This is a genomic window from Streptomyces sp. NPDC006711 (assembly GCF_042869775.1).
Lineage (GTDB): Bacteria > Actinomycetota > Actinomycetes > Streptomycetales > Streptomycetaceae > Streptomyces.
In genome coordinates, this window is the sequence record NZ_JBIAGO010000003.1 from 257,480 (window position 1) to 480,885 (window position 223,406).

Sequence of the window (223,406 nt, forward strand, 5' to 3'; positions counted from 1 at the left end):
GCCACCGCACGACTGTGGGCCCGCACCTCAAGGGTGCGGGCCCACGGTCGTGACGGGCCTCACACGGCGGGCGGGAACCTGTCCCACGCCCGGTGTTCGGCCAGCGCGCCCTTGACCTTCTCCACGGCGGCCGTACCGCTGTCGCTCAGCACGACGCCGGGCTCGTCCGCGCCGATGCCGGACGCCTCGAACAGCCCGCGTGCGTCGTTCCAGCCGCCGACCGCCTTGCCGTGCCGGTACCCCTCGGTGAGCAGCAGCAGGACGCGCGGGTCACTCGCCGGCGACGCGGGGGCTCCGGCCTTGGCATCACGCGCCCCGTAGGCGTCGGCGCCGGGCTCGGGCGCTCCGGCGAACAGGAGCGCGTCGTACTCCACGGACCGCGCGGTGGCGAAGGTCCGCTGCACCGCGATCGGATCGCCGCCGGAGCCGAGCGTGCCGCCGGCCGGCGCGATGATCAGAGGGACCATGCCGGCGTCGAGGACGGCCTGGCGAACGGTGCGTACGCCGTCCAGGTCGGCGGCGGCGTCCGCGACGATGCCGATCACACGGCCGTCCGTCGGCCAGGTGTGGCCGAGCTGGGACAGGGCCGGGCTCGGGTCCACCGCGTCGAGGGGCACGGTGGCACTCGGCGCCGGCAGGCCGAGACCCGCCGCGACCTGCTCGCACAGTTCCGTGTCGATGTTCGCCAGGACCTGCAAGGTGCGTTCCTTGACGGCCTGTTCGAAGCACTTGTTCAGTTCGAAGGTGTACGCGGCGATGATGTGCTCGCGCTCCGGCGCGCTCATGCTGAGCCAGAAGAGCCGGGGCTGGCTGAAGTGGTCCGCGAACGACGCGGGCGCCTCACGGACCTTGCTCGCCTCCGGGATGCGTACCGGGGTCTCGATGAAGGCGCTCATGTCGGCGCCTGCGAGGAAGGGGCAGCCGCCGTCCAGGCTGTTGGGCCGGTAGGGCGCCACGCCGGTGTGCACGGCGGTCTGGTGCATGCCGTCGCGGAGCATGTCGTTGACGGGCGCGTGCGGCCGGTTGATGGGGATCTGCGCGAAGTTGGGGCCGCCGAGCCGGCTGATCTGGGTGTCGAGATAGGAGAAGAGACGCCCTGCGAGCAGCGGGTCGTCGGTGACGTCGATGCCCGGGACCAGATGTCCGGGGTGGAAGGCGACCTGCTCCGTCTCGGCGAAGTAGTTCTTGGTGTTGGCGTTCAGGGTCATCAGGCCGATGGGCTGCACCGGTGCCAGTTCCTCCGGCACGAACTTGGTGGGATCGAGGAGGTCGATGCCCTCGAAGGTCTGCTCGGGGGTGTCGGGGAAGACCTGGATCCCGAGCTCCCACTGCGGGAAGGCGCCCGCCTCGATCGCGTCGAAGAGGTCACGGCGGTGGAAGTCGGGGTCCATGCCGTTGATGAGCTGCGCCTCTTCCCAGACCAGGGAGTGCACACCCAGCTTGGGCTTCCAGTGGAACTTCACCAACACCGTGTCACCGGCCGTGTTGACCAGCCGGAAGGTGTGGACGCCGAAGCCCTCCATCATCCGGTACGAGCGCGGGATGCCCCGGTCGGACATGTTCCACAGGGTGTGGTGGGTGGCCTCGGTGTGCAGGGACACGAAGTCCCAGAAGGTGTCGTGCGCGCTCTGGGCCTGCGGGATCTCGCGGTCCGGGTGGGGCTTGGCGGCGTGGACGACGTCCGGGAACTTGATGGCGTCCTGGATGAAGAAGACCGGAATGTTGTTGCCGACCAGGTCGAAGGTTCCCTCGTCGGTGTAGAACTTCGTCGCGAAGCCACGGGTGTCGCGCACCGTGTCGGAGGAGCCGCGCGAGCCGAGGACGGTGGAGAACCGGACGAACACCGGGGTCTCCACGCCCTTGGCGAGGAAGGCCGCCTTGGTCACTTCGGTGGCGGTGCCATACCCCTGGAACACGCCGTGGGCCGCAGCGCCGCGCGCGTGCACCACGCGCTCCGGGATCCGCTCGTGGTCGAAGTGGGTGATCTTCTCGCGCAGATGGTGGTCCTGGATCAGGACCGGACCCCGGGCCCCGGCCTTCAGCGAGTGGTCGCTGTCGTACACCCGCGTCCCCTGGGCCGTGGTCAGGTACGCGCCGCTCTGCGCCATGCGGGCCGGGTCGGCTCCGGTGGCCTGGCCGGTGGGGCTCACCGTTTCGGGGCCCTGCTGGTCCGGCTTGGGGGGCAGCGGTTCGGCCGGCCGGGTGGGCTCGGCCACGGGCGGCGAGACCGGCCCGGGCTTGCCCGGCAGGCCGTCGCCGCTCGCGGTGGAGTCTGTGGTGGGGTGCTCTGTCGTCATGTTCTCTCCCAGTGCGGTCCTTCGGACACCTCAGCCATGACCGCTCCGTCTCGAACCTCAAACGGACTGCGGGTGGCTGTCACCCGCATCCGCGGGGGTCCATGGCATCTGCCCGGCGCGTCCTTTCGCCGGGTTCGTCCACGCCACGTACCCCCAGTCCGTGGATGAACGCTCTCTCGTCGCGGCAAGCCACGAACACGTCTCCAGGAGCGCGTTCGGCGGCTGAAACGAGAGGGGTGGCACAACGGCGGGTCAGGGGGTGAAGAGCACCTTGACGGCGCCGTCCCGCTTCTTTTGGAACATCTCGTACGCGTCGGGCGCCTGCTCCAGGGTCAGACGATGGGTGGCGAACTCGTCCACCCCGAGGGGGTCGCCGTCGGTGAGGAGCGGGAGGATGTCGTCGACCCAGCGCCGCACGTTGGCCTGGCCCATGCGCAGTTGGAGCTGCTTGTCGAACATGGTCAGGAGCGGCATCGGGTCGGCGGCGCCGCCGTAGACGCCGGAGACGGAGATCGTGCCTCCCCTGCGGACGAGGTCGATCGCCGTGTACAGCGCGGAGAGCCGGTCGATTCCGGCCTTCTTCATCATGGCGGAGGCGAGAGCGTCGGGCAGGAACGTCGTGAGGCCCTGGGCGGCGGCCGCGACGCGGTTGCCGTGTGCCTCCATGCCCACCGCGTCGATGACGGCGTCCGGGCCCCGGCCGCCGGTGAGTTCGCGTACGGCGTCGGTGAGATTGTCGCCGCACTCCCGCAGGTCGAGGGTGTGGACGCCGCGGCGCCGGGCCCGCTCAAGGCGCTCGGGGACGAGGTCGATCCCGATGACGGTCCCGGCGCCCCGGTGCGCGGCGATGCGGGCGCTCATGTCTCCGATCGGGCCGAGACCGAGGACGGCGACGCTGCCGCCCGGCGGGACGGCGGCGTACTCGACCGCCTGCCATGCCGTGGGCAGGACGTCGGACAGGTAGACGAAGCGCTCGTCCGAGGGGCCTTCGGGCACCTTGATGGGCAGCTTGTTGCCGAAGGGGACGCGCAGGTACTGGGCCTGGCCGCCCGGCACCTGGCCGTAGAGCTTGGTGTAGCCGAACAGCGAGGCGCCCGTGCCGTGCTCGCGCACCTGGGTGGTCTCGCACTGCGAGTGCAGGCCGTGGCCGCACATGTAGCACGTGCCGCACGAGACGTTGAAGGGGATGACCACCCGGTCGCCCGGCTTGAGGGCGGTGACCTTGGGGCCGACCTCTTCGACGATGCCCATGGGTTCGTGCCCGAGGATGTCTCCGGGATCGAGGAAGGGCCCAAGGACCTCATAGAGGTGCAGGTCCGAGCCGCACAGGCCGGTGGTGGTCACCTTGATGACGATGTCGTCGTCGTCCTGGATGGTGGGATCGGGCACGGTGTCCACGCGTACGTCGCGCTTGCCGTGCCAGGTGAGTGCCCTCATGACGCCTCCTGGGGATGAATGGCCTCAGCTGATGAGCTGATGGGTGCGGTGCGTTCGGGATCTTTCACTTGACGCGTGCCCTCGCCCGGGTCCGCGAACCGGGCCGGCCGGGCACGCGCCCGGCGTTCCGACAGGGGCGAGGAGCCGCTGGCTCATCGCTTGCGCCAGGTGTCGGCGCCGGGGTCGTACACGACCAGACCCAGCTCCTGGAACGCGCGGAGCCATCCGGCCATGGGCCAGGTGCCCCAACGGCGTTGGTGGAGCGCCCCGTTGCGCAGGATGTCGTCGAGGTGCTGCACGGGCGGCTCGTGTGTCGGGTGGTGCTGGTGGTAGGCGGGGGCCCCGCCGACCCACCACAGGTCCACGCCGCGCCGGGCCGCCAGGGCCGCGAAGTCGGTGTCCTCGCCGCCGTAACCGGTGTACGCCTCGCAGAACCCGCCGACGCGCCGCCAGGTGCGGGCGGTGAGGGCGAAGGAGAGGGACCAGAACAGACGCGGGTCTCCCCCGCGCAGGATCTCGCCCTCGGCGGGCACGGGGCGGGCCGGGTGCGGCGGTGCGAGAGCGGCGAGCCCGGCCAGGTCGTAACCCCCGGGCGGCGGGGGCGGCAGATAGGCGACCGTGCCGCACAGCAGCGCTCCGTCCTGTGCCGCGCGGGCGTATCCGGCCACGAGTGCGGGACCCGGTACGCAGTCCACGTCGAGGAAGACCAGGAGGTCGGCGCCGCCTTCGAGGGCGCGCTCCGCCCCCGCGTTGCGGGCGGCGGCGAGCGGCAGGCGGCCTTCGGCGAGCGGCACGGTGAGCACGTCCGCTTCGGGTTCGCGGCCCGCGGTGAGGGGGCCGATGGCGGGGTCGTCCATGGAGACGATCACGTACTGGTCGGGGAGGCGTGTGCCCCGGGCCAGCCCGTCCTGCTGGAGCCGCAGATGGGAGTGACGGCCGGCGGCGAGGGTGATCACCGCGGTACGCATGCGGACCGCCTCGGGGTCCGTCCGGCCAGATCCGCCAGGAGGCGCGCCGCTCGCGCCGCCCCGTCGCCCGGCGACCAGCGCTCCCAGTGCCCGGGCCGGGCGACCGTCTCGGCGAGCAGGGCGGGCCACTCCTCGGCGGCGGGCCACGCGTCCCGCACGGTGGCCAGGCCCGCCGCCCGCAACGCCCGGGCGGTGGCGTGCTGTTCCGCGTGCGGCCGGTGCTGGGGGATGACGACGGCGGGCACACGGGCGGCGGCGCATTCCGCGATGGCGTTCTGGCCGGCGTGGGTGACCACGACGTCCGCCCGGCACAGCAGGGGCCAGGGGTCCTCGACCCAGGGCGTGCCGGGAGCGCCGAGCACGGTCCAGGACCAGTCGGGGGTGGCGAGCGCCGCCGCGCGCAGTTGCGCCGGCGTGACGTCGGCGCCTCCGGCCCCGAGCATCACGACCACCTCGGGGCGGGCCCCGCTCCGCTCACCGTCGCTCTCGGGGCGTGGGCGCCCGTCGTAGCGCGAAATGCTTCCGGTGTGCGCGGTCTTGGCGTGCCAGTGCGCGGGCCAGTCCGGCTCGGGCAGGTCGGGGGGCCAGGGCGCGAGGAGGGCGTCTGCGAGGTCGTAGCCGAGGCGGTGTGCCGCGTCCAGGCGATCGCCCCGCATGGCCGCGACGACGACGGGGACTCCCATGAGCCGCGCCAGGGTCGCGGCCTCCACCGATACGTCGCTGACGAACAGGGCGGGGTTCTCCGCTCTGATCCACTCGGCGATGATCCCCATGCGTTCGCGGTGTCCCGGGTGGCGCAGCGGCACCCAGTGCAGCCGGCCACGGGCGGTGGGGTCGGCGGGGTCGTCGGTGGTGTCGGGCGGCAGAGTGATCCAGGGGCCGCGCCACGTGCTCGGCCGTGGCAGCGAGGACAGGACGGTGACGGGCTGTTCCACGTGGGCCACCACGCACCGCGCCCGGTGCAGATGGCCCCGGCCCTGATGATGGACGTAGTAGCCGATCACCGCGTCACCCTCTCGTACAGACGGGTGTAGGCGTCGGCGGTGTGCTCCAGGGAGCAGAACAGCTCCGCCCTGCGGCGGGCCGCCGCGCGGTCCAGCCGCATGGCCCGGGGGATGAGCGCGGCGAGCGCCGCGATGTCGCCCGGGGGAGCCAGCAGACCGCACCGCGGGGTGAGGATTTCCGCCAGGGCGCCGCGGTCGAAGCCGCAGACGGGTGTGCCGCAGGCCAGCGCCTCGGCGACCACGAGACCGTACGGCTCGTCCCAGCCCGGCGTCACCAGGGCGGCCGCCGATGTGCCGAGGAGTTCGGCCAGTTCCTTGCGGTCGAGGTGGCCGGCGTAGCTGACGCCGTCCTCCAGCAGAGGCTCGACCTCTTCCTCGAAGTACCGCTCGTCCGAGACGGGACCCGCCAGCCGCAGCGGCACTCCTGCCGCGCGGGCCGCCCTGATGGCCAGATGCGGCCCCTTCTCGGGCACCATCCGCCCGGACCACACCAGATCGGGGCCGCCGGGGCCCGGCCGCCAGAAGTCGGTGTCGATGCCGTTCCGCACGACCAGGGCGTCGGGCACCATGGGATGCCAGGCCGACGCGGTGCACTGGCTGACGGCGGTGAAGACGACCGGGCAGGTGTCACGGCTCTGGATGGCCGACTCGAGCCACGGGGTCGGTGGCGTGTGCAGTGTGGTGATCACCGGGACCCGCAGGGCCGACGCCATCGCCACGGGCAGGTGGTGCAGGCTGTTGTTGTGCACCACGTCGAAGCGGTGCTCGCCGTCACGGGCCAGATCCAGCATCAGCCCCAGATAGGCGTGGTGCTCCTCCATCCACGTGGTGCTCGGCATGCTGGCGTCCGCACGGGCCGCCGAACTGAGCACCACCTGGCGCACGGGCAGCTCACGTGCTTCGAGCGCGGGGTCGGAGCCGGGCGCGGCGAAGAGTTCCACCCGGTGTCCGCGCCTGGTCAGGGCGTGTGCGAGCCCCCAGGTGTGTGCTTCGAGCCCGCCGGCGAACGGCTCACTGATCGGATGGCGCGCGGACGCGATCAGTGCCACCCGCAGCGCGCTCATCGCAGTACGCGGGTGTAGAGGGCCCGGTGCGCGGCGGCGAGTTCGGCGCGCTCCCGGGTCCGGTGCTGCTCGGTGGCCCGGGGTGCGGGCCGCTCCTCGTAGGCGCGCAGGACGGCCTTGCGCAGCGACTCCTCGTCCAGGCCGCCCTCCTGGGTGTGCCCGTACGTCAGACAGGGGCGTTGCTGGGCGTAGAACCCGCAGTCCGGGGCCGCGACCGCTGTGCCCAGGTCGTGGCAGGCCTCGAGCCATCCGGAGTGGGTGCCGAACCGGTAGGGCAGCACGGACAGGTCGAGGGATTCCAGATGGTCCCAGAGCTGTTCGTCGTCGAAGTAGTCGTGGATGGTGAGGGTGAGCCGCCCGTGATGCGCCAACTTCCTTAGTTCCTCCATGAGTTGAGGTGCGTAGGCGGGGGCTTCGGGGTCCGTCACATCGCGGTGGATGTTCACCTGGAACTCCGCGTCGGGCAGCTCGGCCACCGTGTCGGCGAGTACGCGTACGACGGGCAGCACGGCCATGTTGGGCCGCAGGCTCTTGGCGTGCACCCCCACCCGGAACTGGTCGTGGACCTGCCGGGGGCGGGCCAGGAGCGGCAGCTCCACCACATGGGGGTGCGGCAGGACGGTCGCCGTCCGGTTCCAGCGGCCGGCGATGGTCTCGGCGGCGCCGGGGGTGAGCGTAATGAGGTGGTCGGCGGCCGGGATGATGACGTCGAGGGCCGCGTCGTGGGTTGCGGGGTCGAGCTGGTGGGGGTTGCGCAGGTCGTGCACCGTGTACACCAGCGGTTTTCGGTGCCTCCCGAGGGTGTCCACGAGGGCGGACAGCTGGGCGGGGCTCTGCGCGTCGAACCCGAAGTGCAGATGGAAGACGTCGAAGTCCTCGTGGTGGGCGCTCACCCAGTCGGGGTCGAGCATGACCGGTGGCCACCATCGCTGTGACGTACTGGGCGCGCCGTTGGGCCGGGGATCGGTCAGCCGCCTGACCCCGTCGCTCTTCGGCGCGGAGCAGTGCCGCACGTACACATGGCCCGCGGGCACCGAGGCGACCCTGATCTCGTCCTGACGATCCAGCGATGGCGCTTCCACGATGAACTCCTTCACTGCGCGACGGCCGACCCCCGTCGGTCACAGTCTGGGGAAGCCCGAGGGGCCCCGCATGCCGGGCGACGGCGTCGAGGGAGTGGGTTCGCGCTGTGTACGGGGTGAGCGTGAATATGCCGGGGTCGGCCGGGCGGGTGAGGCCGGCGGCCCGCACGGGGTGGCGCCGAGGCACGGGCGGGATGCGGGGCGCCGCCGGTACGCGCACGATGGGGTTCGTGGGGCGACGAGGGGGTACGTCGTAGCCCTGCGGGCCCGGTCACGGCAGCGGCCCACCCGGTGCCGCTCCCGTCCGCGCCCCCGTCGACGGCACGGTCACGTCCCAAGGAGGACTCCTGCCATGGCCATCCGCCATCAGTTGATCCGGCGCTCCCCCGAAGCGGTGTGGGCGGTGCTCGCCGACCCCGATCGTTACGGTGACTGGGTGGTGGGGCCCGACAAGTCCTCCCCCCTCGACCACACCTGGCCCGCGACCGGTTCCCGGCTGCGGTTCACCCTGCGGCTCGGCCCCTGGTCGGGCGAGGGCACGACCATCGTCCGGCACAGCGAGTCGTGCGAGGAACTGGAACTCGAGGCGAGCTTCAAGGCGCTGGGCAGCGCGCGGATCCATCTCCGGCTCAGGCCCTGGGGCACGGACACGCTGGTGATCTGTGACGAGCATCCGCTGCGCGGCATGGGCGGCACGCTGCACAACCCGGTGACCGAGGCGCTGCTCCAGTTGCGGCACCGCGGGATGCTGGCCCGCCTGGCCAAGGTCGTCGAGCGGGACCGCGCGGAGCTCCAGCATGCCTGACGCCGTGGTGATCGGCGCCGGCCCCAACGGGCTGGTCGCCGCGAACCTGCTGGCCGACGCGGGCTGGAGCGTGGAGGTGCTGGAGGCCCAGGACGAACCGGGCGGCGCGGTGCGCAGCGACCGGGGCGTCCACCCCGACTACGTCTCGGACCTGTTCAGCGCCTTCTATCCGCTGGCGGTCGCCTCCCCCGTGCTCGCCCGGCTCGACCTCGCGGCGGAAGGCCTGCGCTGGAGTCACGCCCCGCGCGTCCTCGCCCATCCCCTGCCCGACGGCAGGAGCGCGGTACTGGAGCGTCACGTACAGGACACGGCAGCCGGGTTGGCCGGATTCGGTCCCCGGGACGGCGAGTCCTGGCAGGCCATGTACGACATGTGGTGCCGGGTGGGACCCGATGTGGTGGGAGCCCTGTTCGCGCCCTTCCCACCGGTCCGCGCCGGGTTGCGCCTGGCGGCCAAGCTCCGTGCGCCGGGCGGTCTGCGGCTGGCCCGTAGCCTCGCCCTTCCCGTACGGCGCCTGGGCGAGGAGGAGTTCGCGGGGGACGGTGGCCGGCTGCTTCTGGCCGGCTGCGCCCTGCATGCCGACCTGGCCCCCGAGTCGGCGGTCAGCGGCGGCTTCGGCTGGCTGATGTCGATGCTGGGGCAGAGCCATGGTTTCCCCGTGCCGGTCGGCGGCGCCAGGGCCCTGACGTCGGCGCTGGTGAGCCGTCTGGAGAAACGCGGGGTCGCGGTGCGGTGCGGGCAGCGCGTCGCGTCCGTCGTCGTACGGGGCGGCGCGGCGGTCGGTGTCACCACCGAAGGGGGCGAGACGGTCCGGGCCCGGCGGGCCGTCCTCGCCAACGTGTCGGCGCCCGCCCTGTACCGGGACCTCGTGGGCGAGGAGCACCTGCCGTCCCGTCTCGTGCGCGATCTGGCGCGTTTCCAGTGGGACTTCGCGACGTTCAAGGTCGACTGGGCGCTCTCGGGTCCTGTGCCGTGGACGGCGCCCGGGGCGCATGGGGCGGGCACGGTCCATCTCGCCGACGGCGTGGACGGCCTGACCCGGTTCGCCGCCCAGATCGCGACGGGACAGGTGCCGAGTGAACCGTTCGTCCTGTTCGGCCAGATGACCACCGCCGACCCCAGCCGCTCCCCCGAGGGTACGGAGTCGGCGTGGGCCTATACGCATGTGCCGCAGGACATCACCGCCGACGCGGGGCCCGACGCCATCACCGGCCGGTGGGACGAGCGGGAGCAGCAGGCCATGGCCGACCGCGTCGAGGAGCAGGTGGAGCGGTACGCGCCGGGCTTTCGGGCGCTCATCCGAGCCCGTCGCGTCCTGGCCCCCACGACACTCCAGGCCATGAACGAGAACCTGCACCTGGGCGCCATCAACAACGGGACGACCGCCCTGCACCAGCAGGCGATCTTCCGGCCCGTGCCCGGCACCGGGCGGCCCGAGACCCCGGTCAAGAACCTCTATCTCGCCTCGGCCGCCGCGCATCCGGGCGGCGGCGTCCACGGCGCCCCGGGCGCGAACGCCGCCCGCGCCGCGCTGCGCAGGCACGGACTCCACTCCCTGCTCCACCGCGCCCAGCGCGTGTGACGCCGTGGCACGGGGCGGAACGCGGTGCTCTATATGGCGGTTCGGGCCGTTGCCGGGCACCATGACCGGTCCGGTCCTGATATGAGTAGACCGTTGGGGCGGATGCCGACCTCGAATCTGCTAATAGAACCGGACATCCCGTGGACGATAGCCATTCCAGCGACCAGTGGCCGAGCATCGCCACCCTCGTCGAAGCGATGGAGGGCGGGCCGGATCCCGGCGCGGCCGAACTGCTCGAACGGTTCGCCCGTGAGGCCGACCGTGCCGCCGTCTTCGCCCTCAGAGACGCCTTGATGGCCCGGGCCCAGCGCGCGGGCAAGCAGGACCCGTAGGGCGTCGCGCGGTCACGGGCGCGGCTTTGCGCGGGGCGGGCGTCCAGGACGTGACCCTACTCAGGCGCCGGTGCTCCCGGGCCGGTAGACGCCCTCCGCCAGCGTGGCGTGCTTCTTCCAGCCCAGCGTCTCGTACAGCGCGCGCCCACTGTCGGTCGCGCCGAGCACACCCACTACCGCGCCGCCGTCCAGGGCACGGTTGGCGAGGGCGCGCATCACCACCTTGCCGAGCCCCTTGCGCCGGTGGGCGTCTTCGGTGCGTACGCGGTCGACGACGACGCTCTCCCCGAGGACGGCCAGCTGCCCCTTGGCCGCCCGTTCGCCCGAGGCGGCGTGCAGGACGTTCACGTGGACCACTGCCCCAACCTGCTCGACCCGCACGGCGTACCCCTCGGGAACGTCCAGCCGTGCGGCCAGTAGGTCCACGGCCATGAGGTGGCCGGTGTCCTGCCAGGCCACCACCCAGCCGTCGGGGAGCCACGGCTCAAGATCCTCCGGCTCGATGGGCGTCTTCAACCAGGTGCGCGGCTGCGTGACGCAGGCCGTGGCCGCGCGGACCAACTCCTCTTCGGCCCGGGGCAGCACATGGCGTCCCACCTCGTGCGGGTCGTCCGCGACCTGGATGTGGACGCCCCAGGGCCACTCGACGTGTGCGGGCGTCCGCCGCGAGACGGCCCAGCCGTCGGCCCAGGTCCTGACCATGTCCTCCACCATTGAGACCCCCATGACGAGTGGCCGCGCGGCCGGCAAAGAGTGCGGGTAATAGCTGAAAAGCCGTAGGGCATATTACGACAGCGCCATTCCGGCCACCAGGCGTGCCGCTCGCCATGGGCGTGATCGCGCCATCCGGTCGTCCGCCCCGGACCCTTCGGGAGGGCGGCCGCCATCGCGCGTGCGGGTGACGCGCCCCGGCGCGATCCGCGAATGGCCAGTTACGCCTTTTCCCCGCCAGGCCCTGCGGGGCGGGCCTGGCGGGGCCGGCCCTCGATGTCCGCCCGGGCCTGTTTCACCCGCTCCTTGACCTCGTCGGCGTCGCCTGCGGACCTCATGGACTCACCGGCCGGGACGCCGACCGGAACATCCTTGCCCTTGCCCTTGCTCCGGCCCTTCTTGCCGCTGTCCGCCATGGTGACTCCTTCTGTGACGACGTGTCAGGTCTCAGGCCGCGCCGACCCGGCGCTCCGCCAGCGCCTCGTCGCGCAGGCGCGCGCAGGTGCTGTTCAGGAGCCGCGAAACGTGCATCTGCGAGATGCCGAGCGCCGCCGCGATCTGATGCTGCGTCATGTCGTTGAAGAACCGCATGTAGAGGATCCTCGACTCCCGTTCCGGGAGGGCTTTGAGTGCGGGCTTGATCGCTTCGCGGTCGATGACGGCGTCGAACCCGGGGTCGGTGGCGCCGAGCGTGTCCGTCAAGGACAGCCGGTTGCCGCCGTCGCCGCCCTCCGCGCGGGTCTCCGCCTCGAGCGACAGGCTCTTGAAGGAGTCGAGCGCTTCCAGGCCGTCGCGTACGTCCTGCTCGTCCAGTCCGCACCGGGCGGCGAGCTCGGCGACGGTGGGCTCGCCGGGCTGGGTGGCCTTGAGCTCCTGGCGGGCGACCCGGACCTTGTTCCGGATGTCCTGCACCCGGCGCGGGACATGGACCGCCCACAGGGCGTCACGGAAATGCCGCTTGAGCTCGCCGTTGATGGTCGGGATCGCGTACGCCTCGAACGGGCCCCGCGTGACCTCGTAGCGGTCCACCGCCTTGACAAGACCCATGGCGGCGACCTGGTAGAGGTCATCGGTCTCGGCGCCGCGGTTGCGGTACTTGAGCGCCAGGCGCTGCGCCATCGGGAGCCATTGGGCCACGAGGTCGTGCCGCAGCGCGTCGTACTCGGGCCCCTCGGCGAGCGTCCTCAGCCGGGCGAAGGCCGCCGTGGTGTCGGGGGCGTCGTCGTGGCCGCGCTGTTCGCGGCTGTGGCTGGTGGCCGGCATGGCGGGCTCCTTGGGCATGGACGCGAGCCATTCCAGCGAACCAGCGCGACCGCGTCCCCGCATCCCGAAGCCTCACCCACCGTGACCGCGCGGGAGGCACCCCGGCGGCGGACCCGGACGGCCCCGTTAACGGATGCGGAACCGGGGAACCTGTGCACCGGCGGGCGGCGGGGACCCCGGGACCGGATCCCGCACCGGGCACGCTCCCCGCGACACGAAAGGAGCCGATTGATGGGACACGGCGGAAACGTCATCCAGGAATTGCAGACCGACCACCGCGAGGTGGAGGAATTCTTCGCCCGCATCCAGGCGCTGCCCCCGGGTGACGACAAGCGCCGCGAGGTCGCGGACCAGTTCACCATCGAGCTGGTGCGCCACTCCGTCGCGGAGGAGATGTACCTCTACCCCGCCGTACGCGAGCACGTGCCCGGCGGCGACGCCCTCGCCGACCAGGAGATCAAGGATCACGCCACCGTCGAGCGGCTGCTCAAGGACCTGGAGAAGGCGGACGTGGGCGATCCTCAATTCGACGCCCTGGTGGGGAAGTTGATCGAGGAGGTCCGCGCGCACATCGCCGACGAGGAGCAGCACCTGTTCCCCGCCCTGGCCAAGGCTGTCGACGCCAAGGCCCTCGACGACCTGGGCGACAAGATCCGTACGGCGAAGAAGGTGGCGCCCACCCGCCCCCACCCCGGCGCCCCCGACACCCCGCCGGCCAACAAGCTGCTTGCGCCGGGAGCCGGGCTCGTGGACCGCGCCCGTGACCTGATCACGGGGCGCGGCAAGTCCTGACCGCCCTCCTGGCGAGGGGCACCGCCGAACGGCCGCGCGGCCGCCGCCCGCGTTCCGCCGTCCGGGGCGCGTAACGGCCGCGTCGGCGGTGCCGTCGGGGTGCGGGTCCGCGGTGGCGGCCCCAGGATGGGCCCAATCCCATCCATCCAAGGAGGTTTCCGTGCTGGAACGCAAGCGGCGCAAGGACAGCATCGAGATCACGTTCGTGCTCCCGGTAGATGCCCCGCCCGGCCCGGTCAGCGTCGTCGGAGACTTCAACGACTGGCAGCCCGGCACCCACGAACTGACCGCCCGGCAGGACGGCAAGCGGGCGGTCACGGTGGAGCTGCCCGACCGCAGCACGCACGCCTTCCGCTATCTGGCCGCCGGCGACTACTGGTTCGACGACGAGAGCGCCGACGGCCACGACGGCGCGAACAGCCGCTTGCACACCTGACCGGCGCGCACGCCCGCGCCGCGCGGCAGCACGGACGTACCTCCGCGGCCCCCGGTCACCCTCATGGGCGGCCGGGGACCGCGACGTTTCGGGGCGGAAACCCAAGGGCGTCCGCCCGGCGGTCAGGGGCCGTCGTCGGGCGGGGCGGCGAGCCGGACGGCGCTCTCCAGCATGATGGCGTGCACGAAGGCCTGGGGCAGATTGCCGCGCAGCTGGCGCTGGCTGATGTCGTACTCCTCGGCGAACAGGCCCGGCGGGCCGCACGCGGAACGGTTGCGTTCGAACCAGCGCAGCGCCTCGGCCTGGTTGCCCTGCTGGTGTTCGGCCATCGCCACCACATAGCCGCAGAACAGAAAGGCGCCCTCGGCCTCCTCCAGCGGACGCTGGTCGTGGCGGAAGCGGTAGGCGTAGTGGTCACGGGTGAGTTCCGCGCGGTAGGCGCGCAGGGTGCCGGTGGTACGGGGATCGTCGGCCGTCAGGGCTCCGCGCAGGGGCGGCAGCAGCAGCGCGGCGTCCAGGGACGGGTCGGTCGTGGACCGCTGCCAACGGCCGGAGGGGTGCAGGCCGCCCGCGGTCGTCTCGGCGAGGATGACGTCGGCGAGGGAGGCCCACGCGGCCGCCTTGCCCGGGGCGGGCGCGGCCTGCGCGACGGCGCGCAGCCCCGCGGCGCAGATCAGCCGGCTGTGGGTCCAGTGCTGGGCGTCGAGTTCCCAGATGCCCGCGTCGGCGTCGTCACGGCGCCGCTCGATGGCGTCGGCCGCGATCTCCACCGCCCGCCAGCCGTCGGTGTCCAGGCGCCCGTGGCGGTGGGCGGCGGCGAACAGGAGCAGCGCCTCGCCGAAGGCGTCGAGCTGGAACTGGTCACTCACCCGGTTGCCGACGCGGCTGCCACCGCCGGGGTAGCCCGGCAGCGCGAGCTGCGTCGGACGGGGCACCGGGCCGCCGGCGACCGTGTACGCGGGCGCGAGCCCTGGCCCGTCCTCGTGCAGCCGGGCCGAGATGAAACGTACGGCGTCGTCGAGCAGCGGGTGTCCCCCGGCGGCGGCAGCGGCCTGCCCGGCGTAGCACTGGTCGCGCACCCACACGTAGCGGTAGTCGTAGTTGCGCCCCACCTCCGCCCGTTCGGGCAGGCTGGTGGTGGCCGCCGCGACCATGCCGCCGGACGCACTGGTGAGGCCGCGCAGCACGGTGTAGGCGCGGCGGGCGTCCTCCGGCGCCAACGTGTGCTCCAGGGAGGGGACTTCGCGGGACCAGGCCTGCTGGGTGGCGCTCCACAGCCCGTCGGCTTCGGGGACGTCGGGCAGCGCGTGCTCCGACAGCTCAAGGACGAGATCGCGCTGTTCGCCGGGCTTGAGCGTGAGCGTGGCCTTCAGACCGCCCCGGTGGCCGTACCGGGCGGGACGCGCCTCGGGCACGCCGCTCCAGCGCCAGCGCAGCCGGCCCGTGCGCGCGCTCCATGTGCCGTCGTCGTCGCGGTGCGGCAGCTGGGAGCGGTCGGTGCCGAAGCCCGCGGCCGGGGCCAGATCGACGGCCACCCGCGCCTCGCCGTCCACGGCGCGCAGGCGGCGCAGCAGGACGGCGCGGTGTGCGTCGGCGGGCATCGCGAGCGCTTCGCGGCACTCGATGATGCCGCTCTCCGTCACCCAGCGGCTGCGCCAGATGAGGGTGCCGTTCTCGTAGTAACCGCCCCAGACGTACCGTCCGACGGGCGTGATCGCGTAGTGGCCCGGGCCGCCGATGAGGGTGCTGAAGACGGCGTCGGAGTCCCACCGGGGCATGCACATCCACGCGATGTCCCCGTGCGGTCCCACGAGCGCGCCCCGCTCGCCGTCGGCGATCAGCGCGTACTCGCGCAGGGTCATCGGCGGGGGGTTGTCCGGGGAGGGCGACAGTACGGATGTGCTCACCATGGTCCCTTGCGGTCGGATCCGGTCGGTGGGGATGGAGTGCGGCCCGGCGTGCGGTAAGGGGGCTCGGGGCCACCCAGCGGTCGCTGTCTTGCGTTGTGAGTCCAGAACCCGGCCCGGGCCCGCTCACGCCGCCACCGGGAAATAGCGCGTGAACGCCGAGGTGTCGGTGCCGAGGTAACCGCCGAACGGCGAGTCCAGTTCGTGGATGAGCAGGACCAGGAAGGTGATGAGCGCGGCCAGGCCCATGACCATCACGATGTGGGTGACGTTGCGCTGGATCCCGAAGAGGAACATGAAGGCCACGGTCAGCACCCCGCCGAGGATCAGGCCGACCCACAGGACGGGCGAGAGACTGCTCTGCGCGTCCTGCTCGCGTCCGCGCCGCGCCTCGTCGAGCGTGCCGAGCTGGGAGAGGAGTTCCTGGCCCGCGATCTGCTGGGCGGGGGTGGCGTTGGCGGGGAGCCGGGTCGCCGCGCGCAGTTGGCCCAGCATCGTCCAGCCCTCGGAGCCGAGGTCCTGGCGATCGGCCATTCTCGGCCACTCCGCGGTGACGACGTGCCGGGCGTACTGCTCGGCGACGGCGCGCACCTTGGTCTGCCTTTCGGGCGGCAGCACGTCCGCCACGAGGTAGGTCTGGTGCAGGGCGCCCGCCTCGGCCTGCGTGTGGCTGGAGGCGCTGTCGCTGGTCTCCCACACCGAGACGAGGGCCAGCCCGAGTACGAGCGCGTACAGGACACCCACCATCATCGAGATGTACTCGGCGACGTCCTCGCGCGGCTCATCGGCGGGGTCCGGCGGGAAGAAACGGTGCTTTGCCAGCACGACCGCCGCGGCGAACAACGCCACCGCGAGGGTGATGGCAAGGGCCTGCGCGGCATGGGACACGAGGGCTCCTCGGGTTTACGGGCGGCGTGAGCCCAGCAGAAGTGCCGCCAGGGCGGCCGGCAGGAGAAACAGCAGGAGCAGGGCCGCCATCGACAGGGCGGGGTGCGCCTTGGCGTGGTGTTGCAGCCGGCCGAGGAACGAGGCCGTTTGGGCGGGCGGCCGCGCTGCCTTCGGCGGGGTGGGGGGTACGGCACTGGGCGGTACGGCGTTGGGGGGCACGGCGGCGGGGGGCACGGCCGGCGCGACACCGGGTGGCAGCGCGGCGGCGCCACCGGCGCCGGCGCCCGGCGCGACGGGGGCCGCCGGTGCGGGTGGTTCAGCCGCCGGGGGCGCGCCAGGTCCGGGAGGCGCTGCGGGCGCGGCGCCCGCGCCACCGGTGGCGCCGGGTGCGGCGGGTGCGCCCGGCTCGGCGGGCGCTTCGGGTGCGGCGGGGGCGCCGGGCCCTGTGGCGCCACCGGGACCCGCGCCCGCGCCTGCGGGAGCGCCGGGGGCGGCAGCAGGTGCCGCGAGGGCGCCGGGAGCCCCGGAGCCGGCGGCCGCGCCGGAGCCACCCGGGCCACCAGGTCCGCCGGAGCCGCCCGGGCCCCCTGGTCCGCCTGGTCCGCCGGGCTCACCGGGAGCGGGCCCGTTCGGCGGGCCCGCCGCGCCCGGCGGGCCGCTCCCGGAGGACGGCCGCCGGGGCGGGGCGGCGCGCGGAAGTGGGGGCGGGAGCTGCGCGGTGGCGGGGGGCGGCGGGGGTGGCAGCGCGGGCAGGACGAAGGACGCGCTCGACCGTGCGGTGAGCAGCGGCGGCGGCACGCTGAGACCGGCGGGGCTCAGGGTGTCCGTCCGGTCGCTTCCGGTGGCCGTCGCGGCGCTGGTGTAGGAGCCCGGGGCCCGCCGCACCCGCACCACGCAGGTGACGGACGCGCCGGGGGCGAGGTCGGGAACGTCCGCCCGGCCACCGCAGTCGAAGGGGCCCGGCGCCAGCACCGGGTCGACCAGCTGAATGCCGTACACCGTCCTGTTGCCCGGATTGGCCAGCACGTAGTGGAGTTCGGCCTCGGTGAAGCTGATGAGCCGCACGTTCTCGGAGAGGTCGAGCGCCCCTGCGACCCCGCCGTATCCGCTCCGCTCGGACGCCCGCAGGCGCAGGTCGAGCGACGGGACCACACCGGACGCCACGACCCAGGCGGTGTGCGTGCCCGGGGTCGCGGGCAGCTCGGCGGTGCACGTGGCACTGGACAGCGCCGCCAGCTGCCCCAATCGCCCCAACTCCCCCGCGCACCGGATCAGCGCGCCCGGCACGTCCGGATCGGACACCCGGACGCCCGACAGGTCCGCCTCGCCGTGGTTGGTCAGCCGGTACACCTTGACCACCGGGGAGCCCACCCGGATTCCCGGGCGCAGGGCGCCGGTGCCGGGACGGGTGTTGACGGTGACCGCCAACTGCAAATTGTGCTCGCCCACTCCCCCGGCACGGGCCGTCGGCGCCGGGCCCCCCAGCGATCCGGGCAGGGTGGCGACGGCCGTGAACGCGACGAGGAGCACCGTGCGCCGAGCGGCTGGACAACCGCGCGGGAGCCCCATCCCAATACCCCTTTCGCTGGAATTGCGCCGGGTTTTCTCGCGAATCGCGCCGGAACCTCGCCGGGAAGCGCTTTGCCGGCCCATGGTCACCGACCGTACGGCGCGGGGCTTTCAGGCGTGCCGAAATAATTGGTTAATATGACAAATCCAACCCTTATGGACCAGCGGCACCTCGCCAGGTCCGTGGCGCGGCACCTCGTCAGGTCCGGCGCGCCATCTCGTCGCTCCGGGCCGACTTCAGCCGCTCGAATGCCGTGGGCCGTGGACGGCGCGGCAGGAAGTCCCTGATCCGGCGCGCGCAGTCGGCCGGGCTCGCGGCGCCGGTGTCACATTCGATGTCGTAGTGACCGTGGGCGTGGACCCGGTCGAGCTGACGCGCGGCCAGGCCCGCCGGGCGGTCTCCGCGCCGCTGTTCGCGCCGCTCCAGTTCCGGCAGGGGGCAGCGCACACCGACCAGGACGACATCCTCGGGCGTGAACAGCGTCAGGCAGTCGAGCAGGCGCCAGGGCTCACTGAGCACATGGTCCACCACCACGTTGTTTCCGCCCGCCGCCAGACCCGCGACCGCCCGGTGAAAGCCCCTCCAGGTGCGCTCGAGCACGACCTTGAGCTGGTCCGGCCCGAGGTCGGCCGGAGTGGTCCGCATGGCGTGGAAGGCGTCCACCGGCAGATAGAAGTACGTGTCACCCAGGATCGGGAGCAGTTCCCCGGCGATGCTCGACTTCCCGGAACTCGACGTACCGTTCAGAAAAATGATCAACCCGCCCGGGCCCGTTTCCGCCGCCACAACTCCCCCTCCACCCGCGCTCGTACCGCCTCTTTCCGCGCTCGTACCACCCGATCATGCCGCGCGTCCCCGGACAGCGGGACGGAGTTGAGAGCATGGGGTTCATGGACGAAGACATCACCCCGATCCTCCGCGTCGAGGACGCCGGCGCGGCGGAGATTCGGGGTCGCGGTGCGGGACGCCCCCTGGGGGCGCGAGATCGAGCTGCGTGACCCCGACGGCAACCGGCTGCGCGTGTGCACCCCGCCACGCTGACGGCTCGCCCGCCCCGGACACGTGCGACCGCCCGGCCGCAGGGCCAACTGCCTTGCTCAGCAACGCCTTTGCGCGACAGATCATGCCGTACGGCGCGCGAGCAGCAGGCCTCCTCGGGAGCTCTCAGCCGAGGTGAGGGTCATCTGCGCCTCGACAGTGAAGCTGGCCGCCCGTAGCCGCGCGGCCAGCTCGTCGGGCCGACGACGGTGCACGTACACCTTCATCGGGTGGCCCCCGTAGCCCCACGTCTTGAGCCTCGTCTCGTCCCCCACGTGGAAGCCGAGCAGCACCGGGCCGCCGGGCCGCACCACACGGTGGAAGCCCTTGAGGACCGGATCGAGCTCGTCATCGGGGATGTGGATCAGCGAGTACCAGGCCACCAGACCCGCCAACGAGGCGTCGCCCAGGGTAAGTTCAGTCATGGAACCGACCTCGAACCGGGCCCCCGGGTGCTCACGCCGGGCCACCTCGATCATCGCCGGTGACAGGTCGATGCCGAACGCGTCCACGCCCAGGCCCCGAAGGTGCGCCGTGATCCGTCCTGACCCACATCCCACATCCGATACGGGCCCGCCACCAGCGGACCTCACCAGCTCGGCGAAGAGCGCCAGGACGGCACGCTCATAGGGGGTCCGGTCCAGGAGGTCGCGCACCTCGTCCGCGTAGTCGACGGCCACGGTGTCGTAGGAGGTACGAGTGTCTGCCAGCCAGCCTTGATGGGTCACCCGGCGACGGTAGTCGAGAGGCCGCCACCGCTGTCGGAGTGAGGGGGTGACCTCATAGGCTGGGCGGGGTCCGCACCACCGGGGACTATCGGGGACTATCGGGGAGAAGCATGACAAGCAGGTTCACCGAGCTGGTCGTTGACTGCCACGACCCGGAAGGACTCGCCGCGTTCTGGTGCCAGGTCCTGGACTTCGAAGTGATCGACCGCGGCGAGAACATGGTCGAGATCGGCTCCTGGACACCGACGGTCGAGGAGGTACGGGCCCAACAGATGCCGCCCACCTTGGTGTTCGTCCGGGTCCCCGAGTCCAGGACCGTCAAGAACCGGCTGCACCTCGACGTCAGCCCGGTCCACGGCAGCACCGAGGTAGAGGTGATGAGACTGCTGGGGCTCGGCGCCGCCCGGGCGGACACCCAGGAGCCGGACCGGAGTTGGGTGGTCATGACCGACCCCGAGGGCAACGAGTTCTGCGTCCTGCGCACCCTCGCGCCGTCCGCGTAGCCGGGCGTCGGGCGGGCCGGGATGCGGGAGTCACCATCGGGGCCGCGGAGCACCCTGCCACGGGGGGCGCACCCGTTACGGCGGGGCGCACCACCCGTCACGGCGGGGCATGCCCCTCGCGTCCGTCGCCCTGGACCGACCGCGTGCCGCAGACAGCGGCCCCGTTCACTTTCGGGGCGCGGGTTGTGCGTCGCTGGTCGCGCGGTTCCCTGCCCCCCCACCAGCCCTCACGAGCCCCATGGTCCGGTGCGAGCTGCGGACGCTCCTCGCGCCCCTGAGCACCCGGCGCCGGGCCGCACCGGCAGCCTCTGCCCGTGGATCCGTCCCCTCGCGTCACCGTAAGAGCCACACGAGGCGGTGATACCTTCTAACGAAGATGGACAAGAACCACCCACTCGTCAGCCTGGAGGCGGTCGTGGCCGACCTGGAAGCAAGGACTCCACGGGAGCGCTACCGCGCGCAGGTACGCGAGGAGATCAAGCAGCACGCCTGGGAGCAGATCGCGAGCGCCGGGGCCTCCGCGCTCTCCCTCAACGCGATCGCCAAACAGATCGGCGTGAGCGGGCCCGCCCTCTACCGGTACTACGCCGGCCGCGACGACCTGATCACCGAGCTCATCCGGGACGCCTACCGCAGCCTGGCCGACACCTTCCGCGCCCACGCCGAGGCCGGCACCGATCTCGCCGGCCTCGCGGACGCCCTGCGTCACTGGGCGCTGGCCGACCCGCACCGGTACTTCCTCATCTACGGCACGCCAGTACCGGGATACAAGGCGCCCGAGGACACCACGCAAATCACCGCCGAGGTCATGGACGTCCTCCTCGCGGCGTGCGCGGCCGAGGAGCGCCCCACCGGCGCGACGCCCTCGGCACCGCTCGACGGCCACTTGGCGAAACACCGCTCCTGGGCGCGCGACCCCGAGGCCCCCGACGCGGCGCTCACCCGCGCCCTCGCGTTCTGGACGCGCCTCCACGGCGTCCTCTCCCTCGAACTGGCCGGGCATTTCACCGGCATGGGCTTCGACCCCGCCGAGGTCTACCGCTCCGAGGTCCGCGCCCTGACCGGCGCCTGACCCCTCCCGCACGTCATGGCGGCCGCCCGCCAGAGGCTCGCACCTTGGGGTTTGGGAACACGGGTCGGGCAGACGAGTGAGCGCGGACGCACCTGTACCTGCGGCGGACCCGGGCCGGGGTGAGCCGGCCGGAGTGGTTTCTCCCCGGCCCGGCGTAGGTCCTCGGCGAGGGGCCGGGCGATCTGGAGCCGGGTATGCGCGACGACGCTTTCGGACGCGAGAGCGCCCGGCTGGAGTTCTTCCAGCCGGGCGCTTCCTGAATCGTTCACCGCATCCCGGCGTCCCGGACCGCGCACGAGACCCCTGAGTGCGTCCTGGATCTTCTGTCACGGTCGGGCCTGTACTCCGATTTTGACGACAACTGGGTCACGGGCCCGCTACTTGCCCGTGAGTCCGTTCAGCAGGGCAGGGTGGTCTTGCCGGCTGCTCCTGTGGCACCGGTGGTGCCGTCGGCCGTGAATGTGGCCGCAGTACCGTTGCCGCCGGGCTGGCCGGGGCACACCGGGCTGGCCGCGCCGCCGGCGCCGCCCTTGCCACCGGTGTGGCCGCCGCCGGCGATGGACGCGCCGCCGTTGCCGCCCTTGCCGCCTGCGATCCCGGTACCGGCATCGCCGACGCCGCCCACTCCGCCCTTGCCGCCCGTACCGCCGAGCTTGGCCGCGCCACCGAAGCCGCCGGCGCCACCGTTGCCGTTGGCGCCACCGGCACCGCCGGTGCCACCTGCGCCTCCGGTGCTCCCGCTGCCGTCGCCGTTGCCGCCGACACCCCCGGTACCGCCGTTGCCGTTGGCACCTGCCGCGCCCCCGGTGCCGCCGAGACCGCCGACACCGCCATTGCTGCCTACGCCGTTGGCACCGTTGGCACCCGGGAACCCGAGGATGCCGAAACCGGTGGTTGTGCTGATGCTGCTCGTCTCGGCCGGGGCCGTCGCGGAGGCGAGGGTGGGGGTGAAGGCCAGGCCGGCCGCGGCGATCGCGGCGAGCAGGACCGTACGGGGAATGAGGGTGGTGCGCGTGGAGCGCATGATGTACGCCTTCCCTTTGCTCAGTCAGAGAAATTCTCCGGCTGGCACTCATCAACGTAGCCGAGAAGGCGCCGAATTCGTCATATTGAATGATCCAATGACTTAAATGGCCTGATTATTCATATTCTGGCTTGAAGTCCTTCTTGTGCAAATGCACGGCTTTTGTAAGTGGTCGCAGGTCGTATCGCGCGGGAATCGCCCACCGCCTCTTGTGAGCGGGAGTTTGTGGACGTTCACGTATTTCCCCGGCTCCGGTCTCCGACGGCCGGTTACCGAGGGATGCGCATCCGCACAGCGAAGCTCCGTTCGCCCCTTGAGCCGTAGCCGGCAATCGGAGCTTCCGCTTTCGTCAGGAGAGGAGCCCGAGGAGTCCGAGTTGCGACACCTGCAGGAGACCGAGGCCGACGACATACGTAAGCGCGTTGACCAGAGGAAGGACGGTCCCCTCGACCGCGTTGGCTCCGCTGAGGAGTGTTGTCACCAGAGCGCCCATCATCATTTCCTTCCGGGGAATCGCGCACGGAGAGTGCGAAGAATTGCAGAAGGGTTACCCGGCCGCGCCACTGTCAACCTTGGTGTCACCCCAATGAGCGAGGGTGCACATATCAACCGCGCGGCGAGTTCACATCAGAGCTGCATCCGAGCGCGGACGAGCGCTGTCCCACGGCCCCTGGTCGTCACGCCAGGGCAACGCGCGGACCGCACCGAATTCGGGCCGGTGCTGAAAATGCTCCGCGTTTCTTGAATGGGAACGCGGGAGATCCCCGCCTGTGCAAAGGCCCGCGTGGCGGACAGCCGCCAGGTTTCGACGAAGAACGGCACAAGCAACGCAACACCGTCGAACGGACCATCAAAAAGCTCAAACACACCCGAGTTGTCGCATCGCGCGGGCTGCTGCGATGGCCAGATCGGTGCACAGGACCCGCCTGCACAACCCCCACCAGCATCAGCCCTCACCTTCATTCATTGCCCGACGGTCGCGCGCCGAACGGAACTTGGGCGATCAGCCTCACGTCCACCATGATCAGCCGGCCAGTTCCTGACCGAACGACCCCTCGGCGACGAAGCGCTGGAGGTTCCTCGCGAAGGCCGCCGCCTCACCCGGCGGCCACGAGGCGAGGCCGGCGGCGATGTGTCCGGCCAGGCGCTCCCGCAGCGTCTCCACCACACGCTCCCCCTCCTCCGTCAGCGCGAGCAGGGTGGCGCGCCGGTCCCCGGGATCCGGTTCGCGCCGCACGAGCCCCGCGGCTTCGAGGCGGGAGGCCCGGCGGGTAACGCCCGACCGGTCGAGCCCGACATCCGGAGCCAGGTCCGCCGCGCTGCGCGGACCGGTGCGCTCCAAGCCGCTCAGGATCGGATACGTCAGCTCGTCCACGGCCTCCCCCATGCCCGCGGTCAGGGTCCGGTGCAGCCCGATGCGGGTGCTGCGCTTGAGCAGGACACCCAGTGACTCGGCGATCTCTCGCCCCACGTCGTTTTCCATGGACGGAAGAATAGCGTGCGCGACGCACGCAAGTGGGTTACAGTTGCGGCGAAGCGTGCGCGGCGCACGCATTTGCTTGACGAACCGCGCACCTGACCGCGTACCTGACCGCGTACCGAACAAGGAGTTCCGTCATGGCTCGTACCACCATCGCCACCGCCCTCGACGACCTGATCTTCACGCCCGGGCTCGACCTGAACGAGGCCGCGGACCGGCATTTCGCGCCCGACTACCGCCAGCGCACCAACGGAAGCTGGGACGACCGCGACGCCTTCCTCCAGCACATGGCCCACGTCCGCTCGGTCGTGGCCACGGGCTCCGTCGAGGTGCACGACGAACTGTTCGACGGCGACCGCTACGCCGACCGGCACACCGTCCGGGTGACCAAGCGCGACGGTTCCACCGTGGTGACCGAGGTGTACGTCTTCGCCGACCTGGCGGCCGACGGCCGGTTCCGCCGGATCGAAGAGGTGACCTTGATGCTGGAGGGAAGTGAGGCCGACAAGAATCTGGGCAGCGCCCGCTGACCGAGTGACGGACGGGCCGGGGCCGGGCGGAACCCACCGAGGGAGCCGAGCGGGGCGAGAGGGGAGGGCGGGATGAGATGGGAGGGTTTGTCGGCCCCCACCACGCCCCCGCTGAGCTGGGGCTTGGCCCCCTCGGGCGGGGCGGCAGGGCCCTCGCCCGTCACCATCCGGCGTAACCCGCTCGTATACCTCCGTTAGCATGATCGAACCCTTACCGCTCGTCCGCACCGCCCGCGCTACCCCGAAAACCCGTGCCACCAGGCATGGAGAGCGGTCAGTCCACCGGCGTCCGACAAAAACACATGGGCCAATCAATTGATACCTATAGCCTCGCGGATATCGTCCCGAACACACCGCGCACAGTTGCTCGCTGCCTGGCGTCGGCCACGGGCGGTCCTGTGGACCGTGGCGAGCGTGGTGGCCCTCGCTTTTCTCGTACTGCTGGAGATCGCCGCGCGTCACTACGGGATGCCGGGCCCGATGACCAACCAGGCGCGCGAAGTGATCTTCGCGCCCAAGTCGGGGCCGCTCCTGTATGCCGGCATGGCGTTGATGATGGTGGTGCTCTCCTGGCGCGAGCGCTTCATCGCGACGGGGGCCGCGGTCGGGATCGACCTGGTCTTCTTCCTGGTGCGGTGGCCCCTGCACGCCAAGATGATGTTCGGCAACGGCGCTCTGTGGGTGATCCTGGCGTGCGCGGTGATCGCCGTGGTGCGCCGGACCGGCAACGAGCGGGTGCTGCTGCTCAAGGGCGTGGGGCTCGGGCTGCTGCTCGTGGCGGGCCGCAAGACCGGTGACACCTGGCTGCTGATCACGTCCAAGACCCGGCCGTCCGTGCTCGACCAGTACGTGGCGACGGCCGACCACGCCCTGGGCAACCCGTCGTGGCTGGCCGGCCGGATCGTCGAGGCCACGGGGACCGTCGGATCCCACATCCTCGACTACGTCTACATCCAGCTCGCGGTCGCGGCGGTCATCGTCGCGCTCTACCAGCTGCGCCACGTGTCGACCGAGCGCCGCTTCCCGGCCCACCACCTGGTCCGCACCTTCCTGGTGATCGGTCTCCTCGGTCCGGCCATCTACATGATCTTCCCGGTCGTCGGGCCGATCTTCGCGTACGGAACCGACGGCGGCCACTGGGCGCTGGCCGACCTCTGGCCCCATGTCTCGCCCACCATCGCCGCGCCGCACCACATGCCCTTCGACGAGCACACCCCGCGCAACTGCATGCCCAGCCTGCACACCGCTTGGGCCACCGCGATCTTCCTCCACTCCCGCAAGGGCCCGCTCGCGCTGCGGATCGGCGGCGCGCTCTGGCTGCTCGCCACCCTGGGCGCCACGCTCGGCTTCGGCTACCACTACGGCACCGACATCATCGCGGGCGTCGTCTTCACCCTTACCGTGGAGGCCGGGCTGCGTGCCCTCTCCTTCGGCTGGGACCGCGCCTCGATCCGGCTCGTCGCCCATGGCGCGATCGTCTTCACCGCGCTGCTCCTCTCCTACCGCTACCTGCCGTTGCAGATGGCCCACCTCCCGTGGGTGGCCGGGCCCCTGATGCTGCTCGCGGTGGCCTCGGTCGTGCACCGTTACGTACGGACCGTCAAGGAGCTGGAGCCCGTCGTCATCCCGGCGCCCCGGCAGCCGCAGCCCCAGCCGCAGCCCGAACTCGCCTGAGCCACGACGCTCCACGGCCCGGTGAGGCAGCGCCTTGTGCCGCCTCACCGGGCCGTTTTTCCACCCCGCCCCGCCCAGCGGCCGGCTCCGGCCCGCGCCGCTTCCGGGTCCGGCCATGGCCGGGCGTGGACGACGGCAAAGCATTGTGACGGGGGCGCGGAGGAGGAAGTCTTCGACCTGTGACCAGTGCAGAGGTTGGAGAGGCCATGCGTCCCGCGCTCATACGTTCCTTCTCGCAGCTCGAAGAGCTCGATCCCCACCGCCCCGTCGTGACCCTGTTCAGCGGTGGGCTCGACAGCTCGTATCTGCTGCTGCGACTGCGCCGCATGGGCGTGCGCGACGTGCACGCCGTGAGCGTCGACATCGGCGAGGACGAGTCGAGCACCTACAAGCGCCAGGTCGCCGAGGCGCTGGGGGCCACGATCCACATCCTGGACCGGCGCGAGGAGTTCGCCGACCAGTACGTCGCCCCGGCCATCGCCGCCCAGGCCGTCTACCTCGGCATCCACCCGGTAAGCTCCACGCTGAGCCGCCCCCTCATCGCGCACAGCGCGGTCGCCCTGGCCCACGAGCTCGGCGCCCAGGCCGTCCTGCACACCGCCAACCGCTCGCAGAACACCCTGCGCCGCCTCAATGGAGCGCTCGGTCTGCTCGGCTATCAGGGCGCGTTCGGCAGCCCGTACGACCTGGACCCCGTCAGCCGCGACGACAAGCTCGTCGAACTGCGGGCCGCCGGCATCGACCTGCTCGCGGGACGCATCGTCAGCGGCGACTCCAACCTGTGGTGCCGCGAGTTCGAGTCGGGCATCCTCGACGACCCCGAGCACCACGAGGTTCCCGAGGAGATGTACGCCTGGAGCCGGCCGACCGCCGCGCCCGGCGCGACCGACGATCTGACGGTCACCTTCGAGCACGGCCGCCCGGTCGCCCTCGACGGCGAGCCCCTGCCCCTGACCGAGCTCGTCGCCCGGCTCAACCACCGGGTCGGCGCGTACGGCCTCGGCCGTTACTCCGGGCTCGAACACCTCGACCACGGCGAGAAGGTCCTGGAGATCCGCGAGATGCCCGCCGCCTGGCTGCTGCTCAGCGGCTACCGGCACGTGGAGAGCGCCTGCCTTGAGGCCGAGCTCATCCGCGAGAAGCGCAGCCTGGAGCAGGTCTGGACCCGCGAGGCCCTTGAGGGCCGCTGGTTCGGTGAACTGCGGCTCACCGTCCAGGCGTTCATCGACGCGTGCGCGGCGCGCACCAGCGGCTCGGTGACGTGGCGGCTGCGCGCCGGAGGCGCCGACACCCGCGCCATCACGGCGGGCCGGCCCCTGTACCTGCGCGACCGGGAGGCCTGGGAGGAGCACGCGATCGCCGCCGAGTCCGCGCCGTTCGCCCGCACGGCTTCAGCGCTGCTCGCCGCGGCCTGACCCCGCTCCTGGCCCACCGGGCCCGCCTCGTCCCGCCCTCGCCCCACACCCCCTACGCACGGAGCACTTCCATGACCACTGCCGTTGCCCACCCCGCGGCCGTCGCCGCCGTCACCGCCCTCGCCGGGGCCGGTGGCCATCTGCTGCCCGCAGCCCAGCTGTCCGCCCTGATCGGAGCCGACGCCGCCGCCTGGGCGCGGTTCGCGGCGCACTGGGACGAGCTCACCCTTGACACGCACATGGCCGACGGCGGCACCTACCGCTTCCGTCGTTACGGCCAGTTCGACCTCGACCCGGCGGCCGGCGAGCTCACTCTGCTGCCGCACGCGCCCTACCGCCAGGAGTCGGACATCAATCCGCTCAACGGCGGCGTGGAGCGCGTCTTCGACCCGCTGACCGACTCCTTCACCGGCGATCCGCTGCTGCGTTCCGTTCTCGTCGAACTCGGCAGGATCTTCAGCGCTGTTGACGGCACGGCATCGTGGAACGTGAAGCTCCACCCGTACCGCGTCAGCGCGTCCGCCGACCAGACGGGGCAGCCGGCTCCCGAGGGCCGCCACCGTGACGGCGTCACGTTCATCACCTCGCTCATGATCGGCCGCACCAATGTCGCCGGTGGCGAGAGCGGCGTCTACACCGACGAGGGCGAGCACCTGCTCACCACCACATTGTCCGAGCCGGGTGATCTGCTCCTCGGTGACGACCGCCGCACCTTGCACTCGGTGACCCCGGTGACGCCCGTGGACTCCGCTCTCCCCGCGCACCGCGACGTCCTGGTGATCGCCTACACCGCGCGCTGAGCGGCGGCCGTTCCCACCGAGCCCGAACCCGTGGGTACGCCGGGGCCGACCCCGGCCCCGGCGCGCCCCTGTTGAGGAGTCCCCATGAGCATCACCGCCGCCCGGCGCGCCTGGCTGACCGACCTGCCCGTCCTCCTGGTGGCCGTGGTGTGGGGCTCCAGTTATCTCGCCGCCAAGGACGTCACCACGACGCGGACGGTCCTCGCGGTCCTCGTGCTGCGGTTCGCGGTGGTGCTGCCGGTCCTGGTCGTGGCGGGGTGGCGCAGGCTGCGGGCGCTGAGCGGCGCCCAGCTGCGCGGGGCCGGGCTCCTAGGGCTCATCCTCTCCGGGATCTTCCTGTTGGAGACGTACGGAGTCGTGGCGACCTCGGCGACCAACGCGGGCCTCATCATCAGCCTGACGATGATCTTCACCCCCATCGCCGAGGCCCGGCTGCGGCGCACGAGGCTGTCGCGGTCTTTCGTGGCGGCCGCCGGGGTCTCGGTGCTCGGCGTGCTGCTTCTGACCCAGGGCGCCGGCTTCACCAGCCCCTCACTCGGTGACTTCCTGATGCTGGGCGCCGCCGTGGCCCGTACCGTCCACGTCCTGGCGATGTCACGGATGCGGTCGGTGCGGGGAGCGGACGCCCTCTCGCTCACGACGGTCCAACTGGGCGGCGCCGTCGTGGTGTTCGCGCTGCTCTCGGCGGCGCCGGGGACCGGGGGCACGCCATGGGCGGCGGCCGTCGGCTTCGGGGCCGGACAGTGGCTCGGGCTGCTGTACCTGTCGGCGTTCTGCACGCTGTTCGCCTTCTTCACGCAGATGTGGGCCGTGCGCCGTACCTCGCCCTCGCGGGTCAGCCTGCTGCTCGGTACGGAGCCGGTGTGGGCGGCGGTGGTGGGTATCGCCCTCGCGGGCGACCGGCCGGGGTGGCTCGGGCTCGCGGGCGCCCTCCTGGTCCTCGCGGGGACCGCGTGGGGGCGCGGGGCGGCGCCGAGGGAAGGCGCGCCGGAGCCGGACGTGGCGGGCGAGACGTCCGGGACGGCGGCCGCCGACCACGTCTCAGTCGTCGAGCCAGCCGAGGCGGACGGCGCTGACACCGGCCTGAAAGCGGCTGGCCGCGCCTAGCCGTTCGGTGAGTTCGGAGACGAGGCGGCGGACCGTGCGCTCGGAGACCCCGAGTTTGCGGGCCATCGCCTCGTCGGTCAGTCCTCCGGCGAGCATCCGCACCAGCTCACGGTGGCGTCCGGTGGGCCGCCAGTCGGCGCCGTTCTCCTCCGTGCCGCCGCCGGCATCACCGCCGCCGGCGGCTTCAGCCGGCACGCTCGCACCCGCCCAGCAGTGTTCGAAGATCCCTCGGAACACCCCGACCAGTGTCTCGCCACGCAGCACGACGGCGGCGATCTCGCCATCCGTGAGCTGCGGGGCCGGGACGATCGCCAGCGCGCGGTCCACCACGATCAGCCGCAGCGGCAGGGTGTGCGCGGTGCGCACCTGACCGCCCGCGCCGCCCAGACGGCGCAGGTAGGCGGCCATGTGCGGGACGGCGGCGGCCGAGCCGAGATGGATCGTGCGAAGGCGTACGCCCCGCTCGAGCGCGAGCCGGTCCCGCTCGAACCCCGCCTCGACCATCTCGGGGGGCAGCGCGCGACCGGGGTGCAGGGAAAGCACCTCCTCCTCGACGCGCTGCGAGGCGTCCTCCAGGGCGGCCGACACATTGGCCGCGCCCGTCACCACCTCCATGCGCACGGAGCACAGTTCGCGGGCGTGCACGGGCTGGAAGTCCGCCACGACCTGCGCGAGCGCGGACCGCGTCTGCTGTACGGCGGTGAGCAGGGCGCCGGTGTGCTTCTCCTCTTCGACGAGAAGGTTGCGCAGGGCGGTGTCGGGGGCCAGCGCGGTCCAGCCGTTGCGGGTGTCCGGCGACGGCACGAACAGGCCGAGTCTGCCGAGCAGTTGCAGCGCCTCGGCGAATTCGGTGCCGCTCCAGCCACGGCTCTCGGTCAGGGCCTGTGGGTGCCAGGCGGCATCGTCGAGGGCGATGCGGTAGAGATCCTGGGCCCTTGCGCGTGCGTCCACCCTGTCCGCCCCCACTCCGTCGGCTGCTCCCGGGTGATCCTCCGACAATGATCTTAGAAATGATCACACGCGGGGGAACAGCACCGTCCGGAATACGGACCTCCCGGCGCGGTTCCGTCGTCCGCCCCTGGCCATGTCCGGTCCCGGAACTCATCACCGCGTGACGGCCGATGGGGACGACGGACATGCTGGTCAGGCACCGAACGATCGCTTCCAGGGGGGAACTCGTATGTCCGTGCCCATCGCCTCGTCCCGCTCCGCAACCGCCGCCGGTGTGGAGACTGTCACACCGCCCACGCGCCGGACGTGGCCCTCGCGGGCGGCGGCCGCGGTCGCCTTCACCGTGTGCGCCGCGACGGCAGTCGCCGGTCTGTCCGGGCCGGCCACCGCGACCGCGCGCGCCTCTGCGCCGGTCACCGCCACGACGGCCACTTCGGCTCCCGGCACCTCCGCCATGGTCGACAGCGGCGACTCCTTCATCTGGGGCTGAACCGTGCAGTGTCCAAGATCAGGGCCTGACGCGGCGGAGCGTCCGAGCGTCGCCGTCGTCGCCCCGCTGACCGGGCCGCGCACGGCTTGGGGCACGGTCCTTCTGGGGGAGGTCGACCGGGCGCGGGCCTCGTGCCCGGACGTCGCCGAGTGGTGCGTGCACGACGAGTCGCCCGGGGTCGCGGAGTCCGTCGCCCGGGCCGGTTACACGGCCGTCCTCGGGCACTGCGACACCCTGGGCACCCGCCGGGCCCTGTCCGTCTATGAGTCGGTGGGGCTGCCCTGTCTGCTGCCGTTCGTTCCGGCCGCTCCCCCGGCGCTGAGCTGGGCGCCCGACGAGGACGCGCTGGTGCGCACCCTTGTGGCGGCGGCATCGGCGCTGGGCGCGGCGGAACTCTCGGCGGCGCACGACGAAGGGCCCGAGTGGGCCGCGCTCGTCCGCCGCGTCGAGACGGCGGCCGCGCGCGCCGGACTCACCGGCCACTCGACCGGGGCTCCGGCCGTCCTGGCGTCCCAGCGGAGGGTGGCCCAACTCCCGGCGGGCGAAGGCCCGGTCCTCGTTCCGCTGGACTGCGGTCTGTCCTCGTTCACCGCGCTGGCCTCCGAGGCGGGCTCGGACCGCCAGGTGTGGGCCGTGCACCCGCAGATGTGCGCGGCACGCCGCGCCCGGACAGCCGTGACGGCGCTGGCCCAGACGCTCACGGCCGCCCCGACCCTGCGCGGAGCCGCCCTGACGGAGGCGGTACGGGCTCGTTCCGGAGCACTGCTCACCACGGCGGGCGGGGTCCTCGGCGACGGCTGGCGCGTATCGCGTCTCGGGAGTGTGTGCCCGGCGCGGGGCGAGGTCTGAGCACTCGGGAGGCGGCCCGCGAAGCCTCTCCGTCACCCCACCCGCATCACGGGGTACACGACCCGGCGCGCCCGCTCCCGACAGGCGGCGCCCAGGCGACCGGATGCAAGGTGGAGGTATGGGAAAGACCGCCGTCATCGTCATCGACATGATCAACACGTATGACCATCCGGACGCCGACCTGCTGCTTCCGGCCGCCCGGACAGCGGTGCCCGCCATCGTGGATCTGCTCGACCGGGCACGGCGCCAGGACATCTCCGTGATCTACGCCAATGACAACTTCGGGCAGTGGCGCTCCCACCATGGAGAGCTTCTGGAGACGGCACTCGCGGGGCCCCACGCCGACCTCGTGGAGCCGCTGCGGCCCGACAAGGAGTCTCTTTTCGTGGTGAAGGCACGGCACTCCATCTTCTACGAGACGCCCCTGAGCTATCTGCTACGGAATCAGGACATCACCCACGTGGTGCTGAGCGGACAGGTCACCGAACAGTGCGTCCTTTATTCGGCGCTCGACGCCCACATCCGCCACCTTGAGGTCACGGTCCCGCGCGATGCCGTCGCCCACATCCACGAAGACCTGGCCGACGCCGCTCTGCGGATGATGGAGCGCAACATGGACGCCCATGTGCCGCTCAGCAGCGAGCTGAAACTCTGAGGACTTAAGCCCTGAGGACTGAACCTCTGGGCGGGCTGAAGCTCTGGAGGCGCGTGTCCCGGCCGGGCGCCTCACCCCGGAATGGTCGATCTCCGCGTCACCATGGGTCGGTCTCCGCCTCACCACGGGACGGTCTCCCCGTGGCGGTCAAGGAATCGCAGGCCCGGAGAGCCGGCCTGCGCCTCCAGGACGTCGACGACGAGCGGGATGCTCTCCTCGGGCAGCAGCGGCGCGTCGGGTCCGCCCAGCCGGGTCCTGTTGTGGCCGGGGTCGATGAGCAATTTGGTGTGCCCGTCGTCGCCATGGCGGGTGGCGTAGCTGCGCATCAGCTGATTGAGGGCGGCCTTGCTGGCCTTGTAGAGCTCGTAACCACCTTCCGTGTTGCGGGAGATGCTGCCCTGCTCGGAGGACATCACCGCGACCGTCCCACCCGGCACGACGAGTCCGCGCAGCGCTTCCAGTGTGCGCAGGGGGCTCAGCGCGTTGGTGATCATCACCTCGGTGAACATCTCGGTCGGTACCTCGTCGATGGGCAGGTCTCCCCTGTCTATGGCCGCGTTGACGAAGAGCAGGTCCAGTGGCCGGTCGTTCAGGCGCTCGCGCAGAGCGGCCGGGCCGTCCCGGCTCGTCATCTCCAGTGACTCGACCGTCAGCCGCCCCTGCGAGACGGCGGCGCTCTCCTGGAGCTCACCATCTTGCCGGCGCGTGGTGGCGGTCACGTGCCAGTCACGACGGACCAGTTCACGGGCGAGGACCAGGCCGAGCCCCCGTGAGGCTCCGACGACGAGGGCATGACGCCGGGGTGCAGTAGGCACGTTCACTCCTTGACGTAATCGGTCAGGAACTTCAGATTAGACGAGACGTTGCGTCTAGACAATGGGCCGGGCGTCACCCACAGGTATGGTTCTCGCATGCCCGCCGCCAGTCCTCAGCCCCGCAGGCCGCGCTCCGGCAACCGGCGCGACGAGTCCGCCCGCCTGGCCGTGCTCCACGCCGCGGACGATCTCCTCGTCGAGCACGGCTTCGGCGGCCTGACCATCGAAGCGATCGCGCGCCACGCCGGTGTCGCCAAACAGACGATCTACCGCTGGTGGCCGTCGAAGGTCGAAATCCTCCTCGACACGCTCATCGAGGACAGCGAGAAGCGCTTTCCCGTCCCGGCCGAGCAGCCCACGGTCGAGAGCGTCCGCGCCTACCTCCGCGACTTCGCGCGGTTTCTCACCAACGACCCCGCCGGCAAGGTCCTGCTCGCGCTCATCGCGCAGTCGCAGCATGATCCCGGCACCGCCGAGAGCTTCCGTGAGCGTTATCTCGGCCCTCGCCGCGACCAGGAGCGCGCCCTGTTGGCACGCGGCATCGAGGCCGGCGCGTTCGCGCCCGAACTGGGCCCCGACGCCGCGCTGGACGCCCTCGTCGGCCCGATCGTCTACTGCGCCCTGACCGGATCGGCCGTCCCCGACGGCCTGGTGGACACGCTCATCGAGAACCTGCTGCGGCCGCGCCCGAGTTGAGGACGCGGTGACGGCGCCACCCGGTCGACGAGGACGGCGGACCTCACCGGACCCTGGCACCGCACCGCCCGCCGAAAAGGGACTTGGCCCCCCATTCCGCGCGACCCCATGATGACCGGATGAACGACAACCAGGCCCCGCCCGCCCCCGTCATCCTCGGCGTAGACGATCTGCGGCCGCTCCCGGGGACCACCCGGATCGCCCGCACCAGCGGCGAGGGCGTGGAACTCCTGGAAGAGCACCGCGACCGCTTCATCGACGAACTCTGGCTCGACCACGACCTCGGCGGCGACGACAGCATCATGCCCGTCGTGACGCTCCTGGAAGAAGCCGCCTTCCACGGGCGGCCCTTCCGGATCGGGACGGTTGTCGTGCACAGCGCCAACCCCATCGGCGCGGAAACGGTGGTTCGGTCGCTCGCGTACTGGAACTACCGAGTCCGCCGGGCGAGCGCCTGACCCGGCTCAGTGGCGTGGCCCTGGGCGGCGGTCCAACGGCTGCCGCCCACGCCGCTCCCCGGCCTCACCCTCAGGGGCGCGCCCCATGGCGGGGCGTCACGCCCCGGCCTCCACCGGCCGGCGCAGCACATAGATGCCCGCGCCGCAGGCCAGCACCGCCATGCACGCGATGAACGCCAGGCCGGCGCCTTCGAGGCCGAGCGGCCGCACCAGTACGCCCACCCCGATCACCGGCACCGAAATCCCCGCGTAGGCCACCACGAACAGCGTCGAGATCACCGCGGCGCGATGGTCCGCAGGGGACGCCGCGGCCACCGCCGACAGCGCGCCGCGGAAGGCGAGGCCCTGTCCGCAGCCGCCCATCAGCGCGCTCAGGACCATCAGGGGCAGCAGCTCCCAGCGGAGCGCGGCCGCGAGCAGAGCCAGGCCGGCCAGGAGCGCGGCGCAGCCCAGGGGCAGTGAGCGGGTCATTCCGACGCGGCCCACGGCCAGTTGTCCGGCGGTGGAGGCGAAGAAGGCGAGCGCGACGACCAGACCGCTCGCGGCGTGATTGTGTACGTTCAGGGACTGCGCCAAGAACGCGGGGCTGACCGCGGTGAACACCCCGAACAGCGCGAATCCCACGAACGCCGCGATCGCCGAGGGCACGAACACCGCGCGCACCTCAGGAGGCAGAGTGGGCCGCTGCGTTCGCGCGCTGCGCAGCGGACGCGGGTTCTCCACGGTCTCCGGGAGCCGCAGCAGGACGGCGACCGAGCCCGCCACCAGCGCCAGGTCCACGAGGAAGGGCAGCGTGAGCGGCCATGCCGCGTACTGCGCGAGCACTCCGGCCAGCAGGGGGCCGCAGCCGAGTCCGCCCATGTTGGCGGCCGTCGCCACGAACGTGGCCCGGGACGCGCCGCCGCCGGGCGCCAGGTCCATCACGTATGCCGTCGCGGCCCCGGTGAACAGCCCGGCGGAGAGCCCCGAGAGCAACCGGCCCGCGTACAGCCAGCCGAGCCCGGAAGCACACAGGAAACAGACCGCGCTCGCGGCGGCGAACCCCAGGCCGCACAGCAGTACCGGACGTCTGCCCACGGCGTCCGACACGTTGCCCGCCAGCAGGAGCACGCCGATGACGGCGAAGGCGTAGACGGCGTACACCACGGTGACGGTCAGCTCGGAGAAACCGAACTTCCCCTGGTAGAGGGTGTAGAGAGGGGTCGGAAGCGTCGTGCTGGCCATGCACACGGCGAACACCGTCCCGCTGAGCAGGCACGGCCACCAGCCTCGAAGATCACGGTCCATGTCAGCGACGGTAACTCCGCCGGGGCGCAGCCGTCGTGCCCCGCGTGCCTGGCGCGCCGGTGACGCGTCCGGCGCACGAGGGCCGCCGGACGCGTCGGCGCGTCCCCGAGCCGGCACCGCGCCGCCGCGTCACTGCCGCGCGTCAGCTCCGCCGGTTCTTGCGGTCGCCTTCCTCGGCGTGGTGGTGCAGGTGCGGCAGATGCCCCTGGCGCAGCTGGAGCCAGACGTCGCGCGCGCGGCGCCCCGCGTGCGTGCGGCTGCGGGCCACCATCTCGCGCGCCTCCTCCTCGGTCTCGACCATGGCCGACGAGCCGCGCAGCGGCAGCCCGGCGGTCTCGCGCAGGCACAGGGCCGAGATCACCCCGATCACGCCCGCGACCATGAGGTAGTAGGCCGGCACCAGTTCGTTGTCGGTGGCGTCCACCAGGGCGGACGCCACCAGTGGGGTGGTGCCGCCGAAGAGGGACACGGAGAAGTTGAACGCGAGCGACAGGCCGCCGTACCGCAGATGGGTCGGGAAGAGGGCGGGCAGCGTCGCCGCGCTCGTCCCGGCGAAACACACGAGGAACAGGCCGAGGATCGCGCAGCCGATGGCGGGGAGCACGATGCCCCCCTGCCGGATGAGCTGGAAGACGGGCACCGAGAAGATCACCATCGCGATGCCGCCCCACAGGAACAGGGGGCGCCGGCCGTACCGGTCGGACGAGCGGCCGACGGCGGTGATGGTCAGGACGACGAGCACCATGGTGCCGAGCACCAGGAGCTGGGAGGTGAGTTCGTCCTCGCCCAGGGTGGTGCTCATATACGTCGGCAGATAGGACGTCACCATGTAGTTGGTGACGTTGTAGAGCAGCACGAGACCGATGCAGACGAGCATCGCCTGCCAGTGCTGGGTGAAGACCTCCTTGAGGCGGCCCCTGCCCGACATGCGCGCCTGCTCAAGGCGCTCGTGCTCCTCGTGCGTGGTGCCGCTCCTCGCGGAGGCCTGCCGGCCCCGCTCCTCGGCCTCCTGGAACGCGGGTGTCTCATCGAGCCTGAGCCGCATGTAGAGGCCGATGAGTCCGAGCGGCCCCGCGACGTAGAACGGGATCCGCCACCCCCAGCTCAGCATCTGATCCTCCGTCAGGACGCCGGTCAGGACGGTGACGAGGCCGGAGCCGAGGGAGTAGCCGATGAAGGTGCCGAAGTCGAGCCAGCTGCCGAGGAAGCCCCGGATCTTGTCCGGGGAGTACTCGGCGATGTAGGTGGTGGCACCGGCGTACTCACCGCCGGTGGAGAAGCCCTGGACGAGCCGGCACACGAGCAGCAGTACCGGTGCGGCCAGGCCGATCGACTTGTAACCCGGCAGGAATCCGACCGCGAAGGTGCTGATCGCCATCATGATCATGGTGACGGCGAGGACCTTCTGCCGGCCCACCCGGTCGCCGAGCGGCCCGAACACGAGCCCGCCGATCGGCCGGACGAGGAAGGCCGCGGCGAACGTCGCGAACGTCGAGATGACCTGCGCGCCCGGCGAACTCGACGGGAAGAAGACCTTGCCAAGGGTGGCCGCGACATAGGCGTAGACACCGAAGTCAAACCATTCCATCGTGTTGCCGAGCGCTGCGGCCGACACGGCGCGCCGCACGGCGGGTTTGTCGGCCACCTTCACGTCGTCGGGGTGCAGCGGCTTCTTGCGACGGCGCAGCAGCAGCCGCACCATGCGTTCCGTCTCCACGCTTCCCGAACCGAATCCGCGACCTCGACGGCCCGGCTGTACGGGCCCCCGCCTGTTTGAGTTCATGGGTACCTGTGCGTCGTCGATGGTTCCGCACCGGGCGGTGCCCGGGGTGCGGAGTGCTTGCGGAGCACCGGCATCGGTGTCCGGTGCGCGGCGTATGAGCCTCAACTTTCGCTGCTGCCCCGCCGCGCGCGGCGCATGCGGCGGTGCGGCGTGTCGTCCGGCGCGGAACATGGCGGGGTGGTCACACGGCGGGTGGTCACCCGGCGCTCAGGGGCGGTAGGCGGCGGTCGCGAGCTCGACGAACGAGCGGAGCAACGGATTGGTGTCTCCCCCGTTCCACGCCGCCACGACGCGACTCGGCGCCATGTCGGCCAGCGGCACCTCGGTGAGCCCCTGTACCGGACGGTGGGTCAGGGGCGTGATGCCCACTGTGCCGTTCCAGAGCACGGCCTGCCGGCACTCCTCGACGCCGCGCACCACGGGCCCTTCGCGTGGTTCCCCACCGTTCCAGTACGCCTGCCAGCGGGGGTCGGTTCCCGCCGGGAACAGGAACCAGCGGCGGTCCCCGAGGTCCACCAGGCGCAGCAGGTCACGGCCCGCCAACGGATCGTCGGTACGCAGCAGGACGCCCACCGGATCGGCGCGCAGTTCCCGCACGGCAAGACCCGTCTCGTCGAACGGCCCGCGCGTCAGGGCGACATCGACGAGGCCTGCGTGCAGTCCGCAGGTGGGGTCGGTCAGATCGGTCTCGCGAATGCGGACCTCCACGCCGGGATGGCGGCGGCGGTAGGCGCCGGCCAGCCGGGTCGCGGCCTCGTCGGTGCTGTCCCCGAGGATGCCCACCGTGAGAGTCGCCGCCCCGGCCGCCACGGCCACCCGCACCGCCGCCCGCTCGGCGCGCTCGAGCAGGTCGCGCGCCTCATCGAGCAGGACCGTACCGGCCGGGGTCAGCGAGACCCCGGCGGGCGTCCGGTCGAACAGCCGGGCGCCGATGGAGGTCTCCAGCTGCCGGACGGCCCGGCTCAGCGGTGGCTGGCTCATGTGCAGCCGGGTGGCGGCCCGCCCGAAGTGGAGTTCTTCGGCGACGGCGACGAAATAGCGCAGCGTACGTAGCTCCATCCTGCGACGATACCCATGCGGTATCGGCTCTGGTGAACAGGTCTTGGACGCTCGCCCTGCCCCGGCGGTGCAATCGGTCCATGACTTCCCACGAACCGAAGACCAGCAGCGCGCACACCGGCCCCGCCGTATCGGTGGTCGGCCCCGACGACGGCGAGGTGATCCGGCTCGGCACCACTCGTCTGCGGATCATCGAGGACGGCAGCAGGACCGGGCACCGCCTCGGGCTCGCGGAATCCGTCCTCGCGCCGTTCACCCCCGGGCCGCCGCAGCACCGGCACGCCCAGCACGACGAGGGTTTCTACGTCCTCTCCGGCACCGTGCGCTTCACCGTCGGGCGCGAGGACTACGACGCCACGGCGGGCACCTTCGTGCTGGTGCCGCCCGGCGCCCCGCACACGTTCGCCAATACGACCGGCCAACCTGCCGTCATGCTCAGCACGTTCACGCCGGACCTGTATGTGCGGTACTTCCGCGACCTCCAGGACATGATGGCCGGCGACGAGGCCATGGACCACGAGGCGACCGTCCGGACGATGAGCCGCTACGCCACCGAACCGGCCACGGACTTCCCCGCGGGCCCGGGCGGCGGGGCGTCGTGAGCGTCGCCTACTGGATCGTGGCGGGCCTGTTCGCGCTGTTCTTCCTCTACTCGGGCGGGATCAAAATCGTCCGGAGCCGGGAAGGGCTTCGCCCGATGATGGCCTGGGTGGACACCCTGGCGATGCCGGCCGTACGACTCATCGGGCTGGTCGAAGTGCTCGGCGCGGCCGGCCTGATCCTGCCGCCCCTGACGGGGATCGCCCCTTGGCTCGCCCTCGCGGCGGCCATCGGGTTCGAGGTCCTTCAGATGGGCGCGACCGTCCGGCACCTGCGGCGCCACGAACGCGCCGTGGCCCTCAACCTCACACTGCTCGCCACCGGCGCGGTGACACTCTGACTCGCCACGACGTGGTGACGGTCCCGCTCGCCACGACGTGGTGATGGGGGGCGGCCCGGCCCGCCCGCCGTCACGTGCCCGCTGCCCCGCGCGATCCGGCCCGCTTTGGCCCTCTTCCAGCCATGATCTGCCCGGACATTTGGTCCCAACCCCGCCGGCATACAGGCTGATGCGGCATGCCGGGCGGGGAGTTCGGCCCCGCGTCACGCGCCGGGGCGCACCCTTGAACCCCTGGTCCGCCGGTCCCGCCTCCGGCGGGGCCCCTCCCACCGGCATCAGCCCTAGGAAGGAAGTCCCCCATGCCCACCACCACCCTGCTGATCCCCACCCCGGACGGCGAGGCCGACGCCTTCGCCGCCTTCCCCGACGACGGCGAGCGCCACCCCGGCGTTCTGCTCTACATGGACGCGTTCGGACTGCGGCCCGTGCTGCACGAGATGGCACGCGAACTGGCCGGGCACGGGTACTACGTACTCGTCCCCAACGTCTTCTACCGGCACGGCCCGACCCCGGTGGTGGACCTCCCGGAGTACATCGGGGAAGACGTCCGCCCGGGGATCATCGCGCAGGTGATGCCCATGGTCAGGGCGCACACCGGCGAGCATGCCCTCAGGGACGCGGAGGCCTACCTCACCTTCCTCACCGCGCGACCCGAGGTCGAACAGGGCCCCGTCGCCGCGATCGGCTACTGCATGGGCGCCCCGCTTGCGGCCCGCACGGCGGCGGCCCACCCGGGCCGGGTGGCCGCCGTGGCCGGCTTCCATCCGGGCGCGCTGGTCACCGACGCGCCCGACAGCCCGCACCGGCTCATCCCCGGCATGACCGCGCAGGCCCACTTCGGCCTGTCCGAGCAGGACATGACACCCGACGCCGTCATCGAGCTCAACAAGGCCCTGGACGCCGCAGGGGTCGACTACACGACCGAGACCTATCCCGGTACGATCCACGGCTTCACCATGGCCGACACCGACGCGTTCGATCCCGCGGCGTACCAGCGCCACTGGGACCGTCTGCTCGCCCTGCTCGGCCGGACCCTCGGCAAGGGGTGAGACCGGGGGCGCGGGGTCAGGACCGCACGGCCGGCGCGAGCACCTCCTCGCACCACTCGCGGAACGTCGTCGGGGTCGCGGACCGCGCCGTACGCGGCTCGGCCCCGTCCAGGCCCTGGTTCTTGGCGTCGAACATGTCAGCCGTCGCCTGCGCCATGGCCGCGCTCGCGCCGAAGCCGGTCAGGCGTTCCTTGAGGGCCGCGCCGGGGATCTGCCGGTAGCCGATGTCCTTGCCGAGGACGTCGGAGAGGGTGCGGGCCATCTCGGTGGGCGACAGGTCCTCGGGGCCGAGGCACGCCACCTCGCCGGCGCCCCGCCAGGAGTCGTCGAGCAGCAGGCGGGTGGCGGTCGCCGCGATGTCGCGCGTGGCGACGAGCGGGGCCTTCAGGTCCGGGTCGGCCATGAGGAAGAACAGGCCCTGCTCCTTGAGCGCCCCGACATGGCGGAGCAGGTTGTGCATGAACGAGGGGCACGTGACGGCCCGGTAGGGGACGCCCGACGCGCCGATCAGGTCGTCCATCGCCAGAGACGCGGTCACCAAGCCCGCCTGCGCGGCCATCGGCGTGCCACGGCCGAGCGCGGAGATGCCCACGACACGCCGCACTCCGTGGCGTACGAAGGCAGCACAGGCGGGCTTGGTGAAGTCGACGTACGCGGCGTGCGCGCTCGGCGCGGCCGGGTCGCCCGGCGCTAGCCAGAACACGGCCTCGGCGCCCGCGCAGGCCCGGTCGATGACATCGGGGTCGCCGTGCGAGCCCTCGACGATCTCGACGCGTTCACGGACGTGCGGCGCGAGCCGTGCCGCGTCGCGCACGACGAGCCGCAGGGGTACGTCGAGGTCGAGCAGAGTGTCGACGACCTCACGGCCGATGGTGCTGGTGGGGGCGGTGATGACAAACATGTGCGTCCTTCTGACTGGGTGGGGCGATGTGGGAGAGAGGGAGTGCTTCACGCCGGGCGCGGGATGTACGCGAGCCCGTGGGCGCCGGCGTCGTCGCGCTTGGCGATGTCGAGCCGGCCGATGCCGCGCAGCGTGTCCAGGTCGACGATGTCGACGGTGGAGGAGGCGACGCAGGCCACATATCCGATGCGGCCGTCCGGGGAGGAGGAGATGGTCAACGGGCAGAGCCCGACCTCCAGTTGACCAAGGCGCTGGTGGGTCCCGGCCGAGAACACGGTGAGGCCGCCCGGCGCGTGGCGGCCGAGCGCGGACGCCGGATCGAACGCGCCGCGCATCTCACCGACGAGCAGCTTGCCGGTGGAGGTCATGTGCACCGGCAGGACGATGTCCTCGGTGGGCAGTGTGGCCACGACCGCGTGGGTGCGGGCGTCGATGACGCGGATTCCGGTGGGCGGGCGCTCGGCGGCGCCGGGCTCGAAGGAACCGACGTAGGGAGCCGCGACGTAGACGTGCGCCCCGTCGCGGGAGACGGCGATGCCCTCACTCCCGGGCACCTCGACCTTCGCGGTCAGGACGCCTCGTTCGAGGTCGACGACCGAGACGAAGGGCGCCTCCTTGTTGGCGGCGTACCCGGTCCTCCCGGAGGGATCGGTGACGAACCAGTGCGGGCCCGGCGCGTCCGTGTCGATGCGGCCGAGCGGGCGCCGGGTCCCGGTGTCGATCACCACGACGCCCCCGGGCCGGTCGGCCGAGCCTTCCACGCTGACGTAGAGGCGGCGGCGGGCGGTGTCGAGGGCCAGCCCGTGGGGCCCGTGTTCGGGCGCGAGGTCGATGACCTCGACGACCCGGCGGGTGTCGGCGTCGATGACGGTCAGCTCGGTGCGGCGGCCGCTGTTGGCGTGGTAGTAGCCCGACTCGTACGCGGTCGTGCACCACAGCAGGCGCTCGGTGGGGTCGAAACACAACTCGTGCGGCGAGCAGGTGACTTCGACGGTGTCGAGGTGCTGGTCGGAGGCGACGTCGAAGAACGAGACCGTCGCCCCGCTCTGGCTCACCACGGCCAGAACGTCGCCTTCACGCCCGGCGCGCGGGGACTGCGGCATGGGGGACTCCTTGATCGGATGGATCGGATGGATCGGATCGGACGAGGGGGTGTCAGGCGCTTTCGCCGACCCCTCAACTCTCGTCAAAGAGCCCTGTCGCAACAATGCAAAGATGGACAGCCAATTGTTGACTCAGATGCAAAATTGCAGTTCAGGAGCCTCGCATGGACCTCAATCTGCTCCGCGTCCTGGACGCCCTGCTCCAGGAGAACAGCGTGACGCGCGCGGCCGAACGCCTCGGCACCTCACCCGCCGCCGTCAGCCGCACGCTGGCCAGGCTCCGCCGCGCGGTCGGTGATCCCCTCCTGGTGCGCGCGGGCCAGGGCATGGTCCCCACTCCGCGCGCCCTTGAACTGCGCGACGAGGTAAGGGCGTTGCTGCGCGGATGCGACAACGTCCTGAGACCGGGCGCCGGTTTCGACGCGGTGCACCTTCAGCGCACGTTCACGCTCCAGGCCACGGATCTGCTTCTGGTGGGTCTCGCCGGCCCCCTTACCGAGCGCGTGCACGCGGAGGCGCCGCATGTGGACGTGGTCTTCCTGCCGGAGTCCGTCGAGGGCGGCCCCGCGCTGCGCCAGGGCTGGGTGGATGTCGAACTGGGCTCGCTCGGGCACCTGGACCCCGAGATCCAGACCCGGGCGCTCGCCCGGATGCCCCTGGTCGGCATCGCGCGGGCCGGGCATCCGCTCTTCGACCGGCCGATCGACGCCCGGAGTTTCGCCGCCGCCGACCACATCGGCATCTCGCGCCTCGGCAAGCGCCTGGGCCCCATCGACAGCGCGCTCGGTGAGCTGGGGCTGCGCCGCCGGGTCGCCGTCGTGGTGCCGAGCCACACCAGCGCGATGATGCTGGCCCGCGAGACGGACCTCGTCGCCCTCACCCTGCCCGACTGGCTCCCGGACACCACGGCCGCCCTGGGCCTGCGCACCTTCCCCATCCCCCTCGACCTGAGCCCCCTCGACCTCGGCATGGCCTGGCACCCTCGCAACGCGGGCGACCCCGGTCATGTGTGGTTCCGCGAGCACGTGGCGGCCTCGGTACTGGAATCCGCACGCGCCGGACGCGTGTGAACGCCGACGGGTCCTGGAGAGCGTCCAGCATGCTCTGACGTCGTGATCCGTACGGCAGAGCGATCCGATCACTCGATCGTGAGTTGCCGCCCCTTCCCGCCCGTCAGGACGCCATGCTCGGCGGCACGGCGTCCGCGCGACGGATGCCGCTTCGGCGTGCGGTCAGTGGTCAGTGGAGGGCATGAGCATGAGGCAGGAACCTGGGGGGCGCGGCGGCCTCGACGGCCGGGCGGTGCTGCTGGCGGCGGGACTCGCCGATCTGGCGGTGACCACCGTGGCCACGGCGCTCGGCACCGTACGGGGACTGCTGCGCCGCTCGGACGCCGGGGAACTGGCGACGGAGGCCGAACACGACCTGATGGCGCGCGGCCGCCTGGCGCTGGCCCGTTACAGCGACGTACCTCCGCCGCACCTGGAGATCCTGGCTCAGCACGTCCTGGCCCGAAAGAGCCTCGATGCCGTCTGACCGGTGGGAGCCGGCCGCCTTCAAGTCCCGTGTGGATGAGGTGCTGAGGGGGTTCGTCGCCGAGGAGGCCGACCGGTTCGCGGCGATCGATCCCCTGCTCGGACCGGTGGCCGAACAACTGGAGTCCTCGCTCGCGGACGGCAAGAGGCTGCGGGCGGCGTTCTGTTACTGGGGCTGGCGCGCGGTGGGCCAGCCCGACGACGGGGCGCTGGTACGGGCCGCGGCGTCCATGGAGCTGGTGCACGCCGCCGCCGTCGTCCACGACGACCTCATCGACGACAGCTCCTTGCGCCACGGCCGTGCCACCGCGCACGTCGCCCTGCTCGACGCCGTACGGCCGGGACCCGGCGGCACCGCCGCGGCCAGGTCGCTGGCGATGCTGGTGGGTGATCTGCTGATGGCGCTGGCCGGGCAGCTGTTCGCCGCCAGCGGTCTGCCGTCCGCGTATCTGGCCCGGGCGCGTCCCCTGTGGTGGGTGATGGCGCGTGAACTGATCGCGGGTGAGTGCCTGGAGATCCTGCGTACGGGAGCCGACCCCGACACCGCCGCATCGCTGAAGGTGATCCGCTACAAGACCGCCAAGTACACCGTGGAACAGCCCTTGTTGATCGGTGGCCTCCTGGCCGGGGCGGGGGCCCGGCTGCGCGAGGGCTATCGCGCGTACGGGCTGCCGCTCGGCGAGGCCTTCCAGTTGCGGGACGATCTGCTCGGCCTGTTCGGCGATCCGAAGCACACCGGCAAGGCCAACGCCGACGACGTACGAGGACACCGCCCCACCGCGCTGCTCGCGGAGACCTGGCGGCTCGCGGACGGCGAGGACCGAAGGACTCTCCGCGCGCTGCTGGGCCGTGGCGACCTGGACGGTGAGGCCCTGGACACGGTCCGCGCGACGATGCGCCGCGTCGGAGCCCCCGACCGCGTCGAGAAGATGATCGCCGCCCGCGTCGAGGAGGCCCTGGGCGTCCTGCACGACTTGGCCGTTCCGCCGCGCGCCGCCGCCGCGCTGACGGCGCTCGCGCATTCGGCGGCGGTCCGCGCGTCCTGAACCCGGGACGGCCCGCGCGGAGGACGACGTCCAACGACCAAGGACATGGAAGACAAAGGAGTTCGCCATGAACCACACCGAGGCGTCGCTGGACGCCCTGAGGCTGACCGGTGACGAACTCGCCGACGCCACCGTCGCCGAACTCTTCGAGCGGGGGGAGGTCGGCACGTTCAACACCCTGATGCGGTACGTCTCCACGGCCGGCGCCCCGCTGCCCGACGGTCTGCCCGCCGTCGCCCGCGAGTACCTTCAGGCCACGAGTCTGCCGCCCGCGTGGGTGGACTGGGGTGAGATGGAGAAGGCCCGGCTGTTCTTCATCGACAACAACGTGCACATCTCCACCGCGCTGTCCTTCGCCTCCATGCCCGCCTGTTACGTCGTGCCGAACGTGGCGAAGCTGCTGTCGACCACCCACGGTCTGAAGTACCCGTCCAAGAGGATGGCGGAGACGGGGCAGTTCACCGTCTATCTGATGCAGCCCGACGCGTTCGAGGCGGGCAGCCGTTTCATCCCTGCGGCCCAGAAGGTGCGCCTGCTGCACGCTTCGATCCGCCACCACCTCAAGCGTGAGAACCGGTGGGACACGGAGGCGCTGGGCACGCCGATCTGTCAGGAGGACCTGATCGGCGGGCAGATGTTCTTCTCGCTCCTCGTCCTCGACAGTCTGCACCGGCTCGGCATCCACATGTCCACGGAGGGCGCGGAGGCTTATTACTACGCGTGGCGCGTGGTCGGCGCCATGCTCGGCGTCGACCAGGAGGCCGTGCCCAAGACGCTCGACGAGGCACGCCAATTCCTCGACCTGTACATGGTCCGGCACATGGGCCCCTCCGACGAGGGCGCGGAACTGACCCGGCAACTCATCGACCTGTACGAGGAGATCGTGCCGGGCACCTTCTTCGACCCGATCGTCTCCGCCCTCATCCGCTACCTGGTCGGAGACACCTGTGCCGACTGGCTCCAGGTGCCCCGCACACCGTGGGACACCGTCGTCAAGGCCGTCCCGCACCTCCTCGGCGTGCTGGAGACCATCGAGGACCGTTCACCGCTCGGCGCGTGGGCGCTGGACCGGCTCGGCCATCTCACCGCCGTGTTCGAGCTGTCCTCGCTGACCCGGGGACGTGTGATGCACTACGCCATCCCGGAACAGCTGAAGAAGGACTTCGGCATCTCCAACACGGTCCCCCGCACCCACCGCTGGACCCCACCGCCCGCCACGGTCCACTGACGACGCCCCCAATCACCGGCCTCACACGGCCCGTTCACAGGGCCGTGGCCCGACCCCGCACCGACAGGTTCTGCGCGCCGAGGCCGATGGCCAGATACGCGTACAACGACGCGGCACCCAGGATCCCCACACCCTCAACCTGGTCGATCCAGAGACCGAGGCCAAGGTGGGCCACCCCGGAGGCCACCCACAGGGCGGTGGTCGCGGGCGTCCCCTTGCGCACCACCGCTCCCTGGGGGTCACGCCAGATCCGTACGGTCCGTGCCCTCAGGACCCCGAAACCGGCGGCCACCACGAGACTCATCGCCAAGAGGACGATGGGCAGCGTTCCGAGGGGGCGCTCCTTGACGACCGATGCGACACCGAAGCCGAGCCCGGTGGCGCCCACCGCGCCGAGGATCGCCGGCGCGAGCAGCGAGCCGGTGCGCCGAACCGGGCGGGTGCGCAGTTGCCGACGTATCACCAGAGCGACGACCAGACCGGCAATGACAAGGGTGGCCCCACTGTTCGAGTCCCGCATGTGCCCTCTCCCCCATGAAGTACGGCTGGGCTCGCCGTCCCGGCCCCCGCCCCTGTGCGAACGTGCACCTCCACGATCACGATCACGACGATATATGCACCGCACCACCCACTGGTCCCCGCTCTCGCGCGGAGCGAGGGCCATGGCGCCGTCGGCGCACGATCCCAACTCCCCCTCGATCACAGCTTCATAACGTCCTGCCACTTCCCTAGCTGTAACATTTCACATATCACATGATGCTCGCCATGAGAAAAGTCTTGGCTCTGCTTTCGGCGGCCGCTGCCGTCATGGCGCTCACGAGTACGTCCGCCGACGCCACGCCCGCCACCGGCGAGCGCGAGGACACCGGGCAGGGGAAGCTCGTCTGGAGCTCCTGCGCCGACCCCACCGCCCCCACGCTCCAATGCGCCCTGCTCGACGTGCCGGTGGACTACGCCGACCCGCACGGCCGCAAGATCAAGATCAAGGTGAACCGGCTCCCCGCCACCGCACCCAAGAGCGAGCAGCAGGGGCCGATCCTGCTCAACCCCGGGGGCCCCGGGGACTCCGGCCTCTGGATGCCCGCCTACATCGCCGGCCAGATCCCCAAGGACGTCGCCTCGGCCTACGACTGGATCGGCTTCGACCCGCGCGGCACCAACGCCAGCGAACCCCATGTCACCTGCGACGCCCACTACTTCGACGGCCCCCGCCCCGACTACCAGGTGAGCCAGGGCACTTCGAAGGCGTGGCTGGCGAAGGCCGCCGGATACGCGGCCGACTGCGCGGCCGACTGGTCCTGGCTCCTGCCGCACATGACCACCGTCGACAACGCCCGCGACATGGACAGCATCCGCCGGGCCCTGGACGCACCGAAGATCAACTTCTACGGCGGCTCCTGGGGCACCTCGCTGGGCTCGACCTACGGCCAGCTCTTCCCCTCGCACGTGCGGCGCATGGTCCTGGACAGCATCGTGGGCCCCACCATCAGCTGGTACGACCACAACGTCCTCCAGGACAAGGAGCACCAGCGCCGCTTCGACGCGTTCGCGGCCTGGACCGCCAAGGCCGACTCCGTCTACCACCTCGGTACGGACGCCGCCGCCGTCGAGAAGGCGTACCAGCAGGTCGAGGCGGGCCTGCGCACCTCGCCGGTCGACGCCGCGCCGGCGCCGGGCAAGATCGGTCCCGCCGAGTTCGAGGACACCTTCTACGGGGGCGGCTACAACTTCCTGCGCTGGCCCCGCATGGCCACCGTGCTCTCGGCCTACCTCACCCATCACGACACCCAGCCCCTGAACGAGGCCTACAACCGCTACGCGGCGCCCGGCGGCGACGACGGCACGTTCCCCGCGTACAACGCGGCGCAGTGCACCGAGAACGCCTGGCCGCGCGACTGGGACTTCTGGCAGAAGGACCAGGCCGAGGTCAACGCCTCGGCGCCCTTCTACACCTACAACAACATGTGGTACAACGCCGCGTGCATGTTCTGGCCGCACGAGGGCAACCCGGCGGGCCGCATGAAGATCACCGGCAAGGGCCTGCCGCCCGTCCTGCTCTTCCAGGCCACGGAGGACGCCGCCACCCCGTACCAGGGCGGCCTCGCGATGCGTGACGCGCTGCCCGGATCCAAGCTGGTCGTCCAGAACGGCGGCAGCTTCCACGAGATCCTGTTCCACGGCAACGCCTGTCTGGACGACACGTTCGCGGACTACCTTCGCGACGGCACCCTCCCCAAGGGCAACGGCCGCATCGCGAAGACCTGCGCGCCCGAGCCCGACCCGGCCCCCTCCTATGTGGCGTCGACCCCGTCCCTGAAGGCGAAGACGGCCCTCAAGCCCCTGTCACCCACCGACCCGGAGGCCATCCACGGCGTCCTGCGCTGAACGCCCATCAATTGCACTGCCAATGGCGGTCGTTGGTGATTGCCGACGACCGCCGATGGGGGCTCGCCCGGCACCTGAGCCCGGGGGACGGCGGGCGCACGCGCCCGCCGGGCCATCGCACTCCGCCCGGCTCGTCCCGGTAGGCTCTTCATCCCTTCCCTCAATTCTTGGTCAAGCCGGCGCCATGCGGGTTTGAGATCACTTGAGGCGCTTCTCGTCACTTTCGAACATTGCGTTCCGCTGTGCACCTTCCGGGGAATGGGCGGCGGCCTTTTCCTCTGTCACGCTGAAGTCGCAGCATGCCAGGGTGAAATGCCATGACGAATGGGCGATTGGGGAGACATGTCGGTCGATACGGGTGCGGAGACGTCAGAGGCGGCGACGGGCGGCCAGCAGAGTCTCGGCACCGCCGCCGCGCGGAACTTGGCGACGACCACCAAATCCGTACCGCAGATGCAGGAGATCAGCTCCCGCTGGCTGCTGCGGACGCTGCCGTGGGTTCAGGTGCAGGGCGGCACCTACCGGGTCAACCGGCGACTGAGCTACACGGTCGGGGACGGCCGGGTCGAATTCATCCAGACCGGCGGCAACGTGCGGGTCATCCCCGCCGAGCTGGGCGAGCTCCCCGCACTGCGCGACTACGACGACGAGGAGACCCTGTCCGAGCTCGCGAACCGCTGTACGCAGCGGGAGTTCGCGGCCGGGGAAACCATCGCGACCTCGGGCACCCCCACGGACCGCGTGTTCCTGCTGGCCCACGGCCGGGTGGGCAAGGTCGGCACCGGCCCCTACGGTGACGAGACGGACCTGGGATTCCTCGCGGACGGCTCCTACTTCGGCGACCGGGCCCTGCTGGACCCCGAGGCCTCGTGGGAGTACACCGTCCGTGCCACGACCACCTGCACGGTGCTCGAACTCACCCGCGCCGACCTCCTCAACCTCGCCGAGCGCTCCGAAAGCCTCAACCGCCACCTCAACAGCGGGTCGGACGAGCCGGAGCGCGCGACCAACAAGTACGGCGAAGCGGCGATCGACCTCTCGGCCGGCCACGTCGGCGAAGCCGTCATCCCGCACACCTTCGTCGACTACGAGAGCTCGCCGCGCGAGTACGAACTCTCCGTCGCCCAGACCGTGCTGAAGGTCCACAGCCGCGTCGCCGACCTCTACAACCAGCCGATGAACCAGACCGAGCACCAGCTCCGTCTGACGGTCGAGGCGCTGCGCGAGCGCCAGGAGTACGAGCTCGTCAACAACCGCGAGTTCGGTCTGCTCAGCAACTGCGACTACGCGCAGCGGATCCAGCCGCACGACGGTGTGCCGAGCCCCGACGACATGGACGAACTGCTCTCGCGCCGCCGTGGCTCCAAGCTGTTCCTCGCCCACCCCAAGGCCATCGCCGCCTTCGGGCGCGAGTGCAACAAGCGCGGCCTGGTGCCCGAGCACGTGGAGATCGACGGACACCGCCTTCCGGCCTGGCGCGGCGTGCCGATCTACCCGTGCGGAAAGATCCCCCTGAGCGAGGCCCGCACGACCTCGATCCTCTGCATGCGTACCGGCGAGGACCAGCAGGGCGTCATCGGCCTGCGCCAGACCGGCATCCCGGACGAGATCGAGCCCGGTCTGTCCGTGCGGTTCATGGGCATCGACGAGCAGGCGATCATCTCCTACCTGGTCACGGCCTACTACTCCGCCGCCATCCTGGTGCCCGACGCGCTCGGCATCCTGGAGAACGTCGAAGTCAGCCGCTGGCGCTGACTCTTCCGCGACACCGGCGGACTCCGCTGCCGGGGCCCGGCCCGGGCTGGCCCCCCGCCTCGGGGCCTTGCGAGCCCCGCGTGGACACGGCGGCGTGGTGCTCCGTCCCTGCGGGCACCACGCCGCCGCCACGGCGCGCGTCCACCGAGGTGCGCGTCGTCCGTGTGGGCCGGCGCTGCCGACAACCCACCCGGACGAGCGAGACCCGTTGCCCCGGCCCGCCCCGCCCGCGTCTTCAGCGCCCGGGCCCAGGCGGCTTCGCGAGCCATCGCGCGCGGAGACGTCCACGGAGACATCCACAGCCGGGCGATGACCAACCGGCTTGCGGGAACCACCCGGCTTGCGGCGGGCAACCAGCATGCGCCGAGGCCGAGTTGGGCGACACGGGGCCGTACGTCATTCCGCGGTGCGCCCGCGTCGCTCCGTGACGCGAACCCGCCGCGGCCGCGCCCGCCCCCAGGCCTGCTCGGCGACCGAACGCGCGCTCGGAACACTTCGCCTCACCACAAGGAGCATTGGATGCCCGTCCCCGACCTCAGTCAGGCGCCGTCACCCACGGTCCGGCAGGGCGTGGCAGCAGCACCTGCCGCGTCCGATGTCGCCGGCACTCCACGGCTGACCCTCCCCTCCGGCCCGCCCGTCCCGCTCCCGGCCGCACCCCCGGAGGCGCCCCCGGTCTCGGTGCCCGACCCCCCGGCGGACGGCCGCGTACCGCCCCCGTCCGTGCCGGAAAGCGCCGTCGCGGAAGCCGCTCCCGAGGGGCCGCCGTCCGCAGCGGTGGGCATGGGCCACGACGTCCTCGACCGTGTGCTGCGGGGCCCCAGCGGCCTGGGCACGAGCGGCCTTCGCCTGGTCCCGTCCGCCGAGGCGCCGCACTCCCCCACCGCCGTGCCGGGGCTCTACCACCACCCGGTGGCGGAGCCCGACCCGGTGCGGGTGGCCGAGGTGAGCCGACGGATCAAGGACTGGGCGGTGCACGAGGTCGAGCTGTACCCACCGGAGTGGGAGGACCAGTTCGACGGATTCGCGCTCGGCCGTTACATGGTCGCCTGCCATCCCGACGCCCCCACGGTGGACCATCTGATGCTCGCGACGCGGCTGATGGCCGCGGAGAACGCGCTCGACGACTGCTACTGCGAGGACCATGGCGGCTCACCCGTCGGTCTCGGCGGACGCCTGCTGCTGGCACACACCGCCCTCGACCCGCTCCACACCACACGCGAACACCAGGCGCCCTGGGCCCAGTCACTCTTCAGCGACGCCCCCCGCCGGGCCTACCGCTCCGCGATGGACTACTTCGTGCGGGCCGCGAGCGCGTCGCAGGCGGACCGTTACCGCCATGACATGGCCCGACTCCACCTGGGCTATCTCGCCGAGGCCGCCTGGGCGCAGACGGAGTACATGCCCGAGGTCTGGGAGTACCTGGCGATGCGGCAGTTCAACAACTTCCGGCCGTGCCCCACCATCACGGACACGGTCGGCGGCTACGAACTGCCCGCGGATCTCCACGCACGGCCCGCCATGCAGCGGGTCATCGCACTCGCATCGAACGCCACGACCATCGTCAACGACCTCTACTCCTACACCAAGGAACTCGACTCCCCCGGCGTGCATCTGAACCTGCCCGTGGTGATCGCGGACCGCGAGAAGTGCGACGCCCGCGAGGCGTACCTCAAAGCGATCGAGATCCACAACGAGCTCATGCGCGACTTCGAGGCCGAGGCCGCCGGCCTCACCGCGGCCTGTCCGGCCCCCCAGGTGATCCGGTTCCTGCGAGGAGTGGCGGCCTGGGTGGACGGCAACCACCACTGGCACCAGACGAACACCTACCGATACACCCTGCCCGACTTCTGGTAAATGAAGGGGACCCACCGTGTCCACCAATGTCGAACCCACCACCAACGCCGCGGGCACCATCCCCGCTCCGGCCACGCCCTACCAGGACGACATCGCTCGTTACTGGGACCACGAGGCACGGCCGGTCAACCTGCGCCTCGGCGATGTCGACGGGCTCTACCACCACCACTACGGCATCGGGGACGTGGACGAGTCCGCGCTCGGGGAGCCGGGCGCGCCCGACCGGGAGACGCGGCTGGTCGCCGAGCTGCACCGGCTCGAATCCGCGCAGTCCGATGTACTCCTCGACCACCTCGGCCCGATCAAGCAGGGCGACACCCTGGTGGACGCCGGCTGCGGGCGCGGCGGCTCCATGGTCATGGCGCACCAGCGCTTCGGGTGCACGGTCGAGGGCGTGACCCTCTCGGCCAAGCAGGCCGACTTCGCCAACCAGCGCGCCCGCGACCTCGGCATCGACAGCTCCGTCCGCGCCCAGGTCCGCAACATGCTGGACATGCCGTTCGCCACCGGGCAGGCCGCGGGCTCGTGGAACAACGAGTCGAGCATGTACGTCGATCTGCACGACCTCTTCGCCGAGCACGCCCGCATCCTCACGCCGGGCGGCCGGTATGTGACCATCACCGGCTGCTGGAACCCCATCTACGGGCAGCCCTCGAAGTGGGTGTCGCAGATCAACGCGCACTTCGAGTGCAACATCCACTCGCGCCGCGAGTACCTGCGGGCCATGGCCGACAACCGGCTGGTCCCGCAGGCGGTCGTCGACCTGACGCCGGCGACGCTGCCGTACTGGGAGCTGCGGGCCACCTCGTCCCTCGTCACGGGCATCGAGGATGCCTTCATCAACTCCTACAAGGACGGCTCCTTCCAGTACGTCCTGATCGCGGCCGACCGCGTCTGAGCGGCAGGGCTCGCGGAGCTCCTGGTGGACGGTGTGCCCACGCGGCACACCGGACGCCGGGAGCTCCGGTCTTTCGCGGGGTGCGGGCGTTTGGGCGTTCGGGCGGTGGAGTCGGGCGTGGGGGCGTTTGCGCGGTGGAGTCGGGGGCAGGTGCGGTTCGTGCTTCGGACCGCAGGCACGCCGACAGGACCCGTATGTCCTGGGCGCGCCAGGTCCTGGTGCGGCTCGGGACCGGGCCGACGGCAGTCATGACAGCCGTTCCCGATGCCCAAGGAGCTCTCATGCCCACGACCGCCCGCCACCAGCACAACCACCATGACGCCCCCGACACCGCGGCGGCTTTCACCCGCCTTGAGACCCTGGAGCCCGGGCCCGAGCACGACGCCCTGCGGGACGAACTCGTGGTCCAGTGGATGCCGATGGCCCAGCGCCTCGCGGGCAAGTACCGCAATCGTGGCGCGGAGATCGAGGATCTGCGCCAGGTGGCCGCGATGGGCCTGGTCAAGGCGGTGGACCGGTACGAGGCCGCGCGGGGCGCGTTCGAGGCGTACGCGATACCGACCATCAACGGTGAACTCAAACGGCACTTCCGCGACTCCTTGTGGGCGGTGCACGTTCCCCGCCGGGTGCAGGAGCTCCGCAACAAGGTGCGCACCGCCCGCCGCGACCTCACGACCGCGCGGCCCGGCGAGCCCAGCATCGCCGAACTCGCCGCCCACTGCGGTCTCGACGAGGCGGAAGTCCGCGACGGCCTGGAAGCCCTTGACTCCTTCAGAACCCTCTCGCTCGACGCGGAGTTCCGCGCCGACGGCGGTGAGGGGGACGGACCGGCCCTCGCCGACACCCTCGGCACGGCCGAGCCCGGTTTCGAGACCGTCCTCGACCGTGAGGCGGTCAAGCCCGCGCTGCGGGCGCTGCCCGAGCGCGAGTCGCGGATCTTGTACATGCGGTTCTTCGCCGACATGACGCAGCATCAGATAGCCACCGAACTCGGCATCTCCCAGATGCATGTGTCCCGCCTCCTCAGCCGCACCTGCTCGCGCGTCCGCAGCCAGGCCCTGGCCGGACACCGGGATGCGGCCTGAGCCCGTGCCACGCGGGCCGCGTACGGCCCCTGGAGCACCGCGTCGAAAAGAGGTGGTGTGGCACGCCGCCCGTCGAGGAAGATCGCGCCATGACCGTCTTCCTTCGGACCGAACGGCTCGCACTGCGCCCGTTCACCACCGCCGACGCCGACCACCTCTTCGCCCTGGACAACGATCCCGAGGTGATGCGGTTCATCAACGGCGGCCGGCCCACCACCCTGGAAGCGATCCGGACGCGGACGCTGCCCCGGCTGCTGCACGACCACCCCTGCTGGGAGAACCGGGGCTTCTGGGCCGCCGAGGAGCGGGCCACCGGGGCTTTCCTCGGCTGGTTCGAGTTCCGTCCTCTCGACGACAACGACCCGGCCACCGTCGAGCTGGGATACCGGCTCAACAGGGCTTCCTGGGGCAGGGGTTACGCCACCGAGGGCTCCCGGGCCCTGATCGACAAGGGGTTCACCGAGCTCGGGGTGGAGTCGGTCACCGCGAACACCATGACGGTGAACGCCGGGTCCCGGCGCGTGATGGAGAAGTCGGGTCTGCTGTTCCTGCGGAGTTTCACGGGCGACTGGCCCGAGGCGATCCCGGGATCCGAGCACGGCGAAGTCGAGTACCTGCTCACCAGGGCCGATTGGCAGCGGCGGCGCCCGGGTGACGCCGAGGGGGCGTCCGAATAGGGTTGCCGCAGACGGGAGTTGGGGCGCCCCGCGTCGCTCTTCAGGCGGTCGGATTCCGGCCCGGGACTGGAAGTTAAACCGGGCGGTATGTACCTTCGAGACTGCTGGAGGCGCAGGGCGCACATCCGTCGCGCCTCGCCGAAAGCGGACCCTGGGGGGCGTCATGTCAACAAGCGCGTTCCGGCCGCAGGCGCCGGTGGGCCGCACGTCGAGAACCGACGACACGGGCCCGCCCGGCCACCCCCTGACCCGTCGCCCACCGCTCACCGCGACGGTCCCCAAGGAATTCGTGCACCGCGCCCAGATGGCCGACGTCCTGCTCACCGGCTGGCGGCGCCTCGACGACACCCGAATCGCCGTCAGCGCCCAACTCCCGCGAGAACACCGCTTCTACGCGCCTGTCGGCGGGACCCACTACGACCCCTTACTGCTCGCCGAGGCCATCCGTCAGGTCGGCGCCCTCGTGGCCCACGCGGGATTCGAGGTGCCGCTCGGCCAGCAGTTCGTGATGAACGACCTGACGGTGTCCGTGCTGCCGGGGCACCTGCGGGTCGGCGACACTCCGGCGCGGCTCGACATCGACGTGACCTGCCGCGAAGTGCAGTGGCGCGGGGGCGTGTTCACCGGGACGCGCTACGACGTCGAGATCCGCGACGGCGCGGGGCCCGTCGCCGCCGGGGGTGCCCAGTACACGTGCGTGGCCCCGAAGGTGTACCGGCGGCTGCGGGGCGAGCGACTGCTGGCCGACGCGGGGACCGCGCTCCACCTGACCGCTCCCGTCTCGCCGCAGAGCGTGGGCCGCATGTCACCCGTCGACGTGGTCCTCTCCCCCACCGCTCGGGCCGGCCAATGGCTGTTGCGCGTGGACACCCGCCATCCGGCCCTCTTCGACCACCCGGTCGACCATGTGCCGGGCATGGTCCTGATCGAGGCCGCCCGCCAGGCCGCGACCACACTGCTGCACGCCGCGGAGCCGCAGCGCCCGGCCCTGCTGCCGTCGCGTATCGCGAGTGAGTTCCTTCGCTACACCGAGCTGGACAGCCCCTGCCTCATCGAGGCCTGCCCGGTCTCCGGCGGCCCGGGCGAGGACGTGGTGGTGGTGACGGGCTCGCAGGACGGCGCGCAGGTCTTCCGCTGCGTGATCACGGTGCCGGCCATCCGTCCGTGACGTGGTCAGGCCAAGGGGGCGGGCCTGCACGTTCGCCGTCGTCTCCGCCCCATCGTCTCCGTAGCGCCTCAGCACCTCGGCGCAGGCCCCGACGCGCACAGCGTACGCAACGGGATACAGTGTGCGCTGACGGGGCTCCACCAAGGGGAGTTCTCTCCCGAGCGCGTCCCTGGCGCCCCGGTGTGTGGATCCATGGAGACGAGGAGCGGGCCGGATGTCCAGCGATGAGCAGCAGGTGATTCCGTCGGTGTGGACCCGTCCGCGCGGGCGGCGCGAGCAGCCGGCGCTGAGCCGGAAGCACATCGTCGCGGAGGCCGTGCGCCTGCTGGACGCCGAGGGGATCGAGGCGCTGAGCATGCGCAAGCTCGGCACCCGGCTCGACGCGGGAGCCACCTCGCTCTACCGGCACGTGGCCAGCAAGGACGAGCTCATCGAGCTGGTCGTGGACGAGGTGTACGGCGAACTCGACGAGCCGGACGGCGAGTTCGGCCCGCACTGGCGGGACGCCACCACACGGCGCGCCCACGGCGTGCGGGCGATGATCCTCCAGCACCCCTGGATCGCCTCGGTGCTGGGCGAGGTCGGAGTCGCCTACCTCGGGCCCAACTTGATGCGCCTGACGGACCGAATGATCGCGACCTTCCAGACCGCCGGGTTCCCGCTGGCCGAGTCCGACCACGCGGTGCACGCGCTCTTCGCGTACGTGACGGGGACGGCGATCAGCGAGGCGGCCTGGCTGACCATGCTCGCGCGCAGCGGGCAGACCGAGCAGGAGTGGACGGAGCGGCTGTGGCCGGCGGCCGAAGAGGCCGCACAGGCGTACCCCCGGCTGCGGGAGGGCTATGCCGACCAGCGGGGCAAGGATCCGAAGGCCATCCGGGACCAGAACTTCGCGTACGGACTCGACCGCTTTCTGGACGGCCTCGAAGTCAGGCTCGGCCGCGTGGGGCCGAACTCCGTGTGACCGGCGTACGCCGCGCGTCACATGAGGGGGCGCGCTGCCGCTGTCCTGAATCGATCGCCGCAGCCCCATAGAAAACCGCGCGATCGGTTTGGTAGTGTCCTGGTGCCGTCGGGGCGCGGAGCCCAGCTCGCGTCCACGGCCTCGGCACCGGGGCGCGGAACGCGCCCGGACGGAAGCGGCGACGGCCCACCCTTCGGCGGACCGGTCCGTCCCGCCCAGCGAGAGAGCGTCTTGATGGCCATGCAGCAACGGGCGGTGCGCACGCGCGAGGCGCTGATAGAGGCGGCCGCCGAGCAGTTCGACCGGGACGGGTTCGAGACCACGTCGCTGGCCACGGTCAGCGCCCGCGCGGGGGTGAGCAACGGGGCGCTGCACTTCCACTTCGCGAGCAAGGCGGCCCTGGCCGGCGCGGTCCGCGAGACGGCCGCCGGGCGGCTGCGGAGGATCACCGAAGGCGCATCCGCGCGCGACGGGGCGCTCCAGCTCCTGATAGACGCCAGCCACGCGCTGGTCGGAGGGCTGCACCAGGACGTCGTGCTGCGGGCCGGCTTCGACCTCGACGACGGCCCGGAACTCCCGGGCCGGGAGCAGAACTTGCACCGCGCCTGGCAGGACTGGGTGGAGGAGGCGTTCACGCGGGCGCGCGGCGAGGGGGCGCTGGCCCCGGACGTCTCTCCGCAGGACGCGGCGCTCACGGTGATGGCGGCGGTCACCGGGTTCGAGGCGCTGGGCGGCCAGGACACGCATGGGCTTGCGCGGGCCAAGGTGACGGGCTTCTGGGCGCTGCTGCTGCCCCGCCTCGCGCGGGAGCCCGCGCTCAGCCGGCTGGTGGCGTCGGGCACCGCGTCCGAGGCGCGCTGACCGGAGCCACCGCCACCGGGCCCTCAACCCCCGCCCCATCGGGGCGGGTTCGGGGCTCTCGGCTCAGCCCGCGATCGCGAAGAGGCCCGGCTCGAAGGCGGGTGCGGCCAGACTGGGCATGACCAGACGCCAGAATTTGGCGAGCGAGTCCGGGGGCGCGGACCACGGGTCCTTGCGGGCGAGCAGGCCCAGACCGGTCGTGGTCGCCGCGATGGTGGAGACCGCGGCCGCCAGATCCACCTCGTCGGCGAGCAGGCCCTCCGCGCGGGCCTCGGTGAGCAACTGCCGTACGCATTCCTGCCACTCCTGTCGCAGATCCCGGTGCCGGGGGCGCCCCGGCTCACCGCCCAGCCGGAGCCCGGCCCGCGCGACGACATCGCGGTGCAGCTGGCCGGCCAGGGCGTACGAGATGCCGGTGAGCCTCTGGAGGGCGTTCATTGCCGGGCGCTGGGCGACCCGGGCGGCGCGGTGCAGGCTCGTGGCGGCCGCTCGCTCCACGGCGTCGGCCAGCGCCGCCTTGTTCTCGAAGTGGAAATGGAGCGCCCCAAGGCTTGCTCCCGCGTCCTTGCTGATGGTGGCGAGCCTGGCGCGTACGTATCCGTGCCGCTCGAAGGACTCGGCGGCGGAGCACATCAGTGCCTGGCGGGTGCGCACGGCACGTTCCTGTCTCATACCGGGGCTCCTCGGGGCTGGACTGCGATGAAATTATCAAACCAGCTTCGCGGTTTTTCAACCAGGAGTCTCGCACGGCTTCTCGCGCCACCTCGGCCGGATCTTGACGGCGGTGGCCGGGTTTACGCGGACCGGCGTCACAGACTGGTGAGCACCTGCGGGGAGAGGATCTTGATCATGGTGTTGGTCCAGCGCATCTGACGCAGGGTCTCGGGATGGCACGACGAGACGAGATCGAGGAGAGCGGCGTCCCTAGGGGGTGCCTGGTGGACCATGGCCGAGCATCACCCAGTGCAGCGAGTTCTCGGAGGCGGCCAGATGCAGTTCGCGCAGGTCCCGCAGCAGGAGCAGCCCCGGCTCCGGGAGGCGGCCCACGGCGTCCGCCGCCTTCTTCCTGAGCGTCGTAAGGACGCCGGAGGTGCCGGCGTCGTGCGGCTCGGCCAGGTCGAGGGCGTGGTCACGGGCCACGTCCGCGAGCCGGGCGACGTGTTCGCGGGACCAGGCGGCGAGGGCGAGGGCGACGTGGTGGACCTCGTGCTCGGTGCGATGGCGTTCGGCCACCGTCACCAGCTCATCCGCCAGGTCGCTTTCGCCGTGGTGTTGTGCTGCGCAGAACCAGCTGGACGCCCTTCACGCGCCGCTCCCTTCACGCGTGTCGTCGTACGCCTGGGAGGCGTACGCGGTCGGCCCGCCCACGGTGGCGGTGCCGCTCCCGGCCCGCGCGGGCGCGGACGCAGCCGTCGTGGGCGCGGAGTTGTCCGCCTCGTCCCCGCGCGCCACGAGCCGCAGCGCGGCCGCCGCGGTCTTGAACAGGGGCTGCTTGGAGACCGGGTCCCAGTCGGTGACCGTCGTCTCGTTGGCGGCGCGCCCCGGCGTTCCCTCCCCTGGACCGTGGCCCGCCGGGGTGTCCCAGTAGCCGTAGTGGAAGGGCACGAACAGCAGGCCGGCCCGGATGTCGGTGACCCTCAGGCGGGCCCGCAGCGAGCCGCGCGGGGTGACCACCTCCATCAAGTCCCCCTCGCACCAGCCGAGTTCGTCCGTGCCCTCGGCCGATGCCTCCACCCAGACGTCCGGAGCGACGGCGTTGAGCTGGGGGGCGCGGCCGGTCTTCGTACGGGTGTGGAAGTGGTAGATGGTCCGCCCGGTGGTGAGCTGGAAGGGGTAGGCCTCGCTCGGTTCCTCGTGCGGCGGCAGATAGCCGGCCGCCTTCAACAGGGCCTTGCCGTCCGGGTTGAGCGAGCGGTATTCGACGACGGTGGTGGACGCGCCGGTCACCAGGTCCTTGCCGTAGGACTCGCACATGTCGGGATGGGCCCAGCTGATCCCGTCCGTGTACAACCGGTCGGTGCCCTCGGGGAACTCCTCGTTGCAGGGCCACTGGATGCCGCTGCCGCGGCGCAGCCCCGCGTAGGTGATACCGGTGTAGTCGCACGGCCGGCCCGCGCTGCACCGCTTCCACGCCTCGAAGGCGGACTAGGGGGTGTCTGGTGGATCAGGGTCGGTCAGGGCGCGGCGTCTGGTGCGGTGCATCGCAAGGCGCCGGAGCGTCTCGATAGCGGAGCTATCGGGGCGATTCGGCAACGCCGCGAGGTGCCGTGCCAGACGCCGCGCCCCCGGCCATGGTCCACCAGACACCCCCTAGGGGTCGTGCCAGGTGACGAGGGGGCCGCCGTCCTTGTCCTTGAAACCCATGCGGGAGGCGTAGTCGAGGAAGATGTCCAGGTCGGGCCTGGCCTCGCCGGGTGGTTCGACGGCCTTGTCGCAGATGTGGACGGTCCGGTCGGCATTGGTGAACGTGCCGGTCTTCTCGCCCCAGGTGGCGGCGGGCAGCACCACGTCGGCGAGCTGGACGGTCTCGGTCAGGAAGAGGTCCTGGACCACCACGAACAGGCGGTCCTGGGCCAGGATCGAGCGGATGCGGGCGAGTTCGGGCAGGGAGACGGCGGGGTTGGTGCCGCTGATCCACAGCATGCGGATCGAGCCCTGCTCGGCGTAGCGGAACATCTGCATGGCGTGGGTCGGCGGGCCGTAGTGCGGGATCGTTTCCGGCGTGACGTTCCAGACCTTCGCCAGGTCGGCGACGTGCTGGTCGTTCTCCCAGTTGCGAAAGCCGGGCAGGTCTCCGTTGGCGCCGCATTGGCGGGTGTTCTGGGCGGTGGGCTGCCCGTTCATCTGGAGGACTCCGGCGCCGGGGCGGCCGAGCATCCCCCGGATCAGATGCAGGTTGTTGATCTGTACGGCGGCGGCCGTGGCCCGGTGGGACCGGTAGACGCCCTGGAGCACCGTGGACAGCAGCCGCTCGGCGGAGCCGAGGATGTCCGCGGCCTCCCGGATGGCGCCGGCCGGCACGTCGCAGATCCCGGCCGCCCACTCCGGCGTGCGGTCCGCCATGCGCTTCTTGAGCTCGTCGAAGCCCACGGTGTGGGCGGCGATGTACTCCTGGTCGATACGGCCGGTACGGATGATCTCGTGCAGCAGGGCGTCGAGCAGCGCCACATTGGTCCCGCCGCGCGGCGGGAGGTGCACGGTGGCAAGGCGGGCCGCCGGGGTGGGCCTCGGGTCCACACACACACCAGCCGGGGCGGATCGTCGCCGCTCAGCCGGTCCAGGACCCGCATCCACTGCACGGGCTGGGTCTCGGGGAGGTTGTGCCCGAACAGGGCGATGACGTCCGCGTGGTCGATGTCGTCGAAACTGCCCGGCTGCCCGTCGCAGCCGAAGGACTCCTTCAGCGCTCCGGCCGCGGTCGAGGTGCACATACGGGTGTTTCCGTCGAGGTGGTTGGTGCCGATGCCGCCACGGGCGAGCACGGCGAGCGTGTAGTACTCCTCGAGGAAGAGCTGGCCGCTGGTGTAGAAGCCGATCGAGCCCGGCCCGCGCTGGTCCAGCAGGTCCTGGGACCGCGCGGCCACTCTGCTCATCGCGGTCTCCCAGTCACACGGCACCAGTCGGCCGCCTTCGCGGATCAAAGGGCGGGTGAGCCGGTCCCCTGAGCTGTTGGCCTGCCATCCGAACAGGTCCTTGGGTCCGAGGCGGCCGTGGTTGACCCGGTCCGACGCGAGGCCGCGTACGCCGACCATGCGGTCGTCCTTGACCGCGATGTCCATGGCGTCGCCGTCGGAGTGCAGGATCGACGCGGCCCGTACCCACCGCCGCACCTCGTCCGGTGCGATCCCGTCGGCCAGATATGTGTCGACGCGCTCGGGCCACTTTCCGTGCCGTCCATAGGGCGTGCGGGTGCCCCAGGGCTCCGCGATCCGGTCCACAGATGTGTCCACGACGTGCCTCCAGGTCACCCGACCGGCACCGGTGCGGCGGCACCCGGTGCGGCGATCGTCCATGGGTACCCGACCGCGACGGGCTGTAACGCCGGCACCAGTGGCATCACCCGCCGGTGTGCGGGCCCGGGCGCCGGAGTCAGGCCGAGGGGCCGCCGCTGCCGAACGCCCCGCTCCGGCCCTCGTTGGCCGGCGGCGACTGGTCCTTCGCCGTGCGGGTGCCCTGGTTGCCGAACCCGGGCATGTCGTGCGGGGTGAGGCGGTCGCCGTCACGCGGAACCTCGGCGGGTTCACGGCGTTCGCTCACCTCAGCCACCGGGCCGGAGGCCGGCAGGCGTGGCTGCTCCTCGGGGCGCGGAGGAGTCGTCCGGCGGGCCTGGCGCCGCCGTCCCCACCACACGGCCCCGATCAACGCGGCCACCAGCACCACACCGACAGCGAGCGGGACCGCGCCGATCACCAGACCGTGATTGAGGGCCAGTTGCATGCTGAGACACATCATGTGCTGCGGGTACCCCGGGAGTCCCCGCGAAACAGCCGGGCACGGACCGTGGCCGACCCTTCGGCGCCGTGCGGCGCCGTGGAACCTCGGGCCCGTACGCCCGTGCCGTCGCGGGGCTCCTGGAGTTTTCCCCCGCCCGGTCCCACTAGAGCGGCGACTACGGGGCACATTCCCTATAGGCCTCCCCACCCGGCGCGGACCTCCGTCCGCGCCCACCGCAGGCATACATCACGTGTTCCGTATCCGAGCCGAAGCCCTGAGGAGGCCGGCGGCGCGGGATGCGGAAGGAGAAGCAACGGAGAGCGCGATGAACGGCACAGGACTCGCCGGGCGGACCCAGATCCGCCGTCTGACCTTGTTCGACGTGACGGGCGTCGTCTCCCGCTGCCGCGACTTCACGGCCGCGGCCCTCGACGACTGGGGATGGAGTCCGACGGCCGACGCGGCGGACGCCGCGCTGGTGGACGACGTACTGCTCCTGGTGTCCGAGGTCGTCACCAACGCCTGTCTGCACGCGGGCGGCCCGCGTGAACTGGTGCTGCGGCACATGGACGACCGCGTCCGGGTCGAGGTCACCGACGCAAGCCCCGTCCCGCCCCGGCGCCGCCCCCGGGCGCCCGCGCTGCCCGGCGGCCACGGCCTGATGCTGCTCGACCGGCTCGCGGCACGCTGGGGTTCGGCGCCGGTGGGCGCGGGCAAGGCGGTGTGGTTCGAGGTCGCGCTGCCCGGCCGCGGCCGCTCCTGAGGCGCGCGTTCTCGAGGGCCACGCCCTGGCCTGCCACCCCCGCTCTGGGCCACCCCCGCCCTGGGCCATCCCCGCCCTGGACCACTCCTCAGGGCGTGTGCCCGCTCAGGCAGTCGGCCCGTCGTTCAGGAGCCCGGCGCGCAACCGTTCCATGATCTGGGCCAGGACGCGCGAGACATGCATCTGGGAGAGCCCGACCCGGGCGCCGATCTCCGCCTGGGTGAGTTCCTGGCCGAACCGCAGCGACAGGATGGCGCGCTCGCGGTCCGTCAGTGCGGCGATGAGGGGTTTGAGCGAGTCAAGGGATTCGATCACGTCGAACGACGGATCCTCCGCGCCCAGGGTGCGCGCGACGCCGGTGGCACCGCTGTCCTCCTCGCCGAGGTCAAGCGAGCGGGCCGAGTAGGCGTTGGCGGCCCGCTCCCCCTCGGCCACCTCGGCTTCGGTCATGCGCGGACATCTGGCCAGTTCCGCTGTCGTGGGCGCCCTGCCCAGCTCCTGACCGAGCCGGTCCCGCGTCCCGGCGAGGCGCAGCCGCAGCTCCTGGAGACGGCGGGGCACCTGAACCGCCCAGGTGGTGTCACGGAAGAAGCGCTTCATCTCTCCGGTGATCGTCGGCAGCGCGAAGGAGGAGAAGTCCACCCCGCGTGCCGGGTCGAACCGGTTGATCGCCTTGATGAGGCCGATGGTGCCCACCTGGAGGATGTCCTCGGCGGGCTCGCTGCGATGGCGGAACCGGCGCGCGGCGAATTTCACCAGGCTGAGGTTGAGCTCAACCAGGGTGTTGCGCACATACGCGTACTCCGGTGTGCCCTCGTCGAGCTCGACGAGCCGCCCGAACAGGGCCTGGGAGAGGAAGCGGGCGGCCTCGATGCTGAGGTCCTGGGGGCACGCCACCTCGGGTATGCCGTGCAGCGCCCTGCGCCGTACGGCCGGCGAGGGCGTCCGGGGCGGATGCGCCGGGGGGACCTGGCTCACTGGGGGCATGGGCGGGGCTCCTTCGACGGGGCGGGTCCGCTCCGCCGGGGCGGCAGGGGCCCGTCGTCCGAGCACTCTGCCCACTTTAATGCCCTGATTGGTGGTGATTTATGCGCCTGAGGGGAGGCTTACGACGCGTCCGGCCGGGCAAGCCACCGGTGTGAAAGCACGGCACCCCGTAAGCCTCGTGGGCGGCAGCGCGGCCGCCTCCGGGCGACACGGCTCCCCTCCACTCCGTCGCATCCCACCCGCCACCCCCGTTGCACCCGGCGGGCGGCCGGGTACGCGTAGACCATGACCATCAGCAAGCAGCGAAGCCCCGGCCTGCCGCAAGCCCGCGGGGAGCTGTCCGCCGCCCTCATCGGCCACTTGCGCGGCGACGCGGGCCCGCTTCCCGACGAGAGCGCCGTCGCCCGCGCGACACCGTACGGCGACGATCTCCAGCTCGCCCTGTACCTCGGATACGAACTGCACTACCGGGGCTTCGACGGAGTCGACGACGCCCGCGAATGGGACCCCGCGCTCATCGCGGTACGCGGCCTGCTCGAGGACCGCTTCCTGACCGCGCTGCGCGAGGACGCCAAGCGCGACCACGACGTGGACGACGCCTTCGACGAACTCCTCGTCGAGCCGGTCCACGGCACGGGCGTCTCCTACTTCCTCCAGGACGAGGGCGAGCTCTGGCAGCTGCGCGAGTACGCCGTTCAGCGCTCGCTCTACCACCTCAAGGAAGCCGACCCGCACGCGTGGGTGCTGCCACGGCTGTGGGGCCGGGCGAAGGCCGGGATGGCGGCGGTGGAGTTCGACGAGTACGGCGGCGGCCGGGCCGAGCGGGTGCACGCCAAGCTCTTCGCCGACCTGATGGAAGACCTCGGGCTCGACACGGCGTACGGCCGCTACGTGGACGCCGCCTCCGCCCAGATGCTCGCGACGGTGAATCTCATGTCGCTCCTCGGGCTGCGCCGCTCACTGCGCGGGGCGCTGCTCGGCCACTTCGCCACCCTGGAGGTCACCTCGTCGCCCTCCTCGCGGCGCATGGCCCTCGCGATGAAGCGGGCCGGCGCCGGCGCGGCGGCGGAGTTCTTCTACACCGAGCACGTCGAGGCGGACGCGGTGCACGAACAGGTCGTACGGCACGAGGTCATCGGCGGTCTCCTGGAGCAGGAGCCGGAGCTGGCGCCCGACGTCGTGTTCGGCGTCGATGCCACCGTGTTCCTCGAAGACCGGTTCGGCGACCATCTCCTTGGGCACTGGCAGGCACGGAAGTCATCCTTGCGGACCCCTCTTCCCCAGTAATCGCAAGGATTTCCGCCGCTAAACGCAAATTCGCACGGATCTATTACGGATTGTCGGGTACGCGGGGGGCGTGAATCTCATCGCTCTCCCCGGCGTCTACGCCCCCCAGGACGACACCGACCTGCTGGCGGACGCGTTGCATGACGAAGCGGTGCCCCCAGGCGCCGAGGTTCTCGACATCTGCACCGGAACCGGCGCGCTCGCCCTCGCGGCGGCCCGCCTCGGCGCCCGGGTCACGGCCGTGGACATCTCCTGGCGTGCCGTGATCAGCACGCGTCTCAACGCGCGCCTCGCGGGTCTGCCGGTCCGGGTCGTGCGGGGGAACCTCCTCGCGCCGCTCGCGGGGCGGTCCTTCGATCTCATCCTGAGCAACCCGCCCTACGTACCGGCGCTCTCCCCCACCGTTCCCGAGCGCGGCGCCGCCCGCGCCTGGGACGCCGGGCGCGACGGGCGGCTCCTGCTGAGCCGCATCTGCCGCGAGGCGCCCCCACTGCTGCGGCCCGGAGGCGTACTCCTGATCGTCCACTCGGCGCTCAGCGATGCCCAGGCGACCGTGGTCGAGCTGCGCGCGCAGGGTCTGAAGGCCGCGGTGGCCGACCGCCGGTTCATTCCGTTCGGTCCTGTCCTGCGCTCGCGGCGCGCCTGGCTCGCCGAGCAGGGACTGATCGACGACGACGAGACGATGGAGGAGCTGGTGGTCATCCGTGCCGAACGACCCGTCTGACAACGCCCGACGCATCCAGATGCGGCGCGAGGGGCCCCTGCTCGTCGAGGGGCCCGTCGAGGTCGTCCTCGACGACGGCACCACGGCCGTGTCGGACCGCTGCCTGGTCGCCCTGTGCATGTGCCGACGCAGTCGGCGCTACCCCTGGTGCGACACCAGCCATCGCCGGCGCAGCCGCGACTGACGCGCGGAGCGCCCCGGAGGCGCAGTGCCCGGCCGGTGGCGCCATGACCCGGACGGCGCATGACGCACTCGCCCCGGAAGGCGGACCCGCCGCTCCGGGGCGAGGCTTGGCCGCACCAGCCGCCAACACCCCCGAGGCACCAACAGCACCGCAGCGAAGCACGTGACGAGAAGGGTTGCCATGCCGACGTCCGCGATATCCGTACCCCTGGCCCTGCCCGCCCGCGCCTGGGCCCGCTGGCGACGTGGGCGCGATCTGCCGATCTCCGCGCCCGTCGAGGGGGTCGAGGCCGCCAACCGCCGCTTCCTGCTGTACGGCGTGCTGCCGTTGTGGGTGGTGCCGGGCGTCGCGGACTGGTGGATGCACCGGCGTACGAAGATCGAGGACACCTCCGGGGCGCGGGAGTCGGCGGTGCACGCCCTGATGATGACCGAAGCGGGCATCCCGGTCGCCGTGGGGCTGCTCGCCAAGGTCAACCCGCTGGTTCTGTCCCTCATGGGCAGCGCCGCGCTCGCCCACGGCGCCACCGCCCTGTACGACGTCAGCTTCGCCACCGGGCGCCGTGAGGTGCGGCCGGTGGAGCAGCACATCCACAGCTTCCTGGAAGTGCTGCCACTGACCGCGATGGCCTTCGTCGCGTGTCTGCACCCCGAGGCCGTCCGCGCGGCGGTGAAGGGCGGCCCCGGCCCCGACGACTGGAAGCTGCTGCCCAAGGACCGGCCGCTGCCCGCGCGGTATCTCGCGGCGCTCGGCGTGACCATCGCCCTCGGCGTGGGCCTTCCCTACGCCGAGGAGATGAAGCGCTGTCTGCGGGCCCGCCGCGTCCGGCGGGCCGCGTGAGGCGCGGTGGGGCGGCGACGCGTCCCGACCCGGCGCCGTTACCCTCGCCGCGCCGCGTCGCGCTGGGCGCCACCGGTCCTGAGGATGTCGTTTTCGACCGCGAGGGGCGCGTCCTGACCGGCGTGGACGACGGGCGGGTGCTGCGGATCGTCCTTCCCGGCGCCCGTCGCCCCGCCACGATCGAGCAGGTCGGCCACACCCACGGACGCCCCCTCGGGCTCGAACTCCTCCCGGACGGACGCCTGTTGGTGTGTGACGCCCACAGGGGGCTGCTCCGGCTCGACCCGGAAGGGAACCGGAGCGCCGAGGTGCTGGCGGATTCCGTCGCCGGATCGCCGTTGCGCTTTTGCAGCAACGCGGTGGCGGCCACCGACGGCACGATCTACTTCACCGTCTCCAGCCGCCGTCACGGCCTCGACGACTGGCTGTCCGACATCCTGGAGCACGAGCCGACGGGCCTGCTGGTGCGGTTGTCGCCGGGCGGCGAGCCCCAAGTACTCCTGGACGGGCTCCAGTTCGCGAACGGGGTCGCGCTCGCCCCCGACGAGTCGTACGTGATGGTGGCCGAGACCGGGGCGTGCCGGCTGACCCGGCTGCGGCTGAGCGGACCCGGCGCGGGCCGCAAGGACACGCTGGCCGACGCGCTTCCCGGCCTCCCCGACAACGTGTCCAGCAGCCCCGGCGGTGGCTTCTGGGTGGCGCTCGCCGCGCCGCGCACCCCGCCTGCGCGGTGGCTGCACCGCGCGCCGGCCCGCGCGCGCCGCGCGGTGGCCGCCGCGGCCCGGCACCTGCCCGACCCGCCGCCCTCGGGCGCCTGGGTGATCGAGGTGGACGCGGAGGGCCGGGTGCTGCGTGAACTGCGTGGCGGGAGGCGGCGATTCGGGATGACGACATCCGTCGCCGAACGCGAGGAGCGCCTGGTCATGGGGAGTCTCGTGGAGAACGCGATCGCCTGGTGCGAGCTGCCCGCCGCCCGGTGAGAGCGCCCGGTCCCCCGGCCCTTGAGGCAGGAGATTCGGCGCTCGGGGGCGGGGTAGGCGCGCCGTGCGGACGTCTTGGACAGGGCCGGCACTGCCAGGCCTTGCCGGTCCCCAGGGACGGCGCATCCGTCGGCCCGGCTCCGATTGCGAAGTGGCCGGGTGCGGCACAGGGTGAAGGTGATCGCTCCCCGATCACCACCACAGGCAAGGAGACGACATGCCCAGCGGATCGAGCCCGAAGCGCGAACGGCAGTACGAGCACATCAAGGAGAGCGCCGAGGACCGGGGTGAGAGCACCAAGCGTGCCAAGGAGATCGCCGCGAGGACGGTCAACAAGGAGCGAGCACGGTCGGGTGAGTCCAAGACCGCGAGCAAGAGTTCCACTCAGGACATGTCCTCCTCCAAGCGGGGCGGTCGGCGTTCGCACAGTGGCGCGCAGGGACCGACGTACGACCAGCTCTACGCCGAGGCGCAGCGCCGCAATGTCCACGGCCGTTCCAGCATGGACAAGGCACAGTTGCAGCGCGCCCTCAACAAGTAGGTGACCTGGGGCGTCCGGTCCTCCGCGCCGGCGCGGCCGGGCATCACACGCCGTCGCGCTCCGCCCGCGCTTCCCATGCGAACCGCACGCGCCGCGTCGTACGGGGCCCATCGCCGGAGACGGCCGATGGGCCCCGCGGCCGCGTGGGGCGCCGGCCCCGAAGTCCCGTTCGCCGTCGCCCGTTTGAGTTAAAGAAGCCCTGGCCAGGAGCGCGCCCGGTCCGGCGGGGGGTGTACGGGGCGGCATGGTGTGGCCATGCGATCGCCTCACACCTCCACGTCCATCTCGCGGCCCAATTCGCTGTCCCGGCGCGGGTTCACGCTCGGCACCGCCGTCGCGGCCGGTGCGCTCACCACGACGTCGGCCGCGCCCCCGGCCGCCGCGGCGACCGTCGCCCCCGCCCTGGCTCCCGCCTCCCCCGCGTCACTTGAGCAGCGCTGCCTGACCGTCGCGCGGGCGCTTTTGATGCGCGGGCCCGACGGCCGTGACCTCGTCCCGTCCTACCGCCAGGTCCTGGTGGGCAGTGGTCTGCCCCGGTCGGCGGGCCGGGCCAAGAAGGTACTGGTGATCGGGGCGGGACCGGCGGGGCTCGTAGCCACGCTGCTCCTGCGGCGGGCCGGCCACACCGTCACCCTCATCGAGGCCAACGGCAACCGTGCGGGCGGGCGGATCAAGACCTTCAGGACCGGCGGCCACGAGCACGCCGAGCAGCCGTTCGCCGATCCCCGGCAGTACGCGGAGGCCGGCGCGATGCGCATCCCGGGGAGCCACCCGCTGGTCATGGCCCTCATCGACCATCTCGGCGTGGCGCGGCAGAAGTTCCGTCTGGTGGACGAGAACGCCGACGGCAGCCGGGCCATGCGGACGTGGATCCACGTCAACGGCCTCCGGGTCCGCCGGGCGGACTACGCGCGTGCGCCTCGGCGCGTCAACCGTTCCTTCGGGGTTCCCCGGGCGCTGTGGGACGTTCCCTCCAGCACCATCCTCGGCAACGCCCTGGCACCGGTCCGCGACGAGTTCAGCACGGTCGGCGGCGACGGGCGCCGGGTGGACAAGCCGGCCGAGGAGATGGTGGCCGGGTGGGCCCGGGTCATCGAGCGCTTCGGTGACTGGTCCATGCGCCGCTTCCTCTCCGAGTACGCCAAGCTCGACGACGCCACCATCAATTTGATCGGCTGCCTTGAGGATCTGACCTCACGCCTGCCCCTGTCGTTCATCCACAGCTTCCTCGACGCCGCCCTGATCAGCCCCGACACGACGTTCTGGGAGCTGCGGGGCGGCACCGCCGCACTGCCCGACGCCCTGCTCAAGGAAGTGCGCGACTGCGTACGCTTCGACCGGCGCGTGACCCGGATCGAGTACTGGGATCCGTCCCGCCCCCACACCGACACCCCGCATGTGAGCGCCGATGGGCCCCATGTGTGGGTCGACACCGTCTCGGAGGGGCAGCAAGAGGCGCCGGTGCGCGAGCAGTTCGCCGCCGACCTCGCCATCGTCACCGTGCCGTTCTCGGGGCTGCGCCACATCCAGGTCGCCCCCTTGATGTCGTATGCCAAGCGCATGGCGGTCACCGAGCTCCACTACGACAGCGCCACCAAGGTCCTGCTCGAATTCAGCCGCCGCTGGTGGGAGTTCACCGAGGAGGACTGGAAGCGCGAGCTCGCCACCATCGCGCCCAACCTGTACGACTCCTACCGCCGGGGGCTCGCTCCCGACGACGGCAGTCTGCTCGGCCGCCACGACTCCGTCACCGGCGAGCACCTGTCCGCCGCCCAGCGCGCCTATTACGCGGCCTACCGTTCCGCCACCCGTGACCAGCCGGGCGCCGTGGGCAGCTTCGGCGGGGGTTCGGTCAGCGACAACCCGAACCGGTTCACCTTCAACCCCTCCCACTCGGTGCCGGGCAGCAAGGGCGGCGTGGTTCTGGCCTCCTACACCTGGGCGGACGACGCGATGCGCTGGGACGCCTTCGACGACGACGCGCGCTATCCCCATGCCCTGTCCGGGTTGCAGGAGATCTACGGGCAGCGCATCGAGATCTTCTACACCGGCGCCGGGCGCACCCAGAGCTGGGCCCGCGACCCCTACGCCTACGGCGAGGCATCGGTCCTCCTGCCGGGCCAGCACACCGAGCTGTTCCCCGACATCCCCGCCCCCGAGGGCCCGTTGCACTTCGCCGGTGACCACACCTCGCTCAAGCCGGCCTGGATCGAGGGGGCCGTGGAGTCGGCGGTCCGGGTGGCCCTGGAGGTCCACGCGGCGCGCTGACCCGTGCGAATGGGGGGGCCGTCAGTGTGCCGCGCGGAGCTGGAGAACGTACGTGGCGGTCAGCGCGACGGCCCTGTCCTCGTCGTGCGACAGCTCCGCGAGGGCGCGTGACGCCGTCGCCCCCGCGATGCCCGCCAGCGCCTGGGTCAGCCGTCCGCGCGCGGGGGCCCGGGTGGCGGCGTCGGCGAGCCGGCCGACCAGCCCGGTCGCGATCCGCTCCGCCGACGCGGTGTCACCCGCCAGTTCGCTCAGCGCGTCGGCGGCGTCGATGTCGTTCCTCCCGGCCACGATCATGTCGATGAGCGTCGGGACCGCTTCGGTCACCGCACGTGTCCCGAGCGCGAGAGCCGCATACCCGCGGACTTCGAGGTCGGGGTCCGCGAGGCCGGTCCGCAGGTGCGCGATCACCTCGTCGCCTGGCAGCTCGGCCAGGGACCGGACGGCCCGCCCGCGCACCTCGGCCACTGGCGAGCCGAGCCCCTTGGCCAGCGGTGCCACCCCGTCCTCGCCCGACTGCGCCAGGGCCCAGCGCAGGGCGCCGGCGACGTTCGGGTCCCTCTCGCGCAGTGCCGCATCGGCCAGGGCCGCCACCGGCGCCGGCACCACGTCGGCCGAGGCGAGGGCCGCGCGCTGGCGGGCGTCGGCGCTGGGGGACCCCAGCGCCCGCAGCAGCGAGACGACATGGAGGACGTCCTCCCAGTCGCTCGGGTCCGCCTCCTCGATCCTGCGCAGCCGCGTAAGGAGCCGTGTCTCGGCCGCGATGCGCTCGTGTGCCTGACGGATGAGGTCGCCGACGAGCGCCGAAGGAGCGAAGGCGGGATCGTCGAGCGCGCGCCCGATCTCACGCAGCGACAGACCCAGCGACCGCAGGCTCTCGATGTGGAAGATCCGCCGCAGGTCCCGCGCGGAGTACTCCCGGTATCCCGAGCCCGTACGGCCCGAAGGCCGCACCAGGTCCAGCGATTCGTAGTGCCGCAGCATGCGGGCACTGACCCCGGACCGTCTCGCCACCTCACCGATCAGCACAGGTGTGATCATCCCACCTGAGGGGCACCGGCCATCGCCACGATGCGTTTGGCCTCCTCGATCGCCTGCGCGAAGCCGGCGTCCGGGTCGCGCAGCAGCCGTTCGGTGGCGAGCGCGTGTGCGCGCGTCCCCGGCTCGCCGGCCTCTGCCGCCTCCCCCAGAACCGGCGCGATCACCTCGCCGAGCGCGACCAGCGCCTGACTCAGGCTCAGCTGTGTCTCCCGTTCACCGCGCCCCAGCTGCGTCGCCAAAGCCGTGGCCAGGGGGGTCTCCTCACCTTCCGGCACAAGAAGGACCGCTGCCCGCCAGGCGCTGCGCGCCACCTCGTCGTCGGGGTCGGCCAGCACCGCCCGTGTGATCGCCTGCCACGCCCGTCGGTCACCGATCTTGGACAGCGTGTGCAGCGCCTGGGCGCGTGCCTGCGCCCGCTCCGAGCGGACTTCCCGCAGCAGCGCGGGGAGCGTCAGGGACACCGGGTGGCGGGTGAGCGCCCAGGTCAGCATGTCGCGTACGAAGAACTCGGGCTCGACCGCGCACCGCTCGACAAGCTCGACGACAAAGCGCGGGTCGGGCGCCGTGCCGGTGGCCATCGCGGCACGCAGCCGCACGGCAGAACGGCTGTCCCGCAGTCCCTCGATCATGTGTGGCACGTCCGTGTCCTGTCTCGTCGTGGTCATGGGACCACCTCCTCGGGGAGCAGTGAAGACCTTGCCACCGTGTGAAGGTCAAACGGCGTGGGAGCGCGTCGGGCGCGAGCCGGGCGGTGCCGCGCGGCGCGGTCGTAGGGTGGGGCCATGCCGGACGTTCAGCCCTCCTCCGAGCCGTTCCGCGCGCAGACCGCCCCCGGCGCGCTCGACGACCTGCGCGCGCGGCTGCGCGCGACCCGCTGGCCCGATGTCCCCGAGGACGCCGACTGGTCGCTCGGTACCGATGTCGGCTACCTGCGCGAGCTCGTCGCGTACTGGGCCGACGAGTTCGACTGGCCCGCCCAGGAGGCTGCGCTGGCCGCGCTCCCCCGCTTCCGGGTCCCGGTGGGCGGCCTTGGGATCCACTTCGTGCACGCACGGGCCGTGGCGCCCGCCGGGCCCGTGCTGCCGCTCGTCCTCAGCCACGGCTGGCCGGATTCGTTCTGGCGCTACTCCAAGGTCGTCCCGCTCCTGACGGACCCGGGCGCCCACGGCGCCGACCCGGCCGACGCGTTCGACGTCGTCGTGCCCGACATCCCGGGCTTCGGCCACTCCGACCGCCCCACCGGCCCGCCCCTGAACTCCATCGACGTCGCCGCGCTGTGGGCCGAGCTCATGGGTGTCCTCGGGTACGAGCGCTTCGGCGCGGCGGGCGGTGACCTGGGCAGCCACATCAGCCGCTATCTCGCGCTCGACCATCCCGACCGGGTCGTCGCCGTGCACCGTACCGACGCCGGCCTGCCCGTCTTCTTTGGCGAGCGGTCGACGTTGTCCGCCGAGGAACGCGACTGGTTCGATGCCGTGGCCGCCTGGGGCGCGAGCGAAGGGGCCTACGCGGCCATGCAGCGGACGAAGCCGGGGACCGCCGCCTTCGGTCTCACCGACTCGCCCGTGGGGCTCGCCGCGTGGATCGTCGAGAAGCTGCGCGGCTGGAGCGACTGCGGCGGGGATGTGAGACGGAGCTTCACCAAGGACGAGATCCTGACGAACGTCACGCTGTACTGGCTCACCGGGACCATCGCGTCGTCGATGCGCATGTATCACGCGAACGCCGCGATCCCGCCCGCGCAGCTCGCCCGCCGGGTCGAGGTGCCGTCCGGGTTCTCGCTCTTTCGCGGGGACGTCGTGCGGCCCCCGCGTGCGTGGCTGGAGCGCACCACGAACGCGGTGCGGGTCACCGAGCCCGCACGGGGCGGCCACTTCGCGCCGTTCGAGGAGCCCGAGCTGTACGCCGAGGAGCTGCGCGCGTTCTTCCGGCCCTACCGGACGGCCGCGGCTCGCTGAACCGTGCGGGGCCCGCCCAACGCGGCGGCCCCGCACGGTTGTTGACGGCCCCTCAGTTCACATGTGCCGACGCCGGGACGAAGGCGAGCGGATGGCGGACCGTTTCCGGCCCTCGGACCCGGGTGCCGAAGACCACCAGCTCGCAGGCGCCCGGGGCATGGCAGTCGATGGTGCGGTTGTCGATGGCGGTGAACGTCGCCGACAGGGTGACCGTCTGGTCGAGGCGGCCGGTGTCGCTGGTGGCCGGCGGCCTTGAGCGCGGGCGGCAGCCGAGCGTGTCGGTGGAGCCGGTGGCGCACTCCATGACCGCCGGGTGGTACTGCACCTCGTAGCCCTTGCCCGTCACACGCACCGTCTGGCCGTCCACCAGGCCCGTGTCGGGCGTCACGCCCAGCGTGGGCGGCGCCTCCAGCGGGGCGCCAGGGGCGAACCGCAGCGGGACGGTGGTGAGCAGCGCCCCGTTGTTGTCGGTGAGCGCCAGCGAGCACGGGTTGGCGGCCGATGCCGTGCGGCAGTCGAACGGCCCTGCCGCAGTGGTCAGTTGGGCGTACAGCTTCTTCGGCGAGAGCTGGTAGGTGCCGTCGGGGTAGACCCGGAACTGGCGCCCGGTGTCGTCGTCACAGGTGGTCTCGGACGCCGAGGGGCCGCACTCCTTGACCCACACATAGGCCTTGGGCGGGCCGCCCGCGATGGTGAACGTGGAGATGTCGCCGTCGCGCAGACCCGTGGTCCGGTCCACGGTCAGTCGCGGCCCCGTGGCGGAGCCCGCGAGCGCCCGGGTGGCCGGCGCGGGCCCCGGGGTCATCAGCGTCCAGGGGCCCCAGCCACCGCCGAGACGCGTCTGGTAGATCTCCCACATGCGGTCCCGGTTCCACTCGCGGACCGTCAAGTGCAGTCTGCCGTCCGGGAGTTGTTCGACCGTACTGGGCTGACTGAGGCCGACGTCCTGGCCGGGCACGGGCCCCAGGGGCAGGACCGGGCCCCAGCCGGACGGGGCGTCCTGCTGGTGGCGCACTTCCATCGTGTTGCCGTTGGCGGCGCCGGAGGCGAAGGCGTCGATGCTGCCGTCGCGCTCCTTGAAGAGCACCACACCGCCGTGGTACGGCGTCGGGGCGAGCCCGAACGTCTCGGGGACGCTCCAGGAGGTGGCGCCGGCCTTCTCGACCGAGTGGCAGAACGTGCCGTAGGTGGAGAACAGCAGCTCCAGATCGCCGGCCGAATTCTCCACCGCGGTGACGTAGTAGCTCTTGGGGCCCACGGTCGCCGAACTCACCCGCTGCCATGCCCCGTAGGCGCCACCGGGGCGCTCCTGCTCGCGGTGCCAGACGAAGGGCAGGCCCCCCGTCGCCGTGGCGTCGTAGAAGAGCTGGAACTGTGCGATCCGCCCGTCGGCGCGGTCCACGGACACCAGGCTGCCCGAGACCGGCGAGCTGGCCAGGCCCCGGGCGCCGGAGTCCGTGGAGCACCCGGTGGATGCCGCTGCGGTGAGTGCGGCGGGCGCGGCGGGCGCCGCTTTCGGCAGGGCTGCCGCCTGTGCGGGGGCGGACACTCCGGTCATCGCGCCCGCTCCGGCGCACGCCATGGCCACCGCGATCGCGCCACGTATCAGCGCCCCGAAGCGCCGCTCCCGTGACCCTCTTCTTCGTAACCGCATCCGCTCCACCCTCTCGGTAGCCCCACCCGGCAGGGGAGCATCCTCCCGGCGCGGGCGGGCCACGGCCAGTTCGCAACCGGCCAGCGTCACCCGCGAGAACAAGCCGTTGCCGAGGGCGCCGGGCGCACGAGAAGGGCGTACGGACGGATCAGCGGCAGCCGCCGTTGCCCCGATACGCGTCGTCGCGGGGCCGGTCGGCGCGGTGCGCCTCGTCCCTGGCGAGGAGGCCGAGCAGGGAGGCCACGGTGAGCCCGGCTTCCGCTTCGGCGGGGTGGCGCAGGACCTTGCCCGGCTCGATCCGGTAGGTGTTGCCCCGGCCTTCTCGCGCATGGGACAAGAAGCCGCTCTGCTCCAGATCGACGATGATCTTCTGCACCGCGCGCTCGGTGAGTCTGCAATGAGCGGCGATGGCCCGGATCCGTACGTTCTGGTCGTCCGCGATCGTCGCCAGCACGCGCGCGTGATTGGTGATGAACGTCCATCCTCTATGTGATTTCGGCACTTCTCCCATGGGCGCATCGTAGGGCCGCCCGCTCACGCTGCGGAATACCTGAATTTGGCTTCATGTATCCCTTGACGTGTATCGTCCTGGAGCGCGACTCTGTTCCAGGAGGAATTGCCGTAGTGCGCAGGGAGATGACCATGTCGCACGGTGAACCAACCACATCGGGGCAGGCCGACGCGTGTACGCGGCTCGCAGGCTCCGATGCCACGCGTCCCCTGTCCGGGCTCACCGTCCTCAGCCGCCCCGACGGCGACGGGACGGTCGTCAGCGTGTGCGGCGAACTCGACCTCAGCGCGGACCACCGGCTGCGGCACGCCCTCCACCCCGCGCCCGCCGCGCCGGACGGCGGCGTCCAGCTGGACCTCGCCGACGTCGAGTTCTGCGACTGCGCGGCCGTCCATCTCCTGCTCAACGTCAGGGAGCGGGCGCTGCCCCCGTCCGTCGCGGCCCCGCCGCTCGAAGAGGCGGTGGCGGCCCGCACCACCGCGCAGGCGGACGGCCCCGAGGCCGAACTGCGCCGGGAACTCGACCAGTTGCGGCGGGCGATGCAGAGCAGGGGCACCATCGACCTGGCGCGCGGCATCCTCATGGCCGCCTTCACCATCAGTGCGGACGCCGCGTGGAAGGTGCTGGTCTCCACCTCGCAGCACACCAACATCAAGTTGCGCAGCCTGGCGGAGCAGGTGGTGGAGTCGGCGGCCGGCACGCCGTTGCCCGACGCCGTACGGGAACGGCTGTGCGCGGCGGTGGCCAAGGCGTCCGGCGAGAGCGGTCGCGTCGGGTGAGTTCGCGCCGGCGCACGGAGCGTCTCGATAGCGGAGCTATCGGGGCGATTCGGCAACGCCGCGAGGTGCCGTGCCAGACGCCGCGCCCCCGGCCATGGTCCACCAGACACCCCCTAGGGGGCCGCGGGCGCGTCCGGTGACCGCATCGGCGCGGGCGCGTACATCTGGGCGCGCACCGCGTCGAAGAGCGCGGTGACCTCACGCTCCGTCAGGCCCGTCGCGGCGGCCTCGCGCAGCCAGTCGGCGAGGCGCGCCCGCAAAGGTGACTCCGGCTCGCTCTCGGGGGCGGCGATGGTGCGGGTGATGAACGTGCCCGCGCCCTGGCGGACCTCGACCAGTCCGGAGCGCTCCAGTTCCCGGTAGGCCTTGAGCGTGGTGTTGGGGTTGACCTTGGTGTCGGCGGCGACCTGCGCCGCGGTGGGCAGCCGGTCGCCCGCCGCGAGCGCGCCCATCCGCAGCGCCTGTTCGACCTGGCGCACGATCTGGAGGTACGCGGGCACACCGCTGCGTCGCTCTATGCGGAACACGACCATGCCGCCCGCCTCCTTTCCGTGCCGTTCGCCGCGCCGGGAGGCGCCGGACGCGTGGCGCCCGGGGCCGTGGGGCGCGTCGAGATCATACGGATCTCCCCACGGCTACAGCGCCCGGCGCCGGACGCGCCACACGACGAGGGCCACCAGGAGCACGCTCGCGCCGAACAGCAGTCCCGCGGCCGTCCACTGGAGGGGGGCCATCTGGTCGGGGCCGAGGTAGTCCCAGACCGAGTCGACGATCCCCAGCTTGGCCCGGCAGGCCTCGGGTGCGGCGTCGTTCACACACGTACCCCAGCCGTAGACCTTCCCGGAGCTGGTGCCGACCCACTGGTCGACCTGGACGGCGTCGGAGAGCACCGCGGGGTGCGCGCCGTCGAGCGGGAAGGCGACCCTGCGCGGCGTGGCGAGCCGGGGCTTGAGGTAGTCGCCCACGAGGAGGGCCGCCGCCGTGGCGATCAGGGTGAGGACCATCGCGGTCACCGCGCGCCGCGCCAGGACGCCGATCACGATGCCGAGGGACGTCGTGAACAGCGTGAGCGCGGTGAGCACCGGCAGCGAGTTGTCGAAGACCGAACCGTCGAACCAGTTGCTGGACACCACGGGGCGCACGGCCCGCCACCACCAGCCGAAGACGCCGCCGAGCACCCCGGTGGTCACCACGGCCGGCGTGAGCGCGAACCCGAGCTTCCACAGCAGCCAGCGCATCCGGGTCACCGACTGGGTGGACACCAGACGGGTGATGCCGTGCTCCTGGTCGGAGGCGATCAGCGGGGCGCCGATGAACACGCCGAACAGGAACGGCAGGTACCCGAGGTAGCGGGCGGCGTCGCCGAAGGAGTTGTCCAGACGCTGCACGGTGGGGCCGTCGAGCGCGTCGCGGGACTTCGCCGGCCACCCGGCGGCGTGCAAAGTGTCCAGCGCGGCGCCGCGTTCGTGGATCATCCAGAGCGTGCCGATGAGGACCGCAGCGGCGCAGGTGAGGAGCGCGGGCCGGTGCTGACGCACCATCAGCCACGCGAGCCCGCGCAGCCGCAGGCGGCCGGCGCGGGTCTGCTCCTGGGGCGTGGCGGCGCGGGTGAGGGTGCTCATGCCGCGTACTCCTGTCGGTTGCCGGGCCGGTGGTCGGGGACGGCGGTCGGGGAGAGCAGCGCGGGCGCCTCCGGGTGGCGGAGGTAGCCGAGCAGCACCTCCTCCAGGGTCGGTTCGGCGAGCTGCCAGCTCTCGTCGAGCGGAACTTCATGGCGCACCAGGGCCGTGAACTGCCGCCCCGCCGCTCGGACATCGATCACCGTGTGCGCGTTGAGCGCGTCCGGCAGGGCGCCGTCCGCCATCACGCCGGTGACCAGGGTGTGCAGCGGTACCAGTTCGTCGGCGTCACCCGCCATCCGGACCCGGCCGTCGGCCACCACCAGGAGGTAGTCACACATGTGCTCAAGCTCGGAGAGAAGATGGGAGGACATCACCACGGTGATGCCCCGTTCGGCGACCTCCGACATGAGCAGGGAGGCGATCTCGTCGCGGGCGAGCGGGTCGAGGTCGGACATCGGCTCGTCGAGGAGCAGGAGGTCGGGGCGCTTGCCGAAGGCCAGCGCGAAGGCCACCCGGGTGCGCCGGCCGCCCGAGAGGCCTCCCACTCTGGCGTCGAGCGCCACGTTCCCCTCGCGCACGATCCGTTCGGCCGCCGCCTGGTCCCAGCCGGGGTTGAGTTCCTGGCCCATCCTCAGGCACTGCGCCACAGTGAACCGCTTGAACAGCGGTTTGTCCTGGCCGAGGTAGGCGTACCGGGGCATCACGGACGGGTCGCCCACGGGCCGTCCGAAGATCCGCAGCTCGCCGCACGTCGGCTCGACGAGCCGGGCGGCGATCCCCAACAGGGTGCTTTTTCCTGCCCCGTTGGGTCCGACGAGACCGCAGACGCGGCCCGCCGGGATCCGGAAGGACTCCTCCCGCAGCGCCCATGCCCGGCGGTATTTCTTCCCGAGCCCGCGCGCCTCAAGGGCCCACCGGCCCGCGCTCGTGCCCGCACCCGCACCCGCACCCTCTCCCGCAGTGGCCGTGCCGCTCATGCTCCCCCTCGCGAAAGATTCCACTAGTCAACTAGTGGAATCATGGTCTTCAGGGCGTGAGCCTGTCAATCCGCCCCCGTCCGCGCGGGGTTGTGGCCGGGGATCTCTTGGCATGGACCGGTCATACCTGCCAAGCTGCCCCACGGCTGTCGCCCTGACCGCAGGAAGACAGCCGATGAACTCTCACCTCAGCGATCGTGCGCCCGCCGCACACCGTCCGAGGCCCCCGCGCGGCGCACCCAAGCCGAGCGGGGGCCACCGAGCCGGCCGGCATCCCGGCCCTCTCCAAGGAGTTCCGTGTGAGACCCACCCCCCACAAGTCCCTCGCGGTGACCGCCTGCGCGGTCGCCGCGCTGGCAGCCGTCTCCCTGCCCGCCACGCCGGCGTCGGCCGCGCCGGCCACGGCGCCCCGCGCCGCCGCGTGCACCCCGGCGCAGGTGGTCGCCAACGGCGGTTTCGAGAGCGGCACTTCACCGTGGACCCAGTCGTCCAGCAGCGTGATCACCAGTCGCGTGGGCGAGAGCGCGCACGGCGGCAGCAGCTTCGCCTGGCTCGACGGCGTCGGCAGCACGCACACCGACACCCTCTCCCAGAGCGTCACGATCCCCTCGGGATGCAGCTCGGCCAAGCTCACCTTCTGGCTGCACATCGACACCGCGGAGACCACGTCGTCGACCGCGTACGACAAGCTCACGGCGAAGATCGGCAGCACGACGCTCGCGACGTACTCCAACCTCGACAAGAACACCGGGTACGTACAGAAGTCCTTCGACGTGTCGGGGTTCGCGGGGCAGACCGTGAGCCTGTCCTTCACCGGCAAGGAGGATTCGAGCCTCCAGACGAGCTTCGTCCTCGACGACATCGCCCTCGACACCTCGGGCGGCACGACCCCGCCCGGCGACTCGACCCGTACGCCCGCCTCACCCGCGTACACCGTCAACCTGAGCAGCGACACGAGCGGCACCCAGTGGAGCGGGCACGAGAGCGCGACCTTCACCAACGCCTCCGCCACCGCGCTCAGTGAGATCTACCTGCGGCTGTGGGACAACGCCCACGGCTCCTGCTCGGCGATGCCGATCACGGTCAGCGGCGTGACCGGCGGCACGGCGGGCGACCTCTCCGTCGACTGCACGGCCCTCAAGGTCACCCTGCCCGCGCCGCTGCCCCAGGGGCAGTCCGCCACCATCGGCTTCGACCTGGGCATCAGCGTGCCCGACGGCGCCGACCGCTTCGGCGCCGACGGCGCCTTCAGCAACATCGGCAACGCCCTGCCCGTGCTCGCGATCCGCGACGCGGCGGGCTGGCACCTCGACCCGTACACCAACAACGGCGAGTCGTTCTACTCCCTGGCCGCCGACTTCCATGTGACCCTGGACCATCCGAGCGGCCTGCTGGTCCCGGCCACGGGCACCTCGGTCGACACCCCCGGATCCAGCGGCCGCACCATCACCACGGCGACCGCGTCCAAGGTCCGCGACTTCGCCTGGGCGGCCGGCCCCTTCAGCAAGATCTCCGGCACCTCGCCCGCGGGCACGGCGATCAACATCTACTCCGTGTCCGGCATCAGCTCATCCGACGCCCAGTCGATGCTCGCCACCGCCAAGTCGGCCGTGGACACCCACGCGTCCCGGTTCGGCGCCTACCCCTACGGCGAGCTGGACGCGGTGATCGACAACAACTACTGGTTCGGCGGCATGGAGTACCCCGGCTTCGTCCTCGACCTGGTCTCCACCACGGCGCTGACCCACGAGATAGGCCACCAGTGGTGGTACGGGATCGTCGGCGACGACGAGTACAACAACCCCTGGCTCGACGAGGCCTTCGCCGACTACTCCACCGACCTGGCACAGAACAAGACCGGCACGGGCTGCTGGAACAGCGTCTCCTGGGCGTCGTCCGCCGAGAAGATCACCAACTCGATGGCCTACTGGGACGCGCACTCCGACCGGTACTCGACCGTCGTCTACGGCTACGGCAAGTGCGCCCTGCACGACCTGCGGCGCGTCCTCGGTGACACGGCCATGGCCAAGCTCCTCAAGGACTACGCCACGTCGCACTGGTACGGCGTCTCGACCACGGCCGAGTTCAAGGCGGCCGCCCAGGCGGCCACAGCCACGGACCTGACCTCGTTCTGGACCCAGCACCGCATCGACGGCTGACGGACCGTCATACCGCGGAGGGGCGAGCCCGGCGGGCTCGCCCCTCTCTCACGCCTGGCGCCGCCGGCCCGTCATGTTCCGTTCGGCGCGCGGGTTTTGGGTCAGCGCGGCGTCGGCCGCGGCGAGGATGCTGTCGAAGGAGCGCGTGATCATCGGCGCCACCACGGCCCGGGTCAGGAAGGGCCCCACCACGGGCATCGCCATTTCGGCGCGGGTCGTCCAGATCACCCGGGTGCCGCCCTCTACCTCGCTGAACGTCATGCCGCCGAACTCGTGGCGCGACGGCGGCACACTGCGCTCGACGACGTACTCCGTGGTGTACGGCGCCTCGTAGCGCGTGATGCGCTCCCTGAGCCAGCCGATCATCCACAGGTGGCTGCGCACCGCGCCGACGCCGTAGGGCGCCGAAGCGCCGCGCCGGGTGAGCCGGCAGCGCACCACCAGGGGCGAGCGCGTGTAGTTGGTGGTCGTGGTGAGCCAGGCGAAGACGTCCTCGATGGGGGCGGCGATGACGCGCTCCGCGGTCATGGTCTCCATGGTCGCTGTTCTCCTCTGTCGAGTGTGCGCACCGCGTCGGCACGGTGCAGCTTGTCCGGGTTGCGCATGGCGTAGAGGCCGGTGATCTTGCCGTCGTGGATCTCGAAGGCGACCAGCCAGTCGAGTTCGCCGTCGTTGAGGAACCGGGCCGCCGGCATGCCGTTGTAGGTGGCGTGCTCGATCCGGGTCGTCGCGGTGATGCTGGTGCGGGCCACTCCGAGCACGAACCGGGCCACGTCGGCGTGCCCGGTGACCGGACGGCGGGCGGCGAACACCTTGCCGCCGCCGTCGGCGATCTGGACGACGTCGGGCGCCATCAGGTCCATCAGGCCCTGGATCTCGCCCTCGGACGTCGCGAGCAGGAACCGCCGCACGATCTCGCGGGATGCCTCGGAGTCGGGCTCGAAGCGCCGGCGTCGCGCGTGGACGTGCCGCCGGGCCCGATGAGCGATCTGACGGACCGTCACTTCCGTCTTGCCGACCGAAGCGGCGACCTCGCCGTGGGTGTAGCCGAACACGTCGTGCAGCACGAACACCGCGCGTTCCGTCGGGCTCAGCGTCTCCAGGACCAGCATCAGGGCCATCGACACCGACTCGGCCAGGACCGCGTCCTCGCTCACGGCGGGGTCGGTGCGGATCGGCTCGGGCAGCCAGGTGCCGACGTACTCCTCGCGCCGGGCCTTGACCTTGCGCAGGTGGTTGAGGGCCTGCCGGGTCACCACACGCACCAGGTAGGCGCGCGGATGCTCCACGCTCCCCGGTTCCACCGCGCTCCACCGCAGATAGCTCTCCTGGAGTACGTCCTCGGCGTCGGCGGCGCTGCCCAGGATCTCGTAGGCGATCGTGAACAGCAGCGCGCGGTGCTCGGTGAAGGCATCCTCAGCCATGGCCCCGCTCCCCCGCCGCGCCGCACGCGTCCTGCGGCATCCCGGCCGCCCTTCCCTGTCCGTTCATGCCCATCGAGACACCCCTGGCCCGCCGGAACGTGACACCTTCGCGATGTGATCCGCTTCACACGGCCACGCGTCGGCGGCCCCGCCCTCCCGGCGATCCGGCGTCCGAAGCACCACGACATGGCTTTCCCCCGTTTGTTTGCGTGAATGCCCCGTCATACCCTCGGGGAATGGGTGCCGTACCTGAGCCGTATGCGGGCTGGACGTTTCTGACCAATCACGCCCGCGTGCTGGCCGCGATCGCCGACAACCCATCGACGCGCATACGCGACATCGCCGCGCATTGCAGACTCACCGAGCGCGCCGTTCAGCGGATCATCGTCGATCTGGAAGAGGCGGGGTACCTCTCGCACACCCGCCAGGGCCGCTCCAACACCTACCGCATCGAACCGAGCAACCCGCTGAGACACCCCGCCGAGGCCGGGCTGACCGTCGCCACGCTGCTCGGCGTCCTGGCGCGGCACGACGAGCAGCGCGAGAAGCAGCCCCGCCCCTGGTCACCGGCGTCCGGGCAGGGTGCGCAGGCGGAATCCGGCCGGTCCGGCTAGGGGGTGTCTGGTGGATCAGGGTCGGTCAGGGCGCGGCGTCTGGTGCGGTGCATCGCAAGGCGCCGGAGCGTCTCGATAGCGGAGCTATCGGGGCGATTCGGCAACGCCGCGAGGCGCCGTGCCAGACGCCGCGCCCCCGGCCATGGTCCACCAGACACCCCCTAGACCGTGCCCGAGCCCTCGCCGGGCGGGCGCGCCGGAGCCGCCCGCCGAGCGCGCCCCGATTCTCCCGCCTCCCATGGACTGCCAACCGGGCCGCGCCGGGAGAAGATGGTGGAGGCGCTGGGACAGGAGTGAGGTATCGGGCAGGCAGGCTGACGAAGGGCCGACGATGAACGCATCCGAGGTGTCCGGGGAGCGGCTGGGTCCCCTGCGCGTCGCCGCTTCCGAGCCCGGCGGCCTGCTCGACGTGCTCGGCGTCGCCGCCATAGTGCTGGACGAGACCGGCCGGATCGCGCTGTGGAGCCCGCAGGCCCATGATCTGTTCGGCTGGGACGCCCAGGAAGCGCTCGGCCGCTCCGCCGCGAAGCTCCTGGTGGCCGAGGAGCACCGCCCGCTCGTCCTGGATCTGTTCGCCCGGGTGATGAGCGGCGGGGGCACCTGGGCGGGCGTCTTCCCCATCCGGCACAAGGACGGCCGTACGCGGATGGTGGAGTTCCGCAACATGCGGCTCCAGGACGACCACGGCGGCCTGTACGCGCTGGGGATCGCCACCGACGAGCCGACCGTCCGGGCCGTGGAGCGCGACCTGGCCCTGTCCGTGCGGCTGGTGTCGCAGTCCCCGATCGGGCTCGCGGTGCTCGACACCGAGCTGCGGTACGTGCTGGTCAACCCGGCCCTCGCGCGGATCAACGGCGTTCCGGCCGGGGAGCACATGGGCCGCACGGTCCAGGACGCGCTGCCGTTCCTCGACGCCGGCTCCATCGAGTCCGCGATGCGCCGCGTCCTGGAGACCGGGGTGCCGCTGCTTGACCAGACGGCGATCGGGCGGACCCCGGACGACCCGACGGAGCACGCCTGGAACGTGTCGTACTACCGCCTGGAGGACTCCGCGGGGCGCGTGCTGGGCGTCGCGATCTCCATCGTGGACGTCAGCGACCAGTACCATGCGGCCAACGAGGCCGCAGAGGCGCGCAGACGCCTCGACCTGATCGCCCGTGCCACGGTCCGCATCGGCACCACGCTCGACCTGAACCGCACCGCCCACGAACTGGCGGACCTCGTGGTGACCGACTTCGCGGACATCGCGGCGGTGGACCTGCTCGACTCCGTGCTCGACGGCCGCGCGGGCGGCGAGGAGCCCGGCCCCGGGCCCGTGGCCATCCGGGCCCTGGCGGTCGCCGCCGCCTACCCCACCGACGCGCTGCGCGCCGCCGACACCCCGGGCAATATCGCGAACTACAACGCCGAGCGCCTGGTCACGCGGTGTGTCACCACCGGGAGACCCGTCCTGGTCAGCCATGTGGGACCGAGCGATCTGGCCAACATCGCCCGGGACGAGGAGGCCGCCGGGCTGCTCGCGGGGGCCGGACTGCACTCCTACCTCGCTGTCCCGCTGATCGCCCGCGGCGAAGTGCTCGGCGCCCTGGACCTGAAGCGGGCGCGCAACCCGCAGCCCTTCACCCACGACGACGCCGTCCTCGCCCTCGAACTGGCCACCCGGGCCGCCGTCTGCATCGACAACGCCCGCTGGTTCCAGCAGCAGCGCCACGCCGCGCTCTCCCTGCAACGCCACCTGCTGCCCCGTCAGCCGCCCCAGCCCATCGGGCTCGACGTGGCCTACCGCTACCAGCCGGCCGCCGCCATCGGAGAGGCGGGCGGCGACTGGTTCGACGCCATCCCGGTGGCCGGCGACAAGACCGCCCTCGTGGTCGGCGACGTGATGGGCCACGGCATCAACGCGGCCGCCACCATGGGCCAGTTGCGCACCGCCACCCGCACCCTGGCCGGCCTCGACCTCGACCCCGCCGACGTCCTGCACCACCTCGACCGCATCACCGGTGAACTCGACGAGACCACCGCCACCTGCGTGTACGCCGTCTACGACCCGCACCGCGCGGAGTGCCGCATCGCCCTCGCGGGTCATCTGCCGCCCATCTGGGACCGCCCGGGCCGCGCTCCGCGCCTGCTGCGCCTGCCGACCGGGGCCCCGCTCGGCGTCGGCGGCGTCCCCTTCCGCGCCACCACCATCGACTGCTCCCCCGGCGACCGGCTCGTCCTGTACACCGACGGCCTCGTGGAGACTCGCGACCAGCCCATCGACGACCGGCTGCGGGCGCTGCTCGACGCGCTCACCCACCACCGTCTGCCGCTCGAGGCGACCTGCGACCGGCTGCTCGCCACGCTGCCACCGCCCCAGCGCCACGACGACATCGCACTGCTCATGGCCCAGGTCACGCCGTCACGCCGACCGTCCTGAACGGGTCTTCGCACCCGTGCGCCGGGTGTACGAAGGGGGCCTGCTGGGCACCCCCTACGTTTATGACCACCTACGTCGTAACCATCCCCGGAACCCTCCTCGGCGAACGCACCGAGGAGGCCACGCAGACCCTCGAACGCGCGCTGCGCCCCGCCGACCCGCGCGGCACCCGCCTGGGTGAGGCCGAGGACCTGGACATGCTCACCTTCTACAGCGGTTCCTCGGCCTTCAGCGTGCGCCTCGAAGTCGAGGCCGACGACACCGTGACCGCCGAGCGGGACGCCCGCCAGACGGTCACCGCCGCGCTGCGGGCGGCGGGATACGCCGAGGACGAGGCGCCGCTCGGCGACGCGGTCATCACGGGCATCACCACGGAATGAGGTCACCTCGCGTGCGCGCCGCCGACGACGCGGCGCGCACGCGACAGCCCGGGGGCCGGGTCCTCAGGAAGCCGGGACCTCAAAAGGCGGCGGTGTTCCGGGCGTGATCACGGGGCCGGCTTGCGCACGCCGCGCAGGATCGCCGGCAGGCGCGGCCTCGATCCGCCGGCCGGGACCGGCGCGCCGCCCGTCTCCTTCGCGGCCTCCGTCTCCGGCGCGGCGACCTCTTCCGCCGGCCGTCGCTGCCACCAGTGGTGGCGCCGGGGATACAGGGCGCGCCCGAGGCGTCGGCCCAGGATGAGGTAACCGGCGAAGGCGCCCAGCGAGTTGAGGATGACGTCGTCGATGTCGAAGGCGCGGCCCGTGATCAGCAGACCCTGGGCCGTCTCGACGGTGAGCATCACGAACGCGGTCATCAGGACCACCCGCACCAGACCCCGGGTCCGGGGGAACAGCACCGGCAGCAGCACCCCGAACGGCATGCCGAGCACGATGTTGCCGCCGACCTGCTTCACCGTGTCCCGCCAGTCCGGCTGGGCGAAGTAGGCACGGATCGAATCACCCGGCCGCAGATTGGTGTGGGTGAAGCGCACGGATCCCGGCGACGGGACGAGAGTGGCCCTGGCCAGCATCACCGCGAAGCCCACCATGCAGACGAAGCCGACGATCAGGATGGCGGCGCGCGCGGTCGCCGCGCGCCAGGTACGCCGTTGGAGTCGAGGTTCTGGTCCCATGCCGTGCCGGGTACCCCGCGCCCCCGCCCCAACGCGGCCGACCCGAGCGGCAATTCGCCGCGCACGGCGTACGGGTCCGTTGACGTACGGATCTCTCGACGGGCCCGAGACGGAGCCCTACCGTTTCCCCGTTCACGTCCAGGCATCGCGTTCATCATGGTGAACAGCGAGCGGTCGAGCCCGCTCCGGCCGGCACCGTCCGCCCCGCACGGTTCACCCCTCCCGACGGGAAGGCCTCCATGCGCATACGCCCGCCGCTCCTCTCCCTCACCACAGCCCTTGCCTTCACCGGCCTGGCCCTCACCTCCCCCGCCTCAACTACCGCGCACCAAGCGGCAGTTGAGACCCACGCCGTCCCTGTCGCGCAATCCGTGGCGGCGGCGCCCGGCGGTGACTTCGACCTTTCCGTGTGGGAGCTCCAGGAGCCGGTGGGCTCCCCCGGATCGCCCACGACGATCCCCTCGTCCCGGCTCCAGGGCGCGGGCGGCTACCAGGACGCGTACTTCTACAGCGACCCGCACGACGGAGCGATGACGTTCTGGGCGCCGGAGAAGGGTGTCACCACGCCGAACTCGCACTACGCCCGCTCCGAGCTGCGCGAGATGAACCGCGACGGCAGCCCCGCGAACTGGACGGTGAGCGGCACCCACCGGCTGAGCGCGACCCTGCGCGTGGTGTCGGTGACCTCGAACGTGTGCGTCGGCCAGATCCACCTGGGCACGGGCGGCTCCTCCACCAAACCGCTGATCGAGCTGTACTACCACTCCAACGGCGACATCGTCCTCGGCATGGAGCGGTCGCCCTCGGGCGGCCAGACACTCCACACGGTGGGCAAGGTGGCGGTGGGCGCGCCATGGAGCTACACGATCGGCGTCTCGGGAGGCCACACCATCGATCTGACGGTCGACGGGAGCACCACCCACTATGCGATCCCGTCCTCCTTCGACGGCTACCGCCAGTACTTCAAGGCCGGCTCCTACAACCAGTCGTCATCGGACAGCACGGCCAGGGGCGCGCGCGTGGCGTTCTCCAGGCTGTCCGTATCCCACGGCTGAACCGGACCACGGATTCCACCACGGATTTCGTTCCCCGAACCACGGCGCCGGGTCCTGGCGCCGAGCCCCCCAATGGCCGACCCGAGTGGCATAACGGTTGCCGACCCGGGCACTCTTCCCGACAAGGCCCCCGGCCCGCCAAGGGCCCCCGGCCACCCGGAACACTTCATCGCCCGTACCGCCGCCGTGGCGGTACGGGCCCACCGACGTTGGGATGGAACGCGCCATGAGCATCATCGCCTGGATCCTGATCGGCCTTCTCGCCGGCGCCATCGCCAAAGCCCTCATGCCGGGCAGGGACCCGGGCGGCTGCGTGGTCACCATGATCATCGGCATCATCGGCGGTCTGCTCGGCGGATGGCTCGGCAAGGTCATCTTCCACGTCCACTCCATCAAGGGGTTCTTCCACCTCTCGACATGGATCGCCGCCATCATCGGCTCGGTCATCGTCCTCGCGCTCTACCGCCTCATCATCGGCAACCGCAGCCGCAACTGACGGATCCCGCGAGCCCATCGGCCGCCGGCCCCGGCGCCTCGCCCCCGAACGGAGCAGCCGCGTACTTCTTCCTCGGTCTCGGCGAACCCCCGTGCATGACTGGGCCCTTCCGGGGCAGGCGGACGGATACCGCTAGGAGTTCCGCACGCAGGGCGGGCGAGGTTTCGAGGGAGGCTGCTTCAATGTCGGTACTTGGGCGTTTTCCCGCTGGTGGACCGCGTGGGTCATGGCCGGCTGAGGAGTTGGCGGCTCAGCTCAGGAGGCGTGGCCGGGCTGCCACGGTCGTGATGGACCTGGACAGCGACGCGTTCCTCGTGGTCGAGCGGCGCGACGAGGCGGCGTAACCGCCTTTTCCTTCACGGGAGTTGGGCGCCGCTCCCGTTCGGTTCGCACCATCGCGACCCGTCCCCGACCGAGACACCTTGTGGGTGGCCGGGGGCGGGTCGCGGTGCGTGTCATGGGGCGCCCCGAGGGCTTCCCGAGGGGTGGTCGTCAATGGCCCACGTAGGCCGCCAGGTGTTCGCCCGTCAGGGTGGAGCGCGCGGCGACGAGATCGCGTGGTGTGCCCTCGAAGACGACGGTGCCGCCGTCGTGGCCCGCGCCAGGCCCGAGGTCGATGATCCAGTCGGCGTGGGCCATGACCGCCTGGTGGTGCTCGACGACGATGACCGACTTGCCGGAGTCCACGAGCCGGTCGAGCAGGCCGAGCAGCTGCGCGACATCCGCCAGGTGGAGCCCCGCCGTCGGCTCGTCGAGAACGTACACACCTCCCTTGTCACCCATGTGGGTGGCGAGCTTGAGCCGCTGGCGCTCGCCACCGGACAGGGTGGTGAGTGGCTGGCCGAGGCTGAGATAGCCGAGCCCGACGTCGGCGAGCCGGGTGAGGACGCGGTGCGCGGCCGGGGTGGCGGCGGCGCCGGACGCGAAGAACTCCTCCGCCTCGGTCACCGACATCGCCAGCACCTCACTGATGTCGCGGCCCCCGAGGTGGTAGTCGAGCACCGCCGCCTGGAACCGCTTCCCTTCGCACTCCTCGCAGGTGGTGGCGACCCCCGCCATCATCGCGAGATCGGTGTAGATGACGCCCGCGCCGTTGCAGGTGGGGCACGCGCCTTCGGAGTTGGCGCTGAACAGCGCCGGCTTCACGCCGTTGGCCTTGGCGAACGCCTTGCGGATGGGGTCGAGCAGGCCGGTGTAGGTCGCCGGGTTGCTGCGCCGCGAACCGCGGATGGGGCTCTGGTCCACCGATACGACCCCCTCGCCCGCCGGGATGGATCCGTGCACCAGTGAGCTCTTGCCGGACCCGGCGACGCCGGTGACGACGGTGAGCACGCCGAGCGGGATGTCCACGTCGACGTCGCGCAGGTTGTGCGCCCGGGCCCCTCGGATCTCCAGGGTGCCGGTGGGTTCGCGGACCGTTTTCCTGAGCGCTGCCCGGTCGTCGAAGTGGCGGCCGGTGATGGTGCCGCCGGTGCGCAGCTCTTCGACGGTGCCCTCGAAACACACGGTGCCGCCGCCGGTCCCGGCGCCGGGGCCGAGGTCGACGACGTGGTCGGCGATCGCGATCGTCTCCGGCTTGTGCTCCACGACGAGCACGGTGTTGCCCTTGTCCCGCAGGCGCAGCAGGAGTTCGTTCATCCGCTGGATGTCGTGCGGATGGAGGCCGATGGTGGGTTCGTCGAAGACGTAGGTGACATCGGTCAGCGAGGACCCGAGGTGCCGGATCATCTTGACGCGCTGCGCCTCACCGCCGGACAGGGTGCCCGCCGGGCGGTCGAGCGAGAGATAGCCGAGGCCGATCTCCACGAAGGAGTCGAGGGTGGCGAGGAGCGCGGTGAGCAGCGGAGCCACCGACGGCTCCTTGAGCCCTCCGACCCACTCGGCCAGGTCCCTGATCTCCATGGCGCACAGGTCGGCGATGTTCTTCCGCTTGATCTTCGAGGAGCGGGCGCCCTCGTTGAGGCGGGTGCCGTCGCACTCGGGGCAGACGGTGAAGGTGACCGCCCGCTCGACGAACGCCCGGATGTGGGGCTGCATCGAGTCCGTGTCCTTGGACAGCATCGACTTCTGGACGCGCGGGATCAGGCCCTCGTACGTCATGTTGATGCCCGCGATCTTCATGCGGGTGGGCTCACGGTGAAGGAGGTCCTTCAGCTCCCTCTTGGTGAAGTCACGGATCGGCTTGTCCGGGTCGAAGAAGCCCGACTCGATGTACAGCCGGGAGTTCCAGCCGCCGCCGGTGTAGCCGGGGATCGTGAAGGCGCCGCCGCTCAGCGACTTGGTGTCGTCGTAGAGCTGCGTCAGATCGATGTCGGTGACCGAACCCCGGCCCTCGCAGCGCGGGCACATCCCGCCGGTGACGCTGAAGGCGCGCCGCTCCTTCACCTCCTGGCCGCCACGCCGCACGGTGACCGCGCCGGCCCCGCTGATCGAGGCGACGTTGAAGGAGAAGGCCTTGGGCGAGCCGATGTGGGGCTTGCCGAGGCGGCTGAAGAGGATGCGCAGCATGGCGTTGACGTCGGTGGCGGTGCCGACCGTGGAGCGCGGGTCGCCACCCATGCGCTGCTGGTCCACGGTGATCACGGTCGTCAGGCCGTCCAGCACGTCGGCCTCGGGCCGGGCCAGGGTCGGCATGAAGCCCTGCACGAACGCGCTGTACGTCTCGTTGATCAGCCGCTGCGACTCGGCGGCGATCGTGTTGAACACCAGCGAGCTCTTGCCCGAGCCGGAGACCCCGGTGAACACCGTGAGGCGGCGCTTGGGGATCTCGACGCTGATGTCCTTGAGGTTGTTCACACGCGCGCCGTGCACGCGGATCAGGTCGTGGCTGTCGGCGGCGTGCGGCGCGGACGACCGCGGCTTCGTCCTGGGGGCCATGCTTCTCGTCTTCTCCATCTGTTCTGCGAAGCCACGTGCGCGGGCTCCGTTCCGGTGTCGCCGCCCGGCGCGACCGGCCGGTCCGCGTGCGGTGGATACGGTTGTACGTCCTCGGCGCGGACCCGGCAACGGCCCGCGTCCACGGACGGACGGGCCGTGCGCCGGCCTCGCGGCCGGGAGTGCGGCCGATCTTCCGGCCCACCGCCGGTCAGTAGTCCTGGGTCCGACCTCAGTCCTGGATCAGGCCGAGGACGTTGCCGTCGGGGTCGGTGAAGGTGGCCACGAGACGGCCGCCGCCCACGTCGCGGACGGGGTCCTTGACCTTGGCCCCGGCGGCGGTCACCTCGGCGAGCTTGGCCTCGATGTCCGGCACGTGCCAGTGCGCCAGCGGGCCGGTCATGCCCTGGTCCGCGCCGTTCGGTACGAGCCCGATCTGCTGGCCCCCGGCCTCGTACCCCACGTAGTACGGTGCGTCGCTCGTCGGCTCGACGCCGAGCAGCGCGGTGTAGACCGCCTTGGCGGCGGCGAGGTCGGTCACGGGGTGCAGCACGGTCTTGATTCCCCGCGTGGCTGAGCTGGTCATGGTCACTCCTGATGTCGTGGGTCCCGTCGGCCCCCGGTGTGTCGTGACCGCCACGTTAGTCACGGCTCAGGAGGCCCGCTTCTTGATTCCTGATCGGTTCACGGGAGGGCGCGGGGCGGCCCGCCCTCCCGGGGCGCGGGGCGGCCCGCCGAGGCCGGGCGGGCACGACGAAGCCCCCGGCCGCTGCGGGCCGGGGGCTCGACGGGGCGCGGGTCAGACGTCGTCGCGCCGGTCGCTCAGCGAGTCCCTCGCGCCTTGAGCGCGCTCCTTGGCGCCCTGCATCGCACCCTTGGCCTTGCCCTTGGCCTGGTCCGTCTTGCCCTCGGCCGCCATCCGGTCGTTACCGGTGGCCTTGCCGGCCATTTCCTTCGCCTTGCCCTTGACCTTGTCCATGCCACTCTCGCCCACGGCGAACTCCTGTTGGTCGGGATCACTGACGTCACCAACCTAGGACAAATGCCACCAATCCGCCCGGTGAGGAGCCCACCGGGTGACGGCCGCCGCCGGCATCCGCCCCGGCGGCGCGATCGTGCGCGCGGCGACGGGGCAGGATGGCTCCATGAGCCTCCCCGACGCCATCACCGCGACCCTCGCCGCCCGCGAGAAGGTCGATTCCGAGCAGGACTTCGCACGCACCCGGCAGATCATGACGTTCGTCCACGCGACGGACGACGCCGAGGCGGTCGAACTGGGCATGTTCGAGGGGCCGTTGCCCATTCCCGCCCTCGGGCAGAACGTCACTCTGTGGGTCACCGGCCATCCCCTCGTCGTCCAGCGCGTCGAGACCCACTACGGACTCGGCGGCGCGGACACCCACCCCGGGCGTGAGCAGGTCGCCTCCGTCATCGTGTTCGTCGCGCCCCGCACCCGCTGATACACCCGCTGAACCACGGGGCAGTTGACGCGCGACGGCCTCCCGCGCCGGTGACCGGTGCGGGAGGCCGTCGCGCGTGTTCACACGCCGGAGGACACCGGCTCACGGTGAGGGCTCGACGCCGACGGCGTCCCGGGGCCCGACTGGCGAGCGGGCCGCACCAGGGCGAGGACGAGCACTCCGCCGAGGGCCGCCGCGAGGGCCGAGAGCAGGAACACCCGGTCGAGACCGGTGGCGAAGGCCTGGTGCACCAGGTGCTGGGCGGCGTCCCGGTGGGCGCCGGGCGCCGCTTCGACCAGACGCTGCGCCTGCCCGCCGGCCAGCGCGGCAGCGCCTCGGTCGGCGTCCGGAACGGTGCCGGACGCGGCCAGCGTGTCGGCCGCACGGCTGGTGAAGACCGCGCCGAGGACCGCGATGGCCAGCGTCATGCCCAGCTGGCGGAAGGTATTGACCGCACCGCCCGCCATCCCCGCCCGCTGCGGCGGCACGGTGGAGGCGGCCGCCGAGACCAGGACCGGGGTGGCGAGACCCACCCCGACACCGGCGACCACGAGCCCCGCCACGAGGGCGGACCGGCCCGCGTCCGCCGTCATGCCGGCCCGCAGCAGCAGCATGCCGGCCGCGACAAGCAGCAGGCCTCCGCCGATGGGGAACCTCGGCGCGATCCGCTGCATGTGACGCCCGGCGAAGACGGCGACGACGAAGGACGCCGCAGCCAGCGGAGTCAGGGCGAGGCCCGCCGCGACGGGGCTGAGGCCCACCACGGACTGGAGCCACAGGGAGACCAGCACCAGGCATCCGAAGGCCCCGCCCTGCAACAGCAGCGCGCCACCCATCAGGCCGGCGAACGAGGGGCGGCGCAGCAGCGCCAGATCCAGCATCGGGGAGCCGCCCCCGCGTGCGGTGCGGTGCTCGATCACCACGAACGCGACGAGTGCCAGGACGGTGACGGCGAACGTCGCCAGGGTCACGGCCCCGGTCCAGCCCTCCTCGCCGCCGCGTATGAGCCCGTAAGTGAGGGTGCCCGCGCCCACGGTGAAGGCGGCCGCGCCGGGCAGGTCGACGTGGGTCCGCGGCTTTTCCGCCGTACGGGCCCCGTCGGGGCGCACCACGCGGAGCGTCATGACGATGGCGACGGCGGCGATGGGCAGGTTGACATAGAAGATGGTGGGCCAGCTGAGATGTTCGGTGAGCAGCCCGCCGAGCAGCGGTCCCGCCGCGGCGGCGGCTCCGTTGGCCGCGCCCCACACGCCGAACGCGGTGCCCCGGTCCCTGCCCTGGTACGAGGTGAGCAGCAGCGCGGGCGCCGTGGCGAACATCGCGGCGCCTCCGACGCCCTGCACCACGCGGGCCGCGATCAGCACGCCGGCGTTGGGGGCGAGGCCGCACAGGAGGGAGGCCACGGCGAACAGGGCCAGGCCGTAGACGTAGAACCGCCGGTGGCCGAACCGGTCCGCGAGGGAACCGGAGGCGAGGAGCAGGGCGGCGAGGGCCAGGGCGTATCCGTCGATCACCCATTGCAGCGAGGCGAAGGAGGCGTCGAGGTCGTCAGCCATGCTGGGCAGTGCCACGTTCACGATGGTCACGTCCACCAGCAGGATGAAGGCGCCAAGGCAGACCGCCGTAAGGGGCCACCACTTGCGCATGTCAGGTTCTCCGATCGGTTTGAGCGTGTGACGGGAACCGACTGGGCGCGTGCGGCCGCGCCGTGTTCCCCGTGGACGAGTGTCGAGGGCGTGCACGCGATTTCCTGCGCCAGCTGCCACCAGCTGCGTGAATCCGACATGATGGAGCGTGTGAAGACGTATCTCGACACCCTCAGCCGTGCGGACCGTGAGCTGTCACAGGAGGATCTGGCGCTGGCACACGCCTTGCAGATCAACGGCAGGGCCTCGTTCCGTGAGATCGCCGACGCCCTCGGCATCTCCGACCAGACCGCCGCGCGCCGCTGGTCGCGCCTGCGCTCGGCGGGAAAGCTGCGGGTGCTCGGCCTGACCGACCCGCAGCGGCTCGGCGACTCGCCCTGGGTCGTACGCGTACGGTGCACGCCGGACGCGGCCGCGTCCATCGGGGAGGCGATGGCCCGGCGCGTGGACACCAGCTGGGTCAGCCTCAGTTCGGGCGGCACCGAGATCTCCTGCTCGGTGCGCACGCGCGGCCCGGGCATCGAGGAGTCCCTGCTCCTCCAGAAGCTGCCGCGCACCCCCCAGGTGCTGGACGTGTCGGCGCACTGCCTGCTGCACGTCTACTTCGGGCAGGATCTCAGCACCATCAACAAGCGCGGCCCCCTCACGCCCGCCCAGGTCGCCGCCCTCACCCCGCCGCCCGCGCCGCGACGGGACGCCGCCGACGCCGTGGTGACGCTCGACGACGGAGACCGCCGGCTGCTCGATCTGCTGGCCCGCGACGGGCGCGCGGCCCCGGCGGAACTGGCCGCCGCGACCGGCCTGTCCCAATCGACCGTGCGCCGCCGGATCAGCGAGCTGCGGACGGCCGGGGTGCTCTACTTCGACGTGGAGTACCACCCGGACGTCCTGCAACGGAACTTCCGGGCCGCGCTCTGGCTGGAGATCGACCCGTCCCGGCTGGCCGAGGCGGGGGCCGCGATCGCCGCGCATCCCGAGGTGTCCTTCGCCGCCGCCGTGACCGGCACGTGCAACCTGTACGCCAGCACCGACGTCACCAGCGCCCAGCTCTTCTACCGCTACCTCACCGAGTCGGTCGCCACCCTGCCGGGCCTTCGCCACACGGCGACGGTTCCCATCCACCGCACCCTCAAGGGCCCCGGCCCCTATCTGCCGGCCCGCGCGTAAGCGGCCCGCGCATAGGCGGCCCGCGTCAGGGCGCCGGGTCCTGCGCCGCCGGCACGGTCGTCACCTTCACGTACCGGCCGTGCGCGAGATGGCGTTCGGCCGCCCGCACCGCGGCCGCGAGCGACCGCTCCCCCATCAGGACGCACAGCGTGTACGCCGCGTCGTCCCGCGCCTGCCGCGCGCCCACGTCCTGCGGCGCCCGGGCGGCGCGGCGTTCGCGGCTGCGCAGGAGGGCCAGGAGTTCATGGACGACGTACCTGTGGGGCGACAGCATCATCGACTCCGGCATCGGACGACGGATGAAGGACGAAAGAAGCGCGGACGAAAGAAGCACGCGAAGGAAGGGCCGCCCCCGAGGGTGCCTTTCATCGTGCCCCGGACGGCCCCCATCCGCACCCCGGAGCATGACCGTGTGTGACGAGAGCGCGACGCGGAGCACGTTGTGACCCCGGGGGAAATTAATGGCACCCTTCAACGGTTGGTATATGCATCGACCTAATTCGGCTCGATCTGCCGGCCCCCGCCGGTCCAGGTCGGCACTGATTCAGCGAGGCACCGTGAACGACCGCACACCCGAGCAGCCCGCCGAGACCGTGGCCCGGCTGCGCGCCACCTTCCGCTCCGGCCGCACCCAGCCCGTCGAGTGGCGGGTCACGCAGTTGCGCCGGCTGCGCCAGCTGCTCACCGAGCACGGCGGCGACCTCGCCGAGGCGCTGCACACGGATCTGGGCAAGAGCACCACCGAGGCGTTCCGCACCGAGGTCGACTTCACCATCCGCGAGATCGACCACACCCTGGAGCGCCTGGACGCCTGGCTGCGCCCGGAGCCGGCCCCCGTACCCAGCCACCTCGGTGAGGACGCGAGGGCCTGGACGCGGTTCGACGCGCTGGGCGTCGTCCTCGTCATCGCCCCCTGGAACTACCCGGTGCAGCTCCTGCTCACCCCGATGCTCGGCGCGCTGGCCTCCGGCAACGCGGTCGTCGTCAAGCCCAGTGAACTGGCGCCCGCCACGTCCGCCGCGATCGCCCGGCTGCTGCCGCGCTACCTCGACACGTCGGCCGTGGCCGTCGTCGAGGGCGCCATACCCGAGACCACCGCCCTGCTCGCGGAGCGCTTCGACCACATCTTCTACACCGGCAACGGAGCGGTCGGCCGCATCGTGATGCGTGCCGCCGCCGAACACCTGACGCCGGTCACCCTCGAACTGGGCGGCAAGTCACCGGCGTTCGTCGACCGAGGCGCCGACCTCACCGTCGTCGCCGACCGGCTCGTGCGCGGCAAGTTCCTCAACGCGGGCCAGACGTGCGTGGCGCCCGACTACGTCCTGACGGACCCGGAGACCGCCCGCGCCCTGGAGTCCGAGTTCGTCCGGGCCGTCGAAGCGCTCTTCGGCGCCGAACCCAAGGCATCCGACGCGTTCGGACGGATCATCAACGAGCGCCACTTCGACCGCCTGAGCGCGCTGCTCGACTCCGGCCGCACCGTGACGGGGGGTGCCACCGACCGGGCCGCCAAGTACATCGCGCCGACCGTTCTGGCCGATGTCGACCCCGCGTCGCCGGTCATGCGGGAGGAGATCTTCGGTCCGATCCTGCCCATCGTCACGGTGGCGGACCTGGACGAGGCCATCGCCTTCATCAACGACCGCGACAAGCCGCTCGCCCTGTACGCCTTCACCGAGTCCGACACCACCCGGGAGCGCCTGGCCGCCGAAACGTCCTCCGGAGGCCTCGGGTTCGGGCTGCCGCTCGCCCATCTCACCGTCTCCGACCTGCCGTTCGGCGGGGTCGGCGAGAGCGGCATGGGCAGCTACCACGGCCGCTACTCGATCGAGACGTTCAGCCACCGCAAGTCCGTCCTGGAGAAGCCGCTCGGCTGATCGCGAAAGTCCACCGGCGCCGTGCGCCATGAACGTCCCGGGCAGTCGGTGATCTGCCCGGGACGCCTCAACTCCCGGCGCACGCATGCGAGGTGACGTGGAGTCAGAGCGCGTCACCGGTCCGCGAGCACTTCGCGGATCACATGCCGGGCATTGCGGGCCATCGCCGGATTCGTCTCCCGGTAGTACGGCAGCGCGATGACGGCCTGGGAGAGCGTCCGCGCCCGGCCCCGGTCCCACATCGCGTCGTCCACCGCGAGCGCGTCCCGGAAGATTTCGCGCCCCTCGGCGGGGAGCAGGTTCCAGGCGGGGAACAGATCACAGGCGGGATCGCCCGCGCCCGCGCACCCGAAGTCGATCACCGAGACGAGCCGGCCGCCGTCCACCAGGAGGTTGCCCGGCATGAGGTCGGCGTGCAGCCACACCGGGGGACCGTCCCAGGGCGCGGCCCGCAAAGCGGACCGCCACACGGCTTCCACCGCGTCGCAGTCGATGCCCTCCTGCGGGATGCCCCTCAGTTCGCCGATGGCCCTACGGGTCGCGTCGTCGAGCGAGGCGAGCGGTCCGCCCCGGTGGGCGGCGGGCGCACCCGGCAACATGACGCGCCGCATCGCCGCCACGAACCGCGCCAGGTCCCCGGCCAGCGCGACGGGATCGTCCAGCGCCCCGGCCTCGGGGTTCTGCCCCTCCCGCCACCGGTACACCGACCACGGCCACGGATACGCCGAGGTGGGCTCCCCGCGTCCGAGGACGTCCGGAACGGGAACGGGCAGCAGCGGCGCGAGCCGGGGCAGCCACTCCTGTTCCATCAGCACATCGCCCACGCCGCCCGGCACCAGCGGCAGCCGTACGACCATGTCGTCGCCCAGCCGGTACATGGCGTTGACGGTGCCACCGGAAGCGAAGCGCTCCACGCCCAGCCCCGCCCACCGCGGGAACTGTCCGGCCACCAACTCCCTCACGTGAGCGGTGTCGAGGCGGTGTTGATCCGGTCGTGTTCGCTCTGCGCTCATGGGTCGCCATCCCACGGCGAACAACCGCGCGCGTCAAACGAGTTTCCCCCGGGTTCACGCCGGGCGCGCCTGTCAGGGGTGGGAACAGGCCGATGGGACACGGCCTCTTTACGCGATTTCCTTGTTTAAGATCCGCCCGATGGGCCAGGCGTATCGGTGTCGGACAACGCTGACGAACGCATGTGGAGGTCATTCCATGTCGAGTGACGAGAAGGCCAAGGCGAAGACCGAGCAGGTCAAGGGCAAGGCCAAGGAGGCGGTGGGCCGCGTGACGGGCGATGACAGCCGTACCGCGGAAGGCCGCGCCGACCAGGTCAAGGGCGACGCCCGCCAGGCCAAGGAAAAGGCGAAGGACGCCTTCAAGGACTGATCGGCGGCCTCGGACGCACGGCGTCGGGGCACGCGCCGGAATACGGCGGCGAGCGTGGCGCGGGAGAATTCGCGCCACGCTCGCCGACTTCCCGGACCGCGCGAGTCGACCGGGCGAATATGGCCCACCGCGTTCAACTGCGCCGGAATTGCCGCCCAGTTGAGCGCGCCACGTCCACGCCATGTGCCGCGACCCCGCCGCGGGTCCTCGCGCCTCGGCCGTTGTTTCGCGCCGCTGACCCCTTTCCTATTTCCCCTTTGCCCTTTCGACATTTTCTGTCCTGCCAATGAATGAGAGACGCCGCGTGCTGAGCACCGAGGATCATCAGCCTGAGCCGGAGGCAGTCGCCCGGCACCGTCCGCTGTTCCGGGCGATCCACCGCAGGCGCAACCCCGCCCTGCGCCGCTCCGACATCACCGTCACGGACGAGGCCGCCGTCAAGCGCGCGGTCAAGGCCACGGCGCTCGGCAATGCCATGGAGTGGTTCGACTTCGGCGTCTACTCCTACCTCGCCGTGATCATCGGCAAAGTCTTCTTCTCCGGTGCCGGCGACACCATGCAGGTCATCGCGTCGCTGGCGACCTTCGCTGCCGCGTTCCTGGTCCGGCCGCTGGGCGGCATGTTCTTCGGGCCGCTCGGCGACCGCGTCGGCCGCAAGAAGATCCTCGCGCTGACCATGATCATGATGGCGGCGGCGACCCTGTCCATCGGCCTGATCCCCAGTTACGCCACCATCGGTCTCTGGGCACCCGTGCTGCTCATCCTCTGCCGCATGGTCCAGGGTTTCTCGACCGGCGGCGAGTACGGCGGCGCCGCCACGTTCATCGCGGAGTACGCCCCCGACAAGCGCCGCGGGTTCTGGGGGTCCTTCCTGGAGTTCGGCACACTGATCGGTTACACGGTGGCCGCTTCCCTGGTGACCGTTCTCACCGTGGTGCTCAGCGACGACGCGATGCTCCAGTGGGGCTGGCGCGTCCCGTTCCTGGTGGCCGGGCCGCTCGGGCTCGTCGGGCTCTATCTGCGGCTGAAGCTGGATGAGTCGCCGGCCTTCAAGAAGCTGGAGGAGGCGGGCTCCCCCGCCGCCGAGCGTGAGAAGACTCCGCTCAAGCAGATCCTGTTCGGCAACGGCAAGGCGATGCTGCTGTGCCTGGCGCTGGTCGCCGCCTTCAACATCACCGATTACATGCTGCTCTCGTACATGCCGACGTACCTCTCGACGATGGGGTTCAACGAGACCGGCGGCCTGATGGCCATCGTGGCCGTGATGATCGTGCTGATGGCGCTCATCAACTCGGTGGGGCGGCTCTCCGACCGGGTCGGCCGGCGGCCGGTCCTCATCGGCGGCTCGCTCGCCTTCATCGTGCTCGCGGTCCCGAGCTTCCTGCTGATCAAGCAGGGCAGCATGGTCGCGGTCTTCACCGGTCTGCTGGTGCTCGGCCTCGCCCTGGTCTGCTACATGGGCACCATGTCCTCGGCGCTGCCCGCGCTCTTTCCCACCGAGGCCCGCTACGGATCGCTCTCCATCGGCTTCAACATCTCGGTGTCCCTGTTCGGCGGTACGACGCCTCTGGTGATCCAGGGACTGATCGGCGCCACCGGCAACGACCTGATGCCCGCCTTCTACACGATGCTGGCCGCCGCGATCGGCCTCGTGGCCGCGATCGTCATGACGGAGACGGCGCGCAAGCCCCTCGAAGGTTCCCCGCCGTCGGTGGCCACCGACGAGGAGGCCGCCGAACTCGTGGCGGCGCAGCGCGGCTGACGCCGACACAGGCGGCTTCCCCATGGAGAAGCCAAGGAAGTGCGCCTGCGCTGGGCCCCCAGCGGACCGCATACGCCCCGGCTGGCGTGAACGCAGCGGGCACTTTCTTCGGGCCTTGCCACCGCTCAGGGACCGGGTCTATGTTGCCCGGGCTCCACGCACAACGGCGTCGGTACTCGACGGCGTCACCTCACCCCCGGGTTTCCCAGACTCGACTCACGGAGGTACCTCGTGCGAAAGCGAATAGCCGCTCTGACCGCCTGCGGGCTCATAGCGGCCGCCGCGGTGGCCGGGCCCGCCCAGGCAGCACCCCAGAAGACCGCCGACTCCACCTGTCCCTCCGGCTTCGTCTGTCTGTGGGACCAGACCAACTTCACCGGCACCCGCATTCTGCGGGCCTCCGCCCTTCTGGAGTGCACCAAACTCCTCTACGACAACACCAACACGCCCTTCCACGCCCGGTCCATCGTGGACAACACGACCCGCACCGAGACCACCCTCTGGCTCGACGCCCCCTGCCTGCTCAACCCCAGCAGTCCCGCCCTGGTCCTGAGCCTGGGAGGACAGGCCGCCAACATCACCCCGTACGCCGGCGCCATCCTCACCACCTGAGCCACCCCGTGGCACCGCCCGCACCGACGGGGAGTGTCCGATAGACGGCGGATCCGATGATCAAGGAGACGCCCGGGGCGGACGTGCCTGCACGGGCTGAAGGCGAAGCTGAGCGGCGGCGTCGGCTCGCTGGACAGCCATCTGCCGCCGCAGATGGCGCAGTTGGCCCGCACAGTGGTCGGACTCTCGAAATTGCCGCAGCAGCCCACGACGTAACGCCGGAGTCGCGCCGTCGCTGGACGGCGCGACTCCCTAATGCTGCGGTCTAATGCTGCGGTCAACCCGTAGCCAGAAAGGTAGAGCACAGTTGAGGGGGCCACCCGTTTCCGGGTGGCCCCCTCAACTGTGCCGCCTCAATGCGTCTCGACGCGGAAGGCGTCGCGCGTTCACGCTCCGGCGTCGACCATCCCGGCGCGCAGCTTGGTCAGGATGCGCGACAGCAGACGTGAGACCTGCATCTGCGAGACCCCGAGCGCCTGGCCGATCTCGGCCTGGGTCATCTCCTGGCCGAAGCGCATGTCGACGATCCGTCGTTCCCGCTCGCTCAGCGCCTTCATCAAGGGGGCGAGCGCGTGCAGGTCCTCGACCTTCTCCATGCCGGGGTCGTCGGCGCCGATGCAGTCGGCGAGGGTGCGGCCCTTGACGGTGGGGGTCTGGCCGCCGTCCTCCCCGTCGGGTGACATGTCGAGGGAGCCGGCGGTGTAACCGTTGGCGGCCACAAGCCCCTCTATGACGTCTTCCTCGCTCAGCTTCAGGTGCGCGGCGAGTTCCTTCACCGTCGGGTCCCGGTCCAGCTGGAGCGCCAGGTGTTCCTTGCCCTTGGCGATCTCGACCCGCAGCTCCTGAAGGCGGCGCGGGACGTGCACCGCCCAAGTGGTGTCACGGAAGAACCGCTTGATCTCACCGATGATGTAGGGCACGGCGAAGGAGGAGAACTCCACCTCGCGCGACAGCTCGAACCGGTCGATCGCCTTGATCAGACCGATCGTGCCGACCTGGACCACGTCCTCCATGTCACCGGTGCCGCGATTGCGGAACCGGCCGGCCGCGAAGCGGACCAGGGACAGGTTCATCTCGATCAGCGTGTTGCGCGCGTACTGGTACTCCGGGGTGCCCTCTTCGAGCACCTGGAGCCGGTCGAAGAACAGCTTCGACAACTTGCGCGCGTCCTGGGGAGCGACCTTCGCCGCGTCTTCGATGTGCGGCAGCTCCTCCACGCCGCGTTGCGTGGGTGAAACCGTAGACATGTCCGTCCGGTCCGCCCGGTCCGTCCGCTCCGGTCTCGTCACCTGCGCCGCCGCCATGGGGGTTCCTCCCTCGTCACCATCACCGAACTGTCGAAGCAGGCGTCTGCCCCGACCGCTCCGTTTCATGCGCACGCGTGGTGCAACCAATTGTTCTGGAGCTCCTACGGGTCCGAACTTGGCCGAAACGCACGGTTCCTTGCCCCACATGGCCCGAACTGTCGCTCGCTTTCAGCGCGTCGGCGGGGTCACCTGACGCCACCTCACCCGCGCCTCGCCGCCGCGCGGACTACCTGGCCCGCACGGTCGCGAGCAGGGGCGTAACGGGTTGCAGCAGCAGGCCGACGCGGGGTGTTACCTCGGCTTGTGGCAACTCCAGACGGAGACGCTGGGCGAGGGTGGCGAGTACGAGAGCGGCCTCGACCTGCGCGAAGCGTGCGCCCAGACACGTACGCGGACCACCACCGAAGGGAAACCAGGCGTGGTCGGGCACGGCGTCCGGGGCGTCGGCGTCCCAGCGTTGCGGGCGGAACTCCGGACGTCTACGCGCTGCCCGTCGCGCCAGCCGTCGACGGCCGCGCCCGCGCAGTCGACCATGGCATCGGCGTACGCGCGGACCTGGCGCGGCCGGACGGTGGGCTGGACCAGGGAGCGTTTGCGCCGCCAGTCGCCGCCCTTGCCGTCAGGAACCCGAGGGGGTCCTTGCCGAAGGCGAGGAGGTTGCCCAGCGGCGGCAGGCCGCGGGGGCCGGAGACGGGGTTGAGCGGCAGCGTGGTTGCGGGCAACGGAACTCCCGGGATGAGGCTGGTGGGCCCAAGCTAACGGCTCCCTCCCCACCGGCCGGGCACGACAGGCACCCGATCGCGGGCGAACACCCGGCCGCGACGCGCGCGGTCACGGCGTGCCCCGCGCCCCCGCGCGCCCCGTTCGCCCGCCTGTGCGTCGGCCCCTGGTAGCTGCCGTAGGGTGGTGTGGTCGCAGCAGAGTAAGCAGCCGGAGCAGAGCAAGTTGAGCGTGTCCTCGTCCTTCCAGCCGGTCCTGGACCGCATCGCCGCCGAGATCGCGGCCACGCCGGGCCGGGGCCGTCCGGCCGACTACATCCCCGTCCTCGCCTCGGCCGACCCCCACCGCTTCGGCATGGCCGTCGCCGAGCTGGACGGCACGGTGTACGGAGTGGGCGACTGGCAGCACCCCTTCTCCACGCAGTCCATCACCAAGGTGTTCACTCTCGCGCTGTGCCTGTCCCTCGAGGGCGACGAGCTGTGGGAACACGTCGGTCGCGAGCCTTCGGGCAACCCGTTCAACTCCCTGGTGCAGCTGGAGTACGAGGACGGCATCCCGCGCAACCCCTTCATCAACGCGGGCGCTCTCGTCGTGACCGACCGCCTCCAGCGGCTGACCGGGGACGCCGCCGAGACGCTGCGCGCCTTCCTGCGGGCCGAGTCCGGCAACGCCGCGCTCACCTTCGACGAGGAGGTCGCCGCGTCCGAGGCCGCCCACAGCGACCGCAACGCGGCGCTCGCCCATTTCATGGCGTCGTACGGCAACATCACCACCCCCGTCCCCGCCCTGCTCGACCAGTACATCCGTCAGTGCGCCCTTGAGGCGTCCTGCGCCGACCTGGCGCGGGCCGCCGGATTCCTGGCCCGCCACGGGATACGGGCCGACGGCTCGCACCTGCTCACCCGCAGCCGCGCCAAGCAGGTCAACGCGGTCATGCTGACCTGCGGCACCTACGACGCGGCGGGCGACTTCGCGCACCGCGTGGGCCTGCCGGGCAAGAGCGGCGTGGGCGGCGGCATCATCGCGGTGGTCCCCGGCCGCTGCACGGTGTGCGTGTGGAGCCCCGGCCTGGACGAACGCGGCAACTCGGTGGCCGGCGTGGCGGCCCTGGACCGCTTCACCACGCTCACGGGCCTGTCCGTGTTCTGACGCCACCCGAGGCTCCGCCACCCCACCTTCTCCCACCCGAACCCGCCCGTACCGGTGACGCGCGCTCCCTCCTCGCTCACGCGCCCCGACTGTACCTACTAGTATGTACACTCCGCACGACCCGCCCCCGACCGATCCCATCCGGTCCCGGACCCCAAGGGAGCCCTCATGCCATTCGTCCGCATCGACGCGCTCTGCGCCGACCACGCCCGCCTCGACGCGCTGGGCCGCGCCGTGCACGACGCCCTGACCGAGACGATCGGCATTCCGCCCGACGACCGGTTCCAGGTACTGACCGCCCACGACGGAACCCGCGGCACACTGCGCTACGACGACTATCTCGGCGTCCGGCGCGACTCCGGCATCGTGTACGTGGCGATCACCCTGCGCCGAGGCCGGACGGCCGAACAGAAGCGGGCGCTCTACCGCCGCATCGCGGAGCTCGCGCACGCGTACGCGGGGACGGAGCCGCGCAACGTCTTCGTCACGCTCACCGAGAACGAGTCCATCGACTGGTCACTCGGCAACGGACTGGCCCAGTACTGCCCCTAGGGGGTGTCTGGTGGATCAGGGTCGGTCAGGGCGCGGCGTCTGGTGCGGTGCATCGCAAGGCGCCGGAGCGTCTCGATAGCGGAGCTATCGGGGCGATTCGGCAACGCCGCGAGGTGCCGTGCCAGACGCCGCGCCCCCGGCCATGGTCCACCAGACACCCCCTAGGGGTGTCTGGCCCTTACCTCCGACGTAATCGCGCTCCGACCCCACCCCGGGCCACAGTGGGCGCACGCCCCGCCGCACCGGCGGATCGCGGCACCGAACGGGGAGGCTTCCATGCCGTACTTCACCACGCCCACCGACGAGACCCGGCTCCACTTCATCGACTACGGGCCGGGCGACGGGCCCACGCTGGTCTTCGTCAACAGCGCCTACTTCGGCACCGAGATGTGGGAGTTCCAGATGCTGCCGCTCGCGGCCGAGGGGTACCGCTGCGTGGGGCTCGACCGTCGCGGTCACGGCATGTCGCAGGACGTGTGGGGCGGCTACGACCTCGACACGCTCGCCGACGACCTCGGCGCGCTCCTCGACCACCTCGACCTGCGCGACGTCACCCTGATCGGCCACTCGCTCGGCGCGGCCGAGGCGGTACGCCTCCTCACCCGGCACGGCAGCGGGCGGGTGGCGCGGCTCGCCCTGGTCGGCGGGATGGCGCCCGGCATCGTGCGGTGCGCCGAGAATCCCGACGGGCTGCCCGCCGGGACGATCGAGGCACTGAACGAGACGTTCCGCAAGGACCGCGCCGCGTTCTTCGCATCGGGCGCCGCCGGCTACTTCGCCCTCGGGCTGCCCGGCAACGACGTCTCGGACGCGTACGTGGAAAAGGTCATCCGGGACTGTCACGGCGCCACCGCGCGCGCCGCGACCGCCGTCCTGGCCAACTTCGTCACCCTGGACATGGCGGCCGAGGCGCGGAAGATCGACGTGCCCACCCTCGTGATCCACGGCGACCAGGACGCCTCCGCTCCCATCGCCCTCACCGGACGCCGCGTCGCCGGCCTGATCCCCGACAGCACCTTCAGGGTGTACGAGAACGCTGGCCACGGCCTGTACGTCACGCACGCCGACCAACTCAACGCCGATCTAAGGGAGTTCATCGCGGCCGGCTGACGTCCCGCGCCGGGCCTCAGGCGGGTCCGGCGCGGGCCCGCCCCGGTCCTCAGACGCCGCTCGGTGCCGCGGCCGGCTCCCGCGTCGGTACGGACGCGCGCCGGGGCAGCAGGAACGGCGTGGCCAGCATGAGGACTCCGGCGACGGCGATCGCGGTGCGCGGCCCGGCCAGTCCCGCCAGCACGCCCCACAGCGCGGTCAGGCCCGCGGTGGTCGCCTTGCCGGTGACCGTCCACGCGGACAGGGTGCGGGCCACCACGTCCGTGCCGGTCTGTTCGAGCCGGTAGGTGGAGAACACCGGGTTGAAGACGCCGCAGGAGGTGATCAGGCCGAGTTCGACGCCGGCCACGAGTACGAGCCCGACGGCGCCGGGCCGCACCAGCACCAGGCCGAGGACCCAACAGGCGCGCAGCACCCCGCTGGTCGTCATGACCCGGTGCTGCCCGAAGCGCGCCACGAGCCGGCGCGCGAGCCGGGCGCCGATGAGGCCGCCCACGCAGGGCGCGCCGAAGGCCAGACCGTACTGCCAGAGCGGGAAGCCGAGCGGGCCGAGCATGAGCGAGGCGAGCGGCGGCATGATCGCCATGATCAGAGCGTTGACCACGAGGGTGTTGAAGAACAGCGGACGCAGCGTCGGGTGGCGCAGGATGTGCCGCCAGCCATCGAGCAGGTCGCCGGGCCTGATCCGGGCGCCGGCGCGGGCGGGCCGTGCCTCGTCGCGGCCCATCGCCCGGATCCCGGACGCGGAGAGCAGATAGCTGACCGCGTCGGCCGTCACGGTGGTCATCGGCCCGAACAGCGCGACCGCGAGGCCTCCGAGCGGGGGCCCGGCCATGGTGGCGGTCCACATGGTGGATTCGAACCTGCCGTTGGCGACGAGCAGGTCGTCGGGCGGCAGAAGCGCCTTCAGGCACGCGCCGCTCGCGGCCCGGAAGGCGATGTCGGCCGCGCTGACCACGACCGAGACGATCACGAGCTGGGCGAAGCCGAGCCGTCCGAGCGCGAACGCGGCGGGCACGCTGAGCACCGCCGCGAACCGTACGAGGTCCGCCGCGATCATCACCGGCCGCTTGCGCCGGAACTCCACCCACGGGCCGAGCGGCACCGCGAGGAGCGCGCCCACCGCGAGGCCGCTCGCGGCGAGCGCGGACACGGCGGCCGGCCCGGCGTGCAGAACGATGATGGCGATCATCGAGAACGCGTCGAAGGCCAGCATCGTGCCGACCGTGCTGACTCCGTAGGCGGCCCACAGCCACCCGAACCGCCGCCCCAACGACCGTCGCCCGTCCACCCGCACACCCTCCGCCGCTCCCGTGGCACACCCACGGTGACCAGCGGGATCAAAGCGTCCGGCGGGACGGCGAGTCAAACAACCGCCGGGCTTGGCGCCACAACCGGGCAGGCGCGCCTTGCCCGACGGGCGTAAACCGGACGGTCCGTCCGGGATGAAGACCATGGTGTCGACAGACTCCACGGCCGCCCTCCACAGTGGCCTCCTCAGCCTTCGTGACGATCAACGACGGCCAACACAGAGGAGTTTCCGTGACGACATGGGCAGGCCGCACCGCTGTGGAGATAGCCGACGCGGTGCGCCGCGAGGAGGTCTCGCCGCGTGAGGTGGTCGCCGATCACCTGGCCAGGATCGCCGAAGGGGACGGCCGGGTCGGCGCGTTCCGGGTGGTACGCGCCGAGGCCGCCCTCGCGGAGGCCGACGCGGTCGGCGCGCGGGCCGATCTCGCCGGACTGCCGCTGGCAGGCGTGCCCGTGGCGGTCAAGGACAACGTGCCGGTGCGCGGCGAGAGCACCCGCAACGGTTCGGCGGCCACGTCGACGGAGCCGGCCGCCGCCGACCATGTCCTGGTGGCCCGGCTGCGCGCGGCGGGTGCGGTGGTGGTGGGCCTCACCCACGTGCCGGAGCTGTGTGTCTTCGGCACCACGGACGGCGTGCACGGCATCGCCCGCAACCCCTGGGACCTGACGCGCACGCCGGGCGGCTCCTCGGGCGGCAGCGCGGCCGCGGTCGCCGCCGGCTTCGTGCCGCTCGCGCTGGGCAACGACGGCATGGGATCCCTGCGCATCCCCGCCGCGCACTGCGGCCTCGTCGGCCTCAAGCCGGGAAGCGGCCGGGTCCCGCGCGAGCTCGGCGGCGGCTGGTACGGCATGTCGGAGAACGGCCCGCTGGCGACGACGGTGGCGGACGCGCGGCTGATGTTCTCCGTGCTCGCCGGCGAGGCGGCCGAGGACTTCGGGACGCGGACCGCCCAGTCGCCCGGGGGCGCCGGGCCGGGGGGTGGTGGCGAGGGGGGCGTCGCTCAGGGGGCTCCGGCCTCCGCCCGGCTCGCCGTCGCGTTCTCGATCCGCAGCCCCATTCCCGGCGTACGGGTCGGCGCGCGGTACGCCGCGCTCGCACGCGAGGCGGCCAGGGCGCTGGCCAGGGCGGGGCACGAGGTGACGCTCGCCCACCCGCCGTATCCGCTCTCCTTCGGCACGGTCGTCCTCGCCCACTGGGCGGGCGGCACGGCCCAGGACGCCGAAGGCCTCGACCCCCGGCTGTTGACACCCCGCACCCGGCGCCACGTGGCGCTGGGACGGTTCGCCTCGCGGCTCGGCATGCTGCGGTCGGACCACAAGGCGGCGCTCAACCGCCGCCTGGAGCCGTTCTTCACGCGGTACGGCGTGCTGATCACCCCCGCCCTCGCGCGTCGGGGCCCCGCGGCCGATGCCTGGCACGAGCGCGGCTGGCTGGCCAATGCACTGGTCAACACCGCGTGCTCGCCGATGACTCCGCCATGGAACCTGTCGGGGCGGCCCGCCCTCGCGGTGCCCTTCGGTGTGCTGCCGACCGGCCTTCCCGGCTCCGTCCAGCTGGTGGGGCGGCCCGGCTCCGAGCACCAACTCCTGGATGTAGCAGCCCAGTTGGAGCAGCTGCACCCCTGGGAGCGCACGGCGCCCCTGAGCGGTGGCGCGACCGCACCCGCCCAGGGCCCTAGGTGAATCTTCAACAGACCTTCCCCGCAGGGGAGTTGAGGGGTCCGGAGATGACCGGTGCCATGCGCGCATGGCATGATCATCTTCACGTTACCTGTCAGTAACGGCCACTCCCCCGACCGAAGGTCTCACCTACGTGCGCACGCTCACCAGACGCCTCCTGCTCCCCGGCCTGACCGCGCTCGCCCTGGCCGGCACGGGCTGCTCGGCGCCGGGTCACACCCCGGCCGCCGGGCAGGCGGGCGCCGACGCCCCCGCCTCGACGGCTCAGGAAGCCCAGCAGCTCGAAGTGAACGCGGCCCCCCAGGGCTCGTCCGCGCCGACGCCGCTGGCCCGCACCCGTACCGGCACGAGCCGGCCGGAGAAGTCCTCGCTGAAGGTCGCCTCCTACGACAAGGCGAGCGGACGGGCCGTCATATCCGGCTCACCGCAGGCGCCCACCGCGAAGCCGACCCACTCCCCCGGGCCCGCCAAGCCGGTCGCCGTGGGCGACGTCATCGCGAGCGCACCCGCGCCCGGCGCCCCCAACGGACTGCTCGCCAAGGTCACCGAGGTCGTGGGCAGGAGCGACCGCGGCACCGAGGTGAAGACCGCCGCCACCACCCTGGACACGGTCCTCAAGGACGACAGGGCCGATGGCAAGGTGGCGGTCGACCCGGCGTCCGTCACGGTCGTACCCCTCCTGAAGGGCGTCACCTTCTCCTGGGCCAAGGGCCAGGGCGTACGGTTCGGCCCGCAGGGCGCCAGGCTGCCGATGGGCAATCTGCGCCTGGACGTGAACGCGGCGGTGGACACCGCCAAGGACGCCCCCGCGTCGGCGGCCGCGTCGGTCTCCGGCTTCGTCCAGCTCGCTCCCCAGGTGGAGTTCGCCTACGACGGCGGCAAGCCGGGCGGCGCCGGCGTCCGTTCGGCGTTCCTCGGCATGAGCGGTGACTGGTCCTCGCAGTGGGCGCTCAAGGGCCGGGCCGCCGCGAGCACGGGCGCGCCCAAGAGGATCCCGTTCGCCAAGCTGCACAGCGCTCCGGTCATCCAGGTGGGCCCGGTGCCCGTCGTCGTCAACCTCGACCTGACCTGCTACGTGCAGGTGGAGGCCGACGGCCGGGTGACCCTCGACGTCCAGCAGGACGTCAAGGGCGACTTCCGTGTCGGCGGCGGCTACACCGCGGGCAAGGGCTGGGCGCCGGTCAGCACATCGGACGTGCACAGCACGCCGGTGAACGCGAGCGTGTCCGCCGCCGGCAAGGTCAACGGAGCGCTCGGCGCCGAGGCGTCCGTCGGCCTGTACGGGGCCGTCGGGGTCACGGCCGACTTCGCCCCGTATCTGCGGGGCGAGGCCGACGCCAGGGCGACCGCGTCCAGTGACGGCAAGGCGTCGGCCACCGCGTCCTGGGCGGTGTACGGCGGCTTCGACCTGAGCGGCCGGCTCGAATTCCAGCTGGCCCTCTTCGGTACGCCGGTGATCGAGCACCGCATCCCCCTCGGCACCCTGCACCGCGAGTGGCCGCTAGCACAGGGACACACCGCGGGGTAGGGCCTCTCGCCCGGTCCGGCCGGGCTCGCGGGTGGACCGGACCGGGCTCGCCCGGCCGGGCGCCGGGCATCAGGCCGGACGCACGCCCGTGTGCACGGTGGTGGCCGAGAGCAGGAACGCGTCGGGCCGGTGCAGGATCCCCTCGGGGGATTCGGAGTCGAGCAGGACGTCGAGGGTCTTGCGGTCCTCCGCGTCCAGGGACTCACTCATCTTCTCGCGCAGCCGCGTCAGCTGGTCGTGCAGGAACTGGCGGCCCTGCTCACCCAACGGGGCCGGCAGGTCCAGCAGGAGCGTGAAGCTGCCGGTCCGCACGAGCCCGGCCCGGCTCAGCATCGCGGGCCAGTCCTCGACCACCGATGCGCTGCCCGGCAGTTCGGTCCGCATGATCTCGAACCAGTGCTCCTGGACGGCGTCGAGCCGCGCCTGGAACCCCGGCCTGCCGAGGCCGATGTCGCGCGGGAGGCAGCGCACGGGCAGCCCGCCCTCGGCCACGGCGAGCAGGCCGCCGGGGTTCAGCACACCGGCCAGCGCGTCCAACGCGCCCTGCTGGTCGCCGAGATGGTGTACGGCCTTGCTGCTCCAGACCAGATCCGCCCGGCCCACGCCGCCTTCCCCGGCCCCGTCGCCCTCCAGAGCGCCGGGCAGCTCCGCGTGCCGGGCCGACACCCGCGCGCCCAGTCCCAGCCCTTCGGCGCGGGCCAGCGTGTGGTCAAGGAGCGCGGGCGCGCCGTCCACGGCGACGACCTCGGCGCCGGCGAATGCCTCGGCCAGCACGCAGGTCATCACGCCGGGGCCGCTGCCGATGTCGAGGACTCGGCGCACCTCATGTCCGGGATCCAGCAGTTCCCCCAGGCGGGCAGCCGTTTGGCGCAGCACAGGAAGCTGGAGTTCACCGCTGTTCTCCAGATGTGCGGCCATCGCCTCCCAGTCGAGATCGCCATGGTGGTGCCCGTGCTCGTGACCGTCGCGGGGTGCCGAGTCGACGGCCGAGTTGTGGTGTGTGCTCATGTCCGGGAGCGTGCCCCCGCCGCACAGCACCGGCAACTATCGTTGCCGGTCCCGGGACGATCTGTTACGAAGCGTCCGCTGCCGTGCGCAGGCGGGCACGCGCGTCCTGAGCCGGGTCACTTCGGCCGGCCCGCGCGCGGACCCGCCCACTCGCGGTCGAGCTCCCGCGATCCGCGCGGTGCGGCCGCCGCCGTGTGCAGGACGCGCAGCGCGAGCAGCAGGACCCCGACGTCGTCCAGGTAGACCGGGTCGGGCAGGAGGTCGACGGGGCTGATCACATAGGCGAGGGCGCCCCAGAAGGCGGCTTTGTGCGTCAGCGGGATCCCGGCGTCCCGGAGGATCTTGCGGGCACGGACCAGGCGTACCGTCAGGACGACCGCCGCCACGGCGGCCGCCAGGAGTACCAGGCCCGCCAGGACCAGGCCCGCGGTCACTTCGGTGCTCATCGAGCCGCCTTCCGTCGCTTCTTGGCGGGGATGCTACTGAAGCCGGCTCTCGGCGGACTCCGGCTCGCTCTCGTCGGGCAGATGGACATCGCTCACGGCGATGTTCACCTCGACGACCTCCAGTTCCGTCATGCGCTCCACCGCCGCGATGACGTTCAGCCGGATCTCGGCGGCCACCTCGGTGATGCTCACGCCGTACTCGACGACGATCTCCAGGTCGATGGCGGTCTGCCGTTCACCGACCTCGACCTTGACGCCGCGCGTGATGGGCGCGCGGCCCGGCCGTATCGCGCCGAGGGTACGGGCGAAGCCGCTGCCCATGGCGTTGACGCCCGGCACCTCGCGGGCCGCGAGCGCCGCGATCTTCTCCACGACCCCGCCGGCGATGGTGGTGCGGCCCCGGGTCGCGGGCGTCTGACCCGGACCGCTCTTCGCCGGCTCCAGGGTGGTGCTCTGCGGGGGCGTGCGGAATTCGTCCGTCTCGGGCTTGCGCAGGGTCTGGCCCATCGGCTCCGCCATGTGAAGCCACCTCCTTGGGGAGTGCTGCGGCGGCCCGGCCGGCCGCCCCTTCCCTCTCCGGGTACCGTGCCTTCGGCGGATCATGCGGGTCCGGGGGCGCCCGCGTGGAGCGAGGGGCGCCGCCCGGTACGGCGCGCGCGTCAGCAGCCCGGTGCCCCCTTGCCGCCGCGCTGGGGCAGGCTGAGGTTGGGTGTGCCGTCGGGGGGCCAGGTCAGGGCGACCGTTCTGGTCGTGCCGTCCGAGCCGAGCTGGACGACGGGGGTGGGCTTGCCCGCCGGGGCGCCGTCACTGCCGAACGAGAGCCATCCGCTGGCCCCCGGCAGCATCTGCGCGCAGTAGAACTGGTGCAGGATGCCGGTCTGGAGGCCGGGATTGCGCAGCCCCGCCGCGTCGTGCCGGCCCGCGCTGATCGCCGCCACGGCCGCGTCATGGGTGAGCATGGCCTGGCCGCTCCCCAGGTCCACCGGGTCGAAGGAGAGCGTCGGCACGTCCTTGTCCGCCGTCAGTTGCTGGCCGGTGCAGGGGTCGGGCCGTCCGGTGAAGGCGGCCCAGAACTGGTCGTAGTTGTGCTTGGCGTCGGAGCCGGGACACTCGGTGCCCCACTCGTCCGGGCTGGCCAGCGCGGTGTAGGCGACGGTGACCCGGCCCGATGCGATGCCGCCCAGCACCCCCTTGTCGTGGATGCTCTCCGAAGCGTCGTCACCGGCGAGGATGTGCAGCTGGGAGATCCCGCACGGCGCGCCCTGCACCCAGTTCTCCACGAACGCGCCGAGGTCGCGGCCCCGGCCCGCGAAGTACACCACGGACGGATTGGCCTGGCACAGGTTCGCGTGCATGAGGTTGAACTGCTGCACCAGATAGTCCTGACGGCCCGAGCCCGCGGAGAGATCTCCGGGCGAGGTGTACGGAAGCACGGTCACCGTGCGGTTCTGGGCCCGAAAGCCCGTCTTGGCCGCGTCGGCGAGCGTCTGGGTGTAGTCGTCGCCGGTGACGCTGTCCGCGACGACGGCGAGCGAGGTCACGGCCGGCTTGAGGGTGGAGACGTACTGGGTCGCGGCGATCACCGAGTCCGCGTTGGTCGGGGAGACCCGGAACAGGTCGGTGATCCGCTTCTTGCCGGCGGGGTCGGAGGGGTCGATGCTCATCGAGTCGCCGGTGACCGTGGATCCGATGACCGGGATGTGCAGTTGGGAGGAGATCGCGGCCGCGGCGTGCCGTGACTGCACGGTGCTCTGGCCGAGACCGACGACCGCCGAGATGTGCTCGGCGTTGGCCTTCTCCTTCAGCCGGTCCACCGTCACCTGCCAGTCGGCGTACTGGCTGCCCATGTTGGCGAGGTACAGCTTGATGGCGGGTGTACTGCCGTAGGCGGCCGTGTTGTTGGCCCGCCACACGGCGGTGAGGGCCCCTTCGATGTTGGGGTAGAGGGAGCCGTAGGTGAGGGTGTCCACGTCGGACACGGGCGAGAGGTCCAGCATCAGGACGACGCTGGTGTAGGGGCCCTTCACGCCGTCATTGGCCGCCTTGACCATGTTTTCCAACTCCCGCATGCGGGCCGGTTCGTGGTCGGTGAACGGCGCGCTGTCGAGGTTCACCCCGGCGCAGGCGAGCGGGGTTCCCGTCGCGGTCATGCCGGCGCCGCAGGTCAGCGAGGGCGGGAACAGCCGGCCCCAGCCCCAGCGGCCGCCGAAGACGAGACCGGTGAGGATCACGAGCGCCGCGATGACCGTGAGGACCGGGTGACGGCGCAGCCGGCCGAAGCGGGGATTGCCTACAGCGGGTGGCATGGACACTCCTTGCGGTGCGATCGGCGGACGCGGGGACGCGCGGCCGCCGCGGGGCTAGGCGAAGGCGGCCGCCGCCTGCTGGAGCGGACTGACGTCCAGCAGACGGGAGTTGTGCGCGAGGCGGGTGAACGATTCCTGTATCTCGCCGTCCCAGCGCCGGGTGTGCTCGGTGAGCGGGTCGTGGTAGAGCCACAGCAGGGCGAGCAGTTTGGCGGTCGCCACCGCGCGGACGCTCTGGCCGCCTTCCCCGACGCCGTCCAGGAGCAGGGCGTACGCCTCCTGGGGTGAACGCTTGTACAGCAGCCGGCAGGGCGCGGAGGAGAGGTAGTCGAGCAGGCGGATCCACGCCCGGTGGTCCTCGTCGAAGCGGTCGGCCAGGGCCTCGGCGACCGGCGTGAAGCGGCCGAGGGCCAGGTCGTGGAAGAGCCGTCGCTCCACGGCCGCCGCGTCGCCCCCCGCCACCGGGAGCGCGGCCAGCGCGTGTGCCTGCCCCGCGAACACGTCGTGCCAGGGGTTCACCTCGTCCGGGCGGGCGGGCCGCGCGGCGTTCAGGGCGGTCAGGACGGAACGGGCCAGCCACGGGTGCAGCGTGGCGGGGCCGTCGGCGTCGTCGCCCCAGCCGATCCCCCGGATGCGCGAGGGGCGGTGGGTGAAGGTGCTCACCCAGAGGTCGCGGCGCAGGAGTTCGAGGCTGCGGGGCAGTTCCGTGGAGGTCTCGGGCAGCCTCGGGTCGTGCGCGGTGCGTACGTCGGCGAGGTACGCGGCGGCGAGCACCACCGCGGGCGCGGTGCTCCACGCGGCGCCGGGGACGGTCAGCCCTTCGGGAAGGCTGGTCTCCAGGGCGTGCGCCCACAGCGGTGTGCCCTCCTCGTCGGCCGGCGCGGTCAGCGAGAGCGCGGGCCCCGTGCCGCGCGGCGGGTGCTGGGCGCCGACGGGTTCGCCGAGGACGGTGGAGACGGCGCCCCGGTGGCCGCCGGTCAGGCGGTGCACCACGGATGCGGGCAGCGGACGGCCCGGGGAGGGATCGGAGCGGTCCATCGTGTAGGCGACCTGGTCCTCGGTCATGGGGTCGAGCCACACGGGATACCACCAGGCGGCCGTGGGAGCGCGCTCGACGCCGACGGCCGCGTCGTTGCCCCGGGCCCACAGGGCGCGGGTCGCCCGGGACAGCAGCGGTACGCGGCGTTGCGGCGTGGCGGCCAGTGGGGTGGAGCGCCAGGGCTCGCACCACCACGACGTCCATTCGGACTGCCACTGTCCGCACGCGGCGAGCACGAGAAGCGGGTCGGCGGCGCCCGAACCGTCCGGGTCCGCCAGCTGGTTGCGCGGTCGCGCGGCGGCGAGTTCGCTCACGAAGCGCCGCCCGGCGGGGGTCTGCGCGCCGTCCACCAGGAGCACCCAGGCGTGGTCGTGCCGGTCCCCGCGCGCGCCCCGGACCGGCAGCACGCAGGAGCACGCGGAACGCAGCGGCGGATGGCGCTCGGCCTGGTCCTTGACGTCGGCGAGGAAGGCCGCCATCAGCGGGCCGACCGCGTGGGAGCGCGAGGTGGAACTCAGCCTGATCAGCGCGTCGATGGAGCGGGCGGACTCGGCTTCGGGAACGGTGTTGTGCCAGCGCAGCGCGTCCCGTACGCCCCAGCGCGCGGCGCTCTGCAACAGGGACCCGATGACGGGCTTGGCCCGCTCGCGGACGGCGGAGACGACCTCGCGGGCGGGCCCGGACACGAGCGGGCTCAGCGCTCCCTGGGCGACGACGTCCATGGTGGTGGCCGCGGCCTGCTCCAGCTGCCGGGCGACCCTGCCGCCCCGGGTGTTGCGGGTGTACTGCTGGATGAGCTCGCGTATCTGGTCCGCCGCCCGCCCCCGGTCGGCGTCCAGGTTCTCGTTGAGGGCCAGGAGCCCCAGGCCGAAGCGGTGGAAGACCGGTCCGTGCCGCAGGTTGTCCCAGCCGCGCATCATCTGGAAGGCCGCGAGGGCGGCCGCCGAGACCGGATCGACCGGGTTCTCGTCGAAGTCCAGCGTCGCGTGGACCACCGTCGCGCCGCAGGCCCGCGACACGGCCCGCAGCAGATCGGTCTTGCCCGACTGCCGGGGCCCGAGCAGCGCCACGATCGGCTGCCGTTGCCCCGGGTACCGCCACAGCATGTGCCGCAGGAACGCCTCGGCGCCCTGCGCCACGTCAAGATCCCCCACCCGTGCTCACCGCCCCCCCGGAACCGACGCGCACAAGGCGCACCTTCCGCATCGATTGACACGGAAGGTAACACCTCAGGGACACGTTGCGACGGGTGTTCGCGCACATCGGCGGATCGGATCGGCGCTGGTGGGGCAGTTGCGGGGATTTGCGGCGGGGGTGGTCAACCGGTGGCCCCAACTCCGGCTTCCGCTGGGTCAGTTGGCGCAGTCCTCGGGCTCATTCAGCGGGCAGGGAGGTGAGGGGAGCGGTGCGCAGATGGGCCCGCCCCGAGCGGACCGCCCAGGCGAAGACGGCGAGCGCGAGGACGCCCACCACGAGGGAGTCGTACGGCGCCGGCAGACGGCCCGAGCCCGTGCCGAACGTGCCGAGCCAGGACAGCAGGGTGAGGGCGGCGAGGTGGAAGACGAGCCAGGCGCCGTTGCGCAGTTCCTCGCGCGGCGGCCGGCCCTCGCTGTCGCGGCGCAGCATCAGGAACAGCGGTACGCCCGCGAGGACCAGGGGCAGGGCGAGCCGCAGGTGGTGCCAGCCGGACCAGTAGATGAACTCGCTGGCCACGACGAAGCTGACGGGCGCGATCCAGTGCACCCCTGCCACCTGCCCCGGCGCCGGCGGAAGGCCCCGCTCCTTGCCGTGGGCGCGGAACGCGGCGACGGCGACGGCGGAGGCCGCGTACACGAGCAGATACATGTCGCCCATGACGCTGACGATGTCCTGCCAGCCGCCGAACGGCAGCATGAACAGGATGATCACCACGAGGTTGAGGAGCAGCGCCCTGCGGGCCATGCCGGAGCGGGGGTCGATCCGCATGAAGAAGCGGGGCAGCAGGCCGTTCTTGGCCAGGGCGTAGGTGTGCCGGGCGTCGATGGCGACGCCGACGTAGGCCGACCCGCCGGGCGAGACCACGGCGTCCGCGTAGAGCAGGGTGGCGAGCCAGTGCAGGTTGAGCACGAGGGCCAGCTGGCCGAAGGGCGAGTCGAAGTTGACGCCGTGCCAGCCGTGGCCGAGCAGGGATTCGGGGACGGTGAAGAGGAAGGCCAGTTGGAGGCCGAGGTAGACCAGCACCGCGAGAGCGATGCCGGTCAGGACGGCGCGCGGCACGGTACGGCGCGGGTCGCGGGCCTCGCCCGAGAAGTCCAGGGGTGCCTGGAAGCCGTTGACGGAGTACACGATCCCGCCGCCGGCCAGCGCCGTCAGGCAGGCCGCGTAGCCGTACGGCGCGAAGCCGCCGTGGTCGGTGAGGCGGCCGGCGTGGGTGCCCGAGAGGAACAGGGCGACGACGGTGAGGACCGGGATGAGGACCTTGAACAGGGAGACCAGGTTGTTGAGCCGCGCGAAGGCGCGCACGGCGAACCAGTTGAGCGCCGTCAGGAGCACGCTCAGACCTGTGGCGACGGCCAGTCCCGCGCCGGTGAGACGGCCGTGGTCGTAGAGCCCGGGCAGATAGTGCGCGGCGTACTGCATGATCGCGCTGATCTCGGCCGCGGTGCCGCCGACCGAGAGCAGCACCGACCAGCCGATGACGGTGCCCACCAGGCGTCCGCTGGCGTACAGCGGCCAGCGCACGGTGCCGCCGCCTTCGGGGCGGGTGGCGCCGAGCTCCACCATGACCAGCGCCACCAGGGCGCACAGGACGCCGGCCGCGACCCAGGAGAGCAGCACGGCGGGCCCGGCGGTCTGCGCGGCGAACATGGCGGCGAACAGCCAGCCGGAGCCGAGGATGTTGGAGAACCCGATCGCGGTCAGGCTCCAGAATCCGAGCTCCTTGCGGAGCCTTCGCTCCTCCCCGAGGACCGTCAGGACCCCGGGGCTCTCCCCCGGCTGCGTCGGCCGCACGCGCACCCGCCTCCTTGTATCACCTCACGGGACATGACCTCATGGGACATGACCTCACCAGCACCAGCGTGCTCAGCGTGTCATGTTCCGCGCCAGGTGTCCGCGAGGAGGGGCGGCCGAGTTCTACCAGGTTTCGACGGCGAAGCTGACGCCCGCCAGGTCGGTTTGCAGGCTCAGCTTCTGGTCGTTGCCGGTGATGTTCACATCGACGGTGCCGTTGGCGCAGGCCAGGTGGACGGTTTCGATGTCGCGCCACATGTTTCCGTCGTGGATGGCGACGCGGACCGCGCCGGTCGCCGGGACGTCGGTGATCTGGTCCATGCCGAGGTGCAGCCTGCGGTTGTAGCTGTCCCACGCGGTGCCGTGCGGGAGCAGGACCACGGTGGGCTGGCCGCCCGGTTCGACGCGGCCGGTGATCCATTGGGGCATGTCGGTCTCCTGATGGGGCGGTGGGGGCTGGTGAGGCGGTGCGGGCTGGAACGAGAGCGCCCAGGCGCGCAGTTCGGCGGTGCTGGCGAGGTGGCAGTAGTCACGGTCGAGTCCGCCGGAGTCGCCGTACTGGTGGAAGAGCCAGGGGGCCTGGATGCCGGGGTCGCCGGCCGCGCGTCCTGCGGTGGCGATCCACAGGAAGTCGGCGCAGTAGCCGTCCTGGTCGACGTTCCACCAGTAGTCGAGGTTGGCGTACATGCCGACGGGGTTGTGCGGCAGGCGGCTCTTGGCGCGCCGCAACCAGGCGTCCTTGTAGGCGCGTTGGGTCGCCTTGGGCACGCCGGTGTTGGCCGTGTCGTAGCCCTCCCAGTCGAGGATGACGACGTCGCCGGGTCGCCAGTCGACCTGGTCGATGAAGTAGTCGGCCTCGGCCCGGGCGCTGTTGTTCATGTTCGGGTAGTGGTAGCCGCCCCACACGAGCCCGTTGGCCTTGGCGTGATCGCGCTGGGAGACCCAGCGCGGATTGATGTACGAGAGTCCTTCGCTGACCTTGACGAAGGCGAAGGACAGGCCGCTCGTACTCGGTGTCGACGACTGGTACGAAGCCCAGTCCTGCCCGTAGATCCCCATCTGACGCCTTCCGCGAGCGGGCCGGAACCACACCTTTCTGCCTGTTGCTTGCCCGCGTTGGAGCGGCCCGACTCCCCGGGTCGGCGTGTCATGTCCGTCGCTTTTCCCTGGCACGCCAAGGGCCGCCGACAACGCGTCGGCGGCCCTGTGTCCTGCGGTGTTACGGGTGTTCTCACATGGCGCTTGTGCGGTTCGCGCGGCGCCTGAGGGTGAGGGCGATGCCGGCGCCGGCGGCGGCGAGGGCCGCGGCGATGAGGCCGGCCGGCAGGAGCGCCGACGAGGAGCCGGTCTCGGCCAGCTTCTCACCGGCGGTCTGGGGGGCCGCGCCGTTGCCCGAGCCGCCGGTCGCCGAGGCCGCGCCGGAACCCCCGGTGCCGGAGCCGCCGGTGGCGGAGGCCGTGCCGGAACCGCCCGTGGTGGACGCCGAGCCGGATCCCCCGGCGGGCGGCGCGGGGTGCTGGGGGATGTCCTTGACCGACTTCACCGAGCCGTCGGCGTTCAGGAGCACCTGCTTGCCGTTGGGGTGGCGGAAGTCGAAGGCCGATTCCAGCGAGTTGGCGCGGGCGTCGAAGGAGGCGTCACCGATCCGCCCGGTGCCCCAGTTGTCCTCGATGAAGCGGGTGATGGACGCCTGCTCGGTGCGGGTGTGGTCGACCGAATTGACCTTGCTGTACGGGGAGATGACGAGCAGCGGCTGGCGCGTGCCGGGGCCGCAGCGGTCGGCGTAGCCCCCGGCGGCGGCGGGACCGGCCTGGCAGGCGGGGCTGTCGGGCGCCTTGCCGTCGGAGCCGGGCTTGCTGTCCTTGGAGCCGTTCTGCGGCGTGGCGTACGCGTGGTCGTACCAGCCGTCGGAGTCGTCGTAGGCGATGACGACCGCGGTGTCCTTCCACTGGGGCGACTGCTGGATCTTGTTGATCTGCTCGACGAGGAAGTGCTGCTCGTCGATGGGGTCGGAGTAGGCGGCGTGGCCGTCCTGGAACTCCGGCGCCTTCAGGAAGCTCACCGCCGGCAGGTTGCCCGTCGTGAGCGCCGTGTCGAAGTCGGTGAGGTCGTAGTTGTGGTTGGCCTGCCCGTCGTGGCCGATCTCGGCGGTGTTCCCGGGCGGCAGGTGGTGCGGGTTGGACGTCGACTTGTAGTACTGGAACGGCGAGTGGTGCGGGCTGTAGTCGACGGCCGCCGCGCCGCCCACGTTGGTGTGGGTGACGCCCGAGCACTTCGCGTAGTCGCCCTGCTTGCCGGACCAGGCGGTGCTGGGCCGGAAGCCGCCCTGGAACCAGCCCCAGCTCACCTTGCGCTGGTTGAGCAGGTCACCGATGTTGCGGCCCTGCATCGCCGCCAACGCGTTCTTGCTGGTGTGGTCCTTGTCCGAGCAGTCGTCGAAGGCCGGGTCCGGGTCGTTGACCAGGGTGCCGACCCCCTTGGCGTCCGGCGAGAGGACCGTGTACGGGTCGGGCTTGGCGGTCTGCTTGGGGTGCTCGCTGCCGGAGGCGGGGTCGGTGGAGATGACGCCGTGGGTCTGCGCGGAGACGAGGTTGATCGCGCCCGGTGTGGAAGGGCCGTAGGTGGTGCTGAAGGAGTTGTCGGAGAGCGAGTAGTGCTGGGCGTAGTTCCACATCGCGGTGACGGTGTTGCCGTCGTAGTAGTCCATGACCAGGCCGGGCTCGCCGAACAGGTTGCCGGAGCACTTGCCGGAGTCGGTGTTCTGCACGTAACTGTCGGCCTTGCCGCCGTTGGCGGCGTACTGCTCGGGCCCGTAGCTGTGGTTCTGGTCGCAGGTCATGGCCTGCGCGGGGGTGAGCCGCTTGGGCAGGTACTGGTTGGGGTTCTTCGTCAGGAGCCCGGCGGCGCGCAGGGTGTTGATGTCGTTGGGCGTGTGCGGGTCCGCCGTGAACTTCGTGCCGTCGGTGTTGGCCGCCACCGGGTAGGCACCGAAGTAGTGGTCGAAGGACACGTTCTCCTGGAAGAGCACCACGAGGTGCTTGACCGGGGTGGCCGTCCGGTCCCCTGCGTGGTCCGCGGAGTCGGCCGCGGCCGGGACCGTACCGCTCAGCAGGCCCAGCGCCGCGGCTCCCGCGAACGCTCCCCACCGTCTGGCCCAGCGTCCCGGACCCGCCGCGCTGCCTTTGCTGCCCATGCTCCGCGTGCCTCCATGGCGTCCGGCGACCGGCCGCCGTCGTGATGTCGTTGACAAGGGTGATGCTTCGCGCGGACCACTACAGCGCCACGGCGCCACCATGTCCTCCCGGTGAACAGACCGTCAGGAATTTCAGGCCAAAACTTGACCCTCTGTTGGTGAAGGAGCAGCCCGGTGGTGCGAGCTCAGCCGAGCAGGGCCCGGCCGAACCAGTCGGCCCGGTCGCGCACGCCCGGCAGGGCGAAGAAGTAACCGCCGCCGAATGGCTTGATGTAGTCCGTCAACGGCTCGCCCTTGAGCCGTTTCTGTACGGTCTCGAACTGCCGGGCCAGGTCCTGCTGGTAGCAGCAGAAGATCAGGCCCATGTCGAGGTCGCCGTTGGTGTCCATGCCCCGGTCGTAGTTGTAGCCGCGCCGCAGGATCCGCGCGCCCTCGCTCGTCCCGGACCGGGGGTTGGCGAGCCGGATGTGGCTGTCCAGCGGGATCACGTCGCCCTTGGGGTCCTCCGCGAACTTCGGTACGTCGAACTCGGCCGAGCCGTCAAGGGGCGCTCCGGTGTCGCGGCTGCGCCCGAACATCCGCTCCTGCTCACTGAGCGAGACCCGGTCCCAGAACTCCACGAGCATGCGGATCAGACGTACGACCTGATAGCTGCCGCCGGCCGTCCACGCGGGCTCCGCGTCTCCCGCGCCCACCCACACCAAGCGGTCCATCGCGGCGGCGTCGGCGGTGTCCGGGTTGGCGGTGCCGTCCTTGAACCCGAAGTGGTTGCGCGGCGTTCCGCTCGGCCGGGGCGGGCTGGTGTAGCCGTCCATGCGCCAGCGCACCTGCATCCCGCCACGGGTGTGCCGGGTGATGTCGCGCAGCGCGTGCAGGACCACGTCCGGGCTGTCGGCGCACAGGTGCACGCTCACATCGCCGTGGCACCAGGCCGCGTCGAGGTCGTCGTCGGGGAAGGCCGGCATCGCGGTGAGCCGGGCCGGCCTTCGGCCGCTCAGGCCGAACCGGTCGTCGAAGAGGGAGGCGCCGACGCCCGCGGTGACCATCACCTGGCCGGTGGGCCCCTGCGGTCCGAGCACACCGGAGTCGCTGGGCGGCGCGGTGATGCCCACGGGGTCGGGCGTGCCCCCGGTGGCGAGGAAGCGGGCCCGCTCGGTGAGCGTACGCAGCAGCTCGGTGAGCTCCCGGCGGTCGCTCGCGGTCACGTCGAAGGAGACCAACGCCGTTGCCCGCTGCGGGGGTTGGAGGATCGCGGCCTGGTGCGCGCCGTGGAAGTCCACGTGGGCCACGGCGCGATGGGCCGCGTCCGCCCGGGCCGGGCGGGGAATCGCGCCGGACAGGGCGGCCCCGGTGACCGCGGTGCCCACCCCCGCGGCCGCGCCCCGCAGGAAGCCCCGTCGTCGTACCTCGTTCATGCCGTCCTCCGCGCGTCGCAGATCGTCGCCACGGGGGCGAGGAGTTCCACCGCCTGCCCGATGTCGCTGTTGATCCGCTGCCTGTCCTGGTGGCCGAGCCGGGCCAATGGCGTCCAGGTGCCGTCGCGGTGGAAGCCGTCCAGGGTGTGCTGGGTGCGGTCGAGCCAGGCGTCGAGACGGGGCAGGTCCGCATAGCGGCTCGTGAGCAACGGGCGCAGCAGGGTGAGCAGTTCGCGGGTGCCGTCGAGGTTGGCGCGGGCGGTGGCCACATTGGTGCCGCTGCCGTAGTCGGTACGGCCCGTCAGCTCGGACCCGGCGGTGGCCTCCAGGATCTCGTGGGCGCGAAGGCCCAGCTGGGCGGGGTCGAGCCGTTCCTGGGGCCAGCTGTCCCGCAGGGCGCGCACGGCCCCCGAGAGCCGGTCGGCGGGCCCGCGCAGGGACGCGGCCGACTCGCCGTGCCACAGTCCGTACTCGACGCGGTGGAAGCCCTCGAAGTCCGTGGCCGACGCGGCGTCGGCCGGGGCGGGGCCCGAGCCGTTGATGGCGGCGTCGGCCTCGCCGAACGCGTCGTAGGCGGCGCCCATCCGCTCGTAGACCAGGTGCGCGGGCAGCCAGGCGGCGCGCGCCGCGTCCAGATCACCGTCGTCCACGGCGCGCTTCAACTCATCGGTGCGGTCGGTGAGTTCGAGCGTCTTCGCGGTGATCCACCGCTGGTAGGACAGGGCCACCGGGATGAGGTCGTGCTGGGTCACCGGGACCGCCGCCGGGCCACCGCCGGCCGGCGGCCCCGTGATGGTCACCGTGGGCCCGGTGACGGCGTCGGCGTCGTCCGGCAGGCACTTGAAGGCGTAGGAGCCGCCGCCGAGGACGACCCGCATCTCCCGCGTGGTGCCGGGGGCGAGGCCTTCGATCTCGCCGTGGACGGCGCCGGTCGTGGTGTCGGTGAGGTCGACCTCGGCGGCCGTCGTGGAGGTGTTGCGCAGCGCGAAGACCTGGGGGCCCGGCCGCGCGCCGCTCCACCCCTCGCCGCAGGAGCCGGGCGACACCTCGACGACCGTCGGCCCCTTGGTGTTCTGGCTCCTGGCGTCCGGGCGGTCCTGCCCGAAGGAGGCGGCCGCCCAGACTCCCCCGCCCACCACGGCGGCCACCGCCAGGACGGCGGCCGGCCGCCGCAGACCCGCCGGCCAGGACCTGCGGGCCGGCGCCCCGGCCCCGCCCTCGGCATCGGCATCGGCCGGCACCTGACCGGGCCCCTGGTCGGGCTCGCTCATCACGGCGCTCCGTTCGTGTCGGTGGGAGGACGACGCCGCTCATGCTAGGCATCCGGCCGGACCCGAACGCGCATCCGGGTGGCCGCGCGTCCAGATTTACCCCCGAGTTCACCAACACGTCACCGGGGCCGGCCGGGAGCCGCGCGGATTACGCCGCGTCCCCGCCGACCCGGATCACGATCTTGCCGTGGGCGTGACCCGTCCGGCTCAGCTCGAACGCCTCCGCCAGCCGGTCCAGGGGGAACGTCTCGGCGACCGGGACCTTGAGCTGTCCCGCGTCCGCGAGTCCCGCGAGTGTGTCGAGCCCCGCGCCGTCGGGGCGTACCCACATCCACTGGCCGCCCGCCTCCATGACGGACGGGTCGGCGATCGAGGCGTGGCGTCCGCCGTCGCGCAGCACGGCCCGGGTGGTGTCGAGAACGCCGCCGACATAGTCGACCACGACGTCCACGCCCTCGGGGGCCAGCGCCCTGACACGGTCGGCGGCGCCTTCGCCGTAGGTCACGGGCTCGGCGCCCAGGTCGCGCAGCCGGTCGTGGTTGCGCTCGGAGGCCGTGCCGATGACGCGGGCGCCCAGGGCCCGCGCGATCTGTACGCCGAACGTGCCCACACCGCCCGCCGCGCCGTGCACCAGGACCGTGTCGCCCCGGCCGGTGCCGAGCCGGGTGAGGGTCTGCTGCGCGGTGAGCCCCGCCAGCGGGACACCGGCCGCCTCCTCCCAGCTCAGGGACTTCGGCCGGCGCGCGAGCGCCCGTACGGGGACCGTCACGAACTCGGCGAAGGTGCCGCCGTGGACGTAGTCCTTGCGGGCATAGGCGAAGACTTCGTCGCCCTCCTTCCACTCGGGTGTGTCGATGCCGGTGCGCTCCACCACACCGGCGACGTCCCAGCCCGGGACGACGGGGAAGACGGTGTCCATCATGCCGTCGAGGCCACCGGACATGATCTTCCAGTCGACCGGGTTGACGGCGGCGCAGCGCACCCGCACCAGCACTTCGCCCGGGCCCACCTTGGGCAGGGGCTGCTCGGTGAGGCTCAGCACGCCGTTGTCCCCGTAGGCGCTGTACGTCATGGCCTTCATGGTGCTCTTGTCACTGCTTGCGGAGCTGGTGGGCATCGCGTGCTTCTCCCGGTGTCGAGGTGGGCGGCGGGGGCGGCCCGCCGTGCGGCGGCCGCCCGTCCGGTCCCTACGATTGTGGTGTGCGCCGCGTGGGCCCGCTTCCCGGGCGGTCCGGCCGCCCGGTGAGGGGCCCCCGCGCGGCTCAGCCGGCGTAGACGTCCTCCACGTACCGGCCCTCGGCGGTCAGCCCGTTCAGCCAGCTCTCGGCCTCCTGCTCCGAGGCGCCCGTGCGCCGCGCGTACAGCTCGCGGAAGGCGGCGCGCACGCCCGGGGCCATGCGGCTGCCGTCGCCGCACACGTAGACCCGCGCGCCCGCCTCCAGGAGCGGCCAGAGCTCGTCCGCGTCGGCGGTGACGCGGTGCTGCACGAAGCGGCCCGCGCCGTCCGCCGGGGCGCTGAAGGCGGGACGCAGCGAGAGGACGCCGGCCAGCTCGGCGGCGCGCAGTTCGTCGGCGTGCAGGAAGTCCGCATCGGGCGCGTCACAGCCGAAGTAGAGGATGGCCGGGGCGCTCTGACGGTGCGTCAGGCGGTCGGCGACGGCTCCCCTGAAGGGCGCGAGGCCCGTGCCCGCCGCGATCATGATGACCGGCTCCGCCGCGTCCGGCGCGATGCGGAAGGCTTCGCGGCAGGGCTGGACGCGGGCGAGCACGGTGTCACCGGGCCGCAGGGCGTGCAGGTGCCCGGAGCCGGTGCCGCCGGGGTTGAGCGCGACCATCAGATCGGCGTGCCGCGGGTCGCGGGCGGGTGAGGAGGACACCGAGTACTGGCGGGGGCGCAGCGGGGGCAGCAGGTCGAGGAGGGTCGGCCAGTCGAGTGCGCCCCGCAGCGCCGGATGGTCCTCGATGAGGTCGATGAGGGGGCGCCGGTCGTCCGCCGCCAGGTGTTCGAGGGCGGCCCGCTCGGGCGGGCAGGGGTTGTGGGCGGCGAGCAGGGCGATCTGTTCACGCGTGGGCCTTGCCCCCAACTCCACGTAGTGGGTGAGGAGTTCGCGTACCGACAGGGGGCGGTCGAGCGGCAGGGCGTCGGGGGCCGCGCCCCGCGCGTGGACGCTGAGTACGGTGTCGAGGTCCACGCCGAGGGCCGCCGCCGCGCGGGCCGCGGCCTCGGGGGTGTTGGCGGGCAGCACGGCGAGGTGGTCGGCGGTGCGGTAGCCGACGCCTTCGGGCAGGGCCAGGCGGACGAAGCGCTTGGGTCGGGGGTGGCCGGGCGCCGTCAGATCGCGGGCCTCGGTGACGGTCATCTCCCGCAGGCCGTACCGCGCGGCGAGGGCCTGCCGGGGTCCGCCGGTGATCTCGGTGACGGTGTACGCCACCTCCACGGGCGCGGCTGCGGCGCCCACGCTGTCGGGGTCCCCGTACCGTTCGAGCAGCGCGTCTCGCAGGCCGAGCGCGAACCGCCGTACCGCCGCGTCGAGTTCACCGGAGGCGTCGGCCTCGGCGCGGGGCAGCAGCCGCTCGCCCCCGAGGGCGGCGAGCCGGTCGTCGATGAGGGTGGGAACCCGCTGGTAGGTGGCGGCCCAGTTGCGGTCGCCGACGCCGAGCACCGCGTACGGCACCGCCGCGGCCGAACCCGGCTCCGCCTCCTCGACCCACCGCACGAAGCGGGCCGCGTCGTCGGTGGGCTGCCCGTTGTAGGAGGCGGCGACGATGACGACGGGACGGTCCTTGGGCAGCCCACCCGCGTGGGAGTCCAGCGGGGCGACCTCGGTGGTGAGGCCGAGGGCGGTGGCCTCGGCGGCCAGACGCTCGGCGAACGCACGGCATGTGCCGTAGTTCGTGCCGTGCAGGAGCAGCAGGCCGGTGCCCTGACGGACCCGGGTGGGCAGCCCTGGCGCGGGATCGGATGCCGCGGTCTCGGCGCGGGCGCCGGCTGCGGGCAGCGCCGCCCGGTTCAGGGCGCGGTCGGCGGGGGTGCGCAGGACCGGGGAGAGGGTGAAGCCCTCGGGCTTGAGGGTCAGCGTCTCCTTGATCCGCAGCTGGTAGCCGGCCGAGTCCACCAAGCGGTAGCGGTGGGCGAGCAGCGCGAGCAGCATCGTCGCCTCGTGGAGCGCGAACTGCCGTCCGATGCAGGCCCGTTCGCCGGTCCCGAACGGCTTGTAGGCGTGCGGCGAGCGGGCCGCCTCCGCCTCGGGTGTGAAGCGCGCGGGGTCGAAGAGCTCCGGGTTGTCGCCCCAGGCGGGGTCGCGGTGCAGCATCGGCGTGAGCACGGTGACCAGGTCGCCCGCGCGCAGCGGAAGGCGCCCGCCCAGCACGGTGTCCTCGCGGGCCTGCCGGGTGAAGGCGGCCGCCGTGGGCCACAGCCGCAGCGCCTCGCTCAGCACCTGCCGGGTGAACCGCAGCCTGCCGATGTCCTCGAACGTGGGCTCGGGGTCCTCGGTGTCGCCCCACAGCTCATCGGCCTCGCGCTGGACGAGGCGCAACGCGGTCGGGTCCTTCAGCAGGTGGTGAAGCGCGAAGGAGAGGGTGCCCGACGTGGTCTCGTGGCCGGCGATGAGGAAGGTGATCACCTGGTTGCGGATGTTGGCCGCGTCCAGGGTGGTGCCGTCCGCCGGGTGGGCGGCGCCCAGCATCAGGCCGAGCAGGTCCTCACCCGTGGTGCCCCCGTCGCGCCTTCGGGCCGCGATGACGTCGTCGACCACGGAGGAAAGGTAGGCGGAGTCCCGCTCGAACTGCCGGTCCTGCTCGCTGTGGTCGGCGTCCGGGCTCCGGCCGATGCGGCGCATGCTCCACTCCAGGCAGCGCACCATCGCCTCGACGAAGGGGTGCGGGGTGCTCCGGCCGAACGAGTCGAAGTCGAAGCCGAACCCGGCGAGTCCGATGGTGTCCAGGGTCATCCGGGTCATGTCCTCGGAGACGTCCACCGAGGCGCCCCGGGCCGCTTGCCGGTCCCAGCTGTCCCGTACCCGGCGTGCCACGCGCAGCATCGCCGGATGGTAGGTGCGCATCGAGCCGAGCGCGAAGGCGGGCATGAGGATGTCGTGCGCCTTGGCCCAGTTCGGCTCGTCGTTGTACGCGGTGAACAGGCCGTCGCCCGCGAAGTCCCGCACGTAGTCGAGGATCTTCGAGATGCCCTTGGAAAAGCGCGTCTCGTCGGCGAGTTCGGTGACCAGGGCGAGCGAACCGACGAACACGTGCTGGTGTTCGCCGAGGCGGCGCCGGAAGAACGGGCCGTGCACGCGCGCCAGCTCCATGGTCTGCTGGATGGGCGTCTCGCTGAGGCCGGTGGCCGTGATGTCCACGAGCGGGATCGCGTCGGCTTCGGCGGTCTTGGCGGCGGTAGGGATCAGGATCGTGTCCGTCATGGTTCAAGCCTCACCCGCCCGGTGTGCCGCCGCGCGGCGGCCGACTGCATGATTGTGCAGTGGTTTTTCGCGTCCGGCACTTGCGGACGGGCCGGACAGGAGGCGGTGGACACGCGGTATGGCCGACGAACAGGCGCCGATGGAGGACATCAGCACGTGGCGCAACCACTTCCTGACGCTGCTCGACCGCATCCCGATGCCGATCGCGGTCTGCCGGATCGACGGGGAGGTGCATGTCGCCAATCCCGCCATGGCCGCCGAGTGGGGCACCGTGCCGGGGCGGTTGCGCGGGCGCTCTCTGCGCGAACTCTTCACGCCCCGCTCGGAGGACCAGATCGAGCGGCTGGTCAGGGCGCTGCGCACGGGGCGGACATCCCGCTACCCCATCGAGGTGACCTGGCGCTCGGGCGCGGACGGGGCGGAGCGCCAGGGCGAGTTCACCATCGACCCGATCATGGGCGCGCCCGGCCCGCCCCCGGTGCTCCTCGCCATGCTGTACGTGCGGCACGAACGGCCCGAGCCGCCGCCTTCGCCGCGTGGTGCGGTGAGCGAGGCGCAGGCCCGCATCCTGGCGCTCGCGGCGTCGGGCGCGACCACGGCCGCCATCGGCAAGGCGCTCGGCCTGACCGTGGACGGGGTCAACTACCACCTGACGCGCCTCTCCCAGCGCTGGCGGGTGCGGGGGCGTACGGCGCTGGTGGCCAAGGCGTACGCACTGGGCATCCTGGCCCCGGGCCAGTGGCCCCCCGCCCCGACGTCGTAGCGGGTCGCGTTTTCCATGCCCGGGCCGCGCGGGGCCGGTCGCGCGGTTCCCCGCGCCCCTGAGCATGCGACGCGGCCCCTGGACGGCACCCTCAGCCCGTCATGGGGCCCCTGGCGCTCAACTGCCTTGGGGAGATTGAGGAGAGCGCCCTCAAGGCGCGAAACGGGGCACCGGACGTAAGTCCGCAACCTCGCCTGCCAACCGCACGGTTGACACCGCGTTCTTAGAACGGTCTTACAGCTCCTCGCTATCACTGCGCCATGGACACCACCCCGGCGAAGCCGCCCCGCCCCCGCCCCCGCCGCACCCTCCTCACCCTCGCCGTCACCACGGCCCTGGCCACCGGCATGGCCCCCGCCGCCGACGCCGGAACCCCAAGTCCCGCACAGGCGCGCCTCGTTGACGGCCGCGTCGAACTCCCTCTGCGCGGCGGCACGGCCGACATCGACCCCGCGACCCTGCGCGTGGCGGCCCGGACCGCCGACGGCCGCACCGTAGGGATGTCGGACCCCGCCGCCGACGCTCCCGGCCGCCCGAGCGGCGTGACCCTGACCGGCCGGGGCGCCCGATGGTCCTACCCCGCCCGGGGCCTGCGCGCCGAGGCACACACCGAGCACGGCAGGCTGCTCGTCACGCTCACCTCGGACCGGGACGCGAGCCTGAGCTGGCCGGTCACCGGCGCCGACCCCGCCGCCGGTTCCCTCCAACTCCCGCGCGGCGAAGGCCTCTCGCTGCCCGTGCGCGACACCTTCTGGAACTCCGCGCGGGCCCAACTCGTCGGCTCCACCGAGGACATGGCCTCCCAGCTCACCCTCCCGGCGTGGGGCTACACGCTGCGCGGCGGCCTCGGTGTGAGCTACCTGGCACCCACCGACATCGGCACGTCGCTGGCGTACGCCGCACCGGACGGACGCCTGCGCGCCACGGCCCAGCACAGCTTCTCGCGCGCCGACGCGACCGGCACGTACACCGTCGCCTTCAGCCTCACCGACGGCTCCCCCGTGGCCTCCGCCCTCGACTACCGGCACTGGCTCAGCGAGCACGGCACGCTCGGAAACCTCGGCGAGAAGATCCGCGAGAACCCTCAGACCGGCGCACTGCTGGGCGCCTTCCACGCCTACGTCTGGGGCGGAGCCCGCCGGGCGCCCGCCATCGAACGCCTCAAGGCGCTCGGCGTCTCCCGGCTCTGGCTCGGCTACGACGCCGACGACGCCCCCATGAAGAGCGAGGACATCGCGGCGGCGCGGCGAGCCGGATATCTCGTGGGCCCCTACGACTCGTTCGCCAACGGACGCGACAAGGGCCCCGACACTCCCCCGAACGCGCTGTGGCCGGACGGCGTCTACCCCTCCTTCTGCGTCCGCAGGGCCGACGGCACGCCCCAGGCGGGCTTCCACCATCAGGGCTGCTACCTCAGCTCGGAGGCGTTCGAGCAGGCCGAGCCCCAGCGGCACTATCTCGCGGACCGGACGCGTTCCCTGGTGGCGGGCGGCGCCGACAGCTACTTCCTCGACGTGGACGCGGCGGGCGAGCTCTTCCGCGACCACGACGCCGCCCATCCGATGACCATGGCGCGGGACCGGGCCAACCGGCTGGCCCGGATGCGGCGCCTGACCGAGGGCACGTACGATCCCCGGGCCGCCGGGCGCGCTCCGCTGGTGCTCGGCTCGGAGGCCGCGGGATCCTGGGCCAATCAGGTCCTGGCCTTCGACCACGGTTCGGGCACGGTGGTCGACGGACGCCTCTGGCCGATGGAGACCGGCCATTTCGACACCACGTCCGACCGGCCCAAGGACGACACGGCGTGGGGCGGCTATCTGCCGGCGGCGGCCCCGGACACCTTCTTCAAGCCCGTCCGCGTCAGCGACTTCAAGCCCGAGCACCGGGCCTCGGTGGCCGACGCGCTCAAGGCGATGTACGACCCGGCCTACCGGGTTCCGCTGTACGAGACCGCCCTGCACGGCTCGCTGGTCAATGGGGAGCGCTGGGAACTGCCCTTCGGCAAGCTGCCCGAGGAGAAGACGAACAGGGCGCTGCTCGCGATGCTCTACAACACCCCGCTGAACTTCGTACTCACTGACCAGGACCGGAACAACGACCAGAACATCCGCGAACTGGCCGCGCTGCAAAGCTACTTCGCCCCGCTCCACCAGGCGGCGGGCACCCAGGAGCTGACGTCGTTCACGTGGCTGACGGCCGACCGCAGTGTGCAGCGGACCGTCTTCGGCGGCGGCACCCTGACCGTCACGGCGAACTTCGGCGCCACCGCCCACGCCGGGCTCCCGGGCGGCTGCGTGGACGCGACGCTGAAGGGCGGCGCGCCGCGCCGGCTGTGCCCGGCGAAGATCGTGTCGTAGCGCGGGCCCGTCGCACCCGCCGCTCCTCCGCCCGCGCTGGCCGAAACGGCGCTCTGGCCCCGGCCGAGGCATACCGTCAGGATGCCTCGCCCGGGCCGGAGTCGTACCGGACGGACCGAGGGGAGACACGGGTATGAACGCGAGACCAGGACCAAGCCGCCGCACCGTGTTACGTACGGGGCTCGGCGTCGGCGGGATGGCGGTGGCGGCGCGTCTGCTGCCCTCCCGGCCCGGCGGCGGGCCCCCGCCCGCGTGGACCGAGACGGCGGCGGTCGCCGGCACCGCCGCGATCACCTTCCCCGACTGGGCCAGAAGGGCCCGGATCGCGGACGGCACCTTCGACGACGACGCCGACCCCGAGCGCGACATGCTGCCGGTCATCAAGGCGCTCAAGGGCCAGAACGCGAGCGTGATCGAGCTCGACACCGTCCTGTCGAACTGGCTGACCGACCAGCAGTTCACCGAGCACATGGGAAAGGTCAAGAGCTTCGCGGACCTGGCACACGCCAACGCGATGCGGGTGGTCATGTACTACCCCTCGCTCGAAGTCATCAGCGCCGGCGGGGAGAAGGGCCCCTCCTTCTACAAGAACAGCAACGGCAAGGACTGGGTGCAGCGCGGACTCGACGGCAGCCCCAATGTCTTCTACGGCAGCCTGGTCGTCTGGGTGGACCCGGGCGACGAGAGCTGCTGGCTGAGCCCCAACTCGCCCTATCGTGACTACTACTTGGGCCGCGTACGCGCTCTCGCGGCGACCGGCGTCGATGCCATCTGGCCGGATGTTCCCATCTACTTCGACGGGGCGCTCAGCTGGTGCGACGCCTCGTCCTGGGCGGCGAGCGCCTTCCGCGCGGACACCGGCCTCGAACTGCCCCGCACGGCCGACTTCACCAACCCGGGCTTTCGCCGCTACGTCGAGTGGCGCCACCGCAACCTCTCCCAGTTCCAGCTGGACATCGCCGCGGCCGGCCGCTCCGTCAACCCCGAACTCGTCACCTTCGTCGAGACCGTCACCATGGACTACCAGTACGCCGTGCTGACCGGCCTCGACGGCGCCCAGCTGCGCCGCGCGGAGGGCGTCAGCCAGGTGTGGGAGGTGGACATCCTCGGCAACTACGACGGCATGCGGCACGCCACGGCCGGCGACTGGATCTGTCTGGTGTCGATGTACAAGTACGCGCGTGCGGCCGGCGGGACCAAGCCCGCCTGGGCCTTCTCCTACGGCTGGAAGGCCGACGACGCCTCCTTGGTGATGGCCGAACTGCTGGCCGCGGGCTGCAACCCGTACGAGGTGAAGAGCCCGTTCAAGAACGACAGCACCGACACCGCGATGCGCACCCGGATGTACGGGTTCGCCGCGGCGCACGAGCGGGAGCTGTTCGACGCCGCCCCCGGTGCGGCGGTCGGGGTGTACCACTCCTCGGCCAGCCGCGACTACGTGAGCCCGCTCCAGGCCAGCGGGATGTACGTGAACACCACACCGCCGGCCGGGGTCAGCGACTGGTGGAGCTTCGAGAGCCCCGAGGAGAGCTGTACGCAGCAGAAGTGGCTCGGCGAGTTCCGGGGCACGGTCAAGACGCTGGTGTACGCGCACATCCCGTTCGACACCGTGACGAGCCCCGGGCTCGACGGCGCCGACCTCGCCCGTTTCCGTGTCCTGTGCCTGCCCAATCTCCAGGCGGTCTCGGACGCCGAGGCGCAGGTGCTGCGGTCCTTCGTGAGCGCGGGCGGCACGGTCGTCATCACCGGTCCCGCGCCGACCGCCCTGGACGAATTCGGCGGGGCCCGGTCCGAGTACGCCCTCGCCGATGTGCTGGGCCTGCGCAGGGCCGATCCCCTGCCGGCCGAGCACAGCCACACGTTCGGCGCGGGCACGTGCTGGTACGTCAAGGATCTGCTCGGCCTGTCCTACCTGGCGCACACCGACGCCGCGAGCGCGGACCGGCTCCTCGCGTCCGTCCGCGCGGCGGCGCCGGCGTCCGTCTCGCTCACCGGGGACCCGCGCATCCATCTGGAGCTGAGCCATCTCGGCGACGACACCGTGGTCCAGCTGGTCAACTTCACCTGCTTCGGCGAGAGCCCGGCCCCGTTCAAAACCACCCCGGCGCCCTGCGTGGTCTCGCTGCCCATCCCGGCCGGCAAACAGGTCACCGCCGCCACCCTCAGCTCCCCCGACGCCCCCTCCCCGGCGCGGGTCCCGGTGCCGTGGAAGGTGGTCGACGGCAGGGCGGCGGTCGATGTGACGGTCAGTCAGTACGCGATGCTGGTCGTCACGATGACGTAGGAGCGGGGGCGCCTGCCGCGCGTGCCTCGGTCGAGCACGGCGACGCGGACGGTCCCCGGCTGCGGACCGTGCGTGGCTGGTCGCGCAGTTCCCCGCGCCCCTGACGGGGCCGGTGCTGGCCCACACCGGCAACTTCAGCCCGTCATGGGGGTCCCCCCTGGCCCTTAAGGCCTTGGGGGAGATTGAGGACGAGCGCCCTTTAGGCGCGAACGGGGTCTGGGGCGGAGCCCCAGGGACCCCGGCTGCGGGCCGTGCTGGGCTGAGCGCGCAGTTCCCCGCGCCCCTGGCGGGGCCGGTGCTGGCCCACACCGGCAACTTCAGCCGTGTGCGTACCGGATCGCGACGTCGCGCCAGTCCGCCTCCAGCCTCCACTGGAGCGCCGCCTTGGGACTGGTGGCCAGGAAGGCGCGGCAGGAGGGGCCCGGCCGGCGGTGGGAGTCGGGGGTGTCGTCGCGGCACGGCCGGGCGAACGTGTCGTACCGGTCCTGCTCCGCCCACAGGTCGCGGCCCTCGACGAAGGCGTGGTCGAGTGAGGCCCGTGCCAGTGTCCTGAGCTCCGTGACGGTCAACCCCTGCTCGATGACACCCCGTTGGTAGACATCGGTCAGGTCGGTGCGGCTGACGCCCGGGTCGTCGGTGGCCGGGGCGACCGGGACGCCGTGGTCGAGGTAGGTCCGCAGGGGGTGGGCCGCGCCGCTGACGCGGAGGATCTGCGCGTTGCTGATGAGGGGGGCCTCGACCAGGACGTGCCGGCGGCGCATCCGGGCGGTCAGCGCCTCGGGGTCGCGCTCGTGGACGAGATCGACCCCGTGCCCGATGCGGTCGGCGCCGGCCACCTCAACGGCCTCGTTGATGTGGAAGCTCAGGTCGCGGTCGTCAACTCCCTTGAGTCCTTTGACGAGTTCACCCGCGTGCAGACTGACCCGCACCTCGGGTGCGCGGGCCTTGAGGAAGCCGACCATCTTCATGTGCGACGTGTAGTCCCGCAGCGCGATGGGCGCGTCTTCGGGCTGGACCATGTTGACTCCCACGAACCCGCCCAGCCGTCGGCGTACGAGCTCGAACCCGAGGATCAGCTGGGCGAAGACATCACGCGGGTCCTGGGCGCGCAGCACCTGGTAGTCGAAGCGGATGGCGACGTCGCAGGCCCGGGGAGCGGCGGGGCGGTCGCAGCCCAGCAGCGCGCGGTGGTCGCGGACGCTCCGGTCGGTGTCGGTGGCCGCCTGGCGGACCAGCGCCTCGAAGCCGGGGTCGGCGGTCAGGGTGGAACGGAAGGCGTCGAGATGGGCGGCGTCGGGGTCTTGGAGGTGGAGGCGGTCGACGAGCCGGCTCAGCGGCCCGGCCGCCGGGGTGACAAGCGTCTCCAGGTAGCCGCTGTGTTCCTTGGCCGACGCGCGGGCCGCCTCGGCGAGCATGTCCGCGTCGTGGCCCGTCGCGGCCGCCCCGAACTTGCCGAAGGAGTCGAAGAAGTGGTCGTGCCCGGGCCCCGGGTCACCGTCGGGCGGCAGGACGAAGTCCCGCATGGACCACGCCCTGATCACGTCGCGCCGGAACGGCCCGGGCTCCTCGGCGTCGCGCGCCGGACGGCTGCCACTGGCGCAGGGCCCGGCGTTCGGCGCGACGACCCAGGTCGTCACATCAACGCACTTCCCGTCCCGCGCCGCGTAGCCGATCAGCGATTCGGCGCGTACCGCGCCTTGCAGATGGTGGTGCAGATCGCCGCCCTTGGGAAGGTCGGCCAGAAAACGCCGGAGCTCGGTGGGCGAGTGCGTGAGATGCCCCATGTACGCCTGGACCGCGGCCAGTTCGTTGTCGGGCCCACCGGCCACCGCCGGAGCGGCGGCTGCCGCCGGAAGCACTCCCGCCGCCATCCCCAGAGCCGTCAAGGCGGCCACCACCGCCCACCGCCTCCTGCGCCACTTCCCCATGACCGGCCCCTCTCCTCGTTCGCGCGGCGTCACATCCGGGCAGCATCACACCACGGGCTCCCCGAGGCACCCCTCAGTCCTCGCCAGACACCGCGTCAGCCGAGACATGCGCGCTCGGGTGGGAAAGGGGCCGCACACACACGTGGGAAGTCCGCCACCCACACGGCCCCGACGCACGCGGATGAACCGGGTGTCCGCGCACCGGCTCAGTAGGGTGAACGCGCCTGGAAGGAGGGCGTTCCCATGGCACAGGTGCGTGTTCTCGCGCTGGATTTCGTCGGCACCCTGGCCGGACGCGGACCCGCCCCCGACGGGCAGTTGGTGGCCGAAGCGCTGCGGACGCTCCCGGGCACGGTGGTCCCGGACACCTTCCCCGCCCGCTTCGACGGCGTGACGCGCAGGTTCCGGCTGACCGACCGCGCGCGGGGTGTACGCACCCCCTTCGCCGCCCGGATGCGCCGCGCCGCCCAGGACTGCGGCGCCACCATCCCGGATCTGCGCCTGGCCGTCGAGGCGGTGTTCACGGCGGTGCCCGACGCGCGGGTGGATCCACGGGCGGCGCGGGCCGTGCGGGCGCTGCGCGCGAGCGGACTGCCGTGCGTCCTCGCCTCCAACACCGACCGCCCCCACGCCGTACGCCTCCAGACGCTCCGGGCGGCCGCGATCGCCGACTGCTTCGACGCGCTGGTGCTCTCCAGCTCCCTCGGCATCCGCAAACCGGACCCGCGTTTCTACGCGGCGGTGACCCACGCGGCGGGCTGCCCGCCGGAGAACATCCTCTTCGTCGGCGACAACCCCGACAACGACGCCATCGCCCCCTGCGCCCACGGCATGTCCGCCGTCCTCATCACCGAGCGGCCGCGACCGGACACGCTGCCGCCGGGCATCGCCACGCTCCCGCACATCGGTGAACTGGTGGGCCACCTCAACCGCGTTCAACGTCCGGTGAGTTGAGGGTGCGTCGGCCGGCGGTCAGTCCTCCCTCTTGCCGTAGCTGAGCTTCTTGCCCTGGTTGAGCTGGTCGATGAGTTTGAACGCGGCGACCGCCAGGGGCTTCAGTTTCTCCGCCGGCACACCGTCCTTCATCCTGCGCAGCTCGGCCACCATCAGCTGGATCTCCTCCTTCTTGACGGTGACCCGGTTGTCCTCGTCGCCCAGCGCGCCGAGCGACTTGTGCACGGCCAGGGCGCCCGGCGCGTCGGCGACCGTCTCCTGCTCCTGTTCCGTCAGCGACTGGGTGTTCTTCAGCAGGTCGTGCCTGTTGGGCAGGTTCTCGAGCCACTTGCCCCGCGTCAGCAGAATCGTGGTCTCGGTACGGTCGTTAGCGAGCCCCCGCGCCACCGGCGCCCCGAACAGCTTCTCGTTGCCGGTTCCCCCGCGGCCCGCCGCATCCAGGACCAGGTCGACGAATTGACCCGGGTGCTCGCGGAAGTGTTCCTGCACGGGCCCCGGTAGCAGACCGAAGCTCCGGGCGAAGTCGGTGCGGGCCATGAGGCCGCCCGCGATCTTTTTGGCGTTGTCGCCCTGCTGCAACGCCTCACCCGCCAGGACATACGAGGCGAGATGCGTGACGAGTCCCGTCAGGCTGCCCAGGTCGCTCGCGGACAGGGAGAGGTCCTGGGCGGCCGTGGAGCCGAACGCCGCCACGGCGCGCTCCGCTCCCCCCTTGGCCACGGGCAGGGTGCCGAGGCCGCCGCCGAAGAGGTCGTTCCGGGCCTGCTGGCGCCGCTCGGCACGGTGGGTGACCTTCTCGTGCAGGGTGTTCAGCGCGCCGCTCAGGGCATTCGTCCTGGGCTTGGCGCCCTGGTCGGACAGGTAGCCGATCAGGTCCGGCAGCCGGTCGAGACGCATCCCCGCGGTGGTCTGCGGGGAGAATTCGAGCGCCCCTCGGAAGGGGTAGACGCGCAGATGCGGCACGGGCACGCCGCCGCCCTGGGTGATGTCCTCCGACAGGATGAAGGGTTCTTTCTGACGCCCATTCAGGTAGCGGGCCATGCTGGTGACGCGGTCCAGTACGGAGCGGACCTCACCCACGGTGTCCAGCGGGTCGGTCACCCACTCCAGGTTGGAGCCGCCCGACGGACTGGCGTCGGCGGTCAGGTCGAACCTGTCCCCCTTGACCACCAGCCCCTCGGGCCCCCGGCCCTTGCCCAGGTTCTCGCCGACCAGCGGTGGCTCGGGAATCTCGTTGGAGATCATGAGGCTCATCTCCGTCGCCGCCCGCTGCGCGCCGCCGCGTCGCCTGAACTCGGTCCGCGCCAACCGGCGTTCGCCCTCCGCGTTGAGGAGGTCCCCGTCGAACCAGCGGGCCCGGAGAACTTCCCTCGGTTCCGCCTTCTCCTCCTCCGTCAGCTGCCTCGCCTCCGGTTTGAGCGCCCGGCCCATGAGCTTGGCGTCGAGCAACCGCTCCCGCTCCTCGGCCCGTCGCTCGCGCAGGGCGGCGTCGGCGACGGGGTCGGCGACCCGGCGTACGTTCCACTGCGCCTCGAACTCGAAACCGACGGCTCGCTGCACGACGGCCTGGCCCTCGGGGTGGGCGTGCGCCGCGCCGTGGCACGCCCGCTGAACCGGCTCCTGCTGCCCTTCGGCGTCGGGGGCGGGCCCGGCGAGCGCCCGGGTGGCGTTCGCCTCGGCCGCCCGCTCGAAGGCGTCCGAGGGGTCCGACACGCTCAGGCCCTCCCCCGTGTCCGTGCCGGCGACGGGCCCTTGGCGCTGCTGGATGACGTGGGTGAGCTCGTGCGCGAGGGTGTGGCGGTCCGCGCCGCCCCTGCCGACCACGACATGGCTTCCCGAGGTGTAGGCGCGGGCGCCGATCTCGGCGGCCGAGCGCTGCGCCGTGACGTCGTTGTGCACCCGGACGTCCCCGAAGTCGGCGCCGAGCCTGCTCTCCATGTCGGCGCGTACGTCCGAGTCGAGCGGCCGGCCGGGGCCGCGCAGCACCTCGTGCACGGAGGAGCGCTGCACCGGCGCGCTTCCGAGCAGTCCGGCCACCGCCGCGTTCCCCGCGGACCGCTGAAGGGCGAGCACCTGCTGGGCGGAGAACGCCCCGCCGATGCCGCCGCCGCGTCCGGCGGGCGCCGCCTCGGCGCGCTCGGCGGCCCTCGGCGCGGGACCGCCGGGCGTGACGGATCGGCCCTGCTGGCTGTCCTGCGCGTGCACGTGAACCCCTTTGGTGGGTGGGACGTGATGTCCGGCGTTACGTGCATATCAGCGCGGGATGCGGCGGTGAAGGTACGGAAGGGCAGTCGATGGGGCAGTCTCCACGCCGCCCCCTCACGGAGAGCGTTCACCATCGGACCGCCACGCACGCCCGGCCCGTCACGCACCCGAGGGGCGTGGCCGGCTCCGTACGGCACGTCAACTGCCGCCCGCGCGGCGCTTGTTGGCGGCGCCGGGCGGGCCGGCGAGGGCGCTGAGTGCCGCCTCCTCGACCGTGGTGGCCGGCCGGATCAGCCTGTCGAGACCGCCCGCCGTGAGGACCCGTAGGTGCCACGGCCGTACGCACACCAGGCCGAGGCCTCCGTCGCGCTCGCGGGTCCTGCGGTGTGCGCGGCACAGCAGGGTGAGGAGGGCGCAGTCGAAGAAGTCCACGGGGCGCAGGTCCACGACCACCCGGGCGCCCGCCGGGTGGGTGGCCGCGTCGAGATGGCGGCCCACGTCGGGCGCGGACGCCAGATCGACGGTGCCGTACACCTCGACCACCGTGACGCCCCGCACCAGATGGGTGCGGGCGGTGCGGCAGCGGCCCGGCAGGAGCCCCGGGGGAAGGGGTACGGGGTCCGGGGCTGACGGCCGAGCGGTGGTTCCCATGGCAGCTCCCGGTCCAGTAGGGATCCCCGCCCCTGCGGGGTACATGATCGTCGGGCAGTCACCGTGGTCCGGGGTGACGCACTACCACCCTAGGAACAGGCACGTATGCAGAAACGTGCAGCCTTCAAATTGTTCAGCCCTGGGGGTGAACAAAATTTGCGCCGCCCTAACCCGCGCGTCAACGGCGCGGTGCGGGCCCCGGCCGGGCGGTCACGGGACGGGCCGGGCGCCCTCCCGCCGTGAGGGGTGCCCGGCCCTGGGAACGCCTCGCTCAGTAGGCGCCGAAGACGTTGTCGATCGACCCGTAGGTCTTGGCCGCGTAGTTGCAGGCGGCGGTGATGTTGGCGACCGGGTCGTAGAGGTCCGTGGACGTGCCCGGCACGTGGAACGCGGCGAACGTGGGCTGGATGACCTGAAGCAGTCCCTTGGACGGGGTGCCGGCCACGGCGTTGGAGTCCCAGTTGTTGATCGCCATGGGGTTGCCCGAGGACTCGCGCATGATGTTGCGGTAGATGCCGTCGTAGGTGCCGGGGATGCCCGCGCGTCCCATGATGTCGAGCGACTGCTTGATCCAGCCGTCGAGGTTGTTCGGGTACGAGGAGGCGGTCGCGGTGGCGAGCGTGGCCGGGCGCACGGAGCGGTCGGCCCGGTCGGCCGAGGCGTTCCGGGCCGAGGGGGCCGCAGCCGCCTTCGCCGGACCGTTGACGATGAGCCGGATACCGGGGTGGATCATGGCCGGATTGCTGCCGATGACGCCCTGATTGTCCTGGTACAGCTGCTTCCAGCCGCCGCTCACGCCGAGGGCGTCCGCGATCCTCGCCAGCGAGTCGCCCGCGACGACGGCGTAGCTCGTGGGCGACGCCTTCACCACCGTGGCGGGCTTGGCGGCCGCCGCGACCTGGGCCACGGTGGCGGAGTGCGCCGGGGCCGGCGCGGCGCCGGCCGTGGTCGCGCCGATCACCGGCATGGCGAGTACGGCGCCGCCCGTACCGGCGGCGGCGAGGCCCCGGCTGAACGAGCTGGACTTGGGCCGGCGGTGCTTGCCCTTTGCAGGCATGGTCATGTCCTCTCCGTCGCCTGCGAGGTGAGCTGTCGGGTTCGGACGGGAGATGTCCGGCCGCGCCACACGCGGCTTCACCCCAGCCGTTCCGGAATCCGGACCGGCGGCTTACCTGGGTCCCCCGCTCCTGCCATACGTGTGTGGGAGGTTTCCGGACGGTGGCAGGATTCGGCGTTCCACCCGGATTGACGGTGAACTTAAACGAATAGGGCGAGCGGAAACAAGGCCGGAATTCATGGATGCCGACCCGCGATATTGATCCACTGAAAAGCGGGAATGTGGATCATGGCCACCCGGCACTCAACTCTCTTGCGCCCGAACGGAAATGCTCTCGCGGACTTCGCTGACTACCCGTCGGGCGAGTGACCCAATTCACGCGGCCGACGCGCAACCGGTCAGGGAGTACCGCAAAATGACCAGGGTCTCCCAATAGCCCCAATTAGGACATTATTCGAGCAGGGAGGGAACACCATAGCGTTCTATTTGGGACAGATTGGACTTTCCGCGCTCTCTGTGGGGTGGCCGAAGTGGGTGGTCCGCCTCGGGCGGGCAGCCGACCGAGGAGTCGCCGACTCGGACCCGTTGCCCTCTACGTCGGCCGGCTGACGCGTGGCGAATCCGGTGGACACGGTCGTCCCTTCCCGACTCATGGGCCCCCGGACCCCTGCTCGGACCTCGCAGAGGAGCCCCCGGAGGGTCGCGGAGGCGGGCGGCCGGCCCGGAGGTGCCGCCCGCATCCCCCGGCGGGAAAAGGATGGTGGCGGTGGATCAGATCGCCTGAGATCATTTCGGCATTCGCCGTCCGGACCCCCGGCCCCGGCCGTCCGCCAGGTGACTTCCCCTCCAACTCACGCCTCCGCCAAGGAAGAACAATGAACGCCGTCGAAGAATTCAAGAAGATTCCCACGACCACTCTCGCCGACCTTCTGGGGCGAGCCCAGGTCATGGATATCGGAATGCGTCCCCTGTGGTCCCCGATTCCGCGCGTCGCCGGTCCCGCATTCACCGTCCGGTGTCCTGCGGGCGACAATCTCATGCTGCACGCGGCCATCCACCGTGCCGAGCCGGGATCGGTCGTCGTCGTCGAATCGGGAGATCTGGACTACGCGCTGGCGGGCGGAAACGTCTGCGCGGTCGCCCAACGCCGGGGCATCGCCGCCTTCGTGGCCGATGGCGTCATCCGTGACCTCGCCGAGGTACGCGAGTTGGGCTTTCCCGTCTTCGCCCGGGGCGTCATTCCCATTCCCGGCACCAAAAAGGCCGTCAGGCCGCTGAATGCCCCGGTGCGCTGCGGCGGTGTGCGGGTGGCGGCCGGTGACGTGGTGGTGGCCGACGAGGAGGGTGTCGTGGTCACCCCTCGCGAGGACTGGGAGCGGGTGCTCACCGAGGCCCGGCGCAAGCTGGCCAAGGAGGCCGAGGAGTCCCTTGACGCGTGGGAGCGGGCGCACCGCGCCCGGATCGACGCGATCCTCAGCGACGGCGGCTTCGAGGGCTGAGCGGGCTTCGCGCTGAGCGGCTTCCGGGGGCTGAGCGGATTTCGCGGCAGAGCGGGCTTCGCGGCTGAGTGACTTTCGCGGCCGAGCGGGCCCGGGCTCAACTACCGCGCCACACTGGGGGGTTGAGGACCGGCCCGGGCCAACTGCCGCGTGGCCGCAGGCCGGAACCGTACGCGACGGCGCTCCGCTCTGGCCCGCGCCCTCAGACCGTGCCCACCTCGCGGACGAGTTCCAGGCTCAGGACGCGGTCGAGGTGGGCGAAGGTCTCGAACTTGGCCCCCTCCGGCACGTCGGACGCCGTCTCCAGGTCCGCCAGGAGGCGCAGGACGGTTCCGGTGTCGAGCCGGGTGTCCAGGGCGGCGCGCGCCGTGCTCTTGAGGCCGGGCGGGATCGGCTTCGACGGATGGCCTGCCCAGTGCGCCACGGCGCGCCGCCAGCGGGCGAGCGTGCGGGCGCTGTCGTCGATCTCGTCGGCCGTGGCCGTGACCGGTTCCTCGTAGGGGTGGCCGAGCAGGACCATCCGTACCACCGACGGATCGAGGCCGTCCAGGGCGGGCAGTTCGGCCTCGCCGACCCGCAGGCAGGCGGCGGACGCCTCCTCGGGGGTGCCGCTGGTGACGTGGACGGCGGGCGGACCGCCGAGACTTTCAGTGATGTCCTCCAGGCCGCCCTCGGCGTCGGCGGGGCGGACTCCGGCGGCCCGGGCCCCATGGGGGGCCGGGCCGGTCCGGCCCACGAGGACGGCCCGGCCGCGCAGTTCGACGACGCGCGCGAGCACGTCCGCGATCAGGAGCACCCGCAGTCCCGTCCCCGCCGCACCGTCGGCGGGGACATGGGCGCAGACGCGCAGGGGACCGGGTCCGGCGAGTTCGTCGACGATGCGCAGCACATCGCCGAGCCTAGGGGGTCAGGGCCGCCGGGGACAGCGGCGCGCGCCTTCTCAAACGGCCCGCGCCTTCTCAGGCGAGGAGCGGCTTGAGGGCGCCGCCGCGCAGCCGGGTGACCAGCGGCCCGGCGTACCGGCGCGCGGACCAGGTCACGGCGAAGGCCATCACCGCTCCGACCACCAGCGCGGCCAGCACGTCGTGCGGGTAGTGCGCCCCGACGTACACCCGGGACGCGCCCATGAAGAGGGCGGCGACGGCCGCGACGGCGCCGAGTCGGCGGTCGACGAAGAACAGCGCGACGGCGGCGGCCACCGCGACCGTGGTGTGGTTGCTGGGGAACGCGTAGTCGTCCAGCGGCGGGCACTTCTCGATCAGGAAGTCGTGCGGCAGGGCGCGGCAGGGGCGCGGCTCCGTGAACACCGACTTGACCGCGTCGTTCACCACGTACGCGAGCACCATCGCGACCGGCGCGGCGAGCGCCGCCGCCATCACGGACGCGTCCTTGCGCCGGGCGATCCACCAGCCGATGAGCATGAACACCGCGAACAGGCCGACGCCGTAGCTGGTGTAGACGGTCACGGGGCCGTTGAGCCAGTGCGTGTGCCGGGCGAAGTCGGTGATGTCGCCGTACAGGCCCCCGTCGATGGACGCGCCGTCCAGGGCCTGTGTCGTGGTGGTGGGACTGGTCATGGGTCGCGGTTCTCCGAAGGTTCGGTGGGCGGGCGCGCCCGGCCGGAAACGGGGCAGGCCGATCAGGCGTCCTGCGAGTGACGGCCCGGCGGTCGGAACATGAATGTCTACAGGCACGTAGACGCTACACCGTGCCGACAGGTTGCGTCGGGGCGCGGTGCGGGGGGACCGGCCGGTGTCAGGTCCAGATCGCCCCGGCGAGCGTGACGCCGATGAAGGCCGCGCCGAGCCCGGCCACCACGCCGGCGACGACATTCGCGGCAGCGTAGAACTTCGCCCCGTCCTCGGCGAGCCGCAGCGTCTCGTAGGAGAACGTCGAGTACGTGGTGAGCGCTCCGCACAGTCCGGTGCCGAGGAACAGCTGCGTCTGCGAGGATGCGGCGCCCGCCGCGACCGCGCCGGTCAGCGTCCCGAGGATCAGACAGCCGATGACGTTGACGGTGAAGGTGCCCCAGGGGAAGAGGCTGTCGTGCCTCTTTTGCACCGCGAGGTCGGTGAGGAACCGCAGCGGGGCGCCGACCGCCGCCCCCAACGCCACGAGCAGCCAGGTCACTTGGGGCTCTCCTGTCCCCCGTGGCGGACGATCTCGCAGGCGTCGAGCATGATCAGGCCGCCGGCGACCAGTTCGTCGAGCTGGGGCAGGAAGGCCCGTACGCGCTGCTCCTCGTCCACGACGACCACCGCCACGGGCAGGTCCTCGCTCAGGGACAGCAGGCGCTGGGTGTGGATGCGGGAGGAGGCGCCGAAGCCCTCGATGCCACGGAACACACTGGCGCCGGCGAGCCCCGCCGCGTGGGCGCGGTGCACGATCTCGGTGTACACGGGTCTGTGGTGCCAGAGGTCGCTCTCGCCGATGAGGATGGTCAGGCGCAGGGCCCGTCCGCCGGAACCGGTCATCGCTGCCTCCGGGCGAGTACTCGTCGGGTGATCCACACCGCGGCCCACACCGCCGCGAGGGCCGTCAGGAGCGTCAGGGCCAGGTAGGCGATGGCGGTGCGGGGCCTGCCGTCCGCCATCAGCTTCTGGATGTCGACGGCGTAGGTCGAGAAGGTGGTGAAGCCACCGAGCACGCCCGTTCCGAAGAAGGGGCGCACGAGCCGGTGCGCGGCCCAGACGTCGGTGATCACGACCATGAAGACGCCGATCACCGCGCATCCCACGCCGTTGACCAGGAGCGTCGTCCAGGGGAAGGAGCCCGGCGCGGTGGGCCACAGGAGCGAGGCTCCGTAGCGGGCGCAGCCGCCGATGGCTCCGCCGAGCGCCACAACGGCCACGACCGGGCCCAGGTGGGCGGTGGCGCCGGCGCGCCGTGGGGGCAGGTCCGGGTCGATGCCGGGCTCGGCGCGGCCGTCGGCCGCCACGGGCTGCTGGACTCCCTTGGACATACCTCTCCTACCTGCTGGGCGCCTCTCCCCGTCCTCATTCCGTTCGAGAGCCGGGAAATCCGGGCGCACGGGCCCGCAAGTAGGGACCGTTGGCGACGCGGTGCCGCGGCTGGGGTACGGCGGGCCCCACCGCCGCGCGGCGCGCCCACCGGGGCCACCGCCTGTCTTCAGGCTAGCGTCCGCGCTCCGCCGCTCGCCAGCGGGTGCCGGAGCGGCGGCGCGTCAGGGGCCCGGGCGGCCGGGCGGCGGGGGCGGCGGGGGCGGCGGCGGCAGCGAGCCGATGGCGGGGGCCGCGTCGGGCCACACCAGCAGGACCGGGCAGGGCGCGTGGTCCACGACGAAACGGGTGGCGGGGCCCAGACTGCGCGGGCCGAGGTGGGCGCGCTCGCCGTCACGGGCACAGATCAGGAGCTCGGCGCCCTCGGCGGCGCGTACGACCTGCTGTTCTGGGCGGCCGCGCAGGTCCAGGCGGCGGGCCGGGCGGCCCAGGCGCCGTTCGGCCTCCTCGAAGAGGTCGTCGGTGGCGGCCCGCGCGAGGCCTTCGAGCCGGGTGCCGGGATCGCGTTCGCGGTGGCCACGGCCGAGGAGCCCGGCGAACGCGCCGTGCGCGGCCTCGGCCACGGCGTCGTCGGTGACGTGCAGCAGGACGAGCTCGGCGCCCTCGGCCGCGTGCTCGCGCGCGGCCGCCACGCACGCGGGCCAGGTGCCCTCGGCGATCCAGATGATGACGCTCATGGGATGCGGTCAGCCTCCGATCGTGTGCAGCGCCGCCCACAGCGCGGCGGTCGACGCGACCAGTGTGACGGGAACGGTCAGCAGACCGAGCCGCGTGAAGTGACCGAGCGCCGGCGCGTCGTCGTGTTCGCGCAGGATCCGCCGCCACAGCAGGGTGGCGAGCGAGCCGACGTAGGTGAGGTTGGGGCCGAGGTTGACGCCGATGAGGACGGCGAGCACCGGACCCGGGCCGCCCGCCGATGCCACGGGGAGCAGCGCGAGCACGGCGGGCAGGTTGTTGATCAGGTTGGAGAGGACCGCGGCGACGGCGACGACCGCGAGCAGCGCGGGCAGCCCGTCGCCGCCGGGCAGCAGATGTCCGATCGCGGAGCCGAGGCCGTTGTCCACGACGGCCTTGACGACGACGCCGAGCGCGAGCACGAACAGGCAGAACGGAATGCCGGCCGACGCCACCAGCTTGCGGGGCGTGGTGCGCCGCCGCGCCAGAGCGCGGACGGCCAGGACGAGCGCGCCGGCGAGCGCCGCCCAGGCGGGACTGAGGCCGGCGAAGGAAGTCACGACGAACCCGGCCAGCGTCAGGGCGAGAACGACCACCGTGAACACCGGCACCGGAGTGTTCTCCCGCGCCCGGCCCCCGCCCGGCACGGCCGCCAGATCCGCGCGGAAGAAGACCCGGAAGACCGCGTACTCCACGGCGACGGCGGCGAGCCAGGGCAGCGCCATCAGTGCCGCGAACCGCGTGAAGGAGAGCCCGGCTGCGGCAAGCGCCAGCAGATTGGTGAGGTTGGAGACGGGCAGCAGCAGCGAGGCCGAGTTCGCCAGATGGGCGGTGGCGTACACGTGCGGCCGGGCCCGGACACCCGCGCGGGCCGCCGTCGCGAACACCACGGGGGTGAGCAGCACGACGGTCGCGTCCAGGCTGAGGACGGCCGTGATGAGCGCGGCGGTGACGAACACGCCGCCGAGCAGACGCTGGGCACTGGCCCCGCACAGCCGGGCGACGGCGTCCCCGGCGGCCGCGAACAGGCCCTCGTCGTCGCAGAGTTGGGCCAGCACGAGGACCGCGGCGAGGAAGCCGACGACGGGCAGCAGATCGCGGGTCTGCTGCCACGCCTCGGTGGGCGAGACCGCCCCGAGCGCCACGAGGAGCCCCGCCGCGGGCACGGCCGCGACCGCTTCGGGCCAGTCGCGGGGGCGTACGACGGCGAAGGCGAGCACGCCGAACAGGAGGACGGCCGACACGATCTCGGCGGTGACGGTACTCAGGGTCGGCCTCCGGGCGACGGGCGGTCACGGCGGCGAGCCCTGTGCCACACCGCCGCACGCGACCTTACGCGCTGGTCACCGCCGCGCGCGCGAGGGCCCGCTCAGCAGCGTCCCCCGCCGCCGTCCGTGCCGGCGGACGCCACCCGGGGGGTGCGGTCCGCGTCGCGCGGAGTGGGCAGCGGAAGCGGGCGCGCGAGGTCCCCGCGCGAGGTGGCCGCCGCGCGGGCGGTGACCCGGCCGAGCGGGGCCGGTGTGAGGACGGACAGGCTCTGCACATAGGCGACGAAACTCTCGAAGTCGCGGGTGTGGCGCACCGGTTGGGTGTGATGGAGCAGCGCCGGGTAGTCGTCCGCGCCGAGGAGGGTGTACGCGGTCGTCGCGAGCCGGTAGGTGGCGTGCGGGTCGAGCGGACGGCCGCCGATGAGGACATCGGCCGGAGCGACGCGGTTGCCCACAGGACCCGAGGCGTCGAAGGTGTAGCGCACGTTGTGCGACACGGCGAAGGGGGCGTAGGTGAGCACGCTTCCGTTCATCTTCCACTGCTGTTCCAGAGCGTCGTGGACGCACTGGCCGGTGACGGTGGCCGTGACGATGGGATCCCCGTAGCCCACCGCGTTGAACGCCTTGGTGTAGGCGACGGCTCCTTGGGCTGCGGCGTCGAAGAGCAGGTCGTCGTTGATGACGCAGGGCCCGATGCGGGGGGCGATGGCGATCACCGCGAGGTCGGCGGGGACGTTGGGCCAGATGTTCCCCGTGTCGAAGGGATCAAGGGCCTGGCCTCCGGCCCACAGCGCCCAGTCGGCCACGAGGTTGCCCATCGTGCTCTCGCCCGTGCTGTTCAGGCTCCGCGTGAACGAGGCGGTCTGGCGCCCGATGCGGGTGGCGCCGCGCCGGGTGGCGTATCCGGACCAGTAGTCGGCGATCTCCTTGAGGTCGGGATCGGGCGTCACATCGTGGGTGTTGGGGTGGTTGGTCGAGGTGGTCAGCGCCCGGACCACCTTTCCCGTCGTCGGGTCGAGACGCAGGTTGATCTCGTTGAGGATCTGCGCGTGGCAGCCCGCCTCGACGAACGGTCTGGGCTGTCCCGAGGGGTCGGGCAGCATCATGTTGAAGGCGCAGTGCCAGTGTCCGGTGACGATCGCGTCGATGTCTGACGACACGGCGAGCGCGAGGTCGTAGGCCGGGCCCGAGGGCGCGCTCCCGCTGTTGAAGTCGCTCCCGGCCACCGCTCCGTCGTGCATGCTCAAGACGATGGCGTTGACTCCCTGCGACTTGAGGAGCGCCGCGCAGCGGTTGGCGGTCTCCACTTCGTTCAGCATGCGCAGCGCCGTCTGAAAACTCGTGGTGGCGGATTCGGTGCCGGTCACGGTGAGATGGATGAACCCGATGGGAAGCCGCTGTCCGCGGGGGCCGTGCACCCACTCCACATTGACCGGGGCGAGGACGGTCTTTCCGGAACTGCCCCAGAGCATGTTGGCGCTGTAATAGCGGAAGTCGGCGCCGGGGAAGTGCCCTCCGGTGGAGTCGGGGAAGGAATTCGTCCATCCTTCACCCGCATAAGGGTGCCCGTTCTCCATGTGGTCGATCAGGAATCCGGGGGTGCGGTCGAACTCGTGGTTCCCGGCCGTGGAGAAATCCAGGCCCATGGCGTTCAGTGCCTCGATGGTCGGCTCGTCCGCTAGCGACGCGGCCGCGAAGGACCAGCCGGAGAAGAGATCGCCCTGCGCGAAGAAGAAGGAGTTGGTGTGTCCGGCGCGCAGCGCTTCGAGGTGCGCGGCCAGATAGGGGACTCCCCCGACGGTGAACTTCTTTCCACCCGCGCCCGTGATGACCTGGTCACTCGTGGGCGGAGCCTGGAGATAACCGTGCAGGTCGGTGATGCTGAGCAGTTGTACGTCCACGTACTCGGTCGCGGTCGCGGCGTCGGCCGCGTCCGCCGTGGCGAGGCCGGGGGTGCCCGTCGCCGTCATCGTCGCGAATGATCCCGCCGCGGTCATGAAGCCGCGTCTGCCCAAGCTCCCCATGGGGACGTCCTCACTTGAGAGTGGTGCGGTCTCGGGGAGGGCGGTGTCGCGTCCCCGGCCGCTGATTGACTGGCGTCGGCCTCCGGTGGGGAGGGCCGAATTTCCGGAACAGATCAGCGCCGCGCGCCCCGCGTCGGGGGCGCGGCGCTCTTTTCTGGAGCGTCGAATGCCGTGCACCGCCCCATGGCCCATGGCGGCATTGCCCGTTGCCATTGTCCCCGGCGCCACCGCCATCAAATCCGGTGCGCGGGGAACGAGTTGAGCCATTCTGTGGGCGGTGACGGTCATCTCAGTCCAGGCAGAATTCGTTGCCCTCGGGGTCGGCCATCACGATGAAGCCGTTTTCCATCGGCGGGGCCGGCTCGTGACGGCGTACCCGCGTCGCCCCCAGGGCGATCAGGCGCTCGCATTCGGCCTCCAGGACCGCCATCCGCTCGTCGCCCCACAGCCCGGGTGCCACGCGGACGTCGAGGTGGACGCGGTTCTTGGCCGTCTTGCCCTCCGGCACCCGCTGGAAGAACAGGCGTGGGCCGTGCCCGTCGGGGTCCTCGACGGCCGACCTCGCGCCGCGTTCCTCCTTCGGCACGCCGAGTTGCGCCAGGAAGTCGTCCCACGCGGCCAGGGCGTCGGCTCCCTCGGGCAGATCGACGCCGGGCGGCCCGGGGTGGACATAGCCCAGGACCTCGCGCCAGAAGTGCGAAAGCGCCCCCGGGTCGTGTGCGTCGAAGGTGACTTGAAGGTGACGGCTCATCGGTGTGCTCCGTTCGTGGTGCGTGTCGGGCCGAATCCGCGTAACTACCGTCCGTTTCCCCGGACTTCACGTCCGACGACGGCGGCCACGGTCCTGCGGACGGCCCCGGTGTCCGGCGCCGGGCCCTCCCGGTCGGCGAACAGCAGGTGTCCGGCGCCGATCAGGGTGGGCGCGAGGGCGTCGACGTCGGCGTCGGGCGCGATGCGGCCCAGCCTCCGCTCCTCGGCGAGATAGGCGGCGATCATGGCCGTGGCCTCCGTCAGGAGCGGGATGCCGTGCGGCGTGGTCCGGCGCAGCCGGGTCCGCAGGGCGTCCCTGGATATGACGAGCCCGACGATCGCGACGGCGACCGGGCCGAACAGTTCCGTCAGGGCGTGGGTGAGGTGGTCGGTGACGGCGCCCTCGCCGGCCGCCTCGCGCAGGGTGGCGGCCAGGCCTTCGAGCCGGCCCACCCGGTCCAGGACCAGCTCGGCGAGGAAGTCGTCGAAGTCGGCGAAGTGGCGGTGCAGGACACCTTTGGCGCACCCCGCCTCGGCGGTGACGGCCCGGCTGGTCAGGGCGTTGGCGCCGGCGCTCAGCAGGATCCGCTCGGCGGCGGCGAAGAGGTGCTGGCGCGGGTCGCGCAGGGCCACACCGGTCGGCATCGCTCCGTGCTCCGTTTCTGTCGGCCCCTTGACGAGTGGGCACACGCCCACAACAGTGGGCACATGCCCACTATGCCATCCGAGCCCTCCGATTCGGAGCTTCATCGAGCCCGTGGCATGGCCGAGTCGTTCGGGACGGACGCCGAACGCTACGACCGCGCCCGGCCCCGCTATCCGGACGCCCTGCTGCGCCGCGTCCATGCCCTGGCTCCCGGCCCCGACGTCCTCGACGCGGGCTGCGGCACCGGAATCGCCGCCCGGCAGCTGCGGGACGCCGGGTGCCGGGTGCTCGGCGTCGAGCCCGACGCGCGGATGGCGGAGGTGGCCCGGCGGTTCGGGATCACGGTGGACGTGGCGAGGCTGGAGGACTGGGAGCCCGGCGGGCGCAGGTTCGACGCGGTCACCGCCGGTCAGTCCTGGCACTGGATCGACCCGGTGGCGGGGGCCGCGAAGGCCGCGCGCGTGCTGCGGCCCGGCGGCCCGCTGATCGCGTTCTGGAACGCCTTCCAGCTTCCGCCGCAGGTGGCGCAGGCATTCGCCACCGCGTACCGGACCGTGGTGCCCGACGCCCCGTTCGATCCCACGGCCCTGGCGCGGGGGACCCATGACCCGTACGGGGCGATCCTCACCGCCACCGCCGAAGGGATCGACAGGGCGGGCGCTTTCGAGAAACCCGAACGGTGGCGGTTCGACTGGGAGGCGGTCCACACGCGCGACGCACTGCTCGACCAACTCCCCACCACCGGCCTGCTCACCCGGCTTCCCGAGCCCCAACTGGGCACGATCCTGCGGAAGGTGGGCGCCGCCGTCGACGCGCTGGGCGGCAGTTTCACGATGCGGTACGCGACGGTGGCGGTGGCCGCGAGGCGAACGGCGCGCGACTGAAAGGTAGTTGAGTTCCGGACAAGGGACGGAACGCCCGGACGCCGCCGCGTCGGGCTCGGTGGCCGATGGCGCGCGGGGGCCACAGCCGCCGCTCGCGGGTGGCAAGACAGGACAGATCGGGATACGTGTCGTGGACTTCCGTCTTCGGGCATCGCAGGGTGGAGCCCGAGGAAAGGGAGCCGATCATGACGGTACTGATAGCCGGAGCGGGCATCGGAGGCCTCACGGCCGCGCTGAGCCTGCACGCCGCAGGCATCGACGCGCTGGTGCGGGAGAGCGCCCAGGAGATACGCCCCCTGGGAGTCGGCATCAATCTGCTGCCGCACGCCGTGCGGGAACTGACCGAGCTGGGCCTTGGCGATGAGCTCGCCGCCATCGGCGTGCCCATGAACGAGAACGTCTACAGCGATACCACAGGCCGCCAACTCTTCACCGAACCAAGGGGGTTGGCCCTGGGATACCGATGGCCCCAGTACGCCGTCCACCGGGGTGAACTGCAACTCCTGCTTCTCGCGGCGGTACGCGAACGGCTCGGCCCGGACGCCGTACGCGTCGGCCTGCGCCTCCAGGACTTCGAGCAGGACCGGCACGGCGTCCGCGCCCGGTTCCTGAACCGCGCGAGCGGGGCGACGGAGGAGGTCCGGGCCGCCGCACTGGTCGGCGCGGACGGCCTGCACTCCACCGTCCGCCGGCGCCTTCATCCGCAGGAGGGGCCCCTGCTGTGGTCGGGCATCCGGATGTGGCGGGGCGTGACGCCGGCTGCCCCCTTCCTGAGCGGCGGCGCGACAGCCCTCGTGCGCGAGGGGGAGGCGCAGTTCGTCGCGTATCCGATCGGCCGGGGACGGCTCAACTGGGTCACCCTGGTGCGGCTGGCCGCACCGGGCCCCCTCGGCGAGAGCGCGAACTGGAACAGCGCGGGCCGCCTCACGGACGTCCTGCCCCACGTCGGACACTGGTCGCTCGGCTGGCTCGACGTGCCCGGGCTGCTCACCGGGTGCGCCGGGATCCTGGAGTACCCGATGGTGGACCGGGAGCCGCTGGCCACGTGGGGCGAGGGCCGGGTGACCCTGCTGGGCGACGCGGCGCACCCGATGTATCCGGTGGGCGCCAACGGCGCGTCCCAGTCGGTGGTCGACGCCCGCGTACTCGCGCACGAACTGGCCACCACCGCCGATCCTCTGTCCGCCCTTCGCCGCTATGAGGCGCGGCGGCGCGAGGCGACGGCGGCCGTGGTGCTTGCGGCCCGGGCGATGAACCGGAACGAGCAGGGTTCGGCCCGTTCCATCGCCCGCATGACCGACACCTACCGGCACGTCACGGGAAGCGACGTGGACGCGCTCAACACACGCGCCTCACTGAACACGCGGCTCATTGACTCTCATCGTCGCCCCTGAGGCGCGCGGCGCGCCTCTCCAGGTGTTCCCGTTCACGGGCGTTGCGGGTCAGTGAGGCCGCGCGCGCGAACTCCGCGCGTGCCTCGGCCGGGCGCCCCAGGCGCTCCAGCAGATCTCCCCGTACGCTCGGCAGCAAGTGGTAGCCCTTCAGGGCCGGTTCGTCCCCCAGGGCGTCGACGAGCGCGAGGCCGGCGTCTGGGCCCTCGGACATCGCCACGGCGACCGCACGGTTGAGTTCGACCACGGGGGACGGCACCAGCGCCTTGAGGCGGGCGTACAGGACGGCGATCGAGGCCCAGTCGGTGTCCTCGTACCGCATCGTCCGCGCGTGGCACGCGGCGATGGCCGCCTGCACGGAGTAGGGGCCGTCGCCCGCGTACCGCAGCGCCTCGATGCCGCGCCGGATGAACAGGCGGTTCCAGCGGGCCCGGTTCTGATCGGCGAGCAGCACCGGCGCGCCGTCGGGCCCCGTGCGGGCCGGGATGCGGGAGGCCTGGAACTCCAACAGCGCGACCAGACCGTGCACTTCGGGCTCCTTGGGCAGGAGGCCGGCGAGCACGCGCGCCAGACGCAACGCGTCCTCGCAGAGCGCGGGGCGCACCAGATCGTCACCGGCCGTGGCGGAGTACCCCTCGTTGAAGATGAGGTAGATGACTTCGAGCACGGACGCCAGCCGGGCGTCCCGGTCGGCGCCGTGGGGCACCTCGAAGGGGACCTCGGCCTTGGCGAGGGCCCGTTTGGCCCGGACGACGCGCTGGGCGACCGTGGACTCGGGCGCCAGGAACGCGCGGGCGATCTCCTGGGTGGTCAGGCCGCCGAGCAGGCGCAACGTGAGCGCGATCCTCGCCTCCGTCGACAGGACGGGGTGGCAGGCCGTGAAGATGAGCCGCAGCAGGTCGTCGTCGATGCGGTCCGGGTCGTCGAAGTCCGCCGGATCCGGCGGCGGCACGTCCTCCAGCGCGCGCCCGACCTCCGCCAGCTTGCGGGCGTACGTCTCCTTGCGCCGCACCAGGTCGATCGCGCGGCGCTTGGCGGTCGTCATCAGCCAGGCGCCCGGCCGGTCGGGCACGCCCGCCTCGGGCCACTGTTCGAGGGCGGCGACGAGCGCGTCCTGCGCCAGTTCCTCGGCGATGCCGACGTCCCGCACGATGCGGGCGACGCCCGCGATGATCCGCGCGGACTCGATCCTGAATACCGCTTCGACCGTCTCGGTCGCACTCGCTGCCGTCACGGCCACCCATCAGAGCAGCCGCCGAGGGGCGCGGCAAGCGTGACCCGCCCCTGCCTGCCTCCGCGCCCAGGGCGGTGCCTAACCTGGGCGCATGACTGAGCTCCAGTTGCTGCGCGCCGACCATGCCCCGGCGCTGCTGGCCTTCGAGCGGGAGAACCGGGCGTACTTCGCCGCCTCGATCCCCGACCGGGGAGATGCCTACTTCGCCCACTTCGCCGACCGCCACCGCGCCCTGCTGGCCGAGCAGGCGGCCGGCACGTGCTACTTCCACGTGGTGGTGGACCCCGAGGGTGACATCCTGGGGCGGGTCAACCTGGTCGACGTGGAGGGTGGTTCGGCCGACCTCGGCTACCGGATCGCCGAGCGTGCCACCGGAGCGGGGCTGGCCACGGCGTCCGTGCGGCAGATCTGCGTGCTCGCCGCCACGCGGTACGGGCTCACCGGGCTGTGCGCCCGGGCCACCCTCGGCAACGCCGCCTCGCTCGCCGTCCTGGCCCGCACCGGATTCACCCCCGTCGGCGAGATCGAACTGGACGGGCGCCCGGGACTCCGCTTCGTCCGGGAGCTGTGACCTCGAAGCTTCCGCAGGCTGCCGCGCCGACACGGGAACGGATCGGCCGACATCACTGTCTACTCTCCTGAGCACCCCCGAGTGGTGCCCTCCGGGACGCCCCGGATGATCTTCTGGCAGAGAGTTTTATCGACCGATGGGTCTCACGAGTAACAAGGTGCTGGTACTGACCGTGCTCTGCGCCGTGGTGATGTTCGTCGTCACCATCTGGCTGTGGCCGCGCCTGGCCCGTCAGAACTGGAAGACGTTCCTTGGCCGGCTGGGCCTGCTGGTGGCCACGCAGGTGCTGGTGTTCGCGGCGGTCGGGCTCGCGACCAACAACTCGTTCCTGTTCTTCGGGTCGTGGACGGACTTGTTCGGGCAGGAGCAGGGGGTGGGCGTGGTGGTGAACCACTCGGCCCACCTCGGCTCCGGCATCCAGCAGCTCCTGCCGCCGGTGAGGTGAGCACGCCGAGCGGGACGCGGCGGCACCGAGCCGCCGCGCCGCACAACGCCAACACACTGGCGCAGCACGGCAGTTGAGGGGCACCCCGGCCCCGGCGCTCCGGGACGGTTCGCGGGATCGCACCGTCCGGGCGCCGGGGCCGCCGTTTTCTCAGCCCCGGTCGCGGCCACCGAGCACACGGCCGAGCAGACCCCGCCCCGCGCGCCCCGTCGCCGGACGGGCGGGCCGGGCCACCTCCGGCGTCCCGGGCACCCCCGTCGCTTCGGACGCGTCCGGCACCCCGGCCTGCGCCGGGCGCAGCGGCTGCGGCGGAGTGGGGGCCTTGGCGTTCTTGCCGCCGATCCGGATCAGCGGCGCGCCTGCCACCTCCTCCACCCCGTGCCACAGGTCCGCTCGCGTAGCCAGCCACTCCACAAGCTCCTCCCGCACCGGCCCGGGGTCGCCCCAGGTGCCGTACGCCTTCGTGGCGGTGATGCAGACGAGCTTCAACTCCATGGTCGCGACCGCGCCCCAGACCGCCGCCGCGACGCCGGGGCAGTGCTCGGCCCGGAAGTCGTCGAAGGCCACGATCGCGTCGCGGGCGGCGAGCTTTCGCGCCGCCGCCACGTCCGCGTGCACGTGCTCGTACAGGTGCGAGGCGTCGACGTGGATGAAGCGGCAGCTGCCCGCCGTCAGACGCGAGCCGATGACCGATGTCGGCGCCTGCACGACGGTGGGCAGTTCGGGGTGGAAGGCGAGGTAGTTCGCCTCGAACGCGCGACGGGTGAGCGTGGCGTAGGACCGGTCCATCTCGGCGCTGTTGGAGACGTCGGGCGCCGGTGAGTCGAAGAGGTCGCAGACCGTGAACTCCTCGCCGGGCCGCAGATATCCGCCGAGGAAGATGGCGCTCTTCCCCAGGTACGCGCCGAGTTCGAGCAAGTCACCCCGCAGCCCCGGGGTTTGGGCCTGCCGGGTGAGGAACCAGTCGAACAACAGCTGATCGGCGGGCCAGAACCAGCCCTTGACGTCGGAGAAACGGGCCGGGGTCTCGGCTGGCGGTTGGGTCGTCGTGGGTGACATGACCCGGTCCTATTCCTGCCCGGTGTCCGGGACATGGCCATGGGGCGTAGCCGGGGCGTCTCTGGGCCGAAACCTTGCCAGGGTGACATCAGGTGACCTTGTGAAAGCGAAAAGTTACATTGCGAAGCCCGCAAAACTCTCACAGCTCCTCAACTACTCATAAAGGGCAGATAAGCGCACAATGGGATGGCGACATCGTGTCGCAGCGCGGCCAGACGTGCAGAGTTTTCAGAAGGAGGCGAGTCGGATGGCCGACGTCTCACACCGCCCTGGTGATATCTCGGGGCACCCCGATGTGTCGGAAATGCGGGACCGCTACGCACGGGTGATGGAAACCCGTGGGGTCGCGGCCGTCGAGGAACTTGTCATCCTCGCCGGCATTTACGCCGCGATCTCCGGCTGGACGGTCCACTTCTCGGCTGCCAAGCCGACCCTGGCCCTCAGCAACCTGGTCGTCGGCATAGCCCTGGCCGTCCTGGGCCTGTGCATGTCGATGGTCCCGGAACGGTCCCAGGACCTGAACTTCGTGGTCCTGCTCCTCGGCGCATGGCTGATCGTCTCCCCCTGGGTCGTCGCACGTAGCGCCGGCACCGGAGCCATCCTCAGCAACGTCATCACAGGCGCGTGCGTGTGCCTGTTCTCCCTGGTCGCGGGCGGCATGCTGATGAGCAGGTCTCGCAAGACCTGACGCCCCGCGCCGGACCCCGGCCCAGTTGGACTCCTCGCGTTCGAGGGGCCCGGCGACCGCCGGGGCCAGGCGCCTCTCCCGCCTGGTCCACCCGGCGGCGACGCCCCAACTCCCCTGCGGAGCAAGGGCGTCGGCGCCGGGCGTCGGTCGGTCAGCCCGTGCGGCGCAGCCACCGGCGCTCGCCGTCCTGCCACTCGTCGCCCGGCGCGAGCCCGCACGCGGTGGCCACGGCGGCGGACGCGTGGTGCTCGGGGTGGATGTGGGCCATCACCGTCCGTACGTCCTGCCGGCCGAGCCATGCCACCAGCGCCCGGGCCGCTTCGGTGGCGATACCCCGGCCCTGCCAGGGCGTCCCCACCACCCACGCGATCTCGGCGCGAGCGCCGTCGTCGAACTGTCCGATCGTGGCTTGCACGGTCCCGGCCAGGTGCTCCTCGTCGCGGAGCCGGATCACCCAGTTCAGCCAGCTCACCGCCGGGTCGGGGGATCCCGCGCCCAGGCGTTGGTAGCGCTCGCGCAGCGCCCCAGAGGTGTCCGGGGCGCCGCCGGTGAAGGCGTGCAGCGCCGGGTCCGACAGCACGACCGCCATCTCCTCGGCGTGGTCGACGCGCAGCGGCACGAGGTCGAGCCGGACGGTGGTGATGGTCTCGGCCATGACGGGCACCGCGCGACCCCTTCCTGTTCCTGTCGGGCGCCCCACATGAGGGCGACGCCTGCGTACGATCCTGGCACCGGCACAGCTCAGCCGGCCCCTCCGCCGCCCGCCCGCCCGCGCACTGGACGGTACCGGCGGCCCGGCGTTTCGGACGCGGCCTCCGTTTGTGAGCGTGCTCACAGCGTCGCGCGGTTCACCCAGGAGTAATCTGGCGACATGCCTCCGCTCGTTCGACGCCGCCACGTGGACTACGTCCGCGTGACGAGCATGGCCTGTCGCGCTCACCGCTGACCCAGGCCCCTCCTTCACCCTCCCCCTGCCTGCCACGGCGCCCGCCCCACCCCGGCGGAGCCGTGACCGCGCCCACCCGCGCCGGCCGGGGCATATCCCAGCGGATGGCTCCCATGTCGTACGTGACGACCTCGCAGCTCCCCATCATCGACCTCTCGGCCGCCGACCGAGGCCCCGAGGCCCGACGGCTGCTGCGCGCCCAGCTCCACAGCGCCGCCCACGGCGTCGGCTTCTTCCAGTTGGTCGGGCACGGCGTCACCGACGCCGAGACCGCCGCGCTCAATGACACGATGCGGGCGTTCTTCCGGCTGCCGGAGGCGGACCGGCTCGCCATCGACAACGTCAACTCGCCCCATTTCCGCGGCTACACCCGCACCGGGGACGAACGGACCGGCGGTTCGCGCGACTGGCGCGACCAGCTCGACATCGGCGCCGAGCGCCCCGCGCGCGTACCCGCTCCCGGGGAGCCCGCGTACTGGTGGCTGCAAGGTCCCAACCAGTGGCCCGGCGCCCTTCCCGAGCTGCGGAGCGCGGCGCTCACCTGGATCGACCGGCTCAGCGCGGTCGCCGAGAAGCTGCTCCACGAGCTGCTTGCGGCGATCGGGGCGCCCGAGGACTTCTACGACGACGTCTTCGGCGACCAGGCCCATCCGCATCTGAAGCTGGTGCGCTACCCCGGCAGCGCCGAGGACGGCACCGCGCAGGGCGTGGGCGCCCACAAGGACTACGGCTTCCTGACCCTGCTCCACCAGGACACGGTGGGCGGTCTCCAGGTGCAGCGCGAGGACGGCCGCTTCCACGACGTGCCGCCGCTGCCCGGCGCCTTCGTCGTCAACCTGGGCGAGCTGCTGGAAGTGGCGACCAACGGCTACCTCGTCGCCACCAACCACCGGGTGGTGAGCCCGCCCCGGGCCACCGAGCGGTTCTCGGTGCCGTTCTTCTACAACCCGCGCCTCGACGCCCGGATCGAGCCGCTTGTCTTCCCGTACGCGGCCCACGCGCCCGGCGCGACCGCCGACCCGGCCAACCCGCTGTTCGCCGAGTACGGACGCAATGAGCTCAAGGGCAAGCTGCGCGCCCATCCCCTGGTCGCCGCCCGTCACCACGCGGACCTGCTGCTCACCGAGCCTCCGCTCGCCGAGCGTCCACTGGCCGGCGCCGCGCCGCTGTCGTAACCGCGTCGGCGCGCGGGGTCACACCCGGCGGTCGAGGAAGAGCTGCGACAGGGCGAGGAGTTCGTCCACGGCGGCCGCCGCGAGCGGCACGGCCCGCAGATGCTCGCGCGCCGCGGCCACCCTGGCGCGGGCCTCGCGCAGGGCGTACGCCCGGCCGCCCGACTTCTCGACGAGGTCGGCGACCTGGCGCAGACACGCGTCGTCGGCCAAGTCGCCCTCGTCGATGAGCCGTTCGAGGCGGGCGCCGAACGCGGGGTCCATGGTCATCGCCCCGAGGAGGGGCAGTGTCTTCTTCGCGCGCCGCAGGTCGCTGTGGACGGGCTTGCCGGTGACGGACGGCTCGCCCCAGATCCCCAGCACGTCGTCGATGGCCTGGAAGGCGAGGCCCCACTGCCGTCCGGCCCGGGTGAGCGCCGCCGTGAGCGGGGACGGCGCGCCCGCGAGGACAGGACCGAGCGCCGTGGCGCAGCCGAGCAGCGCGCCCGTCTTGCGGTCCGCCATGGCCCGGTACTCCCCCAGACCCACGGCGTTCGGCCCGGTCCACGGCCGCGTCTCGAACGCCTCGTCGTCGGCCTGCCCGTGCACCAACTCCTCCAGCATGGCGGTGAGTTGACGGACGGCTTCTGCGCCGCGCGCGCCGCCGACCTCGGCCAGCGTACGGACCCCGAGGGCGAACAGCGCGTCCCCTGCAAGCAGTGCGGGTCCCGTGCCGAAGGCCTTCCAGGCGCTGTCGCGGTTTCGTCTGCGGCCGTCTCCGTCCATGATGTCGTCGTGCATCAGGGAGAAGGTGTGGATCAGTTCGATCGCCACCGCCCCCGGGACCGCCACCTCCGCGCGTGCGCCCACCGCCTCCGCCGCGAGGACCACGAGCGCCGGCCTGACTCCCTTGCCCCCGCCCCCGCCCCCGGCGCTGGGCGTGCCGTCCGGCTCGCACCATCCGAACGCGTGCGAGGCGATGCGGCACGGGACGGGGTGCAGTCCGCGCACGGCCTTGCGCAGCGCCGGCTCGACCAGGTCACGGCAGCGGGCGAGGCTCGCCGCGGCTCCTGGCGCGACGGGGCGGTGCGGGGCGTCCGGTCCCGATGGCGCGGCGCGGGGCGTGCCGGTGTGCGGAGCGGTCTGCCTCGCCATGGGTCCTGCTCCTGTCGTGGGCGGTGCGAAGGGGGCCGAGGACATCGCGCGGGCCACCTCAGCGGGTGACGGCGACATCGGCGGCGGCACGGGGTTCTGCGGGACCGGCGTCCGCGTCGGTGATTCCCAGCTCGGCGCGAGCCTGGTCGATCATGTCGCCGCCGCGCAGCAGCCCGATGGCGGCGAACGCCCGCTCCAGCTCGTCGAGTTCGGCCGCCGTGCGTTGCCTCTCCCACCCCTGACGGGCCCGCGCCTTCACCAGGCCGAGCCGGGCCAGCGCCTCCCCGCGCGGTTCACCCATCGCGCGGAACTCCTCCAGCGCCTCGCTGTAGCACTCCTCCGCCTCGGCGTGGCGCCCCGCGCGGAACAGCACGTTGCCCCGCATCTTGTGGTTGTACGCCAGCGCGCTGACCAGCTGGATCGCCCGGCACAGGTTCTCCGCCTCGGTCAGCAGCTCCAGCGCCCGCTCCGAGTCGCCCTGCGCGGAGCGCACATCGGCGATCCCGCGCAGCGCCCAGGCCCGGCCCCGGTCGTCCCCGGCCTCCCCGGCTATGTGCGCCGCCTCCTCGAACAGGGCGAGCGCGCGGTCGAAGGATCCGGTGTTGCGGTGCATCTGCGCGATGCCTTCGAGTGCCCACACCGTGTGCCTGGCCTCGCCGCGCCGCCGCGCCTCGGCGAGCAGCTGCTCATGGAGGCGGCCGACGGCCTCGTAGTCGCCCTGGATGCGTCCGGTCTCGGCGAGGCCCGCGAGACAGTAGCCGCGCGCCACGATGTCGTCGCCCCGCTCGGCGAGTTCGGCGGCCCGGGCCAGCAGGCGCCTGGCCAGGGCGAGCTGTCCACGCTGGCGCGCCAGGGTGCCACCGCTCCACATCGCCCAGGCCATCGCGCCCTCGTCGCCGGCGTCACGGGCCGCGCGGTAGCTGTCCTTCCACGCCTGCTCGGCCTCCTCGACCAGGCCCAGCCGCCGGCTCGCCTCGGCGACGGCGAGCCCGGCGTGCGCCAACTCCACGCCGCTGCCGCCGGCTTCGGCGCGCCGCCGCTCCTCGACCGCCTTGGCCAGCACCTCCGCCAGTGAGGTGTTGACCGACAGCTCCCCCAAGGTCCCCCGGTACTCCGGGGCGAACGCCTTGCCGTACATGGTTGCCTCGCTTCGGATCATGGCGCGGAGCGCGGCGCTCCGCCCTTGATCAAGAAGCTATGAGACGAACAGGTGGTGACGAGTCCGCCTCGAAGCCCGTGTGCCGTACATCTGAAGTCTGACGCCGGCCCGGCCCGTCAGCCCCAAGCGCTACTCCACGGTGCGGACGGGCGGCGGCACGGACACACGGGCACGGACGCACGGGGCCGGTCAGCCCGCGACGGGCTTTCTGACGCCCTTGTTGCTGTCGCAGACGAGGCCTCTGATCCCCGCGGATCCCTTGGGCTTGGCCGCGACCTGTCCATCCCGGCAGTCACCGTCGTCGGCCGCGTCACGGCAGCCCTGGAGCCAGCGCTCCGGGGAGGCGGCGGCCTTGGGCCCGCCCTGCTCATGGCGCCACTGCTCGCACCCACCGCTCTTGAGGAAGCCCTGCGTCTTCCCGGTGGGATCCGCCTTCATCCCGGCCAGGGCCACCACGTATCCGCCCTCGTAGGCGACGTCGTCGTGGAACAGGGGCTTGTCGTTGAAGGCCGACACGGCGACGGCTCCGATCCCGAGACAGACGGCGAGGCCGACCGCGAGGGCTATCAGGAGGTTCCGGCGGGAGGGACCTTGGTGGGAGATGTACTGGGGTGTCTGACCAAGAAGAACCATATGGATCACTCTGGCACACCCCGGCGCACCCCTTTCTGAGGGCCCCTGCATCGACGATTCGTCATGGGGCCCTCGCCGCGCGGGACTTCGCTCAGACGGCCCCCGCCCCCACCCGCAGGTCGGCGCGCGGCCGGGTGTAGAGGCGGCCCCGGACCTCGCCCCGGGCCAACCGGTCCATCGCCGCCGGGAGTTCGGCGAACGGAACCTCCTGCACCGCCGGCTTCAGCGCCCCGCGCGCGATGAGCTCGTACACCTCCCGCAGCTCCTCCTTGCTCGCGCCGAGCGAGCCGATCAGCTGGACGTTGCGCATCACCAGGGACGCGACGGGTATGGAGGCGACGGCGCCGCCGAGACCGACCAGCACCACACGTCCTCCGGGGCGCACGCTCTCCACGGCGGGGCCCGTCGTGGTGGGGGCGCCGACGAAGTCCACGATCACATCGGGGCGTTCGGCCATGAGCTCCCGGGTGTCCTGGAAGCACGCGGTGGCGCCGGCCTCGAGCGCCGGGCCGTGGGCGGCGGGGTTGATGTCGACCCCGTACACCGTCGCCCCGAGCAGCTGGGCGATCCGTACGCCGTTCAGGCCGAGGCCGCCCAGGCCCACGACACCCACCGTGGCGCCCTGACGCACCGAACCGGCGGCGCGCACGGCGTGGTAGGCGGTGGCCACCGAGTCGGTGGCGACGGCGGCCTCGGCGAAGGTCACGCCGTCGGGGATGCGCACCAGCGTGGACACATGGGCCAGTTCCCGCTCGGCGAACGCTCCGTCGTGTCCCACCCCGGGTGCGAAGCGGGCCTCCTCGACGGGGTGGGTGACCAGGGCGATCCCGACCCGGTCGCCCACCGCGAAGTCCTCCACCCCTTCTCCGACCGAGGAGATCACTCCCGCTCCCTCATGGCCGAGGGTGACCGGCGACTTCACGGTGAGGTCGCCCAGGTCCATGCCGCTCATGATGTGCAGGTCCGAGTGGCACAGGCCGGCGGCCTCGATGTCGACCACCACCCAGCCGGGACCGGGCTCCGGGTCGGGAACCGTCTCCAGGCTGAGTGGCCGTCCCGCGCCCGCGAACCGTATGGCCTTCATCGTGCATCCCCACCTTTGCCCCTGCGTCGCACAGGTGTTCCCTGTTCTGCCGGTTGAATGCCCAAGCTGCGAGCGCTTCATGCACGTCAAAGGAGGCGGCGCCCCTCCCGCACCGCGGGCGCGGGGGAGGCGCCGCCGGGCGGCTCGCCACCGCTCAGGTGCCGTTCACCTCCAGCTCGTATATGCGGGCGGCGGCGTCGCCGTTCTGGGTCGGGGTGAGCACGGTCAGACGCGCGTAGCGGGCCGAACCGGTCACGGTGGTGGTCGTGGAGTCGGCGGTGTTGCCCCGGACCTGGGCCACCGTGGTCCAGGCGCTGCCGTCCGGGGACACACTCAGATCGAAGTCCTTGGTGTCCCAGGCCGCACTTTCGCCCCCGGCCCCCGCGTGGCGCACCGTGATCGAGGTCAGGGGATGGGACGCGCCGAGATCGACCTGGAGGGTCTTGTCGCCCGGGGCCTTGGAACACCACTTGTCGCCGGTCCCGCCGGTGACGCTGCCGTTGACCGCCTTGTCGGGCGTCTCCGTGGCGTTGCAGGACGCGGAGCCCGTCGCCGGCTGCCCGATCGCGAGGTCCCGGCCGCCACCGCTCGGCCCGTAGACCCCCAGCTCATAGACGCGCGCCGCGTCACTCCCACCGCCGCCGGTGTTGGCTGGGGCGCTGATCATCAGGCGTACGTAGCGGGCCGGCCGGGCCGCCACGGGATAGTAGGTGCGGCTCGCGCGCGAGCCGGTGATGGTGGCCGCGGTGGTCCAGGAGGCGCCGTCGGCGCTGGTCTGGATCTGGAAGGCGCCGGTGTTCCAGCCGGTGTTCTCGCCGCCGAGTCCGGCGTGCTCGACCACGAACGAGGACACATTGCGGACGGATCCGAGGTCGACCTGGAGCGAGGGGTTCGCCGAGGCCGAGCACCACTTGCTGTTGTTGGCGAGCGAACCGTCCACGGCCTTGTCCGCCGACTCCGACGGCGTGCAGGGCGCCGATCCGGTCGCCGCCTTGCCGAGGGCGAGGTCGGGGCCGAGGTCCGGTGCGGCGGGAACGGGGGCCGCGCCGTCCTGGAAGGACGGGGGCGCGTCGGACGCGCCGGTGCCCCAGGTGGCGCTGGGCGCCGCGCCCATGGTGTAGGCCAGCGTCGCGCCGCCCGCGACATCGGCGTAGCGCAGGTAACTGTGGCTGGTGGACGCGCTGTTGACCGTTAGCCCCTGGACGTAGGGACCGGACCCGGAGGTGGTGATGGTGATGTCACCGGCCGCCCGCTGGATCAGGACGGAGGGGAACTGCGGGCCGTGCAGCGCGAGCGTGTCCGCGCCGGGGGTCGCCGGGTACATGCCGAGCGCGGCCCACACATACCAGGCGGACGTGGCACCGAGGTCGTCGTTGCCGGGCAGTCCGCCCGCTCCGGTGGTGAAGGACTCGCTCATCACCTTGCGCACCGCGTCCGTGGCGCCGGCGGGACGGCCCGCGAAGTCGTAGGCCCACGGGACGCCGTGCTCGGGCTCGTTCCCTATGTAGTAGTAGGGCCTGCTCTGGCCGGCGTTGACCTCGGTGAAGTGGTGGTCGAGGCGCTGTACGGCGGTCGGCGCGCCACCCATGGAGTTGATCAGGCCGGCGAAGTCGTAGGGGACCATCCAGGTGTACTGGGAGGCGTTGCCCTCCGTGAAGGTGGCCTGGCTCGCCGGGTCGAGCGGCCAGCTCCACGAGCCGTCGCTCCCCCGCTGCTGCACATAGGAGGACTCGGGGTTGAAGGTGTTGCGCCACCACTGGGCGCGGGTCATGTGGGTGGTGTAGCTCGCGGTGTCCCCGAGCGCCTTGGCGAACTGGGCGACCGCGAAGTCGGACGCGGAGTACTCCAGGGAGTCGGAGGGGTCGTCGAGGTAGTGCAGGCTCGTGTAGGTGGACTGGCGTCCCCGTATCGGGTCGCCCTGCGCGGTGCCGCCGTTGGACGACTTCTCCATCAGGGCGAGCGCCGCGGCGGTGTCGAAGTCGCGCGCTCCGAAGGCGTACATGCTGCTGACGATGATCGGTCCGGGGTCGCCCGTCATGACGAAGTCCTCGTTGGTCTGCTGCGACCACTTGGGCAGGAGCCCGCCCTGCTGCCCGTCAAGGACCATCGACTTGGCGATGTCGCCGGCCTCGGTGGGCGCCATGAGGGCGATCAGCGCCGCCCAGGAGCGGTAGATGTCCCAGCCGGAGTAGTTCTGGTAGACCGGTCTGGCCGAGGTGTGCACGGCGTTGTCGAAGCCCCGGTAGTCGCCGTTGACGTCACTGGAGATGTTGGGGCTCTGGAGGACGTGGTAGAGGGCGGTGTAGAACTTCTGCCGGTCGGTGGCGCTGCCGCCGCTCACTTGGAGCCGGTTGAGCATCCGGTTCCAGGAGTCGTCGGCCGCGCCGCGCACCGCGCCGAAGTCCCAGCCGTTGTTCTCGGCGGTCAGGTTGGCCTGTGCGCCGGCGACGCCGACATAGGACAGGCCGACCTTGAACTGGACCGTGGCGTTGGTGGTCGTGTCGAAGGTGACGTAGGCGCCGGTGTTGTTCCCGGACGCGGTGGCTGAGCCGTCGCTCACCGTGTCGCCCGACCAGGTTCCAAAGCCGGTCGGCGCACGGTCGAAGCGGAGGTCGAAGTAGATCTGGTACGTCTTGGACGAGCCGCAGAATCCGCCCGCCGTCACGCTTCCGGTCAGCTCGCTGCCGTTGACGCGCACGGTCCCGGCCCGGTTGCCGGTGGCGCTGCGGCCCGTGTCGATCAGCAGCCGGGACGTGGTCGAGGCCGGATAGGTCAGCTTGCCCATGGCGGTGCGCGTGGTGGCGGAGAGCTCCACGTCGGTGGCGTACCGGTCGAGACGGGTCTTGTAGTAGCCGGGCTTGGCGACCTCGTTGGCCTTGGTGTACCCGGAGGCGTAACTCGTCCAGTGGGTGCCGGGCGAGGCGCCGAGCGCGCCGGTGACCGGCAGCAGCGGCAGGTCCTCGTTGTTGGGGCAGCCGGCGCCGTCGAAGTGGGTGAGGCTGAAGTCCTCGACGGAGGTGTCCTTGTAGCGGTAGCCGGAGGGCGAGGCCGTGGGGGTGTCGGGGCCGAATTGCACCCCGCCGAAGGGCACCACGGCCCCGGGATAGGTGCTGCCGCCGGCGCCGCCGGGCACGGGGTTGGGGGCGTTGCTGTCGTCGGTGCCGATGAACGGGTCGACGTACTGGGTCAGCGCGAGCGTTCCCGCGTGGGCGGGGGCGGTGGCGAGACCGACGACGCCGAGGGCGCAGAGGGCGAGCGCGCTGAGGGCGCTGAGGCATCTGGAGCGGGCGGAGGATTGGGGGAAGGGCACGCAGCGGAGCACGAGGGGGGACCACCTTCTCGCAAAGGACCGCTCGTCGTCCGGCGGGCGGCCTCGGGACGGGGGATGCTCGGTGGGCATGTGAACGTTACCAATCAACTCAGGATTGTTGAGGTGTCCCTGACCACCCGTCAAGGGAGAGGGATGAATTCGCGCCCACGCTCACCGCCGATCTCCGGGATCCTTTCCGCCGTGCCGCAATCGCCGCTCGCTGGACGGACTTTGACGACCAGTCAGACGGAAGGGTCGTTCAAGCCCGCGCGATGGGAACGTTACCAAGTCACAAGGTGGTTTCCGGCTCCTGAAACCCGGCCGTCCCGGGCGCACCTCGGCCCGCCTGACGTGGTGCGCCGTCTGCCATCATCGTCCCGTCGCCGTGCCGGCAGCGGGCACGGACCGGTCGATGAGGAGGCTCGTGAAGCGCCCGACGATGAAGGACGTGGCCCGCGCGGCGGGCGTGAGCCCCATGACCGTCTCGCGCGCGGTCTCGGGCGAGCCGGGGGTCTCGCCGGACACCGCGGCCCGAGTCGAGCAGGCCGTACGGCAGTTGGGCTACCAGCGCAACGACAACGCCCGCAATCTGCGGCAGAAGAGTCCCCGCACGTCCACCATCGGGCTCGTCGTGGACGATCTGGCCAACCCGTTCTACGCGCTCATGGCCCGCTCCGTCGAGGACGAGGCCCACCGGCGCGGCTTCCTCGTGCTGGTCGGCAGCACCAACGACGAACCCGGCAGGGAACGCGAGGTCATAGCCGCCTTCACCGCCCGTCAGGTGGACGGCCTGATCCTGGTCCCGACCAATGGGGGTCACGGCTTCCTCAGACAGCCGATGGCGGGCGGCACCTGTGTCGTCTGCGTGGACCGGCCCGCCAAGGGGCTGGCCGTCGACACCGTGACCGTCGACAACCGCGCGGGCGCGGAGCGGGCGGTGGGCCATCTGCTCGGCCAGGGACACAACCGCGTCGCCTATCTCGGCGACCGGTTCGACATCTGGACCCAGCGGGAACGGCACGCCGGCTATCTCGACGCGCTCTCCTCCCACGGCATACCCGAGGACGCCGCGCTGGTACGCCACGGACTGCGGTCCCAGTCCGACGCCGGGGCCGCCCTCGCCGAACTGCGGGCGCTGCCCTCGCCCCCCACGGCGCTCTTCACCACCAACGACCTGATCACCATGGGCGTGATGGACGGACTCGGCGGCCCCGACCCCGTGGCCCTGGTCGGGTTCGACGACTTTCCCCTGGCGGACCGGCTGAGCCCGCCGCTCAGCGTCGTCAGCCAGGATCCGGTCGCGCTCGGCGCCACCGCCGCCAGCCTCCTCTTCTCCCGCATCGACGGCGACCGCTCCGCACCCCGCTCGGTCGTCCTGCTGACCCGCCTCATCGTGCGGGGCCACCCAAGGCCGGGCGAGCGGCGCCCGGGGCTACCGGAACAACCCCTCGGGCAGATAGGCGGACCGTAGCGGGATGGACCAGCCGATGCGGTGGGCATGGCAGGCGAGCCCCAGCACATCGAGGTTGACGGCGGCCTCCGGATCCTCCCCCCGCTTTCCCACGGCGTAGTGCTCGCGGTGTTCCTCCAGGGCGTCCGCGAGGGCGAGGACGAAACCCTGCCGGTCGCCCTGGACGAGCTGGGACAGCAGGAGTATCGGCGGGGGCAGGAAGGCGGCGCCGGCCGCGCGGGCCAACGACGCCACGGCGCGGTCCGTCGCGGGCTCCGGATCGACGCCGCGCAGATAGTCGTGGAGCGCCGCGCAGTACGCCCCGCCCGGTGACGGCCGCTCCCCCTCGTCGAAGAACTCGGGCTCGATCAGCACGCAGTCGGCCAGCGGCCCGCGCGCCCCGACCACCAGCGCCAAGGCCGTGGCCTGTTGCCACTGGTGCGGATGGGGACGGTAGGAACCGCGCCACGCCGGCAGCGTGCGTGTGGTGCCGCCCACCGAGACCTCCACTTCCGTGCCCGGCTCGGCCCGCGCCACCCGCAGGGCGCCCGCGCCCGCCTCGGCGCCGAGCAGCAGGGCCTCCCTGATCGCGTCCTCCTTCCGACGAGATTCCCACTGGCCCGGCTTGTTCGGCTCGTCCGGGTCGAACGTCGCCCACGCGAGGAAGCGCCGCCGCTGATCCGACATGAGCGAGGTCAGATCCCTGGTGAGTGCCTTCGGATCCTCATCGGGGTCGTGAAAGCGCGCCATCTCCCGCGCGGCGCACACGTCGTACCGCGAAAGATCCGTGGCCCGCGCCGCCAGGGGGTGCGGGGGTCGCTCCACCTCCAACGGGCCCTCGGTGAGCGCGGCCACGGCGTCGGCACGCTTGTCCCTGCCGTACGCCCCCACTCGGGGCCGGGCCGGGGCGAAGCCGGTCACCACGGCTCGGGGCAGATAACCGGATTCGATACCGACGCCCCAGCCCTGCCTGCGGTGGGCCAGCGCCATGAGCGCCATGGCGTCCAGGGGGAGCAGACCGCGCGGCGCGGCGCTTCCACCGGCGGCGCCCATGTCCCCGGCGACACCAGTGCCTTCGGTGACATCAGGGGCTTCGGTGACACCGAGGTCTCCGGTGGCATCCGGGACGCCCCCGGTTCCGGAGCGCGCGCGGACGCGGTGCTGCTCCAACTGCGCCGCAAGGCACCGTACGAAGCTGTTCTCATCCCCCACGGCCAAGGCGCGCAGGGTGGCGAGGGCGGCCCGGTGGCCCGGCAGGTCGTCCCCTTCGCCGAGCGTCGCGACCACCATGTCGATCAGCGCGCACTTCTCGACCTCGCGCACCGGCCCGGGTGTCGGCGCGCCACCCGTCCCTTCCTCATGCGCGAAGACGTACGCCATCAACGCGTGGACGAGGGCGACATCGGCGCGCCCCTCATGGCCGCGCCACGGCACAGCACCCATGGTGAAGATGTCGGCGTTGCGGTCCGACACCTGGGCTAGGACTGCCAGATACAGCCCGTCCAGCCAGGCGCCGGGACGGACATGTCCGTCTTCCTGCTTCCGGGCCCGTGCGTCGCATCTCTCGAACTCGCCGCCGTACGACACGCCCACCCCGGCGTAGTCGATGAACACGTCCACCGGGCGCCCCGGAAACAGCGTCAGTTCAAGGGCGGCCAGGGCCGCGGCGGCAGCGGAGCCCAGCGCCGCATGCGCGTCCTTGCCCTCAAGTGCGGGTGATCGCAGGGACCGCGCGCCCAGATAGTCCAGGAAGGCACCGGCCACCGACCACCAGCCCCGGGCCGGATGTTCGTCGTGCCGCATCCGGCGCACGTCCCTCGCGATCCGCTCCGCGAAGCCGGCCTCCGCGGCGGCCAGCGCCGTCGCGTCGACGTCATGCCGCTCGATCCGCACCTCTGCCTCCCGACGAATCCCCGTTCGACCTTGCCCTGCCAGCATAGGAAGAGGGTCTGACAATGGGCCGCCGCCGGCGGAGCACCGGCGAAGTGCCGGGCACACGAGAACCACCGGGGGCTCTGTCACCATTTGGTCACACGGACGTGCGATCGTGGTGATGCTCGTTCGGCCGCCCAGCGCCACGAAGGGCCCCGGTCGCCTCGTAACGAAGGGACATCGGTCGGCGGCCCCCTTCGTCTGCCGTGGCGGCCCGGACGGCCGACGACACGGGCAAGGGCGAGATCAGCAAGGCGGGCTGCACTGCGTATGAACCAGAAGAACGGCGCGAAGGCGGACGGGGTTTCCGACGCGGAGAGCGTGAAGGACGAGTCGAGCGTGACAGCCGCGTCGGACGTGAAGGACGGGTCGGGCGTGAAGGACGGGTCAGGCGTGACGGACGGGGTGGCCGACGCGACCCAAGCGGCCGTACCCCCATCCACTGCCCCCGCGCACGACGGGGCCCGTGGGCAGGACAGGGACCACGACACCCGCGAGGACGACGGCGCGCGGCGGAGTGACGGTGACACGGAGGCCCCCGGAACGGATTCGTCCGGCACCCCTCCGCAGAGCGAAGGGCCCGTACGGCCCGACGATGAGCCCGCGCCGTCCGATGCCTCCGCGCCCTCCCGCCCCTCCGCGCCGCCCGAACCGGACGCGTCCCCCTCCGAGGCCCCTGCGGCGACCCGGACGCGCGACAAGCCGGAGGACCCTGGGACGCCCAGGACGCCCACCACCCCCACCGCGTCCGCCACTCCTGCCGCCCCCACCGCGTCCACGGCACCCGCCGCGCCGGCCGCTCCCAGGGAGTCGGAGTCCGAGCGGACCAGCGAGTTCGTCGCGCTGAAGCCGGATCTCCCGCGCCCGGTCGCGCCCCGGCCCGTCGCCCCGGCTCCCACGCCGTCACGGGCCGCCAAAACGCATGGTGAGGGTCCGGACGGGTCGGAGCGGACCCGGGAGTTCGGCGCGCCCCCGGTCCAGGGCGACGACCGCACCATGGCGCTGACAGCGCCGCCCGGAGCCACCCCGCCCCCCAGCACGCCCGCGACCGGCGGCCCGGCGGGCGCCCCACCGCCACTCGACCTGCTGGCCCAGCTCACCAACACCCCGCCCAAACCCGAGACACCTGTCCGCACGGTGGCGCGCAGGATCAAGATCTGGGGCACGCTCGCCGTGCTGCTCGCCATCGTCGTCGTGACGGTCCAGGCGTTGCGTCCGCTCCCGGCGCCGACCCTCGAACTCACCGTCCCGGCGAGCCACACCGCGAGCGGCGGCGCACTGTCGTTGCCGTGGCCGACGGAGGGCCAGGCCGTGGTGGACATCGACGGCCTTGGCCGGATGGGCACGTACGGGGAGATGAAGCCGCTCCCCATCGGCAGCGTCGCCAAGGTCATGACCACCTACCTGATCCTGCGGGACCACCCGCTGAAGCCCGGCGACAAGGGCCCGATGATCCCGGTCGACCAGAAGGCGCAGGACGACTACACCACCGGTGTCCCGCAGAGGGAGTCGGTGGTCGAGGTCAAGGCGGGCCAGCAGATCTCCGAACGGGAGGCCCTGCAAGCCGTCATGCTGCCCTCGGCCAACAACGTCGCCCGCCTGCTGGCCCGTTGGGACGCCTCGACGGAGGAGACGTTCATCAAGAAGATGAACGACACCGCCAAGGAATTCGGGATGACCAACACCACGTACACGGACGCGAGCGGTCTCAAGGAATCCACCGTCAGCACCGCGGACGACCAGGTGAAGCTCGCCAAGCGGGCCATGGCCGTCCCGACGTTCCGCGAGATCACGCGGCTGCCCTCGTACACGTCGACCACGACGTCGGGCGGCAGCACCGTCGAGACCGCGAGGACCCAGCGCAACTTCAACTCGCTCGTGCCCCTGTACGGCGTCGTGGGCATCAAGACGGGATCCACGACCAAGGCGGGGGGCAATCTGCTGTTCGCCGCGGAGAAGACGGTCGGCGACAGCAAGCAGTTGATCATCGGCGCCGTGTTCGGCCAGCACAAGCCGAACATCATCGAGACGGCGACCGCCGCGAGCAAGAACCTGATCCTCGCGGCGGGCAACGCGCTCAGGAACGAGACCGTGGTGAAGAAGGGCGAGGTGGTCGGCCGGGTGGACGACGGCCTCGGCGGTACGGTCCCGGTCGTGGCGGCCAAGGACTTGGCGGTCCCCGTCTGGTCCGGCGCCGCCGTCGGGATCAAGCTGACGGACGACGGCAAGAAGCTGCCGCACAGCGCCAAGGCGGGCACGGTAGTGGGCACGCTGACCGTGGGCGGCGGCACCGGTGAGGTGAAGGTGCCGGTCACGCTCAGGGACGCCCTGTCGGAGCCGTCGTTCGGGTCGAAGATCACCCGGCTCGGCTGATCGGGCATGCTGAGGGCCGGGCGCCCGGAACAAGCCGCGCGCCCGGCACGGCAATTCGGCTCGGCGCGTCCGAGGGGAAGGGAGTCCGCGATGGCCTCCAGGTTCAGGTTCGGGGCTCGCGGCGGGAGCGGTGCGCGGCCCGGGCGCGCGGCCGGGCTCCCGGCGCTGCCGCTCGCAGCGGCGCTGCTCACCGCCACGGTGGGGCTCTACATAACACTGGTCGCGTTCGGCAACATCACCGACTTCGACACCAACCGCCAGTTCGTGCGGCACGTCCTGACGATGGACACGACGTTCAAGGACCCGGACCTGATGTGGCGGGCCATCACGTCGCACACGCTCCAGGACATCGCGTACGTCCTGATCATCGCCTGGGAGACCGTGGCGGCGCTGATCCTCATCGTCGCCGTCGTCGCGTGGGCCGCCGGGCTCCGCGGCCGGGCCGGGCTCGGCCGGGCCAGGCGGCTGAGCACCGTGGGGCTGCTGATGGTGCTGCTGCTGTTCGGGGCCGGGTTCATGGCGGTCGGCGGCGAGTGGTTCGCGATGTGGCAGTCGAAGGCCTGGAACGGTCTGGACGCGGCGGCCCGCAACTTCGTGGTGGCGGGCCTGGTCCTCGTACTCGTCCATCTGCCGGGCGCCAACGAGTCGGCGGACTGAGGCAGTTGCCGTCGGCGGAGCGGCGGCCGGCAGGGCGGTCACCCGGCCGCGCGCGGCCAGGGACCGAGCCGAGTACGGCTCGCGTTCGAGCGGATCCGGCCGACTCTTCGCCGGGCCACGTCGCCACACCGCGCAGACAAGGTGCATAATGCATGTGTAGCCCTTCGCGCCTCCCCCGTCGCGAAGGGCTACACCTGTGTGCCATGACTGGCGCACCCTGAGCACAACAAGCGCGCAGGGCACAGCAGTCACTCGAGCAAGGAACTCCCCTCGTGGCTCCTTGTTCGTGTTTTTTCGAGTTAACAGTGACGTAGAGTGTTTCCGCAAGTCCAGTTCTGACCACGGCGGGAGTTGCTCCGGTTTGCCGCCCGGGGGGGTGGCCGACGGCCCGCCCACAAGCCGGGCGCCTGCATCGAGGTCGGTTAAAGTACCAATCCGTTGACCGAATCGAACATCGCGCCTCGTCGGACAGCGCACCAGCGGCGGGCGTGGACGTGGGGACCCTGATGGACAACGGCGAAGAGCGCACTCCCGACTTGAGGACGTTGCGTCAGAAGGTCGAGTACATGGTCGAAAAGACCTTCCCCGGGGAGAAGATCTCCGGCCGGGTCTTCGCCGATCTGGTCAAGGAGCGCGGAGGCTCCCTCTCGCACAGCTACTTCTCCAACATCCTCGCCGGGAAGGTCACCCACCCCTCCGAAGACATCCTGAAGGCGCTCGGACTCGGCTTCGGCGTCGACTGGCGCTTCTTCAAGGACGAGTCCGAAGTGGTCGACGACGTCGTCGCCGGGTTGCAGTTCCTCGCGAAGCGGCGTACCGGGGAGATCAGCGGTTTCGCGGGCCGTGGCATCGACGACGACGGGCTCGACCCGGAGCTGCTTCAGTTCGTCCTCTCCCTCCTCGAGGACAACAAGGACAGCAAGGACAGCGGGTACGGGCGGGACAACGGGCACGAAGCCGCCCCCGGCGGGCAGCCCGGGTAGCCGACTCCGCGTATTCACGATGATTGGCTAGGATCGCAGATCGCTTGTCACACACGCGTGACTACGATCAAGAGGTCTCCATGTCCATGCGCGAGCTGCGCAAAGAGTGCGAAGCCGGACTGGCGGATCTGCCCATCCCGGCCCCGTTCAGCATCCCCGCTCTCGTGGCGAACATGGAAGAGGCCCGCGGCCGCACCATCACCCTGCACGAACTGCCCGACCGGCTGGCCCGCGTGAACGCCGCCTGCGGTCTGCGCCTGAAGTCCGGCGGCACCAGTTTCGTGCTCTACCGACGGCGCCCGACCGCCTACCAGACCCAGCACGTCATCCTGCACGAGCTGTGCCACGAATGGTTCGACCACGGCACGACGCTGAGCGCGACCCAGCTGCGCCGGCTGCTCCCCGTCTTCAACACCTCGCTGATCGACCGCGTGCTGGCCACCGACGAGCCGGCCGGACGGGCGGCGCCGCCCGAGAGCGATCCGGACGAGCTGCCCTCCGAGGTCACCGAGGCGTTCCGCTCGGGCGGCCCCATCCAGGCGCGGGCCCAGTACGACACCCATGACGAGCGGATCGCCGAGTTCGGCGCGTCCCTCATCCCCCGGCTGGCCCGCGACGTGACGAGCGACGACATGGTCGGACGGCTCGCCAACTCCCTGTCGCGCCCCGTGGCCCACCGCCGCCGCGGCTTCTTCCGCCGCTCCTAGCCGACCGGCCCGCCGCACCGCCACACCGCCGCCTCCACCCCGTACGCCCCGTACGCCCCCTCCGCCCCTCCGTCCCCCGCTCGTGACCCCGAGGAATACCCGTGACCGCGCTGGACCTTGCCGGCTACCTCATAGCCGGCCTGATGACCGCCGTCGCCCTGTGGCGGATGCCCGCAGCACTCTGGGGCGACGAGGAGGACAAACGCAGACGTGCCTTGTGGGGCTGTTACGCCGGCTTCGCCGTGGCCCTGTGGACCAAGACGAAGGTCGTACGCACCGGGCTCAACAACAGCCCTGTGGTGGACCTCGCCGTACTGATCAAGCACTACACGGCGACCATCGCGATCCTGGCGATCCTCAGCTACATCGTCGCCATCTACGGCCACTTCCCGAAGGACGGGGTCATCCCCCGGCACGTCCGGTTCGCGCGGCTGATCCAGCAGGTGGCCACCAAGGCGTCCGTCGCCACGCTGATCCTGTTGACCGTGCTCTTCTTCACGGTGGTCGACCGCTCCTACGCCTCGGACCGCTTCGTGTCCGACCACGCCGGGCAGTGGGGCGCCACGCTCTACATGAGCGTGTTCTACCTGTACTTGGGGGCGGCGTCCGCCGTCTGTGCCTACCAGTGGGCGCTCGCCACCGTCGGCGCCGAGGCCCGTCATCTGCGCGTCGGGCTCGGCATGATGACGTTCGCCATGTTCATCGGCGTCGGCTACACCGTGAGCCGCACCCTGTTCCTGTGGGTCAGCGTCATCGACCAGCCGAGCTCGGCCTTCGCCCTCAAGTTCGACGAGGTCACCGAGGCCGCCCAGGTCGTCCTCTTCGCGTTCTTCGCGCTGGGCGCCTCCATCCCCGCCTTCAGCAAGGGCTGGCGACGGGTGCGGCTGTGGCGGGCGCAGGCCAGCCTGCATCCGCTGTGGCGGGAGCTGATGACCGCCTTCCCCGACCAGCCCTTCGAGCCGCCGGCTTCCCTGGCCCGGGAACTGACCCGCTTCGGCACCCCGGCGGACCTGAGGATCGACCGATGGGCCGCCGACATCGCGGACGCCGTCGAGAAACTGCGCCACTACGTGCCGGACAGTCTGCTCCCGGCCGCCAAGCGGGCCGCCTCGCACGACAGCCCGGCGCCCGAGGAGACGGGTCCGCTGGCCGAGGCGTACTGGATCAAGGCGGCGCTTGCCGCCAAGGCCGGCGGCGCCCCGGCCGGCGAGGCCGCCGTCGTCGAGACCAAGCACGCCACCGACCAGGACGGCGAAGTCGCCCGGCTGGTACGGGTGGCCGCCGCCTTCCGGACCGTCAGCGGCGAACGGGCCCGTGGCGTCCTTGACTCCCTGGAGAAGACCGCGTGAGTGAGACCCTGACCGGGGCCGACCACCGTACGACGGCCACGGCCCGCGCCATCACCGACGTCCTGCAACCCCGCAACGTGCTGCTCGTCGGCATGCTCGGCATCGGCCTCGCGGCGGCCGGCGAGTGGAGCGGACTTCTGTGGGGGCTGCTCGGCGCGCTGTGCGCCGGGCTCGTCCCGGCCGGTTACATCGAGTGGGAGCGCAAGCGCGGAACGTGGGGCGACCGGCATGTCGTCGACCGCACCAAGCGCGCCCCGATCTTCTTCTTGATCCTCGGTTCGATCGGGGCCGGCTCGGTCGTGATGGTCCTGGGCCACGCGCCCACCGGCATCCTGGCCGCGATGCTCGCGCTGTGGGTGATGACCATCTTCCTGCTGGCCGTGAACACGGTCTGGAAGATCTCCGTGGACTCCGCCGTCGCCTCGGCGGTCGTCGCGCTGCTCGCCGTGGTGCACTCGCCCTGGTGGCTGGCGGCCTACGCGATCACCTTCGCGGTGTGCTGGTCCCGGGTGGCCCTGGGCTACCACACGGTCATGCAGACCGTCGCGGGCGGCGCGCTCGGCGCGGCCACGGCGGCGGCCTTCCTGTTCCTCTGACGCCGCGTCCGGCCTGGGGCGAGGGCGGACGGGCGCGAGGGCGCGTCGGGCCGGAGCACGGGCGCGGGCGGCGGGCGCAGGCGGCGGGCCGACCGCGCGGGTGTGACGCGTGAGACACACGTGAGGTAGGCAACGCCCGACACGCCCATCCGCCCGGAATGCCGTCGGCCCTCTTAAGGTTGTCCCCGCGTACGGCCGGGGCGATACCGGCTGGGGGAACGCACACGGAGAACGGAACGCACAGCCATGGGTGAGTTGATCCTCGTACGTCACGGGGAGACCGAATGGTCACGGTCGGGACAGCACACGAGCTACACCGACCTGCCGCTCACGGCGCACGGAGAGGAACAGGCCCGCACGGTCGCGCCGCTGCTCGCCGGGCGGCACATCGGCCTCGCCCTGGCCAGCCCGCTCCAACGGGCCCTGCACACCGCCGAGTTGGCCGGATTCAAGGACCCGCGCGTCACGCCGGACCTCCAGGAATGGGACTACGGCGGTGATGAAGGCGTCACCACTGTGGAGATCCACCGCACCCGTCCCGACTGGAACCTCTGGAGCGACGGCGTCGCTCCCGGTCCCGCCGAGCATCCCGGGGAGAGCCCGGCCGAGGTGGGAGCGCGGGCCGACCGGGTCCTCGCCGAGGTCGCGCCCGCCCTGCGCGACGGCGACGAGGACGTCGTCCTGTTCGCCCACTCCCACTTCCTGCGCGTTCTGACCGCCCGCTATCTGGGCCTTCCGGCGTCCGGCGGAGCCCTGTTCGTACTCGACACCGGGGCGATGTCCCGGCTCGGACGCGAGCACGAACGCCCCGTGATCACCGCCTGGAACACCGTGGCGCAGCCCACCGCGCACTGACGCGCGCCCTGCCCGCCGGCCCGCCAGCACCGATGGGGCCGCGCGCGGCGGCGGGGCGAAACGGCCGCGCGGCCGCGCAGTAAGCGGCGGCGTGGCGCGCGGCGGTCCGTCAGACCGCCGCGACCGCTTTCCGGGCCCTGCGCAGCGCCAGCGCCGCCAGGGCCTCGGGGGCGCCTGCCTGCCCCCGGATGCCAGGAAACGCGTTGATGTCCACGATCAGCGGCGTGCCGTCTCCGGTGTCTATGACATCGACCCCGTAGACGTCGAGCTCGAAGACCTCACCCACCCTCACGGCCAACTCGACCCAGCCGCGCGGCAGTTCACCGGGAGCGAGTGGGAGCGTGGGCCCCCGGCCCTCGGGGGCGAGCTCGGAGCGGCGCAGCGCCGAGAAGACCGTGCCGCCGATCACCCACAATTTGTGGTCATAGCCGTTGTTCTCCGCGAACCGCTGCGCCACGACGGGCTCGTCCCCCCAAGTGCCGGCCAGCTCGGCCAGCCGCGCCCGGCTGTCGACGCGTGCCACGAGGTCGTGCCGGCGGCTGTGCCGGCTCTTCACCACCAACGGGGGCATCGGTCTTCCGGCGGCCGCGAGGTCGGTGAGCGAGTCGAAGGTATGGGTCGGCGAGAACGGCAGACCGGCCTGCCCCGCCCGCTCGGCCATGAACGTACGGTCCTGACACAGCTCGGTCGCCCGGGCCGAATTGACCACCTCGGCCCCACGTGACTCCAGCGCCCGGGCCAGCGCGAGCGCCCGAGGTGTACGCGACTTCAGCAGGTACACGTCCGCGAGCGGCCCCAGAACGTCGAGCTCGGCCGTCTCCGGATGGAGCGCCACCACCCGGTGCTCCCCCTTGAGCAGCGCCGTGGTCGCGGCGAGCAACGGATGATCCGGCTCCGGCGTGATGAGCCCGACCGTCACGGCGGCCCGCGCCGACCGCCGCCCGGCCCTCGTCGCGCTACCGTCCTGCTCCCGCCGCCCCGACGTCGCACCGCGGCTGCCCCGCAGTGGACCCGTCACATCCTGATCGGCCCCCTGCGGCCCGACCGTCGCAGCGGCCCGCGCCTCCCGCTGACGCTCGGCCGCATCCACGTTTTCCGGCGCCCCCGGCCCGGCCGCCGCCGTCCTGTGGCTCACCGGACCTCCCCCGCCCCCGCTGACGTCCGGACCGGCCGTGCGACAGCGGTCGCCGCCTCGTTCGCGAACGGCTGCTTGGGGATGTGTCCGGCGCCGGAGACGAAGGCCGCGGCGGCGACCGCGCTGCCCGTACGGGCCAGTTCGACCACGGCCCTGGCCACCTTGGCCGCCGCGTCCGGGACCTGGCGGAAGCTCGGGAAGTCGTTCACATCGACGACCACGGGCCCGTCCGGGCCGAGCAGCACGTCCACCCCGTACAGGTCGAGGCCGTAGACCGCACCGACCTGGTCGACGATGGCGGCCACTTCGGCGGGCAGCGGTACATGCCGTTCGCGCACGCCCCGGTCGGGGTGGAGCGGTGAGCGGCGCTCCGTTGCGTACAGCTCGCCCCCGACGCAGTACACCTTCAGGTCGATGCCCGAGTTGGGGATGTAGGGCTGGGCTATGAGCATTCCCTCGCCTGCCAGGTCGGGCAGCATCGAAGCCAGCCGGTCCGGCGACGGCACGAGGTGCACGGCCCGCCCCGAGCTCCCGTCGGCGGGCTTCACCACCAGCGGGTACTGCGAGTCCGGGATCTCCAGGAGCAGTTCGGGTCTGGCCGCCGCGTACGTCATCGGCACCGGCAGGCCCCGGCTGCGCCCGATGGCCGACGCCAGCGCCTTGTCCCGGACCCCCCGGATGGACCGCACGTCGTTGACCGTGGTCAGCCCCACCGCTGCGGCGGCCTCCAGGAGCGGGAGCCCCGGGCCGCCGGAGACGGTCTTGAGCACCCAGGCGTCGTGGCTGCCCGCCTGGACCGCCTCGGACATCCGCAGCAGCGAGCCGCCCGGCCGGACCACATCGACCTGGTGGCCCCAGGCATCGAGTTGGCGGATCACCTCCACGGGCATGCCGTCATGGCGGTAGTGCTCTTCCACCAGGAAGCAGAGCCTCATCGACCTTCCCCGTAACGCCCGGACGTCCGCCGATCCCGTCCGGCGAGCTGTGACGTCACAGGATGTCATGAACCCCACCCCGATCGCCTCCCCGCCCCGGCCAGGCTACTTTCGCCGCCGCAGCCGCCGCAGCAGACTTCGCTGTACCGGCGCTCGCCCCCTTTCCGTGGCGGGCGGGCGCCCGGCGTGACGCGGCGCGGCGGCGGGATCCGGCCTCGCCTGCCCAAAGGGCCACGGCGCCGGCGCCTGCCCGATCACCTCGGTGCCCAACTCCACCGCCGTGTCGGCGAGGGGACGAGGGGCCGGGCCCTGGTCGCGGGCGTCCGCGAGCGCTTCCACCAGACGCGAGCGGTACCACTCGATCTCGTCCGGCTCGTCCGCGAGGAGCAGCCGGTCAACGACGCCCTGGGCGATCGCGGACTCGGGATGCACGCGGAACGTATCGGGGCACAGCCGCCGCAAGCAGGCCCGTTCATAGGGATCCCGGACGATTTCCGCGAGGTGCGCGCCGTCGAGGGCGGAGGCGACCGCTGCCGCCAGCTCCCACTGGTCGTCGCTCTGGCGGGCGAGCATCGCGAGCCTTCGGCTGCGCCAGTTGCGCGCCCGCCAGTCCTGCGCGCCCGCAGGCTCCGGGTGGCGGCCGCTCAACAACTGCGGTTCACGCACGGCCAGTTCGACAAGTTCGTCCGCCAAGTACAGCCAGACAACCGCGCGGTAGCGGTTGAGGTAGCACCGCACCGGCGTGAGATGGCCGGTGCGGGCCAGCTTGGTGAAGCGCCCCGGTGCGACGCCGAGCAGGTCGGCGCCTTCGCGTGTGCCGACGGTCCGCGCCCGTTCGCGCAGGCCCTGCGGAAAATCCCGGGCGGCTCTGAGGCGGGCCACCTCGCGCGCGGTGACCCGCCGACGGCCGCCGCCCGGATCCGGCACGGTGCGGATGTGCCCCAGCTGCACGGCGAGGTCGAACTCGCCGCGCTTGAGCTCCAGTTCGCGAGCGGCGGCGCCGAGTGCGAGGCGCGTCCCGGCCGGGGCCGCCGCACCGGCGGCCACTGCGGGCACGACGGCGTTCTTGGTGGTGCTTACGGTCATCGGATCCTCCCCCGTGAGGAACGAGCATTCCTGGCGAATACTCTCGGTGACGACCGTAACCCGCCGCACGGACATCCCGCTCGGCCTGTGGACAACTCAATCCCGCCGCGCGAAACGCCAGTTCAGAAGGGTGCGCCTCCCAAGTCGCCGGAGGCTCCCGGCTGCCTGGCCGCCACCGAAAGGTGCTCGCCCACCCGGTTGACCAACAGCGTCATCTCGTACGCGATCTGGCCGATGTCGGCCTGCGCCGAGCCGAGCACGCACAGACAGCTCCCTTCGCCCGCAGCGGTGACGAACAGGACGCCCTCATCGAATTCGATCATGGTCTGGCGCACCTTGCCGGCCCGGAAGTGCAGGCCAGAGCCTTTGGCGAGGCTGTGCAGACCGGAGGAGACGGCGGCCAGGTGCTCCGCGTCCTCACGCTCAAGACCCGAACTCGCGGCGGTCACCAGACCGTCGTTGGACAGCACGATCGCGTGCCGTACGTACTCGACCCGCCGGGTCAGGTCGTCGAGCAGCCAGTCGAGTTCCTTGCTCAGTGCCATGTCAAGCCTCCCCGTTCAAGCAATTCCCCGTTCCCCGTTCCTCTGCCACCCTTCACCACCCGCGCGCCACGGGCAAGCGGTACCGGGCGCGGTGAGTCGGCCATGGGGTGGGGGATCATGGCGGTATGGCCGAAGACCACCACACACACGTCCAGGAATTCTTCGCCGCGCGGGCGGCCGACTGGGACCGCAGGTTCCCCGACGACGGCCCGGCGTACGCGGCGGCCGTCGCGGAACTAGGGCTCGCGCACGGCGACGCGGTGCTCGACGCTGGATGCGGCACCGGCCGCGCCCTGACGCCGCTGCGCACCGCGGTGGGCCCGCGCGGCACCGTCATCGGCGTGGACCTCACGCCCGAGATGATCGCCGAAGCCGCCTCGGCCGGCCGCGATCAGTACGCCGCGCTGCTGCGCGCGGACGTGGCCCGGTTGCCGTTGCGCTCGGCCTCCCTCGATGTGGTCTTCGGCGCCGGCCTGATCTCCCACCTGGCCCAACCCGGGACTGATCTGCGGGAGTTGGCGCGCGTCGTGCGTCCGGGTGGCCGCCTTGCCCTGTTCCACCCCATCGGCCGTTCGGCGCTCGCCGCCCGGCAGGGGCGCCGGATCACCGACGACGACCTGCGCGCCGAGCCACGGCTGCGACCACTGCTCGCGTCGGCCGGCTGGCGCCTGCTGTCGTACGCCGACGAGGACGAGCGCTACCTCGCGGTGGCCGTGCGCGAGGGATGACGGGGCCGCGAGGCGTGGCGGTCGCGGGCCGGGCGCCGGCCCGTGCCGGGGTGGGTGTGCACGCTGACGGCGGCCGCCTCCGCGGGCCGCCGGGGGCCCGTCCCGGCGGCCCGGTCCCGTCAGCCCCGCCCTGCCACCTCTCGTACGAAGGCCTCGGGCTGATCGAACATGATGTTGTGTCCCGCGTCCGGGACCGTCACGACCCGGACGCCCGAGGCGATGAGCTCCGCGCGCCCGGCCGGCTCTCCGTCGAGTCCGCCCACCACATACGTGCGCTCGACCGGGAGTGCGCGCAGCAACTCGCGCATCGTCGGCCGCGTACCGCGCACGAGGGCGACAGCGGTGCGGTGCAGAGCCAGCGGATCGGCCAGCCGCATGGTCGCCGCCCACAGCGGACCGACGCGGGCGAGCACGTCTTCGAAGCCGGTACCCCGCGTGAACTCCTCCTCGGTGTACGACGCGATGCCGCTGCTGCCCGCCGAGGGGGCCGGGTTCGGATCGAGGTTGGCCTCCGTCAGCACGAGTCGGGCGACGAGGTCGGGGCGGCGGGCGGCGAGCACGATGGCCACCGCCCCGCCCATGCTGTGCGCCACCAGTTCGGCGCCCGTGACCCGCGCCGCGTCCAACGCCGCCGCGAGGGCGTCCGCGTGCTCCTCCAGGGTGTAGCCGAAGCTCGCGGGGCGGTCGCTGAGGCCGTGACCGGGCAGATCGACGAAGAGCTGTCGCCGCCCCGCGAGCGCGCGATGGCCCGCGATATGCGCGTGGTAGACGGCCGACATGGAGCCCAGGCCGTGCACATACACGAGCGCGCGCCCCTCCCCCGCGCACTCCGTCCACCGGATCTGGCTCCCCTGCCCGTCGAATTCCGCCTGCCGCATGAGCGCTCCCCGTTCTCCGATCATTTGGCGGCGCCGGTCCGGGCGCCGTGTGACACCCGGGACCGCTCGCCGCGCCCCGTCCGGGCTGACCATACATCGGGAACGTAGTACTACGTCAACGATGTACTTCACGGTTGAGGCAGAATGCGTGCATGCTCGAACTCGCCATCCTGGGATTCCTCCACGAAGCTCCGCTGCACGGCTATGAGCTGCGCAAGCGCATCACCGCCCTGACCGGCCATGTGCGCCCGGTCGGCGAAAGCACGCTCTATCCGGCGATCAAACGGCTGGAGAAGGCGGGCCTGCTGGCCCGGGAGACCCAGCCGGGGGCGGCGGCAGCGCCCCGGCACACGCTGACCCTGACGACGGCGGGCCGCGCCGAGCTGACACGCCGGCTCGCCGAGCCCGACCGCCTCGACATCACCGACGAGAACCGCTGGTTCACGCTGCTCGCGTTTCTGCGCCATCTGTCCGCCCCGTCGGACCAGGCCGCCGTGCTGCGCCGCAGGCTGGCCTTCCTCGAAGAGCCGGCGAGCTTCTTCTACGACGGTGAACGTCCCATCAGCGCCGAGGAGTTGGACGATCCCTTCCGGCGCGGCATCCTCACGATCGCCCGGGCCACCAGCGCCGCCGAACTCAAGTGGCTCCGCGCCACGCTGCGTTCACTGGAGTGAGGCGGCTTCGGGGCGAGTCTCAGGTTCCGCTCCACGGGCCGGGCGGGGGCAAGTCGCCGACGCCGTCCTCTTTCTGCCGAGCGGGCACGACCCTACGTTGGGAGGACCACGGCAGAGATCGGCCCGCCGGACCCCGACGGGGCCGCACGCTGCCCGAGGAAGGGTGGTCCTGATGTTCGGGAGACCGCGCAAGACGGCTCGTTCGCAACCGGCCGCCGATCGCCACCACAACATCTTCGAGGCGGCGGCCGCATATGTGGCGGCCTGCGCGCTCGACGACCAGGACGGGCTGGAAGAGGCCGCGGGCTGGGTGTCGCCGGAAGCCCTGTCGTTCGGCGTGCGCGAGCTGGCCTGCCGGGCGGTCGTCGCCCTGGCCCACGAGCGCGGCGAGTCCCCCGGTGCCACCGCCCGGGAGCTGATGGGCCTGCCGCCCTCCTGAGGAACGCCCCCTCATCGGTGGCTTCCCGGCCCTCGACGTCCGCGTTACCCACTGGTTAAGGTGCGCCGACGAGCGAAGCGAAGGGGAGGATTCCGTGACCGGGACGGATGAGGCCGAAGCGGCCGCGACCGCGACAGACGAGGCGCTGTATGTGCTCACGGCCGCGCTCCTGACACCCGCGCAGTTCCCGACTGTGCTCGGTGACGACTACCCCGAGGCGTGCGCGGCGCTCGGTCTCGGGCCGTACGCCCAGGGCTACGGTCTCGTCCTCGGCCAGGACGGCTCGGGTGCGCGCTGGACGGTGGTCATCGACGACGTGTCGCTCGTGGCGGTCGCGATCGCGTCCTGGGACTGCGGAATGGAGTACGAGCTCTCGCCCGACGACCGCACCGTGGTGGCGGCGTTGCCGGGCTGGCCGCTGGAACTGGCCGTCTCGGTGCCCGGCGTTCCCGCCCCGCACGACCCGGAACCCGACCCGGAGGGTCCCCCCACGCTCACGCCGCCCGACACGAGCGAGTGGGGCCCGGCCCAGCGCCGACTCGGCGCGGACGCCGTCGCCTTGCAATGGCCCACGTGGCGCGAGCAGTTGGACACCGACACGTTCGGCGCGCCGCCGGGGTCGGCCGCTTCGGGCCCGGCCGGATCGCGGGGGCCGTCGGCGGATTCGGAGCCTGGGCCCGATGGGCGAGACGCCGAGGCGGGCGAGGGCGGCCGCGAAGGCACGCGCACGCCCGGCTCGCCTCCGGCAGCGGTCTTGCCCGACGACGAGGGCGGCGTCCCCGATGACGAGGGCGGCGCCGAGGACCCCGGCCACCGCGCAGGCCGCGACGCCGCCACCTCCGCCGAGCGGCGGGGCGATCGGGAAGCCGGAGCCGATGGCCCCCACGCCGACGAGCACCGGCACGGCGACGGCCGGCGTTCGGGCGTCGGCCGGGCCCTTCGCGAGCTGCGCGGCTACCTCGAATCCGCGCCCCCGGTCGGCCGCGTGCGGTCCGCGTTCGCGCCGGGCGGCGCCCGTACGCTGCGGGCCGACGGCCCGGGCTGGTCGCTGGTCGCCAGGACCGACGACGTCGCCTTCGTCCTCCTGGACGAGTGCCCCGGGCACGTCCACCCGGTGGGCCGCGACGAGGACCTGCCCCCGCTCCTGGAATCACTGGAGGCGATGGCGGTATGCCCGTCTTAAGGACGGCCCGGCCCGTCGGGACCGGGCTTCCCCCACGTCCGCTCCGTCAAGGCGTCTTGTCCTCCCGTCCAGTATCGTCCCCCGCGTGTCGATCAAGTGCCCCACGTGACAACGGGGTACGAGCCAACGGGGAAGGAAATGGCGTGACGGACAAGGTTGTTGAGGGCATCACGGGTGAGGCGGCGTCGGCCGTGAGCGGGGCCGACGTGGTGTGCCGGCCGGTGGGGTGGGTGGTCGGCGGCCGCGCCGAGGTCGCCGACGACCACTGGGACCGCGAGACGGCCGTGATCCGGCTCGACGCCGAGCAGTTCGGACCCGAGGCCCTGTACGGCCTCAAGGACTTCTCCCACCTCGAAGTGGTCTTCCACTTCGACCGGGTGGCGCCCGAGAAGATCGAGTCCGGCGCCCGGCGCCCGCGCAACAATCCGGAGTGGCCGCTGGTGGGCATCTTCGCCCAGCGGGGCAAGAACCGTCCCAACCGCCTCGGCGTCTCGCGCTGCCGCGTCCTCGCGGTCGAGGGACTTGAGGTGCGGGTCGCGGGACTGGACGCGGTGGACGGGACGCCGGTGCTCGACATCAAGCCGTATCTGGCGGAGTTCGGCCCGCGCGGTGAAACGGCGCAGCCCGAGTGGTCCGTGGAACTCATGCGGGACTACTACGAGTGAGACGGGTGACCGAGGCCTCGGTCACCCGGTGAGGGCCCGTCAGACCCGTTCCAGCGGGCGGTGCGGGCCCTCGGGCAGTTCGGCCGTGATGGTGTCGCCCGGCCGGATCTCACCGCCCGCGCGGACCACGCTCATGATCCCGGCCTTGCGCACGACGTTGCCGGCCTCGTCGCGGCCCACGACCTGCTTCAGAAGGCCGGCCTGGAAGCCCTCGATCTGAAGGCAGGGGTTGCGGAGCCCGGTGACCTCGACGACCGCCTCGGCGCCTATGCGCAGCAGGGTGCCGGTGGGCAGGGAGAGCAGATCGATGCCCTGGGTCGTCACGTTCTCGCCGAGCTGCCCGGGAGCCACCTCGAAGCCTTGCTCGGCGACCTCGTCGAACAGCTCGCGGTGGATCAGATGGACCTGGCGGAGGTTCGGCTGCGTCGGATCCTGGGCGACGCGTGAGCGGTGCTTGACCGTCACTCCCGCGTGCACGTCCCCCGCCACACCGAGCCCTGGCAGCAGCGTGATGCTGTCCCGGTTCGGCTTGGTGAAGGAGTACTCACCGTTGCTGCTGACCGCTGTGACCGTGCCCGTTCCCATGCCCGTGATCCCGCTCATCGTGCGGAGCTCCCCTCATTCCGTACCGCGTGACGGATCCGAGCCTAACCCGGCGGCCGACGGTGCCCCGTGGGTGCTAGGGGGTGTCTGGTGGACCATGGCCGGGGGCGCGGCGTCTGGCACGGCACCTCGCGGCGTTGCCGAATCGCCCCGATAGCTCCGCTATCGAGACGCTCCGGCGCCTTGCGATGCACCGCACCAGACGCCGCGCCCTGACCGACCCTGATCCACCAGACACCCCCTAGCGGCCCAGCTCCTTGCGGGATATGTGCCGCAGTCGGCGCCGCTGGCCGGGATCCAGCATGAGGTAGGCCGCCACCGGAACGCCGATCAGGACGAGCAGGGCGAACCAGAATCCGATCAGAGGGATCAGGATGAGCCCCGCCACGACTCCACCGGCGGCGATCATCGCGCGCTTCGACATGTCCGTCGCCTTCCTTTTCGCGGCCTGTGAACGCACTTCCTGTCTGGACAACGCCCAGCGGCCCCCACCGGTTCCAGGCGGCCCCACATTGTTGCGGGCGCCCCCGACGATCTCGTCGGCTCACTTCCGCAGCGGCGCTCCGACCTCGTGCATGTGCCCGAGCGCCTGCCGGTAGGAGTCGATCAGCGAGGTCTGCGCGTAGGGGATGCCAAGGGCCGCGCAGTGGGCGCGCACCAACGGCTGGGCGAGCTTGAGGTGCGGGCGCGGCATGTTCGGAAAGAGGTGGTGCTCGATCTGGTAGTTCAGGCCGCCGAGGAACCAGTCGGTCAGGAGGCCGCCGCGTACGTTGCGCGAGGTCAGGACCTGCCGACGCAGATGACCCCAGGCCGAGGCCTCGGCGTCGTCCGGGTCGGGCATCTCCATGCCCTTGTGGTTGGGGGCGAAGGTCATCCCGAGGTGCAGGCCGAACAGCGCGTGGTGCACCAGGGCGAACACGAGGGCCTTGGCCGGGGACATGACCGTCAGGAGCAGGGTCGCGTAGCCGGCGAGGTGGGCCAGGAGCAGGGGCGCCTCGACGGCGCGTTCGCGGGGCGGCTGGCGCTTGAGGTCCTGGAATCCGTACACCTTGAGGGCGATGCCCTCAAGGAGCAGCATGGGGAAGAAGAGCCGGGCCTGGTTGCGGGTGAGCCAGCGGGCGAAGCCCGCGCGCTGCTCGGCCTGGCGCTGGGTCCACACGAGCGCGCCGACTCCGACATCGGGGTCCTTGTCCACGTGGTTGGGGTTGGCGTGGTGGCGGTTGTGCTTGTCGTTCCACCAGGCGTAGCTCATGCCGAGCAGCAGATCGCTGTGGAGCAGGCCGATGGCCCGGCCCGCGACCTTGCCCCGGGTTATCTGGGCATGGCCCGCGTCGTGACCGAAGAACGCGCCGCGCGCCCAGAACACGGAGAGCGGGAGGGCGAACAGCAGGGTCCACCAGGTGTCGCCGGTGAGCGCCATCGCGGTGATCGTCGCGCCCAGGGCCAGCAGGTTGACCACCATGCCGGTGACGTACCAGCCGACGCGCCGTTCGAGCAGGCCCTGCCCCTTCACCGCCTTGAGCAGGGGCGCGAACTCGCTGCCGGAACGTGGCGCGGCGGGGGCGCCCAGGCCCGTGGCGGGTTGCGGCATGGTCGCCTGTGACATGACGGCTCCGGTGGTCAAGAGGTCCCCCGCAGTTATCTGCGCTGACCTCACCGAACGTACGGAGCGGCGCCGCTGAGGACCATGGAGCCACCCCCCGCTCCCGCGCGGGGGGTTAGCCCGACCCCTGGGTGGTGCTGACCGCACCCCACCCACCCCTATGACGCGGGTCACCTCTCTGCGCGCCCCGCCGAGCGGCACTTTGCTGTACCCTCGGCCCCTTCGGCCCGACGTAGTCAAATTTGAGGAATGCGTTATCGCTGTGCAGACGTTCCCCGCTCCCCCGCCGTCCCAGCTCGCCGAACTCGCCCGCTGCCACGTCACGTTCCTGCCCGCCGACCCCCCGCGCACCGGACGGATCGCCTTCTGGCCCACCGAGGGCGAAGCCCTCCCGGCCCTCGGGGGCGCCGTGGACGACCTCACCGTCGTCGGCTCCGACGTCTCGCTCCACACCGTGTCCGCCCTCCTGCTGCCCGTCCGGGACGCGCTGCCCCTGCTCACCCGTGTGCGCGCGTCGGCTCATGCGTCCCGGCCGAGCGCGTTCTGGGGCGCGGCCGCGCTCCTCGCGCTCCAACTCGTCGCGCGCGGGCGCCTGTTGCCCGGCCTCACGGCGAGCGACCACGACGCGTGGCGGGTCGGTCCGCTCGGCGCCGACGATCTCGACAAGGTGCGCGCGCTGGCGGCGGCCATGCCGCCCGAGGCGCACGCCACCCCGTTGGAACCGGCGTCCGGCGCGGCGGGCCCCCTCCTCCTGCCGGACCCCGAGCGGCTGCTGCGCGCCTTCCTCGACGCCGTCGCGGACGGGCTGCCGCGCACGCCAGGCGCGGCCCGCGCCACCGGCTCGCCCGCGTTCGCCGCCGAGGCACCGCAGCGGCTGCCCGAACACCGGGCCTGGGCGGCGGATCTGGCGGCAGGACACGACGCGGGCGTACGGATCTCGCTGCGCGTGGAACTGCCGGGGCTCGCGTCGGCCGACCCGGACGCCGCGGGCCCCGCGTTCCGTGTGGTGCTCCAGATGCACAGCGTCAGCGATCCCGCGCTGGTCGCGGACGCCGCCGAGGTGTGGGCGGAGCCCGCCACGGCCGCGCGGTTCGGTCCCCGCGCCCGCATGGACGCACTGCTCGCGCTGCGCCGGGCCGCCCGCGCCTGGCCGCCCCTGGCCCCGCTCCTGTCCGCCACCGTGCCGGACGCGGTGGAACTCGCCGACGAGGAAGCGGGCGAACTGCTCGGGGCGGCCTCGCGCACGCTGGCCGCGACCGGGGTCCAGGTGCACTGGCCCAGAAACCTCTCCCGTCGGCTGACCGCCCGCGCCGTCATCGGCCCGCGCGAAGACCAAGCGCGGACGTGGTCCGACGCGCCCTCGATGCTGGGCACCGACGCCCTGCTCGGCTTCGACTGGTCGTTCGCGATCGGCGAGACCCCACTGACCCGGCGGGAACTCGACGCCCTCGCCGAGGCGAGCCGCCCGGTCGTGCGGCTGCGTGACCAGTGGGTGCTGGTGGATCCCGAGGAGGCGCGGCGCGTCCGCGCCGCCCAGGACCGCAAGGTGACCCCCATCGACGCCCTGGCAGCCGTCCTCACCGGGTCGACCGAGCTCGACGGGCGGCGCGTCGAGGTCGAGGCGACGGGGTGGCTGGCCCGCCTGCGCGACCGGCTCGCCGACCCCGAGGCGGACCGCGAACAGCCCGTGGCCCAGCCGCCCGCGCTCACCGCGCGCTTGCGCGACTACCAGCTGCGCGGCCTCAACTGGCTCGCGGACATGACCTCGTTGGGGCTCGGCGGCTGTCTCGCAGACGACATGGGACTGGGCAAGACCATCACCCTGATCGCCCTGCATCTGCACCGCCAGAGCGATCCGGCGACGGCCGGCCCGACCCTCGTCGTCTGCCCCACCTCCCTGATGGGCAACTGGCAGCGGGAGATCGAGAAGTTCGCGAGCGGCACCCCCGTGCGCCGCTTCCACGCGGGCGCGCGCTCCCTCGCATCCCTCGCGGACGGCGAGTTCGTGCTCACCACATACGGCACGATGCGCCTCGACGCCGCCAAACTGGCCGCCGTCTCCTGGGGCATGGTCGTCACCGACGAGGCCCAGCACATCAAGAACCCGTACTCCGCGACGGCACGGCAGCTGCGCACCATCAAGGCCGGGGCCCGGGTCGCGCTCAGCGGCACCCCCGTCGAGAACAACCTCTCCGAGCTGTGGGCGATCCTCGACTGGACCACCCCCGGGCTGCTCGGCCGCCTCGGTACGTTCCGCGCGAAGTACGCGTCGGCGGCCGAGAGCGGCCAGGACCCGGCGGCCGCCGAACGGCTCTCCCGGCTCGTGCGGCCCTTCCTGCTGCGCCGCCGCAAGTCCGACCCGGGCATCGCCCCGGAGCTCCCGCCCAAGACCGAGACCGACCGCGCCGTCTCCCTCACCAAGGAGCAGACCGGTCTGTATGAGGCGGTGGTGCGCGAGACGCTGGCCGAGATCTCCGGTGCGGACGGATTCGAGCGGCGCGGCCTGGTGGTCAAGCTGCTGACCGCGCTCAAGCAGATCTGCAACCACCCCGCGCAGTACCTCAAGGAGGAGGACCCGGCCATCGCCGGCCGCTCCGGCAAACTCGAACTGCTCGACGAACTCCTCGACACCATCGTCGCCGAGGACGGCGCGGCCCTGGTCTTCACGCAGTACGTCCGCATGGCGCGCCTCATCGAGCGGCATCTCGCGGCGCGGGGCGTGCCCACGCTCTTCCTGCACGGCGGCACGCCGGTGGAGCGGCGCGAGCAGATGGTGCGCGACTTCCAAAGCGGTCAAGTCCCGGTGTTCCTGCTGTCGTTGAAGGCGGCGGGCACCGGCCTCAACCTCACCAGAGCCGGACACGTCATCCACTACGACCGGTGGTGGAACCCGGCCGTGGAGGCCCAGGCCACCGACCGCGCCTACCGCATCGGCCAGACCCAGCCCGTGCAGGTGCACCGGCTCGTCGCGGAGGGCACCGTCGAGGACCGGATCGCCGAGATGCTGGAGCGCAAGAGGGAGTTGGCAGACGCGGTGCTCGGCTCGGGCGAGTCCGCGCTGACCGAACTGTCCGACGCCGAGCTGACGGATCTGGTGGCGCTGCGAGGGAGCGGTCGATGAGCGGCACATACGAGAACGAGCGCACCTTCGAACCCCTTCCGCCCCCCAACGGCCGCGCCTTCGCGACCACTTGGTGGGGCCGGGCCTGGCTCAAGGCTCTGGAGGACACCGCGCTCGACGGACGCCAGCTCAAACAGGGCCGGCGCCTGGCCCGTGAGGGCGCGGTCGGCGCGGTGACCGTACGGCCGGGCCGGATCACCGCCGTCGTGCGCGAGCGGGACGGATCGCGCCACCGCGGCGACGTCCTCCTCCAGGCGCTGGACGAGGAGGGCTGGGACCGTTTCCTGACGATGACGGCCGAACGCGCCGGACACATCGCGGCCCTGCTCGACCGCGAGATGCCACCGCACCTGGTGGAGGACGCGGCGAGCGCGGGGGTGGAACTCCTGCCCGCCATCGGGGACTTGGAGCCCACGTGCAGTTGTGAGGCCTGGGACCACTGCCCGCACACCGCGGCGCTCTGCTACCAGATGGCGCGCCTGCTCGATCAGGATCCGTTCGTGCTGCTCCTGCTGCGGGGGCGCCCCGAGCGCGCCCTCCTCGACGCCCTTCAGGAACGCGGCGCGGCCCCGGCCACGGACGAGCCCATGAGGGCATGTGGCGTGCCGGCCGACGAGGCGTTCGCGGCCAGGGACATCGTCGCGCCGCTGCCCGCGCCACCGACCCTCCCGCCGGAGCCGGGCGAGCCCGCGCGCCTCGACACCGAGACGCCGCCGGAGCCGGGGGTGGACCCTGCGGCCCTGGAGTTCCTTGCCGCCGACGCCGCCGGACGCGCGCACCGCATGCTCGCGGACGCGCTCGCGCCCGACCACGAACGCCGCGCTCCCGAAGCCGAGTTGACGGCGGATCAAGACACGGTCCGGCTGGCGTACGGGTGCCGCGACGGCCGGGTGACCGCCCGGCTGGCCGCCGCCTCGGGCCGCCGGCCGGCCGATCTCGCGCAGGCAGCGCGGGCCTGGCGCTTCGGCGGCGCCCCGGCGCTGCGCGTACTGGAGGAGGAGTGGACTTTGGGCGCGTCGGAACTGGCCCGGGCCGTGGCGGCCCTGGACCGCGCCTGGGCCGGGGGCGAGCGCCCGGCGCTGCGGTCGGCCGGGACCAACCGGTGGACGGCGACCGGCCGCCACGCCCAGCTGCGGCTCGGCCACGACGGGCGCTGGTGGCCCTACCGCAAGGAGAGCGGACGCTGGGTGCCCGCGGGAGCCGCCGACCACGACCCGGCGGCGGCCCTCGCGCCCCTGCTCGCCGACGGCGGCGCCGAGGACTGATCTGCGCGGTGCGGGGAGGGCCGAGGCACCCGTTCGCGGACGTCGCGCCCCCTTCCCCGCACCATTCGCCGCCGCGCGCGGTGGCTCGTCCTCTTCCGCCCCGCGCGCCCCGGACCGTACGGTAACTCCCGCGATACGCTTGCTTGTTGGGCGACCAAGGGAGCCTACGGTGCCGGGGAAACCCCCAACGAGTACGGACGCCGGCCTCGCGCGCGGGGCGGTCGGTCTGCGCGATGTGCTGTTCCAGAGCGTCACGGCGATGGCGCCCGCCGCGGCCGTCGCCGCATCCATTCCGGCGGGCGCCGCGTTCGCCGGCGGCAGCCTGCCGCTTTCGGTCCTGGTGGCGCTCGTGGCGTGCCTGTTCACGGCGTCGTGCGTCGCGGAGCTCGCCCACCAGCTGCCCGCCGCCGGCTCGGTCGCCACGTACAGCGCTCAGGGCCTGCACCCCGCCGTGGGCTTCCTGGTGGGCTGGGGCTATGTCTTCGTCGAGGCGCTGGTGCCGCCCCTGCTGCTGTTGCAGCTGGGCTTCACCACGGCGGGCACCCTGCATGAGCAGTGGGCGTCGTATCCGGCGGGTCTGTGGTGGCCGTGGTCACTGGCCGGAACCGTGGTCATAGCCGTCTCGGGGCACTTCGGGGCGCGGGCGTCGGCGCGCTTGGGAACGGCGCTCGGCATCTTCGAGGTACTGGTGTTCGTCACGTTCGCGGTCATGCTGATCGTGGCGGCCGGCTCGGACAACACCCTTGCCGTGTTCGGCACTTCACACACGGCGCGGGGTTACGGCGGGTTCGGCGGGGTCTTCGCCGGTTCGGTCTACACGGTGCTGGCGTTCGCCGGGTTCGAGGCGGCGGCCCCGCTCGCCGAGGAGGCCCGTGACCCGCGCCGCACGGTGCGCCGGGCGGTCTTCGGCGCGGCCCTCGCCATAGGGGTGGTGTACGTCCTGACCACGTACGCGATGGCCGTCTACTTCGGCCCGGACCGGTTCGCCGGGTTCGGCGCGTCCGGCGGCGCCTCGTGGGAGGGCGTGGCGCGCGCCTCGTTCGGCCTCTTCTGGGTGATCCTGTTCCTCGCCGTGGTCAACTCCACGGTCGCGAACGCCAACGCCTGCTCCACCGTGTCCACCCGCACCGCCTTCGCCTTCGGCCGGATCGGAGTCTTCCCGCGTGCCTTCGCCCGTCTCCATCCCCGCCACCGCTCCCCCGTGACGGGCGTCGCCGCGCAGTTCGTGCTCGCGGTGGCCGTGATCCTCGGGCTCGGCCGGCACTACGGCCCGGTGACCGCGTTCACGCTGCTCGCCACCGTCATCGTCACGGTGATCATCGGCGTGTACATCGTGGTCGACCTGGCCTGCGCCGGATACTTTCTGCGGCGGCGCCGCGACCTGTTCAGCCCGCTGCGGCACGTGGTGTTCCCGGCGCTCGGCATCGCCGCGTTCGTGCCGGCGCTGCTCACCGCGGCGGGGATCCCGGCGTTCTCGTTCGTCGCCGAACTCACCCCGCCGGTGTCGTACGCGGGTCCCGTCGTCGGGGCATGGATGGTGGCGGGGATCGTCGTGCTCGCGGTGCTCGCGCGCCGCCGGCCGGAACGGCTTGCCGAGACCGGCCGTGTCCACCTCGTCGAACCCGACGAGGCCCCCGAGGAGACAGGAGCGGTACGAGGATGAGCGACGACCCGCGGATCCTGACCGTGCGGCCCAAGGAGAACGAGTACGCCTGGACCTTCGGCGGCGCTCCGCCGCTGGCCCGTGTGACACCGGGAACCGTGCTCGACCTGTACACCGAGGACTGTTTCGCCGGCCGGGTGCGCTCCGAGCGCGATCTGGTCTCCCGTGTCTGCGAGTTCCCCTTCCTCAATCCGCAGACCGGCCCCTTCCACGTCGAGGGCGCCGAGCCGGGCGACACGCTCGCCGTCCACTTCGTCTCGGTCCAGCCCGCGCGTGACTGGGCCGCGTCCACCACCGTCCCGCTGTTCGGGGCCCTCACCTCCACCCACACCACGGCCACGCTCCAGCCTCCGCTGCCGGAGACGGTGTGGATGTGGGAGCTCGACCGGACACGCGGGACGTGCCGGTTCCGGGCCCGCGAGAGCGACATCGAGGTCGAGCTGCCGATGGACCCGATGCACGGCACGGTCGGGGTGGCCCCGGCCCATTTGGAGGTGCGCTCCGCGCTGGTGCCGGACGCGCACGGCGGGAACATGGACACGCCCGAGATGCGCGCCGGTGTGACCTGCTACCTGGGCGTCAATGTGGAGGGCGCCCTGTTCAGCCTCGGTGACGGACATGCCCGCCAGGGCGAGGGCGAGACGTGCGGGGTCGCCGTGGAGTGCGCCATGAACACGGTGGTGGTGGTCGAACTCCTCAAGGGCCTCGCCACCCCCTGGCCGCGCATCGAGTCGGACACCCACATCATGTCGACGGGATCGGCCCGACCCCTCGAAGACGCTTTCCGCGTCTCACAGTTGGATCTGGTGCGCTGGCTGGAGCGCGACTACGGGCTCTCCGCGCTGGACGCCTACCAGCTGGTGAGCCAGGCGGGTGAAGCCCCGCTTGCCAACGTGTGCGACACCAACTACACCTGTGTCGCCAAGATCCGCAAGGAGTGGCTGCCCCGCCAGGGCGAGCCGCACCGGGGCCTGCACCGCCACCTGCGGGAGCGCTCGGCCCAACTCACCTCCCACCGCCCTTAGTTCAGGAGTGCCCGCGATGAACCGAAGAAGACTCCTCCAGGGCACGGCGGCCTCGGTCGCCGCCGGCCTCCTGTTCCCGGCGACCGACGCGGCCGCCGACGGCGCCACCGACTACCCCCGGGCACACTGGGTGCCCGCGTCGGCGTCCAACTACACCGCCTCGTCCAGGCCTTCGGCGTACCCGGTGGACTACGTCATCATCCACGTCACCCAGGAGACCTGGTCCAACACCATCGGCATCTTCCAGAACCCCGCGAAGAAGGTGTCCGCGCACTATGTGACGCGCTCGGCGGACGGATACATCGCGCAGATGGTCCGCGAGCGCGACATCGCCTGGCACGCGGGAAACTGGGACTACAACACCCGCAGCATCGGCATCGAACACGAAGGCTGGATCGACCAGCCGGCCTACTTCACCAACGCGCTGTACGAGCAGTCGGCGGCGCTCACGGCGTCGATCTGCGACCGGTACGGCATCCCGAAGGACCGCGAGCACATCCTGGGCCACTATCAGGTCCCCGGCACCGACCACACCGACCCGGGCCCGGAGTGGGACTGGGTGCGGTACATCCGTCTCGTCAACTTCGCCTGATCGCAAGGACGCTTCGGCGCATGAGGAGGACTCGGTGACCGACAGGCGGGACGAGTCCTGGGTGGCCCTTGACGCGGGAGCCGACGCCTTTGAGCGCAGCGTTCAACTCCGGCGCGCCCACGAGGAGTTCACGACTGCGGGCCGGGTGGTACGCCCCGTGCGTCCGCTGGTGGCGGCGTCCTGGCAGCGCTCGGCGCGGGCCCGGGTCAGCCCCGACGGCGCCGCCCCGGTGGAGCTGGACGAGGAGGAACTGTCGGCCTGCCGCGCGGTCCATCCCCTCGCCCATGTCCTGCCGGTGGTAAGGGAGTTGACCGGCCCCTACACCGGCGGGGGCGAGCATCTGGTCGCCATGTGCGACGCACGGGGCCGGCTCCTGTGGGTCGAGGGGCATCCCGGCGCGCGTCGCGCGGCCGCGCGGATGAACTTCGTACCCGGCGCCCGCTGGGCCGAGTCGACGGCGGGCACCAACGCGCCCGGCACCGCGCTGGCCGAGGACCGCCCGGTCCAGGTCTTCTCGGCGGAGCACTTCCGGCGCCCGGTACAGGCGTGGACCTGCGCCGCCGCCCCCGTGCACGATCCCCGCACGGGACGGCTGCTCGGCGCCGTCGACCTCACCGGCGGCGACGGCCTGGCCCACCCGCACAGCCTGGGTTTCGTGACGGCCCTCGCGCGGACGGTCGAGTCACAACTGGCCCTGCTCGCCCCGCCGCCCGCCCGCGACAGGGTCCAGCTCAGCGCCCTGGGCCGGGAGGAGGCCCTGCTCGTCGCGGGCGGCCGCGAACTGCGCCTGAGCCCGCGCCACAGCGAGATCGCGGTGGTACTCGCCCGCCACCCCGAGGGGCTGAGCGGCGAGGCACTGCACCTGTCCTTGTACGAGGACGAAACCATAAGCCCCGTGACCTTGCGAGCCGAACTGTCGCGCCTGCGCGCCCTGTTGGGACCCGAACTGCTCGCCTCCCGGCCCTACCGGCTGACCGCGCCCGTGGAGGGGGACTTCGACACGGTGGCCCGGCGGCTCGGCTCGGGCGCGGTGGCCGCCGCGATGAACGCGTACAGCGGGCCGCTCCTGCCCGGCTCACAGGCACCGGCCGTGGCCCGTCTGCGCCATTCGCTCGCCGGGCAGCTGCGCGCGGCGCTCATCGCGCGGGCCGATCCCGGGCTGCTGTCCGACTGGGCCTACAGCCCGTGGGGCGAGGACGACCTGCCGGTGTGGCAGGCCCTGGCCACCGCGCTTCCGGGCCCTCAACAGGCTTCGGCGCGGGCCCGGTTGGCGGAGCTGGCGGCCGAGCAGGGCCCGGCAACGGGATCGCAACGTCACCGCGCCTAACCTGCGCCCGTGCGCCGCCCAAGGGCGGGCGGCGCCGCCGAGGGAGGCCACGGAGATGACTCGTTACGCAGCGCCCGGCACCGAGGGCGCGCTCGTCTCGTTCCAGTCCCGCTACGACCACTGGGTCGGCGGCGCGTACGTGCCGCCCCAGCGCGGCCAGTACTTCGAGAACCCGAGCCCCGTGAACGGCCGCGCCTTCACCGAGATCGCCCGGGGCACAGCGGACGACATCGAGGCGGCGCTCGACGCGGCCCACGCGGCCGCCCCCGCCTGGGGCCGCACATCGCCCGAGGCCCGCGCGAACATCCTGCTCAAGATCGCGGACCGGATGGAGGCGCGGCTGGAAGCTCTCGCGGTCGCGGAGAGCTGGGAGAACGGCAAGCCCGTGCGCGAGACGCTGGCCGCCGACATTCCGCTCGCCATCGACCACTTCCGCTACTTCGCGGGTGCGCTGCGGGCCCAGGAGGGCGCGCTCAGCGAGATCGACGACGACACCGTCGCCTACCACTTCCACGAGCCGCTTGGTGTGGTCGGCCAGATCATCCCGTGGAACTTCCCGATCCTGATGGCGATGTGGAAGCTGGCCCCGGCGCTCGCGGCCGGCAACGCGGTGGTCCTGAAACCGGCCGAGCAGACCCCCGCGTCCATCCATGTGTGGCTTGACATCGTCGGGGACCTGCTGCCCCCGGGCGTGGTGAACGTCGTCAACGGGTTCGGCGTGGAGGCGGGAAAGCCGCTCGCGTCCAGCCCGCGCGTCGCCAAGATCGCGTTCACCGGCGAGACCACGACGGGGCGGCTGATCATGCAGTACGCCTCGGAGAACATCAAGCCGGTCACGCTCGAACTCGGCGGCAAGTCCCCCAACATCTTCTTCGACGACGTGTGGGCCAAGGACGACGACTTCCGCGACAAGGCGCTCGAGGGCTTCACCATGTTCGCCCTCAACCAGGGCGAGGTCTGTACCTGCCCCTCCCGCGCCCTGATCCAGCGCGGCCACTACGGCGAGTTCCTTGAGGCGGCGATCGACCGCACGGAGCGCATCCTGCCCGGCCACCCCCTGGACACCGAGACGATGATCGGCGCCCAGGCCTCCAACGACCAGCTCCAGAAGATCCTCTCCTACCTCGACATAGGCCAGCAGGAAGGCGCGAAGATCCTGACGGGCGGTCAACAAGTCTGTCAGACAGGTGAGTTGGCGGGTGGCTACTACGTCCAACCCACCATCTTCGAGGGCGACAACCGCATGCGGGTCTTCCAGGAGGAGATCTTCGGCCCCGTCGTGGCGGTGACGTCGTTCACCGACCTCGACGACGCGATCGCCACCGCGAACGACACGCTCTACGGCCTGGGCGCGGGCGTATGGACCCGCGACATGAACACCGCCTACCGCGCCGGCCGCGCCATCCAGGCGGGCCGCGTCTGGACCAACTGCTACCACGCCTACCCGGCGCACGCCGCGTTCGGAGGCTACAAGCAGTCGGGGATCGGCAGGGAGAACCACCGGATGATGCTGGAGCACTATCAGCAGACCAAGAATCTGCTGGTGTCGTACTCGCCGAAGAAGCTGGGCTTCTTCTAGAGCCTCAAAAAATAGGCGCCTGACCTGCTCTTTTGCCGGTCAGGCGCCTTCCGTTCGGCGCGCGCGGAGCGGGGCCCGGAATAGGTGCCGGATTCGATGCCACGCAGCTTGCGCTCGCTGATCCCCAGGGTGCGCGCGGCACGTGGCTGCGTGACGCCGGCGGCTTTCCTCCAGCGCTTGAGCATCGCGCCAAAGCCTATGAACTGGCCGGCGGGACGAGCGAACACGGGTTGCGCCTCAGCACGGGCACCGTCGAGGTGCTGCTCTGCGTCTGTGCCGGACGCCTCCTTTTCCGAGCACCGTCGGTGTTGGGCTGGTCCGGTTCGTTCGCGAGCATTGAGAGGGTGTTGAGCCCGTTTCTGGCAGCAGCCTCGTTCGTGCAGTTCACGGACCCTGAATGCCTGGCCGGGGTGCTGGTTGAAGGCGTGCACGATGGCCTGGTGTGCAGTCGTCGACTCGGGCGGATCGGCCGCGTCTCCGCCTCCGCTCGGCGCGAGTTCGGCGGGCCGTGGCCCCGGACGTGCGCTGGCCCCCATACGGTTTCAGGGTCCGGGAAGCCGGGTCTCCTGGGCCTTCAGGTGCGCTCGGTGACCGGGCTCGGCTCGGGAACCGCGGTTTTCTCGACGACTGTTCGGCGTTCGACCAATCCGAGGGCCACACCCGCGATGATGACCATCCCGCCAAGGGCCTGGGTGAGCCGGACTGTCTCCTTGTTGATCACCACAGCACCGAGCACACCGAACACGGGTACCAGGTTGAGAATGTTGACTGCGACGCTCGAAGACATCCTGCGCAGGCCGTAGTTGTAGAGGAGGAAGCCGCCGACGGAACACGCCACGGCCAGATGGATGAGCATCACCGAGGCCGAGGCGTCCGGCACCCGCCAGTCCCCGATCTCCAGGAGTGAGGCGAGCAGGAAGCCGGCGGCGCCCGCCACCGTCTGGTGGTAGGTGAGGTTCACCGCATCCTGCCCCCGGCCCGCGTACTTGCCCAGCACGTTGTATCCGGCCCACATCAGCCCGCCGAGCAGGAGCAGCACGTCACCGAACCAGCGTGCGCCGCCTCCGACTTCTGCCCCGTTGCGTACGACCAGGAAGGCTCCCAGAGCGGCGAGCAGCACGCCGCTGACCCGGAGCAGCGGCATCCTGGTCCGGAGGAGAGCCAGCTCCAGAAGCATGGTCATCAGCGGATAGGTGGCCACGATCAGGGAGGCGTCCGAGGCGGTCGACAGCTCAACGCCGATGTTCTCCAGCACGAAGTAGGCCGTGATGCCGAGCAGGCCGCTCAGGTAGATCATCCGCCGCTGGCGGGCGTTCGGCGGGGCGGCTGGGTTGCGGCGCATGCGCGCCATGATCGCGAGCAGCACGGCGGCGACAGTGAAGCGGATGGCCCCGGTGGTCAGCGGCCCGACGTCCGCCAGCACCTCCTTGGTCACCGCGTACGAGCTGCTCCACAACAGCGCGGCCGCCACGACTGAACAGATCGCCAGAGCCCTCGTCTTCCGTTCTTCCACCGCTGATGCCCTCTCGCCCGGAACCCTGACTCCGCCCTGACCGCACAGCAACGACGCGAATCATGAACGGGCTTTTGCGGGATACGCAAGAAAGCAATCCGGAAGAATGACAAGCCGGGCGAATATAATTCGGACCTTGAGGAGTGGAGCGGAACGTGGACGAACTAGATTCGGCGTTGCTGCGACTTCTGCAGCAAGACGGTCGGCGCACCAACCGAGACCTGGCACAGGAGTTGGGCATCGCGCCCTCCACCTGCCTGGAGCGAGTGCGCGCCCTCCGCGAGCGCGGTGTGCTGCTCGGATTCCATGCCGAGGTAGACCTCCCCTCGCTCGACCGAGGGCTGCAAGCGATGATCGCCGTGCGGGTGCGGCCGCCGACGCGTGCGGTCATTGAGCAGTTCAAAGCCTTCGTGGCGCGCATGCCCGAGGTGATGGCGGTCTTCGTGCTGACGGGCACCGACGACTTCCTCCTCCATGTCGCGGTTCGCGACACCGACCAGCTGCATTCCGTGGTTCTGGACAAGCTGACCGAGCGGCAAGAGCTCGCAGACGTACGCACCTCGGTGATCTACGGACACCTGCGCAAGAACATCATCGAGCCGATGTGAGAGGGCGGTAGGTCCCTGCTCTCGGTTCGTGATCGTTCGATCGTGGTACTGATCGCCGCACGGGCCGATTGCTCGGCATGTTCATGTTGCGATGCGAGCCATGAGCGAGAGCCGCATCCCAGCGACTTATCGGATGGGCAGTGGGTGTTGATCGAGCCGATGATCACGGCGTGGGGACAAAGGCAGGTGGAGCGGTCGGCGACCCAGTACCCCGGGACCTGTGATCTCCGGCAGGTTGTGAACGCGATCTTCTACCAGAACCGGACGTGCTGTCCGTGGCGCTACCTTCCCCATGATCTCCCGGCCTGGTCTACTCGTCGCCGTCGCCGTCGGCGCCGGCTGTCCGAGGCCTGGACCGTGTCCCTCACCGGACTCGACGGACCCCGACGCGAACTCCCACCACGAGAGTTCGCCAGCGGTGCCGCGTTGGGCCGTTTGCGAAGTTCCGCGCCGGCACCGCTCTTTGTTGCGCCCGAGTCGGCGGGACGATTCCCCGCTCAACCTCGTGTCATGCCCTGCCGTGGTGAGCGCAGGAGATAACCCCTACGGCCTAGCGGTGGTTGTCACCGTACGATCACAGCCCGTTAGATGGCGTCCCCTGCTCGAGTGTCGACAGTCCATCCAACTCCGAAGAAAGTGGCTGTACATGTGGGACAAGGCGAAGTCAACGGACCGGGCCGTCGCGGTAGTTGGGGCGGCGTGCCGCCTTCCTGGCGGCATTGGTGACCTGGACCAGTTCTGGGCCGCGCTTCGGCAGGGCCGTGACTTGGTCGGTGAGGTGCCCGACGACCGGTTCGAGGCGTCCCGGTTCGTCGACACCTCGATGCCGCGCCCCGGCAAGAGTTACACCGCCGCGGGCGGCTTCCTCGACGACATCACCGGCTTCGACGCCGCCTATTTCGGCATCTCGCCGAAGGAAGCGTCCCGGATGGATCCTCAGCACCGGTTGCTGCTGGAACTCGCCGTCGAGGCGCTGGACGACGCCGGAATCGCTCCCGAGCGCCTGTCGGGCACCGACACGGCCGTGTACGTCGGGGTGTCGGACACCTCGTACGGCGGACTACAGATGATGCTGCCGCAGACGGTCAACGCCTACACCATGTCGGGCGCCGCTTCTTCGATCACCGCCAATCGCCTGTCCCACTTCTTCGACCTGCGCGGGCCGAGCATGGCGGTGGACACCGCCTGCTCCTCGTCACTGGTGGCGCTGGACCGTGCCTGTCGCACCCTGCTCGACGGCAGCAGTCGCGTGGTGCTCTCCGCGGGAGTGAACGTACTGCTCAGCCCGTACCACTACGTGGGGTTCTCCCAGGCAGCCATGCTGTCGCCCAGCGGCAAATGCGCTTCCTTCTCAGCGGCGGCCGACGGTTTCGTGCGCGCTGAGGGGGGTGGTCTGGTCGTCCTGAAGAAACTGACGGACGCCATGGCGGACGGGGACCGGATCCACGGGGTCGTCCTCGCCAGCGCTTCCAACAGCGACGGCAGGACGATGGGGCTGGCGCTGCCGAGCGCCGAGGCGCAGGAGGACTTGCTGCGTTCGGTGTACGAGCAAGCCAACGTCTCGCCGGACGAACTGGTCTACCTCGAGGCGCACGGTACGGGAACCCTGGTCGGTGATCCGCTGGAGTGCCGGGCCATCGGCCGGGCTCTGGGCCGCCGCCGCTCCGCCGGGGTACTGCCGATCGGCTCCGTCAAGACCAACATCGGGCATCTGGAGCCGGCTTCCGGAATCGCCGGGCTGCTCAAGGCACTGCTCGTACTGCGGCACCGGGTGATCCCGCCGTCGCTGCACGCCACCCCGCCCAACCCGGACATTGATTTCGCGGGGCTGAACCTGGCGACCGCCGACAGCACGTTGTCACTGGACACGGTCGGGCGTCCGGTCGTAGGGGTCAACTCCTTCGGCTTCGGCGGCTCCAACGCCCACGTCGTCCTCACCTCCGCACCCACCGCGCCGCCCGCCCCGCGCGAGGAACCCGTCGGCCACACGGGCGCGGGTGGCGAGCGAGCGCTTCCCGTGCTGGTCTCGGCGCGTACCCCCAAGGCGCTGGCCGAGGCAGCCTCACAGATGGCGGACCGGCTCGCCGGGGCCTCCACGCAGGAGTTCTACGACATCGCCCACACCTCCTGCCTGCGCCGGGGAACGCATCCGCACCGTGCGGTGGTACTGGCGGTACCTCAGGTCGCCGCGCGGCAGCTTCGGACAGTCGCGGGCCGTCCGGCGCCCGTCGAGTTGCCCGTGGCCGAGGATTCCGTGCCGGGTTCCGGTGGCGCCGAGACCCAGGCGGCGCCGGGCACCGATGGGCCGGGGCAGTCACCGTTCGTCCCCTCCCCCCGTGATGGGGAAGAGGCCCGCTCTGCCACCACCGCCTTCCAGGCTGTGTCCCGGGGGCGCATCACGTTCGTCTTCTCCGGCAATGGTTCGCAGTGGCAGGGTATGGCCGCCGACCTGCTGGAGCACAGTGCGGTCTTTCGCGCCGCCGTCACGCAGGTGGACACGGTCGCAGCCCCCCTGCTCGGCTGGTCGCTGGCCGAGGAGCTGGCAGCGCCGGCGGATCGGTCGCGTCTCGCGCTGACGGAAGTGGCACAGCCGCTCTTGTTCGCCGTGCAGGTCGCTCTGGTGCGGATGCTGGAGGCGCAAGGCATCGTGCCGCACAGCGTGCTCGGCCACAGCGTCGGCGAGGTCGCCGCCGCTCATGTCGCAGGTGCGTTGGACCTGGAGCAGGCCGCACAGGTGATCGTCGGCCGGAGTCGTACTCAGGCGGCCACCGCAGGGACGGGCCGGATGGCTGCTGTGGCGCTTCCCGTGGACGAGGCGGTCAAGGAACTGGCCGCCTGGCCCGGAGTGGAAGTGGCAGCGGTCAACAGTGCGCGAGATGTGACCGTGGCGGGCCCGGCAGCCGTTCTGCGGGCGCTCCTGGCCGAGTTGACGCACAAGGGGGTCGCCTGCACGGAACTCGATCTCGACTACGCCTTCCACAGCGCGGCCATGGACCCGATCGACGGGCCCCTGCGCCAGGAACTGTCCGGACTGCGACCTGAGGCGTCCCGAGTGACGATGTTCTCCTCCGTGACCGGTGACCGGATCGAGGGTGATCGCCTGGACGGCACCTACTGGTGGCGCAACGTACGCGAGCCCGTGCTCTTCGCCGCGGCGGCGCAGAAGGCCCTGGAAGACGGCACCGACATCTTCGTGGAGATCGGCCCGCATCCGGTCCTCCGCTCCTACCTGCACCGCGTCGCCCGCTGCCGCGCCCGGGACACGGTCGCGGTGACAGCGACCCTGCGACGTGGCGCCGACGGCCCCGAGGCGGTGCACCAGGCCGTGACCGCCCTCATGGCGCAGGGCGCCGAGCTCGACTGGAGCGTGCACTTCCCGCGCCGGGGGCGGGTGGTGGACCTGCCGGCGTATCCATGGCAGCGCGAGCGCCACTGGAACGGGACCCCGGGGACCTGGCTGCGTACCAGCGGCTCGGGACGCCTGGACCATCCACTGCTCGGTGAGCGGCTGCCCTCGCCCGTGCCGACCTGGGAAGGGGCTGTTGAGCCGGCGTTGACGCCGTGGCTGGCCGACCACCGGCTGGCGGGTTCGGTTGTCGTGCCGGCGACGGCCTACGTGGAGATGGCGTTGACCGCCGGGCGCCTCATCCTCGACGGCCCGGCGGAAGTCGACTGTCTGGAGATCGCCCGCCCCTTGGTCGTACCGTGGGCGGACGCCGGCAGTGTACGGATCCAGCTGGCCGTCACGCCGGATGACGGGCTGGTGAGCATCACCAGCACCGAGGCGCGAACCGCACTGCCGCGCGCGCACGTACGGGCCAGGGTGCGGGCCCTGCTCGGGCACGCACCCGCCGACGTGGACCTCGCCGCCGCCCACGCGCGCTGCCGGCGTGTGATGGACAGCGCAGAACACTACGACGCGGTCGGGCGAGCCGGTCTGCAGTACGGTCCCGCCTTCCGGGTGCTGCGCGAACTGCGCGTGGGGGACGGCGAGGTGCTGGCGGCCTACCGGCACGAGGCCCCCAGTGAGCAGTACCAGGCCCACCCGGCCCTGCTGGACGGTGCCCTACAGGCGGGTGCGCCGCTGATCGGCTCAGCCGTGGAGGAGGGCACGGTCTACCTTCCTGCCGCGATCGGCTCCGCCCGGGTGTGGCGCACACCCGCCGCCTCAGGATGGATCCATGTGCGCCGGCGGTCTTCCTTGGAGGCCGAGGAGTGCTGGGACATCGTCGTGACCGACGAGGACGGACGCGTCGGTGTCGAGCTGCTCAGCTGCCGCCTGCGGCGACTGACCGGCGCACACCGAGCCACCTTGACGGTGTATCACACCACGATGCGGGCCGCGTCCGATCCGCTGCCGTGGGCCGGCGACGGCCCAACGCTCACGCCCCACCAGATCGCCTCGGGCGCCGCCGACCACATCGCCGCCTGCCGCGCCGACTGGCACGACGCCGAATACGAGCGCTTCGAAACCCTCCTCAAGAACGCTGCCGCACACCGGTACGCCGCCGCCCTCGCCGCCCTCGTGCCCGACCACGGCGCGCCCTTCGGTATCGACGACCTCGTCACCGCCGGAATGGACCCGCGGTGCGTGCCGTTCGTCGAGGCGGTGATCCCCGAACTGGTCCGCCACGGCTTGGCGCAGGAGGTGGACAGCAATCGCCTGAGGCTGACCCGCTCGACGTTCCTGGACGAGGAACTGCTGCGCGCGCTGGTCCTGGACCTGCCCCGGTACTCGACCGAGAACCGGCTGGCCCTCAGCCGGACCCGGGACGTCCTGGGCCGTGGGGGCGACGCCCGCGCGGAACTCACGGCGGCCGACGGGAGTCTCACGGACGTCGAGCAGCTCTACGACACCGCCCTCACGTCCCGCTTCCACAACCGTCTCGCGCAGGCACTGCTTCGCGAGACGGTACGGGCATGGCCGCAGGACCGGCCTCTGCGGGTCCTGGAGGTGGGGGCAGGCACCGGCGGCACGGCGGCGGCCCTGCTGCCCTTCCTGCCCGCCGAGCGCACCCATTACGTCTACAGTGACGTCTCCTCCGCGTTCCTCGCCCGCGCCCAACGGCGCTTCGCCGCCTACGACTTCCTCACCTACCGCACCTTCGACCTGAACGAGGACCCGGCCGGCCAGGGACTGCCCGAGGCGGGATTCGACCTCGTGATCGCCGCCAACGCGCTGCACACCGCCATGGACCTCGAAGCCGCGGTGCGGCGCGTCGCCGCCCTTCTCGCCCCCGGCGGCCTTCTGCTCGCCATCGAGAGCCACGACCCACACGTACTGGCCCCCTTCTTCGGCACCCTGGAGACGTTCTGGACCCGTAGCGACCACGCGCTGCGCCCCAGCTCTCCCCTGCTGCCCGGGGACCGCTGGGCAGAACTGCTCGTCAGGTGCGGCTTCACCGACATCGTGCGCACCGGTGACGACGCACCCGTCTGCCGCGACGACTTCTCCGTGCTGCTGGCCGCGGTCCCCCGGGGTGCCGTGGCGGCGCCCGCCCTGCCGACGCCCGCGACAGCACGCCGCAGGATCGTCGCCGCCGAGACGGCCGAGGAACTTCCCCTGGCCAAAGCCGTCGCCGAACACCTGCCCCCGGACGCGGACGGTGTCCCGGCCTCAGTGCGGGTGGCGGCGGACGAGGAAGCGGCCGACTGGGCACACCTCCTCGGGGAAGAAGGCACCCAGGTGTGCGTGCTCCTCAGTGAAGCACCCGGTGACGATCCGGCCGAGGCCGTGGCATTCACCACCCGACGCGCGGCGCTCATGCGTTCCATCGCCCGAGCCGGCGCGGCCCGCACCGGCGGCGCACAGACCTCGCTGACCGTGGTGACCCGGCCCAGCGGCGCGCTTCCCCTGCCGGAGCGGGCAGAGGCGACCCACGACGCGGCGGTGTGGGGAATCGCCCGGTCCCTCGCCAACGAGGAACCCCGACTGTCGGTGCGCACCGTCTCACTGGACCGTTCGGGCACGACCGCCACCGACGCCTACCGGGTGGCGCACGAACTGCTGACGGACGACGCCGAACCCGAGGTGGTGGTCACCGCCTGCGGCGGGCGATTCGTTCCGCGGGAACGGGCGCTGCCCGCCCACCACGCCGAGGTGACGGCTGCGGATGCGGCAGAAGAGCCCTTCACGCTGGAGGTGCGCTCCCCCGGCCTGTCCTACCAGCTCGCGTGGGTCGAGAACACGCCTCACGCCCCGGGGCCCGGGCAGGTCGCCATCGCCGTACGAGCCGCCGCCCTGAACTACCGCGACATGATGCAGGCGGTCGGTCTCCTGCCGGCCGAGGCGATCGAAGGAACCTACACCGAGGTGGGCCTCGGCTTGGAATGCGCGGGGGTCGTAACAGCCGTCGGACCCGACGTGACCGGTTTCCGGCCGGGCGACCGGGTCTACGGTCTGGCACCGGCGTCCCTGGCTTCCCACACCTTGACCGCCGCCCAGGCGCTCGGCCACATCCCCGACGCCATGGGCTTCGCGGAAGCCGCCACCTTGCCCGTCGTCTTCTCCACCGTGCATTACAGCCTCGACCACCTGGCGCGCCTGAGGGCCGGGGAGACGGTCCTGGTCCATGGCGGCGCAGGTGGTATCGGGCTCGGCGTGCTCCAGTACGCCCGCCTGTGCGGTGCCCGTGTGATCGCCACCGCGGGCACGCCCGCCAAGCGAGAACTGCTGCACACCCTCGGAGTCGATCACGTTCTGGACTCCCGCAACCTGGACTTCGCCGTCCAGGTCATGGAGGTCACCGAGGGGCGCGGCGTCGATGTGGTGGTCAACTCCCTGGCCGGAGAAGCGATCACCCGCAGTCTGGAACTGCTGCGCCCGGGCGGCAGGTTCATCGAGCTGGGCAAGCGGGACATCTACGAGAACAAGCCGCTGCTGTTGCGGCCCTTCCGCAACAACATCAGCTTCTTCGGGGTGGATCTCACCACCCTGGCCTTCGACCCCGACCGAGGAGCGGCGCTCTTCGCCAATGTCACCGAGCGCGTGAGCGACGGTTCGTACCGTCCGTTGCCGCACAGCGTGTACCCTGCGGCCCGGGTGGCCGAGGCGTTCCAGCTCATGCAGCATTCCCGCCATGTCGGCAAAGTCGTCGTCGTACTGGACCCCCTGGACGAACCGGTGCGCGTGGAGCGGCGGACGCAGGCGCCCGCCCTGGACCCGCAGGCCACCTACCTGGTGACAGGGGGCCTGGGCGGCTTCGGCGCCGCGACCGCCGCATGGCTGGCGGACCGGGGCGCACGACACCTGGCTTTGGTGGGCCGACGCGGCGAAACGTCGCCAGAGGCCGAAAAGGTGCTGGCCGGTCTCACCGAACGCGGCGTGCGGGCCACCGCATACGCCGCCGATGTCACCGACGCGTCCGCCATGCGAGAAATACTCGCCCGGATCGACGCGGGCGGGCACCCGCTGCGCGGGGTCGTCCACTGTGCGATGCAGGTGGAGGACGACCTGCTGGTCGAACTCTCCGCCGAACGGTTCGCCGCCGCCCTGGCCCCGAAAATGGCCGGCGCGATGGTGCTTGACCGCCTGCTGGGCGACCGCGAGCTGGACCTGTTCCTGCTGTACTCCTCCGGCACCACCTTCCTGGGCAACATCCGCCAGGCCAACTACGTGGCGGCCAACCTCTGGTTGGAGGCACTGGCGCGGCGCCGGCGGCAATCAGGTGCCGTCGGACAGGCAATCGCATGGGGCGCCATCGGCGAGACCGGATACGTAGCCCGCAACGAGCTGACCGAAACGCTCGCCTCGGTGGGCATGGAGCCCGTGACGTTGCGTGAGGCGTTCAATGCCCTGGAGCTGCCGGCCGTACGGCATGCCGAGGTGGCGGGCGTGGGGCGCTACAACTGGGCACGACTGCGCGGCCTCTTGCCGACCCTGGCCGCACCGCGCTGTTCCACGCTGCTCCCCGAGCGCATGGACGAGGCCGACCACACGCGCGAGGAGATCGTGGCGGCACTGGCGGCCATGTCGTCGGCGGACGCCGTCCGTGCCGTCGCCGGGACGCTCGCGCATGTACTGGCCGGCGTGTTGCACATGGATGAAAAGGACCTCGATCATGACCGCCGGCTCGACGAGTACGGGCTCGATTCGTTGATGCTCGCCGAGATGCTGGTGTCCCTGCGCACCCGGTTCGACATCGAGATCCCGCCGCTGGAGCTGCTGCGAAGCGGCGGGACCATCACCGACATCTCACATCTGGTACTGCTGCGCCTGGGCCTGTCGAGCAGCCCGCACGCGCCGGCCGAGAGCGAGGGGCCGACCGGAAAGGGTGCGGCCCTGGACAGCGGTCCGGTCCTGGACGACGAGGTGGCCGCGTCCTCCAGGGTGTGACCCCCTCTTCGTCCCGGTCCGGGATTGCCCGGACCGGGGCGTCCCCGTGCAGAGCGACAGGTGTCGGTGTACGGGTGCGACGCGCCGAGGCGGAATCAGCCGACCGGGTCCGAGGTCTGCTCGGCGCGAGCTCCCGGCACTCTCCCCGTGACGCGGGGCAGCGACTCACCGCACCAACGGTCCAGGCCGAGGCGACGGTGGACGGCGACGAGCGGGCGGGGCGCCCACCAGTTGGCGTGTCCGGTCAGCCTCATGAACGCGGGGACGAGCACACCGCGCACGACCGTCGCGTCGAGCAGGACGGCCAGCGCGAGACCGCAGCCGATGAGCTTGAGGAGGGTGATGTCCGAGGTGACCAGCGGGAACAATGCCGCCGCAAAGATGACGGCAGCAATGGTGATCATGCGTCCGGTGCGGGCGAGACCGCCGTACACCGCCGCGCGGTGGTCGCCTGTGGCCCGGTACTCCTCCTGGATGCGGGAGATGAGGAAGAGCTCGTAGTCGACCGAGAGCGCGAAGGCTGCTCCGAAGACCAGGACCGGCATGGAGGTCTCCAGCTCCCCGGTCACCGTGAAGTCGCCCAACAGGTGCCGCAGATGCCCGTCCTGGAACACGTACACCATGGCGCCGAAACTGGCGCTCAGGCTCAACGCGCCCATGACGACGGCCTTGACCGGGATCAGTACGGAGCCAGTGAACAAGAACAGCAACAGCAGGGTGCTGCCGACAACGATGCCCGCCGCCCACGGCAGGGTCCGCAGCACGGCGGCCTTGGTGTCGAGTACGCGCGCGGGGCGGCCCGAGACTTCGTGGCGGCCTGGAGAGGCCAGGGCGCGCAGTTCTCGTACCAGATTCTCGTCCCGTTGCGGCGGTCCGTCGGCGGCTACGGCGAGCCAGGTGGCGCCTTGGGTGATGTACATGAGCGAGTCCGCCGAAGGACCGGAGTCGAGCCGACCGTCCTTGTAGGTGCCCAGGGCCGTGGCGGTCACCCCCACGCCCGGCAGGGCGGAGACCGCGCGGGCGTAGCGGTCCAACTCCTCTGCCTGGTCGATCACGTCCGCGTCGGGCAGCAGCACGGCCAGGGTCCGCGTCCAGGGCAGGGCGAACTCCTGCTCGATCCGGGTGGCGGTGGCATGGGACTCGGCCCGTACAGGAAGGACACGCTGGTCGGCGACACCGAAGCGCACGTGCGCGAAGGGAGCGGCCAGCGTGAGCAGGATGAGCGCGGCGCTGCCGCCCACCAGCACCGGCCGGACGGTGGCCTGGCGCGCCACCCGCAACCACAGGGGTGACCGCCGCACGGTGATCCTGCGCAGGGGGGCGAAAAGGTCTCCACGGTCGATACGGGTCCCGATGACGACGAGCAGGGCGGGCAGCACCAGATGGGTGGTCGCCGCGGCCAGCACCACCACGCTGATGCCCGCGAGCGCGAGCGATCTCAGGAAGCCCAGCGGGAACAGGAGCAGTGCGCCGAGGCAGACGACGACCGTGGCCGCGGAGTACAGCACGGTGCGCCCGACCGTACGCATGGTGGTCTCGACCGCCTCGCAAGGTGTCGCTCCGGCCGCCAGTTCCTCGCGATAGCGGGTGACGACGAAGAGGCCGTAGTCGACGGCCAGGCCGAGACCGAGGGCGGTGGTGATGTTGGCTGCGAACGCCGACAGCGGCATGACGTTCATCAGGACCCGCAGCACGGCGAAGGTTCCGGCCACCGCGAGGCCGCCGACCACGGCGGGCAGGAGCGCGGCCGTCAGTGACCCGAAAGCGAAGAGCAGAATCAGCAACGCCGCCGGTACGCCGATGAGTTCGGACTGCCACAGCTCCTGGCGACTGAGCTGGGTGGCCTGGGCCATGACCCAGGCGGGCCCGGTCACCGACACGTGAAGGCTTCCGTGCCCGTCATGTCCGCTGTACTTCGTGGTGAGTTGAGGGACCAGGGTGGTGGCCAGCCGCGCGGCCTCGTCCTCGTTCCCGCGCAGGTCGACCGTGACCAGGGCGGCCCGCCCGTCCTTGCTGCGGAGCCGGCTGTCCCCCACAGTCCAGTACGAGAGGACCTCGCCCACTCCGGGACGCCGCTCGACCTCGAGCGTGAAAGCGCGCCCGGCGCGGGCGACCGCTGGGTCATCGACAGGCGCGTCCGCCGTCACACGGAGCACCAGATCGGGGATGCCCGCGCCGAAGCGCTGTTGAAGCTGAGCCTCGGTACGCGCGGCCTCGGTTCCCTCCGCGATGTAACCGCCATTGGAAAGCCGTACGGGGGCCACGACTGCGGCACACGCCAGCATCAGGCCGATCGCCAGCGCCGCCGAAAGCACCCACCTGGGATGACGCACCCTCCAGCGCATCCGCGCCGACGACAGCGCCCCGCTCGCAGGACCTGAAGGGGACCGCGGGGCGTGAGGCCATCGCATGACGGGTCCTTTCTCTCAATCAGGGCAACCCTGACGAGACGGACGTGACTTGGTCAAACACCTCCTGATCCATACGAGTGAGGAAATACCGGTAGCCATACGGAACCAGCTACCTTGCCGTGCGTATCCGCACCGCCGGATCACCGCACGACGACCCAGCACAGCACGGCGTGGATACACATCCGGCACGAGAGCTCCGTCCGGTACGAAACATCAGCAAGGAGAACCCCCATGCGCAGGACTTCCCTCTTCCGCTCCGCTACGGTCGCCGCGGTGACCCTTCTTACGCTGCTGGCCTCCAGCACCGGAAGCGAAGCCGAATCGCGGGTCACCACCGCCGCAGCCAGCATGCGGTCGCAGAACACCCTCTCCTGCACGCTCAACACGGGCCCAGGCGAACGCATCTCCTTCTCTCCCTCGGTCACCAGCACCCCCCGTTCCATCTCGGCGCGCGGCAGCGCCCAGTTGAACAACTGCTCCTCCCCCAACGGACGCCAGAGCCGTATCCGCTCCGGCCAACTGACCCTGCGCGGTACCGGCCGGGCGAGCTGTACCCGGGCCACCGGGATCAGCGGCATCGGCACCATCACCTGGTACTCGGGTCTCCACCGCGGTGGGCGGGTCGTGGGCCGCTCTACGCTGAAGCCCGCCGGCCACGGCTCGCACGGGTACACGCCGTTGGACTCCTTCCTTTCAGGCACCATCGCCTCCGGCCTCATGCAGGGCCACCCGTTCACGGGCGTCGCGGTGCCCACCAATGACGTTCGGCGGTGCTTCGGCAGCGGCGTCGGCTATGTGCAAGGCCGCGGCCGCCTCTCCGTCGGCTGAACCGGTGGGACGATTTTGCCCGCCGCCGGTCGCAGGCGCTGTCCACCTACTTCATGTACCTGGAGCTGCGGCACAGGGTTGAGCTCCATCGGATGACGGACCGGGTCGTCGAGTGCCCGATCGACGAGATGAACAAGCCCAGCTGCGGATCCCTCCGAGCGAGCCGGAGGTCGGGACACTGTTCACGGCCTGGCGCGCCGAGTTGGCGACGTGCCGCAAGTCCGCCCCTACCATCAGGAACCACGCCGCCTCGAAGCCGCTGTCCCAGGTCGGCCTGCGGGTGAGCGAGGCGTGCGGGCTCGACCTGGACGACATCAAGTGGGACCTGGGCCGCTTCGGCAAGCTGCACGTCCGCCACGGCAGGCGGGCTTCCCTGGTGGTAAGCGGGACGTTCCCGCCCGCCCCGGGAAACGCGAGCCGTTCCGAGGACCGATCGCCGGCGTGGAAGCCGCACTCGATCTCCGCGCGCATCGCGATGGCTCGCTCCCCCGCCACGCCGCCTTCCCCCACCAGCGGACCGCAGGCCGGATCGGGAGCCTCACCCGGCTGATCCGCCAGGCAGCGACCATGGGCGTTCTCAATGACGCACCGAACGCACCACCAAAACATCCCTGGAAGCCATCCGCGTGAACCTCCGGGCCGAAGCCCACCACACCGCCCGAGCGCGCTAACCCCGACCAACCTGACCAGGCAGAACACCTCTGACCAGCGAAAGCCTGAACGTGCCATGAGACGTGGGCACCCATCTGCGACAACACCAGGCACTCTCACCGAAGTTGACACAACACAAGGCCGGACCGCCTACCGCCCCGCTCGAAGCCACCCCGATTAGTTCTCATCGAGCCTTCAGCACCCCAGCCCAGCCCCACCCCCACACCGCAACTCACACCAGGGCTGAATGCCCCTCACCTTGATTGGTAATACGTGGCGATGGGGATGCGTGCCGCCTCGAACAGGGCGGGGCCGTCCTGGGCGGCCGCCGTCCAGTCGCCCGACTGCGGATTCAGCGCGATGAGCTGCTCGGTGGACAGCGCGTAGACGACCCGGCCGAGGCTGGAGCGCAGGATGGCGCCGGCGCACATGCCACAGGGCTGGCAGCTGGTGTACAGGGTGGTGTGGGCGGCCGTGTCCGGGGCGAGTTCGCTCGCGGCCCAGCGGGCGAGTTTCAGTTCCGGGTGGGCGGTGATGTCGTTGTCACGCCGCACGGTGTTATGGGCTTCGGCGAGGATCGACCCATCAGGGGCCGCCAGCAGCGAGCCGTACGGTGCGTCGCCCAAGGTGATGGCGCGGGCCGCGATGTCGATCGCGCGCCGCAGCAGTTCTTCGTCGGCGGTGGTGATCACGCTGAGGTCCTCCAGTGCGTGGCCACGGTGGCGAGTGCCTGCCACGCCTCCTGAGGCCGACGGGTTTCCTCAGGATCACCCTGAAAGGGATCGAGGACGACGGTGTGGGCACCGAGGCGGCGAAGTTCTTCGAGATCGCCGAGGATCTGCTCGATGGTGCCGGCCCCCGCGGGCCGGTCGGGGGTGTCGACGGGCGTGGTGGTCAACCGCAAGGTGATGCGCGGAGCGAAGGTGAGGTGAGAGTAGTCCCCCAAGGTCGAGCGCAGCCAGGGGATGGTGCCTCGCAGCGGGTGCCAGGCATCGCCGAACCTGATGGCGCGCCGGATGGCGGCTTTGCTGTTGCCGCCGACCCAGATGGGTACCGACACGGCGTGACCGCCCACCTCCTCGCGCCAGGCGTCCCGCAGGGTGCCCAGGTACTGGTCGGTCAGCCTGCCGCGGGCGGCGAACGGCACCCCCAGCGCGCTGAACTCCTGACGCGCCCAGCCGACGCCCACGCCGAGCACGAGCCGGCCACCGCTGAGCTGGTCGAGGTTGGCTCCCATGCGCGCCACCAGCAGCGGATGCCGGTAGGGAAGCACGAGCACGGTGGTGCCCAGTCGCACCCTGGTGGTGATGGCGGCCAGCCAGGACAGGGTGGTGAACGGCTCGTAGAACGGCTCGGGATAGCGCTCGGCGAGATCCGGGGTGATGGCCACGTGATCGGACACCATGAGGAGGTCGAAGCCGAGCCCCTCCACGGTCCGCCCCCACTCGCGCATAACGCCGGGATCGGTCCCTGGCCCGAAGTTTGTTACGTTGACGCCCAGTTGCATGGTCGGAGGCTATCCCGATGATCAAGGACGGCGGAATGGAGTTCTCCCGGTGGTGACGGTCAACTTCCGTGAATCTGCCGGTACGATCGCGCGATGACCGGGAACCCTGGCAACGTGGACTGGGCGCTCATCCATCAGCTGCGCCAAGGCGCATTCATCTGCCTCAGCGAGTTGGGACGGCGTGTGGGCCTCGGTTCGTCGGCCACGACGGAGCGGGTGCGACATGTGGCACGCTGAACTACCCCGTCGCCTCCATGCTGGTGGCCGACTCACCCGTTGACGCTCCTGGTGCGCAGAGGGAAAGCGGTGCAAACCATTTCGATGACGAGTGAGTCGGCACCGCGTCCGGAGGTGGGGTGACAGAGCCTGAGCTTGGCTCAGACGGCTGCTGCCACGGTTGGACTTTCGTGTAGGAGCGACTGCTGACACTGGCCTCGTAAGCCATATCCAGTCACCCGGCCGACAGGCGCTGCCAGGAGACGCCACGCCGATGGTCAAGCCGGGCTTGCGGAAGCTGATCGCCGCCGGGACCTCGGTGGCTGCTTGTCGACTGAGAAGCGAGCGTCGGCCAGCCGCGCCTACATCGGCCTCGTGCGTGACGAGCCAGACGGGCGATCCGTCGGGACGGGCGACCTGGTGGACGGGCTTGGTCTCCCCTAGCTGCGCGTACCCGGCGTAGGGGTCGGCCTTGAAGCCAGGTCCGAAAGGCGCGGCCCTCCCACCTGAGGTCGGCGCCGATGCTCACCGGGCTGATCGGCCACTGGTCGGCGACGCGGACGACGGTCCAGGTTGCCGGGCAATCGTCGTGTAGGCGGCCTGCCAGACGGCGCCGCGACCCTCCCTGACTGGACCGCCGAGGTGCGCGCGGACACGGTCGTCGGTCAACAACTGGCTCACCAGGGAGCCGTCTTTCCCGGATGACCGGCCGAAGGATGAGACGGTCGGCTCGCAGTTGGGCGGGCCAGATACGGTGCAGGGCGGTGCCGACGGATTCCATGGGTGCCGCCCTGGCAGCGTGCGGCTGCGCCCGGCCCGGCTTCTCGCGGAGACGACGACACCGGCGGGTGGCTGGAGCCTACGGCCGTCGGCTCGACGGCCGGTCCCGGTGGTGTCGGGGCGGCCGCAGGGACCGCACGGCCGACCACGCTTTCGGTTCGCGTGCGATTGCCGGCGGAAATGGCGTCGGTGGCGGCTGGCAGGCTGACCGGGAGAGAGGCAAGTCCGTTCGGAGCGGCAGGTGTCAGTGGCCAGTTGGAAGTCCCCCCGTGGGCGGCCATTGCTGGGGAGCTGACCGGCCACGAGCGGTCAGGCATTGTTGATGTTGAGTAGGCAGGCCGGCTGGTCAGCGCGGCCCGGCCTGAAAGGCCCGGCGATAGGCACCTGGCGTTGTGCCCAGGGTGCCGAGGAAGCGTCTGCGGAGGTTGGTGGCCGAGGATAGTCCGACGCGGTGGGCGACGGCGTCCACCGGGAGGTCGGAGGCCTCCAACAGCTCCCGGGCTGCGGTGATCCGCTGGTCGAGCAGCCACCGTCCCGGGCTGGTGCCGACCTGCTCGGTGAAGCGGCGGGCCAGGGTGCGAGCGGAGCAACCGGCGTGAGCGGCCAGGTCCTCGACGGCCAGCGGTTCGTCGAGTCTGCCGGTCGCCCACTCCAGGAGCGGTGCGAGCGAGCCGTCGATCTGGGCAGGGTGAGGCGGTGCGGAGTACTGCAGTTGCCCGCCCTCACGGTGCGGCGGCATGACCATGTTCCGGGCGACGTGCGCGGCGTATCCGGCGCCCTGGTCGGCACGTACCAGGTGCAGACACAGATCGACCCCGGCCCCGGCTCCTGCGCTCGTCGCCACGTCGCCGTGGTCCACGTACAGCACGTCCGGAGCGAGGCGGACCGTAGGGAAGCGCGCGGCGAACTCGCTCGTCAGGGCCCAATGAGTGGTTGCCGAGCGGCCGTTGAGCAGGCCGGCGTGTGCCAGGGCGAAGGCGCCGGAACAGATGCTGATCACGCGGGCACCGCGCTCGTGTGCGCGGCGCAGGGCCCGTGCGACGGCGGGCGAAGGGGTCTCATCGGTGGGCAGCCAGCCCGGGACGACCACGGTGTCCGCCCCATCAAGGGCGTCAAGCCCCTCGGTGACGAGCATGTCGTATCCGGCGCGCGTGGCGATGGCACCCGGGTGCTCAGTGCATACAAAGAAGGCGTACCGAGTGGGCAGCCCGCGCCGCTCGATACCGAACACCTCGGCAGCACAGGCGAGTTCGAAGGTCGACTGGGGCGAGTGAACAAGGGCCGCTACACGATGCATGGCAGGAAAGTACCGTAGAACGTCAATCAAGACACTTGGCCGGGCGTCGGCAGGCCACGAGGCTTGCCCCATGACGGCAGAGACACCAAAGGCGGCACAGACAGCGAACACGGCAGCAGGGACGAGCGGGCAACTGCCGGGCTATGTGTGGTCCGCCGTACATGAGGCTCCCACGCGCGAACTCTTCCCCGGCATTCGGCTGCGGCCGCTGTGGCGCGGTGAGAGTGGTGCGGCGGCACAGGTACTGGAGATGGATCCACACACATGCTGGGAAGGCATCGACGTCCACGAACCGGGGCCGGAAGAGGTCTTCGTGGTCTCCGGCGTCTTCAACGACGGGCAACGGGACTACCCCGCGGGCTCATTCATCCATGCCCCCGCCGGATCGTCGCACATCCCGCAAACGACGACGGGCTGCACACTCTTCGTCTTTTACCCCGAGGGCTAGAACACGCATGGTCACGCAGCGTTCCGCCACAACTGACCGAACTCCGCTCTCGGGGCGAATAGGTACGGCGGATCTGAGGCAGCAGGGAGACGTCTGATTCGTCGAGGAACGCGATCCAGGCACGTGTGTTCACGGCCCCTTTTGCTCGTGGCACCAGCGCACCCCGCGGGCCTTGGCCTTGGCCCTGGCCAGAACTCAAGGCTTAGGACTCGCGAGAGGTCACCGTGGAATGGGCTCGCACCATCAACACCAACGAGTTTTCGCGGCAGGGGTGTTGAGGGTGGCAGCGGTGCCATCGCGTGCCGGTCTGGATAGAGACATCACGGATCCGGACGGCTCCAGGCATTCCTTTGCCACCCCGGGCCGTCAACACCAGTCGCGCCGGCCCGCCTGCCACTCTTGCGTAAAACATCGCTGCCGGGAGCCTCGAAGGCATCGCAAGCCTGCACTCGAGCAGTCCAGATACCACCAACGCGGCGTCTGCAACCGCTACATACGAGTTGGCACGGCTCAGACGCCGTGATCACACCAACCACATCAAAAGCATCTCATCCGTGACCAGCAGTTACGGGACAACCCTTATCCCGGCGATCAAGAGACTTGAAACGGACTTCTCACCGCTACTACGGCCATCTTCCATAAATCTGCCGGTAGAATCGCGAAATGACCGTGAAACTTGACAACGTGGACTGGGCGATCATCGACCAGCTGCAACAGGAAGCACGTATCTCCCTCAGCGAGTTGGGGCGGCGCGTGGGCCTCAGCTCGTCGGCCACGACGGAACGGGTGCGGCAACTTGAAGCACAGGGCATCATCTCCGGCTACCACGCAGTGGTTGACCTGACCAAGGTCGGCTATCCCGTGCTCGCCCTCGTACGGTTGAAGTACTCGGGCAACCGCCATCAACCGCTGCGTCGCCTGCTTGCTGAGCGACAGGAAATCCTGGAGTGTCTGCGTACCACCGGCGAGGACTGCTACACCCTGAAGGTGGCCACGACCTCCATGGGGCATCTGGAAACGCTCATGGACGAGCTGGCCGGCCTCGGCAGCACGACCACCAGCGTCGTCTACAGCCAGACGTTGCCTTTTCGCGGGCCCAACCGGCCCTGACCAACAGCTGACCGGCCCGAGGGTCAGGAGCGGCCGGAGGCCTAGTGTCACCCGTAGCTGTTCGGTGCGGTCTTCCGGGTCGCCGAGAACGGCATCAACTGACGCTCGACGCTGGTCGACCTCTCCGCCTGGTACCAGGCCTGCTTCTCGACCCTCTCGGTGAAAAGCCCCTTACGTGGCCGTTTCTTGGTCGGCTCGTAGCTGTGGGGTGATACCTCTCGCCATCCAACTCGGTTGGCTGCACTTCATGTTGGAGGGATATGCCTTGAAAGCCTCCTCGGCGGGTCAAGGACTGCTCCCTGCCCCCGGCCTTCAGCAAGGACGACACTTGAGATGCGCAGGTTAGTGTGCTGGGTTGAGCAGACGGCGAAGCGCCGTCGGTGTGTGGCCGAGGTATTGGCGCATGGTGCGGGTGAGGTGGGCCTGGTCGGCGTAGCCGAGGTCGGCGGCGAGGGTGCTGAGGCTGTTCTCTCCGGCTTCCAGGCGGTCGAGGGCCCTGCCGATGCGGACGCGCTGGCGGTAGTGGGTCACTGTTACGCCGAGTTCGCGTGGGAAGGCTCGGCTCAGGCGGTAGGGGGAGGCGCCGAGCAACTTGGCGAGCGACAACAGCGTGTCCGACGCGGGGTGGGCTTCGACGATCGCCTCGCGGGCGGCTGCGACGAGGGGCCGGTCGCGCCCGGAGGGTGTCGAGTGCAGCGGGGTCGGTCCGGATGCGGTGCGTCGTATGGCGGTCGTGAGGAGGGCCAGCAGTTCCTCGGAGAGCGCGTAGTCGACGTCCCCGGAACTGGCGGCGGCGAGCAGGCGGCGGTGGGCAAGGTCGAGGCCCGGATCGACGTAGAGGGCTTGGACGGCCGGTGCCGGAGTGTCTCCGGCGAGGGAACGCCACAGTTTTGGTGTCACGCTGATCGACGTACACACGTCACCGCCGGCGGGATGGGCGAAGCTCTCCTCCTCGCCCGGTGCGCCCAGGTAGGCCAGGGTCGTGTCGATGTGGGCCGGCGCGCCTGCGGCTTTCCGGTGGAAGCGTCCGCGGCGCACGAGCACCACGCGGTAGTCGGTGCGTACTTCCGGTGCCGACCAGCGGGCGTGGTCGGAACGGCAGGTCACCGCGCTGACGCTGAAGTCGGGGCGGCTGGCGACGGGAATGGCTGTGAGCACCCTTCGCACGTTACGCGCGGGGTCTGACATTGATACGCGTAGCGGGTTCCGGTGGTCGTGGCTCAGGGTCTGACTGACGTCAATCTCCTGTCTGACCCACCCGGCCGGTGTCACCGCCGGCCATGAAGGCAGCTGACAGGATGACCGTGACGATCACGCCCGCTACCGAGCTGGATGCGGTGTTCGGCGGAGTGGACTCCCACGCGGACACGATCCATGTGGCTGTCATCACCGACCGGGGCGGCCATGTCGCCGACGCCGAACTTCCGACCACGGCAGCCGGATACGCCGCGGCGATCGCGTTCCTGAACGCCCATGGCACGGTGACCGCCGTAGGGGTCGAGGGCACCTCCTGCTACGGCCTCGGGTTCTCCCGTGCCGCCCGCCAGGCGAGGCTGACCGTGATCGAGGTCAACCGGCCCGACAAGGCCGAACGGCGTCGGATCGGTGAGTCCGATCCCATCGACGCCTACGCAGCCGCCCGCGCCGCGCTGTCCGGCCGGGCATCGGTCATACCCAAGGACGACACCGTCAGCGGCATACGCGCCCTTCACCACGCCGCCCGGTCTGCCGTCAAGGCCCGCACCGCCACTCTGAACCAGATCGCACACATCCTCATCACCGCCCCGGACCACATCCGCGTCAAGTACGGCCCTGCGCGGCAAGACGCAGGTCGACGCCATCTCCCGCCTTCGTCCCACCAGCGACGGACCGCGCGTCGCCTTCTGGCCGCGCTGCAATCCGTCGCCCGCCGGGTCCAGGCGCTGACAGCAGAACATGACACCCTCACCGCCGCCCTCGACGCTGCCGCCACCGAGGACAATCCGGCCTGCGCGCCGCGTTCGGGGTCGGCCCTGACGCCGTGGCCCAGCTCCTGGTCACCGCCGGCGGCAACCCCGACCGCCTGCGCACGGAGGCATCCTTCGCGGCCCTCTGCGGCGTCGCACCCGTCCCCGCGTCCAGCGGCAGGGCCAACCGCCAACGTCTCTCCCGCGGTGGCGACCGCGGAGCGAATTCAGCCCTCTACCGCATCGCTCTCGTCCGCATGTCCAGCGACGCATGCACCCGCGAGTATGTCGCCCCGCAGACCGCCCCCGGACGCACAAAGAAGGAGATCATCCGCCTGCTCAAGCGGGCGATCGCCCGGGAGATGTTCCGCTGCCTCACCACACCGGTCACCGTCCCGGACCTCTCCGACCTCCGGCCCGCATGCCAGGCCAAGAACATCACCCTCACCACCGTCGCCAAGCACTTCGGAGTCTGGCCGGCAGTGATCTCCCGCATCGAACGCGGCACACGCCGCGACGACGACCTCGCCAGCGCCTACCGAGACTGGCTCACCGCGGCCTGACCGCTCCAGGAGCGGATTCACTCATAGACGGTGGCGGCTTGAAGGGCCCTGGCCAGGAAGGTCCAATCCCCCTCTTCCGGAAGCTCCTTCCCGAAGTTTCGGTACCAGGCCGGCGAGGCATCCAGCCACGCCGCGAGGGCTTCGAGGAACTGATCGAGGCTCTGGTTCTCCCATTCTTGCCCCCGACGGAGGTAGTCCTGGTGCAGTTCTCGGACGAAGGCGACGAACTCCTCGCGGCTACTGACCTCGCTGTCGGGAGTGAGTGACATGGAGTGAAGGTACATCGCTCCGGCGAGCGCGCACGCTTGACGATCAACAGGAGCATCAGCGACGCCCGGCTGCAAGGATCTTCAAGACCGGGGCGCGCCGCCGGGAGGACGCTTGCGGCATGCGATGGGTTCCCCGCTCCTCCCCTCGCATCCGTTGTGTTCATTTCCCCTATCGATTCTCAGGAGTCATCGGCATGTCTGCTCTGAAGCAGCTCAGCACGGTCGTCGTGAACTGCGCCGACCCGGGCGCGCTCGCCGCGTTTTACCACAAGGCCACCGGCTGGGAGATCACCCACAGCGACCAGGACTCCGTCTCCCTGAGCAGCGGCGCCTCCGTCCAGGTCGCCTTCGTCCGCGTTGACGGCTACGAGACGCCGGGCTGGCCCGACGGCACGACGTACATCCACCTCGACTTCACCGTCTCTGACGTGGAAGCCGCGGCCGAGGAACTGCTCAACCTGGGTGCGACCAGGCCCGGCTTCCAGCCGGGCGAGGGCCAGTGGATCGTCCTCACCGACCCAGAGGGTCACCCGTTCTGCCTCACCGCCGCCCCGGCCGGTGACTGACCGCTCCACCCCGAGAAGGGACAGACACATGGCATCCATCCACCGTGAAGTGCTGATCGAGGACGCCCCTGACCAGGTGTGGGCGGCGATCCGCGACTTCGGCGAGGTCCACCACCGCCTTGCTCCGGGGTACGTCACCGACACCCGTGTCGACAACGACATCAGGACAGTCACCTTCGCCAACGGCGCCGTGGTGCGCGAACTCATCGTCGACATCGATGATGAGAGACGGCGTATCGCCTACGCGGTGGTCGGTGGTTCCCTGGAGCCCACGCATCACCACGCCTCCATGCAGGTGTTCGCCGGAGAGGGGAGCCGGAGCCGCTTCGTCTGGATCATCGACGTGACGCCGGAAAACCTCCGTGCGCCCATCGCCGAGATGGTCGATCAGGGACTCCGCGTCATCAAGACAACTCTGGAGCGCGAGGCCACTGCAATGGGTTGAGGGCGACGCCCGGCGGAACCAGCGTCCAGCCCGGACCGCAGAGCTTCCGGGCTGCACGCTGGCGCAAGTAGCGGGCGGAATAGCCCATGCCATGCCTCCGGTCCGGTAGTACGGGGCTGTCCATACGCGCACGGACCGCGACGGCATACGGCTGGGGGGGCGGTCACGGCAGGCCGAACAGGACGCAACAGCGAGACGACGATACGTCTCGGGCTGCCCGGCCCCTCCGCCCACGCGCGAAGGTCTTCGTCGGTCGGTCGCGGTCTGGTGGCCGTTTTCCAGCTTTCTGACCTTGACCTTGGACCACCCCGGACCGAGGCAGGTTGCGAGCCGCGTACCGGTGAGCCGGCCCTCAGGGGCGGTGAGTGACAGTTCCCGGAGCCGAGTTCCGAGGTCTTCACGCGCCTGCTGATACTCCGTGCTCACCGGTACTCACCTGCTCTACTCCCCCGCTGTCATTCGTGTCACGAACTCCGGGTACGGGACGGCATAGTGCATCGCGGCGTCACGCCACCGCTTGTACTGGTTGAGCTGTGCGGGCTCCAAGATCAGCTCCACACGCGTCAGGTTCTCCGCCCCGTCCCAGAGGCACAGGGCGACGATGTGTGAGTCGAAGATCCAGAAAAAATCTTTGTCGGGCAGGTTGTGGCGCTCCGCGTCCTCGCGCCACATGTTCCGTACCTCTTCGCCCAGCTGGGCGTTGTGTTCGGCGTCCGCGAGGAGATAGCGCTGTCCCTCGGTCGGCGGGTTGTCGACGATGCGCACGCGCGCGACGCTCGCGCCGTCCGCGGTCTTGGCGCTGATGGTGCGCGCCCACGGTGAGGCCATGTCCCACGTCGGCGTCTCGCCCCGCACGAACTGCTTGTAGGTGCTGGTCGCCCTGCCGCCCGGAGGCGGTCGTCGCCCGCGACGCCGACAAGCTGGAGTGCCTGGTACAGGCGGTGGAGTACCGGGAGCAGGGCTACAGCCTTGCCTCGCTCAGAGCCCATTTCTGAAACCTCTAGTGCTGCTCCGCAGCAGCTCGCGTAGGGGTGTTGAGAGTCCGGCCTACGGCCACGGCGCGCACGACAGACGTGACGCGACGAGTCACGGCTCGACGCGGGCTCCCGCC

Annotated in this window: 200 protein-coding genes, 8 pseudogenes and 1 riboswitch (1 of these 209 cut by a window edge); of the genes and pseudogenes, 105 read left to right on the forward strand and 103 right to left on the reverse strand. The window is 71.6% G+C overall.

Going from position 1 to position 223,406, the window contains the following annotated elements; translation table 11 throughout:
• Positions 1-59: 59 nt before the first annotated feature.
• The 6 genes from ACFYM2_RS08870 to ACFYM2_RS08895 all read right to left on the reverse strand — a co-directional run bounded on the left by ACFYM2_RS08870 (position 60) and on the right by ACFYM2_RS08895 (position 7,852).
• Positions 60-2,297, reverse strand: a complete 2,238-nt coding sequence (locus ACFYM2_RS08870; RefSeq protein ID WP_359003471.1) for a catalase — start codon at positions 2,295-2,297, stop codon at positions 60-62.
• A 252-nt stretch (positions 2,298-2,549) separates the two neighbouring features.
• Entirely contained in the window at positions 2,550-3,734 is a 1,185-nt protein-coding gene (locus tag ACFYM2_RS08875) for a zinc-dependent alcohol dehydrogenase (protein WP_359003469.1), read from the reverse strand.
• 152 nt (positions 3,735-3,886) lie between these two features.
• Positions 3,887-4,702: a glycosyltransferase family 2 protein gene (locus ACFYM2_RS08880; protein ID WP_388459178.1), complete on the reverse strand. Its 816-nt coding sequence runs from the start codon at positions 4,700-4,702 to the stop codon at positions 3,887-3,889.
• Positions 4,687-5,706, reverse strand: coding sequence for a glycosyltransferase (locus ACFYM2_RS08885; protein WP_388834590.1), 1,020 nt, complete (start codon positions 5,704-5,706; stop codon positions 4,687-4,689). Before ACFYM2_RS08885 ends, ACFYM2_RS08880 begins: the two co-directional genes overlap by 16 nt.
• Entirely contained in the window at positions 5,703-6,770 is a 1,068-nt protein-coding gene (locus ACFYM2_RS08890; RefSeq protein ID WP_388834593.1) for a glycosyltransferase, read from the reverse strand. The genes ACFYM2_RS08885 and ACFYM2_RS08890 overlap by 4 nt, the downstream gene beginning before the upstream one ends.
• Complete coding sequence (locus tag ACFYM2_RS08895; RefSeq protein WP_359003457.1) at positions 6,767-7,852, reverse strand: glycosyltransferase family 1 protein; 1,086 nt, start codon at positions 7,850-7,852, stop codon at positions 6,767-6,769. Before ACFYM2_RS08895 ends, ACFYM2_RS08890 begins: the two co-directional genes overlap by 4 nt.
• A 352-nt stretch (positions 7,853-8,204) precedes the next feature.
• Here ACFYM2_RS08895 and ACFYM2_RS08900 point away from each other — a divergent pair, with 352 nt between their 5' ends.
• From ACFYM2_RS08900 to ACFYM2_RS08910, 3 genes are all read left to right on the forward strand, one after another.
• The gene (locus tag ACFYM2_RS08900) at positions 8,205-8,657 is read left to right on the forward strand and encodes an SRPBCC family protein (RefSeq protein ID WP_359003454.1); all 453 of its coding nucleotides are present in this window, start codon (positions 8,205-8,207) and stop codon (positions 8,655-8,657) included.
• Positions 8,650-10,239 carry a phytoene desaturase family protein gene (locus ACFYM2_RS08905; protein WP_388834596.1) on the forward strand — a complete coding sequence of 530 codons (1,590 nt, stop codon included), beginning with the start codon at positions 8,650-8,652 and terminating at the stop codon, positions 10,237-10,239. Before ACFYM2_RS08900 ends, ACFYM2_RS08905 begins: the two co-directional genes overlap by 8 nt.
• A 140-nt stretch (positions 10,240-10,379) precedes the next feature.
• The gene (locus ACFYM2_RS08910; RefSeq protein WP_350228579.1) at positions 10,380-10,571 is read left to right on the forward strand and encodes a hypothetical protein; all 192 of its coding nucleotides are present in this window, start codon (positions 10,380-10,382) and stop codon (positions 10,569-10,571) included.
• A 60-nt stretch (positions 10,572-10,631) separates the two neighbouring features.
• Here the strand turns inward: ACFYM2_RS08910 and ACFYM2_RS08915 are convergent, their stop codons facing one another.
• The 3 genes from ACFYM2_RS08915 to ACFYM2_RS08925 form a co-directional block, all read right to left on the reverse strand.
• Positions 10,632-11,273, reverse strand: coding sequence for a GNAT family N-acetyltransferase (locus tag ACFYM2_RS08915; protein WP_388834598.1), 642 nt, complete (start codon positions 11,271-11,273; stop codon positions 10,632-10,634).
• A 230-nt stretch (positions 11,274-11,503) separates the two neighbouring features.
• Entirely contained in the window at positions 11,504-11,698 is a 195-nt protein-coding gene (locus ACFYM2_RS08920) for a hypothetical protein (RefSeq protein WP_388834600.1), read from the reverse strand.
• A gap of 31 nt (positions 11,699-11,729) precedes the next feature.
• Positions 11,730-12,545: a SigB/SigF/SigG family RNA polymerase sigma factor gene (locus ACFYM2_RS08925; protein ID WP_388834603.1), complete on the reverse strand. Its 816-nt coding sequence runs from the start codon at positions 12,543-12,545 to the stop codon at positions 11,730-11,732.
• 231 nt (positions 12,546-12,776) lie between these two features.
• Between ACFYM2_RS08925 and ACFYM2_RS08930 the strand changes: the two genes are divergently transcribed.
• Both ACFYM2_RS08930 and ACFYM2_RS08935 read left to right on the forward strand, forming a co-directional pair.
• Positions 12,777-13,337 (forward strand): hemerythrin domain-containing protein, encoded by a 561-nt coding sequence (locus ACFYM2_RS08930; protein WP_359003445.1) that lies wholly within the window; start codon positions 12,777-12,779, stop codon positions 13,335-13,337.
• A 160-nt stretch (positions 13,338-13,497) separates the two neighbouring features.
• Positions 13,498-13,773, forward strand: a complete 276-nt coding sequence (locus tag ACFYM2_RS08935; RefSeq protein WP_350228584.1) for an isoamylase early set domain-containing protein — start codon at positions 13,498-13,500, stop codon at positions 13,771-13,773.
• A gap of 122 nt (positions 13,774-13,895) precedes the next feature.
• Here the strand turns inward: ACFYM2_RS08935 and ACFYM2_RS08940 are convergent, their stop codons facing one another.
• The 4 genes from ACFYM2_RS08940 to ACFYM2_RS08955 all read right to left on the reverse strand — a co-directional run bounded on the left by ACFYM2_RS08940 (position 13,896) and on the right by ACFYM2_RS08955 (position 18,924).
• Positions 13,896-15,683 (reverse strand): glycoside hydrolase family 15 protein, encoded by a 1,788-nt coding sequence (locus ACFYM2_RS08940; protein WP_388834606.1) that lies wholly within the window; start codon positions 15,681-15,683, stop codon positions 13,896-13,898.
• A gap of 123 nt (positions 15,684-15,806) precedes the next feature.
• Positions 15,807-16,568, reverse strand: a complete 762-nt coding sequence (locus ACFYM2_RS08945) for a hypothetical protein (RefSeq protein WP_359003441.1) — start codon at positions 16,566-16,568, stop codon at positions 15,807-15,809.
• Positions 16,569-16,583: 15 nt separating this feature from the next.
• Entirely contained in the window at positions 16,584-18,137 is a 1,554-nt protein-coding gene (locus ACFYM2_RS08950) for a hypothetical protein (protein WP_359003439.1), read from the reverse strand.
• A 199-nt stretch (positions 18,138-18,336) separates the two neighbouring features.
• Complete coding sequence (locus tag ACFYM2_RS08955) at positions 18,337-18,924, reverse strand: AAA family ATPase (protein WP_350228588.1); 588 nt, start codon at positions 18,922-18,924, stop codon at positions 18,337-18,339.
• Positions 18,925-19,083: 159 nt separating this feature from the next.
• Here ACFYM2_RS08955 and ACFYM2_RS08960 point away from each other — a divergent pair.
• A pseudogene (locus tag ACFYM2_RS08960) lies at positions 19,084-19,179 on the forward strand (VOC family protein); the annotation flags it as partial.
• Positions 19,180-19,259: 80 nt separating this feature from the next.
• On the opposite strand, the gene ACFYM2_RS08965 reads toward ACFYM2_RS08960, so the two are convergent.
• Positions 19,260-19,904 (reverse strand): class I SAM-dependent methyltransferase, encoded by a 645-nt coding sequence (locus ACFYM2_RS08965; RefSeq protein WP_359003436.1) that lies wholly within the window; start codon positions 19,902-19,904, stop codon positions 19,260-19,262.
• Between the two features lie 110 nt (positions 19,905-20,014).
• Between ACFYM2_RS08965 and ACFYM2_RS08970 the strand changes: the two genes are divergently transcribed.
• Together ACFYM2_RS08970 and ACFYM2_RS08975 are read left to right on the forward strand one after the other, a co-directional pair.
• Positions 20,015-20,407 carry a VOC family protein gene (locus ACFYM2_RS08970; RefSeq protein WP_359003434.1) on the forward strand — a complete coding sequence of 131 codons (393 nt, stop codon included), beginning with the start codon at positions 20,015-20,017 and terminating at the stop codon, positions 20,405-20,407.
• A gap of 376 nt (positions 20,408-20,783) precedes the next feature.
• A complete protein-coding gene (locus ACFYM2_RS08975; protein WP_359003432.1) occupies positions 20,784-21,479 on the forward strand; it encodes a TetR/AcrR family transcriptional regulator in 696 nt (231 codons plus the stop codon).
• A 397-nt stretch (positions 21,480-21,876) separates the two neighbouring features.
• Here the strand turns inward: ACFYM2_RS08975 and ACFYM2_RS08980 are convergent, their stop codons facing one another.
• The 3 genes from ACFYM2_RS08980 to ACFYM2_RS08990 form a co-directional block, all read right to left on the reverse strand.
• The gene (locus ACFYM2_RS08980; RefSeq protein WP_388834611.1) at positions 21,877-22,503 is read right to left on the reverse strand and encodes a hypothetical protein; all 627 of its coding nucleotides are present in this window, start codon (positions 22,501-22,503) and stop codon (positions 21,877-21,879) included.
• A 349-nt stretch (positions 22,504-22,852) separates the two neighbouring features.
• Positions 22,853-22,996 (reverse strand): hypothetical protein, encoded by a 144-nt coding sequence (locus ACFYM2_RS08985; protein ID WP_388459203.1) that lies wholly within the window; start codon positions 22,994-22,996, stop codon positions 22,853-22,855.
• 531 nt (positions 22,997-23,527) lie between these two features.
• Entirely contained in the window at positions 23,528-23,986 is a 459-nt protein-coding gene (locus ACFYM2_RS08990) for a MarR family winged helix-turn-helix transcriptional regulator (protein ID WP_388834614.1), read from the reverse strand.
• Between the two features lie 134 nt (positions 23,987-24,120).
• On the opposite strand from ACFYM2_RS08990, the gene ACFYM2_RS08995 reads away from it, so the two are divergent.
• The 5 genes from ACFYM2_RS08995 (at position 24,121) to ACFYM2_RS09015 (ending at position 29,509) form a co-directional block, all read left to right on the forward strand.
• Entirely contained in the window at positions 24,121-24,513 is a 393-nt protein-coding gene (locus ACFYM2_RS08995) for a nuclear transport factor 2 family protein (RefSeq protein ID WP_388834617.1), read from the forward strand.
• 414 nt (positions 24,514-24,927) lie between these two features.
• Positions 24,928-26,187: a phosphatase PAP2 family protein gene (locus ACFYM2_RS09000; RefSeq protein WP_388834619.1), complete on the forward strand. Its 1,260-nt coding sequence runs from the start codon at positions 24,928-24,930 to the stop codon at positions 26,185-26,187.
• 206 nt (positions 26,188-26,393) lie between these two features.
• The gene (locus ACFYM2_RS09005; protein ID WP_359003421.1) at positions 26,394-27,602 is read left to right on the forward strand and encodes an argininosuccinate synthase-related protein; all 1,209 of its coding nucleotides are present in this window, start codon (positions 26,394-26,396) and stop codon (positions 27,600-27,602) included.
• Positions 27,603-27,673: 71 nt separating this feature from the next.
• The gene (locus tag ACFYM2_RS09010; protein ID WP_388459211.1) at positions 27,674-28,402 is read left to right on the forward strand and encodes a 2OG-Fe dioxygenase family protein; all 729 of its coding nucleotides are present in this window, start codon (positions 27,674-27,676) and stop codon (positions 28,400-28,402) included.
• Between the two features lie 84 nt (positions 28,403-28,486).
• The gene (locus ACFYM2_RS09015) at positions 28,487-29,509 is read left to right on the forward strand and encodes a DMT family transporter (RefSeq protein WP_359003417.1); all 1,023 of its coding nucleotides are present in this window, start codon (positions 28,487-28,489) and stop codon (positions 29,507-29,509) included.
• Here the strand turns inward: ACFYM2_RS09015 and ACFYM2_RS09020 are convergent.
• Positions 29,444-30,460 (reverse strand): helix-turn-helix transcriptional regulator, encoded by a 1,017-nt coding sequence (locus tag ACFYM2_RS09020; RefSeq protein ID WP_359003415.1) that lies wholly within the window; start codon positions 30,458-30,460, stop codon positions 29,444-29,446. The two genes, ACFYM2_RS09015 and ACFYM2_RS09020, sit on opposite strands and share 66 nt — an antisense overlap.
• A gap of 229 nt (positions 30,461-30,689) precedes the next feature.
• Here ACFYM2_RS09020 and ACFYM2_RS09025 point away from each other — a divergent pair, with 229 nt between their 5' ends.
• The 3 genes from ACFYM2_RS09025 to ACFYM2_RS09035 all read left to right on the forward strand — a co-directional run bounded on the left by ACFYM2_RS09025 (position 30,690) and on the right by ACFYM2_RS09035 (position 32,454).
• Entirely contained in the window at positions 30,690-30,950 is a 261-nt protein-coding gene (locus ACFYM2_RS09025) for a hypothetical protein (protein ID WP_388834622.1), read from the forward strand.
• Positions 30,951-30,953: 3 nt separating this feature from the next.
• A complete protein-coding gene (locus ACFYM2_RS09030) occupies positions 30,954-31,799 on the forward strand; it encodes a hypothetical protein (RefSeq protein WP_359003411.1) in 846 nt (281 codons plus the stop codon).
• 118 nt (positions 31,800-31,917) lie between these two features.
• Positions 31,918-32,454: an isochorismatase family cysteine hydrolase gene (locus ACFYM2_RS09035; protein WP_359003410.1), complete on the forward strand. Its 537-nt coding sequence runs from the start codon at positions 31,918-31,920 to the stop codon at positions 32,452-32,454.
• 119 nt (positions 32,455-32,573) lie between these two features.
• On the opposite strand, the gene ACFYM2_RS09040 is transcribed toward ACFYM2_RS09035, so the two are convergent.
• Positions 32,574-33,269, reverse strand: a complete 696-nt coding sequence (locus tag ACFYM2_RS09040) for an SDR family NAD(P)-dependent oxidoreductase (RefSeq protein WP_388834625.1) — start codon at positions 33,267-33,269, stop codon at positions 32,574-32,576.
• 96 nt (positions 33,270-33,365) lie between these two features.
• Here ACFYM2_RS09040 and ACFYM2_RS09045 point away from each other — a divergent pair, with 96 nt between their 5' ends.
• On the forward strand, positions 33,366-33,965 hold the full coding sequence (locus ACFYM2_RS09045; RefSeq protein ID WP_359003406.1) for a TetR/AcrR family transcriptional regulator: 600 nt from the start codon (positions 33,366-33,368) through the stop codon (positions 33,963-33,965).
• A 119-nt stretch (positions 33,966-34,084) separates the two neighbouring features.
• Positions 34,085-34,423 (forward strand): cyclic-phosphate processing receiver domain-containing protein, encoded by a 339-nt coding sequence (locus tag ACFYM2_RS09050; protein WP_359003404.1) that lies wholly within the window; start codon positions 34,085-34,087, stop codon positions 34,421-34,423.
• 96 nt (positions 34,424-34,519) lie between these two features.
• Here the strand turns inward: ACFYM2_RS09050 and ACFYM2_RS09055 are convergent, their stop codons facing one another.
• The 3 genes from ACFYM2_RS09055 to ACFYM2_RS09065 all read right to left on the reverse strand — a co-directional run bounded on the left by ACFYM2_RS09055 (position 34,520) and on the right by ACFYM2_RS09065 (position 38,552).
• On the reverse strand, positions 34,520-35,710 hold the full coding sequence (locus ACFYM2_RS09055; RefSeq protein ID WP_359003402.1) for an MFS transporter: 1,191 nt from the start codon (positions 35,708-35,710) through the stop codon (positions 34,520-34,522).
• Between the two features lie 142 nt (positions 35,711-35,852).
• Positions 35,853-37,412 (reverse strand): glycine betaine/L-proline transporter ProP, encoded by a 1,560-nt coding sequence (proP, locus tag ACFYM2_RS09060; RefSeq protein WP_388835111.1) that lies wholly within the window; start codon positions 37,410-37,412, stop codon positions 35,853-35,855.
• A 288-nt stretch (positions 37,413-37,700) separates the two neighbouring features.
• The gene (locus ACFYM2_RS09065; protein WP_388459222.1) at positions 37,701-38,552 is read right to left on the reverse strand and encodes a LysR family transcriptional regulator; all 852 of its coding nucleotides are present in this window, start codon (positions 38,550-38,552) and stop codon (positions 37,701-37,703) included.
• A gap of 80 nt (positions 38,553-38,632) precedes the next feature.
• Here ACFYM2_RS09065 and ACFYM2_RS09070 point away from each other — a divergent pair, with 80 nt between their 5' ends.
• From ACFYM2_RS09070 to ACFYM2_RS09080, 3 genes are all read left to right on the forward strand, one after another.
• Entirely contained in the window at positions 38,633-39,154 is a 522-nt protein-coding gene (locus ACFYM2_RS09070; RefSeq protein WP_388834628.1) for a cupin domain-containing protein, read from the forward strand.
• A complete protein-coding gene (locus tag ACFYM2_RS09075) occupies positions 39,151-39,492 on the forward strand; it encodes a DoxX family protein (RefSeq protein WP_388834631.1) in 342 nt (113 codons plus the stop codon). The genes ACFYM2_RS09070 and ACFYM2_RS09075 overlap by 4 nt, the downstream gene beginning before the upstream one ends.
• Positions 39,493-39,791: 299 nt before the next feature.
• Positions 39,792-40,541: a dienelactone hydrolase family protein gene (locus tag ACFYM2_RS09080; RefSeq protein ID WP_388834633.1), complete on the forward strand. Its 750-nt coding sequence runs from the start codon at positions 39,792-39,794 to the stop codon at positions 40,539-40,541.
• Positions 40,542-40,557: 16 nt separating this feature from the next.
• Here the strand turns inward: ACFYM2_RS09080 and ACFYM2_RS09085 are convergent, their stop codons facing one another.
• Positions 40,558-41,442: an NAD(P)H-binding protein gene (locus tag ACFYM2_RS09085; RefSeq protein ID WP_388834635.1), complete on the reverse strand. Its 885-nt coding sequence runs from the start codon at positions 41,440-41,442 to the stop codon at positions 40,558-40,560.
• 47 nt (positions 41,443-41,489) lie between these two features.
• Complete coding sequence (locus tag ACFYM2_RS09090) at positions 41,490-42,545, reverse strand: YncE family protein (protein WP_388834638.1); 1,056 nt, start codon at positions 42,543-42,545, stop codon at positions 41,490-41,492.
• Between the two features lie 164 nt (positions 42,546-42,709).
• Here ACFYM2_RS09090 and ACFYM2_RS09095 point away from each other — a divergent pair, with 164 nt between their 5' ends.
• The 4 genes from ACFYM2_RS09095 (at position 42,710) to ACFYM2_RS09110 (ending at position 46,354) form a co-directional block, all read left to right on the forward strand.
• Positions 42,710-43,615, forward strand: a complete 906-nt coding sequence (locus tag ACFYM2_RS09095) for a LysR family transcriptional regulator (RefSeq protein WP_359003388.1) — start codon at positions 42,710-42,712, stop codon at positions 43,613-43,615.
• 187 nt (positions 43,616-43,802) lie between these two features.
• Positions 43,803-44,081: a polyprenyl synthetase gene (locus tag ACFYM2_RS09100; RefSeq protein WP_359003386.1), complete on the forward strand. Its 279-nt coding sequence runs from the start codon at positions 43,803-43,805 to the stop codon at positions 44,079-44,081.
• Positions 44,071-45,126 carry a polyprenyl synthetase family protein gene (locus tag ACFYM2_RS09105; protein ID WP_359003384.1) on the forward strand — a complete coding sequence of 352 codons (1,056 nt, stop codon included), beginning with the start codon at positions 44,071-44,073 and terminating at the stop codon, positions 45,124-45,126. The genes ACFYM2_RS09100 and ACFYM2_RS09105 overlap by 11 nt, the downstream gene beginning before the upstream one ends.
• A gap of 67 nt (positions 45,127-45,193) precedes the next feature.
• Positions 45,194-46,354 carry an oxygenase MpaB family protein gene (locus ACFYM2_RS09110; protein ID WP_359003382.1) on the forward strand — a complete coding sequence of 387 codons (1,161 nt, stop codon included), beginning with the start codon at positions 45,194-45,196 and terminating at the stop codon, positions 46,352-46,354.
• A gap of 34 nt (positions 46,355-46,388) precedes the next feature.
• Here ACFYM2_RS09110 and ACFYM2_RS09115 read toward each other — a convergent pair whose 3' ends face one another.
• Entirely contained in the window at positions 46,389-46,874 is a 486-nt protein-coding gene (locus ACFYM2_RS09115; RefSeq protein ID WP_388834642.1) for a hypothetical protein, read from the reverse strand.
• A gap of 245 nt (positions 46,875-47,119) precedes the next feature.
• On the opposite strand from ACFYM2_RS09115, the gene ACFYM2_RS09120 reads away from it, so the two are divergent.
• The 9 genes from ACFYM2_RS09120 to ACFYM2_RS09160 all read left to right on the forward strand — a co-directional run bounded on the left by ACFYM2_RS09120 (position 47,120) and on the right by ACFYM2_RS09160 (position 58,004).
• Positions 47,120-48,739 (forward strand): alpha/beta hydrolase, encoded by a 1,620-nt coding sequence (locus tag ACFYM2_RS09120; RefSeq protein WP_388834645.1) that lies wholly within the window; start codon positions 47,120-47,122, stop codon positions 48,737-48,739.
• Between the two features lie 342 nt (positions 48,740-49,081).
• Entirely contained in the window at positions 49,082-50,494 is a 1,413-nt protein-coding gene (locus ACFYM2_RS09125) for a family 2B encapsulin nanocompartment shell protein (RefSeq protein WP_388834647.1), read from the forward strand.
• 519 nt (positions 50,495-51,013) lie between these two features.
• Entirely contained in the window at positions 51,014-52,351 is a 1,338-nt protein-coding gene (locus ACFYM2_RS09130) for a family 2 encapsulin nanocompartment cargo protein terpene cyclase (protein WP_388834650.1), read from the forward strand.
• A gap of 16 nt (positions 52,352-52,367) precedes the next feature.
• Positions 52,368-53,249 (forward strand): geranyl diphosphate 2-C-methyltransferase, encoded by an 882-nt coding sequence (locus tag ACFYM2_RS09135; RefSeq protein WP_359003374.1) that lies wholly within the window; start codon positions 52,368-52,370, stop codon positions 53,247-53,249.
• A 281-nt stretch (positions 53,250-53,530) separates the two neighbouring features.
• Positions 53,531-54,334 carry a SigB/SigF/SigG family RNA polymerase sigma factor gene (locus tag ACFYM2_RS09140; protein WP_359003372.1) on the forward strand — a complete coding sequence of 268 codons (804 nt, stop codon included), beginning with the start codon at positions 53,531-53,533 and terminating at the stop codon, positions 54,332-54,334.
• Between the two features lie 89 nt (positions 54,335-54,423).
• Positions 54,424-55,011 (forward strand): GNAT family N-acetyltransferase, encoded by a 588-nt coding sequence (locus ACFYM2_RS09145; protein ID WP_388834654.1) that lies wholly within the window; start codon positions 54,424-54,426, stop codon positions 55,009-55,011.
• Between the two features lie 163 nt (positions 55,012-55,174).
• Positions 55,175-56,179, forward strand: a complete 1,005-nt coding sequence (locus ACFYM2_RS09150; RefSeq protein WP_388834657.1) for a ScbA/BarX family gamma-butyrolactone biosynthesis protein — start codon at positions 55,175-55,177, stop codon at positions 56,177-56,179.
• 214 nt (positions 56,180-56,393) lie between these two features.
• The gene (locus tag ACFYM2_RS09155; RefSeq protein ID WP_359003367.1) at positions 56,394-57,143 is read left to right on the forward strand and encodes a TetR/AcrR family transcriptional regulator; all 750 of its coding nucleotides are present in this window, start codon (positions 56,394-56,396) and stop codon (positions 57,141-57,143) included.
• A gap of 234 nt (positions 57,144-57,377) precedes the next feature.
• Complete coding sequence (locus tag ACFYM2_RS09160) at positions 57,378-58,004, forward strand: ScbR family autoregulator-binding transcription factor (RefSeq protein ID WP_388834660.1); 627 nt, start codon at positions 57,378-57,380, stop codon at positions 58,002-58,004.
• 63 nt (positions 58,005-58,067) lie between these two features.
• On the opposite strand, the gene ACFYM2_RS09165 is transcribed toward ACFYM2_RS09160, so the two are convergent.
• The 5 genes and pseudogenes from ACFYM2_RS09165 to ACFYM2_RS09185 form a co-directional block, all read right to left on the reverse strand.
• Complete coding sequence (locus ACFYM2_RS09165) at positions 58,068-58,676, reverse strand: ScbR family autoregulator-binding transcription factor (protein ID WP_388459249.1); 609 nt, start codon at positions 58,674-58,676, stop codon at positions 58,068-58,070.
• Positions 58,677-58,813: 137 nt separating this feature from the next.
• A pseudogene (locus tag ACFYM2_RS09170) lies at positions 58,814-59,310 on the reverse strand (hypothetical protein).
• Positions 59,307-60,155 (reverse strand): annotated as a pseudogene (locus ACFYM2_RS09175) (molybdopterin oxidoreductase family protein); the annotation flags it as partial. The pseudogenes ACFYM2_RS09175 and ACFYM2_RS09170, both read right to left, overlap by 4 nt.
• Before the next feature lie 165 nt (positions 60,156-60,320).
• A pseudogene (locus ACFYM2_RS09180) lies at positions 60,321-61,954 on the reverse strand (molybdopterin-dependent oxidoreductase); the annotation flags it as partial.
• 139 nt (positions 61,955-62,093) lie between these two features.
• Positions 62,094-62,441 carry a DUF6479 family protein gene (locus ACFYM2_RS09185; RefSeq protein WP_388834663.1) on the reverse strand — a complete coding sequence of 116 codons (348 nt, stop codon included), beginning with the start codon at positions 62,439-62,441 and terminating at the stop codon, positions 62,094-62,096.
• 322 nt (positions 62,442-62,763) lie between these two features.
• Here ACFYM2_RS09185 and ACFYM2_RS09190 point away from each other — a divergent pair, with 322 nt between their 5' ends.
• Positions 62,764-63,201: an ATP-binding protein gene (locus ACFYM2_RS09190; protein WP_359003360.1), complete on the forward strand. Its 438-nt coding sequence runs from the start codon at positions 62,764-62,766 to the stop codon at positions 63,199-63,201.
• A 105-nt stretch (positions 63,202-63,306) separates the two neighbouring features.
• Here ACFYM2_RS09190 and ACFYM2_RS09195 read toward each other — a convergent pair whose 3' ends face one another.
• Positions 63,307-64,188, reverse strand: coding sequence for a SigB/SigF/SigG family RNA polymerase sigma factor (locus tag ACFYM2_RS09195; protein ID WP_388834666.1), 882 nt, complete (start codon positions 64,186-64,188; stop codon positions 63,307-63,309).
• A 285-nt stretch (positions 64,189-64,473) separates the two neighbouring features.
• Between ACFYM2_RS09195 and ACFYM2_RS09200 the strand changes: the two genes are divergently transcribed.
• The 7 genes from ACFYM2_RS09200 (at position 64,474) to ACFYM2_RS09230 (ending at position 71,012) form a co-directional block, all read left to right on the forward strand.
• Positions 64,474-65,475 carry an iron-containing redox enzyme family protein gene (locus tag ACFYM2_RS09200; RefSeq protein WP_388834669.1) on the forward strand — a complete coding sequence of 334 codons (1,002 nt, stop codon included), beginning with the start codon at positions 64,474-64,476 and terminating at the stop codon, positions 65,473-65,475.
• A gap of 70 nt (positions 65,476-65,545) precedes the next feature.
• On the forward strand, positions 65,546-66,199 hold the full coding sequence (locus tag ACFYM2_RS09205) for a HemK2/MTQ2 family protein methyltransferase (protein WP_388459257.1): 654 nt from the start codon (positions 65,546-65,548) through the stop codon (positions 66,197-66,199).
• Positions 66,180-66,383, forward strand: coding sequence for a CDGSH iron-sulfur domain-containing protein (locus ACFYM2_RS09210; RefSeq protein ID WP_350228634.1), 204 nt, complete (start codon positions 66,180-66,182; stop codon positions 66,381-66,383). Before ACFYM2_RS09205 ends, ACFYM2_RS09210 begins: the two co-directional genes overlap by 20 nt.
• A 180-nt stretch (positions 66,384-66,563) precedes the next feature.
• Positions 66,564-67,223 carry a diguanylate cyclase gene (locus tag ACFYM2_RS09215; RefSeq protein ID WP_359003352.1) on the forward strand — a complete coding sequence of 220 codons (660 nt, stop codon included), beginning with the start codon at positions 66,564-66,566 and terminating at the stop codon, positions 67,221-67,223.
• Complete coding sequence (locus ACFYM2_RS09220) at positions 67,220-68,203, forward strand: SMP-30/gluconolactonase/LRE family protein (RefSeq protein ID WP_388834672.1); 984 nt, start codon at positions 67,220-67,222, stop codon at positions 68,201-68,203. Before ACFYM2_RS09215 ends, ACFYM2_RS09220 begins: the two co-directional genes overlap by 4 nt.
• Before the next feature lie 217 nt (positions 68,204-68,420).
• Positions 68,421-68,744, forward strand: a complete 324-nt coding sequence (locus ACFYM2_RS09225) for a plasmid stabilization protein (protein ID WP_359003348.1) — start codon at positions 68,421-68,423, stop codon at positions 68,742-68,744.
• 255 nt (positions 68,745-68,999) lie between these two features.
• Entirely contained in the window at positions 69,000-71,012 is a 2,013-nt protein-coding gene (locus ACFYM2_RS09230) for an FAD-dependent oxidoreductase (RefSeq protein WP_359003347.1), read from the forward strand.
• Between the two features lie 21 nt (positions 71,013-71,033).
• Here the strand turns inward: ACFYM2_RS09230 and ACFYM2_RS09235 are convergent, their stop codons facing one another.
• Together ACFYM2_RS09235 and ACFYM2_RS09240 are read right to left on the reverse strand one after the other, a co-directional pair.
• Positions 71,034-72,038 (reverse strand): MerR family transcriptional regulator, encoded by a 1,005-nt coding sequence (locus ACFYM2_RS09235; protein WP_388835113.1) that lies wholly within the window; start codon positions 72,036-72,038, stop codon positions 71,034-71,036.
• 8 nt (positions 72,039-72,046) lie between these two features.
• Positions 72,047-72,715: a HEAT repeat domain-containing protein gene (locus ACFYM2_RS09240; RefSeq protein WP_388834675.1), complete on the reverse strand. Its 669-nt coding sequence runs from the start codon at positions 72,713-72,715 to the stop codon at positions 72,047-72,049.
• Between the two features lie 117 nt (positions 72,716-72,832).
• Between ACFYM2_RS09240 and ACFYM2_RS09245 the strand changes: the two genes are divergently transcribed.
• Positions 72,833-74,008, forward strand: a complete 1,176-nt coding sequence (locus ACFYM2_RS09245) for an epoxide hydrolase family protein (protein ID WP_388834678.1) — start codon at positions 72,833-72,835, stop codon at positions 74,006-74,008.
• A 52-nt stretch (positions 74,009-74,060) separates the two neighbouring features.
• On the opposite strand, the gene ACFYM2_RS09250 is transcribed toward ACFYM2_RS09245, so the two are convergent.
• Together ACFYM2_RS09250 and ACFYM2_RS09255 are read right to left on the reverse strand one after the other, a co-directional pair.
• On the reverse strand, positions 74,061-75,566 hold the full coding sequence (locus ACFYM2_RS09250; protein WP_388834681.1) for a neocarzinostatin apoprotein domain-containing protein: 1,506 nt from the start codon (positions 75,564-75,566) through the stop codon (positions 74,061-74,063).
• Between the two features lie 244 nt (positions 75,567-75,810).
• On the reverse strand, positions 75,811-76,173 hold the full coding sequence (locus ACFYM2_RS09255; RefSeq protein WP_359003340.1) for a MarR family transcriptional regulator: 363 nt from the start codon (positions 76,171-76,173) through the stop codon (positions 75,811-75,813).
• A gap of 131 nt (positions 76,174-76,304) precedes the next feature.
• Here ACFYM2_RS09255 and ACFYM2_RS09260 point away from each other — a divergent pair, with 131 nt between their 5' ends.
• Positions 76,305-76,952, forward strand: a complete 648-nt coding sequence (locus ACFYM2_RS09260) for an ANTAR domain-containing protein (protein WP_359003338.1) — start codon at positions 76,305-76,307, stop codon at positions 76,950-76,952.
• Positions 76,953-77,065: 113 nt separating this feature from the next.
• Here ACFYM2_RS09260 and ACFYM2_RS09265 read toward each other — a convergent pair whose 3' ends face one another.
• From ACFYM2_RS09265 to ACFYM2_RS09275, 3 genes are all read right to left on the reverse strand, one after another.
• The gene (locus ACFYM2_RS09265) at positions 77,066-77,485 is read right to left on the reverse strand and encodes a GntR family transcriptional regulator (RefSeq protein ID WP_359003336.1); all 420 of its coding nucleotides are present in this window, start codon (positions 77,483-77,485) and stop codon (positions 77,066-77,068) included.
• A 102-nt stretch (positions 77,486-77,587) separates the two neighbouring features.
• On the reverse strand, positions 77,588-78,574 hold the full coding sequence (locus tag ACFYM2_RS09270) for an ABC transporter permease (RefSeq protein ID WP_388834686.1): 987 nt from the start codon (positions 78,572-78,574) through the stop codon (positions 77,588-77,590).
• Complete coding sequence (locus ACFYM2_RS09275; protein ID WP_359003333.1) at positions 78,571-79,551, reverse strand: ABC transporter ATP-binding protein; 981 nt, start codon at positions 79,549-79,551, stop codon at positions 78,571-78,573. Before ACFYM2_RS09275 ends, ACFYM2_RS09270 begins: the two co-directional genes overlap by 4 nt.
• Positions 79,552-79,850: 299 nt before the next feature.
• On the opposite strand from ACFYM2_RS09275, the gene ACFYM2_RS09280 reads away from it, so the two are divergent.
• Entirely contained in the window at positions 79,851-81,710 is a 1,860-nt protein-coding gene (locus ACFYM2_RS09280; protein ID WP_388459281.1) for a M1 family aminopeptidase, read from the forward strand.
• A 48-nt stretch (positions 81,711-81,758) separates the two neighbouring features.
• Here the strand turns inward: ACFYM2_RS09280 and ACFYM2_RS09285 are convergent, their stop codons facing one another.
• Both ACFYM2_RS09285 and ACFYM2_RS09290 read right to left on the reverse strand, forming a co-directional pair.
• The gene (locus tag ACFYM2_RS09285) at positions 81,759-82,247 is read right to left on the reverse strand and encodes an SRPBCC family protein (protein ID WP_359003329.1); all 489 of its coding nucleotides are present in this window, start codon (positions 82,245-82,247) and stop codon (positions 81,759-81,761) included.
• Positions 82,235-83,134, reverse strand: coding sequence for an RNA polymerase sigma-70 factor (locus tag ACFYM2_RS09290; RefSeq protein WP_359003327.1), 900 nt, complete (start codon positions 83,132-83,134; stop codon positions 82,235-82,237). Before ACFYM2_RS09290 ends, ACFYM2_RS09285 begins: the two co-directional genes overlap by 13 nt.
• A 236-nt stretch (positions 83,135-83,370) precedes the next feature.
• Between ACFYM2_RS09290 and ACFYM2_RS09295 the strand changes: the two genes are divergently transcribed.
• From ACFYM2_RS09295 to ACFYM2_RS09305, 3 genes are all read left to right on the forward strand, one after another.
• Positions 83,371-83,748 carry a helix-turn-helix domain-containing protein gene (locus tag ACFYM2_RS09295; RefSeq protein WP_359003326.1) on the forward strand — a complete coding sequence of 126 codons (378 nt, stop codon included), beginning with the start codon at positions 83,371-83,373 and terminating at the stop codon, positions 83,746-83,748.
• 331 nt (positions 83,749-84,079) lie between these two features.
• A complete protein-coding gene (locus ACFYM2_RS09300; protein ID WP_388834690.1) occupies positions 84,080-86,167 on the forward strand; it encodes a SpoIIE family protein phosphatase in 2,088 nt (695 codons plus the stop codon).
• A gap of 62 nt (positions 86,168-86,229) precedes the next feature.
• Positions 86,230-86,547 (forward strand): hypothetical protein, encoded by a 318-nt coding sequence (locus tag ACFYM2_RS09305; protein WP_359008654.1) that lies wholly within the window; start codon positions 86,230-86,232, stop codon positions 86,545-86,547.
• A 107-nt stretch (positions 86,548-86,654) separates the two neighbouring features.
• Here ACFYM2_RS09305 and ACFYM2_RS09310 read toward each other — a convergent pair whose 3' ends face one another.
• Positions 86,655-87,281 carry a VanZ family protein gene (locus tag ACFYM2_RS09310; protein WP_388459284.1) on the reverse strand — a complete coding sequence of 209 codons (627 nt, stop codon included), beginning with the start codon at positions 87,279-87,281 and terminating at the stop codon, positions 86,655-86,657.
• A gap of 239 nt (positions 87,282-87,520) precedes the next feature.
• Between ACFYM2_RS09310 and ACFYM2_RS09315 the strand changes: the two genes are divergently transcribed.
• Both ACFYM2_RS09315 and ACFYM2_RS09320 read left to right on the forward strand, forming a co-directional pair.
• Positions 87,521-88,336, forward strand: coding sequence for a polysaccharide lyase family 7 protein (locus ACFYM2_RS09315; RefSeq protein ID WP_388834693.1), 816 nt, complete (start codon positions 87,521-87,523; stop codon positions 88,334-88,336).
• A 226-nt stretch (positions 88,337-88,562) separates the two neighbouring features.
• The gene (locus ACFYM2_RS09320; RefSeq protein WP_350228656.1) at positions 88,563-88,832 is read left to right on the forward strand and encodes a GlsB/YeaQ/YmgE family stress response membrane protein; all 270 of its coding nucleotides are present in this window, start codon (positions 88,563-88,565) and stop codon (positions 88,830-88,832) included.
• Between the two features lie 492 nt (positions 88,833-89,324).
• Here ACFYM2_RS09320 and ACFYM2_RS09325 read toward each other — a convergent pair whose 3' ends face one another.
• From ACFYM2_RS09325 to ACFYM2_RS09335, 3 genes are all read right to left on the reverse strand, one after another.
• On the reverse strand, positions 89,325-91,709 hold the full coding sequence (locus ACFYM2_RS09325; RefSeq protein WP_388834696.1) for an ATP-binding cassette domain-containing protein: 2,385 nt from the start codon (positions 91,707-91,709) through the stop codon (positions 89,325-89,327).
• Positions 91,710-91,938: 229 nt separating this feature from the next.
• Positions 91,939-92,292 carry a VOC family protein gene (locus ACFYM2_RS09330; protein ID WP_350228658.1) on the reverse strand — a complete coding sequence of 118 codons (354 nt, stop codon included), beginning with the start codon at positions 92,290-92,292 and terminating at the stop codon, positions 91,939-91,941.
• Positions 92,293-92,505: 213 nt separating this feature from the next.
• A complete protein-coding gene (locus ACFYM2_RS09335; protein WP_359008661.1) occupies positions 92,506-92,685 on the reverse strand; it encodes a CsbD family protein in 180 nt (59 codons plus the stop codon).
• Positions 92,686-92,782: 97 nt separating this feature from the next.
• Between ACFYM2_RS09335 and ACFYM2_RS09340 the strand changes: the two genes are divergently transcribed.
• Complete coding sequence (locus ACFYM2_RS09340; protein WP_388834699.1) at positions 92,783-93,166, forward strand: hypothetical protein; 384 nt, start codon at positions 92,783-92,785, stop codon at positions 93,164-93,166.
• An 80-nt stretch (positions 93,167-93,246) separates the two neighbouring features.
• Here the strand turns inward: ACFYM2_RS09340 and ACFYM2_RS09345 are convergent, their stop codons facing one another.
• Positions 93,247-94,812 (reverse strand): MFS transporter, encoded by a 1,566-nt coding sequence (locus ACFYM2_RS09345; RefSeq protein ID WP_388834702.1) that lies wholly within the window; start codon positions 94,810-94,812, stop codon positions 93,247-93,249.
• A 150-nt stretch (positions 94,813-94,962) separates the two neighbouring features.
• On the opposite strand from ACFYM2_RS09345, the gene ACFYM2_RS09350 reads away from it, so the two are divergent.
• A complete protein-coding gene (locus ACFYM2_RS09350; protein ID WP_359008641.1) occupies positions 94,963-95,979 on the forward strand; it encodes an AsnC family transcriptional regulator in 1,017 nt (338 codons plus the stop codon).
• A gap of 25 nt (positions 95,980-96,004) precedes the next feature.
• On the opposite strand, the gene ACFYM2_RS09355 is transcribed toward ACFYM2_RS09350, so the two are convergent.
• Positions 96,005-96,268, reverse strand: a complete 264-nt coding sequence (locus ACFYM2_RS09355) for a DUF5133 domain-containing protein (protein ID WP_359008640.1) — start codon at positions 96,266-96,268, stop codon at positions 96,005-96,007.
• A gap of 268 nt (positions 96,269-96,536) precedes the next feature.
• Here ACFYM2_RS09355 and ACFYM2_RS09360 point away from each other — a divergent pair, with 268 nt between their 5' ends.
• Entirely contained in the window at positions 96,537-97,859 is a 1,323-nt protein-coding gene (locus ACFYM2_RS09360) for an aldehyde dehydrogenase family protein (protein WP_388459295.1), read from the forward strand.
• A 113-nt stretch (positions 97,860-97,972) separates the two neighbouring features.
• Here ACFYM2_RS09360 and ACFYM2_RS09365 read toward each other — a convergent pair whose 3' ends face one another.
• Positions 97,973-98,872 carry an aminoglycoside phosphotransferase family protein gene (locus tag ACFYM2_RS09365; RefSeq protein ID WP_388834706.1) on the reverse strand — a complete coding sequence of 300 codons (900 nt, stop codon included), beginning with the start codon at positions 98,870-98,872 and terminating at the stop codon, positions 97,973-97,975.
• A 196-nt stretch (positions 98,873-99,068) separates the two neighbouring features.
• Here ACFYM2_RS09365 and ACFYM2_RS09370 point away from each other — a divergent pair, with 196 nt between their 5' ends.
• From ACFYM2_RS09370 to ACFYM2_RS09380, 3 genes are all read left to right on the forward strand, one after another.
• On the forward strand, positions 99,069-99,242 hold the full coding sequence (locus tag ACFYM2_RS09370) for a CsbD family protein (protein ID WP_359008634.1): 174 nt from the start codon (positions 99,069-99,071) through the stop codon (positions 99,240-99,242).
• Between the two features lie 286 nt (positions 99,243-99,528).
• Positions 99,529-101,004 (forward strand): glycine betaine/L-proline transporter ProP, encoded by a 1,476-nt coding sequence (gene proP / locus ACFYM2_RS09375; RefSeq protein ID WP_388459298.1) that lies wholly within the window; start codon positions 99,529-99,531, stop codon positions 101,002-101,004.
• 231 nt (positions 101,005-101,235) lie between these two features.
• Positions 101,236-101,616 carry a peptidase inhibitor family I36 protein gene (locus ACFYM2_RS09380; protein WP_359008630.1) on the forward strand — a complete coding sequence of 127 codons (381 nt, stop codon included), beginning with the start codon at positions 101,236-101,238 and terminating at the stop codon, positions 101,614-101,616.
• Between the two features lie 386 nt (positions 101,617-102,002).
• Here ACFYM2_RS09380 and ACFYM2_RS09385 read toward each other — a convergent pair whose 3' ends face one another.
• Together ACFYM2_RS09385 and ACFYM2_RS09390 are read right to left on the reverse strand one after the other, a co-directional pair.
• Positions 102,003-102,863, reverse strand: coding sequence for an RNA polymerase sigma factor SigF (locus tag ACFYM2_RS09385; RefSeq protein ID WP_359008628.1), 861 nt, complete (start codon positions 102,861-102,863; stop codon positions 102,003-102,005).
• Between the two features lie 286 nt (positions 102,864-103,149).
• On the reverse strand, positions 103,150-103,353 hold the full coding sequence (locus ACFYM2_RS09390; protein WP_388834709.1) for a cytochrome P450: 204 nt from the start codon (positions 103,351-103,353) through the stop codon (positions 103,150-103,152).
• 515 nt (positions 103,354-103,868) lie between these two features.
• Between ACFYM2_RS09390 and ACFYM2_RS09395 the strand changes: the two genes are divergently transcribed.
• The 3 genes from ACFYM2_RS09395 (at position 103,869) to ACFYM2_RS09405 (ending at position 106,454) form a co-directional block, all read left to right on the forward strand.
• Entirely contained in the window at positions 103,869-104,792 is a 924-nt protein-coding gene (locus ACFYM2_RS09395) for a glutaminase (RefSeq protein WP_388459300.1), read from the forward strand.
• Positions 104,793-104,960: 168 nt separating this feature from the next.
• Entirely contained in the window at positions 104,961-105,344 is a 384-nt protein-coding gene (locus ACFYM2_RS09400) for a tautomerase family protein (protein WP_359008624.1), read from the forward strand.
• 276 nt (positions 105,345-105,620) lie between these two features.
• Positions 105,621-106,454, forward strand: coding sequence for an alpha/beta fold hydrolase (locus ACFYM2_RS09405; protein WP_388834712.1), 834 nt, complete (start codon positions 105,621-105,623; stop codon positions 106,452-106,454).
• Between the two features lie 49 nt (positions 106,455-106,503).
• Here the strand turns inward: ACFYM2_RS09405 and ACFYM2_RS09410 are convergent, their stop codons facing one another.
• Positions 106,504-107,745 carry an MFS transporter gene (locus ACFYM2_RS09410; RefSeq protein ID WP_388459303.1) on the reverse strand — a complete coding sequence of 414 codons (1,242 nt, stop codon included), beginning with the start codon at positions 107,743-107,745 and terminating at the stop codon, positions 106,504-106,506.
• A 251-nt stretch (positions 107,746-107,996) separates the two neighbouring features.
• Between ACFYM2_RS09410 and ACFYM2_RS09415 the strand changes: the two genes are divergently transcribed.
• Both ACFYM2_RS09415 and ACFYM2_RS09420 read left to right on the forward strand, forming a co-directional pair.
• Positions 107,997-109,448 carry an amidase gene (locus tag ACFYM2_RS09415; RefSeq protein WP_388834715.1) on the forward strand — a complete coding sequence of 484 codons (1,452 nt, stop codon included), beginning with the start codon at positions 107,997-107,999 and terminating at the stop codon, positions 109,446-109,448.
• Positions 109,449-109,578: 130 nt separating this feature from the next.
• Entirely contained in the window at positions 109,579-110,973 is a 1,395-nt protein-coding gene (locus ACFYM2_RS09420; protein ID WP_388834718.1) for a hypothetical protein, read from the forward strand.
• A gap of 69 nt (positions 110,974-111,042) precedes the next feature.
• Here the strand turns inward: ACFYM2_RS09420 and ACFYM2_RS09425 are convergent, their stop codons facing one another.
• The 12 genes from ACFYM2_RS09425 to ACFYM2_RS09480 form a co-directional block, all read right to left on the reverse strand.
• The gene (locus tag ACFYM2_RS09425; RefSeq protein ID WP_359005465.1) at positions 111,043-111,981 is read right to left on the reverse strand and encodes a class I SAM-dependent methyltransferase; all 939 of its coding nucleotides are present in this window, start codon (positions 111,979-111,981) and stop codon (positions 111,043-111,045) included.
• A gap of 116 nt (positions 111,982-112,097) precedes the next feature.
• Positions 112,098-112,427, reverse strand: coding sequence for a YkvA family protein (locus tag ACFYM2_RS09430; RefSeq protein WP_350228675.1), 330 nt, complete (start codon positions 112,425-112,427; stop codon positions 112,098-112,100).
• A gap of 33 nt (positions 112,428-112,460) precedes the next feature.
• A complete protein-coding gene (locus tag ACFYM2_RS09435) occupies positions 112,461-112,946 on the reverse strand; it encodes an Asp23/Gls24 family envelope stress response protein (RefSeq protein WP_359005462.1) in 486 nt (161 codons plus the stop codon).
• A gap of 140 nt (positions 112,947-113,086) precedes the next feature.
• Positions 113,087-114,733: an ABC transporter substrate-binding protein gene (locus ACFYM2_RS09440; RefSeq protein WP_388459312.1), complete on the reverse strand. Its 1,647-nt coding sequence runs from the start codon at positions 114,731-114,733 to the stop codon at positions 113,087-113,089.
• 54 nt (positions 114,734-114,787) lie between these two features.
• A complete protein-coding gene (locus tag ACFYM2_RS09445; RefSeq protein ID WP_388834722.1) occupies positions 114,788-116,926 on the reverse strand; it encodes a hypothetical protein in 2,139 nt (712 codons plus the stop codon).
• A gap of 220 nt (positions 116,927-117,146) precedes the next feature.
• Positions 117,147-118,763: an APC family permease gene (locus ACFYM2_RS09450; RefSeq protein ID WP_388834725.1), complete on the reverse strand. Its 1,617-nt coding sequence runs from the start codon at positions 118,761-118,763 to the stop codon at positions 117,147-117,149.
• 123 nt (positions 118,764-118,886) lie between these two features.
• Complete coding sequence (locus ACFYM2_RS09455) at positions 118,887-119,822, reverse strand: glycoside hydrolase family 25 protein (protein ID WP_359005452.1); 936 nt, start codon at positions 119,820-119,822, stop codon at positions 118,887-118,889.
• Positions 119,823-119,994: 172 nt separating this feature from the next.
• Positions 119,995-121,956 carry a phospholipase C gene (locus ACFYM2_RS09460; protein ID WP_388834727.1) on the reverse strand — a complete coding sequence of 654 codons (1,962 nt, stop codon included), beginning with the start codon at positions 121,954-121,956 and terminating at the stop codon, positions 119,995-119,997.
• 185 nt (positions 121,957-122,141) lie between these two features.
• On the reverse strand, positions 122,142-123,371 hold the full coding sequence (gene efeB / locus ACFYM2_RS09465; protein ID WP_359005447.1) for an iron uptake transporter deferrochelatase/peroxidase subunit: 1,230 nt from the start codon (positions 123,369-123,371) through the stop codon (positions 122,142-122,144).
• On the reverse strand, positions 123,368-124,642 hold the full coding sequence (locus tag ACFYM2_RS09470) for an imelysin family protein (RefSeq protein WP_388834730.1): 1,275 nt from the start codon (positions 124,640-124,642) through the stop codon (positions 123,368-123,370). Before ACFYM2_RS09470 ends, efeB begins: the two co-directional genes overlap by 4 nt.
• Before the next feature lie 148 nt (positions 124,643-124,790).
• Positions 124,791-125,759 (reverse strand): NADP-dependent oxidoreductase, encoded by a 969-nt coding sequence (locus tag ACFYM2_RS09475; protein WP_359005441.1) that lies wholly within the window; start codon positions 125,757-125,759, stop codon positions 124,791-124,793.
• Positions 125,760-125,904: 145 nt separating this feature from the next.
• Positions 125,905-129,063, reverse strand: coding sequence for a cytochrome P450 (locus ACFYM2_RS09480; protein WP_388834733.1), 3,159 nt, complete (start codon positions 129,061-129,063; stop codon positions 125,905-125,907).
• 118 nt (positions 129,064-129,181) lie between these two features.
• Here ACFYM2_RS09480 and ACFYM2_RS09485 point away from each other — a divergent pair, with 118 nt between their 5' ends.
• The 3 genes from ACFYM2_RS09485 to ACFYM2_RS09495 all read left to right on the forward strand — a co-directional run bounded on the left by ACFYM2_RS09485 (position 129,182) and on the right by ACFYM2_RS09495 (position 134,467).
• Positions 129,182-129,826, forward strand: coding sequence for a PAS domain-containing protein (locus tag ACFYM2_RS09485; protein WP_359005435.1), 645 nt, complete (start codon positions 129,182-129,184; stop codon positions 129,824-129,826).
• A 260-nt stretch (positions 129,827-130,086) separates the two neighbouring features.
• Positions 130,087-132,183 carry a glycoside hydrolase gene (locus tag ACFYM2_RS09490; RefSeq protein WP_388834735.1) on the forward strand — a complete coding sequence of 699 codons (2,097 nt, stop codon included), beginning with the start codon at positions 130,087-130,089 and terminating at the stop codon, positions 132,181-132,183.
• A gap of 133 nt (positions 132,184-132,316) precedes the next feature.
• Positions 132,317-134,467, forward strand: coding sequence for a beta-galactosidase trimerization domain-containing protein (locus tag ACFYM2_RS09495; RefSeq protein WP_388834737.1), 2,151 nt, complete (start codon positions 132,317-132,319; stop codon positions 134,465-134,467).
• A gap of 317 nt (positions 134,468-134,784) precedes the next feature.
• Here ACFYM2_RS09495 and ACFYM2_RS09500 read toward each other — a convergent pair whose 3' ends face one another.
• Positions 134,785-136,395, reverse strand: a complete 1,611-nt coding sequence (locus ACFYM2_RS09500) for an adenosine deaminase (RefSeq protein ID WP_388834739.1) — start codon at positions 136,393-136,395, stop codon at positions 134,785-134,787.
• Between the two features lie 243 nt (positions 136,396-136,638).
• Here ACFYM2_RS09500 and ACFYM2_RS09505 point away from each other — a divergent pair, with 243 nt between their 5' ends.
• Complete coding sequence (locus tag ACFYM2_RS09505; protein ID WP_388834742.1) at positions 136,639-137,349, forward strand: HAD family hydrolase; 711 nt, start codon at positions 136,639-136,641, stop codon at positions 137,347-137,349.
• Positions 137,350-137,367: 18 nt separating this feature from the next.
• On the opposite strand, the gene ACFYM2_RS09510 is transcribed toward ACFYM2_RS09505, so the two are convergent.
• The 3 genes from ACFYM2_RS09510 to ACFYM2_RS09520 all read right to left on the reverse strand — a co-directional run bounded on the left by ACFYM2_RS09510 (position 137,368) and on the right by ACFYM2_RS09520 (position 141,262).
• Positions 137,368-139,554 (reverse strand): DUF4157 domain-containing protein, encoded by a 2,187-nt coding sequence (locus ACFYM2_RS09510; protein WP_388834744.1) that lies wholly within the window; start codon positions 139,552-139,554, stop codon positions 137,368-137,370.
• A 198-nt stretch (positions 139,555-139,752) separates the two neighbouring features.
• A complete protein-coding gene (locus tag ACFYM2_RS09515; protein ID WP_388459333.1) occupies positions 139,753-140,205 on the reverse strand; it encodes an STAS domain-containing protein in 453 nt (150 codons plus the stop codon).
• Between the two features lie 271 nt (positions 140,206-140,476).
• Positions 140,477-141,262, reverse strand: coding sequence for a transglycosylase SLT domain-containing protein (locus ACFYM2_RS09520; RefSeq protein WP_388835118.1), 786 nt, complete (start codon positions 141,260-141,262; stop codon positions 140,477-140,479).
• Between the two features lie 2 nt (positions 141,263-141,264).
• Positions 141,265-141,449, reverse strand: a riboswitch (cyclic di-AMP (ydaO/yuaA leader).
• Positions 141,450-142,137: 688 nt separating this feature from the next.
• Here ACFYM2_RS09520 and ACFYM2_RS09525 point away from each other — a divergent pair.
• Positions 142,138-142,761, forward strand: a complete 624-nt coding sequence (locus ACFYM2_RS09525; protein WP_388834747.1) for an RraA family protein — start codon at positions 142,138-142,140, stop codon at positions 142,759-142,761.
• 202 nt (positions 142,762-142,963) lie between these two features.
• On the opposite strand, the gene ACFYM2_RS09530 is transcribed toward ACFYM2_RS09525, so the two are convergent.
• The 10 genes from ACFYM2_RS09530 to ACFYM2_RS09575 all read right to left on the reverse strand — a co-directional run bounded on the left by ACFYM2_RS09530 (position 142,964) and on the right by ACFYM2_RS09575 (position 151,143).
• On the reverse strand, positions 142,964-143,650 hold the full coding sequence (locus ACFYM2_RS09530) for a hypothetical protein (RefSeq protein WP_388834750.1): 687 nt from the start codon (positions 143,648-143,650) through the stop codon (positions 142,964-142,966).
• 70 nt (positions 143,651-143,720) lie between these two features.
• A complete protein-coding gene (locus ACFYM2_RS09535) occupies positions 143,721-144,338 on the reverse strand; it encodes a phosphatase PAP2 family protein (RefSeq protein WP_359005408.1) in 618 nt (205 codons plus the stop codon).
• A 178-nt stretch (positions 144,339-144,516) separates the two neighbouring features.
• Complete coding sequence (gene crcB / locus ACFYM2_RS09540) at positions 144,517-144,891, reverse strand: fluoride efflux transporter CrcB (RefSeq protein ID WP_359005406.1); 375 nt, start codon at positions 144,889-144,891, stop codon at positions 144,517-144,519.
• Positions 144,888-145,235, reverse strand: a complete 348-nt coding sequence (locus ACFYM2_RS09545; protein ID WP_388459338.1) for a DUF190 domain-containing protein — start codon at positions 145,233-145,235, stop codon at positions 144,888-144,890. Before ACFYM2_RS09545 ends, crcB (ACFYM2_RS09540) begins: the two co-directional genes overlap by 4 nt.
• Positions 145,232-145,723 carry a fluoride efflux transporter CrcB gene (crcB, locus tag ACFYM2_RS09550; RefSeq protein WP_359005401.1) on the reverse strand — a complete coding sequence of 164 codons (492 nt, stop codon included), beginning with the start codon at positions 145,721-145,723 and terminating at the stop codon, positions 145,232-145,234. Before crcB (ACFYM2_RS09550) ends, ACFYM2_RS09545 begins: the two co-directional genes overlap by 4 nt.
• A 222-nt stretch (positions 145,724-145,945) precedes the next feature.
• Positions 145,946-146,458, reverse strand: coding sequence for a universal stress protein (locus ACFYM2_RS09555; RefSeq protein WP_388834754.1), 513 nt, complete (start codon positions 146,456-146,458; stop codon positions 145,946-145,948).
• A 9-nt stretch (positions 146,459-146,467) separates the two neighbouring features.
• Positions 146,468-147,703, reverse strand: a complete 1,236-nt coding sequence (locus tag ACFYM2_RS09560; RefSeq protein ID WP_359005483.1) for an SLC13 family permease — start codon at positions 147,701-147,703, stop codon at positions 146,468-146,470.
• Between the two features lie 122 nt (positions 147,704-147,825).
• Positions 147,826-149,748, reverse strand: coding sequence for a bifunctional metallophosphatase/5'-nucleotidase (locus ACFYM2_RS09565; RefSeq protein ID WP_388459342.1), 1,923 nt, complete (start codon positions 149,746-149,748; stop codon positions 147,826-147,828).
• A gap of 289 nt (positions 149,749-150,037) precedes the next feature.
• Complete coding sequence (locus tag ACFYM2_RS09570; protein WP_359005392.1) at positions 150,038-150,499, reverse strand: VOC family protein; 462 nt, start codon at positions 150,497-150,499, stop codon at positions 150,038-150,040.
• 44 nt (positions 150,500-150,543) lie between these two features.
• Positions 150,544-151,143 carry a TetR/AcrR family transcriptional regulator gene (locus ACFYM2_RS09575; protein ID WP_388834757.1) on the reverse strand — a complete coding sequence of 200 codons (600 nt, stop codon included), beginning with the start codon at positions 151,141-151,143 and terminating at the stop codon, positions 150,544-150,546.
• 63 nt (positions 151,144-151,206) lie between these two features.
• Here ACFYM2_RS09575 and ACFYM2_RS09580 point away from each other — a divergent pair, with 63 nt between their 5' ends.
• Both ACFYM2_RS09580 and ACFYM2_RS09585 read left to right on the forward strand, forming a co-directional pair.
• Positions 151,207-152,028, forward strand: coding sequence for a class I SAM-dependent methyltransferase (locus ACFYM2_RS09580; protein ID WP_388834760.1), 822 nt, complete (start codon positions 151,207-151,209; stop codon positions 152,026-152,028).
• Positions 152,029-152,213: 185 nt separating this feature from the next.
• Positions 152,214-153,422 carry an FAD-dependent monooxygenase gene (locus ACFYM2_RS09585; protein ID WP_388834763.1) on the forward strand — a complete coding sequence of 403 codons (1,209 nt, stop codon included), beginning with the start codon at positions 152,214-152,216 and terminating at the stop codon, positions 153,420-153,422.
• Here ACFYM2_RS09585 and ACFYM2_RS09590 read toward each other — a convergent pair.
• The gene (locus ACFYM2_RS09590; RefSeq protein ID WP_388834766.1) at positions 153,397-154,653 is read right to left on the reverse strand and encodes an RNA polymerase sigma factor; all 1,257 of its coding nucleotides are present in this window, start codon (positions 154,651-154,653) and stop codon (positions 153,397-153,399) included. The genes ACFYM2_RS09585 and ACFYM2_RS09590 overlap by 26 nt on opposite strands.
• A 91-nt stretch (positions 154,654-154,744) precedes the next feature.
• Between ACFYM2_RS09590 and ACFYM2_RS09595 the strand changes: the two genes are divergently transcribed.
• Together ACFYM2_RS09595 and ACFYM2_RS09600 are read left to right on the forward strand one after the other, a co-directional pair.
• The gene (locus ACFYM2_RS09595; protein ID WP_388834769.1) at positions 154,745-155,224 is read left to right on the forward strand and encodes a GNAT family N-acetyltransferase; all 480 of its coding nucleotides are present in this window, start codon (positions 154,745-154,747) and stop codon (positions 155,222-155,224) included.
• A 136-nt stretch (positions 155,225-155,360) separates the two neighbouring features.
• A pseudogene (locus ACFYM2_RS09600) lies at positions 155,361-155,624 on the forward strand (esterase); the annotation flags it as partial.
• 195 nt (positions 155,625-155,819) lie between these two features.
• Here the strand turns inward: ACFYM2_RS09600 and ACFYM2_RS09605 are convergent.
• Positions 155,820-156,728, reverse strand: coding sequence for a class I SAM-dependent methyltransferase (locus tag ACFYM2_RS09605; RefSeq protein ID WP_388834772.1), 909 nt, complete (start codon positions 156,726-156,728; stop codon positions 155,820-155,822).
• A 328-nt stretch (positions 156,729-157,056) separates the two neighbouring features.
• On the opposite strand from ACFYM2_RS09605, the gene ACFYM2_RS09610 reads away from it, so the two are divergent.
• Positions 157,057-157,416: an SPW repeat protein gene (locus ACFYM2_RS09610; RefSeq protein ID WP_388459353.1), complete on the forward strand. Its 360-nt coding sequence runs from the start codon at positions 157,057-157,059 to the stop codon at positions 157,414-157,416.
• Between the two features lie 151 nt (positions 157,417-157,567).
• Here the strand turns inward: ACFYM2_RS09610 and ACFYM2_RS09615 are convergent, their stop codons facing one another.
• Complete coding sequence (locus tag ACFYM2_RS09615) at positions 157,568-158,071, reverse strand: GNAT family N-acetyltransferase (protein WP_388834774.1); 504 nt, start codon at positions 158,069-158,071, stop codon at positions 157,568-157,570.
• 404 nt (positions 158,072-158,475) lie between these two features.
• Between ACFYM2_RS09615 and ACFYM2_RS09620 the strand changes: the two genes are divergently transcribed.
• On the forward strand, positions 158,476-159,537 hold the full coding sequence (locus ACFYM2_RS09620) for an isopenicillin N synthase family dioxygenase (RefSeq protein WP_388459357.1): 1,062 nt from the start codon (positions 158,476-158,478) through the stop codon (positions 159,535-159,537).
• Between the two features lie 18 nt (positions 159,538-159,555).
• On the opposite strand, the gene ACFYM2_RS09625 is transcribed toward ACFYM2_RS09620, so the two are convergent.
• The 5 genes from ACFYM2_RS09625 to ACFYM2_RS09645 form a co-directional block, all read right to left on the reverse strand.
• Positions 159,556-160,668 carry a polyprenyl synthetase family protein gene (locus tag ACFYM2_RS09625; protein ID WP_388834776.1) on the reverse strand — a complete coding sequence of 371 codons (1,113 nt, stop codon included), beginning with the start codon at positions 160,666-160,668 and terminating at the stop codon, positions 159,556-159,558.
• 58 nt (positions 160,669-160,726) lie between these two features.
• The gene (locus ACFYM2_RS09630) at positions 160,727-161,806 is read right to left on the reverse strand and encodes a tetratricopeptide repeat protein (protein ID WP_388835122.1); all 1,080 of its coding nucleotides are present in this window, start codon (positions 161,804-161,806) and stop codon (positions 160,727-160,729) included.
• 210 nt (positions 161,807-162,016) lie between these two features.
• Positions 162,017-162,460, reverse strand: a complete 444-nt coding sequence (locus ACFYM2_RS09635; protein WP_359005360.1) for a hypothetical protein — start codon at positions 162,458-162,460, stop codon at positions 162,017-162,019.
• A 91-nt stretch (positions 162,461-162,551) separates the two neighbouring features.
• Positions 162,552-163,544: a zinc-binding dehydrogenase gene (locus tag ACFYM2_RS09640; RefSeq protein WP_388834779.1), complete on the reverse strand. Its 993-nt coding sequence runs from the start codon at positions 163,542-163,544 to the stop codon at positions 162,552-162,554.
• Between the two features lie 154 nt (positions 163,545-163,698).
• A complete protein-coding gene (locus tag ACFYM2_RS09645) occupies positions 163,699-166,854 on the reverse strand; it encodes a GH92 family glycosyl hydrolase (protein WP_388834782.1) in 3,156 nt (1,051 codons plus the stop codon).
• 424 nt (positions 166,855-167,278) lie between these two features.
• On the opposite strand from ACFYM2_RS09645, the gene ACFYM2_RS09650 reads away from it, so the two are divergent.
• Entirely contained in the window at positions 167,279-168,325 is a 1,047-nt protein-coding gene (locus tag ACFYM2_RS09650; RefSeq protein WP_388834786.1) for a LacI family DNA-binding transcriptional regulator, read from the forward strand.
• On the opposite strand, the gene ACFYM2_RS09655 is transcribed toward ACFYM2_RS09650, so the two are convergent.
• Positions 168,287-170,197, reverse strand: coding sequence for an Imm49 family immunity protein (locus ACFYM2_RS09655; RefSeq protein ID WP_388834789.1), 1,911 nt, complete (start codon positions 170,195-170,197; stop codon positions 168,287-168,289). The genes ACFYM2_RS09650 and ACFYM2_RS09655 overlap by 39 nt on opposite strands.
• A 309-nt stretch (positions 170,198-170,506) precedes the next feature.
• Here ACFYM2_RS09655 and ACFYM2_RS09660 point away from each other — a divergent pair, with 309 nt between their 5' ends.
• From ACFYM2_RS09660 to ACFYM2_RS09690, 7 genes are all read left to right on the forward strand, one after another.
• On the forward strand, positions 170,507-172,609 hold the full coding sequence (locus ACFYM2_RS09660) for a D-alanyl-D-alanine carboxypeptidase (protein ID WP_388834792.1): 2,103 nt from the start codon (positions 170,507-170,509) through the stop codon (positions 172,607-172,609).
• A gap of 90 nt (positions 172,610-172,699) precedes the next feature.
• Positions 172,700-173,266, forward strand: a complete 567-nt coding sequence (locus tag ACFYM2_RS09665) for a DUF2165 domain-containing protein (protein ID WP_388834795.1) — start codon at positions 172,700-172,702, stop codon at positions 173,264-173,266.
• A gap of 506 nt (positions 173,267-173,772) precedes the next feature.
• A complete protein-coding gene (locus ACFYM2_RS09670; protein ID WP_350234425.1) occupies positions 173,773-174,249 on the forward strand; it encodes a hypothetical protein in 477 nt (158 codons plus the stop codon).
• 80 nt (positions 174,250-174,329) lie between these two features.
• Complete coding sequence (locus ACFYM2_RS09675; protein ID WP_388835125.1) at positions 174,330-174,956, forward strand: toxin; 627 nt, start codon at positions 174,330-174,332, stop codon at positions 174,954-174,956.
• Positions 174,957-175,057: 101 nt separating this feature from the next.
• On the forward strand, positions 175,058-176,305 hold the full coding sequence (locus ACFYM2_RS09680; RefSeq protein WP_388834798.1) for an MAB_1171c family putative transporter: 1,248 nt from the start codon (positions 175,058-175,060) through the stop codon (positions 176,303-176,305).
• Complete coding sequence (locus ACFYM2_RS09685; protein ID WP_388834801.1) at positions 176,302-176,901, forward strand: hypothetical protein; 600 nt, start codon at positions 176,302-176,304, stop codon at positions 176,899-176,901. The genes ACFYM2_RS09680 and ACFYM2_RS09685 overlap by 4 nt, the downstream gene beginning before the upstream one ends.
• A gap of 246 nt (positions 176,902-177,147) precedes the next feature.
• Positions 177,148-177,756 (forward strand): histidine phosphatase family protein, encoded by a 609-nt coding sequence (locus ACFYM2_RS09690; protein WP_359008928.1) that lies wholly within the window; start codon positions 177,148-177,150, stop codon positions 177,754-177,756.
• Between the two features lie 109 nt (positions 177,757-177,865).
• On the opposite strand, the gene ACFYM2_RS09695 is transcribed toward ACFYM2_RS09690, so the two are convergent.
• From ACFYM2_RS09695 to ACFYM2_RS09710, 4 genes are all read right to left on the reverse strand, one after another.
• Positions 177,866-178,675 (reverse strand): RimK family alpha-L-glutamate ligase, encoded by an 810-nt coding sequence (locus ACFYM2_RS09695; protein ID WP_388834804.1) that lies wholly within the window; start codon positions 178,673-178,675, stop codon positions 177,866-177,868.
• A gap of 212 nt (positions 178,676-178,887) precedes the next feature.
• Entirely contained in the window at positions 178,888-179,826 is a 939-nt protein-coding gene (locus ACFYM2_RS09700; RefSeq protein WP_388834807.1) for a RimK family alpha-L-glutamate ligase, read from the reverse strand.
• 105 nt (positions 179,827-179,931) lie between these two features.
• Positions 179,932-180,912 (reverse strand): DUF6397 family protein, encoded by a 981-nt coding sequence (locus ACFYM2_RS09705; protein WP_388834810.1) that lies wholly within the window; start codon positions 180,910-180,912, stop codon positions 179,932-179,934.
• 122 nt (positions 180,913-181,034) lie between these two features.
• Entirely contained in the window at positions 181,035-181,457 is a 423-nt protein-coding gene (locus ACFYM2_RS09710) for a roadblock/LC7 domain-containing protein (protein ID WP_350228723.1), read from the reverse strand.
• A gap of 125 nt (positions 181,458-181,582) precedes the next feature.
• Between ACFYM2_RS09710 and ACFYM2_RS09715 the strand changes: the two genes are divergently transcribed.
• On the forward strand, positions 181,583-182,185 hold the full coding sequence (locus ACFYM2_RS09715) for a class I SAM-dependent methyltransferase (protein WP_388834813.1): 603 nt from the start codon (positions 181,583-181,585) through the stop codon (positions 182,183-182,185).
• 119 nt (positions 182,186-182,304) lie between these two features.
• On the opposite strand, the gene ACFYM2_RS09720 is transcribed toward ACFYM2_RS09715, so the two are convergent.
• The gene (locus ACFYM2_RS09720; protein ID WP_388834816.1) at positions 182,305-183,063 is read right to left on the reverse strand and encodes an alpha/beta fold hydrolase; all 759 of its coding nucleotides are present in this window, start codon (positions 183,061-183,063) and stop codon (positions 182,305-182,307) included.
• 152 nt (positions 183,064-183,215) lie between these two features.
• Here ACFYM2_RS09720 and ACFYM2_RS09725 point away from each other — a divergent pair, with 152 nt between their 5' ends.
• From ACFYM2_RS09725 to ACFYM2_RS09740, 4 genes are all read left to right on the forward strand, one after another.
• On the forward strand, positions 183,216-183,737 hold the full coding sequence (locus ACFYM2_RS09725; RefSeq protein ID WP_359008939.1) for a PadR family transcriptional regulator: 522 nt from the start codon (positions 183,216-183,218) through the stop codon (positions 183,735-183,737).
• Positions 183,738-183,909: 172 nt separating this feature from the next.
• On the forward strand, positions 183,910-184,176 hold the full coding sequence (locus tag ACFYM2_RS09730; protein WP_359008941.1) for a hypothetical protein: 267 nt from the start codon (positions 183,910-183,912) through the stop codon (positions 184,174-184,176).
• Between the two features lie 94 nt (positions 184,177-184,270).
• A complete protein-coding gene (locus tag ACFYM2_RS09735) occupies positions 184,271-185,359 on the forward strand; it encodes a hypothetical protein (protein WP_359008943.1) in 1,089 nt (362 codons plus the stop codon).
• Between the two features lie 206 nt (positions 185,360-185,565).
• Positions 185,566-186,024 carry an SAM-dependent methyltransferase gene (locus ACFYM2_RS09740; RefSeq protein WP_359008951.1) on the forward strand — a complete coding sequence of 153 codons (459 nt, stop codon included), beginning with the start codon at positions 185,566-185,568 and terminating at the stop codon, positions 186,022-186,024.
• A gap of 39 nt (positions 186,025-186,063) precedes the next feature.
• Here the strand turns inward: ACFYM2_RS09740 and ACFYM2_RS09745 are convergent, their stop codons facing one another.
• From ACFYM2_RS09745 to ACFYM2_RS09755, 3 genes are all read right to left on the reverse strand, one after another.
• Entirely contained in the window at positions 186,064-186,627 is a 564-nt protein-coding gene (locus ACFYM2_RS09745) for an MOSC domain-containing protein (RefSeq protein WP_359008945.1), read from the reverse strand.
• Positions 186,628-186,868: 241 nt separating this feature from the next.
• On the reverse strand, positions 186,869-187,051 hold the full coding sequence (locus ACFYM2_RS09750; protein ID WP_350228730.1) for a hypothetical protein: 183 nt from the start codon (positions 187,049-187,051) through the stop codon (positions 186,869-186,871).
• A 120-nt stretch (positions 187,052-187,171) separates the two neighbouring features.
• Positions 187,172-188,233: a fatty acid desaturase family protein gene (locus ACFYM2_RS09755; protein ID WP_388834818.1), complete on the reverse strand. Its 1,062-nt coding sequence runs from the start codon at positions 188,231-188,233 to the stop codon at positions 187,172-187,174.
• A gap of 259 nt (positions 188,234-188,492) precedes the next feature.
• Between ACFYM2_RS09755 and ACFYM2_RS09760 the strand changes: the two genes are divergently transcribed.
• The 7 genes from ACFYM2_RS09760 (at position 188,493) to ACFYM2_RS09790 (ending at position 198,802) form a co-directional block, all read left to right on the forward strand.
• On the forward strand, positions 188,493-191,351 hold the full coding sequence (locus ACFYM2_RS09760) for a DEAD/DEAH box helicase (RefSeq protein ID WP_388834820.1): 2,859 nt from the start codon (positions 188,493-188,495) through the stop codon (positions 191,349-191,351).
• Positions 191,348-192,616, forward strand: a complete 1,269-nt coding sequence (locus tag ACFYM2_RS09765) for an SWF or SNF family helicase (RefSeq protein ID WP_388834823.1) — start codon at positions 191,348-191,350, stop codon at positions 192,614-192,616. Before ACFYM2_RS09760 ends, ACFYM2_RS09765 begins: the two co-directional genes overlap by 4 nt.
• A gap of 169 nt (positions 192,617-192,785) precedes the next feature.
• Positions 192,786-194,279: an APC family permease gene (locus tag ACFYM2_RS09770; protein WP_358998851.1), complete on the forward strand. Its 1,494-nt coding sequence runs from the start codon at positions 192,786-192,788 to the stop codon at positions 194,277-194,279.
• Positions 194,276-195,304, forward strand: a complete 1,029-nt coding sequence (locus tag ACFYM2_RS09775; protein WP_358998854.1) for an acetamidase/formamidase family protein — start codon at positions 194,276-194,278, stop codon at positions 195,302-195,304. The genes ACFYM2_RS09770 and ACFYM2_RS09775 overlap by 4 nt, the downstream gene beginning before the upstream one ends.
• A 16-nt stretch (positions 195,305-195,320) precedes the next feature.
• Positions 195,321-195,896: a peptidoglycan recognition family protein gene (locus ACFYM2_RS09780; RefSeq protein WP_358998857.1), complete on the forward strand. Its 576-nt coding sequence runs from the start codon at positions 195,321-195,323 to the stop codon at positions 195,894-195,896.
• A gap of 34 nt (positions 195,897-195,930) precedes the next feature.
• The gene (locus ACFYM2_RS09785) at positions 195,931-197,223 is read left to right on the forward strand and encodes a GAF domain-containing protein (RefSeq protein ID WP_388834827.1); all 1,293 of its coding nucleotides are present in this window, start codon (positions 195,931-195,933) and stop codon (positions 197,221-197,223) included.
• 55 nt (positions 197,224-197,278) lie between these two features.
• Complete coding sequence (locus tag ACFYM2_RS09790) at positions 197,279-198,802, forward strand: aldehyde dehydrogenase family protein (protein ID WP_388834830.1); 1,524 nt, start codon at positions 197,279-197,281, stop codon at positions 198,800-198,802.
• Here the strand turns inward: ACFYM2_RS09790 and ACFYM2_RS09795 are convergent.
• Positions 198,799-199,029: a helix-turn-helix domain-containing protein gene (locus tag ACFYM2_RS09795; RefSeq protein ID WP_388834833.1), complete on the reverse strand. Its 231-nt coding sequence runs from the start codon at positions 199,027-199,029 to the stop codon at positions 198,799-198,801. The genes ACFYM2_RS09790 and ACFYM2_RS09795 overlap by 4 nt on opposite strands.
• 347 nt (positions 199,030-199,376) lie before the next feature.
• The gene (locus ACFYM2_RS09800) at positions 199,377-200,315 is read right to left on the reverse strand and encodes a DMT family transporter (protein WP_358998866.1); all 939 of its coding nucleotides are present in this window, start codon (positions 200,313-200,315) and stop codon (positions 199,377-199,379) included.
• A 155-nt stretch (positions 200,316-200,470) separates the two neighbouring features.
• Between ACFYM2_RS09800 and ACFYM2_RS09805 the strand changes: the two genes are divergently transcribed.
• The 3 genes from ACFYM2_RS09805 (at position 200,471) to ACFYM2_RS09815 (ending at position 209,258) form a co-directional block, all read left to right on the forward strand.
• Positions 200,471-200,923, forward strand: coding sequence for an Lrp/AsnC family transcriptional regulator (locus ACFYM2_RS09805; protein ID WP_358998869.1), 453 nt, complete (start codon positions 200,471-200,473; stop codon positions 200,921-200,923).
• A 51-nt stretch (positions 200,924-200,974) separates the two neighbouring features.
• Positions 200,975-201,463, forward strand: coding sequence for a transposase (locus ACFYM2_RS09810; protein ID WP_388835128.1), 489 nt, complete (start codon positions 200,975-200,977; stop codon positions 201,461-201,463).
• Positions 201,464-201,569: 106 nt separating this feature from the next.
• Positions 201,570-209,258, forward strand: a complete 7,689-nt coding sequence (locus tag ACFYM2_RS09815; protein ID WP_388834838.1) for an SDR family NAD(P)-dependent oxidoreductase — start codon at positions 201,570-201,572, stop codon at positions 209,256-209,258.
• Positions 209,259-209,353: 95 nt separating this feature from the next.
• Here ACFYM2_RS09815 and ACFYM2_RS09820 read toward each other — a convergent pair whose 3' ends face one another.
• Positions 209,354-211,591 (reverse strand): MMPL family transporter, encoded by a 2,238-nt coding sequence (locus ACFYM2_RS09820; RefSeq protein WP_388834841.1) that lies wholly within the window; start codon positions 211,589-211,591, stop codon positions 209,354-209,356.
• 309 nt (positions 211,592-211,900) lie between these two features.
• Here ACFYM2_RS09820 and ACFYM2_RS09825 point away from each other — a divergent pair, with 309 nt between their 5' ends.
• The gene (locus ACFYM2_RS09825) at positions 211,901-212,497 is read left to right on the forward strand and encodes a hypothetical protein (protein ID WP_388834844.1); all 597 of its coding nucleotides are present in this window, start codon (positions 211,901-211,903) and stop codon (positions 212,495-212,497) included.
• Between the two features lie 112 nt (positions 212,498-212,609).
• Positions 212,610-213,047, forward strand: a complete 438-nt coding sequence (locus tag ACFYM2_RS09830) for a hypothetical protein (RefSeq protein WP_388834847.1) — start codon at positions 212,610-212,612, stop codon at positions 213,045-213,047.
• A gap of 355 nt (positions 213,048-213,402) precedes the next feature.
• Here ACFYM2_RS09830 and ACFYM2_RS09835 read toward each other — a convergent pair whose 3' ends face one another.
• Together ACFYM2_RS09835 and ACFYM2_RS09840 are read right to left on the reverse strand one after the other, a co-directional pair.
• Positions 213,403-213,840, reverse strand: a complete 438-nt coding sequence (locus ACFYM2_RS09835; protein WP_388459506.1) for a nucleoside deaminase — start codon at positions 213,838-213,840, stop codon at positions 213,403-213,405.
• The gene (locus ACFYM2_RS09840) at positions 213,837-214,655 is read right to left on the reverse strand and encodes an LLM class flavin-dependent oxidoreductase (RefSeq protein WP_350228741.1); all 819 of its coding nucleotides are present in this window, start codon (positions 214,653-214,655) and stop codon (positions 213,837-213,839) included. Before ACFYM2_RS09840 ends, ACFYM2_RS09835 begins: the two co-directional genes overlap by 4 nt.
• A gap of 93 nt (positions 214,656-214,748) precedes the next feature.
• On the opposite strand from ACFYM2_RS09840, the gene ACFYM2_RS09845 reads away from it, so the two are divergent.
• Positions 214,749-214,892 (forward strand): AsnC family protein, encoded by a 144-nt coding sequence (locus ACFYM2_RS09845; RefSeq protein ID WP_350228742.1) that lies wholly within the window; start codon positions 214,749-214,751, stop codon positions 214,890-214,892.
• Between the two features lie 1,105 nt (positions 214,893-215,997).
• Here the strand turns inward: ACFYM2_RS09845 and ACFYM2_RS09850 are convergent.
• Entirely contained in the window at positions 215,998-216,948 is a 951-nt protein-coding gene (locus tag ACFYM2_RS09850; RefSeq protein WP_388834851.1) for a GlxA family transcriptional regulator, read from the reverse strand.
• Between the two features lie 70 nt (positions 216,949-217,018).
• Here ACFYM2_RS09850 and ACFYM2_RS09855 point away from each other — a divergent pair, with 70 nt between their 5' ends.
• Positions 217,019-217,396, forward strand: a complete 378-nt coding sequence (locus ACFYM2_RS09855) for a cupin domain-containing protein (RefSeq protein WP_388834854.1) — start codon at positions 217,019-217,021, stop codon at positions 217,394-217,396.
• A 663-nt stretch (positions 217,397-218,059) separates the two neighbouring features.
• Positions 218,060-218,506, forward strand: a complete 447-nt coding sequence (locus ACFYM2_RS09860) for an Lrp/AsnC family transcriptional regulator (protein WP_350228746.1) — start codon at positions 218,060-218,062, stop codon at positions 218,504-218,506.
• A gap of 342 nt (positions 218,507-218,848) precedes the next feature.
• Here ACFYM2_RS09860 and ACFYM2_RS09865 read toward each other — a convergent pair whose 3' ends face one another.
• Complete coding sequence (locus ACFYM2_RS09865; protein ID WP_388834857.1) at positions 218,849-219,664, reverse strand: helix-turn-helix domain-containing protein; 816 nt, start codon at positions 219,662-219,664, stop codon at positions 218,849-218,851.
• Between the two features lie 140 nt (positions 219,665-219,804).
• Here ACFYM2_RS09865 and ACFYM2_RS09870 point away from each other — a divergent pair.
• A pseudogene (locus ACFYM2_RS09870) lies at positions 219,805-220,221 on the forward strand (transposase); the annotation flags it as partial.
• A 305-nt stretch (positions 220,222-220,526) separates the two neighbouring features.
• On the forward strand, positions 220,527-221,015 hold the full coding sequence (locus ACFYM2_RS09875; RefSeq protein WP_388834860.1) for a transposase: 489 nt from the start codon (positions 220,527-220,529) through the stop codon (positions 221,013-221,015).
• A 17-nt stretch (positions 221,016-221,032) separates the two neighbouring features.
• On the opposite strand, the gene ACFYM2_RS09880 is transcribed toward ACFYM2_RS09875, so the two are convergent.
• Positions 221,033-221,284, reverse strand: coding sequence for a hypothetical protein (locus ACFYM2_RS09880; RefSeq protein WP_388834862.1), 252 nt, complete (start codon positions 221,282-221,284; stop codon positions 221,033-221,035).
• Positions 221,285-221,478: 194 nt separating this feature from the next.
• Here ACFYM2_RS09880 and ACFYM2_RS09885 point away from each other — a divergent pair, with 194 nt between their 5' ends.
• Both ACFYM2_RS09885 and ACFYM2_RS09890 read left to right on the forward strand, forming a co-directional pair.
• Complete coding sequence (locus tag ACFYM2_RS09885) at positions 221,479-221,850, forward strand: VOC family protein (RefSeq protein WP_388834865.1); 372 nt, start codon at positions 221,479-221,481, stop codon at positions 221,848-221,850.
• Between the two features lie 28 nt (positions 221,851-221,878).
• Entirely contained in the window at positions 221,879-222,295 is a 417-nt protein-coding gene (locus tag ACFYM2_RS09890; RefSeq protein WP_388834868.1) for an SRPBCC family protein, read from the forward strand.
• A 441-nt stretch (positions 222,296-222,736) separates the two neighbouring features.
• Here the strand turns inward: ACFYM2_RS09890 and ACFYM2_RS09895 are convergent.
• Positions 222,737-223,156: pseudogene (locus ACFYM2_RS09895) on the reverse strand (DUF6879 family protein); the annotation flags it as partial.
• Between the two features lie 26 nt (positions 223,157-223,182).
• Between ACFYM2_RS09895 and ACFYM2_RS09900 the strand changes: the two are divergent.
• Positions 223,183-223,266: pseudogene (locus ACFYM2_RS09900) on the forward strand (HAD family hydrolase); the annotation flags it as partial.
• Positions 223,267-223,381: 115 nt separating this feature from the next.
• Here ACFYM2_RS09900 and ACFYM2_RS09905 read toward each other — a convergent pair.
• Positions 223,382-223,406: the 3' end of a tautomerase family protein gene (locus ACFYM2_RS09905; protein WP_388834871.1), read on the reverse strand. Its footprint extends 386 nt past the window's final position; 25 of the gene's 411 nt are visible here — the last part of the coding sequence; its start codon lies beyond the right edge, outside the window — the gene reads right to left on this strand; its stop codon occupies positions 223,382-223,384.

What these genes read in the sequence shown, in the direction of transcription:
- ACFYM2_RS09225 (WP_359003348.1), top strand. Translation starts at nt 68,421, where the DNA reads ATGCCCAGCGGATCGAGCCCGAAGCGCGAACGGCAGTACGAGCACATC.
- ACFYM2_RS09105 (WP_359003384.1), top strand. Translation starts at nt 44,071, where the DNA reads ATGCCGTCTGACCGGTGGGAGCCGGCCGCCTTCAAGTCCCGTGTGGAT.
- ACFYM2_RS09200 (WP_388834669.1), top strand. Translation starts at nt 64,474, where the DNA reads ATGACCATCAGCAAGCAGCGAAGCCCCGGCCTGCCGCAAGCCCGCGGG.
- ACFYM2_RS09780 (WP_358998857.1), top strand. Translation starts at nt 195,321, where the DNA reads ATGAACCGAAGAAGACTCCTCCAGGGCACGGCGGCCTCGGTCGCCGCC.
- ACFYM2_RS09330 (WP_350228658.1), bottom strand. Translation starts at nt 92,292, where the DNA reads ATGACCAGCTCAGCCACGCGGGGAATCAAGACCGTGCTGCACCCCGTG.
- ACFYM2_RS08990 (WP_388834614.1), bottom strand. Translation starts at nt 23,986, where the DNA reads ATGGAAAACGACGTGGGGCGAGAGATCGCCGAGTCACTGGGTGTCCTG.
- ACFYM2_RS09165 (WP_388459249.1), bottom strand. Translation starts at nt 58,676, where the DNA reads ATGAGACAGGAACGTGCCGTGCGCACCCGCCAGGCACTGATGTGCTCC.
- ACFYM2_RS09080 (WP_388834633.1), top strand. Translation starts at nt 39,792, where the DNA reads ATGCCCACCACCACCCTGCTGATCCCCACCCCGGACGGCGAGGCCGAC.
- ACFYM2_RS09480 (WP_388834733.1), bottom strand. Translation starts at nt 129,063, where the DNA reads ATGACGGACACGATCCTGATCCCTACCGCCGCCAAGACCGCCGAAGCC.
- ACFYM2_RS09245 (WP_388834678.1), top strand. Translation starts at nt 72,833, where the DNA reads ATGCCGGACGTTCAGCCCTCCTCCGAGCCGTTCCGCGCGCAGACCGCC.
- ACFYM2_RS08950 (WP_359003439.1), bottom strand. Translation starts at nt 18,137, where the DNA reads ATGGGGCTCCCGCGCGGTTGTCCAGCCGCTCGGCGCACGGTGCTCCTC.
- ACFYM2_RS09725 (WP_359008939.1), top strand. Translation starts at nt 183,216, where the DNA reads ATGCTCGAACTCGCCATCCTGGGATTCCTCCACGAAGCTCCGCTGCAC.
- ACFYM2_RS09755 (WP_388834818.1), bottom strand. Translation starts at nt 188,233, where the DNA reads ATGTCACAGGCGACCATGCCGCAACCCGCCACGGGCCTGGGCGCCCCC.
- ACFYM2_RS09850 (WP_388834851.1), bottom strand. Translation starts at nt 216,948, where the DNA reads ATGCATCGTGTAGCGGCCCTTGTTCACTCGCCCCAGTCGACCTTCGAA.
- ACFYM2_RS09335 (WP_359008661.1), bottom strand. Translation starts at nt 92,685, where the DNA reads ATGGACAAGGTCAAGGGCAAGGCGAAGGAAATGGCCGGCAAGGCCACC.
- ACFYM2_RS09790 (WP_388834830.1), top strand. Translation starts at nt 197,279, where the DNA reads ATGACTCGTTACGCAGCGCCCGGCACCGAGGGCGCGCTCGTCTCGTTC.
- proP (WP_388835111.1), bottom strand. Translation starts at nt 37,412, where the DNA reads ATGGTGCGGCTGCTGCTGCGCCGTCGCAAGAAGCCGCTGCACCCCGAC.
- ACFYM2_RS09295 (WP_359003326.1), top strand. Translation starts at nt 83,371, where the DNA reads ATGGGTGCCGTACCTGAGCCGTATGCGGGCTGGACGTTTCTGACCAAT.
- ACFYM2_RS09290 (WP_359003327.1), bottom strand. Translation starts at nt 83,134, where the DNA reads ATGGCTGAGGATGCCTTCACCGAGCACCGCGCGCTGCTGTTCACGATC.
- efeB (WP_359005447.1), bottom strand. Translation starts at nt 123,371, where the DNA reads ATGAACGAGGTACGACGACGGGGCTTCCTGCGGGGCGCGGCCGCGGGG.
- ACFYM2_RS09400 (WP_359008624.1), top strand. Translation starts at nt 104,961, where the DNA reads ATGCCATTCGTCCGCATCGACGCGCTCTGCGCCGACCACGCCCGCCTC.
- ACFYM2_RS09065 (WP_388459222.1), bottom strand. Translation starts at nt 38,552, where the DNA reads ATGGAGCTACGTACGCTGCGCTATTTCGTCGCCGTCGCCGAAGAACTC.
- ACFYM2_RS09270 (WP_388834686.1), bottom strand. Translation starts at nt 78,574, where the DNA reads ATGAGCACCCTCACCCGCGCCGCCACGCCCCAGGAGCAGACCCGCGCC.
- ACFYM2_RS08975 (WP_359003432.1), top strand. Translation starts at nt 20,784, where the DNA reads ATGGACAAGAACCACCCACTCGTCAGCCTGGAGGCGGTCGTGGCCGAC.
- ACFYM2_RS09255 (WP_359003340.1), bottom strand. Translation starts at nt 76,173, where the DNA reads ATGGGAGAAGTGCCGAAATCACATAGAGGATGGACGTTCATCACCAAT.
- ACFYM2_RS09440 (WP_388459312.1), bottom strand. Translation starts at nt 114,733, where the DNA reads ATGCCACCCGCTGTAGGCAATCCCCGCTTCGGCCGGCTGCGCCGTCAC.
- ACFYM2_RS09215 (WP_359003352.1), top strand. Translation starts at nt 66,564, where the DNA reads ATGCCGACGTCCGCGATATCCGTACCCCTGGCCCTGCCCGCCCGCGCC.
- ACFYM2_RS09250 (WP_388834681.1), bottom strand. Translation starts at nt 75,566, where the DNA reads ATGACCGGAGTGTCCGCCCCCGCACAGGCGGCAGCCCTGCCGAAAGCG.
- ACFYM2_RS09855 (WP_388834854.1), top strand. Translation starts at nt 217,019, where the DNA reads ATGACGGCAGAGACACCAAAGGCGGCACAGACAGCGAACACGGCAGCA.
- ACFYM2_RS09045 (WP_359003406.1), top strand. Translation starts at nt 33,366, where the DNA reads ATGCCCGCCGCCAGTCCTCAGCCCCGCAGGCCGCGCTCCGGCAACCGG.
- ACFYM2_RS09765 (WP_388834823.1), top strand. Translation starts at nt 191,348, where the DNA reads ATGAGCGGCACATACGAGAACGAGCGCACCTTCGAACCCCTTCCGCCC.
- ACFYM2_RS09110 (WP_359003382.1), top strand. Translation starts at nt 45,194, where the DNA reads ATGAACCACACCGAGGCGTCGCTGGACGCCCTGAGGCTGACCGGTGAC.
- ACFYM2_RS09325 (WP_388834696.1), bottom strand. Translation starts at nt 91,709, where the DNA reads ATGGCCCCCAGGACGAAGCCGCGGTCGTCCGCGCCGCACGCCGCCGAC.
- ACFYM2_RS09320 (WP_350228656.1), top strand. Translation starts at nt 88,563, where the DNA reads ATGAGCATCATCGCCTGGATCCTGATCGGCCTTCTCGCCGGCGCCATC.
- ACFYM2_RS09720 (WP_388834816.1), bottom strand. Translation starts at nt 183,063, where the DNA reads ATGCGGCAGGCGGAATTCGACGGGCAGGGGAGCCAGATCCGGTGGACG.
- ACFYM2_RS09385 (WP_359008628.1), bottom strand. Translation starts at nt 102,863, where the DNA reads ATGTCTACGGTTTCACCCACGCAACGCGGCGTGGAGGAGCTGCCGCAC.
- ACFYM2_RS09310 (WP_388459284.1), bottom strand. Translation starts at nt 87,281, where the DNA reads ATGGGACCAGAACCTCGACTCCAACGGCGTACCTGGCGCGCGGCGACC.
- ACFYM2_RS09670 (WP_350234425.1), top strand. Translation starts at nt 173,773, where the DNA reads ATGGACAACGGCGAAGAGCGCACTCCCGACTTGAGGACGTTGCGTCAG.
- ACFYM2_RS09715 (WP_388834813.1), top strand. Translation starts at nt 181,583, where the DNA reads ATGGCCGAAGACCACCACACACACGTCCAGGAATTCTTCGCCGCGCGG.
- ACFYM2_RS09525 (WP_388834747.1), top strand. Translation starts at nt 142,138, where the DNA reads ATGAACGCCGTCGAAGAATTCAAGAAGATTCCCACGACCACTCTCGCC.
- ACFYM2_RS09455 (WP_359005452.1), bottom strand. Translation starts at nt 119,822, where the DNA reads ATGGGGATCTACGGGCAGGACTGGGCTTCGTACCAGTCGTCGACACCG.
- ACFYM2_RS09565 (WP_388459342.1), bottom strand. Translation starts at nt 149,748, where the DNA reads ATGGGGAGCTTGGGCAGACGCGGCTTCATGACCGCGGCGGGATCATTC.
- ACFYM2_RS09055 (WP_359003402.1), bottom strand. Translation starts at nt 35,710, where the DNA reads ATGGACCGTGATCTTCGAGGCTGGTGGCCGTGCCTGCTCAGCGGGACG.
- ACFYM2_RS08915 (WP_388834598.1), bottom strand. Translation starts at nt 11,273, where the DNA reads ATGGTCAGGACCTGGGCCGACGGCTGGGCCGTCTCGCGGCGGACGCCC.
- ACFYM2_RS09595 (WP_388834769.1), top strand. Translation starts at nt 154,745, where the DNA reads ATGACTGAGCTCCAGTTGCTGCGCGCCGACCATGCCCCGGCGCTGCTG.
- ACFYM2_RS09050 (WP_359003404.1), top strand. Translation starts at nt 34,085, where the DNA reads ATGAACGACAACCAGGCCCCGCCCGCCCCCGTCATCCTCGGCGTAGAC.
- ACFYM2_RS09130 (WP_388834650.1), top strand. Translation starts at nt 51,014, where the DNA reads ATGCCCGTCCCCGACCTCAGTCAGGCGCCGTCACCCACGGTCCGGCAG.
- ACFYM2_RS09675 (WP_388835125.1), top strand. Translation starts at nt 174,330, where the DNA reads ATGTCCATGCGCGAGCTGCGCAAAGAGTGCGAAGCCGGACTGGCGGAT.
- ACFYM2_RS09490 (WP_388834735.1), top strand. Translation starts at nt 130,087, where the DNA reads ATGGACACCACCCCGGCGAAGCCGCCCCGCCCCCGCCCCCGCCGCACC.
- ACFYM2_RS09585 (WP_388834763.1), top strand. Translation starts at nt 152,214, where the DNA reads ATGACGGTACTGATAGCCGGAGCGGGCATCGGAGGCCTCACGGCCGCG.
- ACFYM2_RS09700 (WP_388834807.1), bottom strand. Translation starts at nt 179,826, where the DNA reads ATGAGGCTCTGCTTCCTGGTGGAAGAGCACTACCGCCATGACGGCATG.
- ACFYM2_RS09090 (WP_388834638.1), bottom strand. Translation starts at nt 42,545, where the DNA reads ATGCCGCAGTCCCCGCGCGCCGGGCGTGAAGGCGACGTTCTGGCCGTG.
- ACFYM2_RS09405 (WP_388834712.1), top strand. Translation starts at nt 105,621, where the DNA reads ATGCCGTACTTCACCACGCCCACCGACGAGACCCGGCTCCACTTCATC.
- ACFYM2_RS09230 (WP_359003347.1), top strand. Translation starts at nt 69,000, where the DNA reads ATGCGATCGCCTCACACCTCCACGTCCATCTCGCGGCCCAATTCGCTG.
- ACFYM2_RS09125 (WP_388834647.1), top strand. Translation starts at nt 49,082, where the DNA reads ATGTCGGTCGATACGGGTGCGGAGACGTCAGAGGCGGCGACGGGCGGC.
- ACFYM2_RS09880 (WP_388834862.1), bottom strand. Translation starts at nt 221,284, where the DNA reads ATGTCACTCACTCCCGACAGCGAGGTCAGTAGCCGCGAGGAGTTCGTC.
- ACFYM2_RS09430 (WP_350228675.1), bottom strand. Translation starts at nt 112,427, where the DNA reads ATGAGCACCGAAGTGACCGCGGGCCTGGTCCTGGCGGGCCTGGTACTC.
- ACFYM2_RS09145 (WP_388834654.1), top strand. Translation starts at nt 54,424, where the DNA reads ATGACCGTCTTCCTTCGGACCGAACGGCTCGCACTGCGCCCGTTCACC.
- ACFYM2_RS09160 (WP_388834660.1), top strand. Translation starts at nt 57,378, where the DNA reads ATGGCCATGCAGCAACGGGCGGTGCGCACGCGCGAGGCGCTGATAGAG.
- ACFYM2_RS09495 (WP_388834737.1), top strand. Translation starts at nt 132,317, where the DNA reads ATGAACGCGAGACCAGGACCAAGCCGCCGCACCGTGTTACGTACGGGG.
- ACFYM2_RS08940 (WP_388834606.1), bottom strand. Translation starts at nt 15,683, where the DNA reads ATGGTGAGCACATCCGTACTGTCGCCCTCCCCGGACAACCCCCCGCCG.
- ACFYM2_RS09005 (WP_359003421.1), top strand. Translation starts at nt 26,394, where the DNA reads ATGCGTCCCGCGCTCATACGTTCCTTCTCGCAGCTCGAAGAGCTCGAT.
- ACFYM2_RS09610 (WP_388459353.1), top strand. Translation starts at nt 157,057, where the DNA reads ATGGAAACCCGTGGGGTCGCGGCCGTCGAGGAACTTGTCATCCTCGCC.
- ACFYM2_RS09665 (WP_388834795.1), top strand. Translation starts at nt 172,700, where the DNA reads ATGGCCTCCAGGTTCAGGTTCGGGGCTCGCGGCGGGAGCGGTGCGCGG.
- ACFYM2_RS09775 (WP_358998854.1), top strand. Translation starts at nt 194,276, where the DNA reads ATGAGCGACGACCCGCGGATCCTGACCGTGCGGCCCAAGGAGAACGAG.
- ACFYM2_RS09195 (WP_388834666.1), bottom strand. Translation starts at nt 64,188, where the DNA reads ATGCCCCCAGTGAGCCAGGTCCCCCCGGCGCATCCGCCCCGGACGCCC.
- ACFYM2_RS09815 (WP_388834838.1), top strand. Translation starts at nt 201,570, where the DNA reads ATGTGGGACAAGGCGAAGTCAACGGACCGGGCCGTCGCGGTAGTTGGG.
- ACFYM2_RS09660 (WP_388834792.1), top strand. Translation starts at nt 170,507, where the DNA reads ATGAACCAGAAGAACGGCGCGAAGGCGGACGGGGTTTCCGACGCGGAG.
- ACFYM2_RS09890 (WP_388834868.1), top strand. Translation starts at nt 221,879, where the DNA reads ATGGCATCCATCCACCGTGAAGTGCTGATCGAGGACGCCCCTGACCAG.
- ACFYM2_RS09150 (WP_388834657.1), top strand. Translation starts at nt 55,175, where the DNA reads ATGTCAACAAGCGCGTTCCGGCCGCAGGCGCCGGTGGGCCGCACGTCG.
- ACFYM2_RS09635 (WP_359005360.1), bottom strand. Translation starts at nt 162,460, where the DNA reads ATGGTTCTTCTTGGTCAGACACCCCAGTACATCTCCCACCAAGGTCCC.
- ACFYM2_RS09285 (WP_359003329.1), bottom strand. Translation starts at nt 82,247, where the DNA reads ATGGAGACCATGACCGCGGAGCGCGTCATCGCCGCCCCCATCGAGGAC.
- ACFYM2_RS09115 (WP_388834642.1), bottom strand. Translation starts at nt 46,874, where the DNA reads ATGCGGGACTCGAACAGTGGGGCCACCCTTGTCATTGCCGGTCTGGTC.
- ACFYM2_RS09300 (WP_388834690.1), top strand. Translation starts at nt 84,080, where the DNA reads ATGAACGCATCCGAGGTGTCCGGGGAGCGGCTGGGTCCCCTGCGCGTC.
- ACFYM2_RS09240 (WP_388834675.1), bottom strand. Translation starts at nt 72,715, where the DNA reads ATGACCACGACGAGACAGGACACGGACGTGCCACACATGATCGAGGGA.
- ACFYM2_RS08925 (WP_388834603.1), bottom strand. Translation starts at nt 12,545, where the DNA reads ATGCCGGCCACCAGCCACAGCCGCGAACAGCGCGGCCACGACGACGCC.
- ACFYM2_RS09485 (WP_359005435.1), top strand. Translation starts at nt 129,182, where the DNA reads ATGGCCGACGAACAGGCGCCGATGGAGGACATCAGCACGTGGCGCAAC.
- ACFYM2_RS09120 (WP_388834645.1), top strand. Translation starts at nt 47,120, where the DNA reads ATGAGAAAAGTCTTGGCTCTGCTTTCGGCGGCCGCTGCCGTCATGGCG.
- ACFYM2_RS09630 (WP_388835122.1), bottom strand. Translation starts at nt 161,806, where the DNA reads ATGTACGGCAAGGCGTTCGCCCCGGAGTACCGGGGGACCTTGGGGGAG.
- ACFYM2_RS08900 (WP_359003454.1), top strand. Translation starts at nt 8,205, where the DNA reads ATGGCCATCCGCCATCAGTTGATCCGGCGCTCCCCCGAAGCGGTGTGG.
- ACFYM2_RS09750 (WP_350228730.1), bottom strand. Translation starts at nt 187,051, where the DNA reads ATGTCGAAGCGCGCGATGATCGCCGCCGGTGGAGTCGTGGCGGGGCTC.
- ACFYM2_RS09555 (WP_388834754.1), bottom strand. Translation starts at nt 146,458, where the DNA reads ATGAGCGTCATCATCTGGATCGCCGAGGGCACCTGGCCCGCGTGCGTG.
- ACFYM2_RS09025 (WP_388834622.1), top strand. Translation starts at nt 30,690, where the DNA reads ATGTCCGTGCCCATCGCCTCGTCCCGCTCCGCAACCGCCGCCGGTGTG.
- ACFYM2_RS09305 (WP_359008654.1), top strand. Translation starts at nt 86,230, where the DNA reads ATGACCACCTACGTCGTAACCATCCCCGGAACCCTCCTCGGCGAACGC.
- ACFYM2_RS08890 (WP_388834593.1), bottom strand. Translation starts at nt 6,770, where the DNA reads ATGAGCGCGCTGCGGGTGGCACTGATCGCGTCCGCGCGCCATCCGATC.
- ACFYM2_RS09140 (WP_359003372.1), top strand. Translation starts at nt 53,531, where the DNA reads ATGCCCACGACCGCCCGCCACCAGCACAACCACCATGACGCCCCCGAC.
- ACFYM2_RS09515 (WP_388459333.1), bottom strand. Translation starts at nt 140,205, where the DNA reads ATGGGAACCACCGCTCGGCCGTCAGCCCCGGACCCCGTACCCCTTCCC.
- ACFYM2_RS09520 (WP_388835118.1), bottom strand. Translation starts at nt 141,262, where the DNA reads ATGCCTGCAAAGGGCAAGCACCGCCGGCCCAAGTCCAGCTCGTTCAGC.
- ACFYM2_RS09885 (WP_388834865.1), top strand. Translation starts at nt 221,479, where the DNA reads ATGTCTGCTCTGAAGCAGCTCAGCACGGTCGTCGTGAACTGCGCCGAC.
- ACFYM2_RS09845 (WP_350228742.1), top strand. Translation starts at nt 214,749, where the DNA reads ATGACCGGGAACCCTGGCAACGTGGACTGGGCGCTCATCCATCAGCTG.
- ACFYM2_RS09500 (WP_388834739.1), bottom strand. Translation starts at nt 136,395, where the DNA reads ATGGGGAAGTGGCGCAGGAGGCGGTGGGCGGTGGTGGCCGCCTTGACG.
- ACFYM2_RS09315 (WP_388834693.1), top strand. Translation starts at nt 87,521, where the DNA reads ATGCGCATACGCCCGCCGCTCCTCTCCCTCACCACAGCCCTTGCCTTC.
- ACFYM2_RS08985 (WP_388459203.1), bottom strand. Translation starts at nt 22,996, where the DNA reads ATGGGCGCTCTGGTGACAACACTCCTCAGCGGAGCCAACGCGGTCGAG.
- ACFYM2_RS09425 (WP_359005465.1), bottom strand. Translation starts at nt 111,981, where the DNA reads ATGAGCACACACCACAACTCGGCCGTCGACTCGGCACCCCGCGACGGT.
- ACFYM2_RS08870 (WP_359003471.1), bottom strand. Translation starts at nt 2,297, where the DNA reads ATGACGACAGAGCACCCCACCACAGACTCCACCGCGAGCGGCGACGGC.
- ACFYM2_RS09580 (WP_388834760.1), top strand. Translation starts at nt 151,207, where the DNA reads ATGCCCACTATGCCATCCGAGCCCTCCGATTCGGAGCTTCATCGAGCC.
- ACFYM2_RS09260 (WP_359003338.1), top strand. Translation starts at nt 76,305, where the DNA reads ATGTCGCACGGTGAACCAACCACATCGGGGCAGGCCGACGCGTGTACG.
- ACFYM2_RS08930 (WP_359003445.1), top strand. Translation starts at nt 12,777, where the DNA reads ATGGGACACGGCGGAAACGTCATCCAGGAATTGCAGACCGACCACCGC.
- ACFYM2_RS09640 (WP_388834779.1), bottom strand. Translation starts at nt 163,544, where the DNA reads ATGAAGGCCATACGGTTCGCGGGCGCGGGACGGCCACTCAGCCTGGAG.
- ACFYM2_RS09190 (WP_359003360.1), top strand. Translation starts at nt 62,764, where the DNA reads ATGAACGGCACAGGACTCGCCGGGCGGACCCAGATCCGCCGTCTGACC.
- ACFYM2_RS09095 (WP_359003388.1), top strand. Translation starts at nt 42,710, where the DNA reads ATGGACCTCAATCTGCTCCGCGTCCTGGACGCCCTGCTCCAGGAGAAC.
- ACFYM2_RS09745 (WP_359008945.1), bottom strand. Translation starts at nt 186,627, where the DNA reads ATGAGCGGGATCACGGGCATGGGAACGGGCACGGTCACAGCGGTCAGC.
- ACFYM2_RS09470 (WP_388834730.1), bottom strand. Translation starts at nt 124,642, where the DNA reads ATGAGCGAGCCCGACCAGGGGCCCGGTCAGGTGCCGGCCGATGCCGAT.
- ACFYM2_RS09840 (WP_350228741.1), bottom strand. Translation starts at nt 214,655, where the DNA reads ATGCAACTGGGCGTCAACGTAACAAACTTCGGGCCAGGGACCGATCCC.
- ACFYM2_RS08920 (WP_388834600.1), bottom strand. Translation starts at nt 11,698, where the DNA reads ATGGCGGACAGCGGCAAGAAGGGCCGGAGCAAGGGCAAGGGCAAGGAT.
- ACFYM2_RS09535 (WP_359005408.1), bottom strand. Translation starts at nt 144,338, where the DNA reads ATGACCAGTCCCACCACCACGACACAGGCCCTGGACGGCGCGTCCATC.
- ACFYM2_RS09625 (WP_388834776.1), bottom strand. Translation starts at nt 160,668, where the DNA reads ATGGCGAGGCAGACCGCTCCGCACACCGGCACGCCCCGCGCCGCGCCA.
- ACFYM2_RS09705 (WP_388834810.1), bottom strand. Translation starts at nt 180,912, where the DNA reads ATGACCGTAAGCACCACCAAGAACGCCGTCGTGCCCGCAGTGGCCGCC.
- ACFYM2_RS09010 (WP_388459211.1), top strand. Translation starts at nt 27,674, where the DNA reads ATGACCACTGCCGTTGCCCACCCCGCGGCCGTCGCCGCCGTCACCGCC.
- ACFYM2_RS09710 (WP_350228723.1), bottom strand. Translation starts at nt 181,457, where the DNA reads ATGGCACTGAGCAAGGAACTCGACTGGCTGCTCGACGACCTGACCCGG.
- ACFYM2_RS09570 (WP_359005392.1), bottom strand. Translation starts at nt 150,499, where the DNA reads ATGAGCCGTCACCTTCAAGTCACCTTCGACGCACACGACCCGGGGGCG.
- ACFYM2_RS08970 (WP_359003434.1), top strand. Translation starts at nt 20,015, where the DNA reads ATGACAAGCAGGTTCACCGAGCTGGTCGTTGACTGCCACGACCCGGAA.
- ACFYM2_RS09545 (WP_388459338.1), bottom strand. Translation starts at nt 145,235, where the DNA reads ATGACCGGTTCCGGCGGACGGGCCCTGCGCCTGACCATCCTCATCGGC.
- ACFYM2_RS09505 (WP_388834742.1), top strand. Translation starts at nt 136,639, where the DNA reads ATGGCACAGGTGCGTGTTCTCGCGCTGGATTTCGTCGGCACCCTGGCC.
- ACFYM2_RS08995 (WP_388834617.1), top strand. Translation starts at nt 24,121, where the DNA reads ATGGCTCGTACCACCATCGCCACCGCCCTCGACGACCTGATCTTCACG.
- ACFYM2_RS09730 (WP_359008941.1), top strand. Translation starts at nt 183,910, where the DNA reads ATGTTCGGGAGACCGCGCAAGACGGCTCGTTCGCAACCGGCCGCCGAT.
- ACFYM2_RS09690 (WP_359008928.1), top strand. Translation starts at nt 177,148, where the DNA reads ATGGGTGAGTTGATCCTCGTACGTCACGGGGAGACCGAATGGTCACGG.
- crcB (WP_359005401.1), bottom strand. Translation starts at nt 145,723, where the DNA reads ATGTCCAAGGGAGTCCAGCAGCCCGTGGCGGCCGACGGCCGCGCCGAG.
- ACFYM2_RS09155 (WP_359003367.1), top strand. Translation starts at nt 56,394, where the DNA reads ATGTCCAGCGATGAGCAGCAGGTGATTCCGTCGGTGTGGACCCGTCCG.
- ACFYM2_RS09345 (WP_388834702.1), bottom strand. Translation starts at nt 94,812, where the DNA reads ATGCGCAAGTGGTGGCCCCTTACGGCGGTCTGCCTTGGCGCCTTCATC.
- ACFYM2_RS09100 (WP_359003386.1), top strand. Translation starts at nt 43,803, where the DNA reads ATGAGGCAGGAACCTGGGGGGCGCGGCGGCCTCGACGGCCGGGCGGTG.
- ACFYM2_RS09475 (WP_359005441.1), bottom strand. Translation starts at nt 125,759, where the DNA reads ATGCCCACCAGCTCCGCAAGCAGTGACAAGAGCACCATGAAGGCCATG.
- proP (WP_388459298.1), top strand. Translation starts at nt 99,529, where the DNA reads ATGAATGAGAGACGCCGCGTGCTGAGCACCGAGGATCATCAGCCTGAG.
- ACFYM2_RS09605 (WP_388834772.1), bottom strand. Translation starts at nt 156,728, where the DNA reads ATGTCACCCACGACGACCCAACCGCCAGCCGAGACCCCGGCCCGTTTC.
- ACFYM2_RS09825 (WP_388834844.1), top strand. Translation starts at nt 211,901, where the DNA reads ATGCGCAGGACTTCCCTCTTCCGCTCCGCTACGGTCGCCGCGGTGACC.
- ACFYM2_RS09620 (WP_388459357.1), top strand. Translation starts at nt 158,476, where the DNA reads ATGTCGTACGTGACGACCTCGCAGCTCCCCATCATCGACCTCTCGGCC.
- ACFYM2_RS09575 (WP_388834757.1), bottom strand. Translation starts at nt 151,143, where the DNA reads ATGCCGACCGGTGTGGCCCTGCGCGACCCGCGCCAGCACCTCTTCGCC.
- ACFYM2_RS09085 (WP_388834635.1), bottom strand. Translation starts at nt 41,442, where the DNA reads ATGTTTGTCATCACCGCCCCCACCAGCACCATCGGCCGTGAGGTCGTC.
- ACFYM2_RS09070 (WP_388834628.1), top strand. Translation starts at nt 38,633, where the DNA reads ATGACTTCCCACGAACCGAAGACCAGCAGCGCGCACACCGGCCCCGCC.
- ACFYM2_RS09615 (WP_388834774.1), bottom strand. Translation starts at nt 158,071, where the DNA reads ATGGCCGAGACCATCACCACCGTCCGGCTCGACCTCGTGCCGCTGCGC.
- ACFYM2_RS09015 (WP_359003417.1), top strand. Translation starts at nt 28,487, where the DNA reads ATGAGCATCACCGCCGCCCGGCGCGCCTGGCTGACCGACCTGCCCGTC.
- ACFYM2_RS08905 (WP_388834596.1), top strand. Translation starts at nt 8,650, where the DNA reads ATGCCTGACGCCGTGGTGATCGGCGCCGGCCCCAACGGGCTGGTCGCC.
- ACFYM2_RS09265 (WP_359003336.1), bottom strand. Translation starts at nt 77,485, where the DNA reads ATGGTCGTGTTCCGCATAGAGCGACGCAGCGGTGTGCCCGCGTACCTC.
- ACFYM2_RS08980 (WP_388834611.1), bottom strand. Translation starts at nt 22,503, where the DNA reads ATGCGCTCCACGCGCACCACCCTCATTCCCCGTACGGTCCTGCTCGCC.
- ACFYM2_RS09370 (WP_359008634.1), top strand. Translation starts at nt 99,069, where the DNA reads ATGTCGAGTGACGAGAAGGCCAAGGCGAAGACCGAGCAGGTCAAGGGC.
- ACFYM2_RS08880 (WP_388459178.1), bottom strand. Translation starts at nt 4,702, where the DNA reads ATGCGTACCGCGGTGATCACCCTCGCCGCCGGCCGTCACTCCCATCTG.
- ACFYM2_RS09035 (WP_359003410.1), top strand. Translation starts at nt 31,918, where the DNA reads ATGGGAAAGACCGCCGTCATCGTCATCGACATGATCAACACGTATGAC.
- ACFYM2_RS08875 (WP_359003469.1), bottom strand. Translation starts at nt 3,734, where the DNA reads ATGAGGGCACTCACCTGGCACGGCAAGCGCGACGTACGCGTGGACACC.
- ACFYM2_RS09460 (WP_388834727.1), bottom strand. Translation starts at nt 121,956, where the DNA reads ATGGGCAGCAAAGGCAGCGCGGCGGGTCCGGGACGCTGGGCCAGACGG.
- ACFYM2_RS09275 (WP_359003333.1), bottom strand. Translation starts at nt 79,551, where the DNA reads ATGAGCGGCACGGCCACTGCGGGAGAGGGTGCGGGTGCGGGTGCGGGC.
- ACFYM2_RS09355 (WP_359008640.1), bottom strand. Translation starts at nt 96,268, where the DNA reads ATGCCGGAGTCGATGATGCTGTCGCCCCACAGGTACGTCGTCCATGAA.
- ACFYM2_RS09365 (WP_388834706.1), bottom strand. Translation starts at nt 98,872, where the DNA reads ATGAGCGCAGAGCGAACACGACCGGATCAACACCGCCTCGACACCGCT.
- ACFYM2_RS09860 (WP_350228746.1), top strand. Translation starts at nt 218,060, where the DNA reads ATGACCGTGAAACTTGACAACGTGGACTGGGCGATCATCGACCAGCTG.
- ACFYM2_RS09435 (WP_359005462.1), bottom strand. Translation starts at nt 112,946, where the DNA reads ATGGCGGAGCCGATGGGCCAGACCCTGCGCAAGCCCGAGACGGACGAA.
- ACFYM2_RS09185 (WP_388834663.1), bottom strand. Translation starts at nt 62,441, where the DNA reads ATGCAACTGGCCCTCAATCACGGTCTGGTGATCGGCGCGGTCCCGCTC.